Source organism: Xanthobacter luteus (assembly GCF_040049235.1).
In the GTDB taxonomy this organism is placed as follows: Bacteria; Pseudomonadota; Alphaproteobacteria; order Rhizobiales; family Xanthobacteraceae; genus Xanthobacter.
Genome location: NZ_JBDZDO010000006.1, coordinates 222,776 through 428,840, shown reverse-complemented (window position 1 = coordinate 428,840; position 206,065 = coordinate 222,776). Strand labels below are relative to the sequence as shown.

187 protein-coding genes and 3 other RNA genes (1 of these 190 only partly in view) are annotated in these 206,065 nt (G+C 70.2%); 87 read left to right on the top strand and 103 right to left on the bottom strand.

All coding sequences use genetic code 11. The features are described from left to right. The 8 genes from ABLE88_RS19415 to ABLE88_RS19380 all read right to left on the bottom strand — a co-directional run. Nucleotides 1-224 (bottom strand): helix-turn-helix domain-containing protein (locus tag ABLE88_RS19415; RefSeq protein ID WP_348833359.1); only part of this gene is annotated, 224 nt, incomplete at its 3' end. Between the two features lie 269 nt (nt 225-493). Further along, nucleotides 494-1,375, bottom strand: a complete 882-nt coding sequence (locus tag ABLE88_RS19410) for an AraC family transcriptional regulator (RefSeq protein ID WP_348833358.1) — start codon at nt 1,373-1,375, stop codon at nt 494-496. A gap of 267 nt (nt 1,376-1,642) precedes the next feature. Beyond that, nucleotides 1,643-2,044 (bottom strand): DUF1398 domain-containing protein, encoded by a 402-nt coding sequence (locus tag ABLE88_RS19405; protein ID WP_348833357.1) that lies wholly within the window; start codon nt 2,042-2,044, stop codon nt 1,643-1,645. Between the two features lie 42 nt (nt 2,045-2,086). Further along, on the bottom strand, nt 2,087-2,227 hold the full coding sequence (locus ABLE88_RS19400) for a hypothetical protein (protein WP_348833356.1): 141 nt from the start codon (nt 2,225-2,227) through the stop codon (nt 2,087-2,089). Between the two features lie 90 nt (nt 2,228-2,317). Then, a complete protein-coding gene (locus ABLE88_RS19395; RefSeq protein ID WP_348833355.1) occupies nt 2,318-4,012 on the bottom strand; it encodes an NAD-dependent malic enzyme in 1,695 nt (564 codons plus the stop codon). A gap of 11 nt (nt 4,013-4,023) precedes the next feature. Next, the gene (locus tag ABLE88_RS19390; RefSeq protein WP_348833354.1) at nt 4,024-5,817 is read right to left on the bottom strand and encodes a CocE/NonD family hydrolase; all 1,794 of its coding nucleotides are present in this window, start codon (nt 5,815-5,817) and stop codon (nt 4,024-4,026) included. A 51-nt stretch (nt 5,818-5,868) separates the two neighbouring features. Continuing rightward, nucleotides 5,869-6,249, bottom strand: coding sequence for a hypothetical protein (locus ABLE88_RS19385; protein WP_348833353.1), 381 nt, complete (start codon nt 6,247-6,249; stop codon nt 5,869-5,871). Then, nucleotides 6,246-6,413, bottom strand: a complete 168-nt coding sequence (locus tag ABLE88_RS19380; RefSeq protein WP_348833352.1) for a hypothetical protein — start codon at nt 6,411-6,413, stop codon at nt 6,246-6,248. Before ABLE88_RS19380 ends, ABLE88_RS19385 begins: the two co-directional genes overlap by 4 nt. A gap of 174 nt (nt 6,414-6,587) precedes the next feature. Between ABLE88_RS19380 and ABLE88_RS19375 the strand changes: the two genes are divergently transcribed. Both ABLE88_RS19375 and ABLE88_RS19370 read left to right on the top strand, forming a co-directional pair. Further along, nucleotides 6,588-6,857, top strand: coding sequence for a hypothetical protein (locus ABLE88_RS19375; protein ID WP_348833351.1), 270 nt, complete (start codon nt 6,588-6,590; stop codon nt 6,855-6,857). A 269-nt stretch (nt 6,858-7,126) separates the two neighbouring features. Then, on the top strand, nt 7,127-8,281 hold the full coding sequence (locus ABLE88_RS19370; RefSeq protein ID WP_348833350.1) for a hypothetical protein: 1,155 nt from the start codon (nt 7,127-7,129) through the stop codon (nt 8,279-8,281). Between the two features lie 177 nt (nt 8,282-8,458). On the opposite strand, the gene ABLE88_RS19365 is transcribed toward ABLE88_RS19370, so the two are convergent. Next, nucleotides 8,459-9,829: an NAD(P)H-dependent oxidoreductase gene (locus ABLE88_RS19365; RefSeq protein ID WP_348833349.1), complete on the bottom strand. Its 1,371-nt coding sequence runs from the start codon at nt 9,827-9,829 to the stop codon at nt 8,459-8,461. Between the two features lie 430 nt (nt 9,830-10,259). On the opposite strand from ABLE88_RS19365, the gene ABLE88_RS19360 reads away from it, so the two are divergent. Continuing rightward, nucleotides 10,260-11,525 (top strand): glycoside hydrolase 5 family protein, encoded by a 1,266-nt coding sequence (locus ABLE88_RS19360; protein ID WP_348833348.1) that lies wholly within the window; start codon nt 10,260-10,262, stop codon nt 11,523-11,525. A gap of 48 nt (nt 11,526-11,573) precedes the next feature. Here the strand turns inward: ABLE88_RS19360 and ABLE88_RS19355 are convergent, their stop codons facing one another. The 8 genes from ABLE88_RS19355 to ABLE88_RS19320 all read right to left on the bottom strand — a co-directional run bounded on the left by ABLE88_RS19355 (nt 11,574) and on the right by ABLE88_RS19320 (nt 24,730). Further along, nucleotides 11,574-11,789 carry a hypothetical protein gene (locus ABLE88_RS19355; RefSeq protein ID WP_348833346.1) on the bottom strand — a complete coding sequence of 72 codons (216 nt, stop codon included), beginning with the start codon at nt 11,787-11,789 and terminating at the stop codon, nt 11,574-11,576. Nucleotides 11,790-12,187: 398 nt separating this feature from the next. Continuing rightward, the gene (gene rpoC, locus ABLE88_RS19350; RefSeq protein WP_348833345.1) at nt 12,188-16,372 is read right to left on the bottom strand and encodes a DNA-directed RNA polymerase subunit beta'; all 4,185 of its coding nucleotides are present in this window, start codon (nt 16,370-16,372) and stop codon (nt 12,188-12,190) included. Nucleotides 16,373-16,472: 100 nt separating this feature from the next. Continuing rightward, a complete protein-coding gene (gene rpoB, locus ABLE88_RS19345; RefSeq protein ID WP_348833344.1) occupies nt 16,473-20,549 on the bottom strand; it encodes a DNA-directed RNA polymerase subunit beta in 4,077 nt (1,358 codons plus the stop codon). Nucleotides 20,550-20,863: 314 nt separating this feature from the next. Beyond that, entirely contained in the window at nt 20,864-21,241 is a 378-nt protein-coding gene (gene rplL, locus ABLE88_RS19340) for a 50S ribosomal protein L7/L12 (RefSeq protein ID WP_348833343.1), read from the bottom strand. A gap of 55 nt (nt 21,242-21,296) precedes the next feature. Then, nucleotides 21,297-21,815 (bottom strand): 50S ribosomal protein L10, encoded by a 519-nt coding sequence (gene rplJ / locus ABLE88_RS19335; protein ID WP_348833342.1) that lies wholly within the window; start codon nt 21,813-21,815, stop codon nt 21,297-21,299. 717 nt (nt 21,816-22,532) lie between these two features. Then, nucleotides 22,533-23,237: a 50S ribosomal protein L1 gene (gene rplA, locus ABLE88_RS19330; protein ID WP_348833340.1), complete on the bottom strand. Its 705-nt coding sequence runs from the start codon at nt 23,235-23,237 to the stop codon at nt 22,533-22,535. Nucleotides 23,238-23,242: 5 nt separating this feature from the next. After that, nucleotides 23,243-23,692: a 50S ribosomal protein L11 gene (gene rplK, locus ABLE88_RS19325; protein ID WP_348833338.1), complete on the bottom strand. Its 450-nt coding sequence runs from the start codon at nt 23,690-23,692 to the stop codon at nt 23,243-23,245. A 231-nt stretch (nt 23,693-23,923) separates the two neighbouring features. After that, the gene (locus tag ABLE88_RS19320; RefSeq protein WP_348833337.1) at nt 23,924-24,730 is read right to left on the bottom strand and encodes an alpha/beta hydrolase; all 807 of its coding nucleotides are present in this window, start codon (nt 24,728-24,730) and stop codon (nt 23,924-23,926) included. A gap of 160 nt (nt 24,731-24,890) precedes the next feature. Between ABLE88_RS19320 and ABLE88_RS19315 the strand changes: the two genes are divergently transcribed. Beyond that, entirely contained in the window at nt 24,891-25,421 is a 531-nt protein-coding gene (locus ABLE88_RS19315; protein ID WP_348833335.1) for a flavin reductase family protein, read from the top strand. A 16-nt stretch (nt 25,422-25,437) separates the two neighbouring features. Here the strand turns inward: ABLE88_RS19315 and ruvA are convergent, their stop codons facing one another. From ruvA to ABLE88_RS19285, 6 genes are all read right to left on the bottom strand, one after another. Continuing rightward, on the bottom strand, nt 25,438-26,055 hold the full coding sequence (gene ruvA / locus ABLE88_RS19310; protein ID WP_348833334.1) for a Holliday junction branch migration protein RuvA: 618 nt from the start codon (nt 26,053-26,055) through the stop codon (nt 25,438-25,440). A gap of 20 nt (nt 26,056-26,075) precedes the next feature. Then, complete coding sequence (locus ABLE88_RS19305) at nt 26,076-26,501, bottom strand: anthrone oxygenase family protein (RefSeq protein ID WP_348833332.1); 426 nt, start codon at nt 26,499-26,501, stop codon at nt 26,076-26,078. Nucleotides 26,502-26,643: 142 nt separating this feature from the next. Then, the gene (gene ruvC / locus ABLE88_RS19300; protein ID WP_348833330.1) at nt 26,644-27,153 is read right to left on the bottom strand and encodes a crossover junction endodeoxyribonuclease RuvC; all 510 of its coding nucleotides are present in this window, start codon (nt 27,151-27,153) and stop codon (nt 26,644-26,646) included. Between the two features lie 58 nt (nt 27,154-27,211). Next, nucleotides 27,212-27,853, bottom strand: coding sequence for an ABC transporter ATP-binding protein (locus ABLE88_RS19295; protein ID WP_348833329.1), 642 nt, complete (start codon nt 27,851-27,853; stop codon nt 27,212-27,214). Between the two features lie 13 nt (nt 27,854-27,866). After that, entirely contained in the window at nt 27,867-29,054 is a 1,188-nt protein-coding gene (locus tag ABLE88_RS19290) for a hypothetical protein (RefSeq protein WP_348833327.1), read from the bottom strand. Between the two features lie 220 nt (nt 29,055-29,274). Continuing rightward, nucleotides 29,275-31,701, bottom strand: a complete 2,427-nt coding sequence (locus ABLE88_RS19285) for a tetratricopeptide repeat protein (protein ID WP_348833326.1) — start codon at nt 31,699-31,701, stop codon at nt 29,275-29,277. Nucleotides 31,702-32,015: 314 nt separating this feature from the next. Here ABLE88_RS19285 and ABLE88_RS19280 point away from each other — a divergent pair, with 314 nt between their 5' ends. Then, nucleotides 32,016-32,456 (top strand): MerR family transcriptional regulator, encoded by a 441-nt coding sequence (locus ABLE88_RS19280; RefSeq protein WP_348833325.1) that lies wholly within the window; start codon nt 32,016-32,018, stop codon nt 32,454-32,456. Nucleotides 32,457-32,509: 53 nt separating this feature from the next. Here ABLE88_RS19280 and ABLE88_RS19275 read toward each other — a convergent pair whose 3' ends face one another. After that, the gene (locus ABLE88_RS19275) at nt 32,510-33,259 is read right to left on the bottom strand and encodes a YebC/PmpR family DNA-binding transcriptional regulator (protein WP_348833324.1); all 750 of its coding nucleotides are present in this window, start codon (nt 33,257-33,259) and stop codon (nt 32,510-32,512) included. 453 nt (nt 33,260-33,712) lie between these two features. On the opposite strand from ABLE88_RS19275, the gene ABLE88_RS19270 reads away from it, so the two are divergent. The 3 genes from ABLE88_RS19270 to ABLE88_RS19260 all read left to right on the top strand — a co-directional run bounded on the left by ABLE88_RS19270 (nt 33,713) and on the right by ABLE88_RS19260 (nt 36,543). Next, entirely contained in the window at nt 33,713-34,342 is a 630-nt protein-coding gene (locus ABLE88_RS19270) for a L,D-transpeptidase (RefSeq protein WP_510182916.1), read from the top strand. 55 nt (nt 34,343-34,397) lie between these two features. Further along, nucleotides 34,398-35,411 (top strand): amino acid ABC transporter substrate-binding protein, encoded by a 1,014-nt coding sequence (locus ABLE88_RS19265; protein WP_348833323.1) that lies wholly within the window; start codon nt 34,398-34,400, stop codon nt 35,409-35,411. 151 nt (nt 35,412-35,562) lie between these two features. Then, on the top strand, nt 35,563-36,543 hold the full coding sequence (locus ABLE88_RS19260) for an MBL fold metallo-hydrolase (RefSeq protein ID WP_348833321.1): 981 nt from the start codon (nt 35,563-35,565) through the stop codon (nt 36,541-36,543). Nucleotides 36,544-36,597: 54 nt separating this feature from the next. On the opposite strand, the gene mutL is transcribed toward ABLE88_RS19260, so the two are convergent. Next, on the bottom strand, nt 36,598-38,448 hold the full coding sequence (gene mutL / locus ABLE88_RS19255; RefSeq protein ID WP_348833319.1) for a DNA mismatch repair endonuclease MutL: 1,851 nt from the start codon (nt 38,446-38,448) through the stop codon (nt 36,598-36,600). A gap of 104 nt (nt 38,449-38,552) precedes the next feature. Beyond that, nucleotides 38,553-39,707, bottom strand: a complete 1,155-nt coding sequence (gene rnd / locus ABLE88_RS19250) for a ribonuclease D (protein ID WP_348833318.1) — start codon at nt 39,705-39,707, stop codon at nt 38,553-38,555. A 370-nt stretch (nt 39,708-40,077) separates the two neighbouring features. Here rnd and aspS point away from each other — a divergent pair, with 370 nt between their 5' ends. Then, complete coding sequence (gene aspS, locus ABLE88_RS19245; RefSeq protein ID WP_348833317.1) at nt 40,078-41,850, top strand: aspartate--tRNA ligase; 1,773 nt, start codon at nt 40,078-40,080, stop codon at nt 41,848-41,850. Nucleotides 41,851-41,889: 39 nt separating this feature from the next. Here the strand turns inward: aspS and ABLE88_RS19240 are convergent, their stop codons facing one another. From ABLE88_RS19240 to ABLE88_RS19230, 3 genes are all read right to left on the bottom strand, one after another. After that, on the bottom strand, nt 41,890-43,062 hold the full coding sequence (locus tag ABLE88_RS19240) for an acetyl-CoA acetyltransferase (RefSeq protein WP_348833316.1): 1,173 nt from the start codon (nt 43,060-43,062) through the stop codon (nt 41,890-41,892). An 80-nt stretch (nt 43,063-43,142) separates the two neighbouring features. Further along, the gene (locus tag ABLE88_RS19235) at nt 43,143-44,840 is read right to left on the bottom strand and encodes a formate--tetrahydrofolate ligase (protein WP_348833314.1); all 1,698 of its coding nucleotides are present in this window, start codon (nt 44,838-44,840) and stop codon (nt 43,143-43,145) included. A 252-nt stretch (nt 44,841-45,092) separates the two neighbouring features. Next, nucleotides 45,093-46,766, bottom strand: coding sequence for an electron transfer flavoprotein-ubiquinone oxidoreductase (locus ABLE88_RS19230; protein ID WP_348833313.1), 1,674 nt, complete (start codon nt 46,764-46,766; stop codon nt 45,093-45,095). A 177-nt stretch (nt 46,767-46,943) separates the two neighbouring features. Between ABLE88_RS19230 and ABLE88_RS19225 the strand changes: the two genes are divergently transcribed. Next, complete coding sequence (locus ABLE88_RS19225; RefSeq protein ID WP_348833312.1) at nt 46,944-47,807, top strand: uracil-DNA glycosylase; 864 nt, start codon at nt 46,944-46,946, stop codon at nt 47,805-47,807. A gap of 79 nt (nt 47,808-47,886) precedes the next feature. On the opposite strand, the gene ABLE88_RS19220 is transcribed toward ABLE88_RS19225, so the two are convergent. From ABLE88_RS19220 to gcl, 5 genes are all read right to left on the bottom strand, one after another. Beyond that, nucleotides 47,887-48,375 carry a CYTH domain-containing protein gene (locus ABLE88_RS19220; RefSeq protein ID WP_348833311.1) on the bottom strand — a complete coding sequence of 163 codons (489 nt, stop codon included), beginning with the start codon at nt 48,373-48,375 and terminating at the stop codon, nt 47,887-47,889. A gap of 241 nt (nt 48,376-48,616) precedes the next feature. Further along, nucleotides 48,617-50,131: a pyruvate kinase gene (pyk, locus tag ABLE88_RS19215; RefSeq protein ID WP_348833310.1), complete on the bottom strand. Its 1,515-nt coding sequence runs from the start codon at nt 50,129-50,131 to the stop codon at nt 48,617-48,619. A 266-nt stretch (nt 50,132-50,397) separates the two neighbouring features. After that, nucleotides 50,398-51,276, bottom strand: a complete 879-nt coding sequence (locus tag ABLE88_RS19210) for a 2-hydroxy-3-oxopropionate reductase (RefSeq protein ID WP_348833308.1) — start codon at nt 51,274-51,276, stop codon at nt 50,398-50,400. A gap of 185 nt (nt 51,277-51,461) precedes the next feature. Beyond that, nucleotides 51,462-52,241, bottom strand: coding sequence for a hydroxypyruvate isomerase (gene hyi, locus ABLE88_RS19205; RefSeq protein WP_348833307.1), 780 nt, complete (start codon nt 52,239-52,241; stop codon nt 51,462-51,464). 198 nt (nt 52,242-52,439) lie between these two features. Next, nucleotides 52,440-54,215: a glyoxylate carboligase gene (gene gcl, locus ABLE88_RS19200; protein ID WP_348833305.1), complete on the bottom strand. Its 1,776-nt coding sequence runs from the start codon at nt 54,213-54,215 to the stop codon at nt 52,440-52,442. Between the two features lie 219 nt (nt 54,216-54,434). Between gcl and ABLE88_RS19195 the strand changes: the two genes are divergently transcribed. Beyond that, complete coding sequence (locus ABLE88_RS19195; RefSeq protein WP_348833304.1) at nt 54,435-54,677, top strand: YARHG domain-containing protein; 243 nt, start codon at nt 54,435-54,437, stop codon at nt 54,675-54,677. A 136-nt stretch (nt 54,678-54,813) separates the two neighbouring features. After that, nucleotides 54,814-56,106 carry a nicotinate phosphoribosyltransferase gene (gene pncB / locus ABLE88_RS19190; RefSeq protein ID WP_348833303.1) on the top strand — a complete coding sequence of 431 codons (1,293 nt, stop codon included), beginning with the start codon at nt 54,814-54,816 and terminating at the stop codon, nt 56,104-56,106. A gap of 13 nt (nt 56,107-56,119) precedes the next feature. On the opposite strand, the gene ABLE88_RS19185 is transcribed toward pncB, so the two are convergent. After that, nucleotides 56,120-58,672 (bottom strand): heavy metal translocating P-type ATPase, encoded by a 2,553-nt coding sequence (locus ABLE88_RS19185; RefSeq protein ID WP_348833302.1) that lies wholly within the window; start codon nt 58,670-58,672, stop codon nt 56,120-56,122. 142 nt (nt 58,673-58,814) lie between these two features. On the opposite strand from ABLE88_RS19185, the gene ABLE88_RS19180 reads away from it, so the two are divergent. Next, the gene (locus ABLE88_RS19180) at nt 58,815-59,090 is read left to right on the top strand and encodes a metal-sensitive transcriptional regulator (RefSeq protein ID WP_348833301.1); all 276 of its coding nucleotides are present in this window, start codon (nt 58,815-58,817) and stop codon (nt 59,088-59,090) included. Nucleotides 59,091-59,295: 205 nt separating this feature from the next. Here the strand turns inward: ABLE88_RS19180 and tolB are convergent, their stop codons facing one another. The 5 genes from tolB to ybgC form a co-directional block, all read right to left on the bottom strand. Beyond that, a complete protein-coding gene (tolB, locus tag ABLE88_RS19175; protein WP_348833378.1) occupies nt 59,296-60,549 on the bottom strand; it encodes a Tol-Pal system beta propeller repeat protein TolB in 1,254 nt (417 codons plus the stop codon). Between the two features lie 299 nt (nt 60,550-60,848). Next, entirely contained in the window at nt 60,849-61,784 is a 936-nt protein-coding gene (tolA, locus tag ABLE88_RS19170; RefSeq protein ID WP_348833300.1) for a cell envelope integrity protein TolA, read from the bottom strand. Nucleotides 61,785-61,792: 8 nt separating this feature from the next. Then, a complete protein-coding gene (gene tolR, locus ABLE88_RS19165) occupies nt 61,793-62,254 on the bottom strand; it encodes a protein TolR (RefSeq protein WP_348833299.1) in 462 nt (153 codons plus the stop codon). Nucleotides 62,255-62,258: 4 nt separating this feature from the next. Beyond that, the gene (gene tolQ / locus ABLE88_RS19160) at nt 62,259-63,044 is read right to left on the bottom strand and encodes a protein TolQ (protein ID WP_510182915.1); all 786 of its coding nucleotides are present in this window, start codon (nt 63,042-63,044) and stop codon (nt 62,259-62,261) included. 260 nt (nt 63,045-63,304) lie between these two features. Beyond that, nucleotides 63,305-63,832, bottom strand: coding sequence for a tol-pal system-associated acyl-CoA thioesterase (gene ybgC / locus ABLE88_RS19155; RefSeq protein ID WP_348833298.1), 528 nt, complete (start codon nt 63,830-63,832; stop codon nt 63,305-63,307). Between the two features lie 425 nt (nt 63,833-64,257). Here ybgC and ABLE88_RS19150 point away from each other — a divergent pair, with 425 nt between their 5' ends. Together ABLE88_RS19150 and ABLE88_RS19145 are read left to right on the top strand one after the other, a co-directional pair. Beyond that, a complete protein-coding gene (locus tag ABLE88_RS19150; RefSeq protein WP_348833297.1) occupies nt 64,258-64,824 on the top strand; it encodes a sigma-70 family RNA polymerase sigma factor in 567 nt (188 codons plus the stop codon). Further along, entirely contained in the window at nt 64,821-65,480 is a 660-nt protein-coding gene (locus ABLE88_RS19145) for a ChrR family anti-sigma-E factor (protein WP_348833296.1), read from the top strand. Before ABLE88_RS19150 ends, ABLE88_RS19145 begins: the two co-directional genes overlap by 4 nt. Before the next feature lie 27 nt (nt 65,481-65,507). Here ABLE88_RS19145 and ABLE88_RS19140 read toward each other — a convergent pair whose 3' ends face one another. Further along, nucleotides 65,508-66,092: a DUF2244 domain-containing protein gene (locus ABLE88_RS19140; protein WP_348833295.1), complete on the bottom strand. Its 585-nt coding sequence runs from the start codon at nt 66,090-66,092 to the stop codon at nt 65,508-65,510. Nucleotides 66,093-66,192: 100 nt separating this feature from the next. Between ABLE88_RS19140 and nth the strand changes: the two genes are divergently transcribed. Beyond that, nucleotides 66,193-67,089, top strand: a complete 897-nt coding sequence (gene nth / locus ABLE88_RS19135; protein WP_510182920.1) for an endonuclease III — start codon at nt 66,193-66,195, stop codon at nt 67,087-67,089. Nucleotides 67,090-67,498: 409 nt separating this feature from the next. Here the strand turns inward: nth and ABLE88_RS19130 are convergent, their stop codons facing one another. From ABLE88_RS19130 to ABLE88_RS19105, 6 genes are all read right to left on the bottom strand, one after another. After that, nucleotides 67,499-68,014 carry a dihydrofolate reductase gene (locus ABLE88_RS19130; RefSeq protein ID WP_348833293.1) on the bottom strand — a complete coding sequence of 172 codons (516 nt, stop codon included), beginning with the start codon at nt 68,012-68,014 and terminating at the stop codon, nt 67,499-67,501. Further along, entirely contained in the window at nt 68,011-69,285 is a 1,275-nt protein-coding gene (locus ABLE88_RS19125; RefSeq protein ID WP_348833291.1) for a flavin monoamine oxidase family protein, read from the bottom strand. The genes ABLE88_RS19130 and ABLE88_RS19125 overlap by 4 nt, the downstream gene beginning before the upstream one ends. 58 nt (nt 69,286-69,343) lie before the next feature. Then, the gene (locus ABLE88_RS19120; RefSeq protein WP_348833290.1) at nt 69,344-69,934 is read right to left on the bottom strand and encodes an SspB family protein; all 591 of its coding nucleotides are present in this window, start codon (nt 69,932-69,934) and stop codon (nt 69,344-69,346) included. 129 nt (nt 69,935-70,063) lie between these two features. Beyond that, nucleotides 70,064-70,434: a transfer-messenger RNA gene (ssrA, locus tag ABLE88_RS19115) on the bottom strand. Between the two features lie 29 nt (nt 70,435-70,463). Next, nucleotides 70,464-71,405 carry a site-specific tyrosine recombinase XerD gene (locus ABLE88_RS19110; RefSeq protein ID WP_348833289.1) on the bottom strand — a complete coding sequence of 314 codons (942 nt, stop codon included), beginning with the start codon at nt 71,403-71,405 and terminating at the stop codon, nt 70,464-70,466. Beyond that, nucleotides 71,402-71,545 carry a hypothetical protein gene (locus ABLE88_RS19105; RefSeq protein WP_348833287.1) on the bottom strand — a complete coding sequence of 48 codons (144 nt, stop codon included), beginning with the start codon at nt 71,543-71,545 and terminating at the stop codon, nt 71,402-71,404. Before ABLE88_RS19105 ends, ABLE88_RS19110 begins: the two co-directional genes overlap by 4 nt. A gap of 190 nt (nt 71,546-71,735) precedes the next feature. Between ABLE88_RS19105 and ABLE88_RS19100 the strand changes: the two genes are divergently transcribed. After that, nucleotides 71,736-72,317, top strand: coding sequence for a shikimate kinase (locus ABLE88_RS19100; protein ID WP_348833376.1), 582 nt, complete (start codon nt 71,736-71,738; stop codon nt 72,315-72,317). Between the two features lie 42 nt (nt 72,318-72,359). Continuing rightward, nucleotides 72,360-73,502, top strand: coding sequence for a 3-dehydroquinate synthase (gene aroB, locus ABLE88_RS19095; RefSeq protein ID WP_348833286.1), 1,143 nt, complete (start codon nt 72,360-72,362; stop codon nt 73,500-73,502). A gap of 374 nt (nt 73,503-73,876) precedes the next feature. On the opposite strand, the gene ABLE88_RS19090 is transcribed toward aroB, so the two are convergent. The 4 genes from ABLE88_RS19090 to chrA form a co-directional block, all read right to left on the bottom strand. Then, entirely contained in the window at nt 73,877-74,983 is a 1,107-nt protein-coding gene (locus ABLE88_RS19090) for a polyamine ABC transporter substrate-binding protein (RefSeq protein ID WP_348833285.1), read from the bottom strand. A 102-nt stretch (nt 74,984-75,085) separates the two neighbouring features. Further along, nucleotides 75,086-76,483, bottom strand: a complete 1,398-nt coding sequence (locus ABLE88_RS19085) for a glutamine synthetase family protein (protein WP_348833283.1) — start codon at nt 76,481-76,483, stop codon at nt 75,086-75,088. A 173-nt stretch (nt 76,484-76,656) separates the two neighbouring features. Next, entirely contained in the window at nt 76,657-76,998 is a 342-nt protein-coding gene (locus tag ABLE88_RS19080; protein ID WP_348833282.1) for a rhodanese-like domain-containing protein, read from the bottom strand. A gap of 61 nt (nt 76,999-77,059) precedes the next feature. Continuing rightward, entirely contained in the window at nt 77,060-78,265 is a 1,206-nt protein-coding gene (gene chrA / locus ABLE88_RS19075) for a chromate efflux transporter (protein WP_348833281.1), read from the bottom strand. A gap of 218 nt (nt 78,266-78,483) precedes the next feature. On the opposite strand from chrA, the gene ABLE88_RS19070 reads away from it, so the two are divergent. Together ABLE88_RS19070 and ABLE88_RS19065 are read left to right on the top strand one after the other, a co-directional pair. After that, nucleotides 78,484-78,786 carry a YMGG-like glycine zipper-containing protein gene (locus tag ABLE88_RS19070; protein ID WP_348833280.1) on the top strand — a complete coding sequence of 101 codons (303 nt, stop codon included), beginning with the start codon at nt 78,484-78,486 and terminating at the stop codon, nt 78,784-78,786. A 109-nt stretch (nt 78,787-78,895) separates the two neighbouring features. Then, entirely contained in the window at nt 78,896-79,840 is a 945-nt protein-coding gene (locus ABLE88_RS19065; RefSeq protein ID WP_348833278.1) for an ArgK/MeaB family GTPase, read from the top strand. A gap of 120 nt (nt 79,841-79,960) precedes the next feature. Here the strand turns inward: ABLE88_RS19065 and ABLE88_RS19060 are convergent, their stop codons facing one another. The 4 genes from ABLE88_RS19060 to ABLE88_RS19045 all read right to left on the bottom strand — a co-directional run bounded on the left by ABLE88_RS19060 (nt 79,961) and on the right by ABLE88_RS19045 (nt 82,330). Continuing rightward, entirely contained in the window at nt 79,961-80,233 is a 273-nt protein-coding gene (locus ABLE88_RS19060; protein ID WP_348833277.1) for a hypothetical protein, read from the bottom strand. A gap of 107 nt (nt 80,234-80,340) precedes the next feature. After that, a complete protein-coding gene (locus tag ABLE88_RS19055) occupies nt 80,341-80,748 on the bottom strand; it encodes a TIGR02301 family protein (RefSeq protein ID WP_348833276.1) in 408 nt (135 codons plus the stop codon). 39 nt (nt 80,749-80,787) lie between these two features. Further along, nucleotides 80,788-81,240, bottom strand: coding sequence for an NUDIX hydrolase (locus ABLE88_RS19050; protein WP_348833275.1), 453 nt, complete (start codon nt 81,238-81,240; stop codon nt 80,788-80,790). Nucleotides 81,241-81,586: 346 nt separating this feature from the next. Further along, nucleotides 81,587-82,330, bottom strand: a complete 744-nt coding sequence (locus tag ABLE88_RS19045; protein ID WP_348833274.1) for a class I SAM-dependent methyltransferase — start codon at nt 82,328-82,330, stop codon at nt 81,587-81,589. Nucleotides 82,331-83,067: 737 nt separating this feature from the next. On the opposite strand from ABLE88_RS19045, the gene ABLE88_RS19040 reads away from it, so the two are divergent. Together ABLE88_RS19040 and ABLE88_RS19035 are read left to right on the top strand one after the other, a co-directional pair. Next, nucleotides 83,068-83,631 (top strand): YfbR-like 5'-deoxynucleotidase, encoded by a 564-nt coding sequence (locus ABLE88_RS19040; protein WP_348833375.1) that lies wholly within the window; start codon nt 83,068-83,070, stop codon nt 83,629-83,631. After that, nucleotides 83,628-84,134 (top strand): tyrosine phosphatase family protein, encoded by a 507-nt coding sequence (locus ABLE88_RS19035; protein ID WP_348833273.1) that lies wholly within the window; start codon nt 83,628-83,630, stop codon nt 84,132-84,134. The genes ABLE88_RS19040 and ABLE88_RS19035 overlap by 4 nt, the downstream gene beginning before the upstream one ends. A 296-nt stretch (nt 84,135-84,430) precedes the next feature. Here the strand turns inward: ABLE88_RS19035 and ABLE88_RS19030 are convergent, their stop codons facing one another. After that, a complete protein-coding gene (locus tag ABLE88_RS19030; RefSeq protein ID WP_510182914.1) occupies nt 84,431-85,363 on the bottom strand; it encodes a class I SAM-dependent DNA methyltransferase in 933 nt (310 codons plus the stop codon). Nucleotides 85,364-85,441: 78 nt separating this feature from the next. Between ABLE88_RS19030 and ABLE88_RS19025 the strand changes: the two genes are divergently transcribed. The 3 genes from ABLE88_RS19025 (at nt 85,442) to ABLE88_RS19015 (ending at nt 88,480) form a co-directional block, all read left to right on the top strand. Further along, complete coding sequence (locus ABLE88_RS19025) at nt 85,442-86,476, top strand: ligase-associated DNA damage response exonuclease (RefSeq protein WP_348833272.1); 1,035 nt, start codon at nt 85,442-85,444, stop codon at nt 86,474-86,476. A gap of 79 nt (nt 86,477-86,555) precedes the next feature. Beyond that, the gene (locus tag ABLE88_RS19020) at nt 86,556-86,852 is read left to right on the top strand and encodes a GIY-YIG nuclease family protein (protein WP_348833271.1); all 297 of its coding nucleotides are present in this window, start codon (nt 86,556-86,558) and stop codon (nt 86,850-86,852) included. Next, nucleotides 86,849-88,480, top strand: a complete 1,632-nt coding sequence (locus tag ABLE88_RS19015) for a cisplatin damage response ATP-dependent DNA ligase (RefSeq protein ID WP_348833270.1) — start codon at nt 86,849-86,851, stop codon at nt 88,478-88,480. Before ABLE88_RS19020 ends, ABLE88_RS19015 begins: the two co-directional genes overlap by 4 nt. 13 nt (nt 88,481-88,493) lie before the next feature. Here ABLE88_RS19015 and ABLE88_RS19010 read toward each other — a convergent pair whose 3' ends face one another. Then, entirely contained in the window at nt 88,494-89,183 is a 690-nt protein-coding gene (locus tag ABLE88_RS19010; protein ID WP_348833269.1) for a S24 family peptidase, read from the bottom strand. A gap of 262 nt (nt 89,184-89,445) precedes the next feature. Between ABLE88_RS19010 and ABLE88_RS19005 the strand changes: the two genes are divergently transcribed. Beyond that, nucleotides 89,446-89,790, top strand: coding sequence for a DUF952 domain-containing protein (locus ABLE88_RS19005; protein WP_348833373.1), 345 nt, complete (start codon nt 89,446-89,448; stop codon nt 89,788-89,790). An 11-nt stretch (nt 89,791-89,801) separates the two neighbouring features. Here the strand turns inward: ABLE88_RS19005 and ABLE88_RS19000 are convergent, their stop codons facing one another. Together ABLE88_RS19000 and ABLE88_RS18995 are read right to left on the bottom strand one after the other, a co-directional pair. Continuing rightward, complete coding sequence (locus ABLE88_RS19000) at nt 89,802-91,130, bottom strand: MATE family efflux transporter (RefSeq protein ID WP_348833268.1); 1,329 nt, start codon at nt 91,128-91,130, stop codon at nt 89,802-89,804. A 9-nt stretch (nt 91,131-91,139) separates the two neighbouring features. After that, entirely contained in the window at nt 91,140-91,454 is a 315-nt protein-coding gene (locus ABLE88_RS18995) for a DUF6460 domain-containing protein (protein ID WP_348833267.1), read from the bottom strand. A 213-nt stretch (nt 91,455-91,667) separates the two neighbouring features. On the opposite strand from ABLE88_RS18995, the gene ABLE88_RS18990 reads away from it, so the two are divergent. Continuing rightward, on the top strand, nt 91,668-93,122 hold the full coding sequence (locus ABLE88_RS18990) for a DUF1254 domain-containing protein (protein ID WP_348833266.1): 1,455 nt from the start codon (nt 91,668-91,670) through the stop codon (nt 93,120-93,122). 130 nt (nt 93,123-93,252) lie between these two features. Here the strand turns inward: ABLE88_RS18990 and ABLE88_RS18985 are convergent, their stop codons facing one another. Further along, on the bottom strand, nt 93,253-94,218 hold the full coding sequence (locus ABLE88_RS18985; RefSeq protein ID WP_348833265.1) for a polysaccharide deacetylase family protein: 966 nt from the start codon (nt 94,216-94,218) through the stop codon (nt 93,253-93,255). 310 nt (nt 94,219-94,528) lie between these two features. On the opposite strand from ABLE88_RS18985, the gene ffh reads away from it, so the two are divergent. From ffh to ABLE88_RS18970, 3 genes are all read left to right on the top strand, one after another. After that, nucleotides 94,529-96,067 carry a signal recognition particle protein gene (gene ffh, locus ABLE88_RS18980; RefSeq protein WP_348833264.1) on the top strand — a complete coding sequence of 513 codons (1,539 nt, stop codon included), beginning with the start codon at nt 94,529-94,531 and terminating at the stop codon, nt 96,065-96,067. A gap of 161 nt (nt 96,068-96,228) precedes the next feature. After that, nucleotides 96,229-96,603 (top strand): 30S ribosomal protein S16, encoded by a 375-nt coding sequence (rpsP, locus tag ABLE88_RS18975; protein ID WP_348833263.1) that lies wholly within the window; start codon nt 96,229-96,231, stop codon nt 96,601-96,603. Between the two features lie 264 nt (nt 96,604-96,867). Continuing rightward, on the top strand, nt 96,868-98,361 hold the full coding sequence (locus tag ABLE88_RS18970) for a leucyl aminopeptidase (protein ID WP_348833262.1): 1,494 nt from the start codon (nt 96,868-96,870) through the stop codon (nt 98,359-98,361). 2 nt (nt 98,362-98,363) lie between these two features. Here ABLE88_RS18970 and ABLE88_RS18965 read toward each other — a convergent pair whose 3' ends face one another. Continuing rightward, entirely contained in the window at nt 98,364-98,978 is a 615-nt protein-coding gene (locus tag ABLE88_RS18965; RefSeq protein ID WP_348833261.1) for a hypothetical protein, read from the bottom strand. Between the two features lie 300 nt (nt 98,979-99,278). Between ABLE88_RS18965 and ABLE88_RS18960 the strand changes: the two genes are divergently transcribed. Continuing rightward, nucleotides 99,279-99,728 carry a DNA polymerase III subunit chi gene (locus tag ABLE88_RS18960; protein ID WP_348833260.1) on the top strand — a complete coding sequence of 150 codons (450 nt, stop codon included), beginning with the start codon at nt 99,279-99,281 and terminating at the stop codon, nt 99,726-99,728. A 36-nt stretch (nt 99,729-99,764) separates the two neighbouring features. On the opposite strand, the gene ABLE88_RS18955 is transcribed toward ABLE88_RS18960, so the two are convergent. Together ABLE88_RS18955 and ABLE88_RS18950 are read right to left on the bottom strand one after the other, a co-directional pair. After that, nucleotides 99,765-100,250: a hypothetical protein gene (locus ABLE88_RS18955; protein ID WP_348833259.1), complete on the bottom strand. Its 486-nt coding sequence runs from the start codon at nt 100,248-100,250 to the stop codon at nt 99,765-99,767. Then, nucleotides 100,247-100,576, bottom strand: a complete 330-nt coding sequence (locus tag ABLE88_RS18950) for a hypothetical protein (RefSeq protein WP_348833258.1) — start codon at nt 100,574-100,576, stop codon at nt 100,247-100,249. Before ABLE88_RS18950 ends, ABLE88_RS18955 begins: the two co-directional genes overlap by 4 nt. Nucleotides 100,577-100,737: 161 nt before the next feature. Here ABLE88_RS18950 and ABLE88_RS18945 point away from each other — a divergent pair, with 161 nt between their 5' ends. Continuing rightward, nucleotides 100,738-101,367, top strand: coding sequence for a 2-hydroxychromene-2-carboxylate isomerase (locus ABLE88_RS18945; RefSeq protein WP_348833257.1), 630 nt, complete (start codon nt 100,738-100,740; stop codon nt 101,365-101,367). A 132-nt stretch (nt 101,368-101,499) separates the two neighbouring features. Next, a complete protein-coding gene (locus ABLE88_RS18940) occupies nt 101,500-101,973 on the top strand; it encodes a hypothetical protein (protein ID WP_348833256.1) in 474 nt (157 codons plus the stop codon). Between the two features lie 23 nt (nt 101,974-101,996). Here the strand turns inward: ABLE88_RS18940 and ABLE88_RS18935 are convergent, their stop codons facing one another. Continuing rightward, a complete protein-coding gene (locus tag ABLE88_RS18935) occupies nt 101,997-102,953 on the bottom strand; it encodes an alpha/beta hydrolase (protein ID WP_348833255.1) in 957 nt (318 codons plus the stop codon). A 95-nt stretch (nt 102,954-103,048) separates the two neighbouring features. On the opposite strand from ABLE88_RS18935, the gene ABLE88_RS18930 reads away from it, so the two are divergent. From ABLE88_RS18930 to ABLE88_RS18920, 3 genes are all read left to right on the top strand, one after another. Further along, complete coding sequence (locus ABLE88_RS18930) at nt 103,049-103,516, top strand: secondary thiamine-phosphate synthase enzyme YjbQ (RefSeq protein WP_348833254.1); 468 nt, start codon at nt 103,049-103,051, stop codon at nt 103,514-103,516. Nucleotides 103,517-103,636: 120 nt separating this feature from the next. Continuing rightward, nucleotides 103,637-104,308 carry a response regulator gene (locus ABLE88_RS18925; RefSeq protein WP_348833253.1) on the top strand — a complete coding sequence of 224 codons (672 nt, stop codon included), beginning with the start codon at nt 103,637-103,639 and terminating at the stop codon, nt 104,306-104,308. A 123-nt stretch (nt 104,309-104,431) separates the two neighbouring features. Further along, nucleotides 104,432-105,808 (top strand): AmpG family muropeptide MFS transporter, encoded by a 1,377-nt coding sequence (locus tag ABLE88_RS18920; RefSeq protein ID WP_348833252.1) that lies wholly within the window; start codon nt 104,432-104,434, stop codon nt 105,806-105,808. 100 nt (nt 105,809-105,908) lie between these two features. On the opposite strand, the gene ABLE88_RS18915 is transcribed toward ABLE88_RS18920, so the two are convergent. The 3 genes from ABLE88_RS18915 to murJ all read right to left on the bottom strand — a co-directional run bounded on the left by ABLE88_RS18915 (nt 105,909) and on the right by murJ (nt 111,992). Further along, nucleotides 105,909-109,103, bottom strand: a complete 3,195-nt coding sequence (locus ABLE88_RS18915) for an efflux RND transporter permease subunit (protein ID WP_348833251.1) — start codon at nt 109,101-109,103, stop codon at nt 105,909-105,911. 10 nt (nt 109,104-109,113) lie between these two features. Continuing rightward, the gene (locus ABLE88_RS18910; RefSeq protein ID WP_348833250.1) at nt 109,114-110,289 is read right to left on the bottom strand and encodes an efflux RND transporter periplasmic adaptor subunit; all 1,176 of its coding nucleotides are present in this window, start codon (nt 110,287-110,289) and stop codon (nt 109,114-109,116) included. A gap of 164 nt (nt 110,290-110,453) precedes the next feature. Next, nucleotides 110,454-111,992: a murein biosynthesis integral membrane protein MurJ gene (gene murJ / locus ABLE88_RS18905; protein ID WP_348833249.1), complete on the bottom strand. Its 1,539-nt coding sequence runs from the start codon at nt 111,990-111,992 to the stop codon at nt 110,454-110,456. 156 nt (nt 111,993-112,148) lie between these two features. Between murJ and ssrS the strand changes: the two genes are divergently transcribed. The 3 genes from ssrS (at nt 112,149) to ABLE88_RS18890 (ending at nt 113,764) form a co-directional block, all read left to right on the top strand. Next, a non-coding RNA gene (gene ssrS / locus ABLE88_RS18900) (6S RNA) lies at nt 112,149-112,304 on the top strand. 22 nt (nt 112,305-112,326) lie between these two features. Beyond that, entirely contained in the window at nt 112,327-112,935 is a 609-nt protein-coding gene (locus ABLE88_RS18895; RefSeq protein WP_348833248.1) for a 5-formyltetrahydrofolate cyclo-ligase, read from the top strand. A gap of 4 nt (nt 112,936-112,939) precedes the next feature. Then, the gene (locus ABLE88_RS18890) at nt 112,940-113,764 is read left to right on the top strand and encodes a TIGR00282 family metallophosphoesterase (protein ID WP_348833247.1); all 825 of its coding nucleotides are present in this window, start codon (nt 112,940-112,942) and stop codon (nt 113,762-113,764) included. A gap of 36 nt (nt 113,765-113,800) precedes the next feature. Here ABLE88_RS18890 and ABLE88_RS18885 read toward each other — a convergent pair whose 3' ends face one another. Further along, a complete protein-coding gene (locus ABLE88_RS18885) occupies nt 113,801-114,697 on the bottom strand; it encodes an alpha/beta fold hydrolase (RefSeq protein ID WP_348833246.1) in 897 nt (298 codons plus the stop codon). Nucleotides 114,698-114,983: 286 nt separating this feature from the next. On the opposite strand from ABLE88_RS18885, the gene thrS reads away from it, so the two are divergent. Further along, entirely contained in the window at nt 114,984-116,957 is a 1,974-nt protein-coding gene (thrS, locus tag ABLE88_RS18880) for a threonine--tRNA ligase (protein ID WP_348833245.1), read from the top strand. Between the two features lie 288 nt (nt 116,958-117,245). Here the strand turns inward: thrS and ABLE88_RS18875 are convergent, their stop codons facing one another. Next, entirely contained in the window at nt 117,246-117,584 is a 339-nt protein-coding gene (locus ABLE88_RS18875; RefSeq protein WP_348833244.1) for a c-type cytochrome, read from the bottom strand. Nucleotides 117,585-117,676: 92 nt separating this feature from the next. Further along, entirely contained in the window at nt 117,677-118,687 is a 1,011-nt protein-coding gene (locus ABLE88_RS18870) for an RgsD C-terminal domain-containing protein (protein ID WP_348833243.1), read from the bottom strand. A 223-nt stretch (nt 118,688-118,910) separates the two neighbouring features. On the opposite strand from ABLE88_RS18870, the gene ABLE88_RS18865 reads away from it, so the two are divergent. Next, nucleotides 118,911-119,474: a nitroreductase family protein gene (locus tag ABLE88_RS18865; RefSeq protein WP_348833242.1), complete on the top strand. Its 564-nt coding sequence runs from the start codon at nt 118,911-118,913 to the stop codon at nt 119,472-119,474. Here ABLE88_RS18865 and ABLE88_RS18860 read toward each other — a convergent pair. Then, a complete protein-coding gene (locus ABLE88_RS18860; RefSeq protein ID WP_348833372.1) occupies nt 119,461-120,063 on the bottom strand; it encodes a DNA-3-methyladenine glycosylase I in 603 nt (200 codons plus the stop codon). The two genes, ABLE88_RS18865 and ABLE88_RS18860, sit on opposite strands and share 14 nt — an antisense overlap. Before the next feature lie 82 nt (nt 120,064-120,145). Then, the gene (gene ygfZ, locus ABLE88_RS18855) at nt 120,146-120,982 is read right to left on the bottom strand and encodes a CAF17-like 4Fe-4S cluster assembly/insertion protein YgfZ (protein WP_348833241.1); all 837 of its coding nucleotides are present in this window, start codon (nt 120,980-120,982) and stop codon (nt 120,146-120,148) included. A gap of 76 nt (nt 120,983-121,058) precedes the next feature. On the opposite strand from ygfZ, the gene ABLE88_RS18850 reads away from it, so the two are divergent. After that, a complete protein-coding gene (locus ABLE88_RS18850) occupies nt 121,059-122,396 on the top strand; it encodes a dihydroorotase (protein WP_348833240.1) in 1,338 nt (445 codons plus the stop codon). Nucleotides 122,397-122,906: 510 nt separating this feature from the next. Here ABLE88_RS18850 and ABLE88_RS18845 read toward each other — a convergent pair. After that, a complete protein-coding gene (locus tag ABLE88_RS18845) occupies nt 122,907-123,869 on the bottom strand; it encodes a hypothetical protein (protein WP_348833239.1) in 963 nt (320 codons plus the stop codon). A gap of 168 nt (nt 123,870-124,037) precedes the next feature. Here ABLE88_RS18845 and ABLE88_RS18840 point away from each other — a divergent pair, with 168 nt between their 5' ends. Next, the gene (locus ABLE88_RS18840) at nt 124,038-125,453 is read left to right on the top strand and encodes an MFS transporter (protein WP_348833238.1); all 1,416 of its coding nucleotides are present in this window, start codon (nt 124,038-124,040) and stop codon (nt 125,451-125,453) included. Here the strand turns inward: ABLE88_RS18840 and ABLE88_RS18835 are convergent. Both ABLE88_RS18835 and ABLE88_RS18830 read right to left on the bottom strand, forming a co-directional pair. Continuing rightward, nucleotides 125,429-126,025, bottom strand: a complete 597-nt coding sequence (locus tag ABLE88_RS18835; RefSeq protein WP_348833237.1) for an SRPBCC family protein — start codon at nt 126,023-126,025, stop codon at nt 125,429-125,431. The two genes, ABLE88_RS18840 and ABLE88_RS18835, sit on opposite strands and share 25 nt — an antisense overlap. Beyond that, nucleotides 126,022-126,345, bottom strand: a complete 324-nt coding sequence (locus ABLE88_RS18830; RefSeq protein WP_348833236.1) for an ArsR/SmtB family transcription factor — start codon at nt 126,343-126,345, stop codon at nt 126,022-126,024. The genes ABLE88_RS18835 and ABLE88_RS18830 overlap by 4 nt, the downstream gene beginning before the upstream one ends. Nucleotides 126,346-126,481: 136 nt before the next feature. Between ABLE88_RS18830 and ABLE88_RS18825 the strand changes: the two genes are divergently transcribed. The 5 genes from ABLE88_RS18825 (at nt 126,482) to ABLE88_RS18805 (ending at nt 132,172) form a co-directional block, all read left to right on the top strand. Further along, nucleotides 126,482-126,817, top strand: coding sequence for a cupin domain-containing protein (locus ABLE88_RS18825; RefSeq protein WP_348833235.1), 336 nt, complete (start codon nt 126,482-126,484; stop codon nt 126,815-126,817). 72 nt (nt 126,818-126,889) lie between these two features. Further along, entirely contained in the window at nt 126,890-127,123 is a 234-nt protein-coding gene (locus ABLE88_RS18820) for a hypothetical protein (RefSeq protein WP_348833234.1), read from the top strand. A gap of 211 nt (nt 127,124-127,334) precedes the next feature. Beyond that, nucleotides 127,335-129,692, top strand: a complete 2,358-nt coding sequence (locus ABLE88_RS18815) for an ATP-dependent helicase (RefSeq protein WP_348833233.1) — start codon at nt 127,335-127,337, stop codon at nt 129,690-129,692. A gap of 172 nt (nt 129,693-129,864) precedes the next feature. Further along, nucleotides 129,865-131,127, top strand: a complete 1,263-nt coding sequence (locus tag ABLE88_RS18810; RefSeq protein ID WP_348833232.1) for a GGDEF domain-containing protein — start codon at nt 129,865-129,867, stop codon at nt 131,125-131,127. Between the two features lie 127 nt (nt 131,128-131,254). Next, nucleotides 131,255-132,172 (top strand): 50S ribosomal protein L11 methyltransferase, encoded by a 918-nt coding sequence (locus ABLE88_RS18805; protein ID WP_348833231.1) that lies wholly within the window; start codon nt 131,255-131,257, stop codon nt 132,170-132,172. A 6-nt stretch (nt 132,173-132,178) separates the two neighbouring features. Here ABLE88_RS18805 and ABLE88_RS18800 read toward each other — a convergent pair whose 3' ends face one another. Both ABLE88_RS18800 and ABLE88_RS18795 read right to left on the bottom strand, forming a co-directional pair. Beyond that, entirely contained in the window at nt 132,179-132,367 is a 189-nt protein-coding gene (locus tag ABLE88_RS18800) for a hypothetical protein (protein WP_348833230.1), read from the bottom strand. Nucleotides 132,368-132,635: 268 nt separating this feature from the next. After that, on the bottom strand, nt 132,636-133,145 hold the full coding sequence (locus ABLE88_RS18795; protein WP_348833229.1) for a thioesterase family protein: 510 nt from the start codon (nt 133,143-133,145) through the stop codon (nt 132,636-132,638). Nucleotides 133,146-133,366: 221 nt separating this feature from the next. Here ABLE88_RS18795 and ABLE88_RS18790 point away from each other — a divergent pair, with 221 nt between their 5' ends. From ABLE88_RS18790 to ABLE88_RS18780, 3 genes are all read left to right on the top strand, one after another. Then, nucleotides 133,367-134,779, top strand: coding sequence for an FAD-binding oxidoreductase (locus tag ABLE88_RS18790; RefSeq protein ID WP_348833228.1), 1,413 nt, complete (start codon nt 133,367-133,369; stop codon nt 134,777-134,779). A 66-nt stretch (nt 134,780-134,845) separates the two neighbouring features. Further along, the gene (locus ABLE88_RS18785) at nt 134,846-138,829 is read left to right on the top strand and encodes an AsmA family protein (protein ID WP_348833227.1); all 3,984 of its coding nucleotides are present in this window, start codon (nt 134,846-134,848) and stop codon (nt 138,827-138,829) included. Between the two features lie 100 nt (nt 138,830-138,929). Then, nucleotides 138,930-139,817 (top strand): CHAD domain-containing protein, encoded by an 888-nt coding sequence (locus ABLE88_RS18780; protein WP_348833226.1) that lies wholly within the window; start codon nt 138,930-138,932, stop codon nt 139,815-139,817. Between the two features lie 29 nt (nt 139,818-139,846). Here the strand turns inward: ABLE88_RS18780 and ABLE88_RS18775 are convergent, their stop codons facing one another. After that, nucleotides 139,847-140,974, bottom strand: coding sequence for an acyl-CoA dehydrogenase family protein (locus ABLE88_RS18775; protein WP_348833225.1), 1,128 nt, complete (start codon nt 140,972-140,974; stop codon nt 139,847-139,849). Between the two features lie 316 nt (nt 140,975-141,290). On the opposite strand from ABLE88_RS18775, the gene ABLE88_RS18770 reads away from it, so the two are divergent. Beyond that, a complete protein-coding gene (locus ABLE88_RS18770; protein ID WP_348833224.1) occupies nt 141,291-143,264 on the top strand; it encodes a PHA/PHB synthase family protein in 1,974 nt (657 codons plus the stop codon). Between the two features lie 10 nt (nt 143,265-143,274). On the opposite strand, the gene ABLE88_RS18765 is transcribed toward ABLE88_RS18770, so the two are convergent. From ABLE88_RS18765 to mbfA, 3 genes are all read right to left on the bottom strand, one after another. Beyond that, the gene (locus tag ABLE88_RS18765) at nt 143,275-143,943 is read right to left on the bottom strand and encodes a hypothetical protein (RefSeq protein ID WP_348833223.1); all 669 of its coding nucleotides are present in this window, start codon (nt 143,941-143,943) and stop codon (nt 143,275-143,277) included. A 122-nt stretch (nt 143,944-144,065) separates the two neighbouring features. Continuing rightward, the gene (locus ABLE88_RS18760; protein ID WP_348833222.1) at nt 144,066-145,049 is read right to left on the bottom strand and encodes a zinc-dependent alcohol dehydrogenase family protein; all 984 of its coding nucleotides are present in this window, start codon (nt 145,047-145,049) and stop codon (nt 144,066-144,068) included. A gap of 139 nt (nt 145,050-145,188) precedes the next feature. Continuing rightward, a complete protein-coding gene (mbfA, locus tag ABLE88_RS18755) occupies nt 145,189-146,175 on the bottom strand; it encodes an iron exporter MbfA (protein WP_348833221.1) in 987 nt (328 codons plus the stop codon). Between the two features lie 124 nt (nt 146,176-146,299). Between mbfA and ABLE88_RS18750 the strand changes: the two genes are divergently transcribed. After that, nucleotides 146,300-148,249 (top strand): heavy metal translocating P-type ATPase, encoded by a 1,950-nt coding sequence (locus tag ABLE88_RS18750; RefSeq protein WP_348833220.1) that lies wholly within the window; start codon nt 146,300-146,302, stop codon nt 148,247-148,249. A 13-nt stretch (nt 148,250-148,262) separates the two neighbouring features. On the opposite strand, the gene ABLE88_RS18745 is transcribed toward ABLE88_RS18750, so the two are convergent. Continuing rightward, the gene (locus ABLE88_RS18745) at nt 148,263-149,489 is read right to left on the bottom strand and encodes a ubiquinone biosynthesis hydroxylase (RefSeq protein ID WP_348833371.1); all 1,227 of its coding nucleotides are present in this window, start codon (nt 149,487-149,489) and stop codon (nt 148,263-148,265) included. Nucleotides 149,490-149,673: 184 nt separating this feature from the next. Here ABLE88_RS18745 and tesB point away from each other — a divergent pair, with 184 nt between their 5' ends. The 3 genes from tesB (at nt 149,674) to ABLE88_RS18730 (ending at nt 153,001) form a co-directional block, all read left to right on the top strand. Beyond that, a complete protein-coding gene (tesB, locus tag ABLE88_RS18740) occupies nt 149,674-150,594 on the top strand; it encodes an acyl-CoA thioesterase II (protein WP_348833219.1) in 921 nt (306 codons plus the stop codon). Nucleotides 150,595-151,151: 557 nt separating this feature from the next. Then, complete coding sequence (locus tag ABLE88_RS18735) at nt 151,152-151,490, top strand: P-II family nitrogen regulator (protein WP_121624088.1); 339 nt, start codon at nt 151,152-151,154, stop codon at nt 151,488-151,490. 29 nt (nt 151,491-151,519) lie between these two features. After that, nucleotides 151,520-153,001 carry an ammonium transporter gene (locus tag ABLE88_RS18730; RefSeq protein WP_348833218.1) on the top strand — a complete coding sequence of 494 codons (1,482 nt, stop codon included), beginning with the start codon at nt 151,520-151,522 and terminating at the stop codon, nt 152,999-153,001. 137 nt (nt 153,002-153,138) lie between these two features. On the opposite strand, the gene ABLE88_RS18725 is transcribed toward ABLE88_RS18730, so the two are convergent. Both ABLE88_RS18725 and ABLE88_RS18720 read right to left on the bottom strand, forming a co-directional pair. Beyond that, the gene (locus tag ABLE88_RS18725) at nt 153,139-154,368 is read right to left on the bottom strand and encodes an argininosuccinate synthase (protein ID WP_348833217.1); all 1,230 of its coding nucleotides are present in this window, start codon (nt 154,366-154,368) and stop codon (nt 153,139-153,141) included. Nucleotides 154,369-154,407: 39 nt separating this feature from the next. Then, the gene (locus ABLE88_RS18720) at nt 154,408-155,235 is read right to left on the bottom strand and encodes a phosphatase PAP2 family protein (RefSeq protein ID WP_348833216.1); all 828 of its coding nucleotides are present in this window, start codon (nt 155,233-155,235) and stop codon (nt 154,408-154,410) included. 177 nt (nt 155,236-155,412) lie between these two features. Here ABLE88_RS18720 and ABLE88_RS18715 point away from each other — a divergent pair, with 177 nt between their 5' ends. Together ABLE88_RS18715 and ABLE88_RS18710 are read left to right on the top strand one after the other, a co-directional pair. Next, nucleotides 155,413-156,312: a YihY/virulence factor BrkB family protein gene (locus ABLE88_RS18715; protein WP_348833215.1), complete on the top strand. Its 900-nt coding sequence runs from the start codon at nt 155,413-155,415 to the stop codon at nt 156,310-156,312. Beyond that, nucleotides 156,309-156,785, top strand: a complete 477-nt coding sequence (locus ABLE88_RS18710; protein ID WP_348833214.1) for an MmcB family DNA repair protein — start codon at nt 156,309-156,311, stop codon at nt 156,783-156,785. The genes ABLE88_RS18715 and ABLE88_RS18710 overlap by 4 nt, the downstream gene beginning before the upstream one ends. A 70-nt stretch (nt 156,786-156,855) precedes the next feature. Here the strand turns inward: ABLE88_RS18710 and ABLE88_RS18705 are convergent, their stop codons facing one another. From ABLE88_RS18705 to ABLE88_RS18695, 3 genes are all read right to left on the bottom strand, one after another. Further along, on the bottom strand, nt 156,856-157,266 hold the full coding sequence (locus ABLE88_RS18705) for a DUF4174 domain-containing protein (RefSeq protein WP_348833213.1): 411 nt from the start codon (nt 157,264-157,266) through the stop codon (nt 156,856-156,858). Nucleotides 157,267-157,350: 84 nt separating this feature from the next. Next, on the bottom strand, nt 157,351-157,905 hold the full coding sequence (locus tag ABLE88_RS18700) for an ActR/PrrA/RegA family redox response regulator transcription factor (RefSeq protein ID WP_348833212.1): 555 nt from the start codon (nt 157,903-157,905) through the stop codon (nt 157,351-157,353). A gap of 66 nt (nt 157,906-157,971) precedes the next feature. After that, nucleotides 157,972-159,327, bottom strand: coding sequence for an ActS/PrrB/RegB family redox-sensitive histidine kinase (locus ABLE88_RS18695; RefSeq protein WP_348833211.1), 1,356 nt, complete (start codon nt 159,325-159,327; stop codon nt 157,972-157,974). A gap of 152 nt (nt 159,328-159,479) precedes the next feature. Between ABLE88_RS18695 and ABLE88_RS18690 the strand changes: the two genes are divergently transcribed. Continuing rightward, entirely contained in the window at nt 159,480-160,910 is a 1,431-nt protein-coding gene (locus ABLE88_RS18690; RefSeq protein ID WP_348833210.1) for a polyhydroxyalkanoate depolymerase, read from the top strand. A gap of 62 nt (nt 160,911-160,972) precedes the next feature. Further along, nucleotides 160,973-161,725, top strand: coding sequence for a M48 family metallopeptidase (locus ABLE88_RS18685; RefSeq protein WP_348833209.1), 753 nt, complete (start codon nt 160,973-160,975; stop codon nt 161,723-161,725). Nucleotides 161,726-161,774: 49 nt separating this feature from the next. Here the strand turns inward: ABLE88_RS18685 and ABLE88_RS18680 are convergent, their stop codons facing one another. The 3 genes from ABLE88_RS18680 to ABLE88_RS18670 all read right to left on the bottom strand — a co-directional run bounded on the left by ABLE88_RS18680 (nt 161,775) and on the right by ABLE88_RS18670 (nt 164,514). After that, a complete protein-coding gene (locus tag ABLE88_RS18680; RefSeq protein ID WP_348833208.1) occupies nt 161,775-162,191 on the bottom strand; it encodes a DoxX family protein in 417 nt (138 codons plus the stop codon). An 83-nt stretch (nt 162,192-162,274) separates the two neighbouring features. After that, a complete protein-coding gene (locus ABLE88_RS18675) occupies nt 162,275-163,330 on the bottom strand; it encodes an AbrB family protein (protein ID WP_348833207.1) in 1,056 nt (351 codons plus the stop codon). Then, entirely contained in the window at nt 163,327-164,514 is a 1,188-nt protein-coding gene (locus tag ABLE88_RS18670; RefSeq protein ID WP_348833206.1) for a pyridoxal phosphate-dependent aminotransferase, read from the bottom strand. The genes ABLE88_RS18675 and ABLE88_RS18670 overlap by 4 nt, the downstream gene beginning before the upstream one ends. A 305-nt stretch (nt 164,515-164,819) precedes the next feature. On the opposite strand from ABLE88_RS18670, the gene ABLE88_RS18665 reads away from it, so the two are divergent. Next, a complete protein-coding gene (locus ABLE88_RS18665; RefSeq protein WP_348833205.1) occupies nt 164,820-165,449 on the top strand; it encodes a malonic semialdehyde reductase in 630 nt (209 codons plus the stop codon). A 56-nt stretch (nt 165,450-165,505) separates the two neighbouring features. On the opposite strand, the gene ABLE88_RS18660 is transcribed toward ABLE88_RS18665, so the two are convergent. After that, on the bottom strand, nt 165,506-165,943 hold the full coding sequence (locus ABLE88_RS18660) for a GlcG/HbpS family heme-binding protein (RefSeq protein ID WP_348833204.1): 438 nt from the start codon (nt 165,941-165,943) through the stop codon (nt 165,506-165,508). Between the two features lie 188 nt (nt 165,944-166,131). On the opposite strand from ABLE88_RS18660, the gene ABLE88_RS18655 reads away from it, so the two are divergent. Further along, on the top strand, nt 166,132-166,650 hold the full coding sequence (locus ABLE88_RS18655) for a universal stress protein (protein WP_348833203.1): 519 nt from the start codon (nt 166,132-166,134) through the stop codon (nt 166,648-166,650). Between the two features lie 161 nt (nt 166,651-166,811). Here the strand turns inward: ABLE88_RS18655 and ABLE88_RS18650 are convergent, their stop codons facing one another. Next, on the bottom strand, nt 166,812-167,225 hold the full coding sequence (locus ABLE88_RS18650; RefSeq protein WP_348833202.1) for a D-Ala-D-Ala carboxypeptidase family metallohydrolase: 414 nt from the start codon (nt 167,223-167,225) through the stop codon (nt 166,812-166,814). 484 nt (nt 167,226-167,709) lie between these two features. On the opposite strand from ABLE88_RS18650, the gene rimP reads away from it, so the two are divergent. The 11 genes from rimP to ABLE88_RS18595 all read left to right on the top strand — a co-directional run bounded on the left by rimP (nt 167,710) and on the right by ABLE88_RS18595 (nt 180,428). Further along, nucleotides 167,710-168,555, top strand: a complete 846-nt coding sequence (gene rimP, locus ABLE88_RS18645) for a ribosome maturation factor RimP (RefSeq protein WP_348833201.1) — start codon at nt 167,710-167,712, stop codon at nt 168,553-168,555. Next, complete coding sequence (nusA, locus tag ABLE88_RS18640) at nt 168,555-170,165, top strand: transcription termination factor NusA (protein WP_348833200.1); 1,611 nt, start codon at nt 168,555-168,557, stop codon at nt 170,163-170,165. Before rimP ends, nusA begins: the two co-directional genes overlap by 1 nt. A 19-nt stretch (nt 170,166-170,184) precedes the next feature. Continuing rightward, a complete protein-coding gene (locus ABLE88_RS18635; RefSeq protein ID WP_348833199.1) occupies nt 170,185-170,913 on the top strand; it encodes an RNA-binding protein in 729 nt (242 codons plus the stop codon). Continuing rightward, nucleotides 170,910-173,972, top strand: a complete 3,063-nt coding sequence (gene infB, locus ABLE88_RS18630; protein WP_348833198.1) for a translation initiation factor IF-2 — start codon at nt 170,910-170,912, stop codon at nt 173,970-173,972. The genes ABLE88_RS18635 and infB overlap by 4 nt, the downstream gene beginning before the upstream one ends. 264 nt (nt 173,973-174,236) lie before the next feature. Next, on the top strand, nt 174,237-174,659 hold the full coding sequence (gene rbfA, locus ABLE88_RS18625) for a 30S ribosome-binding factor RbfA (protein WP_348833197.1): 423 nt from the start codon (nt 174,237-174,239) through the stop codon (nt 174,657-174,659). Beyond that, nucleotides 174,656-175,738 carry a tRNA pseudouridine(55) synthase TruB gene (gene truB, locus ABLE88_RS18620; RefSeq protein ID WP_348833196.1) on the top strand — a complete coding sequence of 361 codons (1,083 nt, stop codon included), beginning with the start codon at nt 174,656-174,658 and terminating at the stop codon, nt 175,736-175,738. The genes rbfA and truB overlap by 4 nt, the downstream gene beginning before the upstream one ends. A 114-nt stretch (nt 175,739-175,852) precedes the next feature. Next, complete coding sequence (locus ABLE88_RS18615; protein WP_348833195.1) at nt 175,853-176,170, top strand: SH3 domain-containing protein; 318 nt, start codon at nt 175,853-175,855, stop codon at nt 176,168-176,170. Between the two features lie 216 nt (nt 176,171-176,386). Beyond that, nucleotides 176,387-176,656 (top strand): 30S ribosomal protein S15, encoded by a 270-nt coding sequence (rpsO, locus tag ABLE88_RS18610; protein ID WP_348833194.1) that lies wholly within the window; start codon nt 176,387-176,389, stop codon nt 176,654-176,656. Between the two features lie 347 nt (nt 176,657-177,003). Next, a complete protein-coding gene (gene pnp / locus ABLE88_RS18605; protein ID WP_348833193.1) occupies nt 177,004-179,184 on the top strand; it encodes a polyribonucleotide nucleotidyltransferase in 2,181 nt (726 codons plus the stop codon). A gap of 136 nt (nt 179,185-179,320) precedes the next feature. Further along, nucleotides 179,321-179,701 (top strand): antitoxin Xre/MbcA/ParS toxin-binding domain-containing protein, encoded by a 381-nt coding sequence (locus ABLE88_RS18600; RefSeq protein WP_348833192.1) that lies wholly within the window; start codon nt 179,321-179,323, stop codon nt 179,699-179,701. Next, nucleotides 179,661-180,428, top strand: a complete 768-nt coding sequence (locus ABLE88_RS18595) for an RES family NAD+ phosphorylase (protein WP_348833191.1) — start codon at nt 179,661-179,663, stop codon at nt 180,426-180,428. The genes ABLE88_RS18600 and ABLE88_RS18595 overlap by 41 nt, the downstream gene beginning before the upstream one ends. Before the next feature lie 16 nt (nt 180,429-180,444). Here the strand turns inward: ABLE88_RS18595 and ABLE88_RS18590 are convergent, their stop codons facing one another. The 4 genes from ABLE88_RS18590 to ABLE88_RS18575 all read right to left on the bottom strand — a co-directional run bounded on the left by ABLE88_RS18590 (nt 180,445) and on the right by ABLE88_RS18575 (nt 183,915). Further along, nucleotides 180,445-180,765, bottom strand: coding sequence for a YbaB/EbfC family nucleoid-associated protein (locus ABLE88_RS18590; protein WP_348833190.1), 321 nt, complete (start codon nt 180,763-180,765; stop codon nt 180,445-180,447). Nucleotides 180,766-180,780: 15 nt separating this feature from the next. Beyond that, entirely contained in the window at nt 180,781-182,727 is a 1,947-nt protein-coding gene (locus tag ABLE88_RS18585; protein ID WP_348833370.1) for a DNA polymerase III subunit gamma/tau, read from the bottom strand. Between the two features lie 222 nt (nt 182,728-182,949). Beyond that, an RNA gene (ffs, locus tag ABLE88_RS18580) (signal recognition particle sRNA small type) lies at nt 182,950-183,047 on the bottom strand. A gap of 232 nt (nt 183,048-183,279) precedes the next feature. Then, nucleotides 183,280-183,915 carry a TetR/AcrR family transcriptional regulator gene (locus ABLE88_RS18575; RefSeq protein ID WP_348833189.1) on the bottom strand — a complete coding sequence of 212 codons (636 nt, stop codon included), beginning with the start codon at nt 183,913-183,915 and terminating at the stop codon, nt 183,280-183,282. A 360-nt stretch (nt 183,916-184,275) separates the two neighbouring features. Between ABLE88_RS18575 and ABLE88_RS18570 the strand changes: the two genes are divergently transcribed. The 7 genes from ABLE88_RS18570 to ABLE88_RS18540 all read left to right on the top strand — a co-directional run bounded on the left by ABLE88_RS18570 (nt 184,276) and on the right by ABLE88_RS18540 (nt 192,968). Next, on the top strand, nt 184,276-185,070 hold the full coding sequence (locus ABLE88_RS18570) for an ABC transporter ATP-binding protein (RefSeq protein WP_348833369.1): 795 nt from the start codon (nt 184,276-184,278) through the stop codon (nt 185,068-185,070). Between the two features lie 11 nt (nt 185,071-185,081). Next, nucleotides 185,082-187,022: a long-chain fatty acid--CoA ligase gene (locus tag ABLE88_RS18565; protein ID WP_348833188.1), complete on the top strand. Its 1,941-nt coding sequence runs from the start codon at nt 185,082-185,084 to the stop codon at nt 187,020-187,022. Nucleotides 187,023-187,251: 229 nt separating this feature from the next. Next, nucleotides 187,252-188,145 carry a branched-chain amino acid ABC transporter permease gene (locus tag ABLE88_RS18560; protein ID WP_348833187.1) on the top strand — a complete coding sequence of 298 codons (894 nt, stop codon included), beginning with the start codon at nt 187,252-187,254 and terminating at the stop codon, nt 188,143-188,145. Between the two features lie 5 nt (nt 188,146-188,150). After that, a complete protein-coding gene (locus ABLE88_RS18555; protein ID WP_348833186.1) occupies nt 188,151-189,221 on the top strand; it encodes a branched-chain amino acid ABC transporter permease in 1,071 nt (356 codons plus the stop codon). 71 nt (nt 189,222-189,292) lie between these two features. Beyond that, the gene (locus tag ABLE88_RS18550; protein WP_348833185.1) at nt 189,293-190,573 is read left to right on the top strand and encodes an ABC transporter substrate-binding protein; all 1,281 of its coding nucleotides are present in this window, start codon (nt 189,293-189,295) and stop codon (nt 190,571-190,573) included. Nucleotides 190,574-190,665: 92 nt separating this feature from the next. Continuing rightward, nucleotides 190,666-191,505, top strand: coding sequence for an ABC transporter ATP-binding protein (locus ABLE88_RS18545; protein WP_348833184.1), 840 nt, complete (start codon nt 190,666-190,668; stop codon nt 191,503-191,505). A 218-nt stretch (nt 191,506-191,723) separates the two neighbouring features. Further along, nucleotides 191,724-192,968: a phenylacetate--CoA ligase family protein gene (locus ABLE88_RS18540; protein ID WP_348833183.1), complete on the top strand. Its 1,245-nt coding sequence runs from the start codon at nt 191,724-191,726 to the stop codon at nt 192,966-192,968. 25 nt (nt 192,969-192,993) lie between these two features. On the opposite strand, the gene ABLE88_RS18535 is transcribed toward ABLE88_RS18540, so the two are convergent. The 4 genes from ABLE88_RS18535 to gcvA all read right to left on the bottom strand — a co-directional run bounded on the left by ABLE88_RS18535 (nt 192,994) and on the right by gcvA (nt 196,114). After that, entirely contained in the window at nt 192,994-194,241 is a 1,248-nt protein-coding gene (locus ABLE88_RS18535; protein WP_348833182.1) for an amidohydrolase family protein, read from the bottom strand. A gap of 52 nt (nt 194,242-194,293) precedes the next feature. Beyond that, the gene (locus ABLE88_RS18530; RefSeq protein ID WP_348833181.1) at nt 194,294-194,632 is read right to left on the bottom strand and encodes a hypothetical protein; all 339 of its coding nucleotides are present in this window, start codon (nt 194,630-194,632) and stop codon (nt 194,294-194,296) included. Continuing rightward, nucleotides 194,613-194,978: a Rieske (2Fe-2S) protein gene (locus tag ABLE88_RS18525; RefSeq protein ID WP_348833180.1), complete on the bottom strand. Its 366-nt coding sequence runs from the start codon at nt 194,976-194,978 to the stop codon at nt 194,613-194,615. The genes ABLE88_RS18530 and ABLE88_RS18525 overlap by 20 nt, the downstream gene beginning before the upstream one ends. Before the next feature lie 215 nt (nt 194,979-195,193). Further along, the gene (gene gcvA, locus ABLE88_RS18520) at nt 195,194-196,114 is read right to left on the bottom strand and encodes a transcriptional regulator GcvA (protein WP_348833179.1); all 921 of its coding nucleotides are present in this window, start codon (nt 196,112-196,114) and stop codon (nt 195,194-195,196) included. 637 nt (nt 196,115-196,751) lie between these two features. Between gcvA and ABLE88_RS18515 the strand changes: the two genes are divergently transcribed. The 4 genes from ABLE88_RS18515 to ABLE88_RS18500 all read left to right on the top strand — a co-directional run bounded on the left by ABLE88_RS18515 (nt 196,752) and on the right by ABLE88_RS18500 (nt 201,195). Continuing rightward, nucleotides 196,752-197,726 carry a Bug family tripartite tricarboxylate transporter substrate binding protein gene (locus ABLE88_RS18515; protein WP_348833178.1) on the top strand — a complete coding sequence of 325 codons (975 nt, stop codon included), beginning with the start codon at nt 196,752-196,754 and terminating at the stop codon, nt 197,724-197,726. A 159-nt stretch (nt 197,727-197,885) separates the two neighbouring features. After that, the gene (locus tag ABLE88_RS18510) at nt 197,886-199,730 is read left to right on the top strand and encodes an ABC transporter permease (RefSeq protein WP_348833177.1); all 1,845 of its coding nucleotides are present in this window, start codon (nt 197,886-197,888) and stop codon (nt 199,728-199,730) included. After that, nucleotides 199,727-200,482 carry an ABC transporter ATP-binding protein gene (locus ABLE88_RS18505; RefSeq protein WP_348833176.1) on the top strand — a complete coding sequence of 252 codons (756 nt, stop codon included), beginning with the start codon at nt 199,727-199,729 and terminating at the stop codon, nt 200,480-200,482. The genes ABLE88_RS18510 and ABLE88_RS18505 overlap by 4 nt, the downstream gene beginning before the upstream one ends. Continuing rightward, nucleotides 200,479-201,195 carry an ABC transporter ATP-binding protein gene (locus tag ABLE88_RS18500; RefSeq protein WP_348833175.1) on the top strand — a complete coding sequence of 239 codons (717 nt, stop codon included), beginning with the start codon at nt 200,479-200,481 and terminating at the stop codon, nt 201,193-201,195. The genes ABLE88_RS18505 and ABLE88_RS18500 overlap by 4 nt, the downstream gene beginning before the upstream one ends. Here ABLE88_RS18500 and ABLE88_RS18495 read toward each other — a convergent pair. The 3 genes from ABLE88_RS18495 to ABLE88_RS18485 all read right to left on the bottom strand — a co-directional run bounded on the left by ABLE88_RS18495 (nt 201,189) and on the right by ABLE88_RS18485 (nt 204,265). Further along, on the bottom strand, nt 201,189-202,121 hold the full coding sequence (locus ABLE88_RS18495; RefSeq protein ID WP_348833174.1) for a 2-hydroxyacid dehydrogenase: 933 nt from the start codon (nt 202,119-202,121) through the stop codon (nt 201,189-201,191). The two genes, ABLE88_RS18500 and ABLE88_RS18495, sit on opposite strands and share 7 nt — an antisense overlap. Before the next feature lie 71 nt (nt 202,122-202,192). Further along, the gene (locus ABLE88_RS18490) at nt 202,193-203,548 is read right to left on the bottom strand and encodes a sensor histidine kinase (protein ID WP_348833173.1); all 1,356 of its coding nucleotides are present in this window, start codon (nt 203,546-203,548) and stop codon (nt 202,193-202,195) included. A 6-nt stretch (nt 203,549-203,554) separates the two neighbouring features. Continuing rightward, nucleotides 203,555-204,265 carry a response regulator gene (locus ABLE88_RS18485; protein WP_348833172.1) on the bottom strand — a complete coding sequence of 237 codons (711 nt, stop codon included), beginning with the start codon at nt 204,263-204,265 and terminating at the stop codon, nt 203,555-203,557. A 175-nt stretch (nt 204,266-204,440) separates the two neighbouring features. Between ABLE88_RS18485 and ABLE88_RS18480 the strand changes: the two genes are divergently transcribed. The 3 genes from ABLE88_RS18480 to ABLE88_RS18470 form a co-directional block, all read left to right on the top strand. Then, nucleotides 204,441-204,755: a hypothetical protein gene (locus tag ABLE88_RS18480; protein ID WP_348833171.1), complete on the top strand. Its 315-nt coding sequence runs from the start codon at nt 204,441-204,443 to the stop codon at nt 204,753-204,755. 87 nt (nt 204,756-204,842) lie between these two features. Beyond that, on the top strand, nt 204,843-205,088 hold the full coding sequence (locus tag ABLE88_RS18475) for a cysteine rich repeat-containing protein (RefSeq protein WP_348833170.1): 246 nt from the start codon (nt 204,843-204,845) through the stop codon (nt 205,086-205,088). Between the two features lie 265 nt (nt 205,089-205,353). Next, nucleotides 205,354-206,065, top strand: partial view of a polyhydroxyalkanoate depolymerase gene (locus ABLE88_RS18470; protein ID WP_348833169.1) — the 5' portion only. It continues 437 nt past the right edge of the window; only the first 712 of its 1,149 coding nucleotides appear in the window; its start codon is at nt 205,354-205,356; the stop codon falls past the right edge of the window.

The window sequence follows — 206,065 nt, the reverse complement described above, 5'->3', positions numbered from 1 at the left end:
GCATGATCCGCGATGCGGCGGGCGAGCACCGTCCGGTTGTAGTGGGCGGATGCGGCCTCGAAGAGGCCCCGCTTGTCGCGATAGCTGTTGTAGAGGCTTCCGGACGTCATGCCGGTCGCCTCCTCCAGATCGCGCACCGAACTGGCGGCAAAGCCCCGGCGGCGGAACACATGCATCGCCCCGGTCAGGAGACGGTCTTCGTCGAAGGTGCGCGGGCGGGCCATTTCCGGGGACCTCATTTCATAACGTTCTTTATATAATGAATGTTATGAAACTGGGTCAAGCCACCCCGTGCAGGAACAGGTCCGCCATCGGCGCCGCGCGAACCGCGCCGGTTGCCCGCGTCATCGTCGCCTGCCGCGACGAACACACGGCCGGCCGGGGCGATGCGCCGGTCCGGCAGACGACGCCCGGCCGCATCGCCTAGAGAGATGACGCACAACGGCCCGTCCGCTGCCGGCTGGCGGCATGGACAGGCCGCCGTCCGAGCCCGCTATTTCAGCGGCAAGAACAGGTCCGCGACGGCCTCATGCTCCGGCACCTCCGGGAAGAAGCTCAGCCGCTGGCAATAGAGCGGGAAATCGCGGGCCTCCTCGCCGCTGGCCGGCAGCCAGTCGCGATAAAGATAGAGCGCGGAGGGCTCCAGATTGTCGGTGTAGCCGACGACGCGCAACACCGCACACCGTCCGCCGGGGATCTCGCCGGCTTTGATCTCTTCGCCCTTCGCCTCGATCGGTCGGTCGATCCCGACACACAGGTCGACGCTATAGTCGGCAGGCGAGGCAGGACGCCGCTCGGACCGCCAGACGTTGAAGGTCGGGTTTGTCTTGGGGTGCAGGCCGGCGGCGGTGCGCCAGGCGATGAACCGCTGGATGGTGGCGCCGAGCGTCGCCGGGTCGCCCCGATGCTCCATGATCGCCACCGGCGTCGGGGGCACATCGCGGATCGTCACGTCGTCCGTGGTAAAGGTCTTCTGCATGAGCTTGCTCCTCGCGTTGTCGAGAGGCCCGAAGGCCGCAAGCCACAGCTCCCAATCGGGAGATTTTCGGAACGACGAAGGCGATTGCCCGAACCGTTGCCGAAAGGCGCGGGCGAAGGCATCCGGCGCGTCATACCCGGCATCCATCGCTATCTCCGTGACGTTTTGGGCGTCCCTGTAGGCCAGCCGGTAGGAAGCACGCTTCATGCGGGCGAGCTGGACATAGCGATGCACGGACAACCCGAAGATCGCCGTGAACTGCCGGTGGAAATGATATCTTGAGAAGGCCGCAACGCCGCTCACCGTGTCCAGGTCCAGATCAACGTCGAGATGCTGGTCGATGTAGTCCAGCACCCGCTGCATCCGGGCATGATAGGTTTGCAGCGCCGCCCTCATCGTTCCTTCCTCCATGGCCATGCCAATTTGGCGCTCGCGGCGAAGGGGCGCTCGACCGATCTTGCGGTTTGGCAGGGATCAACGGAATCCCATCGCTCGCGATCACCGGCCGTGACGGCATGGCCGCGACCGGCCCGGACGCTTCATTTGTGGTGCTGAATCGGTCTGGAATCCATGCAGGCGGATGCCGCAAGTCAGGCGCTGAAAGCAGAAGACGAAATATGCAAGGCCGCCGATCATAATCCGCGAGGCGTCATGACCGGCCCCTCACCTTGGGAAGAGCTCAACATGGATCTCGGCGGTCCGGCCGAAATAGACGACGCGGCGGCCCAGGAACGAGACGAGGTATCCCGCGCAACCGGCGGCTTTCGCCTTCTCGCAGAAAGCAACGTAGCTGTAGTCGGCGGGCTTCGCCTGCGCCCATCGCACCAGGCGCTCGACCTCGGTGGCATCGAAGGCAGCGGCGACGTGGCCGGCGGAAGGCCGCATGTCCATCGTTACGCTGTCGCCGTCGGGCAGATAGTTGGTCTGGCTGTTGCGGCGATAGTCGACCGTGTAGCCCTCGAAACCGGTGGCGATCAGCGTGCCGACAATCTCCGGAAAGCTCAGGCTTCCGTCGTGAGCGGCGCTAAGGCAGGTTTCGGCAACGGAAATCCGTTCCGCGTCCATGGCGGTCTTCCTTCTTTTCAATGTTGCGGGTGACCGGCAGGTTCAGTCCACCGGGGTTGCTTTCAGCTCGCGCCGTTCGGCGAGTATCCTCAGGACACGGTCGAGCGTTTCGTGCTCGTCCACCTTGATCGCGAACATCGTGTATGTGGAGGAATTCGCCGATCCTGCGGTGGTGCGGGCCATCTGCGAGGGATTTGTCGGTAGACTGGACGCGGTCCGCCCATGAGCTGAACCCCGTGGTCGATCGGCCCGGCCCGGGCATGTGGCCGCCGGCTAGATCCTCTTGGCCGCGATCGGAACGTAATGCGGCGTCCATATCTTGGCGCGGATGCGCTCCTCGATTTGATCCACCGTCACGCCGGTCGTCCGGCCTTCCTTATGCGCCTGCAGCGCGACCGCGAGGGCGACCTCTGCCGCCACTTCGCGCAGCGCGCTGACCGGGGGCAACAGATTGTGCCGCGGATTGTCGCGCGCCGGCGACGAACGGGCCAGCGCCTTGGCCGCCGCCATGAACATGCCATCGCTGACGCGGCGCGCGCCGACCGCCAGAACACCGAGGCCCATTCCGGGAAAGATGTAGGAATTGTTGGTCTGGTCCACCTTGCAGCGCACCCCGTCGCGCATCAGCGGGGGGAACGGGCTGCCGACACCCATCAGCGCCCGCCCGCCGGTCCAGGCCTCGATGTCCGCCGGCGTCGCCTCCGCCCGCGAGGTGGGGTTGGACAGCGGAAAGATCACCGGCCGCTCGTTGCATTGCGCCATGGCGCGGACCACCGGCGCGTCGAAGGCGCCCGGCTGGCCGGAGACGCCGATCAGCACGGTCGGCCGCGCGTTGCGCACCACATCGAGGAGCCCGATCGTGCCGGGGCGCTCGAGGGTCCAGCCGGCGATCGCCGCCCGGTCCTGCGCGAAGGGCGCCTGGAAGGACGCGAGGCCACCCATGCCTTCGACGAGGAGCCCGTCGCGATCCACCATGAAGAAGCGCGCCGCCGCCTCGCGCTCCGACAGGCCGGCATCGCCCATGGCGGCGCGGATCAGGCCGGCGATGCCGCAGCCGGCCGAGCCGGCGCCGAACACCGCCACCCGCTGCGCGGTCAGCGGCACGCCGGTGACGTTCACCGCCGCCAGCAAGGTACCGGTCGCCACCGCGGCCGTGCCCTGCACGTCGTCGTTGAAGGTGCAGAGCCGGTCGCGATAGCGCTCCAGCAGGCGCGTCGCATTGGCCTTGGCGAAATCCTCCCATTGCAGCAGGACGTTGGGCCAGCGCCGGATGACCGCCGCGACGAAGGCCTCGATGAAGTCGTCATACTCCTGGCCCCGCACCCGCGCGTGGCGCCATCCCACATAGAGCGGATCGGCGAGGCAGTCGGCATTGTCCGTCCCGACATCAAGCATGATCGGCAAAGTCGTCGCGGGATGCAGGCCGCCGCAGCCGGAGTAGAGCGCGAGCTTGCCGATGGGGATGCCCATGCCGCCCGCCCCCTGGTCGCCCAGCCCGAGGATGCGTTCCCCGTCGGTCACCACGATCGCCTCCACGGCGTCGAAGCGCGGCTGCGCGAAGATCTGGTCGAGCCGTGACTGGTGCGGAATGCTGAGGAAAAGCCCGCGCGGCTTGTGGTAGAGGCGGCTGAATTGCTGGCAGCCGGCGCCGACGGTGGGCGTGTAGACGATGGGCAGCAGCTCTTCCAGGTTCCCGACCAGCGTCGCGTAGAACAGGGTCTCGTTGATGTCCTGCAGCTCGCGCAGGAAGGCATAGCGCTCGAGATCGGTCTCGAACTGGCGCAGCGACTGGAGCGCGCGCGAGATCTGCTCCTCCAGGGTGGAGACGTGCGGCGGCAGCAAGCCGTGCAGATGGAAGGCGTCGCGCTCGGCCTCCGAGAAGGCCGTGCCCTTGTTGAGCTGCGGGTCGGCCAGCAATTCGTATCCGCTCAGCGCGGTGGCGATGGACGGCGAGGCCGCTTCAGGCATGACAATCGCTCCTACCCCGCCCCCATGTGCCACAGCTCGATGAAGGTGTCCGGCCCGTAATGCAGCGTGTTGCGCGAATAATAGGGCGGCACCGGCATGTCGAACTGGGCGTGCCCGTGGCTCACGTCGCTGCGCAGGAGATCGGTGCGGCTGGCGATGTCGAGGACGAGCCGCTCGCCGGGCTTCAGCACCACCGGCTGCGGCGTGAGGCTGAAGCGCAGCGTCACAGGCACGCCGGGGGTGAGGGGCTCCGGCGTGTCGATGTCGATGGCGATCTCGGTCGCGGTGGAGCGGGCTTCGTCGATCCTGCGACAGGCGGGGCGGATCGCCCCCATGGAGAGGATCTGGTAGGCGCCGTCAGCCGCGACCACGCCAATGCGCGCCACCACGTAGGAATCGATCTCATTGCAGCTGAAGGACAGGCTCAGCGTCACGGGGCCGGTGAGCTCCGTCTCCTCGTCCACCGGCATCTCGAAGGTCAGGCGCTGGGTCTCCACCTCCTCGAAGCCCGCCGTGACGATGGCGCCCAGCGGCACCGCCGCCCAGCGGTTCGCGCCGGCCTCGCCCGGCGCGCGGTGGAGGCAATGCGCGTCGGCATCCGCGCCGCCGGAGGCCGGGTAGAGGCGCAGCGGAACGCTGCCGGGCAGCGGCCAGTCCGACGCGCTGCGGAAGTCCTTCGTCCCTTCCGTCCAGTATCGCACCCGCGGCTGCGCGGCATAGCCGTTGTCGGCGCCGTAGACGAGATGGTCGAAGAAGGCGAGCGCCTCCAGCTGCCAAGCATAGACCGGCAGGTTGTAGCTCGCCGGTCCGACGATGAGCCAGCGCCTATCCTTGGGCGTGCCGGCATTCTCGAACAGGTCATAGGCGCCGAACTGGTGCAGGTTGAGATAGCCGGCATTCTGCACCGCCACGAACGGCACCTTGATGTCGTCGAGCGCGCCGGACGGCCCGGCGGGCAAAACGCTCGTCGCCCGGGTCTTGCCGTCGAGCATGAGGCCGGCGAACAGCTCCCGCGTCCGGCGCGTCGGGGTCATGCGCCGGAAGGCCGCCATGATCCGCGTCATGCGCTTCTTCAGCAGCGGCCACCACAGATGCTTCAGGGGCGAGTTGAAGACGTGGCTCGCCACCGCCCGCAGGAGCGGCGGCAGGTGCAGCCGGAACTGGAGCGGCGTGAAGTTCGCCCCCATCCACAGCGCGAAGAAATCCGGCTGCGGCGCGCCGCCGAACATGGCGATGTGGCGGAAGAAGTCGGTGCACATCTCGTTGGTGAAGAAGCCCTTCAGGGCCGGCGGGCGAAGCCGCGCCACCTGCGGCTGGGTCAGCCCGTAATAGGAGGTGCCGAACAAGACCACCTGCCCGTCGCACCAGGGCTGGGCAGCCGCCCATTGGATGACCTTCGCGTGGTCCGCCACGTCGGTGTCGTTGAGATAGACCGCGTCCGCCCCGCCCGAGCGGCCCATGCCGCGGCGCGTGACGATCACATGGGCATAGCCGCGGTCGGTGAAGATGGGCGGGCTGCCGGTCTCGTTGTTGCCGGCGGGAACGCCGGCGGCCTGCAATTCCTTGGAATAGGCGGCGAAGGCGATGACCGCCGGCCAGCGGCCGGCTTTCTTCGGCACATAGACATCGGCCGCGAGCGCGATTGCGGGCGCGACCTCGATCATCTGGTCGGCGAGGATGCGGCAGCCGAGCCCCGACTTCGCCGGCGGACCCGGCGTCCAGCCCGCCAGCTGCATGCCGAACAGGCCGCCCTTCGGCGCGATGAGATTGTCCCAGACGCCCGCCTTCACGCCTTCGGCCGCCATGCCCGCCCCCCGTTCCTGCCCCACGTTGTCACGAACGCGCCGTGGCGGCACCTATAATTGTGAAATATCGAGGCCGGTCTTCTTCTGCGCCGCCAGACGCGTCTCGCGCACGACCCATTTCTGCTTGTCGTCCGGAATGAAGAAGCCGCCGACGCCCGATGAAAACAGGAGGTCGAAGACCCGTTCGGTCACCTCGGCGAGCGCCCGTTCGAGGACTATCTCAATGCCGGGCTCGGCCTCGGGCTTCGGCGGGACCATGATAATGATGGTGTCTTCCACCTGCTCGACGATTTCGATCTTGAAATCCGGCGCCGGCGTGTAGCCGAATTCCGCGCAGACCACCCCGACCGGGTCGGCGATGAGCTTGGCGCGATAGTCGGGATCGGTGGCGATGCGCTCGTAATTTTTCTCGACGAAATCGGCGGTGCTCACGGCTGGTCCCCCTCGGTGCGGGCCGCGTCGCGCAGGGCCAGCAGCTTGAATTTGGCGGCGACCGGCACGCGCCAGATGAACAGGCCCTGGCTCGACCACAGGTCCATCTGGTTGAGGGGTGCCGGCGGCGGCGGTGAGTTAGGCGCGTGGGCGCGCCAGGACATGACGCATCCATGACAACCGCTCCGCTTTACGTAAGGCGTGGGGCCGGCGCCAAGAGAAGAGCCGGACGGTCAGGCCGGCGGCCAGACAGTGACGACCTCGATGAGGGAGGGCTTGCCGGCCCCAATGCCAGCAGCGGCGTCTACCTCACCGCCATGTCCCGCGAGGAGGCCGGCGTGCTCCGTCGGCTCGTGGCCTCCGCCACGTCGGGAGGCACCGGCGGCGCGATGCGGGTAACCTCGCGCAGCGGCGCGGTCGTGGCGGAGGTCGCGGTCGCGCGCACCGGCGGCGCCAGCGCCGAGGACGTGGCGCGCGGACGCGGGGTCTCGCTCATGACCGTCCGCAGCCAGATCCGCGCGATCCTGGGCAAGTCGGAAGCGGAAAACCTGCGCGACTTCGAGCGCACCATGGCGACCCTCGGGGCGCTGGTGCCGCCGATGCGCTGAAAGGTCCTTCAGGCACCCTCCGGGGCGCCTCGGGTCCCGGATCGCCAGTTCTGACGATGAATCGTCCGGGCCGGCTGGGTAGGCTCCGTTCCATCGATTTGCGACCGGGCACCAGACCGGCGCCCGAGAGAGGAAGACCATGTCTGAATCATTCGAGCCCACCCGTCCGGCGGAGATCGCCGCCTTCCGGGGCAAGCACGTCAACCTCGGCTGACCGGCGTCGGAAAGCCGGCTGGCTAGACCCCCCAGCCGCATGGAGGCATTGGAAGTTGGTTGCCTACGACCTCAATCGTCGTCAGTTGGCGATGCTCGGCGCGGCCTTGGCCGCGACGTGGCGCCCCCCGGCGCAAGCTCAAGCGAGATCCCACATGCTCTATCCCCGCGAGGCGTTGACCGAGGCGGCCGGCTATCCGGCCCTGGTGCGGTTCGAGGCCGGCCGACCGGACCTGCCCCTCGTGGTGTTCGTCACGGGCGGAGGGGTGCTCGGTCGCGTCGCCTACGGACCGCCCGGCGGCCGGGCCGCCGATTTCCTCTGCCATTGGCTGCACGAGGAAGGCTTCTCCTCGCTGGTCCTGTCCTATCCCATCGCCAACGGGGGTGTGTTCGACGCCGCATTCCCGCACTTTTCAATGACGGACTGGGCGCAGCAGAGCGCCGAGATCATTGCCCGTTACCTGGACCACAATGGTCTGCCGGCAAACGCCATCGTCCTCGGCTGGAGCATGGCGGGGCGGATTGCGGAGCCGCTTCATGCCGCGCTGCGCGGGAAGGGCAAGGGCATCGAGCTTTTCGTCGCCATGGCGGCCGCTTCGGCGCTGCCCAATACGCTGCCCGGCCTCGACCACATGAAGCCGGCCGAAAGCGGCCTTGCCGCGATCAAGGGCGCCTATCTCGACTGGCTGCTCCACTGCCTCGCAAATCAGAACGTGACTGCCGGCCATTCGGTGCTCGATGGCGACACGTTCACGCGCGAGATGACCGGCGATTTCCCGGTCGGGCTGGCGGCCTCGGCCATGCGCTATAGGAACGGCGCTTTCGTCTCCGATCCTGCCGAAGACGCGCGCGAGGTCGGCGCCGCGCAGTACCGCGCCTTTCCGCCGCTCGCCTTGATGACGCACGCCGCGCAAGTCGACGCCCGGCACGCCCTCACGGACCGCGCCACATGGGGCGTCTACATCACCCAGCAGCTTTGCGAAGCTCTCGTCTTCTCGCGGGCCGACAAGCTCGCCGCGCTTGCCCCCGAGACGTGGGCAATGCTGGTCGCGCACGTCCGGGACGCCGCCCCGCGCCTGAGCGCGACGCTGCCGGGCAACCACATGTTCTTCCTCGGCGAAAATGGTGCGAGGGGAACCGTGCAGACGCTGAAACGCCTCCGGCAGACCGCCGCGGAGGTGGCAGGCGAGCTCTCGCGTCTGATGGACTAAGGCCGTTGGCGTGAGCTGGAGACGGAGCGTCCAAACGCCTGGGTGGGGCATGGAATGCTTGGGCCGGCGGTTGCCGCGCCTGGGGAGGGATGCCTTTTTCCTGATCCCGGCCCCGAAGGCGTCGCTGAACGCCCGCGAAACCGCCCTTCTCGGATCGCTCCGGTTTCTTCGAGCGGCTCACGCGCTGAGCCGCTCGCCCTGGGGCCGGAACATGCGCTCCATCTCGCGCCGCAGGCGCACCGCCTCGCCGTCGGCGATCTCCACGTCGGACCAGGCGACGGTCTCGCCCGCCTTCACGGCATTCCTGAGCGTCACGTGGTGCGCGAGACCAATGGGGAGGGCGCCGCGGGCGAGCGAGTCCTCGGCCCGCAGGATGCGCCCATAGACCGTGTAGCCGCCCTCCCCGTCCAGCACCGTGCCGGCGGGCAGATCGCGCTTGGCGGTGGCGGCGACGTCCGAGAAGAAGCCGATGGCGGAGCCCGTCGCCTCGCCGCGCAGCGCCGCCGCGGCGACCGAGATGCCGAGCTCCAGGCCGATCATGTGATAGGGTCGGTAGAGCGCGGTGTAGCGGCCGGAGGGGTCGGTCACCATGCCGTATTCCTTGAAGCAGCGCCGGGCATAGTCGCCGCTGCGCGAGGGGTCGGCCTCGATGACCACATAGACGCCCCACCTGAGGTCGCGGAACACCGGGCGGCCGTCCAGCTCCAGGGAGGAGACCACCTCCACCATGCCCTTCTCCTCCAGGATGCCGCCCTCCTCGCGCGGACGCAGCACGCGCGGCAGATCGTCGACGCCGCAGGGCGGGAACAGCAGGCCGTCGCGCGGGGCGCGCAGGCCGGTCATGTTGGAGATCGCGGCCATCTCGATGGCGGACTTGGTGCCGTCCACGAAGGAGTTGAACATCTGCGGGTTCATGCCGCCCGCCTGCGCCATCTCCACCGGGATGGCGAGGTTGTCCCACACCGTGTCGGGCGTGGAGCCGTGGAACGCCGGAAGATGCCGCGTGCCCTTGCCGGCCGCCACCACGCGGAAGCCGCAGGCCTCGGCCCAGTCCACCATGTCGCACACCAGCGCCGGCTGGTCGCCGAAGGCGGCCGCATAGACCACCCCGGCCTGGCGCGCCCGCTCGGCCACCAGCGGGCCGGCGAGCACGTCCGCCTCCACCGTCACCATCACCACGTGACGCCCGTGGGCGATGGCCGAGAGGGCATGGCGCAGGCCGGCGGCGGGGCTGCCGGTGGCATCGACGATCACCTCCAGCCCGTCGGCGGCGATGAGGGCGCCGGCATCCTCGGTCACCACCGTGCGCCCGGTGCGCCGCGCTTCGTCAAAGTCGCGCGCGAGGGCGGCCTGGGTGTCCCATCCGGTGGCGGTGAGCGCCGCCACCGCCCGCTCGCGCGAGAGGTCGGCGATGCCGAGAAGATGCATGCCCGGCGTGGTGCGCACCTGCGACAGGAACATGGAGCCGAACTTGCCGGCGCCGATGAGACCAACGCGGACCGGGCGGCCCTCGGCGGCACGCGCCTTGAGCTTGCGGGCGAGATTCATGGGGCATCCTCTCCTGTCTCGTGCCGCCCCAGGGGGGCCGGTCTTTCAAGGCGCGTCGTTCCGGCGCATGGCGGCCGCCCTCGGAGCGCGGCCCGCGCAGATTGACTCAATCCGCCCGGTGAATCGCCCTCTAAATTCAAGATGGCCCACTTGTCCAACCTGTCGGGGGCGCAGGCAGGCCTGCGCGGCTCCGAAGCGGTTTCGCGCGGCGGGGAGACGGCCCCGAAAGGCCCGAGGGCCGGCGGCCCGACCCGGCGGCGGGCGCGCGCCGGCGCGGCCTGCGCCGCACGTCCGGTTCAGGAGCACCGGACCAAGCACAAGTTCATGGTGCCGCCCTTGCCTTGGGCCCATGATGGTGCGACGCATCCGCGACGCCCTGCCCGTCTCACCGATGCCGTTCCCAACGGTGCTTCCATCCAGGTCCCTTGCCGTGCACCTCTCGCGCCCCAGCCTCGCCGCCCTGCTCGTGCTCGCCCCCGTGATCCTCGCTGCCATGGCCCCCACGGCCGCATCCGCCTCCCAGGTCGCCATCCAGGGACGGGACATCCTCGTGGACGGCCGTCCGTTTTTGCCCCGCGGCGCGAGCGGCAGGACGCGGTTTGCCGACCTCAAGGCGCTGGGCGCAAACGTGGTGCGCACCTATGGCGAGGATCCGGGGGAGACGCTGGACGCCGCCCAGCGCAACGGCCTCAAGGTGATCGTCGGCTTCTGGATGGGCCATCCGCGGCTCGGCTTCGATTATGGCAACCGCACCGCGGTGGAGGGCCAGCTCGCCGCTCTGCGGCGTATGGTGGAACGCTATCGCAGCCATCCGGCGCTGCTGATGTGGGGCATCGGCAACGAGGTCGAGGTGGAGGCGGACCGCGAGAGCGTGCTCGCCGCCTTCGCGGCGGTCGGCGAGGCCGCGGCCCTGGTGAAGGTGCTGGACGGCCAGCACCCCACCATGGCGGTGGTGGCGGAGCTGGGCGGGACCAAGGTTGCGGACCTCAAGCGGCTTGCCCCCGCCATCGACGTGCTGGGCGTCAATTCCTATGGCGAGGGGGCCCTCTCCGCGCCGTCCCGCGCCAGAGCGGAGGGCTGGAGCGGCCCGCTGCTGCTCACCGAGATGGGCGCGCAGGGCCATTGGGATGCCCCGCTCACGCCGTGGGGCGCGCGGCTGGAGCCCACCTCCTCCCAGAAGGCCGACCGGCTGCGCCGCTATCTGGCGGCCGCCGAGCACGCGGCCGCGGGCGCGCTGCCGTTCCTGTGGGGCCAGAAGCAGGAGGTGACGCCCACCTGGTACTCGCTGCTGACCCCCACCGGAGAGTGGACGGAATCGGTCGAGGCCATGGCCGAAGCCTGGGGCGGCCGGGTGCCGGGGGGATCGGGCAATCGCGCGCCGCGCATCCTGTCGTTCCGCTTGGGCGGCGCCGACAGCGCACCCGCAGGCACCGACCTGCGCGCCCTGCTCGCCGCCACCGATCCGGACGGGGACCCCTTGCGGGTGGAATGGCAGGTGATGGCCGAGACCGCGGCGAAGAGCGTCGGCGGCGATCCGGAACCGGTGCCGCCCGCTTTTCCCGAGGCGCTCATGGACGGCGCCGCGACCGGGGCGCGCATCCATGGCCTGCCGGCCGGACGCTACCGGGTGCTCGCCTATGTGCGCGACGGACGCGGGGCGGCCGCCACCGCCAACCTGCCGTTCGAGGTGCGCTGAAGCGGGCACCCGCCCGCTTCAGGCTGCGTGCCCGGTGGGCCCGGGCGCTCAGCGGCGCAGGGCCTCCATGAGGTCGCGCGCAAACCAGACGGTGCCGCCGGCCAGAACGGCGCCGAATACGAACGCGAGGCCGCGCAGCGGAGAGACCGCGATGCACAGGCCCATCAGAAGCCCCGAAATGCCGCAGGCGAACGCCACCACGAGGGTGGCGAGCGCGCTCAAATTGTCGGCGTCCTCGCGGCGCACACCGGCCTGCCGAGCCACCGGATGCGTTCCGCCATCAGGATGAAATGCCAATCGTTCCTCCCAGAGCAGCTACGGTGTGGCCACTCGATCTATTCTTGAAGAAACTCTAGCAAGCTGGTCAGCCAACGCACGCCCCCCGGAAGGTTTGTCGACTGACTTTTTTCACCCCGTTCCGGACCGTGATCCGGCCACGACCACCTAATTGCCTGTGACCGAACGGCAAACGCTGCCATGGGACAACGTGAGGGCAGGCGTTTGGCGCCGGCGCGCGCGATCACATCCGCGCGAGCACAAATGGGAAACCGTTTTCCCGCGGCGCTTCGGAGCCGGTCGGGGGGACGCGCCCGCACCCGCGCAGCAAAAAGGGCCGCCTCTCGGCGGCCCTTCTCGTTCCGGCGGGGCGGCTTGCGCCCCGATCACTCGGCGACGGGAGCCGGACCTTCGACCAGGGCCTGACCGTCGGTCTGCTCGTCGCGGGTGGCGACGATGAGGTCGTCGCGGCTGTTGGCGATGGAGCGCAGCTTGTTCATCTGCGCGCCGGTGCCGGCCGGGATCAGGCGGCCGACGATGACGTTCTCCTTGAGGCCCTCCAGCGGGTCCACCTTGCCATTGACGGCGGCCTCGGTGAGCACGCGGGTGGTCTCCTGGAAGGAGGCCGCCGAGAAGAACGAGCGGGTCTGCAGGCTGGCCTTGGTGATGCCCAGCAGCACGGGATGGCCGGTGGCGGGCTTCTTGCCCTCTTCGGCAGCCTTCTCGTTCGCCTCGATGAATTCGAGGCGGTCCACCTGCTCGTTGTCGAGGAAGTCGGTCTCCCCCGAATCGTCGATCTCCACCTTCTGCAGCATGTTGCGGACAATCACTTCGATGTGCTTGTCGTTGATGTTCACGCCCTGCAGCCGGTAGACCTCCTGGATCTCGTTGACGAGGAAGGCGGCGAGCTCTTCCACGCCCTTGATCGCCAGGATGTCGTGCGGCGCCGGGTTGCCGTCGACGATGAAGTCGCCCTTCTCCACCACGTCGCCGTCCTGGAGATGGATGTGCTTGCCCTTCGGGATCAGGTACTCTACCGGATCCCCGCCGTCCGACGGCTCGATGGAGAGCCGGCGCTTGTTCTTGTAGTCGCGGCCGAAGCGGATGGTGCCGGAGATCTCGGCGATGATCGCCGCGTCCTTGGGCCGGCGCGCCTCGAACAGCTCCGCCACGCGCGGCAGGCCGCCCGTGATGTCGCGCGTCTTGGCGCTCTCCATGGGCACGCGGGCAACGGCGTCGCCGGCCTTGATGTGCTGGTTCGGGTCGGCCGAGAGAATGGCCTCCACCGGCAGCGCATAGCGGGCGTCGCCGCCGCGCGGCAGCTTGATGATCTTGCCGTCCTTGCCCTTGATCAGGATGGCGGGGCGCAGCTCCGGCCCGCGGCCGGAACGGCTGTCGGTGACCACGCGCTTGGCGATGCCGGTCGATTCGTCGACCGTCTCGTTCATGGACGCGCCTTCCACCAGGTCCTCGAAGGCCACCGTGCCGTCCACCTCGGACAGGATGGGACGGGTGTAGGGGTCCCACTCGGCGATGCGCTGGCCGCGCTTGATGGTGTCGCCCTCGTCCACCTTGAGGCGGGCGCCGTACTGCACGCGGTTCACCGCGCGCTCGGTGCCGTCATGGTCGAGGATCACCACCGCGAGGTTGCGGGCCATGACCACGAGGTCGCCGTCCGAGTTCCGCGCCACGTTGCGGTTGCGGATCTTGACCGTGCCCTCGAAGTTGCTCTCCACGAACGACGAGTCGGCGAGGGTCGCCGCGCCGCCGATGTGGAAGGTGCGCATGGTGAGCTGGGTGCCCGGCTCGCCGATGGACTGGGCGGCGATGACGCCCACCGCCTCGCCCATATTGACGGGCGTGCCGCGGGCGAGGTCGCGCCCGTAGCAGGTGCCGCACACGCCGTTGCGGGTCTCGCAGGTCAGCACCGAACGGATGCGGATCTCCTGGATGCCGCTCTTGGTGATGCGCTCGGCCTGCGGCTCCTCGATCATCTGGCCCTTGGGCACGATGATGGCGCCGGTGGCCGGCTCCACCACGTCCTCCACCGCGGTGCGGCCGAGCACGCGCGAGGCGAGCGAGGCGACCACCGTGCCGGCGTCGACGATGGCGCGCATGGCGATGCCGTTCTGCGAGCCGCAGTCGCGCTCGGTGATGATGGAATCCTGCGCCACGTCCACCAGACGGCGGGTGAGGTAGCCCGAATTCGCGGTCTTCAGCGCGGTGTCGGCGAGGCCCTTGCGCGCGCCGTGGGTGGAGTTGAAGTACTCCATCACGGTCAGGCCTTCCTTGAAGTTCGAGATGATCGGGCTCTCGATGATCTCGCCGGACGGCTTCGCCATCAGCCCGCGCATGCCCGCGAGCTGCTTCATCTGGGCCGGCGAGCCACGCGCGCCGGAGTGGCTCATCATGTAGATCGAGTTGATCTGCTTCTCGCGACCGGTCTTCGGGTCCTTCTTCACGGACGAGATTTCCTTCATCATCTCGTCGGCGATGCGGTCCGTGCACTTGCCCCAGGCGTCGACCACCTTGTTGTACTTCTCGCCCTGGGTGATCAGGCCGTCATTGTACTGCTGCTCGTATTCCTTGGTGAGCGCGCGGGTCTCCTCCACGAGGTCCCACTTCTTCTTCGGCACGACCATGTCGTCCTTGCCGAAGGAGATGCCCGCCTTGAAGGCGTTGTAGAAGCCGAGCGACATGATGCGGTCGCAGAAGATGACCGATTCCTTCTGCCCGCAATGGCGGTAGACAGTATCGATCATGTTGGAGATTTCCTTCTTCGTCATCAGCTTGTTGACGACGTCGTAGGGAACCTTCGGGTGCTTCGGCAAAAGCTCCCCGATCTTCATGCGGCCGGGCGTGGTCTCATAGATCTTCGAATAGGTCTTGCCCTCGGCGTTGACGCCGATGTACCGGCCCTTGATCTTGGTCGCGAGCGTGATCGCCTTGGCGTTCAGCGCGTGGTCGATCTCGCTCATGGTGGCGAACATCATGCCCTCGCCGGGCTCGTGGTCGCGCATGATCGACAGGTAATAGAGCCCCAGCACGATGTCCTGCGACGGCACGATGATGGGCTGGCCGTTCGCCGGGTGCAGGATGTTGTTGGTGGACATCATCAGCACGCGCGCTTCCAGCTGGGCTTCCAGCGAGAGCGGGACGTGCACCGCCATCTGGTCGCCGTCGAAGTCGGCGTTGAAGGCCGAGCAGACCAGCGGGTGCAACTGGATCGCCTTGCCCTCGATCAGCACCGGCTCGAACGCCTGGATGCCAAGGCGGTGGAGCGTCGGCGCGCGGTTCAGCATCACCGGGTGCTCGCGGATCACCTCGTCGAGGATGTCCCACACCTCGGGACGCTCCTTCTCCACCAGCTTCTTGGCCTGCTTCACCGTGGCCGAATGGCCCTTGGCGTCGAGGCGCGAATAGATGAAGGGCTTGAACAGCTCGAGCGCCATCTTCTTGGGCAGGCCGCACTGGTGCAGCTTGAGCTCGGGACCCACCACGATCACCGAGCGGCCGGAATAGTCGACGCGCTTGCCGAGCAGGTTCTGGCGGAACCGGCCCTGCTTGCCCTTGAGCATGTCGGCGAGCGACTTCAGCGGCCGCTTGTTGGCGCCGGTGATGACGCGGCCGCGGCGGCCATTGTCGAACAGCGCGTCCACCGCCTCCTGAAGCATGCGCTTCTCGTTGCGGATGATGATGTCCGGCGCGCGCAGCTCGATCAGCCGCTTGAGGCGGTTGTTGCGGTTGATGACGCGGCGGTAGAGGTCATTGAGGTCCGAGGTCGCGAACCGGCCGCCGTCGAGCGGGACGAGCGGGCGCAGGTCCGGCGGGATCACCGGAATGTGGGTCAGGATCATCCATTCCGGCTTGTTGCCGGACTGCTGGAACGCCTCGACGATCTTCAGCCGCTTGGCGAGCTTCTTGGGCTTGAGCTCGGTGGTCGCCTCGGAGATCTCCACCCTGAGGTCGGCGGCGATCTTCTCGAGGTCCATGGAGCGCAGCAGCTCGCGGATCGCCTCGGCGCCGATCATGGCGGTGAAGCTGTCCTCGCCATACTCGTCCTGGGCGCGCAGATAGTCGTCCTCGGACAAAAGCTGGCGGTACTTGAGCGGCGTCAGGCCCGGCTCCAGCACGACGAAGTACTCGAAATAGAGGATGCGCTCGAGATCCTTGAGCGTCATGTCGAGCAGGAGGCCGATGCGCGAGGGCAGCGACTTCAGGAACCAGATGTGCGCCACCGGGGCGGCGAGCTCGATATGGCCCATGCGCTCACGGCGCACGCGCGAGAGGGTGACCTCGACGCCGCACTTCTCGCAGATGATGCCCTTGTACTTCATGCGCTTGTACTTGCCGCACAAGCACTCGTAGTCCTTGATCGGGCCGAAGATGCGCGCGCAGAACAGGCCGTCGCGTTCGGGCTTGAACGTGCGATAGTTGATGGTCTCGGGCTTCTTGATCTCGCCGTACGACCAGGACTGGATCTTCTCCGGGCTGGCGATCGAGATGCGGATCTTGTTGAAGGCCGGCGCCGGAACGGTCGGATTGAAGACGTTCAGGATTTCCTGATTCATAAGCTGGCTCCCAAACGAAGTGGGCCGTGTCTGGTGCCCGACCGGCCGAAGCGCCGGTCAGGCTGTCCGCTCTGCGAGCGGAAGGACGGGGAGAGACCCGTCAGGAGTTTTCCAGGTCGACGTTGAGGCCGAGCGAGCGCATTTCCTTCACGAGCACGTTGAAGCTCTCGGGAATGCCGCTCTCGAACGTGTCCTCGCCACGCACGATGGCCTCGTAGACTTTGGTGCGGCCGGCCACGTCGTCCGACTTCACGGTGAGCATTTCCTGCAGCGTGTAGGCGGCGCCGTAGGCCTCCAGCGCCCACACCTCCATCTCGCCGAAGCGCTGGCCGCCGAACTGCGCCTTGCCGCCCAGCGGCTGCTGGGTGACGAGCGAATAGGGGCCGATGGAGCGGGCATGGATCTTGTCGTCGACCAGATGGTGCAACTTGAGCATGTAGATATAGCCCACTGTCACCTTGCGGTCGAACGGCTCGCCCGTGCGCCCGTCGAACAAAGTGGACTGGCCGGAGGCATCGAGCCCCGCCCGTTCCAGCTCCTTCTCGATGTCCGCCTCGTGCGCCCCGTCGAACACCGGGGTGGCCATGGGGACGCCCTTGCGCAGGTTCTCGCCCAGCTCGGGAAGCTCGTCGTCCTTGAGCTGGTTGATCTCCGGCTTGCCGTAGACATTCTCCAGCGCCGTGCGCAGGGGCTTCATGTCGTGCTTGGCGTAATAGGCGTCCACCGCGGCGGCCACCTGCCGGCCGAGGCCCGCGCAGGCCCAGCCGAGATGGGTCTCCAGGATCTGTCCGACATTCATGCGCGAGGGCACGCCCAACGGGTTCAGCACGATGTCGACATTGGTGCCGTCCTCGAGGAACGGCATGTCCTCCACCGGCACGATGCGCGAGACCACGCCCTTGTTGCCGTGGCGGCCGGCCATCTTGTCGCCGGGCTGGATCTTGCGCTTCACCGCCACGAAGACCTTGACCATCTTCATGACGCCGGGCGGCAGCTCGTCGCCGCGCTGCAGCTTCTCGACCTTGTCGAGGAAGCGCTGCTCGAGGCGCTTCTTGGAATCGTCGTACTGGGCGCGGATGGCCTCGATCTCGGCCATCAGCGCGTCGTCCGCCACCGCGAACAGCCACCACTGCGAGCGCGGATACTCGCCGAGGATCTCGCGCGTGACGGTGGTGTCCTTCTTGAAGCCCTTCGGGCCGGCGATGGCGGCCTTGCCGTCGAGCAGCTCGGTGAGGCGGCCATAGACGTTGCGGTCGAGGATCGCCTGCTCGTCGTCGCGGTCCTTGGCGAGGCGCTCGATCTCCTCGCGCTCGATGGCGAGCGCGCGCTCGTCCTTGTCGACGCCGTGGCGGTTGAACACGCGCACCTCGACCACCGTGCCCTGCACGCCGGGCGGCAGGCGCAGCGAGGTGTCGCGCACGTCGGCGGCCTTCTCGCCGAAGATGGCGCGCAGCAGCTTTTCTTCCGGCGTCATCGGGCTCTCGCCCTTGGGCGTGATCTTGCCCACCAGGATGTCGCCGGCGCGCACCTCGGCGCCGATATAGACGATGCCCGCCTCGTCGAGGTTCTTCAGCGCCTCTTCCGAGACGTTCGGAATGTCGCGCGTGATCTCCTCCGGCCCGAGCTTGGTGTCGCGGGCCATGGCCTCGAATTCCTCGATGTGGATCGAGGTGAACACGTCCTCCTTGACGATGTTCTCCGAGAGCAGGATCGAATCCTCGAAGTTGTAGCCGTTCCACGGCATGAAGGCGACCAGCACGTTGCGGCCGAGCGCCAGCTCGCCGAGCTCGGTCGACGGGCCGTCGGCGATGATGTCGCCCTTCTTCACCTGATCGCCCACGCGCACCAGCGGACGCTGGTTGATGCAGGTGGACTGGTTGGAGCGCTGGAACTTCATCAGCCGGTAGATGTCGACGCCCGACTTCGAGGGGTCGGCCTCCTCCGTGGCGCGGATGACGATGCGGGTGGCGTCCACCTGGTCGATCACGCCGGTGCGGCGGGCGGCGATGGCGGCTCCGGAATCGCGCGCCACCACGGCCTCCATGCCGGTGCCCACCAGTGGCGCCTGCGAGCGCACCAGCGGCACCGCCTGGCGCTGCATGTTCGAGCCCATGAGCGCGCGGTTGGCGTCGTCGTTCTCGAGGAACGGGATCAGCGCCGCCGCCACCGACACGAGCTGCTTCGGCGACACGTCCATGAAGTCCACGCGGTCGGGCGCCACCAGGAGCACGTCGCCGGCATGGCGGCAGACGATCAGGTCCTCCTCGAAGCGGCCGTCCTTGTCGAGCGGGATGTTGGCCTGCGCGACGTAGTACTTGCCCTCCTCCATGGCGGAGAGATAGGCGACCTCGTCGGTCACCTTGCCGTCCACCACCTTGCGGTAGGGGGTCTCGATGAAGCCGTATTTGTTCACCCGGGCGAAGGTCGCCAGCGAGTTGATCAGGCCGATGTTCGGGCCTTCCGGCGTCTCGATGGGGCAGATGCGGCCGTAGTGCGTCGGGTGCACGTCGCGCACCTCGAAGCCCGCCCGCTCGCGGGTGAGACCGCCCGGGCCGAGCGCCGACAGGCGCCGCTTGTGGGTGATCTCGGAGAGCGGGTTGGTCTGGTCCATGAACTGCGAGAGCTGGGACGAGCCGAAGAACTCGCGCACCGCCGCCGCCACCGGCTTGGCGTTGATCAGGTCCTGCGGCATCACGGTGTCGATGTCGACGGACGACATGCGCTCCTTGATGGCGCGCTCCATGCGCAGCAGGCCGACGCGGTACTGGTTCTCCATGAGCTCGCCCACCGAGCGCACGCGACGGTTGCCGAGATGGTCGATGTCGTCGATCTCGCCCTTGCCGTCGCGCAGCTCCACCAGCGTCTTGATGACCGCGAGGATGTCCTCGCGGCGCAGCACGCGCACGGTGTCGGGGCAGTCGAGGTCGAGGCGCATGTTCATCTTCACGCGGCCGACCGCGGAGAGGTCGTAGCGCTCGGGATCGAAGAACAGCGAGTGGAACATGGCCTGCGCGCTGTCGATGGTCGGCGGCTCGCCCGGGCGCATCACGCGGTAGATGTCGAACAGCGCGTCCTCGCGCGTCACGTTCTTGTCGGCGGCGAGCGTGTTGCGGATGTAGGCGCCGGTGTTGACGTGGTCGATGTCGAGCACCGGGACCTCGTTGTACCCGGCCTCCTCCAGCGTCTTCAGCAGCTTCTCGGTGATCTCGTCGCCGGCCTCGGCGTGGATCTCGCCGCTGGACGCGTCCACGAGGTCCTCGGCGATGTACTGGCCGACCATCTCCTCGTCGGAGATCTTGAGCGCCTTCAGGCCCTTCTCGGCCAGCTGGCGGGCCGTGCGCACGGTCAGCTTCTTGCCGGCCTCGACCACCACCTCGCCGGTGTCGGCGTCGATCAGGTCGGAGACCGCCTTGTAGCCCTTCATGCGCTTGGGATCGAACGGCATGCGCCAGCCGTCCTTCGCCCGCGAGAAGGCGATCTTCTCGTAGAAGGTGGAGAGAATCTCCTCATTGTCGAGGCCGAGCGCGTAGAGCAGGCTCGTGACCGGGATCTTGCGGCGCCGGTCGATGCGCGCGAACACGATGTCCTTGGCGTCGAACTCGATGTCGAGCCAGGAGCCGCGATAGGGGATGATGCGGGCGGCGAACAGGAGCTTGCCCGAGGAATGGGTCTTGCCCTTGTCGTGGTCGAAGAACACGCCCGGCGAGCGGTGCATCTGGGAAACGATGACGCGCTCGGTGCCGTTGACGATGAAGGTGCCGTTCATGGTCATCAGCGGGATGTCGCCGGTATAGACGTCCTGCTCCTTGATGTCCTTGACGGACTTCGCGCCGGTGTCCGGGTCCACATCGAACACGATCAGGCGCAGCGTCACCTTGAGCGGCGCAGCAAACGTCATGCCGCGCTGGCGGCACTCGTCCACGTCATACTTCGGCGGCTCGAACTCGTAGCGCACGAATTCCAGCATGGCGGCGCCGGAGAAGTCCGAAATGGGGAAGACCGACTTGAACACGGCCTGCAGGCCGTCGTCGTCGCGTCCGCCCTTGGGCTCCTCGATCTGCAGGAACTGGTCGTAGGACGCCTTCTGAACCTCGATGAGGTTCGGCATCTCAGCCACTTCCTTGATCTTGCCGAAGAACTTGCGGATCCGCTTACGACCGGTGAACGTTTGCGCCATCTCGATCCTCGTCCGTCCTGGTCCATATCGGGCCGGCTCCCCTTCGCCTCAGAAAGGCAGGGGCTCGCCGCGCCGGCACCGGAACCTCATCGCGCCATCGGCGCTTGTGGAGGGGGGCCGATGGCCCACCCGTCCAAGCGCCTTGACGGCTCTCCCGGCAGCCTCACGGGGCTTGCGCCCCAGCGGGCTGCCGGGAGAACCGTCGCCAATTCGAAGTGCCCGACCCGAAAGTCCGGCCTCAAACCGCAGGCCGGAAGGTCCGGTCCAGCGGGAAACGGGCCCCGGCTCGCGCCGGGACCCTGAAAGTCACAAGCTCACTTGAGCTCCACCTTGGCGCCAGCCTTCTCGAGCTGGGCCTTGAGCTTCTCGGCCTCGTCCTTGGACACGGCCTCCTTGACGGGCTTCGGAGCGCCTTCGACCAGGTCCTTGGCCTCCTTGAGGCCGAGGCCGGTGATGGCGCGCACTTCCTTGATGACTTCGATCTTCTTGTCGCCGGCCGCAGCCAGGACGACGGTGAACTCGGTCTGCTCCTCGACCGCCGGAGCGGCGGCGCCCGCGCCGGGAGCGGCCGCGACCGCCACGGCGGCGGCGGCGGAGACGCCCCACTTCTCCTCGAGCAGCTTCGCGAGCTCGGCGGCCTCGAGGACGGTGAGGGAGGACAGCTCGTCGACGAGCTTGGTCAGGTCAGCCATGGGTCTGTGTCCTTAAGATTAGGTTCGAATTTGAGATTTGCGAGATCAGACCGCCTCACGCGGCTTCGTCCTGCTTGGCATAGGCCCCGAACACGCGGGCGAGCTTGGCTGCCGGCGCGGTCGTGAGCTGCGCGATCTTGGTCGCCGGGGCCTGGATCAGGCCGACCAGCTTGGCGCGCAGTTCGTCCAGGGACGGCATGGTGGCGAGCGCCTTCACACCGTCCGCGTTGAGGGCCGTCTTGCCCATCGCGCCGCCGAGGATCACGAACTTGTCGTTGGCCTTGGCGAAGTCGACGGCAACCTTCGGCGCCGCCACCGGATCGCTGGAATAGGCGATCAGGGTGGGTCCCTTCAGCAGGGACGCCACATGGGCGACGTCGGAGCCTTCCAGAGCGATTTTGGCGAGGCGGTTCTTGGCCACCTTCACGGACGCACCTTCGGCCTTCATCTGTCGACGCAGTTTCGACATCTGGGCCACGGTGAGGCCGGAATAGTGGGCGACCACGACCACGGACGTCGTCTTGAAGACGTCCGTAAGTGTCGTGACGAGCTCTTGTTTTTCCGCTCGATCCACGTCTGGCTCTCTTTAAGCCTATGGCGGCATCCACAGGGTGATGCCACCGGTTGCGCCTTGTCGCCCACTTGTGCCGACTGCCGAAGTGGCATGCCGCCGCAAGACGCGCGACGCTCACATGCCCTGTCCCCTCGGATCACACCCGCGGACCCAAGTCCGGGACGGAACGCAAGGCGCTGGTTCGAACCGATCTTCCGCACCCCTCGCCGAAGCGGCGGGCGCTCAAAAATTCCGGTCTTCCCCGTCTATGCGGGCTCCCCAAAGGCCACCTCGAGCGAGGCGGATGGCGAGAATTAAGCCTTGGCAAATCGCCGCGGCGCCTGCAGTCTCGGACAGGACTTCCGCCTGCTTCGCGCTCCCCGTGCCGCGAGTGTCGCGCCACGACGAAACACGTAACAGACGATGAGGCCGGGCGGGCGAGCCCTCCCAGCCCTTCCGCCCGGTCAAGGGCGAAAGCTCAAAATCCAAAATCCCACCCGGCCGAAGCCGCGTGGGAAACAGCCCATATAATGGGTCGCGCCTGTCTTGTCACGACCTTCGGCGCATTTTTTGCTTGACCTTCGGCGCAAACCCCGTCTGCGCCGCGCGAAGCAGCGATGCGAAGGTGCTGCGCGGGACGGCGAAATCGCCGGTTCCGCGCGCCGGAACCGGCAACGAGAAAAAGGAGGCCGCCCGGCGGGCAGCCTCCTCGATTCCGCCGGCAGCGGGAGGCGCGGCTCAGGCGCCTGCGTTCAGAACGGTGGCGGGCTCCACCTTGATGCCCGGCCCCATGGTCGAGGACACCGCGACACGCTGCAGGTAGGTGCCCTTGGCGCCGGCCGGCTTCGCCTTCACCACGGCATCCACGAAGGCGCGGATGTTCTCGGCCAGCTTGTCGGCCGGGAACGAGGCCTTGCCGACGCCGCCATGGATGATGCCGGCCTTCTCGACGCGGAACTCCACCGCGCCGCCCTTGGCGGCGGCGACGGCGCCCTTCACGTCCATGGTCACGGTGCCGACCTTCGGGTTCGGCATCAGGCCGCGCGGGCCGAGCACCTTGCCGAGGCGGCCGACCAGCGGCATCAGGTCCGGGGTGGCGATGCAGCGATCGAACTCGATCTTGCCGCCCTGGATGGTCTCGAGCAGGTCCTCGGCGCCGACGATGTCGGCGCCCGCCGCCTTGGCCTCGTCCGCCTTGGCGCCGCGCGCGAACACGGCCACCCGCACGGTGCGGCCAGAGCCGTTCGGCAGGTTGCACACGCCGCGCACCATCTGGTCCGCATGGCGCGGATCGACACCGAGATTGAGCGCGACCTCGATGGTCTCGTCGAACTTGGCGGTCGCCCGCTCCTTCAGGAGGGTGAGGGCCTCGTCGAGGCCGTAGAGCTTGACCGGGCTGATGCCCTCGTTCGCGGCGCGAACGCGCTTGCCTTGCTTTGCCATGGCGCTCACCCCTGAACCTGCAGGCCCATGGACCGGGCCGAGCCTTCGATCATCTGGACGGCGGCCTCAACGGTCTCGCAGTTCAGATCCTTCATCTTCTTCTCGGCGATCTCCGAGAGCTGGGCGCGCGTGACGTTGCCGACGAAGCCGCCCTTGCCCGGCGTCTTGGAGCCGGAGCCGGGCTTCTTCTTGGTATCGAGGCCGGCGGCCTTCTTCAGGAAGTAGGAGACCGGCGGGGTCTTCAGCTCGAAGGTGAAGGAGCGGTCCTGGTAGGCGGTGATCACCACCGGGATCGGCATGCCCTTCTCGAGCTGCGCGGTCTGGGCGTTGAACGCCTTGCAGAATTCCATGATGTTCAGGCCGCGCTGACCGAGCGCGGGGCCGATCGGCGGGGCCGGATTGGCGCTGCCGGCGGGCACCTGCAGCTTGACGTAGCCTGTGATTTTCTTCGCCATGGAAGAACTCCCCGACGTCCCGGCAGCCGGCCGGAAACGCCAAAGCACGCCGCCGCGACGGCTGATCGCGGAACGGCGCTGACCGAGGATCGCGGTAACGGCGCGTGACTTCCGGCTGGCGAACCGGACACGCCTCCCGCGTATGGGACGCCGACGGGCGGCGCGGCATTCCGATACAGGAATTCCGCCGGCAAGGGAAGGGCCGCGACGCGCGACGACCGGGCGGACCCACTACCGGGCGGATGCGGCGAGCCTGGCGTCGATCCAGGCGGAGATCAGGCCCACCACCTCGTCCTCGATGCCGAGATAGCCGTGCGGCGAGAGCGCGCCGCAGGGCTTGCCCGGCCGCCCGCCCGCGACCTCCTCCACCGTCACCGAGGGCGCGCCGGACAGGGCCGCGGCGATCTTCGGCGCCTGAGCCGGCGGGGAAACCGGACAGGCATCGTCGCGATTGGCGAGGATCAGGACCGGAACCCGCACGGCAGCCAAGTCCGCGTCATACACGCTCTCGCGGCTGCCGCCGAGGACCGAGACCGCCTCGGTCAGCACCAGGCCGGCCACCTCGCCCGTGATCTGGCCCGTCATCTGGCCCGCCGGCGCCCGCGCCGCGCCATTGGCGGCGGCGATGGCGCCCTGGCTGGTGCCGACCAGGAACACCGGCCTGCCGGTCTGCTTGCCGGCGAAGGCGGCGAGCGCGCGCACCACATCGCCATAAGCCGGCGTGCGGCGCCGGCCGCGCAGGTTGCCCGTGCCCGCCGCGTCCGGGATCAGCACCGCAAAGCCGCGCGCGGCGAATTGCGCGCGCGTGCGCACGAGGAAATTGTCCCCGCGGGCCAGCGTGCCGTCCGGGCGGATGCCCACGTTCCCGGCGCCGCCGGGCAGCATCACGAGCACCGCCCGCGGCGCCGGCGGCGCCACCAGGACGACCCGCTGCGCGCGGCCCTGAATGGAAAGATCGTGCACCGCGCTCGCGACGCCCGCCGCCGGCGCCGGCGCGGGATCGGCGCGCGGCGGGCCCGCCGCGCCGGCCGCGAGCATGCCGGCGAGGACGGCCGCCGCGCATCGCCGCAGGCCAGGGCGCGCCAAATGCAATCGGCCCGCTGACGCGGCGCAAGGCCCGGCGGCGCGGGCGGCGCTAAGCTGATCTATTCCGCCCGCCTCGGCCGCATCCGGCCGCGCCGCGCCCTGGGAGGTCGCCATGAAGGATCTGCCTCTACAGCACGTCTACCAGCTCATCGAGCCCGGCCCCGTGGTGCTGCTCGCCACGGCGCAGAAGGGGCGCGCCAACGTCATGACCATGTCCTGGCACATGATGGTGGAATTCACCCCGCCGCTGATCGCCTGCATCGTCTCGTCGGCCGATTACAGCCACGCGGCGCTCAAGGCGACTCGCGAATGCGTCATCGCGGTCCCCCCGGCGGAACTGGCCGAGACGGTGGTCGCGGTGGGCAATGCCTCGGGGCGGGAGACGGACAAGTTCGCGGCCTTCGGCCTCACCGCCCGGCCGGCGGCCCTGGTGGCGCCGCCGCTGATCGCCGAATGCTTCGCCAACCTCGAATGCCGCATCGTCGACACGCGGCTCGTCAACCGCTTCAACCTGTTCGTCCTGGAGGTGGTGAAGGCCTGGCACACGCCCTCCCGAACCCCGCCGCGCACCCTGCACCATCGCGGCTACGGCACCTTCGCGGTGGACGGGGAGATCGTGCGGCTGCCCTCGCGCATGCCCTAAGGGCGGTCGCCTTCCCCTACCGGGCGAGCTCCTTCAGCCCGAGGCGGATCAGCGTCTCGGCGGTGGCGCCCTCGCCCGCCGCGCGCGCCGCCGCGGCCACCGCGTTGCCCGCCTGGGCCTGGGCATAGCCGAGATTGACCAGCGCCGAGACCGCGTCCGCCGCCGGGCCGCCCGGCGCCGCGCGCGCCGGCGCGCCGCCGAGGTCGGCGAGTTCGATCCCGCCCGCCGAGAGGCCGCCCATCTTGTCCTTCAGCTCGGTGACGATGCGCGTCGCCACCCGCGGGCCGACCCCGGGGGCGCGAGCGACCGCGGTCTTGTCGGCGAGGGCGATGGCTTCGGCGAGCTCCGCCGCCGAGAGGGTGGACAGGATGGCGAGCGCGATCTTGGTGCCGATCCCCTGCACCCCCAGCAGCAGGCGGAACCAGTCGCGCTCGGCCTCGCGGGCGAAGCCGAACAGCCGGATCTGGTCCTCCCGCACATGGGTCTCGATGAGCAGGCTCGCCGGCCCGCCGGGGGCGGGCAGGCCGTCGCGGGTCTTCTGCGAGCAGTGGACCAGATAGCCGACCCCGCCCACGTCGAGGATCAGATGATCCTCGCCGTAGGAATCCACCACGCCTTTCAGCTTGCCGATCATGGGTGCCTCCGCCGCGCCGGTCAGTCCAGCACGGCCTGAAAGAAGATGAAGGTGGAGAGCAGACCGAGCCCGGTGCGCACCATGTGGAGCTGGCCCCAATTGGACAAAAGCCGCCGGCAGTCGGGATCGTCCGCCTGCACCGCCATCAGCCGCTGCTCGGTCGGCGCGAGGCCGATGAAGGTGTAGGGCCAGTTGCCGAGCATCAGCACGCCGCCGGCCAGGAAGTGCCAGTCGCCCTCGGTCAGGAACGCCGCGGCGCCGCAGACGAAGGCGAACACCACGATCACCGCCTGCATGGCGAAGCCGCGCCGGTCGGCGGGCCGGAACTGGGCCAGCGCGCTCGCCTCGGTGAGCGCGAGGCGGGCGGGCTGCTCCACCACATTGATGTAGAGCGCCGCCCCCGTGAACAGGGCCGCCGCCACCAGCGCCAGTTGCCCGAGCATCATTCCGTCCCCCGCCCGGCCGCCCCGGCCGCTAGAGCGCGACCCGATCAAATGGGATCGATTTGATCGGTCCATCGCCCTCTCAAGTGATGAAGGAGACCGCGTTGTCCGATCCGCTTGCGGCGCAAGCCGACCGGCGCGGGCTCTATCGCGCGTGGCGCGCCAGCGCCGCCGCGCCGCGATGGTGCGCGTGGGTGATGGCGACCGCAAGGGCATCGGCGGCGTCCTCGCTCTCGGGCTGCGCCTTGGGCAGCAGCACGCCGATCATCATGCGCACCTGCCCCTTCTCGGCCCGGCCGGCGCCCACCACGCTCTTCTTCACCAAAGTGGGCGCGTATTCCGCCACCGGAAGCCCATTCTGCGCCGGGGCGAGCAGCACCACGCCGCGCGCCTGGCCGAGCTTGAGGGTGGAGGCGGGATTCATGTTGACGAAGGTCTCCTCGACCGCCGCCTCGTCGGGGCTAAAGCGCCCGAGCACCGCCATGAGGCCCCGGTGGAGCACCGCGAGACGCGCGCCCATGGGCGCGTCCTCGGGCGGCAGGATGGTGCCGCAGCCGAGGAAGGAGAGGCGGGTGCCCTCGGCCTCGATCACCCCCCAGCCGGTGCGGCGCAGGCCGGGATCGAGGCCGATGATGCGAATCACGTGCGAAGCCATGGGCGAAGATTGCCCCGGACCCGACCCGGAGGAAAGCCGCCTCGGGCGCCGGTGGTGGTCAGTTTGAATTTCTGCTTTCGATCCCGAGCGACAAATCCTCCATCGCCAGGACATTCGCTTCGGCTGCGGCGACAAAGTCCGTGTCGTGTGAGACGAAGAGGATGGTCTTCTCTCGGGAGCATCGACAAATATGCTCCGCAAGAAGGTCCCGCGACGCGAGGTCTAGTCCATTGCTTGGCTCGTCGAGCAAAAGGACGTCTGGCTCTCCAATCCAGGCCGCACACAGAAGCAGCTTTTTTTGCGATCCCAGAGATAGGTTGGAAAAGCGGACGCCCATGAAGGGCCGCAGCCCGAACCCATCGATCAATCCGACGACATCGGCGCCGAGTGGGCGCTTTTTCGCCATGGAAACGAAATCGAGCAGGTCTGGGCCTGTTAAGAATGGATAGACCGGGCTCTCGTCCGGCGCGTAGGAAAGGCGCTGGCGCGCCCGCTGCGGGGCTTCGCGCATTCCGAGGCCAGCTATGCGGATGTCACCGGCGTCCGGCTCCTCCGCGCCGGCGAGTAGGCGCAACAATGTGGACTTCCCGCAGCCGTTCGGACCTTGCAGCGCCCAGGCTCCAGACGAGAGTTGAAAGCCGATTTCTTGCAGGACGGGCCGCCCGTTGTAGGATTTGCGCAACCCTTCGCATCTCAGCATCGAACCGCTTCCTTCAATGGGCGACAGCGGCAATCGCCGCGCCCGACCACGCGGTCGTCAACAACACCAAATAGAGAACGGCCCGCCGCCCGCCAAAAACAACGGGGAGCCGGATCGCCGCGAGCAACGCCAGAAAAGCCGCCGAAAGAGCGGTGAGAACAGGCACGGCGGCGACTTCGTGTGTTATCGCGGGCAGCAGCAGAATGGCCAGCGGCGGCAGTCCGAGCAAACACACCAGCAAAGTGTCGCCAATCGCCCAGAATCCGGCCCGCAAGGGCAGCGTCGCGGAATAGAGCGTCATCGACGCGTGAGCCATGCGCAGCGTGCGGTAGAATCCGCTAAGGGCAATGGTGACAAACGCCATTGCGACCACGACCGTCGTCACGGAGCGGGAATCGTAGTCGAAGGCCTGGAGTAGAAAATCGACGAAAACCGCGACGCCCAGCGCCGCGCAAAAACGCAGGACCGAACCGATGGGCGTCTCGACCAAAGCCTTGAATTGAATCCGCAAAGCAATGGGTGTTTTCAGCGCCCGGCCGCTTGTCGGTAATTCCAGCGGCGCTTTTGTTGGTTTTATCCCGGCGGTCAGCCGCGACTTGGCAAAGCCAGCCGCCGCCAGCGCCGGAGCAGCGAAAAGAAGCGCCCACTGAAGCGGCCCGCCATAGACTGTCAGAGACAGAGCCAGCGGAAGATTCGCCGCTAGGGCTGCCGTCATCGCCACGGCGTTTCGTTCGAGGAGCGCCAGTTGCGCCGACAAGAACAGCACCAGGAGCGATAAGAGAGCCGCGATTCTAAACGCGCCGGGATACAGGTCGCCGGCCGGCGGGAACGCTGCCGCCAGCACGAAAAGAATCAGCCAGAGGTTGTCGGCAGCGGCCAGAATAAGAAGATTGACGGCGCGCCGCGCGCCGGCCGAAAGCGGCATCGTGCCTACGTAGGGTGTAAATCCCCCGCCGCCAATCGCGTTTCGCTGCGCGCCGGCCCATGCTAGTCCCGCCGCCTGCAATAATAGCGGAAACACGATGCGCCACCCGAACCCTTGGTCGCGGGCGAAAAGGTCATTCAACAGCGCCGATAGTCCAAGCAGAAACGTTATGTCCCACGGGATTACCGTTCCGGCGACGAAGCACCACAGCCAGTTCCGCAACAGCACGTCGCCGGTCGCCTTCGCATACCAGCGCAACCGCATGCGCACGTACATGGGAATTGGGGACCGCACGCCCGCTCCGGGTTGTGACATTCACGCCGCGCTAAGCCATCGACAAATTTTATAACGAAATTATGGACCGACGTTAGCGCGTTCCAGCCGCCCGGACTGCGCCAGCCAGACCGTTATTTTCGTGGTTTGCTTGATCTTTGCACAGATCCATCGTGGGTCCGAAAGCAGAACTTCAAACTCCCGCTACCCGGCCGCCGCCCGCTCAGAGCGCGCGCGAACCGGTGGTGGAGGACTGACGCGCGACGGTGCTCGACCCGCTCTCCATGCCCCAGTCGGGCTTCAGGTCGACGAAGTTGGCGGCGGGGTCGAGCGGCATGGGCTTGAAGCTTTCCGCCGCCTGCCGGGCCCGGATCATGGCCGCGGGATCGGCGCGGGCGATAAGGCTGTCGCGCTTGGTGGCGCTGTCGGCGTCGCCCTGGCTCGCGGCGAGCGCGAACCACTTCCAGGCCTCGGCGAGATCGGCCGGGCCGGCGAGGCCGCGGGCATAGATCACGCCGAGGTTGTACTGGCTGTCCGCCTGCCCCATCTCCGCGCTCTTGCGGAACCATTCGATGGCGCGCGCCCAGTCGGGCTTGCCGTCGATGCCCTGGGAATAGACGACGCCCAGATTGTGCATGGCGCGCACGTTGCCCTGGCCGGCCGCCCATTCGTAGAAGCGCCGCGCCTCGGCGAGATTGCGCGCGACGTTCTCATAAAGGCTGCCCAGCCGGTAGGCGGCGGGCGCCGAGCCGGCGGAGACCGCATAGGCCAGCCATTTCTCGGCCGCCTTGGGATCGGCCGTGGCGCCGATGCCGTCGGCGTAGCGCACGCCCACCGCATAGGCGGCGGCCACGTCGCCGGCGCGGGCGGCGACCTGGAGCGCGGCCGGGCCGACCGGCGCCGGCAGGTCCCTGACCGGGCTGAACAGCAGCCCGGAGATCTGCATCTTCACCCCGTCGAGGGCGGCGCTGCCCCCAGGCAGGGCCTGGAGCGCGAGGCCCGCCGCGGTGGTGACGATGAGCAGCACGGCGCCGGCGATCATCGCCTTGAGAACAACGCGGCGGCGCCGCTCCCGGCGCTGGACGAAGGAGGCGCGCTCCTGGCGCGCGCGCTCGCGGCGCATGCGGCGTTCGGCGCCGCCGGACTGCCAGTCCACCCGGCGTCCGCCGTTCGGGCCGGGCGCGTCGAGATCGTCCGGATCCACCGCCCGCGCGCGGGGCTCGGGCGCGGGATCGAGGCGCACGCGGCGCGGGCGCTCGGCGTCGGGCTGCGGCTCGGCCGCCTCCGCGCGCGCCCGGGCCTCCTCCTTGGCGCGGGCCTCCTCGCGCGTGCGGGCCTCCTCCTTGGCGCGCGCCCGGGCCTCGTGGGCGGCCGCCTGGTCGGGCGCGGGCCGGCGCGGCTGGCGCGGCGCGTCCGCCCCCTTGGCGCGCGGCTGGCGCGGCGCCGGCTCGTCCTGCAGGATCGCCTCGTCCACGCTTTCGGGCCCGGCGGTCCACAAGGCGTCGTCGTGGGCGGCACGGCCGAGCGGCGCGCGCTCGTCGGGATCCGCCTCGAAGGCGTCGGCGATGCGGCGCTCCATCTCCTCCTGGCGCGCTTCGAGCACCGCCAGGCCGCGCTTGATGCCGAGCACGGCCGGGCCGTCGGCATTCTCGGAAACCTTGAGCGCCACCGCCTCGGCGGCCTCGGCGGCCGCTTCGGTGGCGGCCGCGCGCACCCGCTCCATCTCGGCGGCGACCCGGGCGACCGCCTCCTCGATCTTGTCGAGCTGGCCGAGCCGCGACTGGGTGTCGCGCACCCGCTCGGTGAGGGTGGCCAGGTGGTTCTCCATCGCCTCGGTGAGCGGCGCCACGGCGATCTTGTCCACATTGCCGCCAGCGCGCTCCATGCGCGTCAGGATGGCGCCGAGGCGGGCCGACATGTCGGCGGTTGCCGCCGGCGAGAGGGCCGTCACCTGGGCCGCCACCCGGTCGAGCCGGGCATTGATCGCCCCCACTTCGGCGCTGACGCCGCGGCGCAGCTCCTCGGCATTGGCGTGGCCGCCGAGGATGTAGCTCGCCTCGAACTGGCCGACCTTGTTCATCAGCGCCTCGGCCGAGAGCTCGAACTTGGCGGTCGCCTCGCCCATCCGGCGGGCGAGGTCCTCGGAGCTGCGCATCATCTTGTCGGCACAGGCGGCGATGCGCTCCGCCATGTCCTGCAGCCCGCCCGGCGCGAGGGCGCGCTGGGCGAGCGACTTCATCTCCTCGGTCTGGCGCTGGAGACGGACGATCTCCACCGCGTCGATCTGCTTGGAGGCGACCGCGTCGAGCTTGCGCGAGAGCGCATCCACCCCGGCGGCCAGCGCCTGGAACCGCTCCGGCGCCTGCAGCCCGTCGAGGGCGGCGCGCAGCTTGCCCAGCTCCTCGCCGATGGCGAGGCTGTCCTTGGCGCGCGAGCTCTCGCCGGCGAGCCGCATGTCCTCGAAGCGGCGGTTCAGCAGCGAGATGGCGCGGTCCATCTCCAGCACGGCGCGGCGCGGCGCGGCCTGGGCGAGGCGCTCGCGCAAGGCGGCCATGTCGGTACGCATGGCGTCCACCGAGGACGGCCGCTCGCGCTCCAGGTCCCAGGCCGGCGTGTCCGGGTCGAACTCGTCGCCGAGCTGCCTGACCAAGTCTCCATAGGCAGCCGAGCGGATGGCCGTATCTGCTCGCGCCGCACGCGCACCGCGCTCCATGCCCGCCTCCTCGTGGCGAAAGGGGACCGCTTACGCAAGACCCTTTTACCATCGCCGCCTTGCGGTGATTCGTACAGCCGAGCATCCGGCCAACATGGTAAACGAGGTGTTAACTCTTCGGATTCCTCGCCGAGTAACCGTTACTTTCCCTAAGTGGAGGTCGCATTTCTCCCGGCACGGCCCTGACGCGGCTAAACCTCTTCCCGATCGATCATGGGTTGATCGCCCTTTCGACGACGGGAAAAGCCACCATGACCATTGAGACATCGGTTCACGACTTGGCGGGGGCTCACGAGCTGACTGGGCTGCAGCCCCAGCGCGCCCGGCCGATGGAGGCAGAGCGCCTCCACACCATCGGCGAGCTGTCGCGCGATTTCGGAACCACGCTCCGGGCGCTGCGCTTCTACGAGGACAAGGGCCTGCTGAACCCCAAGCGCGACGGCACGCGCCGCCTCTACAGCGATGCCGACCGCACGCGCCTCGCTCTGATCCTCAAGGGCAAGCGCCTCGGCTTCACGCTGAGCGAGCTTTTGAGCCTGGTGGGCGCCAAGGACGGCAAGGACCGGGCGAGCCTCGCGCTGACCCGCGAGCGCTGCGTCAACCAGATCTCGGTCCTGGAGCGCCAGCGCGGCGAGATCGACGAGGCGATCGGCGAGCTCAAGGGCATGCTGCACGAGCTTTCGATGTCCTGAGCGGACACCTTTGGCGGGAGCGCCGCGGCGGCGCCCCCGGCCCGGCAGCGGGCTCAGTCCGCGCTCATCCTGGCGACGAGCGCCTCCGAGAGTTCGAAATTGGCGACCACGTTCTGGACGTCGTCATTGTCCTCCAGCGTCTCCACCAGACGCAGGAGCTTCTCGCCGGTCTCGTCGTCCACGGCCACGGTATTCTGCGGCCGCCATACGAGGGCGGCCTTGCGCGGCTCGCCGAAGCGGGCCTCCAGCGCCTTCTGCACCTCGGCGAGGCTGTCGGCCGCACAGACCACCTCGTGGCCGTGCTCCGAGGAGACCACATCCTCGGCCCCCGCCTCGATGGCGGCCTCCATCATGTCGTCGGCGGAGGCGGCCTTGGCGTCGAACTCCACCAGGCCCAGCCGGTCGAACATGAACGACACGGCGCCGGTCTCGGCGAGGTTGCCGCCGGACTTGGTGAAGTAGGAGCGCACCTCCGAGGCGGTGCGGTTGCGGTTGTCCGTGAGCGCCTCGACGATCACCGCCACGCCGCCGGGACCATAGCCCTCGTAGCGGATCTCCTCGTAATTCTCGGTGTCGGCGCCCGCCGCCTTCTTGATGGCGCGCTCGATATTGTCCTTCGGCATGTTCTCGGCGCGGGCGGCGAGGATGGCGGCGCGCAGGCGCGCGTTCATGTTGGGGTCGGGCAGCCCCATCTTGGCCGAGACCGTGATCTCGCGCGCGAGCTTGGAGAACAGCTTGGAGCGCACCGCGTCCTGCCGGCCCTTGCGGTGCATGATGTTCTTGAATTGCGAATGTCCGGCCATGGCCGCCACCGTCCCTTGGTCCGTCCCGCGCCCGTCCTCGAACGGAGGGGCTGCCCGGACCGATCCCGTTGAGTTGATCGGGCCTTATAGGCGGCCGGCGCAGCCGAGGGCAAGGTTGCCGGAACGGCGCCGCTACGGCTCCGCCGCAGGCAAGACGCCGCTGCGCCCGCCCTGGGGGTTCTACCTTGTTACCATCCGCATGGATGCGACCACAAAAATGCCGGCGCGTGGCCGTGCCTGGCCTCTTTAACTTCGCCGCGCGCTCGGCTAAGTCGGAGCTGGGGTCGCGCGTCAGGCAACGTCACCCTCGGCGGTTCGCGACGGGCCCCGACAGGCCGACGCGCGAGGGATGGGCAACGGCAGTCGACCGGGACCGCGGCCTGCGCGAGCGCGCGGCGGACCTCGGGCGCAAGGATGCCGCTCCCCCAGGAGCGCACGCTAGAAGAGGCCGGAATGTCGCCGATCACGTTCAAGACCTTGACCCTCGCCGTGCTGCTCCAGGCCGGCGTGCTCGCCTTCTCCTCCGCCGCCTCCGCCCAGATGCCGGGCCGCGGTGCCGGTGCGACCATGGACATCGGCGACCAGCCGGGCCTCGTCGCCTCCGAGGACGATGAAGCCCAGCTCGAGCCGGCGTTCCGCCGCCAGCCGGTCTATTTCCGCACCACCGAGAAGCCGGGCACCATCGTCATCCACACCAACGAGCGGTTCCTCTATCTGGTCCAGGGCGACAACCGCGCGATGCGCTATGGCATCGGCGTCGGGCGCGACGGGTTCCAGTGGTCCGGCCTCAAGGAGATCGTCCGCAAGGCCGAGTGGCCGGACTGGACCCCGCCGCCGGAGATGATCCAGCGCCAGCCCTATCTGCCGCGCTTCATGGCCGGCGGCCCGGGCAATCCCATGGGCGCGCGCGCGCTCTATATCGGCGGCACCGTCTACCGCATCCACGGCACCAACCAGCCCCAGACCATCGGCTATGCCGTGTCGTCCGGCTGCTTCCGCCTCGTGAACACCGACATCATCGACCTCTACGGGCGCGTGCCCGTGGGCACCAAGGTGGTGGTGCGCCAGCAGGCCGCCCTCTGAGGGCGGCCCGCGCGTTCCCTCGCCCGCTCCAACATCCATCGCCTCGGGGGCATCCATGAAAACGATCCTGGCCCTCCTGGCGGGCGCGGCAGTCGCGCTCGTCGGGACCAATGCGAACGCGCAGACCCTGAAGACCGTCAAGGACCGCGGCGAGCTGGTCTGCGGCGTCTCCAAGGGGCTGCCCGGCTTCTCCGCGCCCGACGCCTCGGGCCGCTGGTCCGGCTTCGACGTGGACCTGTGCCGCGCGGTGGCCGCCGCGGTGTTGGGCGACCCGAACAAGGTGAAGTTCGTGCCGCTCAATGCCGAGGAACGCTTCCCGGCGCTCCAGAAAAGCGAGGTCGACCTGCTCTCGCGCAACTCCACCTGGACCCTGGAGCGCGAGGCCAAGCTCGGGCTGCTGTTCGCTGGCGTCTCCTATTATGACGGCCAGGGCTTCCTGGTGCCGAACGCGCGCAAGCTGACCTCATCGCTGGAGCTCGACAATTCCAAGGTCTGCGTCCAGGCCGGAACCACCGCCGCGGCCGCCACCGAGGACTATTTCAAGACCAACAACATGAAGCTCGAGCTGGTGTCGGTGCCGAACTCGGCCGACATGGTGAAGGCCTATGAAGAGGGCAAATGCGACACGCTCACCACCGACGTGTCGCAGCTCTATGCCCTGCGCCTCAACATGAAGAAGCCCGCCGACCACATCGTGCTGCCGGACGTGATCTCCAAGGAGCCGCTCGGCCCGGTGGTGCGCCAAGGCGACGACCAGTGGTTCAACGTCGTCAAGTGGACCCTGTTCGCCATGCTCAATGCCGAGGAGCTGGGCGTGACCACCGCCAACATCGAGGCGGCGCTCCAGTCGCAGAAGCCGGACGTGAAGCGCCTCGTCGGCCTCGAGGGCAAGCTCGGCGAGCAGCTCGGCCTCTCCAACGACTTCGTGGTGCGCATCGTCAAGGCGGTGGGCAATTACGGCGAGAGCTTCGAGCGCAATGTGGGCGCCTCCTCCAAGCTCGGCATCCCGCGCGGGGTCAACCAGCTCTGGAGCATGGGCGGCATCCAGTACGCCCCGCCCATCCGCTGACCCTTTAGCTGACCCCGCCTCCGGCCCGGCCGGCGCGGCCCCACGGACCTGAAAAAGCGCCGCTCGCAGGCATGTGAGCGGCGCTTTTCCGTTGCGGCATCTACCTTCCACCCGGATCACAACAAGCGCCGCCAGGCGCACCGGAGGAACCATGTTCGAACTCTCCCGCCGGGCCTTGCTCGCCGGCACGGCAGCCCTCGCCGGGGCGGGGGCCGCCGGCCTTCCCCTCCGCCCCGCCGGCGCGGCGACGCCCGCCGCCGGCCGGCAGGTGCCGAGCGCCTACCGCTACAAGGTGGGCGACGTGGAGATCACCGCCATCGCCGACGGCATGCGCACCTTTCCCCTGCCCTCCGGCTTCGTGCGCAACCAGACGCCGGAGGCGGTGAAGGCGGCGCTCAAGGCGGCGTTCCTGAGCGATACGCAGGTCTCCATGCCGTTCACGGTGCTGCTGCTCAATGTCGGCGGCCGCCTGGTGCTGGTCGATACCGGCAATGGCGGCGAGCCCGGCGTGGTCGGCCAGCTGCGCGGCACGCTGGGCACGCTCGGAATCGCGCCGGAGGCCATCGACCAGGTCGTGATCTCCCATTTCCACGCCGACCACATCAACGGCCTGCTCCTGCCGGACGGCACGCCCGCTTTCCCCAAGGCGCAGGTGATGGTGCCGGAGCCCGAATGGGCGTTCTGGATGGACGAGGGCCAGATGAGCCGCGCCCCGGACGCGATGAAGCCGTCGTTCCAGAACGTGCGGCGCGTGTTCAAGCCGTTCGAGGGCAAATTGGAGCGCTACGCCTGGGACAAGGAGGTGGCGCCCGGCCTGACGGCGGTGGGCACCCCCGGCCATACGCCGGGCCACACCTCCTTCGCCCTCGAATCCAATTTCGAGGAGATGTTCATCCAGTCGGACCTCACCAGCATCGCCGCGCTGTTCGTGCCGAATCCGTCCTGGCAGGTACAGTTCGACATGGATGGGCCGAAGGCGGCCGAGACCCGCAAGGCGACGCTGGACCGCATCGCCGCCGACCGCACCAGGATCGCCGGCTACCACTTCCCCTTCCCGGCGGTGGCGCACCTCGACAAGGCCGGCGACGGCTTCCGCTACGTGCCGGTGCTGTGGAACCCCGCAATGCTGTGAGCCGAGGGCGCCGCCGGTCACCGGTCCGGCCGATGCCGGACCGGGCGCCTGCGCCTATCTGCGCGCGAACAGCTTCTCCACGTCGGTCAGCGAGAGCGTGACGAAGGTGGGGCGGCCATGGTTGCACTCCCCGGCATTGGGGGTCGCCTCCATCTCGCGCAACAGCGCGTTCATCTCCTCCACCTTGAGCCGGCGCCCGGCGCGCACCGAGCCGTGGCAGGCCATGGTGGCCGCCACGTTGAGCAGGCGGCGCTCAAGCGGCAAGGCGTCGTCCCATTCGCCCGCATGCTCGGCGAGGTCGCGCACCAGCCGCGCGGCGTCGCACGCCCCGAGCAGCGCCGGAACGGCACGCACCAGCACCGCGCCCGGCCCGAAGGTCTCGATGTCGAGCCCGAGCGCGGACAGTTCGCCCGCGCGCTCAAGCAGCACCGCGGCCTCGGCGGCGTCGAGCTCCACCACGGCGGGGATCAGCAGTCCCTGCCGGGCGACGCCGTCGCGGGCGAGCGCCGCCTTCAGGCGCTCATAGACCAGGCGCTCGTGGGCGGCGTGCTGGTCCACCAGCACCAGGCCGGCGCGGGTCTGGGCGAGGATGTAGGTCTCGTGCAGCTGCGCCCGCGCGGCCCCCAGCGGCCGGTCGAGATCCGCCGCATCCACCGGCGCCTCATAAGCGCGGGCATCGGCCGACGGCAGGGCGCGCGGGCCCGGCGCTTCGGCGCGCGCCGCCCCCTCGAGCGGCGGCGCCGGCGCGGCGCGCCAGCCATAGCCGGATGCAGGGACGCCGGCGGGCGGCTGATAGGCCGCCTGCCGCGCCGCGCCGAAGCCCGGCTGAAGCGGAGCGAACCCGTCGGAAGCGGGCTCCGGCCGCGCCAGCGCCACCAGCCGGTCGGCGATGGTGGCGGCGGTGCGCGGCGCGCGCGCGGCGAGCGCCTCCTTCAAGGTCCGCACGATCAGCGCGCGCACGTTGCCGCCGTCGCGGAAGCGCACCTCGGTCTTGGCGGGATGGACGTTCACGTCCACCTCGCGCGGATCGAGGGTGAAGAACAGCGCCAGCACCGGGTGCCGGTCCGACGGCAGCAGGTCCGCATAGGCCGCGCGCACCGCGCCCATGAGCAGCTTGTCGCGCACCGGGCGGCCGTTCACGAACAGGAACTGGCTCAGCGAGTTCGCCTTGGAGAAGGTGGGCAGGCCCGCAAGCCCCTCCAGCACCACGCCTTCCCGCTGGCCCGCCACCGCGATCACGTTCGCGCCCGCCTCGGCGCCGAGCACGTCGGCGATGCGCGCCGCCCAGCCGTCCGCCCCGGCGGCGCAGGCGGGGAAGGTGACCGGCGCGCGGTCGTCCACCGCCAAGGTGAAGGCCACGTCCGGCCGCGCCAGCGCGAGGCGGCGCACCACGTCGGCGGCGGCCGCCGCCTCGGCGCGGTCGGATTTGAGGAATTTGAGCCGGGCGGGGGTGGCATAGAACAGATCGCGCACCTCGACCCGCGTGCCGCGCGCGAGCGCGGCGGGCCGCGGTGGGCTCACCACCCCGCCCTCGACGCGGATCTCGAACCCGTTGGGCGCCCCCTTGGGGCGGCTGGTGATGGCAAGGCGCGCCACCGCGCCGATGGAGGGCAGCGCCTCGCCGCGGAAGCCCAGGGTGGAGATGGCGAGCAGATCCTCGCCGGGCAGCTTCGAGGTGGCGTGGCGCTCGACCGACAGCGCCAGATCGTCCGGCCCCATGCCCGCGCCGTCGTCGGTGACCCGCACCAGGCGGCGTCCGCCGCCGTCGATCACCACCTCCACCGCCCGCGCCCCGGCGTCGAGGGCATTCTCCACCAGCTCCTTCACCACCGCGGCCGGCCGCTCCACCACCTCGCCGGCGGCGATGCGGTCGATGAGCACGGGCGGCAGGCGGCGGATCGGCATGGCGGGCGGGCGACTCAGCGGGTCTCGGATCGGCGATGATAGCGCCGCGGCCCGCCGCCGGCACCCCGTCGCGCCGCCGTCCCCAGCGCCGGCCCTTCAGCGGGCTAGAGCGCGCGCTCCACCGCCACCACGCGGCCCTTGTCGACGGCGAGGGCGAGGCGGCCGGCCTTGAGCGCCAGCGCCCGCTCGCCGAACAGCTCGCGCCGCCAGCCGCGGAGCGCGGGGACGTCGGCCGCGTCGTCCACCGCGATGCGCTCCAGGTCGTCCGTGGTGGCGATCACCTTGGCGGCGACGGCATTCTGCTCCGCCGTCATGCGCAGCAGCACCTTGAGCAGCTCCACCGTGGCGCTGGCGCCATTGGGCAGGGGCTTGTCGCGCTCGATGCGCGGCAGGCTCTTGGGGTCGCGGGCGAGGCCCTTCTTCACCGCCTCGACCACCGCCTCGCCGAAGCGCGAGCGCTCGAAACCCTTGGGCAAAGAGCGCAGCTCGGCGAGCCGCTCGGGGGTCTGCGGCGCCTGGACGGCGATCTCGGCGAGCACGTCGTCCTTGACGATGCGCCCGCGCGGCATGTCGCGGGTCTGCGCCTCGCGCTCGCGCCAGGCCGCCACCTCCACCAGCACCGCGAGCTCGCGCGGCTTGCGCACGCGGGACTTCAGGCGCTCCCACGCGCTTTCCGGGTGCTGCTCGTAGGTGGCGGGCGAGGTGAGGACGTGCATCTCCTCCCCCACCCATTCGCCGCGGCAGCGCGCATCGAGGTCGGCGGTCAGCTTCAGGAACACGTCGCGCAGATGCGTCACGTCCGCCACCGCATAGGTGAGCTGCGCCTGGCTCAGCGGCCGGCGCGCCCAGTCGGTGAAGCGCGAGGACTTGTCGATGGCGTGGCCGGTGACGCGCTGGACCAATTGGTCGTAGGAGACGCTGTCGCCATATCCCAGCACCATCGCCGCCACCTGCGTGTCGAACACGGGATGGGGAATGAGCCGCGCCTGGTGCCAGATGATCTCGATGTCCTGCCGGCCGGCATGGAACACCTTCATCACCTTCTGGTCGGCCATCAGGCGGTAGAAGGGATCGAGGTCCAGGCCGTCGGCGAGGGCGTCGACGATGATTGCCTCCTCGGGCGAAGCGATCTGCACCACGCAGAGCTTCGGCCAGAAGGTGGTCTCCCGCAGGAATTCGGTGTCGACGGTGACGAAGGGATGGCGGGCGAGACGCTCACAGGCCGATGCCAGCGCCTCGGTGGAGGTGATCGGATCCATACCCGACCATAACCACCACGGGCGCCGGGGAAAAGGGAATGTGGCGCGATTTTGTCAGACCGATGCCGAATGGCTGGAAAGCGAGCCCTGCGGTGGACGCAGGGCGGGCGGCGGGTCCGGCTCTGCTGCGGCCGCAAGCCGGCTCGCGCCTTGACAAGGACCGGGGCGCATGCACCTTCGCCCCCGCCTCGGACGCGGTCGTCCGCACCGCGGCGCGCCGGGAACGGGTCGCTTTTGGCGGTCCTGCCCCAGGCGGCGCCCGGAGCGGAACCCGGCCTCTCGCGGCAGACCGGCCGAAGGCGGCCGGCCGGCGCCCGAGGCCGGGCTCAGGCCCCGCAGACCGGATCATTCAGCCTTGAAAGGGCACGCCATGCACCGCTACCGCTCCCACACCTGCGGCGCGCTCACCCTCGCCGAGGTCGGTCAGAGCGTGCGCCTGTCCGGCTGGTGCCACCGCATCCGCGACCATGGCGGCGTGCTGTTCATCGATTTGCGCGACCATTACGGCCTGACCCAGGTGGTGGTGGACCCCGACAGCCCGGCCTTCGCCGCCGCCGAGAAGGCGCGCGCGGAATGGGTGATCCGCATCGACGGCAAGGTGCGCCAGCGCCCCGAGGGCACCGAGAACCCCGACCTCGCCACCGGCGCCGTCGAGGTCTACGCCGCCGAGCTCGAAGTGCTGGGCGCCGCCGCCGAGCTCCCGCTGCCGGTGTTCGGCGACGTGGAGTATCCCGAGGAGACGCGGCTCAAGTACCGCTTCCTCGACCTGCGGCGCGAGAAGCTGCACAAGAACATCATGACCCGCATGGCGATCATCGACGCCATGCGCGCCCGCATGAAGGGCCAGGGCTTCTTCGAGTTCCAGACGCCGATCCTCACCGCCTCCTCGCCGGAGGGGGCGCGCGACTTCCTGGTGCCGAGCCGCCTGCATCCCGGCAAGTTCTACGCCCTGCCCCAGGCGCCGCAGCAGTACAAGCAGCTCATCATGATGAGCGGCTTCGACCGCTACTTCCAGATCGCCCCCTGCTTCCGCGACGAGGACCCGCGCGCCGACCGCCTGCCGGGCGAGTTCTACCAGCTCGACCTGGAGATGAGCTTCGTCGAGCAGGAGGACGTGTTCCAGGCGGTGGAGCCGGTGATCACCGGCGTGTTCGAGGATTTTTCCGGCGGCAAGCCGGTGACGAAGAATTGGCCCCGCATTCCCTATGCGGAATCCCTGCGCAAGTACGGCACCGACAAGCCGGACCTGCGCAACCCGCTGGTGATGCAGGAGGTCTCCGACCACTTCCGCGGCTCGGGCTTCAAGGTGTTCGCGCGCCTGCTGGAGGTGGCGGGCAACGAGGTGTGGGCCATCCCCGCCCCCGGCGGCGGCTCGCGCGCCTTCTGCGACCGGATGAATTCGTGGGCGCAGGGCGAGGGCCAGCCGGGGCTCGGCTACATCATGTGGCGGGAGGGCGGCGAAGGCGCCGGCCCGCTCGCCAACAATATCGGCCCCGAGCGCACGGAGGCGATCCGTGCCCAGCTCGGCCTGAAGGCGGGCGACGCCGCCTTCTTCGTGGCCGGCGATCCGGCCAAGTTCGTGAAGTTCGCCGGCCTCGCCCGCACCAAGGTGGGCGAGGAAATGAACCTCGTCGACCACGACCGGTTCGAGCTGGCCTGGATCGTCGATTTCCCGTTCTACGAATATTCGGAGGAGGAGAAGAAGATCGACTTCTCCCACAACCCCTTCTCCATGCCGCAGGGCGGGCTCGAGGCGCTGAAGACGCAGGACCCGCTCACCATCAAGGCGTTCCAGTACGACATCGCCTGCAACGGCTACGAGATCGCCTCGGGGGGCATCCGCAACCATCGCCCCGAGGCCATGGTGAAGGCGTTCGAGCTGGCCGGCTATGACGAGGCCACCGTGGTGGAGCGGTTCGGCGGCATGTACCGCGCCTTCCAGTACGGCGCGCCGCCCCATGGCGGCATGGCGGCGGGCGTGGACCGCATCGTCATGCTGCTGTGCGGCGTGACGAACCTGCGCGAGATCTCGCTCTTCCCCATGAACCAGCAGGCGCTCGATCTGCTCATGGGCGCGCCCTCCGAGGCGAGCCCCAAGCAGCTGCGCGAGCTGCACATCCGTGCGGTGCCGCCGCAGAAATAGGCACCGGCCGGGGCCTTTCGGCCCCGGCGGCATCCAGACCTACTTCACGCGCTCGAGGAGCGAGACGTAATTGGCGACCGCCGCGCCGCCCATGTTGAACACACCGGCGACCTTGGCGCCCTCGATCTGCATGTCGCCCGCCTCGCCCATGAGCTGCATGGCCGAGAGCACGTGCATGGACACGCCGGTGGCGCCGATCGGGTGGCCCTTGGATTTCAGCCCGCCCGAGGGGTTCACCGGCAGCTTGCCGTCCTTCTGGGTCAGCCCCTCGCGCACCACCTTGTAGCCCTCGCCGGGCTTGGCGAGGCCCATGGCCTCGTACTCGATCAGCTCGGCGATGGTGAAGCAGTCGTGGGTCTCCACCAGATCGAGGTCCTCCAGCGTGAGGCCGGCCTCCTCCAGCGCCTTCGCCCAGGCGCGGCGCGCGCCCTCGAAGGCGATGGGGTCGCGGCGCGACAAAGGCAGGATGTCGTTGGCCTGGGCCCGGGCCCGGAAGGCGACCGCGCGGGTGAGGCCCTCGGCGACGTCGGCGGAGGCGATCACCAGCGCCGCCGCCCCGTCGGAGACCAGCGAGCAGTCGGTGCGGCGCAGCGGACCCGCCACATAGGGGTTCTTCTCGGAGATGGTGTTGCAGAACTCGAAGCCGAAATCCTTGCGCATCTGCGCATAGGGGTTCGACACGCCGTTCTTGTGGTTCTTGGCGGCGATGCGCGCCAGCTCCTCGGAGCGGTCGCCATAGCGCTGGAAATAGGCCTGGGCGATGCGTCCGAACACGCCGGCGAAGCCGCCGTCGATGTCCGCCTCCTCCTTGCGGTAGGAGGCGTTGAGCAGGATGTCGCCGACCTCGGCGGTGGGCTTGGCGGTCATCTTCTCGGCGCCCACCACGAGCGCGACGCGGCCGCGGCCGGCCTCCACGTAATTGAGGGCGGAGTGGATGGCCGCCGAGCCGGTGGCGCAGGCATTCTCCAGCCGCATGGCCGGCACGTGGGCGAGCTCGGGGATGCTGAGCGCCGGCATGGCGCCCTGGAAGTCCTGCTTCTGGAAGCCGGCATTAAACACGCCCACATGGATGGAATCCACGTCCGAAGGGGCAAGGCCCGCATGCTCGATGGCGGCGCCGGCGACGCGCCCCATGAGCGCCTCGGTGTCGGCGTCCTCGAGCTTGCCGAACGGCGAATGGGCCCAGCCCACGATGGCGGCCTTGGCGTCCATGGCATGTCTCCCTCAGGGTAGTCTGTCGATCGCGCTCTAACGCAGTTCCCGGAGCCTGTCCAATACCTGGGCCGTATACATCAGGACAGCCCGGCGATGGTCCCGTCGGGGGTGACGAAGATGTCGTGGGCGGCGGGCTTCGAGGGCAGGCCCGGCATGGTCATGATGTCGCCCGCGAGCGCCACCACGAAGCCGGCGCCGGCCGACAGGCGCACCTCGCGCACCGGCAGCACATGGTCCACCGGCGCGTTGCGCAAGGCGGGATCGGCAGAGAAGGAATACTGCGTCTTCGCCATGCACACCGGCAGCGCGCCGAAGCCCTGGGCCTCGAACTCGGCGAGCTTGCCGCGGGCCGCGGGCGCGAACTCCACCCGCGCGGCGCGGTAGATCTCGCGCGCCACGGTCTCGATCTTGGAGGCGAGCGGCGCCTGGTCGGGATAGAGATAGCGGAAGTCGGACCGCCGGTCGGCGAGCGCCTCCACCTCGCGCGCCAGCGCCTCCGCCCCGACCCCGCCCTCGGCCCAATGGGTGCAGTCGTGGACGTTCACGCCGAGCGGCGCCACCGCGGCGGCGACCGCGTCGCGCTCGTCCTGCGTGTCGGAGGTGAAGCGGTTGAGCGCCACCACCACCGGCAGGCCGAACTTGCGCAGGTTCTCCACGTGGCGCTTGAGGTTGGCCGCGCCGAGCGCGACCGCCTCCGGGTCCGGCGCGGAAAGTCCTTTCAGCGGCACGCCCCCATGCATCTTCAGCGCCCGCACGGTCGCCACCACCACGGCGGCGGCGGGCGCGAGGCCGGCCTGCCGGCACTTGATGTCGAGGAACTTCTCCGCCCCGAGGTCGGCGCCGAAGCCGGCTTCCGTCACCACATAGTCGGCGAGCGCCAGCGCGCTCTTGGTCGCCATCACCGAATTACAGCCGTGGGCGATGTTGGCGAACGGCCCGCCATGCACGAACGCCGGCGTCGCCTCCATGGTCTGGACCAGGTTCGGCTGGAACGCGTCGCGCAGCAGCGCCACCATCGCGCCGACCGCCTCCAGCTCCTCGGCGCGGATGAGCCGGCGCGCGCGGGTCTGCGCCACCACCATGCGCGAAAGGCGTGCCTCGAGGTCGGACAGGCTCTCGGCGAGGCAGAAGATGGCCATCACCTCGCTCGCCACCGTGATGTCGAAGCCGTCCTCGCGCGCAAAGCCGTTGGCCGGTCCGCCGAGGCCCACCGTGATGTGCCGCAAGGCCCGGTCGTTGAGGTCGACGACGCGCCGCCAGGCGATGCGCCTTGTGTCGATGTCGAGGGCATTGCCCCAATAGACGTGGTTGTCGATCAGCGCCGCCAGCAGGTTGTGGGCGGCCGAGATGGCGTGCAGGTCGCCGGTGAAGTGCAGGTTGATGTCCTGCATGGGGATGATCTGGGCGTGGCCGCCGCCGGTGGCGCCGCCCTTGGCGCCGAACACCGGGCCGAGGGAGGGCTCGCGCAGGCAGATGGCGGCCTTCTTGCCGAGCCGGGCCAGGGCGTCGCCGAGGCCGATGGTGGTGGTGGTCTTGCCCTCGCCCGCCGGGGTGGGGCTGATGGCGGTGACGAGGATCAGCTTGCCGCGCGGGCGGGTCGCCAGCGCGCCGGCGAAATCGAGCGCCAGCTTCCCCTTGTGGGGACCGTAGCGGTAGAGCGCCTGCGGCGGAATCGAGAGCTTCTCCGCCACCACCTCGATCGGCAGCGGCGTGACGCGCCCGGCGATGGCGGCGTCCGAGTTGGGATCGATCGGGCGGGCGGTTCTCTGATGCATGCGGCAGGACCTTCTGGCGCGGAACCCTTGAGCGCGCGGCATGGGATGCGCCCGTGTCTCGGGCTCTAGGCTTCTTGCTTGGACGCGTTTTCGTGACGCAAAACCGGAACCCACTTCTGCTGCAACGCGCCGGGATCCCCATCGAAAGGCTGCGGAGCGACGACAGCCTCTAGGATGCCCTCCGGGACGCGGCAAGCGCAATCGGCGCCGCGCCGTTATCCAGCCTGCCGAAGGAAACCGGCGCCGCCGGCCTCACATATTGGGATAGTTCGGCCCGCCGCCGCCCTCGGGCGCGGTCCAGGTGATGTTCTGGTTCGGGTCCTTGATGTCGCACGTCTTGCAGTGCACGCAGTTCTGCGCGTTGATCTGGAAGCGCGGGCCCGACGCCTCTTCCACCCATTCATAGACGCCGGCCGGGCAGTAGCGGTTCGACGGGCCGGCGAACACGTCGTGCTCGGACGCCTTCTGGAGCGCCATGTCACGCACCACGAGATGCACCTGCTGGTCCTCCTCGTGGTTGGTGTTGGAGATGAACACCGAGGACAGCTTGTCGAAGGTCAGGACGCCGTCGGGCTTGGGATAGGCGATGGGCTTGAAGCGCGCGGCGGGCTTGAGCGACGCCGCATCGGTCTTGCCGTGCTTGAGGGTGCCGAACAGCGAGAGGCCGAACAGCGTGTTGGTCCACATGTCGAGCGCGCCGAGCGGGATGCCGAGGAAGGTGCCGAAGCGCGACCACAGCGGCTTCACGTTGCGCACGCGCTTCAAGTCCGCGCCCACCGCCGAGCCGCGCCAGGCCTCCTCGTAGCTGGCGAGCTCGTCCGCCCCGCGGCCCGCCGCGAGCGCGTCGACGAGGTGCTCGGCGCACAGCATGCCCGAGAGCACGGCGTTGTGGCTGCCCTTGATGCGCGGCACGTTGACGAGGCCGGCCGCGCAGCCCACCAGCACGCCGCCGGGGAAGCTGAGGCGCGGCACGCTCTGGTAGCCGCCCTCGGTGATGGCGCGGGCGCCGTAGGAGATGCGCTTTGCGCCCTCGAAGGTGCCGCGGAAGAAGGGATGGGTCTTGAAGCGCTGGAACTCGTCGAACGGCGAGATGTAGGGGTTCTCGTAATTGAGGTGGACCACGAACCCCACCGCCACCTGCTCGTCCTCCATGTGATAGAGGAAGGCGCCGCCGCCGGTCTTGGAATCGAGCGGCCAGCCGAACGAATGCTGGACCAGGCCGGGCCGGTGCTTCTCCGGCCTGACCTTCCAGAGCTCCTTGAGGCCGATGCCGAACTTCGGCGGCTGCGCGTCCCGGTCGAGGTCGAATTTGGCGATCAGCTGCTTGGTGAGGTGGCCGCGCGCGCCCTCGGCGAACACGGTGTAGCGCCCGCGCAGCTCCATGCCGCGGGTGAATTCGGCCTTCGGTTCGCCGGTCCGGTCGACGCCCATGTCGCCGGTGGCGATGCCCTTCACCACGCCGGCCGCGTCGTAGAGGATCTCGTCGGCGGCAAAGCCCGGATAGATCTCCACCCCGAGCGCCTCGGCCTTCTGCGCCAGGAAGCGGCAGACATTGCCCAGCGAGCCGATATAGTTGCCGTGATTGTCCATCAGCGGCGGCATGGTGAAATTGGGCAGCCGGATGCCGCCCGCCGGGCCGAGGAAGTAGAAGTGGTCGTCGGTCACCTGGACCGAGAGCGGGGCGTCGGCCTGGGCGCGCCAGCCGGGCAGGAGCGCATCAAGGCCCGAGGGATCGATCACCGCGCCGGAGAGGATGTGGGCGCCGACCTCCGAGCCCTTCTCCACCACCACCACGGAGATCTCGGTGCCGCGCGCGGCGGCGAGCTGCTTCAGGCGGATGGCGGTGGCAAGGCCGGCCGGACCGGCGCCGACCACCACCACGTCGTAGTCCATGCCCTCGCGTTCAGGCAGCTCCGCCTGGCTCATACCGCATGCTCCCAGTCTGCAATCCCAGCTTGATTGGACTTTTTCCATGCTTGCGCCGCAAACACAATCCGCGACATGCCGCATGGGGAAACACGCTTGCCTATACGCCTCCCAGCGGCCGGCAGACAGCCGACGCGGCGCGTTCAATCCGGCCCGCTCCCGGTGTAAGCTGCCCCCATGACCGTGACCTTGGACACCGACTGGGCCGACGTGCTCGCCTTCCATGCGGAGGCGGGCGTCGACGTGGCCATCGGCGAGGCGGCCATCGACCGGTTCGCCGAAAGCGCCGCCGAGGCCGCCCGCGCGCGGTCCCAGCCGGCTCCGCCCGCCGCCAAGCCGCCCGCGGCGGCGCAGCCTCCCCGGCCTGCGGCGCCATCCCTGCCGGCGCCGGTCGGGCCGGCGCTGGTCAACCAGGCGCCCGACGCCGCCGCCATGGCCGCCCGCGAGGCGGCGCGGGAGGCCCGCAGCCTCGAGGCGCTGCGCGCCATCATGGAGGGCTTCGAGGGCTGCGCGCTGAAGAAGACCGCGAGCCGCCTCGTGTTCGCCGACGGCAACCCGCAGGCGCAGGTGATGTTCGTGGGCGAGGCGCCGGGCCGGGAGGAGGACGAGCAGGGCCTGCCCTTCGTCGGCCGCTCCGGGCGGCTGCTCGACCTGATGCTCGCCGCCATCGGCCTCGACCGCACCCGCGCCTACATCGCCAACGTCATCCCCTGGCGCCCGCCGGGCAACCGCACGCCGACGCCGCAGGAGACCGCCATCTGCCTGCCCTTCATCCGGCGACAGATCGAGCTTGCCAATCCGGAGGTGCTGGTGTGCCTCGGCGGACCGTCGGCCCAGGCGCTGCTCGGCACCCTTGAAGGCATCACCCGGCTGCGCGGGCGCTTCATGGACTTCGATACCGGCACGCGCACCGTCCGCGCCATCGCCACCTTCCACCCGGCCTATCTGCTGCGCACCCCGGCGGGCAAGCGCCTCGCCTGGCGCGACATGCTGGCGGTGGAGGCGGCGCTGGCGGAGCGCGCCGCCGGCGCATCGTCCTGAGGCCCTTCGGCGCGAAGAATTTTCCGCCATCGGCGGGCGCCGGTGTCCGACGCGGCCGGCGGCGGCGCCGGACCGGCCCTCAGCCCGCGCGGCACAGGCCCCGTGCGCCGTTGCCCAGCGGCGCGCTCACGAGGGACGAGTTGCGGTAGCGCGGGTCCGAGGTCACCTCCGCCCCGGCCCAGGGCGGCAGATCCACGGCCTCGTCGGGGTCCCTGAGCTCGATCTCGGCCACGATCAGGCCCGCATTGTCGGCCTCGAACACGTCGATGGTCCAGGTCTTGCCGGCATGGTCGACGAAATGGCGCGTCTTTTCGATGATCGGCTGCGCGCACAGGGTCTCCAGCATCGTGACCCCATCGGAGAACGGGATCGGATACTCGAATTCCGCCCGTGAGATGCCCTCGGTCCGGCTCTTCACGGTGAGGAAGGCGTTCTGGTCGGCGAGGCGGACGCGGACGGTCGCGTCCTCGCCGAGGCACAGATAGCCCTGGCGAATGCGGCAGGCCCGCGCCCCGGCGCGCCAAGCGTCGGAGATCACGAGGAACTTGCGCTCGACTTCGACGGACATGAAAGACGGACACCGGACGAGGAAGGCGTAAACATTGCCCGTCCGCCCCCGCCGCCGTCCAGTCCCTTTATGCATGAAAGAATTGGTCCGGCCGCGGGAAAACGTTTTCTCGCCGCCCGGCACGGAACATTCGGGCAATAGCATTGTCCTGATAACAATGGCTGCCCAGGCGGACGTCCGTTTCGGCTGCGATCTGTCGCCGCAGCCCGCTATACGGTCGCGATCCGCCCGGCCGCGTCGGTCACGCGTGCACCTTGCGCTTGGGCAGGGGCGCCGCCTCGGCGTCCACGTCGTGGCGCGAGGGCGGGTTGGTGGCGCCGATGGTGGTGATGCGCATGATGTTGGTGGTGCCGGGCTTGGCGAACGGCACGCCGGCGGTGATGGCGAGCCGGTCGCCGGGCTTGCCGAGCCCGTGCTCCACGGCGACGCGCACCGCGGTGTCCACCATATCGCCGAACGAGTGGATGTCCTCCTTCATGTGCACCGCATGCACCCCGTAAGAGAGCGCGAGGCGGCGCGCGGTCTCCAGCTTGGGGGTGAGGCCGAGGATCGGGATCATGGGCCGCTCGCGCGCCGCCCTGAGGCCGGTGGTGCCGGAGGAGGTGAAGGCCACCAAGGCGGTGGCGTCGACCGCGATCGCCGCCTGGTAGGTGGCCTTGGTGACCGCGTCGCCGATGGTCTTGCCCCATTCCGCCTGGGTGGCGTCCAGCACCTGGCGGTAGCCGGGATCGCGCTCCACGTGGCGGATGATGTCGTCCATGAAGGTCACCGCCTCCACCGGATACTGGCCGGCGGCGGTCTCGGCGGAGAGCATCACGCAGTCGGCGCCCTCATAAACCGCGGTGGCGACGTCGGAGACCTCGGCGCGGGTGGGCACCGGCGCGGTGATCATGGATTCAAGCATCTGCGTCGCCACGATCACCGGCCGCCCGAACTTGCGCGATTCCGCGATCATGCGCTTCTGCAGCGCCGGCACTTCCGCGAGCGAGAGCTCCACGCCGAGGTCGCCGCGCGCCACCATGATGGCGTCGGAGAGCTCCACCAGCTCGGTCAGGTGCTCCACCGCCGCCGGCTTCTCCATCTTCAGCATCACCGCGGCGCGGCCCTTGATCAGGTCGCGCGCCTCGTGGATGTCCTCGGGGCGCTGGACGAAGGAGAGGGCGATCCACTCCACCCCCTGCGCGCAGGCAAATTCCAGGTCGGCGCGGTCCTTCTCGGTGAGCGGCGACAGCGGCAGCACCACGTCCGGGATGTTGAAGCCCTTGTTGTTGGACAGCTTGGTGCCCGCCACCACCTGGGCTTCCAGATACCCCTTGCCCTTCTTGATGACCTTGAGGCGCACCTTGCCGTCGTCGCACAGCACGGTGGAGCCGACGGTGAGCGCCTCCAGGATGTCGGGGTGCGGGATGGGCACGCGCGTCGCGTCGCCGAGCCGGTCCACGTCGGCGTCGAAGTGGAGCACGTCGCCGGGCTTGAGCGCGATGGCGCCGTCCTTGAAGCGGCCGATGCGCAGCTTCGGCCCCTGCATGTCGGCGATGACGCCGATGGGACGGCCCATCTCCTTCTCCAGGCGGCGGATGCGGGCGAGCACCTCGCCGTGGTCGGCCTGGGTGCCATGGCTGAAATTGAGCCGGAACACGTCCACGCCGGCGACGAACAGCGCCTTGAGCTTCTCCTCGCTGTTGGAGGCGGGCCCCACGGTGGCGACGATCTTGGTGGCGCGGTTGCGCTTTTGATGGTGGCGCTTCGTGGGCATCGGGTTTCCTCCTGGCGCCCGGCTTCGTCAGGCACGGGCTGGCGTGTTTAGGTCATGATGGCCCGCAATCGTGTAAGCATAAAGTCGCAGAAAAGGCAGCAAGGCTGCCGCATGCTCCCCTGCCCGGCATGGACGACAGCCCCGCGCCCCTCCCCCAAGCCGGGAGGGCCAGCCTCTCGCCGGAGGCGGCGCGCAGATCCCGATCGCCCTCCAGCCCGGCCGGAGGGCGAAGGATCGCGAGAGCGGACCGCCGCTCTCGCCACAGCTCACGCCACGTCGTGGGCGGCCATCAGCTCCAGGGCCTTCACCATGGCCGAGTGGTCCCATTTCGCCCCGCCATGGGCGACGCAGGCGTTGAACAGCTCCTGGGCATTGGCGGTGTTGGGCAGGCTCACGCCCAGCGCGCGCGCGCTCTGCAGCGCGAGGTTCAGGTCCTTCTGGTGCAGCTCGATGCGGAAGCCGGGATCGAAGGTGCGCTTGATCATGCGCTCGCCGTGCACCTCGAGGATGCGCGAGGTGGCGAGCCCGCCCATGAGCGCCTGGCGCACCTTGGCCGGGTCCGCGCCCGCCTTGGAGGCGAACAGGAGGCCTTCCGCCACCGCCTCGATGGTGAGCGCGACGATGATCTGGTTCGCCACCTTCGCCGTCTGGCCGGCGCCGACGCCGCCCACCAAAGTGATGTTCTTGCCCATCTTCTCGAACAGCGGCTTCACTTTTTCGAAGGTGGCCTCCGCGCCGCCCACCATGATGGTGAGAGAGGCCGCCTTGGCGCCCACCTCGCCGCCGGAGACCGGGGCGTCGAGATAGTCCGCGCCGGCCTCCTTGAGACGGGCGGCGAAATCCTTGGTGGCGACCGGGGAGATGGAGCTCATGTCCACCACGATCTTGCCGGCCGAGACGCCCTCGACGACGCCGTCGGTGCCGAACAGCACCTTCTCCACGTCCGGCGTGTCGGGAACCATGGTGATGATGACGTCCGCCTTGCGCGCCACCTCGGCCGGCGAGCCGCAGTCCACGGCGCCCTTGTCGAGCAGCTCCTGCGCGGGCTTGGAGCGGTTGTGGACGTAGAGCGTGTGGCCCGCATCCATGAGGTGCCCCGCCATGGGACGGCCCATGATGCCGAGGCCTATGAAACCGACGTTCATGTGCGTTTCTCCTGAAGAGTGTTGGTTGTGCACGGGTCCGCGGTTCTCCCCTCTCCCCTTGTGGGAGAGGGGCCGGGGGTGAGGGGGCCGGCGGTGCGATGCCCCTCACCCGTCCCGCGGCTGCGCCGCGGTCCACCCTCTCCCACAAGGGGAGAGGGGCCACCCGCGCGATTTGATGGCGCGCCTCACCCCTTGTAGGGGGCGAACCAGCCGAGGCCCTCGTCCGTCGTGGTCTTCGGCTTGTATTCGGCGCCGATCCACCCGTCATAGCCGATCTCGTCGATGGCCTTGAACAGGAAGGGATAGTTGATCTCGCCCGTGCCCGGCTCGTTGCGGCCGGGATTGTCGGCGAGCTGGATGTGGCGGATGCGGGCGGCGTTGGCGCGCAGGGTCGGGGTGAGGTCGCCCTCCATGATCTGCATGTGGTAGATGTCGTACTGGAAGAAGATGTCGTCCGCCCCCACCTCGTCCAGCACCGCCAGGGTCTGCTTGGTGTTGTGCAGGTGGAAGCCGGGAATGTCGCGGGTGTTGATGGCCTCCACCACGAACGGAATGCCCGCTTTCTTCAGCTCGGCGGCGGCGAACTTGAGGTTCTTCACCAGCGTCTCGTGCACCGTCTGCGCCGGCACGTCCTTGGGCGTGATGCCCACCAGGCAATTGACCGCCTTGGTGCCGAGCGCCTTGGCGTAGTCGATGCCCAACGCGATGCCGTCCTGGAACTCGCCTTCGCGGCCGGGCAGGCAGGCGATGCCGCGCTCGCCCTTGGCCCAGTCGCCGGCCGGCAGATTGTGCAGCACCTGGGTCAATCCGTGCGTGGCGAGCCGCTCGACGAGCGCCTCCTTCTCGTACGGATAGGGGAAGAGATACTCGACCCCCTTGAAGCCCGCCTCCGCCGCCTTGGCGAAGCGGTCGAGGAAGTCGATCTCGTTCCACAGCATGGTGAGATTGGCGCAGAACTTGGGCATGTCTTCTCCGCTGGCTGAGCCTTGGTTCTTATGGATGCGTCCGCGATGCGGGTTCCTGGCGCGCGTGATGCCCCGGCCGGTCCGGGGCATCCACGGTTAACTGAAGCGGGCGGCATTGGGGAGAGGCGGATCGTCCGGACCACCGGGGATCCGCCGCAAGGCGTGAGCGGCGGGCGGGGAGCGCCCGTTCGATCCGCCCTACTCCGCCGGCTCCATGGCCCTCACCTGGTCGAGCGGCACGTCCAGCACCTCCTCGAACTCGGTGATCTTGTCGATCTCGACCCCCATGGCGATGTTGGTCACCCGCTCGAGGATGAATTCCAGCACCACCGGCACCTGGTGCTCGGCCATGAGCTTCTCGGCGTCGGCGAAGGCGGCCTTGAACTCGTTGGGCGTGCGCACGCGGATCGCCTTGCATCCGAGGCCCTCGGCCACCGCCACATGGTCGACGCCGTAGCCGCCCGCCTCCTCCGAATTGATGTTCTCGAACGCGAGCGAGACCTCGAAATCCATCTCGAAGCCACGCTGCGCCTGGCGGATCAGGCCGAGATAGGAATTGTTCACCACCACGTGGAGATAGGGCAGCTTGTGCTGGGCGCCCACCGCCAGCTCCTCGATCATGAACTGGAAGTCGTAGTCGCCCGACAGCGCGACGATCTTCGCATCCGGCCGCGCGGCGCGCACGCCGAGGGCGGCGGGCAGGGTCCAGCCGAGCGGGCCGGCCTGGCCGCAATTGATCCAGTTGCGCGGCGCATAGACGTGGAGGAACTGGGCGCCGGCGATCTGCGACAGGCCGATGGTGGTGACGTAGGTGACGTCGCGTCCGAGCGCCTCGTTCATCTCCTCATAGACCCGCTGGGGCTTCAGCGGCACGGCGTCGAAATGCGACTTGCGCAGCATGGTCTGCTTGCGCTCCTGGCACTCGCGCACCCAACCTGACCAGTCGGGGAGCGCGCCCTTGGCCTTCATCTCGCGCGCCGCCACCACGAACAGTTCGAGCGCCGCCTTGGCGTCGGAGACGATGCCGAAGTCGGGGCCGAACACGCGGCCGATCTGGGTCGGCTCGATGTCCACGTGGATGAATTTGCGGCCCTTGGTGTAGACCTCCACCGAGCCGGTGTGGCGGTTGGCCCAGCGGTTGCCGATGCCGGCGACGAAGTCGGACGCGAGCAGGTTGGCATTGCCGTAGCGGTGCGAGGTCTGCAGGCCGCACATGCCGGCCATCAGCGGGTGGTCGTCCGGGATCGTGCCCCAGCCCATGAGGGTGGGGATGACCGGGATGCCGGTCAGCTCGGCGAACTCCACCAGCAGGTCGGACGCGTCCGCATTGATGATGCCGCCGCCGGCGACGATCAGCGGGCGCGCGGCGTCGGCGATCATCTCCATGGCCTTGTCGATCTGCGCGCGGGTGGCAGCCGGCTTGTAGACCGGCAGCGGCGCATAGGTGTCCTCGTCGAACTCGATCTCGGCGAGCTGCACGTCGAGCGGCAGGTCGATCAGCACCGGGCCGGGACGGCCCGAGCGCATCACGTGGAACGCCTGCTGAAACACCATGGGCACGAGCGCCGGCTCGCGCACGGTGACGGCCCATTTGGTGACCGGCTTGGCGATGGATTCGATGTCCACCGCCTGGAAGTCCTCCTTATAGAGGCGCGCCCGCGGCGCCTGGCCGGTGATGCACAGGATCGGGATCGAATCGGCCTGCGCGGAATACAGGCCGGTGATCATGTCGGTGCCAGCGGGGCCGGAGGTGCCGATGCACACGCCGATGTTTCCGGCGACCGCGCGGGTATAACCCTCCGCCATGTGGGAGGCGCCCTCCACGTGGCGCGCCAGGACGTGGCGGATGGAGCCGCGCGCCTTCAAGGCGGAATAGAGCGGGTTGATGGCCGCGCCGGGAACCCCGAACGCGTTGGTGATGCCTTCCTTTTCCAGAACGCGGACGGCGGCGTCGACGGCTCTCATGCGGGCCATGGCGTCCTCCTCGAGGGCTTTTGGTTGTGCTTGGTGTGTGGGATACACCGCCGCGGCTTTCGCATCTATGGAAGAGATAGAACGACATTGATGCAATTTCGGAAATAATCATGCCGCCCTATCTTCGCCCGGCGGCGCGGTGCTACGGTGCCCACGAAGACGGGGGAGGTGGACATGGACGGGGGTCGGGCCATCCGGCGCGCGCTTGGAGGCATGGTCATGGCTGGCGCGTGCGCCTTCGCGCCGGCCGCGGGAGCGCAGGCGTTGAGCGAGCTGTCGTGCCGCGCGCTGTGGTACCAGCGCAATGCGGTCTATGCCGAGCAGGGCTATTGCTTCAAGACCAAGGACGCCATCGCCACCTTCGGCGAACGGTGCCATCCTCCTTTTGGCCAGCTCACGCCCGCCCAGCAGCGTTATGTGAACGAAGTTAAGGCCTGGGAAGCGCGCAAGGGCTGCCGCTGAGCCCACTTTGCTGCGAATGGATCGCATCGCGCGGCGACGTGCTATAGCTGTCCGCCCGCCTCACCATGGACGCTCCTGACCGGACGCCCGCCCGGGATGCTCCTCTGGACGCTCCCCAAAACAATGCCAAGACGCCATGACCGACATCGCCACGCGCGTCTACAACCACGATTGGAAGATCGACCCCATCGTGCGGTCGGTGCTCGACACCGATTTCTACAAGCTGCTGATGGGCCAGACCATCTTCCGCCGCCATCCGGGCGCGCGGGTGACCTTCGGCATCCATAACCGCACGTCCTCGATCCGCCTCGCCGACATCATCGACATCGGCGCGCTGCGCGAGCAGCTCGACCACGTGCGCTCGCTGTCGCTGACCCGGGGCGAGAGCACCTGGCTGCGCGGCAACATGTTCTACGGCAAGCGGCAGATGTTCTCGCCGGACTACGTGTCCTGGCTCGAGCGCTTCCGCTTCCCCGCCTATCACCTGGAGAAGTGGGACGGGCAGTACGAGCTGGTGTTCGAGGGCCCGTGGGTCGAGACCACCATGTGGGAGATCCCGGCGCTCGCCATCATCAACGAACTGCGCTCGCGCGCGGTCTTGAAGGGCATGGGCAAGTTCGAGCTCCAGGTGCTCTATGCCCGCGCCATGACGCGGGTGTGGGAGAAGGTGGAGTTCCTCAAGACGCTGGCGCCCATCAACATCGCCGATTTCGGCACAAGGCGCCGCCACGGCTTCCTGTGGCAGGACTGGTGCGTGCAGGCGCTCATCGAGGGGCTCGGCGAGGGCTTCCTCGGCACCTCCAACTGCGTCATCGCCATGCGGCGCGAGGTGGAGGCCACCGGCACCAACGCCCACGAATTGCCGATGGTCTATGCCGCGCTCGCCCGCACCGACGCCGAGCTCGCCTGGGCGCCCTACCAGGTGCTCGCCGACTGGCAGGAGGACTATGAGGGCAACCTCAGGGTGATCCTGCCCGACACCTTCGGCACCGACGGCTTCCTCGCCCACGCCCCCGACTGGGTGGCGCAGTGGACCGGCATCCGCATCGACAGCAAGGAGCCGGTGGCGGGCGGCGAGGAGGCGATCGCCTGGTGGCGCGCGCGCGGCCAGGACCCGCGGGAGAAGCTCGCCATCTTCTCCGACGCTTTGGACGTGCAGGAGGTGGCGCGCATCCACCGCGCCTTCTCCGGCCGCATCCGCATGGGCTTCGGCTGGGGCACGCTGCTCACCAACGACTTCCGGGGCCTGGTGCCGGACGGCGCGCTCGACCCCATCTCCATCGTCTGCAAGGTGATCTCGGCCAACGGGCACGCGGCGGTGAAACTCTCCGACAACCCCACCAAGGCCATGGGGCCGCCGGCCGAGATCGCGCGCTACAAGCGCATCTTCGAGGTGGGCGTGCAGCAGGCGCGGCCGGCGCTCGTCTAAGCCGGCCCCCGGCTTATTGCGGCTTCCAGGTGCGCAGCAGGAGCGCGTTGGCGATCACGCTCACCGAGGAGAGCGCCATCGCCGCCGCCGCCACCATGGGCGACAGCAAAAGCCCGGTCACCGGATAGAGCACGCCCGCCGCGATCGGCACGCCGGCCGCGTTGTAGAGAAAGGCGAACGCCAGGTTGCGGCGGATGTTCGCCATGGTCGCGCGCGAGAGCGAACGGGCGTGGGCGATGCCGTTGAGATCGCCCTTCAGCAAAGTGATGCCGGCGCTCTCCATGGCGATGTCGGTGCCGGTGCCCATGGCGATGCCCACGTCCGCCATCGCGAGCGCGGGGGCGTCGTTGACGCCGTCGCCGGCCATGGCCACCACGTGGCCCTCCCGGCGCAGGCGCTCCACCACCTCGGCCTTGCGGTCGGGCAGAACCTCCGCCTCCACCTCGGTGATGCCGAGGCGCTTGGCCACGGCGAGCGCCGTGGTGCGGGTGTCGCCGGTGAGCATGACCACCCGCACGCCGTCGCGCGCGAGGCGCCGCAGCGCCGCCTCGGTGGTGTCCTTCACCGGATCGGCCACCGCGACGAGGCCGGCGGCCTGGCCGTCGACGGCCACGAACACCGTGGTCGCGCCCTCGCGCCGGTGGCTCTCCGCGATCGCCGTCAGGTGATCCGTCGGGATGCTGTGGTCGCCCAGATAGATGCCGTGGCCCACCACCACCCGGTGCCCGTCGACGGTCCCGGCGATGCCCTTGCCGGCGGTGGCCTCGGCGTCCGTCGGCGCGGCAAGCGGAAGGTCGCGCGCCTTGGCCTCGGCCAGCATGGCGGCGGCGAGCGGATGCTCGCTCGCCCGCTCGAGGCTGGCGGCGAGGCGCAGCACCTCGTTCTCGTCCTGGCCGTGGACGGCATGCACCGCCACCACCTTGGGCTTGCCGAGGGTCAGGGTGCCGGTCTTGTCCACCACCACCAGGTCCACCTTCTCCATGCGCTCCAGCGCCTCGGCGCTCTTCACCAGCACGCCGAACTGGGCGCCGCGCCCCACCCCCACCATCACCGACATGGGGGTGGCGAGCCCGAGCGCGCAGGGGCAGGCGATGATGAGCACGGAGACCGCCGCCACCAATGCGAAGGTCAGGCGCGGCTCGGGCCCCGCCGCCATCCACACCGCGAACGCGACGCAGGCGGCGGCGAACACCGCCGGCACGAACCAGGAGGAGACCTGGTCGGCGAGCCGCTGGATCGGCGCGCGCGAGCGCTGGGCCTGCGCCACCATCTGCACGATCTGGGCGAGCAGCGTCTCGCGGCCCACCTTCTCGGCGCGCATCAGGAAGGCGCCGGAGGCGTTGACCGTGCCGCCGATCACCTTCTCGCCCGCCTCGCGGGAGACCGGGAGCGACTCGCCGGTGACGAGGCTCTCGTCCACCACCGCCCGGCCCTCGGTGACGATGCCGTCCACCGGCACCTTCTCGCCCGGGCGCACGCGCAGCACGTTGCCGGGGGCGACGAGGTCGAGGGCGATCTCCTCGTCCGCGCCGGCGGCGGTGACGCGCAGCGCCGTCCGCGGCGCGAGCGACAGCAGCGCCCGGATGGCGCCCGAGGTCTGCGCGCGGGCCTTGAGCTCCAGCACCTGGCCGAGCGCCACCAAAACGGTGATCACCGCCGCGGCCTCGAAATAGACCGGCACGCCGCCGCCGTGGGCGTGGAAGGCGTGCGGGAACACGCCGGGCGCGAAGGTCGCCACCAGGGAATAGAGATAGGCCACCCCGGTGCCCATGGCGATCAGGGTGAACATGTTGAAATTCCGCGTCTTCAGCGACAGCCAGCCGCGCTCGAAGAAGGGCCGGCCGACCCACAGCACCACCGGGGTGGCAAGCGCGAACTGCACGTAGCTGGAGATCTGCTGCGGCAGCAGGTGGAGGCCGAACAGATGCTGGCCCATCTCCAGGACGAACACCGGCAGGGTGAGCGCGAGGCCGATCCAGAACCGCCGGCTCATGTCGGCGAGCTCTTCGTTCGGGCCCTCCTCGAGGGTGACGAGCTCGGGCTCGAGCGCCATGCCGCAGATCGGACAGATGCCGGGGCCGATCTGCCGGATCTGCGGGTCCATGGGGCAGGTATAGATGGTGCCTTCGGGCACCGCGGCGGGCGGCGGCGGCGCCTGCTCCCCGGTATAGACGCCGGGGTCGGCCTTGAACTTCGTCTCGCACGCGGACGAGCAGAAGAAATAGGTCTTGCCGGCGTGCCGCGCGGCGTATTTCGCGTCGGCCGGCTTGACGCTCATGCCGCACACCGGGTCGGTCACCGGAGCAAGATAGCGTGCCGGATCGGCCTCGAACTTGGTCTTGCAGCCGTTGCCGCAGAAGTGGAACGCGCGCCCGCCATGGATCGTGCTCGGCTTGCCGGCCTCGGGCGAGGGGTCGACGTCCATGCCGCAGACCACGTCCTTCACCTTGGCGGGGGCGGCCGGATGCGCGGACGCCGCGTGCGCGTGCTCATGCGCCGGATCATGCCCGCCGCAGCAGGCGGCGGGGGCGGCGGGCGCGCCGGGGGTGGACGGGTCGTGTGCCATGGCGGCTCCAAGCAGGATCTGGCGCCAGATGGGGCCGATCGGGCACCGTCGGCCTTGCGCTGGCTCACAATGGGCAGAACTTCGACGCCCCGGAGGGGCCTGCGGCTTGTTTGATATACCCATAGGGGGTATAAGGCAAGCCATGCACAGCCCCGACAAAGACCACGTCCTCAAACGCCTCGCCCGCATCGAGGGCCAGGTGCGCGGCCTCTCCCGCATGGTGGAGGAGGAGCGCTACTGCATCGACGTGATCACCCAGATCTCCGCCGTGCGCGCCGCGTTGAGGAGGGTGGAGGAGGAGGTGCTGCGCCAGCACGTGGCGCACTGCGTCGAGCACGCCATCCGCGCCGGGGACGCCGAGGACCAGCGACGGAAGGTGGCCGAGCTGATGGACGTGATCGTCCGCGCCGAGCGCTAGAGGCGGATCAATAGGTCAGAGGGCGCTGGAGGACGGACGCCGAGGCACGCCCTCTGCCCCAGTGTGAGGCTGGGGGTGCGGGGTTCGCCACCGCCGGAGGGACGCGGCGCGCCTCCCCTCTCCCCTTGCGGGAGAGGGGCCGGGGGCGAGGGGTCGGCTGGCGTGGAATGAACGGGCCGCCGCCACCGCCGGAGGATCGCCCCGTTCAGGAGCGCAGCGGCGACCAGGCGGGGTCGGAGGCGTAGCTCGGGGTCGGCACGCGCTGCTCGTTGTAGCCGGTGACGTCCACGGTATAGAGGTTCGGCCCCGCCGCGCCGCCGGGATCGCGGAAGAACATGATCACCCGGCCGTTGGGCGCAAAAGTCGGCCCCTCATTGTGGTAGCCCTCGGTGAGCACGCGCTCGCCCGAGCCGTCGACCCGCATGACGCCGATGGCGAAGCGGCCCTCCGCCTGGCGCGTGAAGGCGATCCAGTCGCCCTTGGGCGACCACACCGGGGTCGAATAGCGGGCATTGCCGAACGAGATGCGCCGCGCGCCCGAGCCGTCGGCATTCATGATGTAGATCTGCGAGGAGCCGCCGCGGTCGCTCTCGAAGCAGATCTGGCGGCCGTCCGGCGAATAGCAGGGCGCGGTGTCAATGGCCGGGGTGTCGGTGAGGCGGGTGGTGGCCTTCGACCGCAGATCCATGACGAAGATGTTGGAATTGCTGCCTTGCTGCAGGCTCATGATGACCTTCTGGCCATCCGGCGCGAAGCGCGGCGAGAAGCTCATGCCGGGGAAGTTGCCCACCACCTCGCGCTGGCCGGTCTCGATGTTGAGCAGGAACACGCGCGGATCACCCTGCCCGTAGGACATGTAGGTGATCTCCTGGCTGGTGGGCGAGAAGCGCGGGGTGAGCACCAATTGGTCGCCGCGGGTGAGGTAGCTCACATTGGCGCCGTCCTGGTCCATGATGGCGAGGCGCTTGATGCGCCGCTCCTTGGCCCCGCTCTCGTCGACGAACACGATGCGGGTGTCGAAATAGCCCTTCTCGCCGGTCAGCCGCTCATAGATGGCGTCGGCGATGATGTGGGCGATGCGGCGCCAGTTCTCCGGCTGGGCCACGAACTGCTGGGCGGCGAGCTGCTGGCCGGCGAACACGTCCCACAGGCGGAACACCACCTGGAAGCGTCCGTCCTGCTGGCGCGCCACCCGTCCGGTGACGAGGCCCTGGGCGTTGATGACGCGCCAGTCCTGGAAGCGCGGCGCGTCGGGATTGGAGATCTGCTCCACGAACGCCTTGGGATCGATGGGCGCGAACAGGCCGGAGCGCTTCAGGTCGGCGGCGATCACGCCGGACATGGCGCGGCCCTGCTCCACCTCGCCGACGAAGTCGGTGATGGCGATCGGGATCGGCTGCGGGGTGCCGCCCGAAATGTCGAGCTTCAAGGCGGCGGCGGCCGGGGACGCGCGCAGCAGGCCGCCGCCGGCCAGCAGGCCGCCGGCGCCGGCCACGAAGGTGCGGCGGGTCAGCGCGGTTCGGGAGCTCTGGGAGGGCGGAAGCACTTTTGTCGGACCTCTGCAGGCTTTCGGCGCCCCGCTCCGGCGCAAAGACCGCTCGGGATGGGACGCCGGGATGGGAGAACGCGGCAACGCGGGGACGGGGTCCGCCCCGCGGACGGCACATTGGCTCGCCCGCCGGGCGAGAGCGCGATCGGCTCAGATTGACTCAATCCGAGCGGTGAACCGCCCTCAAAACTGACGCTAGAGCACGCGCTCTAGCCTTCGAACAGATGCGGCGTGAACCGCAGTTCCATGTCCTTCCACAAACGGTAATTCTCGCGGCGGAGCATGGTGTAGGGCTGGCACTGGAGCAGGGCGCGGATGGCGCTGTCGGCGAGCGGGCGCCAATAGGGCGAGGGCGAGGCCGCGCCGCCGATCACGTCCGGCTGGCCGGCCACGGTGCCGTCCTCCTTCAGCGACACGTTGATGAGCACGAACAGGCGCGCCTCGTCGGGCAGGCCCTGCGGGTTCCAGCACTGGCGCAGGCGCGCGCGGAACGCGTCGATCTCGCTCTGGCTGAGCGTCGACTGGTCGCCGCGCGCGGCGCCCAGCGAGGCGGTGGTGGAAACCTGGCTCGCGCTCGCCGCCTGGCGCGTCGGCGTGCGCTTGTCGAGGAGCTGCTTGATCTCGTCGGCGTTGAAGTCGCGCTGGCTGGCGTCGGCGGGCTTCACGTCGTCCTTCGGCGGCGCCGGCTTCTTCGGCGGCAGGGGTACCGGCGCGAGCGAGGCCTGCTGCACCGGCTTGGGATCGGGCTTGGCCGCGTTCTTGAGCGCCTCGTCGGCGGTGGGCGGGACCGGCGGCGCCTCGGCCGCCTTGGGCGGGGTCGGCTGCTGCTGGGGCGGCTGGGGCGGCGGGGCGGCGGCGGCCGGCGGCGGCGTGGTGGCGTCCACCGGCGCCTTGTCGGAAATCTTGGGCTTGGTGTCCTCCACCGGCTTCGGCGCGTCCACCTTCTCGGCCACGGTCTTGGGCGCCTCGTTCTTCTTGCCGCTCTTCTCGCCCTTGGTCAGCTTGGTGAACTCGGACGCCGAGACGAGGTCCACGGGCATGGATTCGGGCGGCGCGTCGAACGGCTTCGCGCCGGTGAAGGACACCAGCATGAACACCAGCACGCTCGAATGCAGCACCGTCGATACGGCAAGCCCGACACGCATCTCGCGCCTCAGCCTCCCTGTTCCACTTCGGTGACCAGAGCCACCCGCTTGAAGCCGGCGGCGGACAGCCGGCCCATCACGCCCATGACGGTGCCGTAGTCCACCTTCTTGTCGCCGCGCACGAAGATCCGCTCGTCCATGCCGCCGCGCGCCTGGGTGATGGCTTGCAACTTCGGGACCAGCTCGTCGCGCTGGATCTCGCTGTCGCCGATGAAGATCTGGCCCTTGTCGTTGACCGAGAGCGTGATCGGCTCCTTGTTGTCCTGGTTGACGCTGGTCGCCTGGGTCTGCGGCAAATCGATGGGCACGCCCACGGTGAGCAGCGGCGCCGCCACCATGAAGATGATGAGCAGCACCAGCATGACGTCCACCATGGGCGTCACGTTGATCTCCGACATCACCGGACGGGCGCGACGGCGCGCGCGGCGGCTCTGCCAGCCGCTCGCGCCTCCCCCCGCGGACATACCCATCAGCTTACTCCTGCTCGTCGATCTGGCGCGACAAGATCGCCGAGAACTCGTCGGCGAAGCCTTCCAGGCGCTGGGCCTGCCGGCCCGCCTGCGAGATGAACTTGTTGTAGAATATGGTCGCGGGAATGGCCGCAATGAGGCCCATCGCGGTCGCGAACAGGGCTTCGGCGATGCCCGGCGCGACGACCGCGAGCGAGGTGTTCTTCGACGCGGCGATGGACTGGAAGCTCGACATGATGCCCCAGACGGTGCCGAACAGGCCGATGAAGGGCCCGGCCGAGCCCACGGTGGCGAGCACCAGCAGCTTCGATTCCAGCCGGTCCATCTCGCGCGCGATGGTGACGTTCATCACCTTGTCGAGCCGCTGGTTGAGCCCGGCGAAGGAGCGCGCGCCGCCCTCATAGGTGCGCTTCCACTCGCGCATGGCGGCGACGAAGATGGCGGCCATGCCGTGGTTCGAGCGCCCGGCGAGCGAGCGATAGAGATCCTCGAGGCTCTGGCCCGACCAGAACACCTGCTCGAAGCGGTCCATCTCGCGCCGGTTGCGGCCGAACAGGAGCGTCTTGTCGATGATGATGGCCCAGACCCAGATCGAGGCGAGGATCAGGCCGATCATCACCAGCTTGACGACGATGTGGGCGTGCAGGAACAGCTCGACGAACGAGATGTTGACGCTCGGCGCGGCCACCCCGGTCGCCGCCACGTCCTGCGCCAGGGCGCTCCCGGCCATGGCGATCGCCGCCGCGGACGCGAGGAGCGCCGCCGCGGCCACCCGCCGGGGGGTGGCCATACGCCGAACCATGGAGCCTGCGCCGCGCCGGCGCGATCGATCTGTCATTCCCTGCTCCGTCGCCGCGGCCGTCTCGCCGCGCATGCCGGCCGGTTTACCATTCCGCGCGGTCTTTGATCGGGCGATCCTGTCCAAACTTTGGCACCGGCGCTCGATCGCCTCCCCGCGCGGCGCTCCGGCCGCCGCCTTCGGCACACCTAGCCACAAATAGGCTTAACGGGCCGTTAGGATCAGCGTCCGGCGCGGCCCGGCCGTTGGGCTCAGCCCTTGGCGCCGGCGGCGGCCTCGGCCGCCCTTGCGTCATTGAGCGTCGCCTGGCGCAGCGCGTCCGGGATGCGCTTGGCGCGCCCCTCCGAGACGAAGGCGACCCGGACATTGGCCGAGACCAGCACCTCGCCGGCGCGCTTGACCTGCTGCAGCAAGGTGATGGAGGCGCCGGCGACCTCCTTCGACAGCGTCACCACTTCGAGCACGTCGTCGATGCGCGCGGGCTTGAGGAAGTCGATCTGCATCGCCCGCACCACGAAATGGAAGCCCGGCGCCTCCGCGGCCGCCTGGGCGAACAGATCGCCCTGCACCACGCCCAAGAGGCGCATGTAGTCCGAGCGGCCGCGCTCCATGAATTTCAGATAGTTGGCGTGGTAGACGATGCCCGAGAAGTCGGTGTCCTCGTAATAGACCCGGAGCGCGAGCGCATGCCCGCCGGGGACCAACCGGCCCGCGAGGTGGGGGTGGGCCTCGCTCTCGCCCGGCGTCACGGCGCGCTCGCCCGAGATGTCCGTCTTCATGGCGCCTCCGCTGAAACCCTCGCCACCGGGCCGCCGCGGGCCGGAAGCCCCCCGCCTCCCGGCTGGGCGCGCAAGCGCCTGGCGGCCATCGGGCGGGTTCTAACGGATTTGGAAAGGCAAGATCAAATGCGCTGTCATGTCGCCCCCGCCATCCGCGCCCCAGGCGGCGGCTGGAGCCGCGCGGCGTGCCCGCCGGCCCGGCCGGTCGCCGGCGCGCTCCATCATGAAATCGTTATTTGGCAGCATCATCGCCCCGATGGAGCTTGACGGAGCGTCCAGCCCGCGGTTAGCGGGGCGCGCATGGCGCACGAACCGGTCATCCGACCGCCCGTGCGCGTCGTATCGGGGTCATGCATGCCGCTTCGCCTTCCGCCCAGGACACGCCGCCGGCCGCGGCGGGCCACGCCCGCGCCGGGAACGCGCGGATGACGGTCCCGTCCCAGCGCGGCAGCGGCGATCTCGACGGCTTCATCGTCGCCATCGCCCGCGACGCGGACCGGCAGGCGTTCGCGGCGCTGTTCCGCCATTTCGCGCCCCGCCTCAAGGCCTATCTGGTGAAGACCGGCCTGCCCGCCAACGCCGCCGAGGAGCTGGCACAGGAGACCATGCTCACGGTGTGGCGCAAGGCGTCCTATTTCGACCCCGGCCGGGCCGGCGCCGCCACCTGGATCTTCACCATCGCCCGCAATCTGCGCATCGACCTGATGCGCCGCGAGCGCCACCGCTCCGTTTTGGGCGCCGAGGCGGACGAGGAGCCGGTGGACGAGACCTCCGGCGAGACCATGCTCATGACGGCAGAGCGGGAGGCGCGGGTGCGCGACGCGCTCTCCGCCCTCTCGGAGGAGCAGGCGGCGATCGTCCGGCTGTCGTTCTTCCAGGAGAAGCCCCATTCCGCCATCGCGCAGGAATTGGGCATCCCGCTCGGCACCGCCAAGTCGCGCGTGCGCCTTGCGCTCGCCCGCCTGCGCGTGCTGCTGGAAGACCTGAAATGACCGCGCGCGCCCACCCGAGCGAGGAAACCCTGCTGCGTTTCGCGGCCGGAACCCTGCCGGCCGGCCCGCGCCTGGTGGTCGCCGCGCACCTGGAAGGCTGCGTCCGCTGCCGCGCCACGGTGCGCGCCTTCGAGGCGGTGGGCGGCGCGCTCATCGAGGCGCAGGACGGCCTGCCGCTCGCGCCCGACGCCTTCGCCCGCGTCGTGGCGCGGATCGACGGTGACGCCGGCGGCGAGCCCCGGCGCGCGACCCGCGCCCGCGCCCCCGCGCCGGCCGGCCTGCCGCAGGGCTTCGCGCTGCCCGCGGCGCTGTCCGGCTGCCGCATCGGCGCGCTGCGGCCGATCGCGCCGGGGGTGCGCATGGGGCGCGTCGGCGTGCCCGGCGATCCAAAGGCGAACGTGATGCTGCTGCGCATCGAGGCGGGGCGGAGCATCCCGGACCATACCCACGCGGGCCTCGAATTCACCCAGGTGCTGCACGGCGCCTATCACGACCATCGCGGGCGCTATGGCGCCGGCGATCTGGTGGAGGTGGACGGCGAGGTCGATCACGCGCCGCTGGTGGATGCGGACAGCACGTGCATCTGCCTCGTGGCCGTGGAGGGCGCGCTGCGCTTCCGCGGGCTCCTCGGCGTGCTGCTGCGGCCGTTCGTCTGAACGAAGCCGCGCCGGCCGCTCGCGCCGTCAGAAGGTGGAGCGCGTGACGCCGCGCTTCACCGCCAGCAGCGCGGCGGAAAGGTCGTCCGCCAGCGCCGCCTTCTGCACCGGGCCGAGGAAGCGGCCCACGGGCACGGTCTCGCGCCCGCTCACCAGCGCCACGTCCAGCGTGCCGTGATCCTCGTCGTCCTCGCGCCAGACGCGGGTCCAGAACGGATTGAGACGGATCGTGCGCTCGCGCCCCTTCACCGGCACGCGGCGCACCTCGATCAGGCTCGAAGTGACGCGGATGTGCTCGCGCGCCCCGGCGGAGCGGAAATTGGCGCGGAAGGCCACGTAGATGATGAGCACGTCGAGGCCGAAGAAGCCGAAGATCGGCCATGCCCCCATGGCGAGGAAGGCGAGGCCCGAGACGAAGCTCACGAGGCCGATCGCCACCATGACGATGAGGAAGCCGCGCTGCGACAGCGAGCGGTGCGGCGCCAGCGTGACGGCATAGATCTCGGGATCGTCGAGCACGACGGCCGTTGCGCCCTCCATCTGGGCGCGCGCATCCTGGACGCGCCCGTCTCTGGCGGGGTCTGCGGCTTCGCTGTCGCTGGCATCGTTCATGGGCGCTCAGTATACGGGAAAAATGCCGCAGAAGCCCAAAGCGCCCCCCTCCCCGCCCGGCCTCAAGTCCGCCCGCCCAACAGCCGCGCCGGCGGCAGACCTGCCGGCGCGCGCCGGAACGGCGAAGCCGGGTGCCGGCGGCGCCGGCCCGGCAAAGGCCTCAAAGCCGGCCGCCCCCGCCGGGAATCCATCCTCCAAGGCTCCCCCCGGCAAGGCCGCCATAGGCAAGGCCGCCGCCGGCGCGCCGCGCCGCGCCAAGCTGGTCGCGCCGGCCGCGGCGCCGGTTCCGGCCGCACCGGCCCCGGCGCGCCGCCGCGCGGTGGCCAATGCGGCGGCTGCGGCGCACGGTCGCACCCTCGCCGCCTGGAGCCATGCGGAGATCGTCGAGGCCTTCACCCGCTTCGCGGCGGTCGATCCCGAGCCCAAGGGCGAATTGGAGCATGAAGACCCGTTCACCCTGCTGGTGGCGGTGGTGCTCTCCGCCCAGGCCACCGACGCCGGTGTGAACAAGGCGACGCGCGGCCTGTTCGCGGCCGCCGCCACCCCCGCCGCCATGGTTGCCTTGGGCGAGGAGGGGGTCGCGCGGCACATCCGCACGCTGGGCCTCTACAAGGGCAAGGCGAAGAACGTGGTGGAGCTCTCCCGCCGCCTCCTCGCACGCCACGGGGGCCGGGTGCCGCGCGATCGCGCGGCGCTGGAGGCGCTGCCCGGCGTCGGCCGCAAGACCGCCAACGTGGTGCTGAACATCGCCTTCGGCGAACCCACCATCGCCGTGGACACGCACCTGTTCCGGGTGGCGAACCGCACCGGGCTCGCGCCGGGGGCGACGCCGCTCGCGGTGGAGGAGGGCCTGGAGGCGCGCATTCCCGCGCGCTTCAAGCTGCACGCCCACCACTGGCTGATCCTGCACGGGCGCTACATCTGCAAGGCGCGCCAGCCGGAATGCCGGCGCTGCCTCATCGCCGATCTCTGCCGCTGGCCGGAGAAGACGATCTGAGGTTCGGCGGGACAAGCCCTGCAGCGTCCGGCCCAGCCCGAGGCCGGCGGCACAAGCGGGCGGCGGCAAAATTGAAAGCAGGCGGTGCCGCTTGCCCACCCTCCCCCCTTGCGGGGGAGGGTGGGGTGGGGGGTAAGGACTTCTGCGTTCTCGCTGCCGGCAGGACTTTCACGCCCGGCGCTGCACCCCCCTCCCCGGCCCTCCCCCACAAGGGGGGAGGGGGCGCGTTTGGCGGGGCCTCCGGTAAAGGCGGAAGTCGGCGGCTCCGGCAGGGCGGGCGGAGGTCGGCGGCACAAGCGGGCGGGGCAAGATCGAAAGCAGGCAGCGCCGCTGGCCTCCCTCCCCCCCTTGCGGGGGAGGGCAGGGTGGGGGGTGTCGCCGGCCTCTCCGTATTCCTGCGGTCAGGATCTCACGCCCGCCGGCGCTCCAGCGTCACGTAGCTGAAGGCCATGTCGTCCTTCGGCCCCTGCATCGGGCCCTCGCGCGCCACCTCGCGCCAGTCGGCGGTCTCGACCGGCGGGAACAGCACGTCGCCCTCGGGCCGGCCGTGGACCTCGGTGAGGTGCAGGGTCTTCGCCAGCGGCAAAGTCTCGGCGAACAGGCGGTGGCCGCCGATGATGGCGATCTCGTCCGCCCCCATGGCCGCGGCGGCCTCGTCCGCGAGCGCCAGCGCCGCGGCGAGGTCGCGGCCCTTCAGCACGCTTTCGGGCACCTCAAAAGCCGGGTCCGCGCTCACCACCACCGAGGTGCGCCCGGGCAGCGGCTTGCCGATCGACAGGAAAGTGCGCCGGCCCATGACGATGGGCTTGCCCCAGGTGAGCGCGCGGAAATGCTTGAGGTCGGACGGCAGCCGCCACGGCAGGCCTCCGTCGCGGCCGATGACGCCGTTCTCCGCCACCGCGACCACGAGCGCCAGCGGCCTCATCGTCCGGCTCCGATGCTGGCGAGCGCCGCCTCCGCCGCCCGCAGGCCGGAAAGGTGGGCGCCGTGGGCGGTGGAGAAAGCCGGCCCGCCCAGCGCCTCGCCGGCGAAGAAGATGCGCCCGTCGAGCGGTTCGGCGAGCCGCGCCCGCAGGTGGGCCTTGCCCGGCAGCGCGCCGGAATAGGCGCCGCCCACATAGTCCATCTTCGCCCAGCGCGAGGCGCGGGCGGCCCGCACACGGGACTTCAGCGCCGTGCCGAACACCGCCGCCATGGCATCGAGCGCGTGCTGCACCATCGCCGCCTCCCCCTCCTCCATCAGCCGGGCGGCGATGCCGCCCGCCACGTGAACCACCGCCCCGTCCGCCCCGTCGGGACGGATCAGGGCCGAGACCGCCCCCTCTTCCGGCGCACCCTCGCGGAACGCATCGAGAAAGCTGCGCTCGGGCAGGCCGAACACGTCCCGGTCGAAGCCGAGCACCACCTTCTCCACCACGCCGAGGGGGAGAGCGGCGAAGGCGTCCTGAAGATCATGCGGCAGAGCGGGGAAAAAGCCGAGCCGTCCGCGCGTGATCACCGCGGTCGGCACCGCCACCACGGCGGCGCGGCAGGACAGCGTGCCGCGCGCCGTCTCCAGAGCGAGGCGCGGGCCCGAGCGGTCGATCCGCGTCACCGGGCAGGAGAGCGTCACCGGCACATGGGCCGCGTTCGCCAGCACCAGCGCGCCGAAGCCGCCGAGCACCGCCCAATTGTCCGGGCTGTCGCGGTAGAGGGCATAGTCGCGGGTGGAGATGCCCTCGGGGTCCGACGCCGACATGAAGGCGAGCCAGTGGCGCGCCAGGGTTTCGAACCGGCCGCCCTGCGGCAGCACCGCCGCGGCGGGAACGTCGCGCCCCGCTTCGCCCGCCGCCCGCACCGCCGCGAACGCCGCGTCCACCTCGCGCCAGGCCGCCCCCGCCTCCGCGGGCGTGGCGAACCGGGTGCCCAGATGGAGCCGGCGGGTGCGGTCGCGCCCGCCGCGGCCGAGGGCGAAGCCGAGCCGGCGCGCGATCTCCGCGAAGGGATTGGCGCGCGCGTCGTGGAGCCAGTGGCAGCCGAGGTCGACCGGCACGCCCAGGGTCGCGGTGTCGGTCTCGGCGCGGCCGCCTGCATGGTCCGCCGCCTCGATGACCTCGAAGGCAGCCCCAGCAGCGGCGAGCCGCAGCCCGGCCGCAAGGCCCGCAGCCCCGGCCCCGACGACGGCCACATCGGTCTCGCAGGTCACGATGACGCTCACCCTGGCCGGAGGGCCGAGAAGAGGGGAGGAAGAGCGGGAGGAAGCGCGGGAAGAGACGCTACTTCTTGCGGAACACGTCGAGCTGCACCACCTCGGCCCCGGCCGGGCGCGGCGCCGCCTCCGGCGCGCCTTCGGCGGCAGCCGCGGCCGGCTCCTCGGCATTGTCCGCCGGCCCGCGCCGGGCGCTGGCGAGCGCCGGCTCGGACGCCGCCCCGCGCGCGGGACGCGTTGTGGATGCAGGAAAATCGGCGGTGCGCGGGGCCTCCTGCACCTCGCCCGTCGCCTCCTCGGCGGCGGCGATCTCGAACTGCAGGCCGAACTTCACCGACGGGTCGAAGAAGCCCTTCAGCGCCGAGAACGGGATCACCAGCTTCTCCGGCACGCCGCCGAACGAGAGCCCGACCTCGAAGCCGGCCTCGGTGACCAGAAGGTCCCAGAATTGGTGCTGGAGAACGATGGTCATCTCCTCCGGATACTTCTCCCGCATGCGCTGGGAGAGCCTGACGCCCGGCGCGCGGGTGTCGAAGGAGACGTAGAAATGGTGGTCGCCCGGCAAGCCGTCGCGCGCCGCGTCGGACAGCACGCGCCGCACCACGGAGCGCAGCGCCTCCTGGGCGAGAAGATCGTAGCGGATGTGATCGACCGTCATGGGCCCGCTGAAACCGAATGATCCCGGCCGGGGCTGGCCCCCGCGCTCGGCGCGAGGCCCGCGGGCACCACGCTCGGACCCGGGCAGGGCCGTGGCTGCCTTACCCCCCGCCCGGCCGAACGGAAGGGAAGTGGAGGCTTCTGTTGCCAGGTGCCTCCGAACCCCGCCTATCCAGAGCTACCCGGTAGGACTTCTATTTGGTCTTTCAAACCGCTCACGCGGCCTGAGCAACCGGAGCATAGTTGTCATTCGCAACTATAGGTCGGCCCGATGACGGCGGAACCATGCCGAGCGAAAGAATGCCCTTTACACCCTCGTCGATCCTATTTCGCCCCCGCCGGAGCGCACCTTGGGCCGAAAGCCCGCTGGAAATGCGCTCTGGTGGAGGCGCCGGGTACCGCCCCCGGGTCCGAAAGGCTTATTCCGACAACCATTTATCGCCATATCCGGCTTGCGCCGGCTCAGGGAATATAGGCTGGCGCTTCCGCCGATGAAAGGGGAACCGGGGAAAAGTCCCCATCCTTGCGGCTCACCCCTCCGAGAGGGGATGCAGGTCGCGCACCATGTCCTTCAGGCGCTCGTCCAGAACGTGGGTATAGATCTGCGTGGTGGCCACGTCCGCATGGCCGAGCAGGGTCTGCACCACGCGCAGGTCCGCGCCGTGGGCGAGCAGGTGGCTCGCGAACGCATGGCGCAGCACGTGGGGCGAGAGCTTGGCGGGGGCCACCCCCGCCGCCGCCGCGAGGTCCTTGAGGTCGCGCCCGGCCTGCTGGCGTGTCACATGGCCGCTCTCGGAGGTGGACGGGAACAGCCAGCGGGCGGCGTCGAGCCCGGCCGCGCGCCGCGCCTCCAGATGGGCCGCCATGGCGGCCTTGGCGGGGCCGCCGAGCGGCACGAGGCGCTCCTTGCCGCCCTTGCCGGTGACCATGATGGCCTCCGCCTTGGCCCGCGCCGCGGACACAGGCAGCGCCACGAGCTCCGACACCCGCAGCCCGCTGGCATAGAGCAACTCGACGATGGCGGCGACGCGCAGGCGCCGCAGCGTCTCGGCCGGCGGCTTCTCGCCGGGCGCGAGCGGGCGTTCGGCGGCAAGCCGATGGGCGGTCTCGATGAGGCGGGTGACTTCCTCCACCGTCAGCACCTTGGGCAGAGCGCGCCCGCGCTTGGGCCCTTCCAGCACGGCGGCGGGATCGTCGCCGCGGTGGCCTTCGGCGAACAGGAACCGGTAGAATTGCCGCACCGCCGAGAGCCGGCGCGCCACGGTGGTGGTGGCGAAGCCGCGCGCCGAGAGGTCGGCGAGATAAGCGCGGATCTGCGCCGTGCCGGCATCGGCAAGGCCGCCGCCGGTCGCCGTGAGGAAGGCGGCGAAATCCTCGAGGTCGCGCCGGTAGGCCTGAAGCGTGTTGGCGCTCGCCCCGCGCTCCACCGCCTGCATGTCCAAGAACAGCGCGAGCGGGCCGGAGGCGGTCATCGCTCCATGCGCTCCGGCTGAACCGTGAGCGTGATCTCCCGCTCCTGCGGCGCGACCCAGTTGGCGAGCGCCCACAGGGCGCCGTAGCCGGCGCCGAACAGCAGGGCCAAGACCACGATGATGCGGATCAAGGTGGGCATCCGCCAACTCCCCTGCGCGCCGAATCACCACATGCCACAACGCGCCGGGAAGGCGTGCCACGGGGCGGGCGCGTGTTCAACCTCATTGCCGGCTCGGCGCTGCGGTGATAGGGCCAACCCAAGCGGCACGCAAAGAGAACCGTGGCCGGAGGCGTCTTTGAACCTCGACGAAGAGCGCGCACGCGCCCCCATGGCGCCGGAAGACCTCGCCCGACGGCTCTCCGGACGCTCCATCGTGCTCGTGGGCATGCCGGGTGCCGGCAAGTCCTCGGTGGGCCGGCGCCTCGGCCGGCGCCTCAATCTGGCGTTCGTGGACGCGGACGAGGAGATCGAGAAGGCGGCCGGGATGAGCATTCCCGACATCTTCGCCCAGCGCGGCGAGGCCGAGTTCCGCGAGGGGGAAAAGCGCGTGGTGGCGCGCCTGCTCCAGTCCGGGCCGCTGGTGCTGGCCACCGGCGGCGGCGCCTTCATGAACCCCGACACGCGGGTAGCGATCGCCGCGCGCGCGGTCTCGGTGTGGCTGCGCGCCGACCTGACGACGCTGCTGAAGCGCGTGAAGAAGCGCACCGACCGACCGCTGCTGGCCCAGGGCGACCCGGCCGAGCGGCTCCAGGCCCTGCTGGCCCAGCGCGGCGACACCTACGCCCTCGCCGACGTGGTGGTGGACAGCCGCGACGTGATGCACGACACGGTGGTGGAAGAGGTGGTGGAGGCGGTGGCGCGGCATCTCGACCGCCGCGCCGCGCCGCCCGCCGAGACGTCCCAAGGCTGAAGACATTTGCCAAAGCTGAAGACATTGCCGAAGGCTGACCACATGCCCGCGACCGCCGCCTCTCCCGCCGCCCCCGCCGGGGTCCCGCGCCGCACGGTGCATGTGGACGTCGCGGGACGGCCCTACGACATCCATATCGGCCCCGGTCTGCTCGCCGAAGCGGGCGAGCGCGTCAAGGCGCTGCGCCCAGGCGCGCGGGTCGCCATCGTCACCGACGCCAACGTCGCCGCACGCCATCTGGCCACGGTCGAGGCCGCGCTCGCCGGCGCCGGCATCGAGCACGTCGCCGTGGTGGTGGAGCCGGGCGAGAAGACCAAGGGCTACAAGGGCCTCGAACAGGTGGTGGAGGCGCTCATCGCCGCCCGCATCGAGCGGCGCGACCTGGTGCTGGCGCTCGGCGGCGGCGTGGTGGGCGATCTTTCGGGCTTCGCCGCCGCGGTGCTGCGGCGCGGCGTGGACGTGGTCCAGGCGCCGACCACCCTGCTGGCGCAGGTGGATTCCTCGGTGGGCGGCAAGACCGGCATCAACTCGCCCCAGGGCAAGAATCTCGTCGGCGCCTTCCACCAGCCGGTGCTGGTGCTGGCCGACACCGCCGCCCTCGACACCCTGCCGGTGCGCGAGGTGAGGGCCGGCTACGCGGAAGTGGCGAAATACGGCCTGCTGGGCGATGCCGCCTTCTTCGACACCCTGGAGAAGGACTGGCCGGGCGTGATCGGCGGCGGGCCGGAGCGCATCTTCGCGGTCGCCAAGAGCTGCGAGGCCAAGGCCGCCATCGTCGCCCGCGACGAGAAGGAGACCGGCGACCGGGCGCTGCTCAATCTCGGCCACACCTTCGGCCATGCGCTGGAGGCCGGCGCCGGCTTCTCGGACCGCCTGCTGCACGGCGAGGGCGTGGCCATCGGCATGGCGCTCGCCTTCGCCTTCTCGCGCCGCCTCGGCCTATGCCCGGGCCAGGACGTGACGCGGGTGGAGCGGCACCTCCAAAGCGTCGGCCTGCCCACCCGCATCGCCGACGTGCCGGGCGCCCTGCCCGACACCGACGGACTGATGGCGCTCATCGCCCAGGACAAGAAGGTGAGCCGCGGCGCGCTCACCTTCATCCTGGTGCGCGGCATCGGCGACGCGTTCGTGGCCAAGGACGTGGACGGCGCCGAGGTGCGGGCATTCCTGGACGAGGTGCGGTGAGGGCACCGAACAGCGGGATGGCGACGTAGATCCCTTCCCTTTGGAGGCTGTCGCTTCCCTTCCCTTTGCGGGGAGGATTGAGCGGCGGCGCGCGCCACCGCCACCTTGCGCCCCGTCGCCCTCCGGCTTGACCGGAGGGCCCACTGACCGCCACGGCGTAGCGGGCCGCAGGGCATGGATGCTCCGGTCGAGCCGGAGCATGACCGCTCGAAGTGGCAGGCGTCGGGACACCCCCACCCCCTGCCCCTCCCCACAAGGGGGAGGGGTGTGCGGCGCTATCGCCGAAACAAAAAGGCCGCCCGGTGATCCGGGCGGCCCTGATGTCTCACGGGTCTCGGAGGACTAGGCCCCCGAGGCCACTCTCCTTCCCAGCGTCACTTGCCGCGCTTGAAGGTGTTCCAGGTCTTGGTGATGACCCGCTGCACCGCCGGCTCGTTGGTGGTGACGATGAACAGGCGGTCCATCACCTCCTTGTTGGGATAGATCGCCGGGTTGTCCAGGATCGCCTTGTCGATGAACTTCTGCGATTCCAGGTTGCCGTTGGCGTAGGAGATGTAGTTGGAATTCTTCGCCGCCACCTCGGGACGCATCATGTAGTCGATGAACATGAGCGCGCCCTCGACGTTCTTCGCATCCTTCGGGATGGCGAAATTGTCGAACCACATCAGCGCGCCCTGCTGCGGGATGACGTACTCGATGTTGACCGGCTTCTTCTTGGTCTTCTCGGCGGCCTCCTTGGCACGCGTGCGCGCCTGGAACACGTCGCCCGACCAGCCCACCGCCAGGCAGATGTCGCCGCGCGCCAGAGCATTGATGTAGCCCGAGGAGTCAAATTTCTTGATGAATGGGCGGACCTTCATCAGCAGTTCGCCGGCCTTGGCGATGTCCTCGGGCTTCTTGGAATCCGGGTCGAGGCCAAGATACTTCATGGCCGAGGGGATGACCTCCTCCGGGCCGTCGAGCATGTAGACGCCGCAATCCTTCAGCTTGGAGAGGATCTCCGGCTTGAAGACGATGTCCCACGTGTTCATGGGAATGTCGCCGAGGCGTTCCTTCACCTTGTCGACATTGTAGCCAATACCGGTGGTGCCCCACATGTAGTTCACGGCATGCGCATTGCCGGGGTCGTAGATCGCGAGGCGCTTGGTGACCTCGGGCCAGGCATATTTCAGGTTCGGGATCTTCGCCTTGTCGAGCGGCAGGAAGATGCCGGCCTTGATCTGACGCTGCAGGAACGAGCCCGACGGCACCACCACGTCGTAGCCGGTCTTGCCCGCGAGCAGCTTCGTCTCCAGCACCTCGTTGCTGTCGAAGACGTCGTAGCGGACCTTGATGCCGGTCTCCTTGGTGAAGTCCTCGAGCACGCTCTCGTCGATATAGTCCGACCAGTTGAAGACGTTCAGCGTCTTCTGCTGGGCCAGCACGGGGCCGGCGAAGGCGAGCGGGGCACACAGCAGTGCCGCGGCGATTAGGCGACGCATCCAGCTTCTCCTCTTAGAAGGTGCGGCCGCCTCTTTGCGGAACGGCCTTGTGCGGGCAAGGCTATTGCCGCGCGCAAGTGGGCTCAACAGAAAAGGCGGACCTCACAGATAGGTGTCGTACTCCAATGGCAGGATGGTGCGGGAGAAGGCGGCGAGCTCCTCCGCCTTCATCACCCCGTACACGCGCCGGTACTCCTCGCCGAAAGCCTTGGCGATGAAGGGCGACGCGGAAAACCGCGCCACCGCCTCGGCCATCGACGGGGACAGCGCCTCGGCGTCGTTCTCGTAGCCGTTGCCCACCAGCGGCGCGGGCGGCTCGATGCCGGCCTCCAGCCCCTCCAGCATGCCGGCGAGGATGGCGGCGAGCACCAGATGGGGATGGGCCTCGGCCCCGGCGATGCGGTGCTCCAGGCGCCGCGCCTTGGGCGGGCCGTTGGGCACCCGCACCGCCACCGAGCGGTTGTCGTAGCCCCAGGTGATGGCGGTGGGCGCATAGCTGCCCGGCACCAGGCGGCGGTAGCCGTTGAAGCTCGGCACGAACAGCAGCGTGCAGTCGGCCATGGTGGAGAGCAGGCCGGCGGCGGCGTGGCGCAGCGCCCGCTCGCCCTCCCCGCCCGGCCGGGCGAACAGATTGTCCCCCGCCTGGTCCATCAGGCTCACATGCACGTGCATGCCGTTGCCGGCGAAGTCGGTGAGAGGCTTGGCCATGAAGGTGGCGCGCAGGCCGTGGCGCCGCGCCACGCCGTCGATCAGGCGGCGCAGCAGGATGGCGTCGTCCGCCGCCGCGAGCGCATCCACCCGGTGGTAGAGATTGACCTCGAACTGACCGGGCGCCGCCTCCGAGATCACGGTGTCGGCGGGCAGGCCCTGGAGGGAGCAGGCCGAGCGCATGTCGTGCAGCACGCCGGCGAAGGCCTCGAGATCGGACATGGAATACATGTTCTGCCGGGCCTGGCCGGTGATGGGGAACACCGGCTCGGGCATGGCGCCGGGCGAGGCATCGCCCTTCAGCAGGTAGAATTCGAGCTCGAAGGCAACGCAGGGAGAAAGCCCGCGCGCGGCGAAGCGATCGACGATGGCGGCGAGCTGCTGGCGCGGGTCGAGCAGCCAGGGCCGGCCCCGGGCCGTGCCGTCGGGCTCGTACATGGTGAGCAGCACCTGCGCGGTGGGGCGCGGCGACCAGGGCACCGGCTTCAGCGTGCCCGCGACCGGCCAGCACAGGCCGTCCTTGTCGCCGGTCTCGAGATGGATGCCGGTGGCCTCGACCTCGCAGCCCCACACGTCGAGGCCGAAAATGGACAAAGGGATGGCGACGCCGTCGCTCCAGATCTTGCCCATGGCCGGGCCGGGGATCCATTTGCCCCGCAGCACGCAAGACGTGTCGGGAAGAAGGACCTCCACCACCTCCGGCGCGCCGAAGGCACTCACATAGGCCGCAACCTCGTCGGCCGCCTCAATGGCGGCGTCGCTGGCGAGGCGGCCGGAAACGGAAACCGGCATGATGCTCCATTCTCGGGGCGGCGCCCCGGACCCGCGGGCCGGAGGCTGTCACGCCGCCATCATCCAAGCGCGAGCGCGCGAAACCTTCAAGCGGCACGCGTCACGCAGGGTATGAATATTTGCACCATATCCCGCCCCAACTGCATCGCCGGGCACGCCAGTGCCGGCCAGGGTCAGCCGCGGTCCACGTCGAAGCCCGACTGCCGCCAGCCGATGATACCGCCGCGCATGTGCTCCTCGTAGGGCAGGCCCACGCTCTGGGCGATCGCCGCCGCGCGCTGCGAGCGCTGGCCCGAGCGGCACGAGAAGACGAGGCGGCGTCCGGCGGGGTCGGGCAGCGCGCCCGGATCGAACGCGCTGAGCGGCATGACGGCGGCGCCGGGAATGCGCTCGGCCTGGATCTCGTTGGGCTCGCGCACGTCCACGAGCAGGATGGTGCCGTCCTCCAGGCCCGCGCGGACCTCCTCGGGCGACAGATGGGTGATGCGCCCGCCGAAGGGATTGGGTTCGCTCATTTACGCCTGTCCTGATGGTTCGCTTCAGGATGCACGCTGGTGTGCGCCGCGGCAAGCCGGCTCACGGCGACGCCAGTCCTGGTATCGCCAGGCCCGCGACGGCGGCGCCCGCGACCACGGCGAAGGCCGGCACGCGCCACACCACGAGCGCGAGGAAAGCGAGCAGCGCCACCACGGCGGTCGCCGGCGAGGTCACGCCCTCGGGCAGGACCGGGTTCCACAGGGCGGCGCCGAGGAGCCCCACCACGGCGGCATTGACCCCCGCAAGAACGCGCCTGGCCGCGCCGAGGCTGCGCAGTTGCGCCCAGAAGGGCAGCGCGCCCACCACCAGCAGCGCCGACGGCAGGAAGATGGCGGCGAGCGCCAGGACGCCGCCGGCGACCCCCGAAGGCGGCCGTTCCGCGACCGCGCCGAGAAAGCCGGCGAAGGTGAAGAGCGGCCCCGGCACCGCCTGCGCGGCGCCGTAGCCGGCGAGGAACGCCTCGCGGGAGACGAGGCCGGTCGCCACCGTCTCCGCATCGAGCAGCGGCAGCACCACGTGTCCGCCGCCGAACACCAGCGCGCCGGCGCGGTAGAAGGCGTCGAACAGACGCAGGGCGCCTTCGGCGCCGGCCGCCAGCAGCGGCAGCACCGCGAACAGGACGAAGAACAGCGCCAGCGCAACGGTCGCGAGGCCGCGCGACACGGCGAGGTCCGGAAGTTCCGTCGCCTCCTGCGGCGCCGCGGCCCGGATGAAGAACGCCCCGGCGAGCGCGCCGACGGCGATGGCGCTGAGCTGGCCGGCCATTCCCCCGAGCCCGAGAGCGATCGCGGCGCCGACCAGGGCGATGGTCTGCGTGCGCGGCTCGGGGCAGAGGCCGCGGGCCATGCCCAGCACCGCCTGCGCCACCACCGCGGCGGCCGCGGCCTTCAGGCCGGCGAGCCAGCCGCCGGACAGGTCTGCGCCCAGCATGGCGAAGCCGAGGCCGAAGGCCACCATGGCCACCGCCGAGGGCAGGGTGAAGCCGAGGAAGGCCGCCAAGAGTCCGGGCAGCCCGGCGCGCAGCAGGCCGATGCCCATGCCCACCTGGCTCGACGCCGGTCCGGGCAGGAACTGGCACAGCGCCACGAGGTCCGCATAAGCGTGGTCGGAGAGCCACCGGCGCCGCTGGACCAGCTCCTCGCGGAAATAGCCGAGATGGGCGATCGGCCCGCCGAAGGAGGTCAGCCCCAGCTTCAGGAAGACGGCGAACACCTCCGCCAGCCGGCCCGCCTCGCCCCGTTGCATCGGATCGCCTCCGCCGTTCGCGCCGGGAGCTATGCCATATCGTGGCCGAGCGCGCAGCCCTCCGACGGCGGCATCCGGGGCCCGGCCTCCGGTCCAAGGCCTTGCGCGCTTGAAGGAAAGCCGAACGGTCCGCTCATCTGGCGTTCATGTTGGGCCTGCTAGACACTTGCTCGTCGAGCGGGACCGGCCCTGGCCGGAGCCCGTGGGGGAGAACCAAGATGACCTTCCGCACTGCCATCGTCGCCGCCTCGGCTTTGCTCTTTGCGAGCGCTGCGGCGCAGGCGCAGAACAACACCGCCGCCGGCGCCTTCATCGGCGGCACGGCCGGCGCGCTGATCGGCGGCGCGATCACGGGAACCGGCGGCGGTGCGGTCGCCGGCGCGCTGATCGGCGGCACCACGGGCGCCATCATCGGCTCCCAGACTCCCCAGAGCTATTATTTTTGGGCCAATGACGGGCGCTGCTACCTGCACCGCGCCGATGGCGCGATCCTCAAGGCCTCGCGCAGTCGTTGCCAATGACGGGCTATTGATCTGTTCCGTTCCCCCGCACGGATCCGATCAATGGGAGGGCGCCGGCGCAAGCCGGCGCCTTTTTCCTTACGCCGCGGCCTTTGCTAGAGTGGCGCCGATGTCCGCGCCGCTCCCGCCCGTTCCCGACCTCGATCACATCCGCACCGCCGGCAAGCGCGGCGTCGCGCGCGCGCTCGCCGCCGTGGAGACCCAGCGCGGCACGCCCGCGCTCGCGGCGCTGCTCGATACGGCGGCGCGCGCCGCCAAGGCCCATGTGCTCGGCCTGACCGGGCCGCCCGGCGTCGGCAAGTCCACCCTCACCAACGCATTGGTCCACCGCGCGCGCGCGGCCGGGCTGTCGGTCGCGGTGCTGGCGGTCGATCCCTCCTCGCGCCGCACCCGCGGCGCGCTCCTGGGAGACCGCGCCCGCATCCAGACCGATCCCGAGGACCGGCTGGTGTTCGTGCGCTCCATGGCGGCGCGCGATCGGCTGGGCGGCCTGTCCGACGATGCGGTGGCGGCGGTGGTGCTGCTGCGCGCGGTCTACGATCTGGTGATCGTGGAGACCGTGGGCGTCGGCCAGTCGGAGGCCGACATCTCGTTGGTGGCGGACACCGTGGTGCTGTGCATCCAGCCGGGGTCCGGCGACAGCCTGCAATTCATGAAGGCGGGCGTGATGGAACTGCCCGACATCATCGTCGTCACCAAGGCGGACATGGCGGAGGTGGCGCGCCGCGCCGCCGCCGAGGTCACCGGCGCGCTCTCGCTCTCGGGCGCGGGCGGCGCGGACTGGGCGGTGCCGGTGCTGCGTTTATCCGCCTCGACCGGCGAAGGGCTCGCGGCGTTCGACGACGCCATCGCCCGCCACCGCGCGCACCTTTGCGCGGGCGGCCGGCGCGAGGCGCTGCGCGCCGCGCAGGAGGAGAAGTGGGTGGAGGAGGCGATCAAGGTGCGCTTCGGCACCCACGGGCTTGCCCGCGCCCGGCGCATCGGCGCCGCGGGCGCTGGTCCCTTCACGCGGGAGGCCGCGATCGCGGCCCGCCTGACGTCCGGCACCGACTGAGACGCAAGCGGAACCGGCGCGCGGGAGCGGGCGCCGGCCGATTGCCGGTGCACGCGGCCGAACGCGATAAATGATTAAATATCAATGTATTGGCATTGGACACGCCGGTTGGATCACACGCTAGTGAGCGCGGCCGACCAGGGTGTATTCGCCGGCACGCACCTTGCCGGCGAGCCGCTCCACGAACTGCGCGCACGGCTCCTCGCCATAGGCGTCCACCAGGCTGCGCAGAGCGGCGAACAGCGCGGCCTGCACCAGGCAATCCTCGTCCAGCCCGTCGCGCACCGCCTCGACCCAGGCGTCGTTGAGATAGCTGAGCGCCACATGACGGTCGTCGGCGGCCGCCTCGCCGGCTTCGGGAATGTCGATCTGGGAATGGGGCAGGGTGGACAAGGGCGTTTCTCCGCGCCGCGAGCGGCGACCAGCTACGTTTAGCACGTTCTGCCCCCAAGGTATCCCAGTTCTGACCGAAAGGTTAACATCGCCGGGAAAACACCCCCTTAGTTACCGCCGTAGCGCACGACGATGTCGTGGGCGAGCTTGCCCGCCTCCTCCAGCTGGCGGGAAACCGCAAAGCGAGCGGAGGCGGTGCAGGCGCGGTAGACCTGGGCGTAGCTGGAATAGCCCCGGTTGAAGCTGGCGATCATCTGCCCGCGCCGCTCCTCGGAGGGCTGCTCGGCATCGATGAGCGCCTGCATCTCGGCGCGCCAGCGCTGGGCCTCGCCCTCGACGCCGCAGAGCGGGCGCAGATAGTGCAGCGCCCCGAGGATCTCGGCGAGGCGCATGAAGTCCTCGTCATAGGGCGGCGCCGCGCCTTCCGACGGACCGGCCGCAAAAGCGGGGGCGCCGCCGAGCCATGCGAGGGCGAGGAGGGCGACGACGGGAAGGCGGAAGAGGCGCGGGCGCATGGCTCTCAGGTGCGCTGCCGGGGCGTGGCGGTCAAGGGGTCAGGCGGAGGTGGGCGTTGCGCCGGCGCGGCAAGCGAGGAGGCGCGCCGCCGCGTCCACCACCGGCGCGAGGCCGCTGGTGGTGGCAAGAGCGGCCACGTCCGCGGGCGCGAACCAGCCCACCTCGGCGGCTTCCGGGCCGGTCTGCGGCTCGCCGGCGCGCCAGAGGGCGGCGTGGGCGGCGACCACGAAATGCGCCTTGAGCACCCCGTCGCGGTCGCGGATGATCACGTCGAGCGCGGTGGCGAGCGCGAGAATGTCCGCCTCCACGCGCACCTCTTCCCACACTTCGCGGCGCGCCGCCTCGGCCAGCGTCTCGCCCGGCTCGACGCGCCCGCCCGGCAGGCTCCACAGGCCGGCGCCGGGATGGGCGCCGCGGCGGGCGAGGAGCACCCGGCCGTCGCGGAATACCGCCGCGCTGGCGGCGAGGGTGGGGCGGACGGCGTCGCTCATCTTCAGGCTCCCGACCTGCAGGCCTCCGGGACGCCCTGAGGGCGCGCGCGCTGGGCCCGCCGCAAAAGCGGGCCGCCGGCCGGCAGACTAGCCACGAACGCGCCAATGGCGAAGGGGATTTCCCTCTCCCTGGCGAGCTGATTCCATCGGGCGGAAGAAGCCGACACGGGAGCGCCACACCGCCATCCGCGTATGGATTTCGAGCGGTCGATCACCGCGCCGCCACTGCCGAACAATAGCCGCGCGCGGCGCCGGCGCTTGCCGAACAGTCGAGGTCGAATTCGTCAGATCTAAAATAAAAGACCTGCGCGTCTAACTTAAACAGGATCGCGATGAGATCGCTCCATTATTCTGGTTTTGAGACTATGCAAACATAGTTTTTAGGGAACCCTTTGGATGTATATCTATGCTGCTCATCGATTCGATAAAATATTTGGGCCAATACACGGAATATCGGGCCGCATGCCCAAATAAGGGGGGCCGCCACCCAGCCCAAGATGCCCGGTGCAATATCCGATGGCCGACCGGGCAGGTATCTCCAGGCCCGATGCAACTGGTACGCGACCGTGCAAAGATACCCTTCCATCCAGTGCAAATCCTCGATGACAAAACCGGCATCAGCCATCATTCTGCGCCAGGCATACTGCGTATATCTAAAAAAATCATACGGCTGGTCATGCTCTTCGTAAAAAAATGGAGCCGTAGCAATCATGCGTCCGCCGGGCTTTAGAACCCGGAACAGCTCTTTCAGCACATCGTTCGGATATGGAAGATGCTCCAAAACCTGATTTAAAACAATGGCGTCGAATCTCCCGTCTTCGACGGGAATGGATGACAAATCGCAGACATAAGTAGATTTTGCGTATGGTCTATCGAGGGCCTCGAAATCAGCGGACTCGTAGCGGCAATGTTCAAAGAATATCTTATATTGCTGACTCCCAGAACCCGCATCCAAGATCAATGAATTATCCGGCAAAGAACGACCAAAGCTGGCGTTCTCGCGTTTGAGCCAAGTTACCGAGGCATTGCGTCCCAAATTGACCCCCTCGAAATGGTCGTATAATTCGGTTGCATCAAAATTAAAGAACAATCACAAGTTTAAATCGGAGCCCGCCCGCCCGCAACAGAATTTTGCGGCCTGCTGCGATTCCAATCCGCGTGCGGCAATCGCTGGGCGGGCGGACAACTGGGATCGCGATGCACATTATGAAGATGCACGTTATGAATCGGCGACCTGGTGCGGCGCCGCCAGCGACACGGCGCATCCACCGCCCGGCTCGACCGACGGGTCCGCGGCAATGCGCCTCAGGACTTCGCCTCCTCGGTGCGGAAGACGATGCCGCCTTTGTTCTGGATCGAGACCTGCTCGACGGCCTCCATCTCGCCTGCGGGGCGGGCGAGCGCGGCGGTCTGGCACTATCTGCGCCCCCATGGAGGCGGCGGCCCAGAAGATCCCCCCGCCCACCGCGGTCACCGCCCCGCTCCGGCCTTGCCGCTCCGCGCTGCGCCCCCGTCGCAACCCGAGGGGCGCCTCCGCAAAAGCAACGAAAGCGTGATTATATTCAGATATTGCAACCTTTATATGAGTTCCGCCGCCCGCCCCCCTCGCCACCCTTGCGGCGGCGGTCGGCGGCTCTACCTTCCCGGTCAGGGCGAGACCAGCCGGGAAGGAACAGGCGCATCGTGAAGCAGACCAAGCTCGAAGGCGACGCCGCGCCCGCGGCCGGCGGCGCCGGGACCCCGGCGGCGAACGCACCGGCCGCGCCCGCGCCCCCCGTGCCCGCCGCCCGCGCCCGGCCGGCCGCGCCCCCGCGCGCCTGGCAGCGCATGCTGTCGGGGCGGCGGCTCGATCTGCTCGACCCCTCGCCGCTCGACGTGGAGATCGAGGACATCGCCCACGGCCTCGCCCGCGTCGCCCGCTGGAACGGGCAGACCCGTGGCGAGCACATCTTCTCGGTGGCCCAGCATGCGCTGCTGGTGGAGCGCATCGCCCGCGCGGCCCACCCCGACATCGACCAGCGCTGGCGCCTGTGCGTGCTGCTGCACGACGCGCCGGAATACGTGATCGGCGACATGATCTCGCCCTTCAAGGCGGTGATCGGCGGCGACTACAAGGCGGTGGAGGCGCGCCTGCTGGCCGCCATCTCGCGCCGCTTCTCGCTGCCGGTCCGCTGGCCGGCGGCGCTCACCAAGATCGTCAAATCCGCCGACCGCGCCGCCGCCTTCCACGAGGCCACCACCCTTGCGGGCTTCGCCGAGGAGGAGGCGCGGCGCTTCTTCGGCGCCCCGTTCCGGCTCGACCCCGCCACACTTCAGGGGTATTTGTCGCCCTGGACGGCGGACCGGGCGAAGGCCCGGTTCCTCGAACGGTTCGAGGAGCTCAGGCCATGATCCATGTCTGCTCCCTTTCCCGGCTCCAGGAGACGGTGGAGCGCTGCGGCGCCCGCCACGTCATCACGCTGATGAATGGCGGCACCGTGCTCACGCGGCCGTGCAACGTCGACCCCACCAACCATCTGTTCCTCGGCATCAACGACATCGCCGAGGAGATCGAGGGGCTGATCGCGCCGGACGAGAGCCACATGCTCGAGCTGTTCGATTTCGTCGCCGCCTGGCCGCGCGAGGCGCCGTTGGTGATCCATTGCTATGCCGGCATCTCGCGCTCCACCGCCGCGGCCTACGCCACCTTGTGCGCGCTGATGCCGGAGCGCGACGAGATGGATCTCGCCATGCGGCTGCGGGAGGCGTCCGCCACCGCCACCCCCAATGCGCGCATTGTTTCGCTGGCCGACCAGGCCCTGCGGCGCGACGGGCGCATGGTGGCGGCCATCGCCGCCATCGGCCGCGGCAAGGATGCCTTCGAGGGCGAGCCCTTCAGCCTCGCGGTGACCTGAGCGGCGCGCGCCGCGTGCTTTCAACCTTGCGGCCGATTGCGCCCCTGCCGCCGACCTCCGGCCATGCTCCGGAGCCGTCGCCCTCCGCTTATAGCCGCCACCCCGCCTGACGCGCCCCCTCCCCCCTTGTGGGGGAGGGCTGGGGAGGGGGGTGCAGCGCCGGGCGTGAAGGACCTGCCCGCAGGATCACAGAGAGGCTGCGACACCCCCCTCCCTGCCCTCCCCCACAAGGGGGGAGGGTGGCCCAGCGGCGCCGCCGGCTTTCGATCTTGCGGCCGAGGGCGCACCTGCCGCCGCTATCCTTCCAGAACAGCCACGAGGCCGGGGACGGGCGCGCTTTTCTCGGTGCGGGTGGAGGCCGCTTCCAGCACCACCACCGCAAGCCCGGCTGCTTGCGCCGCCGCTTCCAGATGCGCGCGGGCATGGGCGAAGCGCAGGGTGTCGCGCAGGATCACGCCGGCGCCGTCATGGGTCTCCAGCGTCACGGCCATGAGGCCGCCCGGCGCCAGCGCGCGCCGCGCGGCGCCAAGGATCTGGCCGAGCTCGGCCACGTAGCAGAGCGCGTCCGCGCCGGCGATCAGATCGTAGACGCCGGCTTCGGCCGCCGCGAGGTCGGCGCCCATCTCCGCTTCCCGCAGCTCGGCATAAAGGCCGAGCCGGGCCGCCTGCGCCAGCATGGCGGGAGACAGATCGACGCCCTCCAGGCGGTCCACCCATGGCGCGAGGAGCGGCGCGGCGAGCCCGGTGCCGCAGCCGAGATCGAGCGCACGGGCAAAGCGCAGCGGCCGGCTGCCGGCGGCGCAGGCGGCCTCCAGCGCCGCGGCGAGGCATTCCGGCCCGCGATAGGCGAGGCGCGTGCGCAGCGCCGCGTCGAAGCGGCCCGCATATTGGTCGAACAGCGCGCGCACATAGGCCGCCGACATGGCGCCTTCGGCCGGCGCGGCGCCGAGCCGGGCAAGGCGCAGCCCCGCCCCCAGCACGTCATCGCCCGCCCGCGCGCGCGCCTCGCCGAATGCCCCGGCCGCCCCTTCGAGATCGCCCGCCGCCTCCAGCGTCTCGCCCAGCAGGAACCAGGCGGCGACGAACTGGGGCGCCTCGATGACGAGGTCCGCCAGCATGCCGGCCGCCGCCGCCGCCTCGCCCGCCTCGGCATAAGCGCGCGCCCAGTCGAGCCGCCGGTCGAGGGCGGCGTCGCCCGAGGTGGCGGCGGGAAGCGAAGGGGAAGCCAAGGAAACCTCCGGTGAGGCGAGGGCTCGAAACGCCCGCCGCGCGTTCCCATATAAACGCGATCTCCGCCCGATCCAGCCATGCGACCTGAAGACCTGCTCTGCCCCTCGCCCAAGGGCCTTTATTGCCCGCCCGGCGACTTCCACATCGACCCCGTGCGCGCGGTGCCGCGGGCGGTCGTCACCCATGCCCATTCGGACCATGCCCGCGCCGGCCACGGCCAAGTGCTGGCGACGCGCGAGACGCTGGACATCATGGCGCTGCGGCTCGGCGCACGCTTCGCCGGGTCGGCGCAGGCGCTGCGCTATGGCGAACGGCTCGGCATCGGCGGCGTGACCGTGAGCCTGCACCCGGCGGGGCACGTGCTCGGCTCGGCCCAGGTCCGGCTCGACTGGCGCGGGCTCTCCATCGTCGCCTCGGGCGACTACAAAGACGTGGCCGACCCCACCTGCGCGGGGCTGGAGGTGCTGCGCTGCCACGTCTTCGTCTCGGAGGCGACCTTCGGCCTGCCGGTGTTCCGCCATCCCGATCCGGACGCCGAGGCGCAAAAGCTCACCGCCTCGGTGCGGCTGTTCCCCGAGCGCACCCACGTGGTGGGCGCCTATTCGCTCGGCAAGGCGCAGCGCATGATGGCGCTGATCCGCCGCGCCGGCCATGACGGGCCTATCTACGTCCATGGCGCGCTCGACCCCATCACCGCCTATTACCGCTCCCGCGGCGCCGATTTCGGCGAGATCCGCCCGGTGAAGGGCGCCGACAAGAAGGCGTTCGCGGGCGCGGTCGTCATCGCCCCGCCCCATGCCATCACCGATCTGTGGGCGCGGCGCTTCGCCGATCCGGTGGCCTGCCTCGCCTCCGGCTGGATGCGGGTGCGCGCGCGGGCGCGCCAGCGCGGCGTGGAGCTGCCGCTGGTGATCTCCGACCATGCGGACTGGGACGGGCTCACCGCCACCATCGGCGCCACCGGCTGCGAGGAGGTGTGGGTGACCCACGGCGCCGAGGACGCGCTGGTCCACTGGGCCACCACCCGCCAGTTGCGCGCCCGCCCGCTCCACATGGTGGGCTATGGCGAGGCGGAGGAAGACGCCGCCAGCGCGAGCGAGGCGCAGGAATGAGGGCCGATTCCACACTGCCGTCATGCCCCGGCTTGTCCGGGGCATCCACCGTCGTGCAAACGCGGACGGAGGGGCGAGGGTGAGCCGCGCCTTCTACGTCTACATCCTCGCGAGCGCCCCCAATGGCACACTCTATGTGGGCGTGACCAATGATCTTGTCCGGCGCACCTTCGAGCATCGCGAAGGCGAGGCGAAAAGCTTCACCAAGCGCCATTCGGTGATGCGGCTGGTCTATTACGAGCAGCACGATACGGCCCTGGCGGCCATCACCCGCGAAAAGCGCCTCAAGAAATGGCCGCGCGACTGGAAGATGAACCTGATCGAGCAGGGGAACCCGCGGTGGGCCGGTCTCTATGATGGGATCGCCCAGCCATGAACCGGTTCGCGGCGCTGCTCGACCGCATGGCGTACGAGGCCGGGCGCAACGCCAAGATCCGCCTGATGGCGGACTATTTCGCGGCGACGCCCGACCCCGAGCGCGGCTTCGCGCTCGCCGCGCTCACCGGCGCGCTCTCCTTCGCCAACGCCAAGCCGGCCCTGGTGCGCGCGCTCATCATGGAGCGCGTCGACCCGGTGCTGTTCGCGATGTCCTACGACTATGTGGGCGATCTCTCCGAGACCGTCGCCCTCATGTGGCCGCGCCCGGACGGCGCGCGCGCCCATGCGCCGACGCTGTCGGAGATCGTCGCCGGGCTCTCGGCCTTGCCCAAGGCGGCGCTGCCGCGCGCGCTCGCCGGCTGGCTCGACGGGCTCGACGAGACTGGGCGCTGGGCACTGCTGAAGCTGATCACCGGCGCCCTGCGGGTGGGCGCCTCGGCGCGGCTCGCCAAGACCGCGGTGGCGAGCCTCGGCGACCTGCCGCCGGACGCGGTGGAGCTGGTGTGGCCGGGCCTCAAGCCGCCTTATCTCGAGCTGTTCGCCTGGGTCGAGGGCCGGGCGGAGCGGCCGCAGACCACGGACCCGGTGCCGTTCCGCCCGGTCATGCTGGCCCATGCCATCGAGGAGGCGGACTTCTCGCAGCTCGCGCCGGGCGACTTCATGGCGGAATGGAAATGGGACGGCATCCGCGTCCAGGCGGTGGCGGCGCGCGAGGAGACAGGGGCGCGCGTCCTGCGGCTTTATTCGCGCACCGGCGAGGACATCTCCCCGGCCTTTCCCGACCTTCTCGAGGCGCTCGACTTCGAGGGCGCGGTCGACGGCGAGCTGCTGGTGGTGCGCGCCGGCCGCGTCGAGCCGTTCAACGTCTTGCAGCAGCGGCTCAACCGCAAGGCGGTCACGGCCAAGATGCTGGCCGAGTTCCCGGCCCATATCCGCGCCTACGACCTCATCGCCGAGGGCGGCGAAGACCTGCGCGGGATGGAGTTCCGCGCGCGGCGGGCGCGGCTCGAGGCGTTCGTCGCCGCCCATCCCTCAGGCGGGCGGCTCGACCTCTCGCCGCGCCTCGCCTTCGCGTCCTGGGAGGAGCTGACGGCGGCCCGCGCCGACCCCGCCGCCTTCGGCGCCGGCGTCGACGCGGCGGCGGTGGAAGGGGTGATGATGAAGCGCGCCGACAGCCTCTATCTGCCCGGCCGGCCCAAGGGCCCGTGGTGGAAGTGGAAGCGCGACCCGCACACGGTGGACGCGGTGCTGATGTATGCCCAGAGGGGCCACGGCAAGCGCTCCTCCTTCTATTCGGACTACACGTTCGGGGTCTGGACGCAGGGCGAAGACGGCGACGTGCTGGTGCCGGTGGGCAAGGCCTATTTCGGCTTCACCGACGAGGAGCTGAAGAAGATCGACGCGTTCGTGCGGCGCTTCACCGTCAACCGCTTCGGCCCGGTGCGCGAGGTGGTGCACGAGAAGGACGCCGGCCTGGTGCTGGAGATCGCCTTCGAGGGCCTGGCCCGCTCGGCGCGCCACCGCTCGGGGGTGGCGATGCGCTTCCCGCGCGTCGCGCGCCTGCGCTGGGACAAGCCGCCGGGCGAGGCGGACCGGCTCGAGACCCTGGAGGCGCTGATCCGCTGAGCGCCCCCGAGCGCTATTGGCTGGCCCAGACGATGCGCGCCAGGAAGACCACGTCCTTGACCGGAACCTGCCGCGCCTCGTGGGGCGGGACGAGCGCGCGCAATTCCACCTGGCGCGCGGTCCGGCGCAGCAGCTCGCGCACCAGCAGCGCGCCGTCGCCGGTCTTGACCACCACCCGGTCGCCGCGGCGCACGGCGGCGGCGGGGGAGACCACCACCACGTCCCCGTCGCGATAGACCGGCGCGAGGGCGGCGCCGGAAATCTCCAGCGCGAACGCGTGCGCATCCTCCACGTCGGGGAAGACGATCTCGTCCCAGGCGGCGCCTGAGGCGGGCCGGCCGGCCGTATCGAACGCCCCGCTGCGGTTCGCCTGCGCCAGCCCCAGCAGCGGGATGGATCGGCCCCCTGCGCCGTCGGGCGCGAGCACGCCCACCATCGGCGTCGGGCGCTCGGCGAAGCCGTCGGGGCGGCCCGCGGGGTCGAGCAAGGCGACGAAATCCTCCACCCCCGCCCCGGTGGCCGACAGCGCCTTGGCGATGCTCTCGGTGGAGGGCCAGCGCGGGCGGCCATCCCCGGTCACCCGCTTCGAGCGGTTGAAGGTGGTGGGGTCGAGCCCGGCGCGCTTGGCGAGGCCCGACGTGGACAGGCCATGCCGCTCCGCCAGACGGTCCACCGCCCGCCAGATCTGCCCGTGGGTGAGCATGCCGCTGCGCGTTCCCTCGCTGAATGCCGTCGGACCATAAGAATTTGTTCCTGGTTTGTCCAGGACTTCAATCCGCCATCCACAGTTGCGGCGCCGCGGGCCGGCCGCGCGGCGGCGCGCCGTGCCGGGCCGGAACCGTCTCCTTTCAACGCGGAATGGTCGATTCTCCGGCGCCCGCCCGCAGGCAATGCTTCCCTCCCGCCAGCGCCCGCGCTAGCTGAGAAGAAGCCCGCACTGGAGATGCGCCGTGACTTCGCCGCCCATTGCCGTCGTGTACAAGATCTGCCCCGCCGCTTTGTGGCGGAAGGCGGAGGCGAAGGGCGAATTCGGCGGCGCCCCGGTGGACGTGACCGACGGCTTCATCCACCTGTCCACCGCCGCCCAGGTGCGCGAGACCGCGCGCCGGCACTTCTCCGGCCTCGGCGACCTGAAGCTCGTCACGGTGGCGGCGGACCCGCTCGGCGCGGCGCTGAAATGGGAGCCCTCGCGCGGCGGCGACCTGTTTCCCCACCTCTACGGCCCGCTGCCGATGTCGGCGGTGCGCAAGGTGGAGGACCTTCCGCTCGGCCGCGACGGCGTCCACGTCTTCCCGCCCGGCTTCGCCTAAGGCGGGGCGCGTCACGGCGCGAAGGCGCGGGCGCGCAGCGCCGGCAGGCGCAGCGCCTGGAGCCCGCCCCGCGCCAGCAGGAAGACGAGATAAGCGAGCCACAGGCCCTCATTGCCCAGCGGCCGGAAGGCGAGGAAGGCGAGCAGATAGAGCGCCAGCGCCGCCACCATCAGGTTGCGCATGTCGCGCGACCACAGCGCCCCCACATAGACGCCGTCATAGACATAGGCCGCCACCCCGGCGAGCGGCAGCGCCGCCGCATACGGCAGGAAGGCCCGCGCCTCGGCGCGCACGGCTGCGCTGGTGGTCATCAGGTCGATGAGGAGCGGGCCGGCGAGCCCGTAGGCAAGGCTCGCCACGAGCGCGAAGGCAAAGCCCCAGCCGAGCGCGAGGCGGACCGCCTGGCGAAAGGCCTCCCGCTGGCGCGCGCCCGTGGCCTGGCCGCACATCTGCTCGGCCGCGGTGGCGAAGCCGTCGAGGAAATAGGCGGCGACCATCACCAGGTTCTGAAGCACCGCATTGGCGGCGAGCGTCACGTCGCCCGCGCGCGCGCCCTGCGCCGCGAAGAAGGCGAAGGCGAACATGAGCGCGGCCGTCCGGATCATGATGTCGCGGTTGAGCACGAAGGCCTCGGCCAGGCGCGCCCGATCGAGCAACACGGCGCGCGCCACGCCAAGCCGCCCGCCGAGCATGCGCGCGCACAGCGCGAGGCCGGCGCCCGCGCCCAGCGCCTCGGCGAGCAGCGTGCCGAGCGCGGCGCCCGTCACGCCCAGGCCCGCGCCCAGCACCAGCGCCACGGTGAGCGCCATGTTGAGGAGGTTCACGCCGGCCTGGAGCGCCAGCGCGCGGCCGGTGAGGCCGAGCCCGGTGAGCCAGCCCAGCACCACATAGTTCGCGAGCGAGAACGGCGCGGCAAAGATGCGGACGTGGAAATAGTCGGCCACCGCCGCGTTCACCTGCGCGCTCGCGCCCGCGAGCGCCAGGGCGACGGCGAGGATCGGCCCCTGCAGCGCCACGAGCGCCAGCCCGCAGGCCAGCGCCACCAGCAGCGCGCGGGCGAGCACGGCGCGCTCCTCCACCCGGTCGCGCCGGCCGAGCGCCTGGGCCGCGAGCCCCACCGTGCCCATGCGCAGGAAGCCGAAGACCCAGAACAGCATGTCGAAGAGGACCGAGGCGAGCGCCACGCCGCCGAGCAGCGCCGCGTCCCCGAGCCGGCCCACCACCGCCGCGTCCACCACGCCGAGCAGCGGCACGGTGAGGTGCGCCACCGTCATGGGCAGCGCGATGGCGATGACGCGCGCGTGCGTCACCACGCCCGATGCGGGCGCCGCCCGGTCCATGGGAGGGCCTCAGCGGCCGGCGCGGGAAATGCGCAGGATCAGCCAGAGCGGCACGACGATGACCGCGCCGAGCAGGAAATAGCGCCACAGGCGCTCCACCGCCTCGAACCCGAAATTGAACAGGTTCGTCACCAGATTCATGAGGCTCTGGAGGATGTTGGCCGGATCTAGCCCGAGCGCGGCCATGATCACGCCCACCACCACGGACAGCAGGATCAGCCGCGCGACCACCCAGACCGGCGCGCCGCCGAAGAAGCGGTTCAGGTCGGAGCCGGTGCCGGTGCCGGTACCGGGGCGGCTGCTCACCTCGCGATTGTCGGACATCGTGGAACTCCTCGCTGCGCGCTCCTCTACCACGGCCGCGCCCCGAGCGGGAGGTGGATCAGATTGGCCTCAATAATCAAAAGCAACGTCGACGCCATCGGAGCATTTTTCCGCGCCCTTGCCTAAGACTTCCCGTTTCTGCAACCGTGCGGCCGCCCGCGCGGGCGATGAGGCCCGCGCGGGCGGCCGCACCGGATCCTAGGGAGAGGTAACATGAAAATTTCCCGGCGGGACGCCACTTTGGGAGGGCTCGGCCTCCTCGCAAGCACGCTTGGCGGCCCATTCGGCGGCCCATTCGGCGGCTCGCCCGCCGAGGCCGCGTTCGACGGCATCCGCGGCGTGGGCGAGGGCCTGGAGGATTTCTGGATCGCCACCGACGCCTACGTCTATGGCTACCCGCTGGTGACCATGGAACTGACCCGGCGCGTCTTGACCAACGTCGCCCAGCCGAAAGGCACCCGCGGACCGATGGGGCAGATCATCAAGCTGCGCCAGTATCCGGACGCCACGTTCCGGGACGTGACGGCGCCGAACGCCGACACGCTCTACACCACCGCGTTCTTCGACGTCGGCAAGGAGCCCTACGTGCTCTCCATCCCCGACATGAAGGACCGCTATTTCCTGCTCCCGATGCTGGACGGCTGGACCAACGTGTTCGAGGTGCCCGGCAAGCGCACCACCGGCACCGGCGCGCAGACCTACGCCATTACCGGGCCCGGCTGGAGCGGCACGCTTCCCGACGGGGTGAAGCAGTACCCGTCGCCGACCGCGATGGTCTGGCTTCTGGGCCGGATCTACTGCACCGGGACGCCCGAGGACTATGCCGCCGTCCACGCGCTGCAGGACCAGGTGAAGCTCGTCCCGCTCAGCGCCTACGGCAAGCCCTACACGCCCCCGCCCGGCAAGGTGAACCCCGCGGTGGACATGAAGACGCCGGTGCGCGACCAGGTGAACCGCCTCAGCGCGGTGGAATACTTCACCCTGCTCGCCCAGCTCATGATGACCAATCCTCCCGCCCCGGCGGACGCGCCGGCGCTCGCGCGGTTCGCGCGCATCGGCCTGGTGCCCGGCAAGCCGTTCGACCCCTCGAAGCTCAAGGCGGACTTCGCCAAGCGCATCCCGCAGATCGCGCAGGATCGCATCATGCTGCAGTTCAAGATCAACGACGCGGTCAAGAACATCAATGGCTGGACCTTCACCACCAAGACCGGGGCGTACGGCACCGACTATCTGATGCGCGCGCTCATCACCGCCATCGGCCTCGGCGCCAACCTGCCGCAGGATGCGGTGTACCCCACCTCGGAGAAGCCGGCCGACGGCGGCACCTATGACGGCACCAAGAAGTACGTGATGCGCTTCGAGAAGGGCCAGGTACCGCCGGTCAAGGGGTTCTGGTCGGTCACCATGTACGACAGCCAGTTCTTCTTCGTGGCGAACCCGCTGAACCGCTATTCCATCAGCCCGCGGCAGGATCTGAAGTTCAATCCGGACGGATCGCTCGACCTCTACCTTCAGAAGGATTCGCCCGGCGCCGACAAGGAATCCAACTGGCTGCCGGCGCCGGCGGGCAAGTTCGTGCTGATGCTGCGCATGTACTGGCCCGAGACCGCCAATCCATCGATCCTCGACGGCTCCTGGGTGATCCCCAAGGTGGCGCAGGCCGGCTGAGCCCGTTCGCACGCACCGGCGGGAGCCGCTCCGGCGGCCCCGCTCAACCGCATTGGGCGCGCGCGGCGCGGACCGAAGGCGCCGTCCGGCCAAGCGGGACGGCGCCGGACCTCGCGCGTCGGACTGCGGTTCAGTAGAGGCCGGTGCCGGTGCTGCGCACCGGCGTCGCGGGCGGGCGCTGGGTCGAGCCGGTGGCCGCGACCGGCTTCGGCTTGGGCTTGGGCGCAGGTGTCGCCCCGGTCCCCGCCGAAGCGGTGGCGCCCGCCGGCTTCGGCTTGGGCTTCTTGGGGGGCGCCGGGCTCAGCGCGGCCACCTTGGGCGGCTCGGGCTTGTTCATGGCCACCAGCTGCGACACGGTGACGAACTTGTAGCCGCGGGCGAGCAGGGCATCGAGCACCTTGGGCATCGCCTGCACGGTGGTCGGATGGATGTCGTGCGCGAGAATGATACCGCCCGGCCCGATCTGCTTCATGGTGAGCTCGTAGATCTTCTCGGGATTCTTGTTCTTCCAGTCGAGGGTATCCACCGACCAGTAGATGAAGGTCAGGTCGTACTTGTCCTCGATGTGCTTGCGCAGCGGCGCCGACATGGCGCCATAGGGCGGGCGCAGATAGATCGGCTTCTTGCCGGTGATCTTCTCGATCACGTCGTTGGTCTGGGTGAGCTGGCGGTCCGTCTCGGCCACCCCGACCTTGGGCAGGATCGGATGGTTCCAGGAATGGTTGCCGATCTCGTGGCCCTGGGCCACCATCTGCTTGAGGATTTCCGGGCTCTGGACGGCACGGCTGCCGAGCACGAAGAAGGTCGCCTTGATGCCGCGCTGCTCCAGCATCTTCAAGAGCTTGAGCGTGGTCTCGGGGTTCGGCCCGTCGTCGAAGGTGATGGCGATGTAGGGGCCGTCCACGTGCATCGACGAGTAGGAGGTGATCTTCGCCGGGCGTGCGGGCGCGCCGGACGGCGCGCTGGCGGTCGACGCGCCGGCGGTCGGGGCGCCGGCGCCGGTGGCGGGCGGCGGCCCCATCATCTGCGCGGAGGCACAGGAGAGCCCCAGAACGCCCGTCGCCAGAACGGCAAATAGCCTGATAAAGGTCTTCACGGCGAGGACGTCCCCCGAACGATGGTCGCCGCGAGTCTATCGCAGCCTGCGCATCCAAGTGTTCACATCATGTGTCGATAAATTGTGAAGCGATGAAGGCGCGGGCAGATTTGCCTCCCCCCGACAAAGGTGCTATCCACCCCGGCTTCACGAGGACGGCTCCGCCGATCCGCCGACCGGGCCTTGCGCCCGGAGGTCACCGCCCGACAGCGCGTTGCGCCCTCGGGCGTGCTTCGCGTTGGCTTTGGGGCCGGCGCGCGGCAGGGCGGCAGGGCCGCGTCACCCGTGACGCCCGAGCACACGGAAGCCCATGTTCGATACCCTTTCCGACCGCCTCGGCGGCATACTCGACCGGCTCAAGCGGCGCGGCGCCCTCACCGAGGCCGACGTGGGCGAGGCCATGCGCGAGGTGCGCCGGGCGCTGATCGAGGCGGACGTGGCGCTCGACGTGGTGCGCGCGTTCGTCGACCGGGTGCGCCAGCGCGCCGTGGGCGTGGAGGTCATCAAGTCGGTCACCCCGGGCCAGATGGTGGTGAAGATCGTCCACGACGAGCTCGTGGCGACGCTCGGCTCCGACGCCGACCCCATCGATCTCAACGCGCCCGCCCCGGTGCCGATCCTGATGGTCGGCCTGCAGGGCTCGGGCAAGACCACCTCCACCGCCAAGATCGCCAAGCGCCTGACCGAACGCGGCAAGCGCAAGGTGCTGATGGCCTCGCTCGACACCCGCCGCCCGGCGGCCATGGAGCAGCTCGCCACCCTCGGCAAGCAGGTGGAGGTGGCGACCCTGCCCATCGTCGCCGGCCAGTCCGCCGTGCAGATCGCGCGCCGCGCCATCGAGGCGGCCAAGCTCGGCGGCTACGACGTGGTGATGCTCGACACCGCCGGCCGCGTCACGCTCGACGAGGCGCTGATGGCCGAGGTGGCCGAGGTCAAGGCGCAGACCCGGCCGCACGAGGTGCTGCTGGTGGCCGACGCCCTCACCGGCCAGGACGCGGTGAACACCGCGAAAGCCTTCGACGGCCGCGTCGGCCTCACCGGCATCGTGCTCACCCGCGCCGACGGCGACGGGCGCGGCGGCGCCGCGCTCTCCATGCGCGCCGTCACCGGCAAGCCCATCAAGCTGCTGGGCACCGGCGAGAAGATGGACGCGCTGGAGGATTTCGATCCGCGGCGCGTGGCCGGCCGCATCCTCGGCATGGGCGACGTGGTGGCCCTGGTGGAGAAGGCCGCCGAGAATATCGACATCGAGAAGGCCAAGGCGGTCGCGGAGAAGATGCGCAAGGGCGCCTTCGACCTCGACGATCTGCGCGAGCAGCTGCACCAGATGCAGAAGCTCGGCGGCATGAACGGGCTGATGGGCATGCTGCCCGGCGTCGCCAAGATGAAGAACCAGATCGCCAGCGCCAACCTCGACGACAAGCTGTTCAAGCGCCAGGTGGCGATCATCAATTCCATGACGCCCAAGGAGCGCCGGCTGCCGAAGCTGCTCGACGCCTCGCGCAAGCGCCGCATCGCCGCCGGCTCCGGCACCAAGGTGGAGGAGATCAACCGGCTTCTGAAGATGCACCGCCAGATGGCCGACATGATGAAGGCCATGGGCGGGGCGGCCGGCAAGCGCGGCCCGTTCGCCGGGCTCGCCGGCATGATGGGCATGGGCGGCGGCGGGCCCTCGCCCGAAATGCTCAAGCAGCTGGCGGAGAAGATGCCGGGCGGCGGTGCCGGCGGCGGCCTGCCGCCCACCTTCCCCGGACTGCCGGGCGGCGGCCTGCCCCCCACCTTCCCCGGCGGCCTGCCCGGTCTGCCGAAGGGCTTTCCTGGATTGGGAGGGCCCGGCAAGAAGAAGTGATGCCTCCCCCTTCCGCGCGTCACCCCCCGGCTTGTCCGGGCGGTCCACCGAGCCCACGAGCGTAAGGCCAGGTGGACGAGTGGACCCTCCGGACAAGCCGGAGGGTGACGGCGGCGAAAAGACAACCCGTTCCGAACACAATGAAACGCAAGGAAACTGAAATGTCCCTGAAGATCCGTCTCGCCCGTGGCGGCGCCAAGAAGCGCCCGTTCTACCGCATCGTCGTCGCCGATTCGCGCGCGCCGCGCGACGGCCGCTTCATCGAGAAGATCGGCTCGTTCAACCCGCTGCTCGCCAAGGACGCCGCCGAGCGCGTGGTGCTCGACGCCGAGAAGGCCAAGGCCTGGCTCGAGAAGGGCGCGCAGCCCACCGACCGCGTGGCGCGCTTCCTCGACGAGGCCGGCCTCATCAAGCGCGCGGCGAAGAACAACCCGAAGAAGGCCGAGCCCGGCGAGAAGGCCAAGGAGCGCGCCAAGGAGCGGGCCGACAAGGCCGAGAAGGCCGCCGCCCCCGCCGCCGAGGAAGCCGGCGCCTGACGATCCCGCTTCCCGTGAGCGGCCCGGCCTGATCGGTCAACGCCGCTTCGACCTGACCGCACCGTCATGCCCCGGCTTGTCCGGGGCATCCACCGGCCAGCCCTTCCTGCGCTCAGAATGCCAGGCAGCGCCAGCCCTTGGGTGGATCCCCCGGACAAGCCGGGGGATGACGGAGCGCTAAGGGAACGTGCCGCTGCTGCGTCTCGCTCTGCCATAGATCGTCCTGCGCCGGCGCGCGCCGGCCTTCCCCGCCTGGAGCCATTCATGTCCGAGCCCGTCACCGTCACGTTTGCCAAGCACACGGCCGCCGCCAAGGGCGTCCTCGTGGTCCTCACCGACGAGAGCCTCGGCTTCGGCCCGGCGGCGCAGAAGCTGGTGAAGGGCGCGGATGCGGCGCTCACCCGCGCCTTCGACGCCGAGCGATTCAAGGGCAAGGCCTGGACCGGGCTCGACCTGCTCGCCCCGACGGGGCTCGAGGCGCCACGCCTGATCGTGCTGTCGGTGGGCAAGGCCAAGGCGCTGAAGAGCGCCGATTTCCTCAAGCTCGGCGGCCTCGTCGCCGGCAAGATCCCCGCTACCGCCCGCGAGGCGACGCTGGTGCTCGACCTGCCGGGGACCAAGGTTTCCGCCGATGCCGCGGCCGAGGTGGCGCTCGGCATCGCGCTGCGCGCCTACAAATTCGACCGCTACAAGACCAAGAAGAAGGACGAGGCCGAGCACGCCGCCCTCGCGGTGACGCTGCTGGTGGCCGACGAGCCGGCGGCCAAGCGCGCTTATGCCGCCAAGGCGGCGGTGGCGGACGGCGTGATCCTCGCGCGCGACCTCGTCAACGAGCCGCCGAACGTGCTCGACCCGCCGGAATTCGCCCATCGCGCCGAGGCGCTGAAGCAGGTGGGCGTGGCGGTCGAGGTGTTCGGCGACGCCGAGCTCGCCCGCCTCGGCATGCGCGCCTTGCTCGGCGTCGGCCAGGGCTCGATCAAGGAGAGCCGCGTGGTGGTCATGCAGTGGCATGGCGGCGCCAAAGGCGAAGCCCCGGTGGCCTTCATCGGCAAGGGCGTGACGTTCGACACCGGCGGCATCTCCATCAAGCCCGCCGCCGGCATGGAGGACATGAAGGGCGACATGGGCGGGGCGGCCTGCGTCACCGGCCTCATGTACGCGCTCGCCGCCCGCAAGGCGAAGGTGAACGCAGTCGGCGTCATCGGCGTGGTGGAGAACATGCCCGACGGCGCCGCCCAGCGCCCCGGCGACATCGTCACCTCGCTGTCCGGCCAGACCATCGAGATCATCAACACCGACGCGGAAGGCCGGCTCGTTCTGGCGGACGTGCTCTGGTACGCCAAGGAGCGCTTCAAGCCGAAGTTCATGATCGACCTCGCGACGCTGACCGGCGCCATCCTGGTGGCGCTGGGCCAGGATCATGCCGGCCTGTTCTCCAACGACGACCAGCTCGCCGAGCGCATCGCCAAAGCGGGCCAGGAGACCGGCGAGAAGGTGTGGCGCCTGCCGCTCGGGCCGGAATACGACAAGCTGGTGGACAGCAAGTTCGCCGACATGAAGAATTCCGGCGGGCGCCATGCCGGCTCCATCACCGCCGCGCAATTCCTCCAGCGCTTCGTCGACAAGACGCCGTGGGCGCACCTGGACGTCGCCGGCACCGCCATGGGCTCGCCGGCGAGCGACGTCAGCAAGGGCTGGGCCTCGGGCTGGGGCGTGCGCCTGCTGGACCAGCTGGTGAGGGATCACTACGAGGGGTGAGGCTAAGGCGCCGGTGATGGCGGCGGCACGGGCGCTGGGGCCGGCAATCCCAGCGCCCGCCGCGATCGCTCAAGCTCGATGGGCAACGTCACCTTCTCGAACCGCAGCAGGCGCTCTTTTCTGAGCACCTCATTGTTAAGAACTTGATTCTTATAGAATTCGTCCATGTAGCGGGCGTATAGTTCGGAACCTTGCCGCCCGGCTGCTGCCAGCGAAGCAGAAACGACCGCCGCGAGAAACATGGCGCTGACGGCCAGCGGCAGCAATTTTCGCAGCGGCTCGAACGTCTCGCCGCGCTTGGCGAACTGATAGGCGACCACGCCGGATACGAACGTCAGGATGGCGGGCGCGACGGCAGCCACGGCGCTGTCGCGGCTTGCCCCCATGAAATAGCCGGTCGCGGCGCCGATCGCGGAGAATGCGAGGGACACGGGAACGAGGGCCGTCAGGCCGAGCCGCAGAAGCCGGCCGATCAGAACGGCGAGGCCGACAGCGAGCCCGACCGAGACAAGAAACGGCGCCAAGCCGTAAAGCAGCGCCGTTTTGTAAACATTAAAGTATTCCACGGTCGCCACCCCGTCTAAATTACTGCGTATTTCGGTTTTGATCCGATCCACGCTCGTTCAGCAATTTGAGATCTGATGGTTTTATCAGCGGCGCTGAGCCTGGAGCTGTTGGCGTGCCCGGAAACGGCAAAATGCCGGGCAGCGGCTCCGCAGGCGGGGCGGCGCCCGGCCCCGACCCGGCGCGCGAACAGCCGGCGCGCCCATCCGCGCACCCGTTGCAATTGGTCGCCCCGTTCGGGCAATCTGCACCGGTCTGGGCAAAACTTGGATAGGCAGCCAGCAGGCACGCGAAGAAGGCAAGCCGAGCGCGCATTGGACGTCTCCCCCAATTCCGCTACTCTACCATAGGTTATGTCGGAAATCTTCTTCTACCACCTCGAACGCCGCCCGCTGGAGCAGGTGCTGCCTGCCCTCCTCGAGAAGTCGCTGGAGCGCGGCTGGCGGTGCGTTGTGGAATGCGGCTCGGCGGAGCGGCGCGATGCGCTCGATGCGCATCTGTGGACCTATAGCGACGCCTCCTTCCTGCCCCACGGCACCGACGCGCAGCCGCAGCCCGAGCGCCAGCCGGTGCTGATCGCCACCTCGCAGGCGAACCCCAACGGCGCCACGGTGCGCTTCCTGGTGGATGGGGTGGAGCTGCCCGACCCGGCGGCCTATACGCGCCTGGTCTATCTCTTCGACGGGCGCGACGACGAGCAGATGGCCGCCGCCCGCGAACGCTGGAAGCAGGCCAAGGCGCTCGGCGCCGCGCTCACCTATTGGCAGCAGGATGAGGAAGGGCGCTGGGTGCGCAAGGCCTGAGCTTCAAAAAGGCCTGAGCCTCAGATGGCCTGAGCCTCAGCCGGACGAGGCCCCGCCGCCCCCGCGGCCGCGCAGCAGCCGCAGGAGGTAGCCGAAGATCGCCACGGCGATGCTCGGCACGCCGGCGCTGAACGGGGCGCGCACGAAGGCGGCCAGGCGCTGCGCCTGGCCGCCGACCACCTGCAATTCCACGCTGACCGCCTGCAGCGCCGCCTCGTGCACCTGCACCGCCACCTCGTCCTCGCGGCCCGGCTTGATGCCGGACGCAACCAGCATGAGGATCAGCGCCACCACCAGCCCGACGCCGCCGCAGATGGCGGCCGCGGCCTTGGTGCCGTAGGCCTCCTCCAGCATCAGGAAGCCGGCGAAGGCGAACATGCCGACGGCGAAGGCGGCGATGAGGCCGGCGAAGACGAACAGCACCGTGCGCGTCGCCAGCCGCCGCATGGCGAGCTCGGCGATGATCAGGTCCGCCTTCAGCAGGATGCGCAGATTGCGCACCAGCGTGTCCAATTCGCTCATCGCCGTCTCCAGATCTTGCCGATCACGATGCCGGCAAGCAGGCAGCCGGCCACCAGGACCAGCGGGTGCGCCACGGCGACCGCGCGCGCCTTCTGCTCCGCCTCCTCGGCCATGGCGCCGAACTCGGCGGCGGCGCGCTTGGCTTCCTTGAACGCATCCTCGGCGGCGGGGCGCGCCGCCTCGTAAGCGTCCTCCGCCATCTGGCGCGCGCCGGTCCGGGCGCGCGATTCCACGTCCGCCGCGCGGCGCGCCAGCTCCGCGCCCACCGCCTCAAGCTCGCCCTTCAGCGCCGCCAGACGCTCCACCACGGGATCTCGTGCGCGCATGTGCGCCTCCTCATGTTCCCGCGCCGCGCGGGGGCCTCGCGCGGCCACGGTCCGATGGAGCCCCCTCCCCCCTTGTGCTGTCAAGCGGCACGACCGGCATTGACCCGGTCGGGGTTCGGGGGCAAATGCGCCCCTGCAGGGGAAACGACGGGAGACGGAACTTGTCGCGCCATATCGACTATTATTTTTCCACCATCTCGCCCTGGAGCTTCCTGGGGCATGCGCCGTTCTTGGCGGTGGCCCGCGCGCACGGCGCGGACGTCGCCTTCCGGCCGGTCGCCCTCGGCCCGGTGTTCGCGGAGACCGGCGGCCTGCCGCTCTCCAAGCGCGCCCCGCCGCGCCAGCACTACCGGCTGCTGGAGCTGCAGCGCTGGCGGGTGAAGCGCAACGTGGAGCTTCACGTCCATCCGCGCCACTGGCCGTTCGACGCCACGCGCGCCGACCAGATGGTGATCGCCGCGCTCCAGGCGGGCCTGCCGGTGGATGCCCTGGTGGCGCGCATCTTTTCCGGCGTGTGGCAGCGCCAGGAGAATCTGGCCGATCCGGACGTGCTGGCGGCGATCGCCGACGAGGTCGGCCTGCCGGGCAGCACGCTCGCGCTCGCGTCCGAAGGCGAGCCCGCCGCCACCGCTTATGCGGAGAACCGCGCCCGCGCGCTCGCCGCCGAGGTGTTCGGCGCGCCCGCTTACGTGCTGGACGGCGAGGTGTTCTGGGGCCAGGACCGGATCGATCTCCTGGCCGACGCGCTGGCGAGCGGGCGCGCGCCCTATCGCCCGATCCCGGCGGAATGAGCCGGCGGCCCCGGTTCGGCCGCGATCCTCGGCCAGCATCGCCGGCCTGACGATGAGGACACGCCGCGCCCCGGCGCCGGGGCGCGGTCCCTTTTCCCGCCGGCCCGCGACCGGGCCCGAGACGAGGCCGCCATGATCCGCCTTCGCCTGCCGACCACCGCTGCCGGCGCCGTGCTTCTCGCCTGCGCCGCCGCGCCCGCCTTCGCCCAGGGACAGGCGCCGGCGGCCGCCGGTCCGGACGCCGTGCGGCAAGGGCTGCCTTCGGTGGCGCCGCCAGGGCCGGCAGCGCCACGCTTCACCTTCACGCCGGTGGAGGGCGGCACGCTGAAGCTCGACACGCAGACCGGCAAGGCCTCGCTGTGCGCCAAGGGCCCGGCGGGCTTTTCCTGCGAGGCGGTGCCCGACAGCCGCGACGCCTATGAGGCGGAGATCGCCCGGCTCCAGCAGGAGATCGCGGCGCTCAAGGCCGGCAAGCCAGGGGCGGCGCCGCTGCCGGGCGACCCCTCCGAGCTCGACGCGGCGCTCGATTATGCCGAGCGCTTCTATCTGCGCCTCAAGGCCTTCATCGACCGCATGCGCGCCGCCGAGGGCGAGAAGCGCCTCTAGAGCCCCTATCCGCCGGCCCGGCCTCAGAAGTGGCTCAGGAACTCGTCCACCTTCTTGAGCGCCTGGTCGGTGATCGGGCCGGGGAAGGCGACGAAGACGTGGCAGCCGCCGGGATAGACGTCGAGCGCCGTGTCGTTGCCCGCGGCGAGCCAGCGCGCCGCCATGAACAGGGTGTCGTCCAGCAGCGGGTCCTTGCCGCCGACGGTGAACTGCGCCTTCGGCAGGCCGCGCAGGTCCGCCAGCAGCGGCGACACGTCCGGATCGTCCGGCGTGCCGGCGAGGCGCAGATAGTTGCGCACGAAGCGGGCGATGTCGGCGGTGTTGAGCACCAGAGGCTCGTCGCCCCAGTTGCGCACCGAGGGGGTGAGGCGCAGGTCGTAGCAGCCGGAGGTGAGGTTGGCGGCGGAAAACGGCTTCATCAGGTGCTTGTCGCGCAGGCGCAGCAGGGTCGCCACCGCCAGCGTCGCGCCGCCCGATTCCCCGCCGATGGCGAAGCGCTCCGTGCCGAACCGGCCGGGCCCCTCCTTCACCAGCCACAGCGCCGCCGCCTCGCAATCGTCCGGGCCCGCGGGATAGGGCGTCTCCGGGGCGAGCGCATAGTCCACCGACACCACGGCGAGGCCGCAATGGGCGGCGATCCGGTCGGTGAGGGTGTCGTTCTCGCGCGCCGAGCCCACGCTCCAGCCGCCGCCATGGATGTGCAGATAGACCCCCTTGGGCGGCCCGTCCGGCATCACGATGCGCACCGGCACCGGGCCGCGCGGGCCGGGAACCGTCTCGTCGTGGGCGCGCTTGCTCGCCGGCGGCAGCGGGAAGATGCCCTTGCCCGAAATGCGCGCCGCGCGCACCACCGGCAGCGGCACCGACCAGCGGTTCGGCAGCGCCTGCAGCGCCTTGACGATGGCGTCGTTGACCAGACGCGTGCCGGGCGCGACGGCGTCGTCGGCGAACACCGCGGGATCGAGGGTCAGCTTCGACATGGGCGGTCCTTCTTCGGAGCGGGACAGGGCATCCGCCGCGTTATAAGCCGAAGCGGGCCCCGTTGGGCAGGCGGCATGAACGGGAGGCAGGACCGATGGCGCAGATGCGACGCACCCCGGCGCGGACCGCGCCCGTGACCCTCCAGGCGCATGCGCGCCTGGAGGTGGAGACGCCCGGCCAGGGCTTCACCGACATCACCCGCGAGGCCGCCGCCTTCCTTGCCGAGACCGAGGCGGCGAGCGGCCTGCTGGTGCTGTTCTGCCGCCACACCTCGGCCTCGCTCACGATCCAGGAAAATGCCGATCCCGACGTCCGGCGCGACCTGCTCACCGCGCTTGACCGGCTGGCGCCGCGCGACCTCGGCTGGGTGCACGATCTGGAGGGCCCCGACGACATGCCCGCCCATGTGCGCGCGCTGGTGACCGACAGCGGTCTGTCGATACCGGTCATCGACGGCCGCCTGGCGCTCGGCACCTGGCAGGGGATCTATCTGATCGAGCACCGCGACGCGCCGCACCGGCGGGACATCGTGATGCTGTTCACCGGCACGGCGCGGAATTGACCTGAACCGCTTGTCATCCCTTCGCCACGGATCGATGATCCGCACAACCGATTCTGAGCCGGCGTCAACCAGGGCGCGGCTTGCGCCGGAAAAACGGCCGGGCGATGGGGGAGGGTGTCAGTGCCAGAGGACGTCGCACCGGGATTGCGCCTCGTCATCGCCGACGACCACCCCTTGTTCCGCGGCGCGCTGCGCGAGGCCATTTCGGGCCACGCCGCCGCCCAGATCGAGGAGGTGGGCACCTTCGACGGCCTCACCGCGCTGCTCGAGCGGGAGGGCGACTTCGACCTCATCCTGCTCGACCTCACCATGCCCGGCGCGCGCGGCTTCTCCGGCCTCATCTACCTGCGCGCGCAGTATGCGGCGGTGCCGGTTGTGGTGGTCTCCGGCAATGAGGAGCCGGCGGTGATCCGGCGCTGCCTCGACCTCGGCGCCTCCGGCTTCATCCCCAAGACCATGGCGGTCGCCGACATGCGCCGGGCGGTCACCGCGGTGCTCAAGGGCGAGACCTTCGTGCCGCCCGACATCAACCTGTCCGCCAAGACCGATGCCGAGACCGACGCCATCATCGCCCGCCTGTCGACGCTCACGCCGCAGCAGGTGCGGGTGCTGATGATGCTGGCGGAGGGCCGCCTCAACAAACAGATCGCCTACGAGCTTTCGGTCTCCGAGGCGACGGTGAAGGCCCACGTCTCCGCGATCCTGCAGAAGCTCGGCGTCGAGAGCCGCACCCAGGCGGTGATCGCGGTCTCCAAGGTGGAGACCGGGCTGTGGAGCCAGCAGCAGGCGTGAGCGCGGCGCCGTCGCCCGCCCGGCGGGCCGCTTGAAAACGCTTTATTTGCCTTCCAGGGTTTTGCTGGCGCGGATCCGGTGCCGGATCGCCGACGAAGATTCGAGCAGAAGGCGGGGCGAGCCATGAGCGACGACACCTTGCGCACCCGCGCCCCGCAGGAAGCCGCCGCCGGCTGGTGGGCGCGCCTGATCGCCGGCCTCAAGGTCTACGGCCAGCCGGGCGTGCTCTCGGTGATGTTCCTCGGCTTCTCCTCGGGCCTGCCGCTGGCGCTCACCGGCACCACGCTGTCGGTGTGGATGACGGAGGCCGGGGTGAGCCTCGGCAGCATCGGCCTGTTCTCGCTCGTGGGCGTGCCCTACACGCTGAAGTTCCTCTGGGCGCCGCTGGTGGACGCCCTCGACGTGCCGGTGCTCTCGCGCCTGTTCGGCCGGCGGCGCGGCTGGCTGCTGGCGACCCAGATGGCGCTGATGGCCGCCATCGTGTTCCTCGGCCTCCAGGACCCGCTCTCCGCCCCGCTGCTGGTGGCGCTGGGGGCGCTGGTGGTGGCCACCGTGTCGGCGACGCAGGACATCGTGGTCGACGCCTACCGCGTGGAGCGCCTGGCGGGCAACGAGCAGGCGGCCGGCATGGCGGGCTACGTGGCCGCCTATCGGGTCGGCATGCTGGTGTCGGGGGCGGGCATCATCGCTCTGGTCGCCTATTTCGAGGTGGCGGGCGTGCCGCGCGCCTCGGTGTGGCTGTGGGGCTATGTGGTGGCCGGCGCCCTGATGCTGGTGGGCATCCTCACCACCCTGCTCTCGCGCGAGCCGGAGGCGCCGCCGCGCGCGACCGACGCCGGCGCCCTGTCCCGCGTCGCCGCGACGGCGGTGGGCGCCTTCTCCGAATTCCTCGCCCGCGAGCAGGCGGTGACGATCCTGCTGTTCGTGCTGCTGTTCAAGTTCTGCGACGCGTTCGCCGGCGTGCTCACCGCCCCGTTCGTGATCGCCATCGGCTTCGACAAGGCGACCTATGCCGGCATCGTCAAAGGCGTCGGCTTCTTCGCCGCGCTGGCCGGCGGCTTCGTCGGCGGCTACATCGCCCGCGAGCTGTCGCTGGTGAAAAGCCTGTGGATCGCCGGCATCCTGCAGATCCTGTCCAACCTCGCCTTCACGCTCCAGGCCGTGGTGGGCGTGAACCTGCCCCTGCTCACCGGCACCATCATCGTCGAGAACTTCACCGGCGCCATCGGCACGGTGATCTTCGTCGCCTATCTCTCGGCCCTGTGCGGCGCGCGCAGCCACACCGCGACCCAATACGCGCTGCTCACCGCGCTCACCGCCGTGGGGCGCACCTTCCTCGCCTCGGGCGGCGGGTTCGTGGCGCAGGCGACGGGCTGGCCGGTGTTCTTCGTCATCACCGCGGTCGCCGGCCTGCCGGGCCTCGCGCTCCTCGCCTTCCTCCAGGCGAAGGGGCATTTCCGCACCCTGCGCGGCGGCGCCGCTCCGGCCGCGGCGGACTGAGGCCGCCCGCGCTCCGGAGGCCGAAGCGAAGGCCGACGAACAAAAAGGGCGGCGCGCCGGAGCGCGCCGCCCGTGTCGCCGGGCGGACCGGGGCCGGCGCCTATTCCGCCGGGGCGGGATGGCGCCCGTCGCCGGCGCCGCCGTCCGCCGCGTCCTTCGGCTTCCTCGTGCCGAGCGCCGCGAGCCAGCGGGCGAAGACGTAGAAAGCGGGCGTGAAGATGAGGCCGAAGAGGGTCACGCCGATCATGCCCGAGAACACCGCCGTGCCGAGCGCCTGGCGCAGCTCCGCGCCGGCGCCGATGGCCCACACCAGCGGCACCACGCCGAGGATGAAGGCGAGCGAGGTCATGATGATCGGCCGCAGGCGCAGCCGCGCCGCCTCCACCGCCGCCTCGCGCCGCCCGTGCCCCTGGTCCTCCAGCTGCTTGGCGAACTCGACGATGAGGATGGCGTTCTTGGCCGCGAGGCCGATCAGCACGATGAAGCCCACCTGGGTCAGGATGTTGTTGTCCTGCGCCCGCAGGATCACCCCGCCGAGCGCCGCGACGAGGCACATGGGCACGATCAGGATCACCGCCAAAGGCAGCGTCAGGCTCTCATACTGCGCCGCCAGCACCAGGAACACGAACACAACCCCGAGCGCGAAGGCGAAGATGGCGGTGTTGCCGGCCCGCTGCTGCTGGAAGGCGAGCGTCGTCCACTCGTAGGAGAAGCCCTGCGGCAGCACCTTCGCCGCGAGCTGCTGCATGATCTGGATCGCCTGCCCCTGGGAGTAGCCGGGCGCCGGCGAGCCGTCGAGCTCGGCCGCCGGATAGAGGTTGTAGCGCGGCACCCGATAGGGGCCGGAAATGTCGCGCACGGTGGCGAACGAGCCGAGCGGCACGGTCGCCCCGCCCGCCGCCCGCACCCGGATCGAGAGCACGTCCTTCGGGTCGAGGCGGAACGGGGCATCGGCCTGCGCCTGCACCCGGAATGTGCGGCCGAACAGGTTGAAGTCGTTGACGTAGGTGGAGCCGATATAGGTCTGCAGCGCCGCGAACACGTCCGCCAGATTGATGCGCAGCAGCTGCGCCTTCTGGCGGTCGACGTCGAGGAACAGCTGCGGCGTCGAGGTCTCGAACAGCGAGTAGACCTGCTGCAGGCCCGGCGTCTGCGCCGCCGCGCCCATCATGGCATAGACCGCGCCGCGCAGCGCCTGGAGGCCGACGCCGCCGCGGTCCTCGACCATCATACGGAAGCCGCCGGCATTGCCGATGCCCTGCACCGGTGGCGGCTGCACCACGATCATCTGCGCGTCCTGGATGCCGGCCATCTTGCCGAACAGCACCTTCTGCACCGCCGTGGCGGTGCGGTTCGGGTCGCCGCCGCGCTCCGAGAACGGCTCCAGGATGACGAACATGGCGCCGGCATTGGGCGCGTTGGTGAAGGTCGCGCCCGAGAAGCCGGCGATGTTGATGACGTGGCCGACGCCCGGCGTGCCGAGGACGAGGTCGCCGGCGCGCTTCATCACCTCCTCGGTGCGCTGCATGGCCGAGCCGGGCGGCAGCTGGGCGGCGATGATGAGGTAGCCGCGGTCCTGCTGGGGGATGAATCCCTGCGGGGTGGTGGTGAACAGGTAGCCGCCGAAGGCGACGATGCCGGCATAGACCACCAGCACCACCGCGACGATGCGCACCAGCCGGGCGGTGAGGAAGGCATAGCCGTTGCCCAGCGCCTCGAAGCCGCGGTTGAAGATGCGGAAGAAGCCGACGATCGGCCTTGCGTACCAGGCCGGCTTCTCGTGCGCCGCGCGGTGCGGCCTCAGCAGCACCGCGCACATGGCGGGAGAGAGCGTCAGCGAGACGAACAGGGAGATCAGCGTCGAGCCGGCGATGGTGAGCGCGAACTGCCGGTAGAACTCGCCCGACAGGCCGGTGATGAAGGCGGTGGGGATGAACACCGACGACAGCACCAGCGAGATGGCGATCAGCGCGCCGCCCACCTCGTCCATGGTCTTGTAGGCGGCGTCGCGCGGCGACAGGCCCGCCTCGATGTTGCGCTCCACGTTCTCCACCACGACGATGGCGTCGTCCACCACGATGCCCACCGCCAGCACCAGGCCGAACAGCGACAGGTTGTTCAGCGAGAAGCCGAACAGGCTCATGACGAAGAAGGTGCCGACGAGCGAGATCGGGATGGCGAGGATGGGGATCAGCGCCGCCCGCCAGGTCTGCAGGAACAAGATCACCACCAGCACCACCAGCAGGATGGCTTCGCCGATGGTGTGCACCACCGCGTCGACCGACTGCTGGATGAACTCGGTGGGATTGTAATAGATCGCGTAATTGACCCCGACCGGGAAGGTCTTGCCGATCTCCTTCATCTGCGCCACCACCGCATTGCCGGTGGCGAGCGCGTTCGAGCCCGGGCGCTGGAACACGCCGAGCTGGATCGAGATGTCCTTGTCGAGGAACGAGGTGGACGCGTAGTCCTGGGCCGCGATCTCGACCCGGCCCACGTCCTTCAGGCGCACCAGCGCCTCGTCCGTCTGCTTGATGACGATGTTGGCGAACTCGGTCGGATCGGCGAGCCGGCCGAGCGTGCGCACGGCGATCTGGAACGCGCGCTGCTGCGGCACCGGCGGCTGGTTCAGCACGCCCGAGGCCACCTGCACGTTCTGCGCCCGCAGCGCCGTCACCACGTCCGTGGAGGTGAGGTTGAGCTGGCTCATGCGGTCCGGATCGAGCCAGATCTGCATGGCGTATTCGCGCGAGCCGAACACCGTGATGGAGCCCACGCCGTCGATGCGCGAGAGCACGTCCTTCACCTGGGCGTTGGCAAGGTTCGAGATGAACAGCGGATCGCGCGAGCCATCGGGCGAATAGAGGCTGACCACCAGCATCAGATCGGGCGAGGACTTGGCGGTGACCACGCCCACCTGCTGCACCTCGCTCGGCAGGCGCGGCTGGGCAATGGCGACGCGGTTCTGCACCTGCACCTGGGCGATGTCGAGATTGGTGCCGATGTCGAACGTCACCGAGATGGAGAAGCGCCCGTCCGCCGCCGAGTTGGACGAGATGTAGAGCATCCGCTCCACGCCGTTGATCTGCTGCTCGATGGGCGCGACCACGGTGTCGGCCACGGTCTCGGCGGACGCGCCGGGATACTGCCCCGTCACCGCGATGACCGGCGGGGCGATGTCCGGATACTGGGCCACCGGCAGGCGGAAATAGGACACCGCGCCGAGGATCACCAGCATGGTGGAGAGCACGCAGGCGAAGATCGGCCGGTCGATGAAGAAATGGGAGATTTTCACGGCCGCCCCCTCACTGCGCCTTGGCCGGCGCGGCGCCCGGGGCGCTCGCGTCGGCGGCCTTGGCCTCCTGGGGTGCGACGGTGACGCCGGGGCGCACGCGCATGAGGCCGTTCACCACCACCTTGTCGGCGGGGGCGAGGCCCTCGCGGATCACCCGCTCGCCGCCGACCAGCGGCCCGAGGGTGACGAAGCGCTGCTCCACCTTGTTCTCGGGCCCGACGACGTACACGAACTTCTTGACCTGCTCCGAGCCGACGGCGGAATCGGGCACCACCAGCGCCTGGTAGGGCGCGCTGGCGTCGAGCCGGAGGCGGGCGAACATGCCGGGACGGAACAGATCGTCCTTGTTCTGGAACACCGCGCGGCCGCGGATGGTGCCGGTCTCCCGGTCGATCACGTTGTTGAGAAAGTCGAGCTCGCCCTTGTGGACGAAGCTCGGGTCGTCGATCAGCTTGAGCTCCACCGGCGCGCCCTTGATGTCGGCGCCCATGCGGCGCGTGTAGCGCAGCAGCGAGGCCTCATCGATCGAGAACTCGAAGCGGATCGGATCGGTGGAGACGATCACCGCGAGCAGGGTCGGCGAAGCGCCTGTGCCGCCGGTCACGTAGTTGCCGATCGACACCCGCCGGTCGCCGATGCGGCCCGACACCGGGGCGCGGATCTCGGTGAAGGCGAGGTCGAGCTCGGCCGAGCGCACCGCCGCCTCCTGCGACTCGACGATCGCGGCGGCGCTGCGCGCCGCCTGGGTGCGCTGGTCGAAGGCCTGCTTGGAAATGGCGTTGGAGGTCTTGTCCTCGAGCAGGGTCCGGGCGCGCTCGAGGTCGGCCTTGGTGAAGTCCACATTGGCCTTGGCCTGGGCGAGGTTGGCCTTGGCCTGATCGAGCGCGATCTTGAACGGGCGCTGGTCGATGGTGAAGAGCAGGTCGCCCTGCTTCACCCGCTGGCCGTCCGTGAAGTGGATCTTGTCAAGGTATCCCGATACGCGGGCGCGCAGATTCACCTCGTCGATGGCGAGGAAGCGGCCCACATATTCGTCGCGGTCGGTCACGGTGCGCGAGACGGGACTGGCCACCGTCACCTGCGGCGCGGGCGGCGGGCCCGACTGCTGGGCGGCCGGCTGGCCGCATGCCGAGAGCGCGAGCGCACAGGCAAGTATGACGGGGATGCTGCGGGCAACGTTCATCATCGGTCCGGCTCCGGGTGCACGCGCAGCGTCCACCAATGTCGTGAGCGAGGGGTCCGGCACGTCCCGCAACCGAAGAGCCAAGACCGAAAGGCGGCCGATCGCATAGCACAGTGCGCTGCGATGCAAAACGTTGGCGCCGGATTTTTTTTGCGCGGGGGAGCCCGTCACAGGCCGCGGCGCCCGGTCACCCCCGCGAGGAACGCCCGCCCGAGAAGACCGGCCACGGCTGCGCCGTAGCAGAGCCCGCCCGCCGCCACCACCAGCGCCAGGATCAATTCCTCGCGCGCCCAGATTCCCGCCGGCACCAGGCGGTCGGCGGCATGCTGCGCCCCGAGCAAGGCCGCGGCGACCAGGGCCAGCACCCCGGCCAGCCGGGCGAGATGGCCGCCGAGCCTGTCGTCGCCCACCGGCAGCCCCTGGCGCAGCGCGAACACGATGAGCAGGCCGAGATTGATCCACCCGCCCACGGCGGTGGCAAGCGCGAGGCCCACCTGGGCGAGCGCCCCCATGAGCGCGAACTTGAGCGCCACGTTGACGGCCACCGCGCTGAGCGAGGCGATCATCGGCGTGCGGGTGTCGCCGCGGGCATGGAACGGGGCGATGAAGGCGCGCACCACCACGAAGGCGAGCAGGCCGACGCCATAGGCCTGGAGCGTCGCCGCCGCCGCCGCCGCGTCCGCCGCGGTGAAGGCGCCGCGGGCGAACAGCGCGCGCATGACGAGGTCCGGCACCGCGAGCGCGGCGGCGACGAAGGGGATGGCGAGCAGCGCCGCAAGCTCCACCGAGCGCGCCTGGGCGCGGGCGGCGCCGGCATCGTCCTTGGCGGCGAGGCGGCGCGCCATCTCCGGCAGCAGCACGGTGCCGACCGCGATGCCCACCACGCCGATGGGCAATTGGTTGATGCGGTCGGCATAATAGAGGGCGGAGAGCGCGCCGGCCGGCAGGAAGGTGGCGATGATGGTGTCGGCGAACAGCGCGATCTGGATGCCCGCCGAGCCGATGATGGCGGGCCCCAGCGCCTTCAGGAACTGGCGCGTGCCGGGATCGAGCTTCGGCCGGGAGAATCTAAGGCCGATGCCCGCGCGCTCGGCATCGGTGCCCACCACGAGCAATTGGGCGACGCCGGAGATCAGCACCCCCCAGGCCGCGGCGTGGCCCGCGGTGGGGAACAGCGCCGCGGCGAGCAGCGTGCCCACCATGCACACATTGAGCAGGATCGGCGCGGCCGCCGGCACCGCGAAGCGCCCGCTGGCGTTGAGCGCGCCCGAGGCCAGCGTCACCACCGAGATCAAGGCGAGATAGGGGAAGGTGATGCGGGTCAGCGTCACGGCGAGGCCGTAGCGCTCGGGATCGTCCGTGAGGCCGGGGGCGAGCAGCGCCACGAATTGCGGCGTGAAGGCGAGCACCAGCGCCAGCAGCACGCCGTGCACGAGCATCATGGCGGTGAGGATCTCGTCGGCGAAGTGGCGCGCGCGCGCGCCGCCGTCCTGCTCCTTCAGGCGGGCATAAGTGGGCACGAAGGCGGCGTTGAAGGCGCCCTCGGCGAAGATGGCGCGGAAATGGTTCGGCAGGCGGAAGGCGACGAAGAAGGCGTCCGCCACCGGCCCGGCGCCCAAAACGGCGGCCATCACCACGTCGCGGATGAAGCCGGCGAGGCGCGAGAGAAGCGTGAAGCCGCCCACGGAGAGGATGTTGCGGAACATGAATTGGTTTCGGCGCCTTCGGTCGTGCGGCCGGTTCTAGCCTGTCCGCCGGCGCTCGGCCAGCGCGGGAGACGTCCCTGCGACGGCATGAGGAAGACGGAGGACGGCCGAAGGAAGGGGCTGGCGCTCGCGGCCCTTCGCACCTACATTGGCAGTGCGGGGCTGCGGGGCTCGTTAGGAGACAATATCCCCGGGGCCTTATCGATCCTGAAGGGAGCTGTCCCTGACTGTGCCCCTGGGCACGGATATACGGCGCCCACCTACTTTGTAGGTTTCCCGGGATCGCACTCCGACGGCTTTTGTGGCTCCGCAACTTCTCTTCTCTGCCTTCCAGATGGCGCCTTCCTCCCCCCCAGCCGACGACATCGGCGCCGAGAAGCGGCGCCTGCGCGCGGCTGCGCTGGCGCGCCGCGCCGCCATGGGGGACGAGGCGCGCCGCGCCGCCGCGCTGGCGGCCGCCGGCCACGCGCTGACGGCGATCGGCGCGCCGCAGGGCCGCACCATCGCTCTGTTCGCTCCGTTCCGCGACGAGATCGACACCTTTCCGCTGGCCGCGGCGCTGCGGGCGGAGGGCGCGCGCCTCGCTCTGCCGGTCATCGTCGGGCGCGAGCAGCCGCTCGCATTCCGCCTGTGGCAGCCGGACGACGCGCTCGCGCCCCGGGGCGCCTTCGGCATCCCGACCCCATCCGCCCAAGCGCCCGAGGTGCGGCCCGATATGGTGGTGGTGCCGCTCGCCGCCTTCGACCGGCGCGGCTACCGCATCGGCTACGGCGCCGGCTTCTACGACCGCACGCTGGCGCAGCTGCGCGCCGAACGGCCGGTGCGCGCCCTCGGCTATGCCTTCGCCTGCCAGGAGGTGCCGCGCGCGCCCGATGAGCCCCATGACGAACCCCTCGACATGATGATAACCGAGGTGGCCGCCTTCCTTTGCCCCGGATCCTGAAACGATGCGCATGCTCTTTCTCGGCGACGTGGTCGGCCGTCCCGGCCGTGACGTGGTCACCAACCTCCTGCCCGGCCTCGTCTCGGCCTGGAAGCTCGATTTCGTGGCCGTGAACGGGGAGAACGCGGCCGGCGGCTTCGGCATCACCGAGGCGATCTACGACGAGCTGCGGGCGGCGGGAGCGGACGCGGTCACGCTCGGCAACCATTCCTTCGACCAGCGCGAGGCGCTCGTCTTCATCGAGCGCGCGCCGCAGCTGCTGCGACCGGCCAACTATCCCGCCGGCACGCCGGGCCGCGGCGCCGCGCTGGTGGAGGCGAAGAACGGCGCCGCGGTGCTGGTGCTCAACATCATGGGCCGGGTGTTCATGGATCCGCTCGACGATCCCTTCGCGGCGGTCGACCGGGCGCTGGAGGGGGCCGAGCTCGGCCGCATGGCGGACGCGGTGCTGGTGGACTTCCACGCCGAGACCACCAGCGAGAAGCAGGCCTTCGGCCATTATTGCGACGGCCGCGCCTCCCTGGTGGTGGGCACCCACACCCATGTGCCCACCGCCGACCATCGCATCCTTTCGGGCGGCACCGCCTTCATGACCGATGTGGGCATGTGCGGCAGCTATGACGGGGTGATCGGCATGGACAAGGAAGAGCCGATCCGCCGCTTCACCCGCAAGCTGCCCTCCGCCCGCTTCGAGCCGGCGGGCGGCGCCGGCACGCTCTCGGGCGTGGCGGTGGAGACGGATGACGCCACCGGCCGCGCGGTGAGGATCGCCCCGGTGCGCATCGGCGGCCCGCTCGCCGAGACGCGGCCGGACTTCTGGGACGCGTGACCAGCGCAAGGGCCGATGGGGCGGCTGCGCGCCCCGCTATTTCGGGGCGTCGGGGTTCAGGCCGTTCAGGAATGCGATGACCGCAAAAGCGATCTGCTTCGGCTGTTCCGGCAACATGGCGTGGCCCATGTTTGGGAAGGCCACCAGCGTCGCGTTGGGCCGCTTGACCACGAAGTCGAACGCATTCTGCACCGGCGCCATCTTGTCCTCAAGGCCCTGGATCACAAGCGCCGGAGCCGTTCCGCCGTTGTAGAGCGGCTTGAAGTCCGTATGGGCGGCGGCCAGGGTCTGAAGCAGCGCGGCCTCCCGGTGCCAGCCGGTGTAGAAGGCGCTCGCATCGTTGCCCTTGGCGAACATCACGTCCGCCACCGCGGCCCGGTGCTGATCCTGCGGGAGCGCCGGATCGTACATCTTCCAGAACGCGTCCCAGGTCGCCTTGTCCGGCTGGATCTCGCCGCCGGCGGCCAGCAGCACGAGGCCGATGACCCGTTCGGGCTGGAGCGACGACACCGCCCGCGAGACCCGGTTGCCGAAATTCTGGCCGAGGATGTAAGCCCGCTTCAGCCCAAGCTGGTCCGCAACCGTCCACACATCGTTGCCAAGGTCCTGCAGCTTCACGTCGATCAGCGGACCCGAGCTTCCACCGATGCCGCGCGGGTTGATGAGCACCACGTGATAGCCGGCCTTGACCACAGCGTTGCCGAGATCCTCGAAGTCCTGCGCCGGGCGGCCGAGCGATGGGTGCATGAGCACGCTCTGCCCGCTGCCGCGCTCGAAGATCTCCAGATGGACGTCGCCCTTGTCCACCATCTTGCGCGACCAGCCATCGAGGGCCTCGGCCGACGCCACGCCGGACAGCGCCGCGATCAGAACGGTGGGCACGAGCGCCGCCAGCGAAACGAGGCGGCGCCATTCGGCTGAGACAAAAAACATGGCTTCTCCTGCTCGGCTTGGCACGGTCCGGCAAGGATCGCGCCCCGGCGCCCGCCCGATGGGGGGCGGGGGTGCCTGAAGCGGGGCGCCCCGCGGCGTGGCGCTCCTTATACGCGGCAATATGGTTGATATATACCGCCAACAATAAGGCAGCCGCGCATCCGGGCCGGCTGACGCGCCGCGCCGGCCGTCTGGACTTGGGCCGGCCGTCTTTCTAAAAGAAGCGCCCGTTACCCGAGGCATGGCCTACCTGCGTGGTCCGCAGGAGTGGGCAATAGGAGCGCACATGATCTCGCTGACCTTCCCCGACGGCGCCAAGCGCGAATATCCCGTGGGGACCTCCGGCGCCGACGTCGCCGCCCAGATCTCCAAGTCGCTGGCGAAGAAGGCGGTGGCCGTCACCCTCGACGGGCAGCTCGCGGACCTTGCCGAGCCGATCGCCGCCGACGCCCATATCGAGATCGTCACCCGCGAGGACCCGCGCGCGCTGGAGCTGATCCGCCACGACTGCTCGCACGTCATGGCCGAGGCGGTGCAGGCCATCTGGCCGGGCACCCAGGTGACCATCGGCCCGGTGATCGAGAACGGCTTTTATTACGACTTCGCCCGCAACGAGCCCTTCACCACGGAAGATCTCCCGGTGATCGAGGCGAAGATGCGCGAGATCATCGCCAAGGACCGCCCCTTCACCAAGGAGGTGTGGACCCGCGACGAGGCCAAGCGCGTGTTCGCCGAGAAGGGCGAAAACTACAAGGTCGAGCTGGTGGACGCGATCCCCGCCGACCAGGACGTGAAGATCTACAAGCAGGGCGAGTGGTTCGACCTCTGCCGCGGCCCGCACATGCCCTCCACCGGCAAGATCGGCAATGCCTTCAAGCTCATGAAGGTGGCAGGCGCCTATTGGCGCGGCGATTCGAACAACCCGATGCTGACCCGCATCTACGGCACCGCCTGGCACGACCAGGCCGAGCTCGACGCCTACATCCACCGCCTCGAGGAGGCGGAAAAGCGCGACCACCGCCGCCTCGGCCGGGAGATGGACCTGTTCCACTTCCAGGAGGAGGGGCCGGGCACCGTGTTCTGGCACCCCAAGGGCTGGACCCTGTTCCAGGAGCTGGTGGCCTATATGCGCCGGCGCCTGAAGGCCGACTATGACGAGGTGAACGCCCCGCAGGTGCTCGACGCCTCCCTGTGGGAGACCTCCGGCCATTGGGGCTGGTACAAGGAGAACATGTTCAAGGTCCAGTCGGCCGGCGACGAGACCAAGGACGAGCGCATCTTCGCGCTGAAGCCCATGAACTGCCCCGGCCATGTGCAGATCTTCAAGCACGGGCTGAAGAGCTACCGCGACCTGCCCATGCGCCTCGCCGAGTTCGGCGCGGTGCACCGCTACGAGCCCTCCGGCGCGCTGCACGGGCTGATGCGGGTGCGCGGCTTCACCCAGGACGACGCCCACATCTTCTGCACCGAGGAGCAGATGGCGGCCGAGTGCCTGAAGATCAACGATTTGATCCTCTCCACCTATGCCGATTTCGGCTTCGAGGAGATCATCGTCAAGCTCTCCACCCGGCCGGACAAGCGCGTCGGCACGGACGCGGTGTGGGATCACGCGGAAAACGTCATGAGCGGGGTGCTCGATCAGATCGCCGCCTCGTCCAACCGCATCAAGACCGGCATCCTGCCGGGCGAGGGCGCGTTCTACGGGCCGAAGTTCGAATACACGCTGAAGGACGCCATCGGCCGGGAATGGCAGTGCGGCACCACGCAGGTGGACTTCAACCTGCCGGAGCGGTTCGGCGCCTTCTATGTGGATGCGGACGGCTCGAAGAAGACGCCGGTGATGATCCACCGCGCCATCTGCGGCTCCATGGAGCGCTTCACCGGCATCCTGATCGAGCATTTCGCCGGCCACTTCCCGCTGTGGCTCGCCCCCACCCAGGTGGTGGTGGCCACCATCACCTCGGACGCGGACGATTATGCCGCCGAGGTGGCGGGTGCGCTGAAGGCGGCGGGGCTGCGGGCCGAGCTCGACCTGCGCAACGAGAAGATCAACCTCAAGGTGCGCGAGCACTCGCTGGCCAAGGTGCCGGTGCTGCTGGTGGCGGGCAAGAAGGAGGCTGCCGAGCGCACGCTGTCCATGCGCCGCCTGGGCTCCAGCGCCCAGACCTCCGGCGCCCTGGAGGAGGTCGTCGCGGCCCTGACCGACGAGGCCGTGCCGCCGGACCTGAAGCGCAAGGCGCTGGCCGCGAAGGCGGCGTGAGACCGGCGGGCGGCGGTGCCAGAACTGCCGCCCGCTGCCGTCGAGGCGCTTTACGACGGCTGCAATCTGCGGAAGGTCGTTTCGATCGAGTTCAATGGTTTCATGACGTTTCACGCCAATCATCTTGGGCTCGAACGACGACGACCTTCACCATTACAGCACCAATGGTAGGGAAGGCCTGGAGAAAGAAAACCCCAGCGGGGCGGACCGCCGGCCCATGGGCAGCAGCGGGTGACCATTTTCACGCGCGGATTCGGTGGCATCCCTGCCCCGGACCCGAATGCTGACCTACTTCCTCAGGCTTGCGAAATAAGCCGCGAGGTCCGCGGCCTCGTCGCGGGTCAGGGTGAGCTGCGGCATCTGCGGGTGCGGCTTCAGCAGGCGGAAGGCGAGCCAGGCGGCGGTGAGGTCGCCGTCGCGGGCGGCGAGCGCGGCGAAGCTGGGCGCATCGCTCGCGGCGCTTTGCGCCGCCGGGCCCACCACATGGCATCCCGCGCACCAGCGTTCCGCCAAGGCACGCCCGGCGGCGGCGTCGGGCCGGTGAACCGGCGCGGCGCCGAGGGCCGTTGCCGCGAGCGCCGCGGCGGCGAGGCTGAAAGCGGGCACGAACTTGATAAAGCGCGTCACAGGCGGCTCCGAGAGCGAGGACTTTACCTCATCCCAGCACGGCGCGCACGCTGCCTCATTGATCCCGAGCATATGCCCGCGGGCGGCCGCCCTCACTTCACCAGCACCTCGACCTCCTGGTCGTGGCCGGCATCCACCTTGAAGTCGCGGCTGAAATTCTTGCCGCCGTTGCGGGCGATGGCGACATAGTCGCCCTCCGTGAGCACGAACACCGGGAAGGCGCCGATGGATTCCTTGATGGTGTCGCCGCCCGGGGTGATGACGGTCCACTGGGTGTCCGCCTGCGCCTCGCCGCCCTGCGCCTTCACCAGCTTGAGCATCACCTGCGCGGCGCGGTGGTGCATGGTGGCGTCGGTGAGCTTGCCGGGCTGGACCGAGACGTCCGCGCGCACCACGGCGTTGGCGTCGCCATAGGTGGAGACCACGTGGTAGGTGCCCTCCGGCAGCAGCACCACCTCGCCGGCGCCGGCGCCGCGATAATAAGGCTGGGTCGAGGTGCGGCCCTGCAGGAATGAGCCCTCGAAGATGTCGAAGGTCAGCTTCTGCGCGGCGATGGTCTTGTTCTCCACGTCCGCCTCGAGGCGCAGGCCCCCGGCGGGAAGGATGAAGGCCTCCCGGCGCGAGACCGGGCCCAGCGTCACCCGCTGCGCGGTGCTGGCGAGCCCGTAGCTCACATGGACGATGTAGCCGCCGGGCGAGAGGAAGAAGACCGGGGCCGATTCCGCGCTCTCCGCCACCAAAGGGAAGGCGCCGGAGGTCTCCGCTTTGTCCGCGAACACACGCCAGATCACGCCGCGCGGAATGACCGGCCCGTCGGCGGAGAAGCGGGCGAACACGCCCAGCGCCGCCTTGCCGGGAGGCGAGGCGGGCAGCACCCCGTGGGGCTCGCGCGCGCCGGCGCCGCCTCCGGGCACGATGGCGCGCGGCGGCCCGGACGGCGGCGGGGCGAACGGCCCGGCCTGGGGAGCGGCGGACGGCGGCGTGCCGAGGAATTGCAGGCTCTGCGCGCCCGCCGGCGACACGAGCGCGGCGAGCAGCAGCGCGGCCGCCATCAGCCCCGCAATGGCGAGACGCCCGAGGCGGCGCGCCATGGGTCCGGCCACGGCACCTGCCGTAGGGCGCGCGCGCGCGGACGAAGCGAAAGCGGGGCAAGACGCATCCATGGCACTGAGGTGCACAAAATTCCCGGCGGATTCAAGTCCGTGTCGCCGCGGGCGCCCGCGGCACGCCGGCGGCGATGCTTGGCAGACGCCCCGGCGGCGCCTATATGGCGGCGCCCGCAGCCGCGGGCCGTTCTTGCGCGCCATTGCGACAGAAGGCTTTGCCATGCCCGACGCCCTCTCTTTGCTGAAGACCCGCCGCTCCTCCCGCATCGTCGACCTCAAGGATCCGGGACCGTCGCCGGCGGATCTGGACACCATCCTCGCCATCGCCGCGCGGGTGCCGGACCACGGCAAGCTCGTGCCCTGGCGCTTCATCGTGATCGAAGGGGACGGCCGCGCGCGGGCGGGCGAGGCGGTCGCCGCGGCCTATTCAGCCGGCAACCCGCAGGCGGAGCCCCGGCGGATCGAGGAGGAGCGCGGCCGCTTCCTGCGCGCGCCCGTGGTGGTGGCGGTGGTCTCGCGCGCCGCGCCGCACGGGAAGATCCCGGAATGGGAGCAGGTGATGTCCTCGGCCGCGTGCTGCCAGAACATGCTGCTCGCCGCCGCCGCGCTCGGCTACGGCGCCACCTGGATCAGCGAGTGGCCGGCCACCGACGCGGACGCGCGCGCCGCGCTCGGCCTCGAGCCGCACGAGCGCATCACCGGCTTCGTCTATCTGGGCAGCGTCGATCAGGCGCTGGAGGACCGGCCGCGCCCGGCGCTCTCGGACATCGTCACGCGCTTTTGACCGGGCGCTTCGCTGCGGCGGCGGGTTTCGCCGCCGGCGCGGGCTTGGCGCAGTGGCAGCCTTCCACATGGTCGTCCACCAGGCCGCAGGCCTGCATGGCGGCATAGACGATGGTCGGCCCGCAGAACTTGAAGCCGGCCTGCTTCAGCCGCTTGGAGAGCGCGCGCGATTCCTCGGTCTCCGCCGGGACGTCGGCCATGCGGCGCGGGCGGTTGACCTTGGTCTCGCCGTCCACGGCCGCCCACATGAAGTGCGAGAAATCGACGCCCTTCTCGCGCAGATCCAGAAAGGCGCGGGCGGAGAGCACCGTGCCCTCCACCTTGGCGCGGTTGCGCACGATGCCGGCGTCCGCCATCAGCGCGGCGATCTTCTCCGGCCCGTAGCGGGCGATCACCTCGGGCGCGAAGCCGTCGAAGGCGCGGCGGAAATTCTCCCGCTTGCGCAGGATGGTGATCCAGGCGAGCCCGGCCTGGAAGCCGTCCAGCACCAGCTTCTCGAACAAGGCGCGGGGATCGCGCTCCGGCACGCCCCATTCGGTGTCGTGGTAGGTCACATAGAGCGGGTCGGTGCCGCACCAGCGGCAGCGCATCCTGCCATCCGCATGAAGCGGGGCGTCCTCGGTCGGCTTGGTCACAAGGTCTCCATTGGCTGGCGTGGCGGCCACGGCGCCTTCACTCGGCTTCCATGGCGAAGGTGGCCCATTGCGGCCGGCGCAGCGTCACCGGCTGGCCGCCCGCCACCAGCGGAATGCCTGCCGCCTTGGCGTCGGCGGCGCGGTCGAGGCGCACCAAAGCGATCGCCTTGCCGTCCGCGGCGGAGCCCATGCGGCCGACGGTCTTCTCCCCGGCCATGATCTCGCTGCCGGGCGCGGGCGCGGCGTCGAGCAGCGCCTGGACCGCGCGGGTGCGGGCGGTGCCGCGGTGCTGCATGCGCGCCACCACCTCCTGGCCCACATAGCAGCCCTTCTTGAAGTCGACGCCGCCCAATTGGTCCATGTCCGCCTCGTGCGGGAAGGCGTCGCCATAAGCGAAATCCGGCCCGCCCTTGGGGATGCCGAGGGCGATGCGGTGCGCCTCGTAGGCGGCGGCGTCGTCGGAAAACGCGGCAGCGGCGGCGGCGGGCAGCACCAGCCGGCCGCCGAGCGCCGCAAGCCGCGGATCGGGAAAGAGCCGGCCCTCGGGCGCCGGCCCGTCGCCGAACACCGCCGCGACGGCGAGGTCGTCCGCCGCCTCGCACGTCACCTGGGCGCGCAGCTTGTAGAAGCCGAGGCGCTTGAGCAGGTCAGCCACCTGCGCCTTCGGCGCGTCGAGCAGGAAGCTGTCCTCGCCCTCGTCATAGAGCAGGAAGTCGGCGATGATCTTGCCCTGGGGGAACAAAAGCGCGCCGTAGCGCGACCCGCCGGCGGGAAGTTCGGCGACGTTGCAGGTGAGGATGTTGTGAAGGAAATGGCGCGCATCGGGGCCATGGACACGAATGAGCGCACGATCAGTCAAATGAACGACGGGCATGGGACCGTCCTTGTCAGAAATAAAAACCCACCTTAAAGCCCGCAGCGCCGTCCCCACAAGAGCGAGACCTTGCGCCATGGTCCAGACCTTCGACCTGCTGATCACCGGCGGCACGATCGCCACGCCGGCCGGCATCGGCGCGGCGGACATCGGCGTCTCCGGCGGGCGCATCCGCGCCATCGGCGACCTCTCCCGGGCCAGCGCCGGCAAGGTGGTGGACGCCACGGGGCTCCATGTGCTGCCGGGGGTGATCGACACCCAGGTGCATTTCCGCGAGCCGGGCCTCGACCACAAGGAAGACCTGGAGACCGGCTCGCGCGCCGCCGTCATGGGCGGGGTGACCGGCGTGTTCGAGATGCCGAACACCATTCCCCAGACCACCTCGGCGGCGGCGCTGGAAGACAAGGTGAAGCGCGCCACGGCGCGGATGCACTGCGACTTCGCCTTCTATGTGGGCGGCACCCACGACAATGTACGGGACCTGCCGGAGCTGGAGCGCCTGCCGGGCGCGGCCGGCGTCAAGGTGTTCATCGGCTCCTCCACCGGCTCGCTGCTGGTGGCGGACGATCCCGGCGTGAAGGCGATCCTGAAGGTGATCCGCCGCCGCGCCGCCTTCCATTGCGAGGACGAGCCGCGGCTCCTGGAGCGCAAGGGCCTGCGGGTGCCGGGGGATGCCGCCTCGCACCCGGTGTGGCGCGACGAGGTGGCGGCGCTCACCGCCACGAAGCGCCTTGTGAACCTCGCCCGCGAGACCGGGGCGCGGGTGCACGTGCTCCACGTGACATCGGCGGAGGAGATCGAATTCCTGGCGGAGGCCAAGGACGTGGCCTCGGTGGAGGTGACGCCGCACCATCTCACCATGGCGGCGCCCGACTGCTACGACCGCCTCGGCACGCTCGCCCAGATGAACCCGCCGGTGCGCGGGGCGCGCCACCGCGACGGTTTGTGGACGGGGATCGCCAACGGGGTGGTCGACGTGCTCGGCTCCGACCATGCGCCCCACACGCTGGAGGAGAAGGCCAAGCCCTATCCCGACAGCCCCTCGGGCATGACCGGGGTCCAGACCCTGGTGCCGCTGATGCTCGACCACGTGGCGGCGGGACGCCTCACGCTGGAGCGGTTCGTGGACCTTTCCAGCGCCGGGCCGGCGCGCCTGTTCAACATCGCGCTCAAGGGCCGCATCGCGGTCGGCCACGACGCCGACTTCACGGTGGTGGACCTGAAGAAGCGCGCCACCATCACCAATGCCTGGATCGCCTCGCGCGCCAAGTGGACGCCCTATGACGGCGTGGAGGTCACGGGCTGGCCGGTAGGCACCTTCGTGCGCGGCGCCAAGGTGATGTGGGAGGGCGAACTGACCGCCCCCTCGACCGGCGCGCCGATCCGCTTCCTGGAGACGCTGGCGGGCCGCTGATCGAAGGCGCTCGGCAGTCCCGGTCTCGCACCCCCTGCCTGCCGATCCCTCACGGCCGTCATGCTCCGGCTTGACCGGAGCATCCATGCCACCTCCACACCGTGCACCCGGCCGCAGGATGGGCCCTCCGGTCAAGCCGGAGGGCGACGGCGGGGAAAGCTCTCACCGCCGTCATGCCCCGGCTTGTCCGGGGCATCCACCGTGCCCTTTGCGCCGGGCTTCCATCCAAGGCGCCGGCAAGGTCGCGGCGTGGATCCCCCGGACAAGCCGGGGGATGACGGCAGTGAAGGTCCAATGGCGGCGGAAAATCCCAACCGCCGTCATGTCCCAGCTCCGCATCTTCCCCGCCCTGCCGCCCCCAACCGCCGTCATGCTCCGGCTCGACCGGAGCATCCATGCCCCGCCCCACCGTGCACCCGGCCGCAGGATGGGCCCTCCGGTCAAGCCGGAGGGCGACGGCGGGGGAGGCGCTCCCAGGCGGCGCGCCGGCGGGACGGCGGCCCGACGCCCTCAGCCGCCGCTCTTGCGGGCCGCCGCCATGCAGTCCTGGACCGCGCCGAACATCTGCCCGGCATCGTTCATCTGCCAGGCGACGGTCTTGCCGGCCAGCGTCGCCGACATGCGTCCGCCCTGCCTCATGGCCTCCACCGTCCCGGCATCCAGAAAGAAGCGCTCGCGCACGCCCGGATCCTGCGCGACGGTGGAGATCGGCTGGGAGGCGCGGCCGATCTCCAGCATGCCCGCGAGCTTGGTGCCCTTCGGGAAGTTCATATCCGCCATGCTGACAGCCCAGCGGCTGTTGGGATAGAGGATGACGTTGACCTGGCTGGCGCCGGCTCCCGTGACGCCGCGGCACAGGACGATCTTGCCATTCTCGAAGACCGTTTCGATCCGCCACTGGCCCACCGTGCGGAAGGGCGTAGCGATCTGCTTGCCGGGCGTGGTGGCCGGCGCTGCCGGCGTCGATACCGCGCCGCCGGCCTTCAGCGCCGTGGTGAGGCAGTCCTCCACCGCGCCGGTGGCCTGGCCGGCATCGTTCATGGTCCAGGCGAAAGTCCTGCCGCCGAGCGTCACCGACATGCGCCCGCCCTGCTTCATGGCCTCGAACGTGCCGGCGTCGAGGAAGAAGCGCTCGCGCACGCCCGGATCGAGCGCCGTGGTGGAGATGGGCTGGGAGGCGCGGCCGATCTCCATCATGCCGGTGAGCTTGGTCCCCTTCGGGAAGTTCATGTCCGGCACGCTGATGGCCCAGCGGTTGTTGGGGTATTTGATGACATTGACCTGGCTGGCGCCGGAGCCGGTGACCGCGCGGCACAGGAACAGCTTGCCGTCCTCGTAGACGGTCTCGATGCGCCACTGGCCGACGGTGCGGAATACCGTCGAGGTCTGCTTCGCCTGCGCCATCCCGGCGCCGGCGAGCAGCACCGCGCCCGCAACGAGACCGCCGAAGACGCGCCCCAAATGTCCGACCATGTTGGCCTCCCGCGCGCGCCCGCGCCGCCCGGCGCGACACGCCACGCCCGACCACGGAGGAAGCGCAAGCGCGACCGCCCGTCAAGCGCCACGAGGGCAAGGGGATAAGCTGGTCGTTCCGCGCTGCGGGCGCTTTTCGTTTGGCCGCGTCCGGCGCACTGTCGCGCCATGCACCAGCCCGCCCCGCCCGCCCTCGCGCCGCAGAGGGAAGTCTCCACCGCCGCGGCCCCCACCCGTGCCCTGGTGGGCTGGATCCTGTTCGACCCCGCCTGCCAGCCTTATTTCACGCTCATCACCACCTTCATCTTCGCCCCCTATTTCGCGTCGGCGGTCGCCCCGACGCCGGCCGACGGGCAGGCGCTGTGGGGCTTCGCCACCGGCGCGGCGGGGCTGGTGATCGCCCTGTGCTCGCCCTTCCTCGGCGCGGTGGCGGACGCGGCGGGGCGGCGCAAGCCCTGGATCGCCGCCTTCGGCGCCATGCTGGTGCTGGGCGCCTCGCCGCTGTGGTTCGCCGCGCCCGGCGATGAGAGCCGCATCCCGCTCATCCTCGTCGCCTTCGCCATCGGCACCATCGGCGCCGAATTCGCCACCGTGTTCAACAATTCCATCATGCCGACCTTGGTGCCGCCGGAGCGGCTGGGGCGGCTGTCGGGCACGGGATGGGCGGCGGGCTATTTCGGCGGCCTCGTCTCGCTCGCTTTGATGCTCGCCTTCTTTTCCACCCAGCCCTCGACCGGGCTGACGCTGCTCGGCCTGCCGCCGGCGCTCGGGCTCGACGCGGCGGCGCGCGAGGGCGACCGCTTTTCGGGCCCGTTCACGGCGCTGTGGTTCGTGGTGCTGGTGGCACCCATGTTCCTGTTCGTGCCCGACGCTCCCAAGGGCCTGCCGCTCAAGGCCGCCATCAAGGCGGCGGCGCACGAGATGCGCGCCATGCTGCCGAAGCTGAAAGCGCGCCCGACGCTCGCCCGCTTCCTCCTCGCCAACATGGTCTATGCGGACGGGCTGGTGGCGCTGTTCGCCTTCGGCGGCATCTATGCGGCGGGCACGTTCGGCTGGGGCTCCATCGAGATCGGCATCTTCGGCATCCTGCTCACCGTGACCGGCACGCTCGGCGCGTTCGCGGGCGGGCGGCTCGACGATGCGTTCGGCGCGCGCGCGGTGATCCTCGGCGCGCTCGGCGTGCTCATCCTCGCCGCCATCGGCATCCTGTCGCTGGAAAAGGACGCGCTCCTCTTCGGCCTCGTGCCCACGGCGCCGGCCGAGGGGCTGTTCGCCACCTGGCCGGAGAAGGCCTATGTGGGCATCGGCCTGTTCATCGGCCTGGTGGCGGGGCCGCTCCAGGCGGCCTCGCGCACCTTGCTGGTCCGCCTTGCGCCGGCGGAGAACCTGTCCGAATGCTTCGGCCTGTTCGCCCTTTCGGGGAAGATCACCTCGTTCGCCGCCCCCACCTCGGTGGCCGTGGTCACCGCGCTCACGGCGAGCCAGCGGGCGGGGGTGGCGGTGCTGATCGTGTTCTTCACCCTCGGCGCGGTGCTGATCGCCGGGGTGCGGCGCGCGCCTCAGGCGGGCAGTCGGGCGTCGTAGGCCGCCGCCACCGGGCCGAGCACGGTCCAGAAGGCCGAGCGCGGCTGATCCGCCAGAACCTCGGCGAGCAGGTGCAGATGGGCATGCCAGCCGCCGGACACGCTGAGCATGGCGGCGCGGTCGGCGAGGCGCCGATGGGTCAGCACCATGCGCACCGCATCCCCTTCCGGCTCCAGCTCGATCAACACCTCGGAGGCGGGCCGGCCCTCCTGGTCGAGGCCGAAGGTGAAGCCCAGCCGGCGCTCCGGCTCCCAGGCGGTGACGCGCCCCTGAAGGTGCTGCGTGCCGCCGTGGCAGGCGTGGGGCCCGGTGGCTGGCACCGGCGGATCGCCCAGCGTGTCGTTCTCGAAGGTGAGCGCGACCGCGCCGCCCATGGCCGGCTCCATGGTGCCGGCGGCGAGCCATTTGGCGCGCAGGTCGGACTGGGTGAGGTGGGCCCAGACCCGCGCGAGCGGCCCCTTCAGGCGCCGCTCGAAGCGGACGGCGCCCGCCTCGGTGACGACGCCCATGGGCGCTTCGGCGCGGGCTGAGATGGCGCCGTGGGTGGCATGTGCGAAGGCGGCGTTGGTCATCGGTTCGTCTCCGTGTCGTCGTCGGGGGTTTCGAGGGCGGCCGCGAGGGCGTCGAGGCGCGCGCTCCAGAAGCGCCGCGTGCGGTCGATCCACGCCTCCATCCCGTCGAGGCCTTCGGGATCGAGGCGGTAGATGCGCCGCTGCCCCTCGCTGCGCACCCGCACCAGCCCGGCCTGCCGGAGCGCCTTCAGGTGCTGGGAGATGGCGGGCGCGCTCAAGGAGAAGGCTGCGACGATGTCGCCGGCGGCCATCTCGCTTTGGGCAAGGCGCTCCAGGATGGCGCGCCGTGTGGGGTCGGAAAGGGCTGCGAAGCTGTCCATGGGCCTATATTTCGTTTTTCATTTAATTAAGTCAATACAAAAATATTGCCCCTCGCCTTGCCCCGGCCCGCGGCATGAGGGAAGGATGACCGCCCGCGCGGGCGCCCCGCCGGGAGAAGGGTCGAGGAGGTCGCCCATGACGCTGCGTTCCATCCGCTTCGATCCCGCGCCGAAGGTGGACACCGCCGCAGCCACCACCGTGCACGAGTGGTATCAGGACAAGTCCGGCGCCTTCTCCGCCGGCTTCTGGGCCTCGCAGGCGACCGAGATCGCCGTCGACTATGCGGAGGATGAGTTCTGCGTCCTGCTGGAGGGCACGGTGGAGCTCACCGATGCCTCCGGCCACACCGAGACCTACGAGGCCGGCGCCTGCTTCGTGATCCCGGCCGGCTTCACCGGCACCTGGAAGAGCGTGACGCCGGTGCGCAAGTTCTACGTGGTGCACCTGCCGAAGGAGGCGCCGCCCGCCTGACCGGCGCGCCGGAACCTTCCGCGCCCGCGCCGTGTTGCCCTTTCGGACCTGTGTCCTGAAAGGGAGAGCGCCATGTCGATCCGTGTCCAGATCGCCGCCATGCTGTTCATGATGATCCAGGCGGTGCTGTTTTTCGCCGGAACGCTGTTCCTGCTGCTGACGCCCCTGTCGCGGGAGGCCATGGCGCTGATGCCGTGGGTGGTCGCCGTCACAGCCTTGATGTCGCTGCCATTGTCATGGTGGCTGGCGCCGCGGCTGCGCGCCCGCACCTGGCGGCGGAAGGGCACCATGGAGATGCTGAAGTGACGGGCTGATTCCACCTTGAGCCGGCGGGCCGGGCGAAATCCACCGCCAAGCTCGCATTTGAGCCGTCTCGATGCCATTTTGTTCCGCAAGAGAATCATATGGCCCGAGACCTGCCCCTTTGACATCGCCTCCCCCTCCCCGCCGGCCCGAGGCTGCGCCCGCGCTTCCCGGACTGAAGCCCGGCGGCATCGCCGCCCGCGCGCGCGCCGCCATGGCCCCCGCGGCCCCCGCCGCCGCCTATCTCGCCGGCCTCAATCCGGAACAGCGCGAGGCGGTGGAGACGCTGGACGGCCCGCTCCTGGTGCTGGCCGGCGCCGGCACCGGCAAGACGCGCGTGCTCACCGCCCGCGTCGCCCATATCCTCTCGCTCGGCCGCGCCTTCCCGTCGCAGATCCTGGTGGTCACCTTCACCAACAAGGCGGCGCGGGAGATGAAGGACCGCATCCACGCCATGGTGGGCGACCAGATCGAGGGCATGCCCTGGCTCGGCACCTTCCATTCCATCGGCGTGCGGATTCTGCGGCGCCACCACGAGCTGGTGGGGCTGAAATCGGGCTTCACCATCCTCGACACCGACGATCAGATCCGCCTGCTCAAGCAGCTGCTCGTCGCCGAGAACATCGACGAGAAGCGCTGGCCGGCGCGGCTGCTGGCCGCCACCATCGACGGCTGGAAGAACCGCGGCCTCTCGCCCAAGGACGTGCCGCCGGGCGAGGGTGCGGTGTTCGCGGGCGGCAAGGGCGGCATGCTCTATGCCGCCTACCAGGCGCGGCTGAAGGCGCTCAACGCGGTGGACTTCGGCGACCTGCTGCTGGAAGGCATCCGCCTGTTCCGCGAGAACCCCGACGTGCTGGCGGAATACCACAAGCGTTTCAAATACCTGCTGGTGGACGAGTATCAGGACACCAACGTCGCCCAGTATCTGTGGCTGCGCCTGCTCGCCCAGGGCTCGAAGAATGTCTGCTGCGTGGGCGACGACGACCAGTCCATCTATGGCTGGCGCGGCGCCGAGGTGGACAACATCCTCAGATTCGAGAGCGACTTTCCCGGCGCCAAGGTGATCCGCCTGGAGCGCAACTACCGCTCCACCGGCCATATCCTCGCCTCCGCCTCCCACCTCATCGCCCACAATGAGGGCCGGCTCGGCAAGACGCTGTTCTCCGAGGGCGAGGAGGGCGAGCACGTCACCGTCACCGGGGCCTGGGATTCGGGCGAGGAGGCGCGCGCCGTCGGCGAGGAGATCGAGCAGCTCCAGCGCGCCGGGCACAAGCTGTCGGAGATCGCCATCCTGGTGCGCGCCTCGTTCCAGATGCGCGAGTTCGAGGACCGCTTCGTCACCCTGGGCCTGCCCTATCGCGTCATCGGCGGCCCGCGCTTCTACGAGCGCGCCGAGATCCGCGATGCGCTCGCTTACCTGCGCTGCGTGAACTCCCCCGCCGACGACCTCGCCTTCGAGCGCATCGTCAACGTGCCGAAGCGCGGCATCGGCGACGCCACCGTCAAGCAGGTGCACGACGTGGCCCGCGCCGCCGGACTGCCGCTCCAGGAGGCGGCCCGCGCCCTCGCCCAGAGCGAGGAGCTCAAACCCAAGGTGCGCGCCACCATGCGCGGCCTCATCGAGGCCTTCGAGCGCTGGCGCGAGCTCTCGCGCACCCTCTCCCACACCGAGCTTGCCGAGATCGTGCTCGACGAGAGCGGCTATACCGAGATGTGGCAGAAGGACCGCTCGGCGGAAGCCGCGGGTCGGCTCGAGAACCTCAAGGAGCTGGTGCGCTCCATGGAGCCGTTCGAGAACCTCACCGGCTTCCTGGAGCACATCTCTTTGGTCATGGATGCGGAGAACGGCGCCGGCGAGGACGCGGTGCAGGTGATGACCCTGCATTCCGCCAAGGGGCTGGAATTCGACACCGTCTTCCTGCCCGGCTGGGAGGAGGGCCTGTTCCCGCACCAGCGGGCGCTGGACGAGCAGGGCAAGGCCGGCCTGGAGGAGGAGCGGCGCCTGGCTTATGTGGGCATCACCCGCGCCCGCGCCTCGGCGCGCATCTGGTTCGCCTCCAACCGGCGCATCCACGGCATGTGGAATTCCACCGTGCCCTCGCGCTTCCTCGACGAATTGCCCGACGCCCATGTGCGGGTGGAGGAGAGCCGGGGCGGCATGGGCTGGGGCGGCTCCTCCTATGGCGGCGGGGGACATGGCGGCAGCTACGGCCAGAGCCGGTTCGACCGGGCCGAGCCTTTCGCCGCCTCGTCCTATTCGACCCCCGGCTGGCAGCGGGCGCAGAGCAATCGCGGCCGGACCGACGGCGGCGCGGCCCGCGGCGGATTCTCCGAGCGCGCCGGCGGGCGCTTCGATGCGGGTGCTTCGGGCCGGCGCGGCCCGGCCGTGATCGAGGGCACCTTGGTGGCCGCCTCCACCGGCGCGCCGTCGCGCTTCCGCTCCGGCGAACGGGTGTTCCACATCAAGTTCGGCTACGGCGAGATCACCGGCATCGACGGCAACAAGCTCACGGTCCAATTCGACAAGGCGGGCGAGAAGCGCGTGTTGGAAGCCTTCGTCGACCGGGCTTGAGCGGCGCGCTGGATTTGTCGCAGCGGAAATTCTGGGGTACCACTCACTAGGCTTCGCGCGCCCGCCGCGTGCCGGTCTGCGCGGCGATGGGCGGCGTCGAGGCGGGTGGGCGGCCCGGAAATCGATGCCTCGCACGCATGCGGCGCAAACGCCGCATGGGGTTGGATCCGGATTGACTGCCCTTCTCCTCTCAAACGTCGCCTTGCTTCTGGTGGAGATGGTGGCCTATTTCGCCGCCATGCTGGCCCTGTTCCGGGCCCGGACGACCCTCGGCATCGGCGCCTTCTTCTGCGCGCTGGGCAGCCTCCATTTCATGGAGACCTACCTGGCCGCGAGCTATTACGTGGCGCTGCCGTTCGGCGTCTCGCTCTCGCCCGGCTCGGTGGTGATGTTCGCGGGCAAGCTCGCTTTGCTGCTGCTGGTGTATATCCGCGAGGACGCGGTCGTGGCGCGCCAGCCGATCTACGGCCTCATGCTCGGCAACGCCATCCTGCTGGTGCTGGTCGCCCTGCTGCGCACCCACTACACGACGCCCGCGCCCGGAGCGCCGGGCGACCTTGCCTTCATGGACCAGATCGGCGTGCTGATGGCCTGGAGCACGCTGCTCCTGTTCATCGACTGCCTGGCTTTGATCCTGGTCTACGAGCGCCTCTCGCGCCTGTTTCGGGGCCGGCTGGTGCTGACCATCTGGTTGGCGCTGGCGCTGGTTCTCACCCTCGACCAGATCGGCTTCTTCGCGGTGCTGAACCTCTCGCTCGGCGTTCCGCTCTCCGCCGGCATCGGCGGCTGGGCGGGCAAGCTCGCCGCCGCGGCGGTCTATGCGGGGCTGCTGGCGCTCTATCTCACGCGCTTCGAACGCCCGCGGGAAACGCCGAGCCTGCGCATCTCCGACGTCTTCGACGTCCTCACCTACCGGCAGAAATACGAGAAGCTGGAGATCGCCTCGCGCCACGACGCGCTGACCCAGGTGCTGCATCGCGGGCAGTTCGACCAGCTCGGCCACGATCTGCTGGCGGTCGCCGCCACCAGCGGACAGCCGCTGAGCCTGCTGCTGGTGGACGTGGACGGTTTCAAGGAGGTGAATGACGGCCACGGCCACCCGGTCGGCGACGAGGTGCTGCGCCGCCTCGCCACCACCCTCAAGGAGGGGCTGCGGCGCGGCGACTACGTGGTGCGCTACGGCGGCGACGAGTTCGCGGTCTTCACTCCCGGGGTGAACCACAACGCCGCCATGCAGATCGCGGCCATGCTGCGCAACCGGGTGGAGGCGACGTCGCTGCCGCCCGGCATCCGGGCGCAGTCGGTCTCCATCGGCATCGCCACCACGCCCGACGACGGGCAGACCTTGACGGACCTGCTCGCCACGGCCGACAAGCGCCTCTACGCGGCCAAGGACGCCGGGCGCGACCGCATCGTCGGCGCGTTCGAGACCTGAGGGCCGAGAGCGGGGCCACGCGCCGGCCGGCGCGCAGCGCGGGCGACCGGGCGCCGTGGTCCCGTCCATTCAACGGGGAGGGGGATCGGCCGATCCGTCTCCCGTGCGCCGAGAAGACCGACCCCTTATGCTCGAAGGCCTGCCCCCCAACGACGCCACCCACGTGATGCGCGTGAGCGCCCCGCGCGTGGCGGCTCAGCGCATCGCCGACCTGATCGCCGAGACCTATGATCCGGCCGAGGTGGCGGTGGCCAATTTCGAGGATCCGTCCGGCGCCTGGGTGGTCGAGGTGTTCGCCGGCGCGGCCTTCGATCCCGAGGACCTTTCGGAGCTGGTCGCCTGGGCGGCGGGCGCCGAGACCGCGGCCCAGGTGGAATTCAGCGAGATCGCCCAGAAGGACTGGGTGGCGGCGAGCCTCGAAGGCCTCGCCCCGGTGGTGGTCGGCCCGTTCATGGTGCATGGCGCGCACGACCGCGCGCGGGTGAAGGGTGCGACCATCGGCATCGAGATCGAGGCCGCGCTTGCCTTCGGCACCGGCCATCACGGCACCACGCAGGGCTGCCTCGCGGCGGTGGCGGACGCGGCCCGGCGCGGGCGGCCGCCGCGCATCCTCGACATCGGCACGGGAACCGGGGTGCTCGCCATCGCCGCAGCGCGGCGCATGCGCACCGCGGTGACGGCGAGCGACATCGACGCGGTGGCGGTGCGGACGGCGCGAGAGAACGCCCGCGCCAACGGCGCGGGGCCACAAATCCGGTTCGTCCACGCGCCCGGCGCGGACACGCGCGCGGTCGGCGCAGGCGGGCCCTACGATCTGATCCTCGCCAACATCCTGCTGCCGCCGCTGAAGCGGCTCGCCCGGCCGCTCTGCGCCCTGCTCGCGCCAGGCGGCACGGTGGTGCTGTCGGGCCTGCTCGACGCCCAGGCGCCGGCGGCGCTCGCCGCCTACCGGGCGCGCGGGCTCCATCTGGTGACGCGCCGCTCCATCGAGGGCTGGACCACGCTCACGCTCGCGCGCGGCGGGAACCGGCCCCGGCGGCGCTGAGGGCGATCAGCGCTCGTTGCGCTCGTTGCGCTCGTAGCCGCTGAGGTGGCGGGCGATCTCGCGCTCCGCCTGGGCGCTGCGGGCGGCGATGATGGCGTCCAGGACGCGGGCGAAGAAGCCCTTGGCGGGCACGCCCTTGGCGGCGGGAACGCTGGCTTGGCCGGCGAGGGTCTTGGGAAAGGTCACGGCACTCATGGAGGCCTCCTGCTGTCTCGGTCGGAATCGGACTGCGACCTTGATGCGGTGCAATATAGAACATACCGCAGTGCAGGAGAATGATTAGGTCAGCATGACTGCCCTGCAGTGCGCGCAAAGCGGGCGAAATCGAAGCTGGCGCAATTTTGGACAATACGGCGCCGGAGGAAGGCCAGCGCCGCCGCCGAAATGGCGAACGGGCGCCGCAGCGCCCGCTTCCGAACCCCTCGAAAAGCTTGTCCGGCGCCGCGGCGCCGGCGCCCCCCCCTCAAATCCGGGCCGGCATGACGACGCGGCGGCCCATCCCCTCGGGCCTCGGCAAGGCGGCATGGGCGGCGCGCATGGTGGCCACCAGTTCCAGCACGTCGTCGGGGAACGGCACCGCGCGGCGGCTGCCGAGGTCCACATGGATCGCCATCTGCTCGCAGGTGGCGGATTCCCAGCCTTCGGTGCCATGATGCATGGTCTGGAACAGATGGAGGCGCTTCTCGTCGTAGTCGACGAGCCGCAGGGTCACGCGCACCGGGCTCTCCGGCTTCAGCTCGCGCAGATAGCGCACATGCGCCTCCGCGGTGAAGAACGAGGCGCCGCAGCTCTCCGCATAATCGGGGCCGAGGCCCAGCAGCTGCGAGGCCTCGTCCAGCGCCCGGTCGAACAGCAGGTTGTAATAGGCCATGTTGAGATGGCCATTATAGTCGATCCACTCGCGCTCCACCTTCATGGCGGACGACACGAAGGGGGCGAAGAACACGGGTTCGAAGTCGATCCGGTGTAGCATGGCGAGCCGCCTGTCGCGGGAGGATTGCTCGATCATTATTCAGTGTGCCGACGGAACAGGCATTCGTCACGCCAGAAATGCAGCACCTGAGGCGTCAGACGCGAATCACAAAAACCACTGTCAAGGAAAAACGACCCTAAAACGGTCGAATTTACCGTCATCCACAGAGGCGCCCGCCGCCCCGGAAACATCCCTCGAGGACACAAGTTAAGGAATCGTAAATGCTTGTTGCATCCGCGAAATCCGAATCCCCCTTGGCCGAGCGTGTCCTCCTGGCCACGCAGGAACTGAAATCGGCGCTCGATCACAAGGTCGTGACAAACCCGGTCGTCCGCGCCCAGCACGCCAATGTCACCACCTACCTGCCGAACGAGCCGGCGGACGCGGTGGTCTTCGCCGAGAGCGTGGCGGACGTGCAGCAGGCGGTGCGCATCTGCGCGGCCCACAAGGTGCCGGTCATCCCCTGGGGCGCGGGCACCTCGCTGGAGGGCCAGGTGAACGCCCCCTTCGGCGGCGTGTGCATCGACCTCTCGCGCATGAACCGCATCCTGGCGGTCAATGTCGAGGACCTCGACTGCGTCATCGAGCCCGGCGTCACCCGCAAGCGCCTCAACGAGGACCTGCGCGACCAGGGCCTGTTCTTCCCGATCGATCCGGGCGCCGACGCCTCCCTCGGCGGCATGGTGTCGACCCGCGCCTCGGGCACCAATGCGGTGCGCTACGGCACCATGAAGGACAACGTGCTCTCGCTCGACGTGGTGACGCCCTCGGGGGACCTCATCACCACGGCGACGCGGGCCCGCAAGTCCTCCGCCGGCTACGACCTCACCCGCCTCTATGTGGGCGCGGAGGGCACCCTCGGCATCGTCACCGCCATCACGCTGAAGCTCTACGGCATCCCGGAGGCGATCTCGGCGGCGGTGTGCCCCTTCCCCTCCATCGAGGCAGCCTGCAACGCGGTGATCCTCACCATCCAGTCGGGCATCCCGGTGGCGCGCATCGAGCTCCTGGACGAGGTGCAGGTGCGCGCCTCCAACGCCTACGCCAAGCTGGCGCTCGCCGAGACGCCGACCCTGTTCCTGGAATTCCACGGCACCGAGGCGAGCGTGCACGAGCAGGCCGACCGCTTCGGCGCCATCGCCGCCGAGCTGGGCGGCGGCCCGTCGGTCTTCGCGGTCAAGCCGGAAGAGCGCAGCAAGCTCTGGCAGGCGCGCCACGACGCCTACTGGTCGGCGCTGCCGCTGCGGCCCGGCGCGAAGGCGGTGGCCACCGACGTGTGCGTGCCGATCTCGCGGCTCGCCGCGTGCGTCATGGAGACCAAGCGCGACATCGAGGAGATGGGGCTTATCGCCCCCATCGTCGGCCATGTGGGCGACGGCAACTTCCACACCACGCTGATGGTGGACCACGACGACCCGGCGGACGTGGAGAAGGCCCACCTCTACATGAAGCGCCTGGTCGCCCGGGCGCTCGCCATGGGCGGCACCTGCACCGGCGAGCACGGGATCGGCCAGGGCAAGATGGGCTACATGGCGGCCGAGCACGGGGAGGGCGCGCTCGACGTGATGCGTGCCATCAAGCGCACCCTCGACCCCGACGACATCATGAATCCGGGCAAGATCGTCGCGATCTGATCGCAATCGCCCGGCATAGCAGGCGGTGACGCCGCCCTGCGGCGTACAACTTTTTGGGAGACGGATGTGCAGGGCATCCTGATTAGCCTTGCCTCGGCGGTGATCCTCGCCATCGGCGGCGCCTTCGCGGCGCCCTACGTGGTGGACTGGAACGCCTGGCGCGGCACGTTCGAGAGCGAGATCGGGCAGGCCATCGGCCTGCCCGTGGTGATCCGCGGGCCCATCGATGCCCAGATCCTGCCCGCCCCGCGCATCGTCCTGCGGGACGTGACGCTGGGCGACGTGGTCTCCACCGGCGGGACGGTGAGGGAGCTGCGCGCCGAACTCTCCCTCGGCGCGCTGATGCGCGGCGAAGTGGAGGCGACCGGCGTCACCCTGCTGCGCCCGCAGATGCGCCTGGTGCTGGATTCCGCCGGCCGCTTCGCGCTGCCCACCGGCGCCGGCCGCCCGGCCCAGCTCTCGATCGCCCGGTTCGAGATCGAGAACGGCGCCCTCGACCTGCTCGACCGCGCCTCGGACCGCACCGTCTCGGTCACCGACCTGGACCTGCGCGGCGAGGCGCGCTCGCTCTCCGGCCCGTTCCGGCTCGACGGCGAGGTGGAGGCCGGTGGCGCCCGCTTCGGCCTGCGCTCCAGCCTCGGCACGCTCGGCGCCGACGGCGGGGGGCGCCTGCGCGTCGTGCTCGACGGGCGCACCACCCCCTTCGCCGTGGACCTCGACGGCAGCCTCGGATTCGATGCCGGCAAGCCCCGCTATGACGGCCGCGCGGCCCTCACGCGGCGCGGCCGGGGCGGCCTCGAGACCTGGCAGCTTTCGGGCCAGATCCGCGCCGCCCCCGAGGCGGTGGTGGCCTCCAACCTGGACCTTGCCTTCGGCGGCGGCGCGACCCCGGCGCAATTGTCCGGCTCGGCGCGCCTCTCCTTGGGCCGCGCGGTGGGCCTCGATGCGGTGCTGAACGCCCGCAGCCTCGACCTCGACGCTTTGGGCCGCGGCCCCGACGCCGACGCCACCGCGCCGCCGGCGAGCCCGCTCGCGGCCTTCGCCCGCTTCCTCGGCGTGTTCGCCCAGCTGCCGGCGCCCGAGGCGCCCTCCAAGATCGGCGTGGCCGTGGAGCAGCTGATGCTCGGCGGAACGCTGGTGCGCGACGCCCGCGCCGACGTCTCCGGCGGGCCGGCCGGCTGGCGCGTCGATACGGCGGAGGCGCAGCTGCCCGGCATGGCGGCCCTGAAGCTCGCCAACGTGCCCATGCGCCCCGGGGCCAAGGCCGCGCCCTCCGACGGCCCCTTGGGCGCCGCCGAGCTGAGCGGGGAGGCGCAGTTCACCGCCGACGATCCCGCAGCGTTCCTGCGCTGGGCCGCCGCCGGCATGGCGCGCGAGTATGCCGCGGCGGTGAAGGGCCCGGTCCGGCTCGCCGCCCAGTTCGATCTGGGGCCGCGGCGCGCCGCGCTCCAGCGCATCGACGGCACGTTCGGCCAGAGCCGCATCACCGGCAGCGCCGCTGCCGCGCTCGACGGTCCCGCGCCGAAGCTCGACCTCGACCTTGTTCTGGACGGCTTCGACCTCGACCCGATCATCGCCGCCCTGCGCCAGGCGGCCGTGAGCACCGGCGGCGGCGCCGACGCCAAGCTCTCGCTCAAAGGCCAGAACCTCTCCTTGTCCGGCCTGCCGGCGCGCGGCCTGCAGATCGAGGCCGCCGCCACCGGCGGCAGCTGGCGGGTCTCGCGCCTCAAGGTGGACGACCTCGGCGGCATCCGGCTGGAGGGGGCGGGCTGGATGGAGAACTTCTCCACCACCCCGCGCGGCGAGCTCAACCTTTCGGTCACGGGCGCCAAGGCGGACGGCCTCGTGCCGGTGGTGCGGCTCATCGCCGGCCCGGCGCCCGCGGAGGTGCTGGAGCGCCTTCTGCCGGTCGCCGGTCCGGTGAAGCTCACCAGCGCCTCGGTGTGGTCGCAGGGCGGCGGGCGCTCGGTCTCGGCCGAAGGCACGCTCGGCCTGCTCTCGGGCGCGGTGGGCTTCTCGAGCCCCTCCCAGGGCGTGCCGCTGAGCGTCACGGTGAAGGCGGACGCCGCCGATGGCGGCCGGGTGCTGGCCGCGCTCGGCGCCGAGGGGCTCGGTCCGCGCCTCGGCCCGGCCTCCGGCCAGTTCTCGGCCGATCCGCTGACCGGCGGCGAGTACCGCGTGCGCGGCCGCGTGGCGCTGGCGGGCCTCAATTTCAGCGGCGACGGTACGGCGATGCTCGGTGCCGACGGCACGATCTCGCCGCGCCTCGCCATGCGGATGGACGGCGGCGATCTCGGCCGTCTGCTGCCGCAGCTGGCCGCGGCCGCCGACGGCCCGGCGCCGGTGGCGCTCGCCTTCGGCCTCGCGCGCCAGGCGGGCGCCCTGCGGCTGCAGGACCTCTCCGGCTCGCTGGCCGGCGCGCCGATCTCCGGCGCCATCGCCATCGAGCCGGGCGCCGTGCCGCGCCTGTCCGGCAGGCTCGCCTTCGAAGCCCTATCCCTGCCGCGCCTGCTCGGCCTGCTCGGCGCGCGCGCGCCGCAGGGCGATGCGGGCCCGTTCTGGAGCGCCGGGCGGTTCCAGGGCGCGGCGGTGGGCAGCGTGGCGCTGGACCTCGAACTGGCGGCCGACCGGCTCGCTCTTCTCGGCCCCTACGGCTTGACGGGCGCGCGGCTGCGGCTGCTCGCCGACGGCGCCGGCGTGGAGGTCCGCGACCTGTCCGGCGCGCTCGGCGGCGGCCTGGCCATGGCGCGGCTCAAGCTGCGCCACGACGGCGAGGCACTCGCCGCCGACGGGCGCCTGGTGCTCGAGCAGGTGGATGCCGCGACCCTCGCGGGACCCGCCGGCGCGCGCACGCCGCCCGCCGGAAAGGTATCCCTGGCGCTCGATCTGGGCGGCGGCGGGCGCAGCATGGCGGCGCTCGTCCAGTCGCTGTCCGGGCAGGGGACGCTGAAGGTGACCCAGGCCGGCCTCGACGGCGCCGACCCGGGCGCCCTCGCCGCGGTGCTCGCCGAGACCGAAAGCCTCCAGCCGCCGCCCGACGAGCGGCGTGTCGGGGCGCTGCTCGAGCGCGCCCTCGGCCGCGGACCGCTCGCGCTGCCGGCGGTGGAGACCACCCTTGCGGTCTTGAACGGCACCGCGCGCACCTCGCCGGTCCGCGCCAGCGTGCCGGGCGTCGCCCTTACCCTCGACGGCAGTCTGGATCTCGCGCGGCTCACGATGGAGGCGCAGATCGGCTTCGAGGGGGCCGAGGTGGCGGGCGGTGTGCCGGGGGCGCAGATCACCTGGCGCGGCCCGATGACCAATCCGCAGCGCCGCGTGTCGGCCTCCGCTTTGACCAGCGTCATCGCTTTGCGCGCCATCGAGCGCGAGACGCGCCGGCTGGAGCAGGAACGGGCGGGCCCCGCGCCGGTGCCGGCGGCCCCCACGGCACCCGCAACGCCCCAGTCGGCGGCGCCCGCGACGCTTGCGCCTCTGCCGGCCACCGTGCCCGCCCGGCCGGCGTCGGTGCCCGCCGCGCCCGCCGCGCCCGCGGTGGCGCGGCCCGCGCCCGCTGTGCCGCCCGCGCCGGCGACCGCGCCGGTTCAATCGGCGCCGGCGGTGAGCCGCCCCGCGCCCGCCGCGCCGCAGCCCATCGCGCCGGCTCCCGTGACCGCGCCGCCGGTCGCGCCTCCCGTCCAGCAGGCGCCGGCCAGCCGCCCCGTCCCGGTCGCGCCGCAGACCGTCGCGCCCCACCCGGTGGCGCCCGCGCCCGCCGCCCGCACGCCCGCGCCCGACGCGGTGGAGCGCCGCCCGGCGCCGGCGCCGCAGGGCTTCGGTGTCAGCACCACCCCACCGCCCGACGAGCCGCCGCCACGCCGCCCGGCCGCTTCGGGATCAGATGCCCCGCGACCGGCCCGCCCGGCGGAGGCCGCTGCGCCGCGCCGCGCGGTCGAGCCGCGGCCCGCGCCGGTCCAGCCGCCGCCGCCGGCCGCGCTGGCGGAGCCGACGCTTCCGCCGACCCAGGGCTTCGGCGACCTGCCACGGCCGCCGGCCATGGTGGGCGGCCATTGAGCGCCCTGGCCGCGGCCCGGCGCCCCCCTGCTCTCGGGCGCCCGGTGTGCCGCCGGCCCCCGGGGGAGACGCGCCCGGCCGGCCGTGGCAGACTTCGCCCATGACGAACCTGACCGAGGGCCCCACGCCCGCTTCCCCTTCCGACGCCCCGGACCCCCCGCTGAGCCCCGCCCCCCGGCGCGCCGCGGATGGCACCGTCCTCGCCGCGCTGGAGGCGACGCTCGCCAAGGTGGAGAAGGCCGCGGGCCTGCCCGACCCGGCGGAGATGGTGCACGACGCCCGCAAGGCCATGAAGGAATATCGCGGCCTGCTGCGGCTGGTGCCGGGCGCGCGCGCCAAGGCGGCGCGCCGGGCGACGGCGGCGGCCGCCCGCAGCCTGTCGGCGGCGCGCGACCGGGCGGCGGCGCGCGAGGCGCTCCAGCATCTGGCGGAGGAGGGTCTGCTGGCCGACGACGACCTCGCCGCGGCGCGCGCGGCCATCGGCGACGACCCGGCGCCAGGCACCGAGGCCGAGGACCACCGCGCCGAACTCGCCGATTTCCTGGTCGCCGCCCGGACCCAGCTCGCGGACGGGCTCGCCGAGGAGGCCGCCGGCGCCGACGTGGTGGCCGGCCTCGCCCGCGCCTACCGGCAGGCCCGGGACGTGCGCTTCGACAGCCCGCACCACATGCACGAGGCGCGCAAGCGCGTGGTGGCGCACCGCTACCAGATGACCTTCTTCGCCTCCGTCTTCGCCGGCCACGGCGAGAAGCGCGCCGCCCGCGCCCAGGAGCTGCGCGATTTGCTCGGCGCCTACCAGGACATCGAGACCCTGCGCCCGATGCTGGAGGCGGCGGCCGGAGCGCTGGGCGAGGCGCGCCTGGCGCGCCTCGATGACGCCATGGGCGGCTTGCAGAAGCGCCTCAAGCGCGCGGCGGAGCGGCTCCACCGCAAGCTGTTCCGCCGCCGCGCGCGGGCCTTCGCCGGCAAGTACCGGCGCGCCATGTGAGGCGGCGGCGCGCCGGGCGGCGCCCGGCGCTATCCGGCGATGGCGCGCGAGATGATGATCTTCTGGATGTCGCTCGTGCCCTCGTAGATCTGGCACACCCGCACGTCGCGATAGATGCGCTCCACCGGGAAGTCGGCCAGATAGCCGTAGCCGCCGAAGGTCTGGAGCGCGCGCGAGACGATGCGCTCGGCCGCCTCGGAGGCGAACAGCTTGGCGATCGCCGCCTCGGTCAGGCACGGCACGCCCTGGTCCTTCAGACGCGCGGCGTTCAGCACCAATTGCGTGGCGGCCTCGAGGTCGGTGCGCATCTCGGCAAGGCGGAACGCGAGCGCCTGATGCTCGATGATCGCCTTGCCGAAGCTGCGCCGCTCCTTGGCATAGACCACCGCCGCCTCGTAGGCCGCGCGCGCCATGCCCACCGATTGGGCGGCGATGCCGATGCGCCCGGTCTCCAGCGAGGACAAGGCGATGCGGTAGCCCTCGCCCTCCTCGCCGATGCGGTATTCGGCCGGCACCTCCAGGTCCTCGAAGCGCAGCGAGCAGGTGTCGGAGGCGCGCTGGCCGAGCTTGTCCTCCACCTTGGCCACCACGTAGCCCTGGGCCGAGGTGGGCACCAGGAACGCGGTCATGGGGTTCTTGGCGGCCGAGCCCTCCACCCTGGCGAACAGCACGATCCAGCCGCCGATCTTGCCGGAGGTGATGAATTCCTTGCCGCCATTGAGCACGTAGCGGTCGTTGCGGCGCACCGCGCGGGTCTTCAGCGCGCTGGCGTCGGAGCCGGCGTTGGATTCGGTAAGGCCGAAGGCGCCGATGAAGGCGCCGCGCGCGGCCGGCCGCAGCACCTCCTCCTTCTGCGCGTCCGAGCCGTAGCGCTCGAGGATGGCGTTGAACGGTGCGTTGTGGACGCTCATCAGGGTGGAGACCGCGCCGTCGCCCGCCGCCACCTCCATGAGGGCATGGGCGTAGCTGACATAATCGGCGCCGGCGCCGTCATAGGCCTCCGGCACCGTCATGCCGAGGAAGCCGAGCTCGGCGAGGCCCTTGAGGACCTCGGGCTCGATCGCCTTCTCCCGGTCGCGGCGTGCGGCGCCGGGCGCGAGCACGTCGCGCGCGAAGGCGGCGGCGGTCTCCTTGATGAGGCGCTGTTCCTCGGTCATCCGGTCCTCTCCCTCGCGTCGCGGCTCTCCCGGCCGGCCGGCATTTCCCGGCTTCACAGGCCATTGTCAAGCAATCGGGCGCGCCGCGCCGCCCGCCGGAGGCCCGCCGGGCGCCAAAATTTTGCCCCGCCGGGATGGACAGTTGACGGCGGTCAAGGTTCCATGGTCCCGGACGGCCCACCCCTGCCGCCATGCTCCCTGGGCCGGACGCGGCCGTACAGCTGAAGCGCTTCGGCACCGCACGCCGCCGGGGCAGGTTGGAACGCCGTCCGGTTGGATCAGGGCCTCTGGATCGGGGCCCGTTGAAAGCTGCGCCATGTCCGTCACCGTGCCCGTGTCTTCCCCCGTGCCACCCGCTTCCACCGCTCCGTCCCCCGCGAAGCCCGCCGGGGCGGTCGCGCCGCCCGCGCCGGCGGCGGCGCTTCCGGTCCCCGCGCCGGCCGCGGACCCGGCCAGCCCCGCGCCGGCGTCGCGCGAGCGCCCGGCCTTTCCCGGGTTTCCCGGGTTTGCGGGCCTTCCCAACGTCCTGCCCGGCTTCCTGTGCCCCGACGAGGAGGATTTCGAGAGCGGCACCGCCCCCGCCGGCTTCCGCGCGGTGGACCGCGCCGCCGCCGCGCTCGGCGCGCGCGCGACGCAGGGGCTCTCGCCCATCGGCCTCTCGCTCGCCGTCATGGACTGGTGGATGCATCTGGCGGCTGCGCCAGGCAAGCAGGCGGAGCTCGCCGTCAAGGCGTGGCGCAAGGCGGCGCGTTTTACCGCCTATGCGACCGCCTCCACCCTCGACCGCACGCTGCCCCCCTGCATCCAGCCGCTGGAGGGCGACGAGCGCTTCTCCGCCCCGTCCTGGCAGGACTGGCCGTTCCGCTTCTGGTACCAGGGCTTCCTCTTGAACCAGCAGTGGTGGCACAACGCCACCCACGGCGTACCGGGCGTGTCGCCCCACAGCGAGGCGGTGGTCGCGTTCGCGGCGCGCCAGATGCTCGACATGGTCTCGCCCTCCAACGCGCCCTTCACCAATCCGGAGGTGCTGAAGCGGGCGCGCCAGACGCTCGGCGGCAATTTCGTCGAGGGCGCGCGCAACTTCCTGGAGGACCAGGCGCGCAAGGCGTCCGGCCAGCCCCCGGTGGGGGCGGAGGCCTTCACCCCCGGCAAGGAGGTCGCCGCCACCCCCGGAGAGGTGATCTACCGCAACCATCTCATCGAGCTGATCCAGTACCGCGCCACCACGCGCGACGTCCATGCGGAGCCGATCCTGATCGTGCCCGCCTGGATCATGAAGTACTACATCCTCGATCTGTCGCCCCACAACTCGCTGATCCGGTATTTGGTGGACAAGGGCCACACGGTGTTCTGCATCTCCTGGCGCAACGTGGGGCAGGAGGAGCGGAACCTCGGCTTGGAGGACTACCGCAAGCTCGGCGTCATGGCCGCGCTCGACGCGGTGAGCGCGGTGGTGCCAGGCGAGGCGGTCCACGCGGTCGGCTACTGCCTGGGCGGCACGCTGCTCGCCATCGCCGCCGCCGCCATGGCCCGCGCCGGCGACGCGCGGCTGAAGTCCATGACGCTGTTCGCCGCCCAGACCGATTTCTCCGAGCCGGGCGAACTGCAGCTGTTCGTCGATCCGAGCGCGCTCTATGCGCTCGAGAGCACGATGTGGGATCAGGGCTACCTTTCCGCCGGCCAGATGGCGGGGGCGTTCCAGATGCTGCGCTCCAACGACCTCGTGTGGTCGCGCATGGTGCGCGAGTATCTCATGGGCGAGCGCGCGCCCATGAACGACCTCATGGCCTGGAACGCGGACGCCACCCGCCTGCCCTACCGCATGCACTCGGAATATCTGCGCCAGATGTTCCTGGAGAACGACCTCGCCGCCGGCCGCTACCAGGCGGACGGCCGGCCGGTGGCGCTGCAGGACATCCGCGTGCCGCTGTTCGTGGTGGGCACCGAGCGCGACCACGTGGCGCCGTGGAAATCGGTCTACAAGATCCACCAGCTCACCGACACCGACGTGACCTTCGTGCTGGCTTCGGGCGGCCACAATGCCGGCATCGTCTCCGAGCCCGGCCACAAGCACCGCCACTACCGCATCCATGAGACCCGGCACGGCGCGCTCCATGTGAGCCCCGAGGAATGGATGGAGCAGAACCCGCCCAAGGAAGGCTCCTGGTGGCCCGCCTTCGAGGCCTGGCTGTCGGGCCAGTCCACCGGCCGCGCGCACCTGCCCTATCTCGGCACGCGGGACTATCCGGTGCTCGGCCCGGCGCCCGGCACCTATGTGATGCAGCGCTGAGGGCGGGGTCTCACCCGCCCCCCTTGTCCCCGTAGAGGTCGGCGAAGCGGGCGCCCTGCGCGCTGCTGTCTACGAGATGGCCGATGGCGCGGGGGCCGCCGGCGCGGTTCATCCAGGTCAGCACCCGGCAGGCCGCCCGGGCATAGAAGGGATAGGCCGATGCGCCGGAGTGGCGGAAGGCGCGCGGGTCGTCCGGAACCGGTCCATCGTGGCCGGCTCGGCACCGCGGCACGCCGGCTGCGTTGTGATCGAGATGGCGCGGGTCGTCCGATACGATCACGGCGACACCTTCGTCGAACCAGGCGGGCACGCTTCCCATGGCAACCCGCCGCAGCCCGAGGCGCGCGGCAAGCTCGATATGGGTCAGTTCGTGCACCACGATGACGGGGTCGAGGCCCGCGGGCGAGAGCCTCAGTCCGAACGCGCCGTAGGCCATTCCGCGCGCCCCGCCTGCCCCGATCCGCGCCTGGCAGGCGGCGCCGGCGCAGGCGAGAACCACCGGCGTCGAGGCGGTGGCTCCGAAGAAGAGCGCAAGGCGCGCGGGAGCTTCGGCGACGGTCCGGCGCAGCATCGCGCGGGCATCTTCCGTCATCGCCGGGTCGGCATGAAGGCGCGGGCCGATCTGCTGGAAGCCGTAGCATGCGGGGCACACCAGCGCCGCCGCGGCCGGTTCCGCCACGGCGACGGCTCCCGCGGCTCCGGCGGTCAGCACGCAAAAGCCCAACACCGCCCAGCGCCATCGCCCCGTCGCCCTGCTCGCCATCGCATCCCAACTGCGTCAGGGCCGACGGTTGACCGGATTTACGGCACCAGCACGGCGGCGCCCTCCAGCCGCCCGGCGCGCAGATCGTCGAGCGCGCGGTTGGCCTCGGCGAGGGGATAGGGCGTGACGCGGGCGGAAACGCCGGCCTGCGGCGCCAGCGCCAGGAATTCGCGGGCGTCGGCGCGGGTGAGGTTCGCCACCGAGAGGATCTTCCGCTCCTCCCAAAGCCAGCGGTAGGGGAAAGATGGGATGTCGCTCATGTGGATGCCGCCGCACACCACGCGCCCGCCCTTGCGCACCGCTTTCAGCGCCTGCGGCACCAGCTCGCCGGCCGGGGCGAAGATCAATGCGGCGTCCAGCGGCTCCGGCGCCGGGGCATCCGAGCCGCCGGCGTAGGTCGCGCCGAGGGTCATGGCGAAATCCTGCGCCTGCCGGTCGCCCGGCCGGGTGAAGGCGTAGATCTGCCGGCCCTGCCAACGCGCCACCTGGGCGACGATGTGGGCGGCGGCGCCGAAGCCGTAGAGGCCGATGCGCCGGCCCTCGCCCGCCATCTTGAGCGTGCGCCAGCCGATCAGCCCGGCGCACAGCAGCGGGGCGAGCGCCGCGTCCTCCCCCGCTTCGCCGAGCGGATACGCAAAAGCCGCGTCCGCCACCACATGGCTGGCGAAGCCCCCGTCGCGGGTGCAGCCGGTGAAGACCGGGACGTCGCAGAGGTTCTCCTCGCCGGCGGCGCAATAGGGGCAGCAGCCGCAGGCGTGGCCGAGCCAGCCGACGCCCACCCGCTCCCCCGGCCGCAAGTGCAAGACGCCCGCGCCGAGCGCCGCCACGCGGCCGACGATCTCGTGCCCCGGGACGACGGGATAGCGCGCCTGGGGCAGTTCGCCGTCCATCACGTGGAGGTCGGTGCGGCAGACGCCGCAGGCCGAGACCTTGATCAGCACCTCGCCGGGGCCGGGCACCGGATCGGGCCGCTCGTGGAGCGCCAACCGTTCGCCGGGGGCGTTCAGGACCATGGCGCGCATGTAAGCTCTCCTCGCGGACAGGGCGAGAGTGGCACCGGTGCGGCGGCCGCGCCATGCGCGTGCGCAAGGATGCTCTGCCGCCGGTCGCCCGGCGGGCATGGACAGGGCTGCCTCTTGCCCGAGGAGAGGGGTCCGCCCGTCAGCTGCCGCCGATGAAGATGCCCGCCGCCAGCACCAGCGCCCCGCCGATCACCACCTGGAACACCGAGCGCCAGAACGGGGTCTCCAGATAGCGGTTCTGGATGAAGGCGATGGCCCACAATTCCACGAACACGATGGCGATGGCGAGCACCGTCGCGGTCCAGAATTCCGGGATCAGATAGGGCAAGGCATGGCCGAGGCCGCCGACCGCGGTCATCGCGCCCGAGGCGATGCCGCGCTTCAGCGGCGAGCCGCGGCCGGAGATCACGCCGTCGTCGTGCACCGCCTCGGTGAAGCCCATGGAGATGCCGGCGCCCACCGCGGCGGCGAGGCCCACCAGCAACGTGGTGTGGGAATCCTGCGTGGCGAACGCGGTGGCGAAGATCGGCGCCAGCGTCGAGACCGAGCCGTCCATCAGCCCGGCGAGGCCCGGCTGCACCCAGGTGAGGACGAACTGGCGCCGCGCCTTCTCGTCCTCCTCGTGCTTCTTGTCGACGGGCAGATATTTCTCGGCCAGCGAGCCCGCGATCTCCTCGTGCTGCATCTCCACCTTGTAGAGATTTTCCAGCAGCTTGCGGGTGTCGGGGTCGGTCGCCTTCTTCTGCGCCTGGAGGTAGAAACTGGCGCTCTCGTCCTCCATCCGCCCCACCTCCTGGCGGATGCGGTCGATGCCGAGATTGCAGATGACCCAGACCGGCCGGCGGCCGTAATAGCCGGCGATGTCCGCGCGGCGGATCAGCGGCACGTGGGCGCCGAAGCGGCGCTCGAAGTCGCGCCGGAGGTTCGCCGCATGCCCGCGCTCCTGTGCCGCCATGCTCTCGAAGACGTAGGCCGTATCGGGATAGTCGGCCCGCAGGACGGCAGCGTAATCGTCATAGATGCGGGCATCGTCGTCCTCCGAGGAGATGGCGAGCGCGAGCACCTCCCGCTCGTCGAGGTCGGAGAAGCGCCTGCGGCCGACGAGCGCAGGAAGGGCGGAGAACATCCCGTGACTCCAGTTTAAATCAATTCTAAACTAGCATATGACCTGCCGCGGACGACGTGGCAATGACGGGCCGGCGCCGGCGCACAAGGCGAAGTGCCGCAGGCCCCGCCTCCGGGAGCAACCAATGCATGGCGCACCAGACAATGCCAGTGCGACCGCCGCATCCGCCGCGCCTTCCGGCGGGCGGGTGCTGTTTGCGCTGGCGGCGGTGCCACTGCTGGTGGGCACCGTGCTGCTGGTCGGCTTCGACCGCCCGGCGGAGGCGCATATCGTCTTCGCGCTGGGCACCGTGCCGGTGCTCGCCGCGCTCCTGCTCGAGATCGTCCGCTCCCTCCAGGCCGGCCAGTTCGGGCTCGACATCCTCGCCGCTCTGTCCATGGCCGCCGCGCTCGTCTTCGGCGAGCCTCTGGCCGGCAACGTGGTGGCGCTCATGTATGCCGGCGGCCAGCTGCTGGAGGCGCTGGCGCAAGGGCGGGCGCGGCGCGAGATGACGGCGCTCGTCGCCCGTGCGCCGCGCACCGCGCTCCGGCGCGAGGGGGACGACCTCGTCAGCCGGCCGATCGAGGCGATCGCCCCGGGCGACCTGCTGCTGGTGCGCCACGGCGATGCGGTGCCGGTGGACGGGCGCATCGTCGCCGGCTCGGGCCTGCTCGACCAGTCGGCCATCACGGGGGAGGCGCGCCCGGTGCGGCTCGGCGCAGGCGAGACCGCCCTATCGGGCTCGGTGAACGCCGGGCCGGCCTTCGACCTGGAAGCCCTTAAGCCCGCGCGCGAGAGCACCTATGCCGCCATCGTGCGGCTGGTGGAGGCGGCGGCGGGGAGCCGTGCCCCCATGGTGCGGCTCGCCGATCGCTACGCGCTCGGCTTCCTCGCCCTCTCGCTCGCCCTGGCGGCGGGCGCCGCGATCCTGTCCGGCGATCCACGCCGCGCGCTCGCGGTGCTGGTGGTGGCCACCCCCTGTCCGCTCATCCTCGCGGTGCCGGTGGCGCTCATGGCGGGTCTGTCGCGCGCGGCGAAGCTCGGCGTCCTGGTGAAGAGCGGAGGCGCGCTGGAGGCCATGGCGCGGGTGCGCGCGCTGGTGCTCGACAAGACCGGCACCCTCACCCAGGGCCGCGCCGCCATCGCCGCCATCGACGTCGCGGACGGCTTCGACGCGGACGAGGTGCTGCGCCTTGCCGCCAGCCTCGACCAGGCCTCGAACCACGTGGTGGCGGAGGCGCTGGTGGAAGCGGCCCGCGCCCGCGGCCTCGCGCTTTCCGCGCCGCGGGACGTGCTGGAGGACGGCGGCGTCGGTCTCACCGGCCGGGTCGAGGGCCGCTGCGTCGCCCTCGGCAGCCGCGCCTACGTGGTGGCGCGCGCGTCGGGCGCCCTTCCCGACGCGCGCAGCTCCGGCGAGGACGCGACCGCGATGGTGGCGGTCGCGGTGGACGGGCGGATGGCGGGACGCATCGTGCTCGCCGACCACATGCGCGTCGAGGCACCGGGCATGATGGCGGCGCTGCGCGCGGCGGGCGTGGAGCACATCCGGCTCGCCTCGGGCGACCGGCGCACGGCGGTGGCGGCGCTGTGCCGCCGCGTCGGCGCCGACGACTGCGCCGGCGACCTCACGCCCGCGGAGAAGGTCGCGAGCGTGAAGGCGGCGCGCGCCTTCGGCCCGGTGATGATGGTGGGCGACGGCGTCAACGACGCCCCGGCGCTGGCCGCCGCCGACGTGGGCGTCGCCATGGGCGCGCGCGGCGCGGCGGCCTCCGCCGAGGTGGCGGACGTGGTGCTGCTGGTGGACCGGCTCGACCGCCTCGCCGAGGGCGTGGCGGCGGCGCGCCGGGCGCTCGCCATCGCCCGCCAGAGCGTGCGCGCGGGCATCGGCCTGTCGGTGCTGGGGATGCTGGCGGCGGCGCTCGGCTTTCTGCCGCCGGTTCAGGGCGCGCTGGTGCAGGAGGCCATCGACGTGGCGGTGATCCTCAACGCGCTGCGGGCGCTGCTGCCGCCGCGCCCGGACCGGCCGCCGACGCCGCCGGCCGGCGCTGTCCGGCGCGCGGGCAGCTGCGGGACCTGCCGCGCCGCCTGCCCCTGACCGTCCCGCCCGCTCAGAGCATTTCGCCGCGCAGCAGCTTCGGCACCTCGCCGGTGAGGCCGGCGGCATCGCGGATGAACAGGCCTTTGAGGCGCGGCAGGCGGTCGACCAGGCCGAGACCCACGTCGCGCACCGCCCGCAGCACGTCGGAGCGGTTCGAGAACAGGCGGTTGAGCCCGTCGGTGGCGACCCCCATGGCCAGCGTGTCGAAGCGCCGCCAGCGCTGGTAGCGCTCCAGCACCGAGGGGGCGGCAAAATCGAGGCCCACCCGGGCGGCGTCGGTCACCACCTCCGCCAGCGCCGCCACGTCGCGCAGGCCCATATTGAGGCCCTGGCCGGCAATGGGATGGATCAGGTGCGCGGCGTCGCCCACGAGCGCGAGCCGGTCGCCGATGAAGCTGCGGGCCATGGCGAAGCCGAGCGGATAGGCGCGCGGCTTCGAGACCACCTTCACCCAGCCGAGCTTGTGGCCGAATCGCTGCTCCAGCTCGTCCTGGAATGCGGCGGCGGGCAAGGAGAGAAGCCGCTCGGCGTCCGCGGTGCGCTCGGTCCAGACGACGGAGCAGCGGTTGCCGGGCAGCGGCAGGGTGGCGAACGGGCCGGCGGGCAGGAAATGCTCCTCGGCCCGGCCCTCGTGCGGGCGCTCGTGCTCCACGGTGAAGGTGATGCCGCTCTGGCCGTAGCCCCAGGATACGCTGGTGATGCCGGCCATGGTGCGCAGGCGCGAGCGCGCGCCGTCGCAGGCCACCAGAAACCGGGTGGAGAGCGGCGCGCCGGCGCCGGAACTCAGCGCCACGCTGCCGCGCCCGGCCTCGAACGCGTCCACGGCCGCGCCGCGCAGATCGATGCCGGCGGCGCGGGCGGCATCGAGCAGCCCCGCCTGGAGCGCGGCGTTGGGCACCATGTGGGCGAACGCCTCGCCCGGCTCCACGTCGCCGTCGAAGGTGAGGAAGACCGGGCGGGCGACGTCGCGGGTGCGGCTGTCGGTGACGATCATGGAGCGGATCGGCTGCGCGCTCGCCGCCACCTTCTCCCAGGCGCCGAGCGCCATGAGCATGCGCCGCGCGCCGGCGGCGATGGCGGAGCAGCGCCCGTCATCGGCGCCGAGCCGGTCGAGCGCGGGATCGAACAGGACGATGTCGGCGTCCGGGCCGAGCCCCTGGCGCAAAGCGAGCGCGAGGCTGAGCCCGGCGAGGCCGCCGCCGACGATGGCCACGTCCGCGCCCGGCCGCGCCCACATGGCCTGCTCGATGCCGCCGGAGGCGGCGGCGCCCATGGTGCCGGTGCCGATCATCGTGCCCTTCTCCTTCTGCCCACCCCGCGGCATTGGCTGCCGATTGGGGAAGCGACTTGACGCGGCCTGCCGCGCCGTGGCGTTTTCGTCCGAGCCCCGCCGCATCCGGTGCGGCCCCATCGAGCGCCCCATGACCGAGCAGTCGTCTTCAGACAAGCCCTCCGCCGAGACGTCATCCGCCGACCGGCAGCCCGACGTCGATGCCCTTCTTGGCATCCTCGACCTCGAACAGCTGGAGATCAACCTGTTCCGGGGTCGCAGCGGTTCCCCCGGCGGCGGGCGGGTGTTCGGCGGCCAGGTGATCGCGCAGGCGCTCGTGGCGGCGCGCCGCACGGTGGAGGCCGCGCGGGTCACCCATTCGCTGCACGGCTACTTCCTGCTGGGCGGGGATCCGACCATTCCCATCGTCTATGACGTGGACCGGATCCGCGACGGGCGCTCCTTCACCACGCGGCGGGTGGTGGCGATCCAGCACGGGCGGGCGATCTTCTTCATGTCGGTCTCGTTCCAGATCGCGGAGCAGGGGCTGACCCACCAGGCGACGATGCCGAAGGTGCCCATGCCGGAGGACCTGCCGCCCGACGAGGTGTGGCGCGAGCGGCTGCTGAAGCGCTTTCCCGCCGCCGCCCTGCGCGACTGGATGGCGCTGCGCCCGCTGGAGGTGAAGCCGATCGTCCTCGACGGCTCCTATGCCGCGCACTCGCCGGAGGCCAAAGCGAGCCTCTGGGTGCGCGCCCGCGGCCGCCTGCCCGACGACCTGCCCACGCAGCAGGCGGTGCTGGCCTACGCCTCGGATCTCTCGCTGCTGCAGGCGGCGCTGGTGCCGCACGGGCGCTCCGTGTTTGACGCCGACCTCCAATGCGCGAGCCTCGACCATGCCTTGTGGCTGCACCAGCCGTTCCGCGCCGACGAATGGCTGCTCTACAGCCAGGAAAGCCCCATGGCCACCGGCGCACGGGGCTTCTGCCGCGGCCAGCTCTTCACCCGCCAGGGGGTGCTGGTGGCGTCGGCGGCGCAGGAAGGCCTGATGCGCCCCGTCACGCCCCGCTAGGGCGATCTGCGCGGGCAGCGGATTCCGTTCTGTTCCATAGGTTTGCGGGCGCTGGGCCGACCATGTGGAACCCTCGCGCGGTTCGCCCTGTCGGATCGCGTTCCGCGCGGTCCGACCGGGCGGCGGGCCGCGCCCGGCGGACGGCACGGCCGCGGCTTGGCGCGCCGCGTCCCTACCGGGCTGCCGCCTTACGCGCCAGGCGCCACCCGCCGTCCGCCGCAGGCACGGGCAGGAAATGCCGCGCCTGCGAAGGCTGGGATCCGAGGCGCGGCGAAGCTTTCGCGCCGCAAGAAGAAATTTGCGTCTCGCGTGGGCGCGACGCACAAAAAACAGGCACCAAAAGCGGCGGCCATGAGGCGTCCATGACTCGCCAATGGGCCGTGGCGAGAAAATAAGCAGCCCCGGCGCCCTTCGGGGCCATTTGGCACGGTCCTTGATTCCCTTTGGCCCAGGCTTGGGCCGCGGCGAGGATCGCCCCGACCCGCTCGGCCAAGCCGCGAGAAAACTACCGCCCGGTCGATCGGCCGTGGCGGGCATCAGGGGACAGGGACCGATCCATGAAGATCGTCATGGCCATCATCAAGCCTTTCAAGCTGGAGGAGGTGCGCGATGCCCTCACCGGTATCGGCGTCCACGGACTGACCGTGACCGAGGTGAAGGGTTACGGGCGTCAGAAGGGCCACACCGAGATCTATCGCGGCGCCGAATACGCCGTGAGCTTCCTGCCGAAGCTCAAGGTCGAGGTGGCGGTTGCGGCCGATCAGGTCGCCAAGGTGGTCGAGGCGATCACCGCCTCCGCCAAGACCGGACAGATCGGCGACGGAAAGATCTTCGTCTTCCCGATCGATCACGCCGTGCGCATCCGCACCGGCGAGACCGACGCCGACGCCCTTTGACCCATCCTCATTTCACGGAGCTTCCTTCCATGACGTTCAAGACGTGGACCCGCGCGGGGCTTCCCGCGCTCCTTGCCGCGGCGGCGATCGCATTGCCAGCGCTCGCCCAGACCGCGGCGCCCGAGGCGGCTGCCGCTGCCGCTGCCGCGCCGACGGTGAACAAGGGCGATACCGCCTGGATGATGACGGCAAGCTTGCTCGTCCTCATGATGTCGGTCCCCGGCCTCGCTCTGTTCTATGGCGGCCTCGTGCGCGCCAAGAACATGCTCTCGGTCCTGATGCAGGTGGCCTATTGCGTCTGCATCGTGGGCCTCATCTGGGTGCTGTACGGCTATTCGCTCGCCTTCACCGGCGGCTCGCCCTTCATCGGCGGTTTCGCCAAGGCATTCCTGAACGGCGTGACGCTGGAATCGCTCGCGGCCACCTTCTCGGTGGGCGTGGCCATTCCCGAGTTCGTCTACATCGCCTTCCAGATGACCTTCGCCATGATCACCCCGGCGCTCATCTTCGGCGCGTTCGCCGAGCGCACGAAGTTCTCCGCTGTGGTCCTGTTCGTGCCGCTGTGGGTCACGTTCGTGTACTTCCCCATCGCCCACATGGTCTGGTACTGGGCCGGCCCGGACGCCATCGACACCGCCGCCAAGGCGCTCGCCGCCGCGGCTGACGGCACGGCCAAGGCCGCTGCCCAGACCACCCTCGACGGCGTGCTCGCCGATTCGGGCTACATCTTCTCCCTCGGCGCCATCGACTTCGCGGGCGGCACCGTGGTGCACATCAATGCCGGCATCGCCGGTCTCGTGGCCTGCCTCATCGTCGGCAAGCGCCTCGGCTATGGCAAGGAGGCCCTCTCGCCCCACTCCTTGACCTTCACCATGGTCGGCGCCTCCCTGCTGTGGGTCGGCTGGTTCGGCTTCAACGCGGGCTCGAACCTCGAAGCCAACGGCCTCACCACGCTCGCCATGATGAACACCTTCATCGCCACCTGCGCCGCGGCCCTGTCGTGGATGATCGTGGAATGGCTGGTGAAGGGTAAGCCCTCCATGCTGGGCCTCGCCTCGGGCATCGTCGCCGGCCTCGTGGCCGTCACGCCGCCCTCGGGCTTCGCCGGCGTGATGGGCTCGCTGATCCTCGGCCTCATCGTCAGCCCGATCTGCTTCGTGTTCTGCACCTCCATCAAGAACGCGCTGGGCTATGACGATGCCCTTGACGTGTTCGGCGTGCACTGCATCGGCGGCATCGTCGGCGCCATCGCCACCGGCTTCCTTGTGAATCCGGAATGGGGCGGCACGGGCGTCTACGACTACACCGCCGCCGCGGTCGGCGCCTACGACATGGTCACCCAGGTGACCGCGCAGGTGAAGGCGGTGCTCATCACCCTCGTCTGGTCGGGGGTCGGCACGGCTGTGATCTTGTTCATCATCTCGGTCATCGTCGGCCTGCGTCCCACGACCGACGTGGAGCGCGAGGGCCTCGACATCAACGAGCACGGCGAGCGCGCCTACCACTCGTGAGTTGCCGCGGGGCGGCCCCGGCCGCCCCGCTCGCGTTCAAAAAGAGGGGAACGAGAAGGGCCCCGGCGCGCGAGCGCCGGGGCCCCATCATTTCCGCGGACCGTCGGTCCGGACGCCGCAGCCCCCGCCCGCTTTTCCTATTCGGAGATCTTGCGCGCGCGGCTGCCCAAGGTGCGCAGGCGCAGCGCGTTGAGCTTGATGAAGCCGGCGGCGTCGCGGTGGTCGTAGGCGACGGCGCCTTCCTCGAACGTGACCAGCTCCTGATTGTAGAGCGAATAGGGGCTCTTGCGGCCGACCACGGTGGCGTTGCCCTTGTAGAGCTTCACCGTCACCTCGCCGGTGACGAAGGCCTGGGAGTGGTCGATGGCGGCCTGCAGCATCTCGCGCTCGGGCGAGAACCAGAAGCCGTTATAGATCAGCTCCGCATAGCGCGGCATCAGCTCGTCCTTGAGGTGCGCCGCGCCGCGGTCGAGCGTGATGCTCTCGATGCCGCGATGGGCGACCAGCAGGATGGTGCCGCCGGGGGTCTCGTAGATGCCGCGGCTCTTCATGCCGACGAAGCGGTTCTCGACGAGGTCGAGCCGGCCGATGCCGTTCTCCCTGCCCAGTTCGTTGAGGCGGGTCAGCAGGCGGGCGGGCGAAAGCGCCTCGCCGTCGATCGCCACCGCGTCGCCCTTGTCGAAGGCGATGGTGATGAGGCTCGCCTCGTCCGGTGCCTCCTCGGGCGAGATGGTGCGCTGGTAGACGTAGTCCGGCGCGTCTTCGGCCGGATCCTCCAGCACCTTGCCCTCGGAGGAGGAGTGCAGAAGGTTGGCATCCACCGAGAACGGCGCCTCGCCGCGCTTGTCCTTGGCGATCGGGATCTGGTGCGCCTCGGCGAACTCCAGCAGCCGGGTGCGCGAGGTAAGGTCCCATTCGCGCCAGGGAGCGATCACGGTGATGTCCGGCTCCAGCGCGTAATAAGCGAGCTCGAAGCGCACCTGGTCGTTGCCCTTGCCGGTGGCGCCGTGGGCCACCGCGTCGGCGCCCATTCTCCGCGCGATCTCGATCTGCTTCTTGGCGATCAGCGGGCGGGCGATGGAGGTGCCGAGCAGATAGAGGCCCTCATAGACCGCGTTGGCGCGGAACATGGGGAAGACGTAGTCGGCGACGAACTCCTCGCGCACGTCCTCGATGAAGATGTTCTCGTCCTTGATGCCGAGCAGCTGCGCCTTCTTGCGCGCCGGCTCCAGCTCCTCGCCCTGGCCGAGATCGGCGGTGAAGGTGATGACCTCGCAGCCATAGGTGGTCTGGAGCCATTTGAGGATCACCGAGGTGTCGAGCCCGCCCGAATAAGCGAGCACCACCTTCTTCACGTCACGCGCCATCACGTCTCTCGGAATTGTCGTGGGGAAAGTCGGCGCGGACTATAGGCCGGCGCCGCGCCCTGGCAAGTGGCGCCCGATCAGGCCGCGCAAGGCGACAAAGGTGCTCCTTGCGAGCCTGGCCAAGGCCCGCGCCACCCCGCGCACCATGGCGTGGAGCGCATAGCCCAGCCGGCCGATGGCATGCTCCACCCGGAAATCGGTCGGCGCACCCTTCCGGTCGTAGAGCAGCAGGCGCATCCCCACCACGATCAGCACCACGATCACGCCGGAAAACACCACGTCGGTGAAGAAGTGCCCGCCGAAGGCGATGCGCAGCCCGCCGGCGGTGGCGGCGAAGGCGACGGCCGCCACCATGGCGGCGGCCCCCGCGGCGCCGGGCACGAGGCTCGCCGGCGCGGTGAGCCAGAAGCCGAGCGCCCCTTCCCCCGAGACGAAGGAGCAATTGCCGGGGCAGGTGCCGTCGGTCCGGAACCAGGGCTGGTAGGCGTCCTTGCCGCCGAACGCCTCCACATGCACCGGGCGCGGGCGGCCCCATTCCTCCTTGAGGATGCCGTTCACCACCAGGCCCGGCCCGAGCGCCATGGTGGCGGCGAGGAACACCGCGGCGCGCGCGCTCATGAACATGCGCCCCCACGGGAACAGCAGCTTCAGGACGATGGCGACGAAGGCGGGCGCGGCGAACAGCCAGGGAATCCAGTTGGCGAGCGTGCGGGCGCTCCGCGCCCAGGGGGCGCCGGCGAGCGTGAAGGCGCGGCGCCCCACGTCCCAGAAGCGTTCGCTGATCGCGAGGTCCCATTGCGGGAAAACGGTGAACAAAATCGCCACCGCGGCACCGACCACGAGGGCGAAGAACACGACGGGCCGCACGTTTCCTCCACTGCTGCTTGCGCTTGCCGCCCCCGGCCCCCTGCCCCGCCTCCCTTTAGAGCATTTTCCCGCCGCGGCGAATCGCGAAAGTGTGGGCCGGGCGCCCCAACGCGCGCGAGCGCGCTTGCCATACGCCGGCGAAGGCACGATCTGACGGAAGGCCAAGGGGACCCAAGGATGCTGCGGCGCGCCTACCGAGCGGTGATCGACACGATCCGGATCGTCATCGACGCGATCTGGACCTTCTCCGCCGACGACGGCTGGGCGATCGCGAGCCACATCGCGCTGTCCGCGCTCATGTCGCTGTTCCCGTTCCTGATCTTCGTCACGGCGCTGGCGGGCTTCCTCGATCTGCGCCCGCTCGCCGCCGAGACCATCCAGCTGATCCTCGAGACCTGGCCGCACAAGGTGGCCGAGCCGATCTCGCGGGAGATCTACAACGTCGTGAACCAGGTGCGCACGGACGTTCTGACCTACGGCGTGGTGCTCGCCATCTACTTCTCGTCCAACGGCATCGAGAGCCTGAGGATCGGCCTCAACCGCGCCTATGGGGTGCGCGAGGAGCGCGCCTGGTACTGGCTGCGCCTGGAATCCATCGGCTACGTGCTGCTGGCGGCGGTGTCGATGCTGGCTTTGTCCTTCCTGGTGGTGCTCGGGCCGCTGCTGTGGCAGACGGCGGTGGCGCAGCTGCCGCAGCTCGCGCCACTCTCGCGCATGGTGACCCTGGCGCGCTTCGGCCTCACCGGCCTGATCCTGGTGATCGCCCTGCTGGTGGCCCATCTGTGGCTGCCGGCGGGACGCCGCTCGCTGCGGGAGGTGGCGCCGGGCGTGCTGGTGACGCTGGCGCTCTGGCTCGTGGGGGCGGCGGCGTTCGGCTTCTACCTCTCCGAATTTCCCGCCAATTACGTGACCACCTATGCCGGCCTCGCCTCGGTGATGATCGCCTTGGTGTTCTTGTACCTGACCGCGTCCATCTTCGTGTTCGGCGGCGAGCTCAACGCGGCCATCAAGCGCGCGCAGGCGCCGGCGGTGCGTGCCTTGCCGGCGCCGCAGGCCGCCTTGGAGAGCCGTCCGTGAGGCCGGCGGCGCCGCAGCCGCGCGAGGACGGGCGCCAGTCGCTGACCGCGCGGGCGGTGCAGCGCGGCGTGCTGCGCCACCTGGCGGCGCGCGGGCTGGTGGGGGTCACCGAATTCTGCCTGGTGTCGGGCCGGCGCGCCGACATCCTCGCCGTGGACGGGCGGGGCGAGGTGTCCATCATCGAGATCAAGTCCTCGGTGCAGGACTTCCGCACCGACCAGAAGTGGCCGGAATACCGAGCCTTCTGCGACCGGCTGCTGTTCGCGGTGCCGCTCGATTTCCCGGCCGAGATCCTGCCCGGGGAGACCGGGCTCCTGGTGGCGGACGCCTTCGGCGCGGAGCTGCTGCGCGAGGCCCCCCTCCACCCGCTCGCCGCGGCGACGCGCAAGGCGCTGATGCTCCGCTTCGCCCACACGGCGGCCTCGCGCCTCGCCGCGCTCTACGATCCCGACCTCGCGCGCTACAGCCTGTGAGGGCGCAGTTCGGCCGGGGCGCCGGGACGCCCGCGGGCCAGGGACCGGAGGGCGCCGCCGGGTCCGCGCCTCAGGGCGCGCGGCGCCGCATCTCGTCCCGGCGCATGGGCATTCGGTCGATCAGCGCGAACAGGGTCGAAGGATCGACCGGCGCGCTCCAGCGCCCGGCCACATGCCCATCCTTGCCCACCAGGAGCACCCGGAAGCCGTCGCTGGGAACGTCCAGCCGGCGCCGCAGCGGATCGTCCGCCCCGGTCACCGTCAGCACCACCATGTCGCGCTCGGCGAGGCCGGCCCGGTCGGCGGCAAGGCGCGCCGCCTGCTCGGCATAGCGCGCATCGGCGGTGGACGGCGCGACCACCACCACCGGCCGGGCCCGCCAGTGATAGCTGTCGAGGCTGGCAGCGGCGGCCGGCCCCGGGAAGACGGCGGGCGGCAGAGGCCCGGCGAGGAGCAGCAGGCCGGCGAGAAGGGCGCGCATGGCGAAGCTCCCGGATTCGGCGGCCCGGCGTGGGCCTCGTCTTCCGTTACGGGAGGCCGGGCACCCCGGATCAGCCGCCGCCGCTCAGCGCGGCGCGCGCTTCGCGAGGATGCGCTGCAGCGTGCGGCGGTGCATGGAGAGCCGCCGCGCGGTCTCCGACACGTTGCGCCCGCACAGTTCGTAGACCCGCTGGATGTGCTCCCACCGCACCCGGTCGGCCGACATGGGGTTCTCCGGCGGGATCGGCTTGTGGTCGCCGGTGGCGAACAGGGCCGCCACCACGTCGTCGGCGTCCGCGGGCTTGGCGAGATAATCCACCGCGCCGAGCTTCACCGCAGTGACGGCGGTGGCGATGTTGCCGTAGCCGGTGAGCACGATGGCGCGGGCGCCGGGCCGGTGCTTCTTCAGCGCCGAGATCACGTCGAGGCCGGTGCCGTCGCCGAGCCGCATGTCCACCACGGCGTAAGCGGGCGCGGCTGCCTCCACCCGGGCGAGGCCCTCGGCCACGGTCTCGGCGGTGGCGACGGCGAAACCCCGTGCCTCCATGGCCCGCGCAAGGCGCTGGAGGAACGGGCGGTCGTCATCGACGATCAGGACCGACCGCTCATCTCCCACCTCGGGGGGCGTCAAATCGTTCATCGCTCAATCCTCGAATTTGCGAGCCGTTCGCCAAGGCTCTGGCATACCGTCAATTTCGACCGACTTTTACGCTTCTTTGGACGTAGAATAGCTCGAAGCGCGGCGATCTGTCGCGCTTCTATCCACTTCTATGGCCAGCGCGGCGCGCGGCCAGGACACGGTGATGAGCGCGCCGGTCTCCGGCGGCGTCCGGTTGGCGAAGGTCAGCGAGGCCCCGGTGCGCTCCAGGAGCGTCTTGGCGATGAAGAAGCCGAGGCCGAGGCCGCTCTCCCCGTCCGGGTCCTGCCGGTCGCGGGCGCGGGAGGTGACATAAGGCTGGCCAATGCGGGCGATCACCTCGGGGGCGAAGCCCGGCCCGTCGTCCAGCAGGATGATCTCCAGGCCCGAGGGGCTCCACTGGGCCCGGATGTCGACCCGCCCGGCGGCGAAGTCCACCGCATTCTCGACCAGGTTGCCGAGCCCGTAGATGAGGCCGGGATTGCGGGCGATCACCGGCGCGTCCGGATCGTCCGGCACCGTGACGGCGATGGCGATGCCGAAATTGCGGTGCGGCTCCACCACCTCCTCCAGCAGGAGCCGCAGCGGCATGCGGTCGAAGGGCGCATCGCCGGAGCCGAGCGAGGTGAGCGTCTGGAGGATGTCGCGGCAGCGTTTCGCCTGGTCGCGCAAGAGCGCCACGTCCTCGGCGTGGGGATCGTCCGGCTTCATGGAGCGCTCCATCTCCTTGACCACCAAAGCGATCGTGGAGAGCGGCGTGCCGAGCTCGTGGGCCGCGGCGGCGGCGAGGCCGTCGATGGCGGACAGGTGCTGCTCGCGCGCCAGCACCAGCTCGGTGGCGGCGAGCGCGTCGCCGAGCTCGCGCGCCTCTTCCGCCACGCGCCAGGAATGCAGGCCGATGAAGCCCACCGCGACCGTGAGCGAGACCCAGATGCCGGCAAGATAGAGGTCCGGCAGCACCGGCGCGTCGGGTCCGCCCCACGGCAGCGGCCAGGCATGGAGGCCGACCGCCCCGGCGCAGGCCACCGCCAGCGCGCCGAGCAGCACGGTGGTGCCCCAGGACAGGCCGGTGGCCGAGATCATGACCGGGGCCAGATAGAGCAGGACGAACGGATTCTTAAGCCCTCCCGTGAGATACAGGAGGGCGGTGAGCTGAAGCACGTCATAGGCGAGAAGCGGCCCCGCCGCGCCGTCTCCGAGCCGCCGGGCAAGCGGGTACTTCACCCGCAGGACGACATTCAGGAGCACCGACAGGGACACCGCCGCAAGGCAGGGAACGATGGGCAATTCGAAGCCCAGAATCAGGTTCACCACCACGAGGGCGACCGTCTGGCCGGCCACCGCGAGCCAGCGCAGCCTGATCAGGGTGTCGAGGCGGAGCCCGACCGACCGGCCGTGGTGGGACGCGACAAACGCGGGAATCATCCTTTATTACCTCCGATCCCATATCCCGGTAGCTTGCACTGTGACATCGGGGACATATCTAGACATTGATATGAACCCCCGTCCTTTCGTCGGCATTGACCCAGACCGGGACCCGCGGGAGGGTCCTCGACCCAAAATCGAAAGGTTGGACTATGGCCATCGGTGAATTCACCGGCGCGACGAAGCTCCCGGCCCAAATCGATTTGGGCATGTCGACGCCGCTCTATTGGCTCTATGAGATGGGCCACGCGGCGCTCAATCCCTCGCGCGCCATGGCGGACGCGAGCCGGATGTTCCTGAAGAACCCCATCAATCCGGTTTCGCACACGACGATCGGCAAGTCGATGGCGGCCGCCTGCGAACTGTTCGAGCGCACCACCCGCCGCTACGGCAAGCCCGACTGGGGTATCACCCACACCAGCGTGGGCGGGGTGAAGGTGCCGGTCCACACCAACACGGTGTGGAAACGGCCGTTCTGCAACCTGCTGCATTTCGAGCGCGCCTTCGACCATCCTCCGCGCCGTCCGCAGCCGCGCCTGCTCGTGGTGGCTCCGGTCTCGGGGCATTATGCGACGCTCCTGCGCGGCACGGTTGAGGCCATGCTGCCCACCCACGACGTCTACGTGACGGACTGGGTGGACGCCAAGATGGTGCCGCTGGCCGACGGCCGTTTCGACCTCTCCGACTATGTGGACTATCTGATCTCCATCTTCCACCGCCTCGGCGGGGACTGCCATGTGATGGCGGTATGCCAGCCGGCGGTGCCGGTGCTGATGGCGGTCGCGCGCATGGAGCAGGACGAGGACCCTTATGTTCCCAAGTCCATGATCCTCATGGGCGGGCCCATCGATACCCGCGAGGCGCCCACCGCCGTCAACGCGATGGCGCAAGACCGCGGCATCGAGTGGTTCCGGCGCAACGTCATCACCCAGGTGCCATGGCCCCATGCGGGCGCGCTCAGGGAAGTCTATCCCGGCTTCCTCCAGCTCAACGGCTTTATGAGCATGAATCTCGACCGTCACCTGCAGGCCCATTGGGACCTGTTCCGCCATCTGGTGGAAGGCGACGGCGATTCGGCCGAGAAGCACCGTGACTTCTACGACGAGTATCTGGCGGTGATGGACCTCACCGCCGACTTCTACCTCGACACCGTGGAGAACGTGTTCATCACCCACGCTCTGCCCAAGGGCGAGATGATGCACCATTCCCAGCGCGTGGATCCCACCGCGGTGCAACGCGTCGCGCTGATGACGGTGGAGGGCGAGAAGGACGACATTTCCGGCATCGGCCAGACCAAGGCGGCCCACCGGCTGTGCCCGCGCATTCCGGACGACAAGCGCGCGCATTGGGAGCAGCCGGGGGTCGGCCATTACGGCGTGTTCAACGGCTCGCGGTTCCGCTCCGAGATCGCGCCGCGCATCTCCGACTTCATCCTGTCCCAGGAGCTGCCGGCCGGGGCGGTACGCCAATCCCTCCCGGCCCGGGCCGCGCCGGAGCCGCAGGGCAACACGCCTCCCGAGCCGGACGTGTTCGGCTTCCCGGTGAACGTCACGCCGCTTTATCCCCGGATCGCCTCCACGTAGGGGTAGCGGGCAACGCGATTTTTGGTGAAGATGCTACCGAAAGCATCTCCTGAACCATCGCCATGCTGTTCCGCCGCCAGGATCGAAAGGCGCCGCCACGGGGCGGCATCGAATCCATCGAGCTGATGCTCGACGGAGAGCCCCTGGCTGTGGCGGTACGCAGACACCCCAAAGCCCAACGACTCACCCTTCGGGTGCGCGCCGTGGCGCGGGACGTCACGCTCACCGCCCCGCCCCACGTGCCGCTCGCCGCAGCGCGGGACTTCGTCCAGCGCCACCGCGAGTGGGTGCGCGTGCGCCTCGTCCGATTGCCGGAGATGGTGCCGTTCGAGCCGGATGCCATCGTGCCGGTGCGCGGCGAGCCGCGCCTCATCGTCCACCGGCCCGATCTGCGCGGCACGGTCTGGACGGGGCCGGCGCGCGGCGGCCAGCCCACCTTGTGCGTCGCCGGGGAAGCCCCGCACATCGCCCGCCGGGTGCGCGACCATCTCAAGCGGGAGGCGCGCGCCGAACTCACGCAGGCGGTGCGCCGGCATGCGGCGGCGCTCAAGGTCGAGGTGGGCCGCATCACCCTGCGCGACACGGCGAGCCGCTGGGGCTCCTGCTCGGCGAAGGGAGACCTGTCCTTTTCCTGGCGCCTCATCATGGCGCCGCCCCTGGTGCTGGATTACCTTGCGGCGCACGAAGTGGCCCATCGGCTGGAGATGAACCACGGCCCGCGCTACTGGCGCCTGGTGGAGAGCATCTTCCCCCGCCGGGCCGAGGCGGAGGCCTGGCTGCGCCACAACGGGGCGGGACTGCACCGCTACGGCTGAGCCCGCACCCCTTGCCGGACCCGATACGCCGCCGCTCCGGCGCCGATGCTCAGGCGCGGGCGCCGGAGTTGCGCTCGAGCGAGATGGCGCCGGGTCCGCTCGCGAAATAGCACAGCAGCCCGCCGACGATGGCGAGGTTCTTGAAGAACTGGATCTTCTGGGTCGCCTGGGCGGCGGCGTCGGGCATCAGCCAGTAAGCGTGCGCGGTCAGCGTCGCCACGACGACAAAGCCGATCAGCAGGATCGCCGTGAGCCGCGAGGCGATGCCCAGGATCAGGGCGATCGGCCCCGCAATCTCGGCGATCACCGCCAGGAGCGCGAGCGTACCCGGATAGGGCAGGTCCTTGCCCGCGAGCATGCCGGTGATGCCCGACAGGTTGGTGGCCTTCTGGATGCCGGAAGGCAGAAACAGCGCGGCCATGAACAGCCGGCCGAAAAGAAGGGCGACGTCGTCCAACAGATGCATCGTCGAGCTCCTGCGCGCACTCCATGCTTATGGCGCGAAACGACAATCCTGGCCATGGGGAAAATCCGGCGCGCGGCGCCGCCTCAGCGCCCCTTGCCGACCGCGAACAGCAGCCGCGCCACCAGCGGCAGCGCCACCGAAAGCCCGGCGAAGCGGAACAGATGGTGCGCGCTCATGAAGGCGGGATCGTAGCCGAGCGCGAAGCCGAGCGCCGTCATCGCCTCCAGCGCCCCCGGCGCGAAGGCGGTCAGCAGCTTGCCCGGATCGTCCCTGGTCACCACGGCCGCGATCAGCGCGAACACCGCCGAAATCGAGGCCGCCACCACGAACGCGACGACAGAGACCACCGTCATCTCCCGCACCGTGCGCAGGCTCGTGCCGCGGAATCGCACGCCCACATTGCAGCCCAGCACCACGAAGGCGGGCACCAGCAGCGCCGGCGGCAGGGTGGCGGTGGACAGGCCGGCAAGGTGCAGGCCGGCGCTCGCCAGCAGCGCGCCGACGATGACGCCGCCCGGCATGCGAACCCGCCCGGCGAGGAGGCCGCAGACGGTGCCCGCCAGCAGCAGCAGCGCCACCTCCATTACGCCGCCGCGCTGCGCGGGCGCGGCCACCTGCGCCGTGGTGAGGCCGGTGGCGCCGAGGATGTTCGGCAGCGCGGCCACCAGCAGGAACAGCCGCACCGTCTGGGCGAAGGCGACGCGCCTCAGGTCCGCCCCGCTCTCCGCCGCCATGCCCACCACGGCCGAGAATGCGCCGGGGGCGGAGGCATAGAAGGCGGTCTCCAGCGACCAGCGGGCAAGGTAGCGGAAATACAGCATCGACCCGGCCATGGTGCAGAACACGCTCACGGTGAGGAAGGCCATGCTGATGGGCCAGGTGACCGCCTGCGCCACCAGATCGGGGGTGAGCGCGGTGCCCATGGAGGTGCCCAGCACGATGTAGGACGCGATCTCGATCGGCTTCGGCACCTGCACCTCCACCTGCGCCAGCGCGAGCGCCAGCGTCAGCAGCAGCGCGCCGGAGATCCAGGCGGCGGGCAAACCGAGGAGATGGAAGGCGAAGCCGCCGAGCCCGCCCGCGGCCAGCGTGAGCAGGCTCGCCCGCGCGCGCCGGCCTCTGCTGTCCTCCGGCCTCACGGAGCCTCCCGCCGCGCGCCGGCGAGCCAGCCCGAAAGCCGCCGGGTCACCTCCCTCAGCTGGGCCTCGCCGCGCGCGAAGCACAGGCGCAGGAAGCCCTCCCCGCCGGGGCCGAAGGCGGTGCCGGGCGCAAGGCCCACCTGCGCCTCGTCCGCGAGCCGGAGCGCGAGGCGGCGCACGTCGGTCTCCCCGGTCACGCCGAAGAACAGATAGAAGGCGCCGGCGGGGGGCACGAGCTCCACCCGCTTCGTGGCGGCGAGCGCCGCGCAGACGAGGTCGCGCCCGGCTTTGGCCCGCGCCACCTGCTCGGCGACGAAGGGCTCGCCGTCCTCCAAGGCGGCGATCGCGCCGCGCTGCATGAAGGCGGCGACGCCGGAGGTGGAATATTGGATCAGGTTCTCGACCACCTGTCCGAGCGCCGGCGGCGCCTCCAGCCAGCCGATGCGCCAGCCGGTCATGGCCCAGTTCTTGGAGAAGGTCTGCACGAACAGGATGTGGTCGTCCGGGTCCATCACGTCGCGGAAGGACGGCGCGCGCTCCCCCTCGCCGTAATAAAAGCGGCCGTAGATCTCGTCGGCGACGATCCACAATCCGTGGCGCCGCGCGAGGGCGAGGATGGCCCTGAGGTCCGCATGGGAGGCGACGAAGCCGGTGGGGTTGGCCGGCGTGTTGACGAAGATGGCGCGGGTGCGCGGGGTGACCGCCCGCTCCAGCCGCCCATGGTCGAAGGTGAAGCCGGACGGGCCATAATCGAACGGCACCGGCACCGGCACTGCGCCGATCTTGAGCGCCGCCGCCGCCGCATTGGGCCAGGTCGGCGAGGGCAGGAGCAGCTCCTCGCCCGGGCCGAGCGCCATGGCGAAGGCGACCTGGATCGCCTGCATGCCCGAGCCGGTGACGAAGAAACGCTCCGGCTCCTCGGCGACGCCGTACAGGCGGGCGATGTAGCGCGCGAGCGCGGCGCGCAGCTCCGGCAGCCCGCGCTGCCAGGTGTAAAAGGTCTCCCCGGCTTCGAGGGAGCGGGCCGCGGCGTGGCGGATGAAGGCCGGCGTCGGCAGGTCGCCCTCGCCGGCCCAGAGCGGGATCACCCCGCCGCGGGCGAGGCCGTAATTCATCACCTCGACGATGCCGCTCTCGGGCAGCGCGAGCACGTGCTCGCGCACGCGGGCAAGACAGGGGTCCATCGCAGGCGATCCATCGCGCTGCGGCTCGGGCGGAACGGGGGCTGGCATAAGCGAACTCGAAGGTGGGTCACCCGCGACTGGCGCAGGCGGGGGCACCTTAGCGGCCATCCGCGCGTATTTCTCATCAATTGCAGGCGCGGTTCGATCAGCGTCGGTGATCGATGGGAGCGACTTACCAATGGTCAGTGCGTTTCTGCAATCGCCTCTTGCAGGCCTGCGCGTTGCGCTTGCAGAGACGAAGACCTAGCTCCGAAGCATCAGCGATCGGCCCCGCATGAGGGCCGTCCAGCAGCGGGGACATCCAGATGACCGCCACCGTTCAGCCTGCCACCCTTGAGCCCTCGGCCAAGCCGGTCCTCGACCGGGCCGCGCTCGACACGATCTTTCTCGCCGCCCGGTCCCACAATGGCTGGACCGACGCGCCGGTCAGCGACGCCGAGATCAAGGCGCTCTACGACCTCGTGAAATACGGCCCCACCTCGGCCAACACCCAGCCGGCGCGCTTCGTGTTCGTGCGCTCGGCCGCCGCCAAAGCGCGCCTCGCCCCGGCACTGGCGGAGGGCAACCGCAAGGCGCTCGCGGCCCCGGTGATCGCGATCATCGGCTACGACACCGCGTTTTACGACAAGATCCCGCAGGTGTTCCCGCACAATCCGGGCTTCCGCGACCTGTTCGTGAACAATCCCGGCATGGTGGAGCCCCACGCATTCCGCAACTCGTCGCTCCAGGGCGCCTATCTCATCATCGCCGCGCGGGCGCTCGGCCTCGATGTTGGGCCCATGTCGGGCTTCGACGCGGCGAAGGTGGATGCGGAGTTCTTCCCCGGCGGCACCGTGAAGACCAACTTCATCGCGGCGCTCGGCCACGGCGATCACACCAAGGTGATGGAGCGCCTGCCCCGCCTCGCCTTCGAGGAGGCGGCGCAGATCGTCTGAGCGCGGCTTGCGCGCAAGGCCGCCGGCGGCAGGGGTGCCCTGCCGCCGGCCGCGCCTCAGCTCTCGCCGGGATCGGCGCTGAGGCCGGCGGCGGTGATGCCGGCCACGGCGCAGGCCTCGTCATTGTCCGAGGTGTCGCCGGAGATGCCCACCGCGCCGATCACCGTCCCGTCCTCGTTGCGGATCAGCACGCCGCCCGGCACCGGGATCAGCGAGCCGCCGATGGCGCTGGTCGCCGCGGCGACGAAATAGGGCTGGTCCTGGGCGCGCTTGAACAGCGCCCGCGAGCCCATGCCGAGGGCGAGCGCGCCGTTGGCCTTGCCGCGGGCGATGTCGGCGCGTCCCAGGCTGGTGCCGTCGTCGGCCAGGAAGCTCTTGAGCGTGCCGCGCCCATCGAGGACGCAGATGGCGAGCGGCTTCATGGAATGCGCCTTCGCATGGGCATGGGCCGCGTCGAGGATGGTCCGCGCGGCGGCAAGGGTCAGGCTCTTCAAGGGCGTCCTCCTGGGCATGTGCGGCGCGGAGCGCCGCCCTCCCTCTACCCCATCCGGCGGCATTTCTGAACACGCCGCGGCGCGCGCCGCGGCGGCGGCATTTTTGTCTCTCCCTCCCGGGCGCGGCGTGGCACCATCGGCCGCGGCACCGCGCCGGCCGGCGCGCGGGACCAGGCAGGAGCGCCAGAATGAACCCCACCGCCGCGAACCCGAACCCCAAGCGCCTCAGCTTCGAGCCGGGGCACCGCCGCAAGTTCCTGGTGGTGGTGGACGACACGCCCGAGTGCGACCGCGCGGTCTATTATTCGAGCCGCCGCGCCGCCGGCACCGAGGGCGCCCTGGTGCTGCTGGGCGTGCTGGAGCTCGAGGGCGTGCGCCAGCAATGGCTCGGCGTCGGCGACCTGATGCGCGCCGAGGCGCAGGAGCAGATGGAGGCGCGGCTTCAGAAATTCGCCGCGCGGGCGCGCCAGGTGGCCGGCATCGAGGCCGAGCAGGTGATCCGCGAAGGCTCGAAGTCGGAGGCGATCTTCTCGCTCATCGCCGAGGACCGCGACCTCGCCATCCTGGTGCTCGCCGCCGGCACCGGCAGCGAGGGGCCGGGACCGCTGGTGACGAGCCTGGTCACCGCGCATGCGGCGCGCTTTCCCGTGCCCATCACCATCGTGCCCGGCGCGCTCTCCGACGAGGAGCTGGACGCCCTCGCCTGAGGCACTCGGGAAGACGAGCGCGGGCCGCCCCGGCGGCGGACGCGGCCGCCGGTCTGATCCTGTGGCCGCACGCGGCCAGGGATCGTCCCCGCCGGACGCCGAGGGGGATCGGCGACGCGCAGGCGCGGGGCGGCCCGCTCATCGCGGACGTGGGACGCCGGTCACTTGTTCCACGTCACGCGATAGGGTCCGGCATCCATGTGGATGTGGCCGGAACGGTAGATGCCGAGGCCCTGCACGCGCGGGTCCTTGCGCAGGAAGGCGATGATGGCGCCGCGGTTGCGGGAGGGGCGGAAGTCCACGGCGCGGCAGTCGCGGTGCTGGCTCGGCCGGCCGGTGCCGGCCACCACGGCGCCGGGCCGGTGGGTGGAGAGCACCGTCACCGGGCCGAATTTGCGCTCGACGTCCGCGAGCGCGCTGCGAAGCTCGCCGGGCAGGCAGGCAAGGCTCGTGCTCGCGGCCTCCTGGCTGGCGGCCTTCTGGCGGGGGGCTTTGGCCTTGGGGCCGGCGAAGGCCGTGCCCGAGGCGGCGACAATGAGGAAGACGGCAAAAAGACTACGCGGGAAAACCATCATTCTTATGGGACATCCTTCGGATCTCGGGGGGAGTGGCGGGGGTTCCCGGGCGGCGACATGGCGCCCGCGGGAGGTGGCCCGGCGATCGGGACGCGCAGCGCGGCGTCCGGAGGGCGCGCTTTAGAGAGGCGATGTTTGGCGCAAATAGGGCGGGCGGCGCAGGCCGAGCTCAACCGGGGGACGCAGGCCGGCGCCGGCCCGGGCCGGCGCCCTGCGCCGGGGTCCGACGCGCTGGCGGCGGCCACGCTTGCACGATCCGAGTTTGCGGTTATATTAGCGCCGTCCCTGATGAGGGATACCTCAGAGCCATCGCAGTCGAAGGTGATGAGAGTGGGTCCCGGCCGGGACCCGCTCCTTTCGGCATATCCGCATTTGCGGAACCCGGACATCTCCCAGGCGACGCTGGCGACGCCGCCACGGACCACACGCCCCGGCGGCCCGAGATTTGCGAACCCGAACGAACGCCTGAAGGTCCCGGAGGGACATGACCGACCTGACGACCCTGACCGCCGCCGCCGACGAGCCGCGCCTCATCACCGAGACCGGCGTCTCGGCCCGAGTCGCGTCCATCGCCTCCGGCGTGCTCGGCGCTCTGGGCTACCGGCTGGTGCGCGTGAAGGTCTCGAACCGCGACGGCGGCACGGTGCAGATCATGGCCGAGCGGCCCGACGGCACCATGACCATCGACGATTGCGAGGCCGCCTCCCGCGCCCTCTCGCCGGTGCTCGACGTGGAGGACCCGATCCATGGCGCCTATCGCCTGGAGCTGTCCTCCCCCGGCATCGACCGGCCGCTGGTGCGGCTGTCCGATTTCGTCCGCTGGGCCGGGCACGAGGTGAAGGTCGAGATGGCGGTCCCGGTGGACCGCCGCAAGCGCTTCCGCGGCATCCTCATCGGCGCCGAGGGCGCCGATGCCATCGTGCGACGGCTCGACGCCGGCGCGGACGAGGAGCCGACCGTGCGCCTGCCGGTGGGTGACATCCAGGAGGCCAAGCTGGTCCTCACCGACGCTTTGATCCGCGAGGCGCTGCGCGCCGCCAAGGCCGCCGGCCAGGGCATCGACGAGGAGGCGGAGGCCTTCCTCGACGAAACCGATGGCGAGCAAGGCGAGGACGCCGACACGCCGGCGGCGCCGGACGAGGCGCCCGCCGCGCCGCGCCATCACCCGAGCGCCAATCGGGGCCTCACCGGCAAGGTCGTCGGCAAGAAGGCCAAGGCCAGCCGCACCGGCAAGAAGGCGCACGCGAAGAAATCCAAGGCCAAGAAGTCGCCCTTCGCCGAAGAAGACGACGTCGCGGCCCCCAAGGCCACTGTGAAGGAGACGCACTGATGGTCGCCGTCAGCGCAAACCGGCTGGAACTGCTGCAGATCGCCGAGGCGGTCGCGCGTGAGAAGTCCATCGATCGGTCGATCGTCATCGCCGCCATGGAGGACGCCATCGCCAAGGCCGCGCGCTCGCGCTACGGCCAGGAGACGGACATCCACGCGGACATCAACCCGAAGACCGGCGAGTTGCGCCTCGCGCGCCACCTGCTGGTGGTGGACGAGGTGGAGAACACCGCCACCGAGATCACGCTGGACGGCGCCCGCCGACACAATCCCGCGGCCCAGGTGGGCGACACCATCGCCGACACCCTGCCGCCCTTCGACTTCGGCCGCATCGCCGCGCAGTCGGCCAAGCAGGTGATCGTGCAGAAGGTGCGCGAGGCCGAGCGCGACCGGCAGTACGACGAGTACAAGGACCGCATCGGCGACATCGTCAACGGCCTCGTCAAGCGCGTCGAGTACGGCAACGTGGTGGTGGACCTCGGCCGGGGCGAAGGCATCCTGCGCCGCGACGAATTGCTGCCGCGCGAGATGGTGAAGACCGGCGACCGCATCCGCGCCTACATCTACGACGTGCGCCGCGAGCCGCGCGGCCCGCAGATCTTCCTCTCGCGCACCCATCCGCAATTCATGGCGAAGCTGTTCGCCCAGGAAGTGCCCGAGATCTATGACGGCATCGTCGAGATCAAGGCGGTGGCCCGCGATCCCGGCTCGCGCGCCAAGATCGCCGTGATCTCGCGCGACCAGTCGGTCGACCCGGTCGGCGCCTGCGTCGGCATGCGCGGCTCGCGCGTGCAGGCGGTGGTGAACGAGCTGCAGGGCGAGAAGATCGACATCATCCCCTGGAACCCGGACATCGCCACCTTCATCGTCAACGCCCTCGCCCCCGCCGAGGTGGTGAAGGTGGTGCTCGACGAGGACCGCGAGCGCATCGAGGTGGTGGTGCCCGACGCGCAGCTCTCGCTCGCCATCGGCCGCCGCGGCCAGAACGTGCGCCTCGCCTCCCAGCTCACCGGCTGGGACATCGACATCCTCACCGAGCAGGAGGAGAGCGAGCGGCGCCAGAAGGAATTTGCCGAGCGCACCAAGATGTTCGCCGAGGCGCTGGACCTCGACGAGATGATGGGCCAGCTGCTCACCTCCGAGGGCTTCGCCTCGGTGGAGGAGATCGCTTATGTGCCGGTGTCCGAGCTCGCCTCCATTGAGGGCTTCGACGAGGACACCGCCACCGAGCTCCAGGCGCGCGCGCAGAAGCACCTCGCCGAGGTGGAGGAGGCGCTCGACGCCCGCCGCAAGGAGCTGGGCGTCGCGGACGAGCTGAAGGACGTGCCCGGCGTCACCTCCAAGATGCTGGTGGCGTTCGGCGAGAACGACATCAAGAGCGTCGAGGACCTGGCCGGCTGCGCCACCGACGATCTGATCGGCTGGAGCGAGCGCAAGGACGGCGAGACCATCCGCCATGCCGGCGCGCTCGACGGCTTCGAGTTCACCCGCGAGGACGCCGAGAGCCTGATCATGCAGGCACGCGTCGCCGCCGGCTGGATCAGCGCCGAGGACCTCGTCACCGCAGGTGCGGAGGAGGCCGAGGAGGCCGCCCCCGACACCACGGCCTGAGAGAAGGAGATGACCCACGGTGCTCGCAAGCGCGTTGGACGAGGAGACGGACGAGGGGCCGCGCAGCCTTGCCGCTGCGCGCGCGCCGCTCGCGCGCCTGTGCCTCGCCACGCGCGCGGTGACGCCGGTGGGCGAGATGCTGCGCTTCGTGGTGGGGCCGGATGGCAAGGTCGTCCCTGACCTGTCCCGCCGCCTGCCGGGCCGTGGCGCCTGGGTGAGCGGCACGCGGTCCGCGCTCGAGGCGGCGCTGAAGCGCAAGGCGTTCGGCCGCGCCTTCAAGGGCAAGGGCCAGGTGGAGCCGGGCCTGCCCGATCTGGTCGAGGATCTCCTGTCGCGTGACGCCCGCGCGGCCCTCAGCCTCGCCAACAAAGCGGGGCGGGTGGTCACGGGAAACGCGAAGGTGGAAGAGGCGCTCGCCGGCGGCAGCGTGCTCGTGCTTCTCCATGCCTCCGACGCGCGCCCCGACGGGGTGCGCAAGCTGGACGCGCGCGTCCGGCAGGCGGAGGCCCAGGGTGCCCCCCGGGTCCAGGTCGTCGATTGCTTTCCCGGCATCGAATTGGACTTGGCGTTGGGGCGGTCAAATGTGGTACATGCGGCGCTGCTCGCGCATCCGACGACCGCGGGATTTCTCGCGCGCTGCCGAAGGCTCGAGCGCTGGCGGACTGGAACGTCCGACGGCGCGCCGGAGGGGCATGGCCTGAACGCAGGCGCTTCCCCCGACCGGATGCAAGGAACGGATACGGAATGAACGATACGAAGACCCCCGGCGACAAGACGCTCCATCCCGCCCCCGGAAAGACGCTGACCCTCAAGCGCCCGGTGGAGCAGGGTACGGTGCGTCAGAGCTTCAGCCACGGCCGCTCGAAGGCGGTGGTGGTGGAGAAGGTGAAGCGCCGCGTCATTGCGCCCGGCGAGGCGGGCCATTCCGCGCCGCCGGCGGCGCCCGCGCGTCCCGCCCCGGCGCCCGCCCCGGCCCCGGCCCCGGCCCCGGCTGCCGCGCCCAAGGCTCCGGCTCCCGCATCTGCCGCGCCCGTCCCGGCCGCACCGGCGACGCCCGCCCCGCCCGCCCCGCCGGTGGAGGCGAAGGCGCCCAAGCCGGCCCCCGCCGCGCCGGCCCCGGCCAAGGCTCCAGTGGCGGCCACCCCGGCTCCGGCCGCGGACGTCCCATCCCCCGCCGCGCCGGCGCCGGCCGCCCCGGCCCGCGCCGCCGGTGAGACTCCGGCCGCCGCTCCCAAGGCCGCGCCGACCCCGGCCCGGTCCGAGGCATCGCCTGCCGTGCGCAGCGCGCCCCCCCGCGCCGGCGCCGCGCCCCAGCGCGCGGCCGGCGGCTCCGCCCGTCCCGGCCAAGGCACCGGCCAGGGTTCCGGACCGGCCGCCCGCCAGGGCGCCGGCGGCCAGGAACGCCGCTCCGGCGGCCCCGCGGGCCGCTCCGGCCAGCCGCGTCCCGGCGGCTCCGGCGTGGTGCTGCGCACTTTGACCGACGAGGAGCGCAACGCCCGCGCCAGCGCGCTCGCCGACGCCCGCGTGCGCGAAGTGGAAGAGCGGCGCATGGCGGACGAGCGCCGCATCGCCGAGGACGAGGCCCGGCGCCGCGCCGAGCGCGACCGGATCGAGCGCGCCGAGCGCGAAGCCGCCGAGACGCGCAAGCGCGAGGAGGAAAGCCGCCGCGCCCACGAGGACGAGAGCAAGCGTCGCGCCGAGCAGGAGGCGCGCAAGCGCTTCGGCGAGGAGCAGGGTGCCCGCCCGGCGGGCGGCACCGCGACCCCCGCCGCGCGCCCGCTCACCCCGCGTCCGGCCGGCACCGCCGCGCCCGCGACCGAAGGGGAGGAGGAGGAGCGCCGCACCGTTCGGCGCGGTCCCGGCGTGCGCCCGGCTCCCCCGGTGAAGGTGCCCCGCGCCCCCGCCGGCCAGGAGAAGCAGCGCGGCCGTCTCACGCTCGTCACCGCCCAGTCGGGGGAGGAGGAGCGCCAGCGTTCGGTCGCCTCGTTCCGCCGCCGCACCCAGCGCATGACCGGGCACCGGCAGCAGGAGAGCAAGGAAAAGATCGCCCGCGAGGTGATCCTGCCCGAGACCATCACCATCCAGGAGCTCGCCAACCGCATGTCGGAGCGGGCGGTGGACGTGATCCGCATGCTGATGAAGCAGGGGCAGATGGTGAAGATCACCGACGTGATCGACGCCGACACCGCCGAGCTCATCGCCGAGGACCTCGGCCACACCGTCCGCCGCGTGTCCGAGTCGGACGTCGAGGAAGGCCTGTTCGACACCCCGGACGCGCCCGAGACCCTGCTGCCGCGACCGGCCGTCGTGACCATCATGGGCCATGTCGACCACGGCAAGACCTCGCTCCTGGACGCCATCCGCAAGGCCAACGTGGTGTCCGGCGAGGCCGGCGGCATCACCCAGCACATCGGCGCCTATCAGGTGACGGCGCCCTCGGGCAGCAAGATCACCTTCATCGACACCCCCGGCCATGCCGCCTTCACCGCCATGCGCGCCCGCGGCGCCAAGGTGACGGACATCGTGGTGCTGGTGGTGGCGGCGGACGACGGCGTGATGCCGCAGACCATCGAGGCCATCAACCACGCCCGCGCCGCCAAGGTGCCGCTGATCGTCGCCATCAACAAGATCGACAAGCCCGACGCCAAGCCCGAGCGGGTGCGCACCGAGCTGCTCCAGCACGAGGTGCAGGTGGAGTCCCTGGGCGGCGAGACGCTCGAGGTCGAGGTCTCCGCCAAGGCGCACACCAACCTCGACAAGCTGCTCGAGGCGATCGCGCTCCAGTCGGAACTGCTCGATTTGCGCGCCAATCCCGACCGCGATGCCGAAGGCACGGTGGTGGAAGCCAAGCTCGATCGCGGCCGGGGCCCGGTGGCCACTGTCCTGGTCCAGCGCGGCACGCTGCACGTCGGCGACATCGTCGTCGCCGGCGCCGAATGGGGCCGCGTGCGCGCCCTCATCTCGGACACCGGCGCCAATGTGGACGCGGCGGGCCCCTCCTTCCCGGTGGAAGTCCTGGGCTTCAACGGCACCCCGGAAGCGGGCGACCGCCTCGCCGTGGTGGAGAACGAGGCGCGCGCCCGCGAGATCACCGATTACCGCCAGCGTCAGAAGCGCGAGAAGGCGGCGGCCCGCTCCGCCATCATCCGCGGCTCGCTGGAGCAGATGATGAGCCAGGTGAAGGCCTCGGGGCGGAAGGAATTCCCCCTCATCATCAAGGCCGACGTGTCGGGCTCGGTGGAAGCCATCATCGGCGCGCTGGAGAAGGTCGGCAACGACGAGGTGCAGGCCCGCATCATCCATTCCGGCGCGGGCGGCATCAACGAGAGCGACGTGACGCTGGCGGAGACCTCCGGCGCCGCGATCATCGCCTTCAACGTGCGCGCCAACAAGGAGGCGCGCGACGCGGCCGAGCGGGCGGGCATCGAGATCCGCTACTACAACATCATCTACGACCTCGTGGATGACGTGAAGAAGGCGATGAGCGGCCTGCTCGCGCCCATCAACCGCGAGACCATGCTGGGCAACGCCCTCATCAAGGAGATCTTCCTGGTCTCCAAGGTGGGCAAGGTGGCCGGCTGCCAGGTCACCGACGGCATCGTGGAACGCGGCCAGCACGTGCGCCTGATCCGCGACAACGTGGTGATCCACGAAGGCAAGCTCGCCACGCTCAACCGCTTCAAGGACGCGGTGAACACGGTGCATGCGGGCCAGGATTGCGGCATGTCGTTCGAGAACTACCAGGACATGCGCGCCGGCGACGTGATCGAGTGCTATCGCGTGGAGGTGGTCCAGCGCTCGCTGTGACCGGCTCCCCGCGCATGCCGCTCCCCCGCCCCGGCGGGGCGAGGGACGGGGGCGACGGACGCCGCGCGCAAGCGTCAGCCAAGACCAGGGCAAACCGGGTCCGCGCCATGTGGCGCGCCCCGCCGCCCCGGCCCTCTCCTCATGGAGAGCGGGCGCCCGCGGGCGCTGAAACTTAACCGGAGCGGCACGGTCCAAACCCGCCCGCTCCCCATTGAAGGAGAAGGTGTCCCGGCCCAGGCCCGGCGCCTCGAAGAGAATAGACCCATGAAACCTGACACCCGCACGGGAGGCGGCCCCTCCCAGCGCATGCTGCGCGTGGGCGAGCTGGTGCGCCACGCCCTCGCCCAGGTGCTCCAGCGCGGCGACCTCGGGGACCCCGTTTTGTCCGGCCACATCATCACGGTGCCGGAAGTGCGCATGTCCCCGGACCTGAAGATCGCCACCTGCTACGTCATGCCCCTCGGCGGCAAGGACGTGCGCCCGGTGGTGAAGGCGCTGGCCGCCAACCGCAAGGCGCTCCGCATGGAGATTGCCCGGCTGGTGGAGCTGAAGTCGGTGCCGGACCTGCGCTTCCTGGAGGACACCTCGTTCGCCGAGAGTGCCCGCATGGACGCGCTGCTGCGCTCGCCCGCCGTGGCGCGCGACCTCGACCCTCCTGCCTCCGACGACGAGACCCAATCCGAATGACCGCCGCCGCCACAGCCCCGCGCCCCGAAGCCCCCGAGCCGCGCGACGGCGCGCCGCGCGAGACCGCCGCGCTGCGCGGCCAGCCCCAGCGCGGCCGCGACGAACGCCCGCGCCCGCCCAAGCGCGACCTCGACGGCTGGGTGCTGCTCGACAAGCCCACCGGCCTCACCTCCACCCAGGCGGTGAGCATCGTCAAGCGCCTGTTCGGCGCCAAGAAAGCCGGCCATGCGGGCACCCTCGACCCGCTCGCCTCCGGCTGCCTGCCGATCGCCTTCGGCGAGGCCACCAAGACCGTCCCCTACGTGATGGACGGCCGCAAGGCCTACCGCTTCACGGTGCGCTTCGGCATCGAGACCGACACCGACGACGCCGAGGGCAAGGCCGTCGCCACCAGCGATCACCGGCCGGACGATCTCGACATCCGCGCCATGCTGGAGGCCTTCAAAGGCGAGATCATGCAGGTGCCGCCGGCCTATTCGGCGCTCAAGATCGGCGGCGAGCGCGCCTACGACCTCGCCCGCGACGGCGAGGAGGTGGTGCTGGAGCCGCGTCCCGTCAGCATCCATTCCATCGCCCTCGTGGAGCGGCCGGACGCCGACCACGCGGTGATCGAGGCCGAGTGCGGCAAGGGCACCTATGTGCGCGCCATCGCCCGCGACCTCGGGCGCATGCTCGGCTGCTGCGGTCATGTCTGCGCGCTGCGGCGCACCCGTGTCGGCGCCTTCCTGGAGGAGGACCTGGTGCCGCTCGACGAGCTCAAGGCGCGGGCCGAGGAGGGCGAGGCGGCGCTCGCCGAGGCGCTCGACCCGGTGGAGATCGCGCTCGAGGAGCTGCCCCGCCTCACCGTCACCCCGCCGGACGCGCACCGCCTGCGCTGCGGACAGAGCGTGATCCTGCGCGGGCGCGACGCGCCGGTGGTGCACGGGCACGCGAGCGTGTTCTGCCAAAACGCGCTCATCGCCATCGGCGACGTGGAGGGCGGCGAGGTGTTCCCGCACCGCGTCTTCAACTGGGCGCGCCAGGGCGGCCAGAAGGGCGGCCCGCGGGACGGCCGGCGGGAGAACCGCCGGCCCGACTGACCCGGCGCCCCTACGGCAAGGGGATCTGATAGCATCACCAGCGTACGGCCGCCCGCTGCGGGCGGGACGGCCGGCCACGAGCCCTTCGGCCAACGCCTTTTCCGGGGTGACCCCATGTGGACCACCGTTTTCTCCCGCATGCGCCCGCCGGCCAGCCTCGCGCCGGGCCTTCTCGCCCTCGCTTTGCTGGCCGCCGCCGGCCTTCCTGCGGCCGCCCAGAGCCGCTGCAAGATCACCGACCCCACCGGGACGCCGCTCAACGTGCGCTCGGGCCCCAATGGCGACATTCTCGGCCAGGTGAAGAACGGCACCCTGGTGCGCATCGAGGCCGACGCCACCGACGGCAAGGGCAGAGCCTGGGCCTATGTGACCGGCATCGAGACCGGCCGGCCGCTGGGCTGGGTGTTCCGCGAATTCGTCAGCTGCTTCTGACGGCTGGCGTCCTGGCGCGGCAACATTGTGCTGGCAAGCGGGGGGCAAATCTGTATAGTCCGCCGCGCGAGCGGTGCCTTCGGCGCCGCATTTCGTGCTGAAATCGACCGCGCTGGACGACATCCCGGCCCGGCCGACGGCACGCCGAACCTCCACCCGGCTCAATTTGCGGGTCGTCGGCGCGCCTCACGTCTCTCCATCTGAAAGGACCATCCGATGTCGATCACGGCCGAGCGCAAGCAGGCGCTCATCACCGATTATGCGACCAAGGGCGGCGACACGGGCTCGCCGGAAGTGCAGGTGGCGATCCTCACCGAGCGCATCGTCAACCTCACCGAGCACTTCAAGACCCACGCCAAGGACAATCATTCGCGGCGCGGGCTGCTGAAGCTCGTCTCCCAGCGCCGCAGTCTTCTCGACTATCTGAAGAAGAAGGACGAGGGGCGCTACAAGTCCCTGATCGAGCGTCTCGGCATCCGCCGCTGACGCCGCGCGGCCTTCCTCCGCCAAGGGCGGCGATGGACGGCTCGCAACTTTGACGCTGGAGCGTTTCCTGATCCGCCGGATGGTCTCCATCCGGCCGGGAAACGGGCCAGGCGCGGACCGGCGGGAAGCGCCGGCGCCGCTGAGTATCGCGCGCTGCGGCCCATCGCGGCGCGCCGGCGCGGCGGGCATGGGGCCTGCCGCGGGCACGCAAGGCAGAGATCGAGCCATGGCAGGATCGCCGGACGCAACCGTCGGAGGAGCTCCTTGACGAGCCTCTTCGCGCGGCGCGTCCGGCCGTCTTGCTCATGGCTCTTTTTCTTCGCCCGCTGAAGAGAAAGAACCACAAGATGTTCGACATCCATCGCGAAGAGCTGGACTGGGGCGGCCGCACGCTGATCCTCGAGACCGGCAGGATGGCCCGCCAGGCCGACGGCTCCGTGCTCGCCACCTACGGCGACACCAAGGTCCTCGCCACCGTGGTTTCCGCCCGCGAGGCGAAGCCGGGGCAGGACTTCTTCCCGCTGACCGTGAACTACCAGGAAAAGACCTACGCGGCCGGCCGCATCCCCGGCGGCTACTTCAAGCGCGAGGGCCGTCCTTCCGAGAAGGAGACCCTGGTCTCCCGCCTCATCGACCGCCCGATCCGTCCCCTGTTCCCGGACGGCTACAAGTGCGAGACCCAGGTGGTCGTCACCGTGCTCGCCCATGATTTGGAGAACGACCCCGACATCGTCGCTCTGGTCGCCTCCTCCGCGGCGCTGACCCTCTCGGGCGTGCCCTTCATGGGCCCCGTGGGCGCGGCGCGCGTCGGCTTCGTCGAGAACGAGTACGTGCTCAACCCCACCCTCGACGAGGTGAAGGAGAGCGCGCTCGATCTGGTCGTCGCCGGCACCGGCGACGCGGTGCTGATGGTGGAGTCCGAGGCCAAGGAGCTGCCCGAGGAGATCATGCTCGGCGCGGTGATGTTCGGCCACCGCCACTTCCAGCCGGTGATCGAGGCCATCATCAAGCTGGCCGAGAAGGCCGCCAAGGAGCCGCGCAACTTCCAGCCGGCCGACGTCTCCGCCATCGAGGCCAAGGTCAAGGAGATCGCCGAGGCCGACCTGCGCGAGGCCTACAAGATCAAGCAGAAGCAGGCCCGCTACGAGGCGGTCGGCGCGGCCAAGTCCAAGGTGAAGAAGTATTACGAGGAGCTGGCGCAGGACGGCACCGCGGTGCCGAACGCGCAGGTGGTCTCCGAGGTGTTCAAGGCGCTCGAAGCCAAGATCGTGCGCTGGGCCATCCTCGACGACGGCATCCGCATCGACGGCCGCAATGTCTCCACCGTTCGCCCGATCGTCTCCGAGGTCGGCATCCTGCCGCGCGCCCACGGCTCGGCGCTGTTCACCCGCGGCGAGACCCAGGCCCTCGTGGTCGCCACGCTCGGCACCGGCGAGGACGAGCAGTTCATCGACAGCCTGGAAGGCACCTACAAGGAGCACTTCCTGCTGCACTACAACTTCCCGCCCTTCTCCGTGGGCGAGACTGGCCGCATGGGCTCGCCCGGCCGCCGCGAGATCGGCCACGGCAAGCTCGCCTGGCGCGCCATCCATCCCATGCTGCCGCTGAAGCACGAATTCCCCTACACCCTGCGCGTGGTGTCGGAGATCCTCGAGTCCAACGGCTCGTCCTCCATGGCCACCGTCTGCGGCACCTCGCTGGCGCTGATGGATGCCGGCGTGCCGCTGCGCCGTCCGGTGGCGGGCATCGCCATGGGCCTGATCCTCGAGGGCCAGAAGTTCGCCGTGCTCTCCGACATCCTCGGCGACGAGGACCATCTCGGCGACATGGACTTCAAGGTGGCCGGCACGGAGCAGGGCGTGACCTCGCTCCAGATGGACATCAAGATCGCCGGCATCACCGAGGAGATCATGAAGGTCGCCCTCACCCAGGCGAAGGACGGGCGCGTCCACATCCTCGGCGAGATGGCGAAGGCCCTCACCACCGCGCGCGCGGAACTCGGCGAGCACGCCCCGCGCATCGAGGTGATGAAGATCGCCGTCGATAAGATCCGCGAAGTGATCGGCTCCGGCGGCAAGGTGATCCGCGAGATCGTCGAGAAGACCGGCGCCAAGATCAACATCGAGGACGACGGCACCATCAAGATCGCCTCCGCCAATGGCGACGCCATCAAGGCCGCCATCAACTGGATCAAGTCCATCGCTTCCGAGCCGGAAGTGGGCCAGATCTACGAGGGCACGGTGGTGAAGGTGGTGGACTTCGGCGCCTTCGTGAACTTCTTCGGATCCAAGGACGGCCTGGTCCACGTCTCGCAGATGGCCAACGAGCGCGTGGCCAAGCCCTCCGACGTGGTCAAGGAAGGCGACAAGGTCAAGGTCAAGCTCATGGGCTTCGACGAGCGCGGCAAGACCCGCTTGTCCATGAAGGTGGTCGACCAGGTGACCGGCGAGGACCTGGAAGCCAAGGCCAAGGCCGAGCGCGAGGCGGGCCGCACCGCCTCCGAGGGCGAGGCCGGCGCGGCGGAGTGATCTTTCGCGCATTCCCCTGCTGATCGGGAAAGGGCGGCCGCAGGGCCGCCCTTTTTCGTTTCGGGCCCGTTGGGGGCCAATGTTCCATATTGAATTGTTTTATGCTTTTCTCTCTTTGGAAAGGATGATCCGCCTGATGCGTGCCGCACCGCATGCCCCCGCCGCCTCCAGCCAGAGCGCCGGGCTCGCCAAGGCGCTGCTGCGGGCCGCCGACCGGCTCGGGGTGAGGGCGCAGACGCTGGCCGCCATCATCGGCCTCAGCCCGGCGACGCTCACACGCCTGAAGCAAGGGGCGTTCAGCCTGGAGTCCGGATCAAAGCCGTTCGAGCTCGCGATCCTGTTCGTGCGGCTGTTCCGCTCGCTCGACGCCATCACCGGCGGGGACGAGCGCATCGCCCGCGCCTGGCTCGCCAATCCCAACACCGCCCTCGATGGCGCCCCCATCGAGAAGATCCGAACCATCTGCGGGCTGATCGATGTCATCGCCTATCTGGACGCCCGACGCGCTGTCCTGTGAGGCGCGCCCCTATGCGGGCCGCTGCTGGCGCCTGGTGGAGGCGCAGCATCTGACCTCGACGCTCAAGCTGGTGGACAGCCTCGACGAGCAGCGCCTGCTCGAGGATCTGGTCGAGGCGACCAAGCCCGCCGTGCCGCCGGAGTGCCGGCACCTCGACTATCTCTTCTTCACGCCGTTCCGCTATGCGCCGCCCTATCCCCACGGCTCCCGCTTCCGGCGCGCGGGGCGCACCAGCGGGGTCTATTATGCCGCCGAGCGGCCGCAGACGGCGGTCGCGGAACTGGCCTTCTACCGGCTGCGGTTCTTCGCCGAATCCCCCGCCACGCCGTGGCCCGAGAGCGCGGGCCAGTACACCGCCTTCGCCGCGGAAGTGGCAAGCGCGCGCCATCTCGATCTGACCGCCGCGCCGCTCAGCCGCGACCACGCGGCCTGGACCGACCCCATCGACTACGCCCCCTGCCAGCGGCTCGCCGATGCAGCGCGGACGGCGGCGGTGGAGATCGTGCGCTACCAATCCGTGCGCGATCCCGAGGCGGGGGCGAACCTCGCGCTGCTCGCCTGCGCCGCGTTCACGGCGCCGGCGCCGGTGGAGCGCCGCACCTGGCACATCGTTCTCGGCCGCACCGGCGTCGCGGCGGTGTGCGAGGCGCCGCGCCAATCGCTGGCCTTCGGGCGCGACGCCTTCGCCGCCGACCCGCGCCTTGCCGCCATGCGCTGGGAGCGCTGAGCGCGGCGCCGGCCCGTCAGAACAGATTGAGCCCCGGCGGCAGCGCGAGGCCGCCGGTGAGAGCCTGCATCTTCTCCTGCATCACCCGCTCGGCCTTGCCGCGGGCGTCGGCGAAGGCGGCGACGAGGAGATCCTCGAGGATCTCCGTCTCCTCCGGCTTCACCAGCGAGGGGTCGATGTGCACCGCCTTGCACTCGCCCTTGGCGGTGACGGTGACGCTGACCAGCCCGCCGCCCGACGAGCCCTCGACCGCGATGGTCTCCAGCTCCGCCTGCATCTGCTGCATGCGCTCCTGGAGCTCCTTCGCCTGCTTCATCATGCCCATCAGGTCGCGCATCGGCTCCCGCCTCCTTCAATAATCGATCTCGTCGTCCGGCCCCGGACCCATATGGAGGTCTTCCTCCATGGGGGGAAGGGCCTCGGCGCTCACGCTGTCGGCCGGGTCGGCGCGCGAGCGCACGTCCACCACCTCGGCGCCGGGGAAGCGGGCGAGCACGGCGGCCACCAAAGGATGGGCCTTGATGCCCTCCTCCCGCTCCGCCTTGCGGGCGGCGTCCTCCTCGGCCAGCGTCGGGCCGCCCTCGCGGCTGGCGAGCGAGACCAGCCAGCGCCGCCCGGTCCAGTCCGAGAGCTTGCGGGAGAGGTCCTGGACGATGCTCGCCGCCGCGCCGGGCACGAGCGAGAATTCCATGCGGCCGTCTTCCACATGCACCGGGCGCAATTGGTGCTCCACCGCATGCTTGAGCAGCAGATCGCGCTTCTCGGCGGCAAGGCGCGCGATGTCGGCGAGGTCCGATATCCTCGGCCCGGCGACCGCGGGCGCAGGCGGGGCGGAGGCGGGCCGGGGCGTCTCGCGGGCCGGCTCGGGCCGCGCCGCCGAAGGCGCCCGCGCGGGGGCCGGGGCGAGCGCGAGCCGCGCGCCGGAGGGCGCCGAGGCGGAATGCGCCAGGGCCGAGGGGCCGCCCGTCCCGCCGCCGGCGCCGCCGCTCGATGGCCCGCGCCCGCCGGCAGGACCGCTCGCCGCAGTGCCGGCCGGATTGCCGCCTTGCTCGCGCAGCTGGCGCAGCGCCTCGTCGGGGGTGGGCAGATCGGCGGCATAGCCGAGCCGCACCAGAACCATCTCCGCCGCCTGGGCGGGCTTGGCCGCCTGCTGCACCTCGGCGACGCCCTTGGAGAGCATCTGCCAGGCGCGCGCCAGCACGCGCATGGACAGGCCCTGCGCCATCTCCGCCCCGCGCAGGCGCTCGGCCTCCACCAAAGCGGCGTCCTCGGCGCTCTCGGGCACGATCTTGACGCGGGTGACGAGGTGGGTGAACTCGGCGAGGTCGGTGAGGATCACCGCCGGGTCCGCGCCCGCCTCGTACTGGTCGCGGAACTGGGCCAAAGCGCGCGCCATCTCGCCCTTCATGAGCGCCTCGAACAGGTCGATGACGCGCCCCTTGTCGGCAAGCCCCAGCAGGCGGCGGACCTCTTCCGCGCCCACCCTGCCGCCGCCATGGGCGATCGCCTGGTCGAGCAGCGAGAGACTATCGCGCACCGAGCCTTCCGCCGCCCGGGCGATGATGGCGAGCGCCTCGGGCTCGATGGTCACGCCCTCGCGCGCGCAGATGCCCGACAGGTGCGCCGCCAGCACGCCGGCCTCCACGCGCCGCAGGTCGAAGCGCTGGCAGCGCGAGAGCACGGTGACCGGCACCTTGCGGATCTCGGTGGTGGCGAAGATGAACTTCACATGCTCCGGCGGCTCCTCCAGCGTCTTCAGCAGCCCGTTGAAGGCCGCCGTGGAGAGCATGTGCACCTCGTCGATGATGTAGACCTTGTAGCGCGCCATCACCGGCCGGTAGCGCGCGCTCTCGATGATCTCGCGGATGTCGTTGATGGAGGTGTTGGAGGCGGCGTCCATCTCCATCACGTCCACATGGCGCGATTCGACGATATCGCGGCAGTGGCGCCCGAAGGTCGCGAGGTCGAGGGTCGGGGCGCCCGCGGCGCCGTCGGCCGGCTCGAAATTGAGCGCGCGGGCGAGGATGCGGGCGGTGGTGGTCTTGCCCACCCCGCGCACGCCGGTGAGGATATAGGCCTGGGCGATGCGGCCCGACGCAAAGGCGTTGCGCAGGGTGCGCACCATCGCCTCCTGGCCGATCAGGTCCTCGAAATTCTGCGGGCGGTATTTGCGGGCCAGCACGCGGTAGGGCGCGGGGCCGGCCACCGCCGGCACGGCGGGGGCCGGCGCGGCGGCGGGCAGGCCGAGGTCGAGGCCGGGTCCCTCCTGCTCCTCGTCGGTGCGCTGCTGGTCGCTCATCATGCCGCCTTCGGGACCATCCATGTCCGTCCCCATTCATAGCACCGCGCGCGCATGCGTCGATGGGCCGGGCGGCAAATCCCCGGCTCCCGCGTCCCGGCCGCCTGGAGCGATCGCGGAATGCGTCCGGGGGCACGCTGGCGCACGCGCAGCCCAATGCCCTGCGGCGCGCCGGTGGCGCGAAGGCCGGCGCCCGAATGCGGGACTTGGAATGCAGGAAAGGGTGGGAGGCTGGACGAAGACCCGAGTCGGGCTCGTTGGGGCTGCTTCCTTCCGGACCTGACCCGGTTGGCGAGTGGCTCGTCCACCGCCAACCTCCCGCGACCTATATGGGCGAGCGGGCGCACGATGGCAAGCGGGCCGGACTCCCCCCTTGTGGGAGGGTGGGGGTGCCGCGCCTCAAGCGGCTGAGACGGGCTCGGGGAAAGGCTGGTGACACTCCCACCCTGCCCTCTCCCACAGGGGGAGGGTGACCGGGAAGCGAAGCACTCGGACAATCAGCGGTCGTCCTTTCGGGCGAAGCGCGCAAATGCAGGGGCCACCGGCCCGCGCTCACGCCAGGGCGCGACGCTTCTCGGCCTGCACCGGCGCGCCCTCGGGCCCGGTGACGCCGTCCACCACGAGGCCGGTATAGATCTCCACCAGCTGGTCCTGGCTGAGCCGCCCGCCGGGGCGGTACCACATGCAGATGCCGGTGAGCATGGAGATGATGGCGTAGGTGGCGACCTTCGGCTCGGCGATCTGGAACACGCCCGCCTGCGCGCCCTCGCGCAGCGTGTCCTCGAGCAGGTTCTCGTAGCGCCGCCTCAGGCCGATCACCATGGCGCGGTGGTCGTCGTCGAGGCTGCGGATCTCCATGTTGGCGATGAAGACGTGGGCCATGCGCTGCATGTGGTAGCGCAGATGGAAGGCCGAAAACGCCTTCAGCCGCGCCATCGGGTGGTCGATGCCGGCGAGGTCCGCTTCCGCCTTCGACAGCAGGTCCGCCATGTGCTCGCGCACGATGTCGAACAGCAGCGACTGCTTGTTGTCGAAATATTTGTAGAGCGAGCCGGACTGCAGCCCCACCTCGGCCGCCAGCTGCCTGAGGCTCATGGCCTCGTAGCCGTGCCGGTAGATGAGCTTCACGCCCGCCTGCCGGATGGCCTCGGCGGTACGGGCGCCGTTTGATCCGATGGTGCGCGCCATTGCTTCTACAGAGTCTGCCTCTTCAGCGTCGATCCCGGCCTTGCTGCGGCCATTGGGGAATGATTGGATTGCGCCGGATGCACAACCCCGCGGGACGACGGGGTGCCTTAGACTGAAGTCTGAGCCGCCGCCACGCAAGGGCATCCTGCGACAAGAAATGCCGCTTGACCAGAATAAAAAAGAACGCTTGATTGTTTCCTGAAGCCCGACGTGACGATCGGGCAGGCGCCGAGCCAACGCGAGATGCGGGGCGCCACACGGAGGGCGGCAGGCCGACCCTCCGGGACACATAGGGAGGACGGCTTGAGCACCACGACCGTGGTTCCGCAGGCGCGTGCCGATGCGCACACGATCCTGGACGTGGACAACATCTCGCTGCGCTTCGGGGGCCTCAGGGCGCTGTCCGACGTGAGCTTCCACGTCCGCAGCGGCGAGCTGTTCTCCATCATCGGCCCCAACGGCGCCGGCAAGACCTCCATGCTCAACTGCATCTCGGGCCGCTATTCGCCCACCGAGGGGCGGGTGCGCTTCGAGGGCCGCGACATCACCAGGCTCAAGCCCAACAAGCGCGCCGCCATCGGCATCGGCCGCACGTTCCAGAACCTCGCCCTGTTCAGCCACATGAGCGTGCTCGACAACATCATGGTCGGGCGCCACCACCTGTTGAAGAACAACTTCCTCTCCGGCGCCATCTACTGGATCGGCGGCGCCCAGAAGGAAGAGCTGGAGCATAGGAAGGCGGTCGAGAACGTCATCGACTTCCTGGAGATCCAGCATGTGCGCAAGGCCACCGCTGGCACCCTCTCCTATGGCCTCAGGAAGCGCGTGGAGCTCGCCCGCGCGGTGGCGCTGGAGCCGAAGATCATCCTCCTCGACGAGCCCATGGCGGGCATGAATCTCGAGGAGAAGGAGGACATGGCCCGCTACATCATCGACCTGAACGAAGAGTGGGGCATGACCATCGTCATGATCGAGCACGACATGGGGGTGGTGATGGACATCTCCCACCGGGTGATGGTGCTCGATTTCGGCCGCAAGATCGCGGAAGGGCTGCCGGCCGACGTGCTCGCCAACGAGAATGTGCGCAAGGCCTATCTCGGCGAGGACGATCTCGAGAGCGACGGCGCGGCCGTCCCCGAAGACGAAGTGGCGTGAGGGCCTGATCCATGACCCTGCCCGACATCACCCGCCACGACACCCTGCCCAAGCTCCTGGAGCTCCACGCCGCCGAGCACGGCGCCGACATCTGGCTGCGCGAGAAGGACCTCGGCATCTGGAACGCCTATACCTGGGCCGAGGTGGCGACCCGCGTGAAGCACATCGCGCTCGGCCTCACGGGCCTCGGCGTCGGCCGCGGCGACGTGGTGGCGCTCATCGGCGACAACCGCCCGGAATGGCTCATGGGCGAGATCGCCGCCCATGCACTGGGTGGCATGAGCCTCGGCATCTACCGCGACGCGCTCGCCGACGAGGTGGCCTACCTGATCACCTATGCGGATGTCGCCGTGGTGTTCGCCGAGGACGAGGAGCAGGTGGACAAGCTGCTCCAGCTCGAGGAGAAGATCCCCACCGTCCGCCATATCGTCTATGCCGACCCGCGCGGCATCAGGAAGTATGACGATCCGCGCCTCGTCTCGCTGGAAAGCCTCGAGGCGCAGGGCCGCGCGCGCCATGCGGCGGCCCCCTCCGCCTATGCGGACATGGTGGCGGCCGGCAAGGGCGACGACGTCGCCATCCTGTGCACCACCTCGGGCACCACCTCCCATCCCAAGCTCGCCATGCTCACCGGCGGCGCCCTGCTGCGCCACTGCAGAGCCTATCTCGTCATGGACCCGCGCTCGCCCGACGACGAATATGTCAGCGTGCTCCAGATGCCCTGGATCATGGAGCAGATCTACGCGTTCGGTCAGGCGCTCCTGTCCCGCATGAAGGTCAACTTCGTCGAGGAGCCGGAGACCATGATGGCCGACATGCGCGAGATCGGCCCCTCCTTCGTGCTGTTCGCGCCAAGGGTGTGGGAGCAGATCGCCGCCGACGTGCGCGCGCGCATCATGGACGCCTCGGCGCTCAAGCGGGCGATGTTCCATTTCGGCATGGCGCTCGGCCTGAAGGCGCTGGAGCGGGGCCGCCGCTCGGCGCTCGCCGACTTCATCTTGTTCCGCGCTTTGCGCGACCGGCTCGGCTTCACCCGCCTGAGGTCGGCCGCCACCGGCGGGGCGGCGCTCGGGCCCGACACCTTCCGCTTCTTCCTGGCGCTCGGCGTGCCCATGCGCCAGCTCTACGGCCAGACCGAGCTGCTCGGCGCCTACACCCTCCACGAGGCCGCCGACGTGGACTTCGACACCGTCGGGGTGCCCATGGAAGGGGTGGAGATCCGCATCGACGATCCCGACAAGAACGGGCTCGGCGAGGTGGTGACCCGCCACCCCAACATGTTCACCGGCTATTTCGGCAATGCCGAGGAGACGGCGAAGTCGTTCGCCGAGGGCGGCTGGATGCGCACCGGCGATGCCGGCTATTTCAACGACAAGGGTCACCTGGTCGTGATCGACCGCGTGCGCGACATGGCGAAGACCGCGCACGGCGATCGATTCTCGCCGCAATACATCGAGAACAAGCTGAAGTTCTCGCCCTATGTGGCCGAGGCGGTGATCCTCGGCGACGGGCGCGACAGCCTCGCGGCGATCATCTGCATCCGCTTCTCCATCGTCTCGAAATGGGCCGAGAAGCAGCGCATCTCTTTTACCACCTACACCGATTTGTCCTCGAAGCCGGAGGTCATCGCGCTGCTGCGCAAGGAGGTGGAGGAGGTCAACAAGACCCTGGCGGCGAAGCAGCGCATCTCCCGTTTCCTTCTGCTCTACAAGGAGCTGGACGCGGACGACGGGGAGCTGACCCGCACCCGCAAGGTGCGCCGCGGCGTCATCAACGAGCGCTACGGCACCATCATCGACGCCATGTATGCCGGCGACAAGGCGATCGACGTGGACACCACCATCACCTTCCAGGACGGCACCAAGCAGCGCATCAAGACCCGGATCGACGTGGTCGAGCTCGACACCCACCAGGGCACGGCCGCCACCGAAGCCAAAAGGAGGGCGGCATGACGGCGCCCGCTGTGTTCGTCGTGCCCCGGACAAGCGACACCAAAGGTGGAGCGCCGATCCGGGGTCCAGGGGACGGATCGGCGAAGCCGGCCCATTCCGCCGCCGTCGCTGATCGCGCCGCCTTCGGCGCCCTTTTGCGCTGGGCCCCGGCTCTCCGTCCGCTGACGCCGCAGTCGTCCGGGGCGCGCGGCCGCGCTCCCGCCCGCATCACCTTCCCGGAGCCCCGCTGATGCAGTCCCAGCTCCTCGTCCAGCTCATCATAAACGGGCTCATCATCGGCACGCTCTACGGCGTGGTCGGCATGTGCTTCGTGCTCATCTACAAGGCCTCCCAGGTGGTGAACTTCGCCCAGGGCGAGTTCCTGCTCATCGGCGCCTGGGTCTGCTGGTGGCTGCTCACCGCCTGGGACATCCCCTTCTTCTGGGGCTTCCTCATCGCCATCGCCTTCATGATGGCGTTCGGCATCCTGGTGCAGATGGTGGTGCTGCGCCCGCTCATCGGCGAGCCCATCATTTCCGTCATCATGGTGACGATCGGCATGTCCATCTTCTTCCAGGCGCTGATGAAGTGGATGTTCGGCACGTTCGCCCAGCCGTTCCCGCCCATCTTCCCGGTGGCGCAGGTCAACGTGCTGGGGCTCCAGGTGCAGACCGCCTACCTCATGTCCACCGGCGTCAGCCTTCTCATCATGGCGGGCTTTGCCTGGTTCTTTAAGTATTCGAAGATGGGCCTCGCCATGCGGGCCACCGCCTTCTCCCAGCAGGTGGCGCAGTCGCTCGGCATTTCGGTGCGCCAGGTGTTCGCGTTGTCCTGGGGCATCTCGGCGGCGGTCTCGGCGGTCGCCGGCGTGGTGGTGGGCATCGTCAACGGCGTGTCCTCCGCGCTCTCCTTCTTCGGCATCAAGGTGTTCCCGGCGGTGATCCTGGGCGGCCTCGACAGCGTGTTCGGCGCGGTGGTGGGCGGCCTCATCGTCGGACTGCTCGAGAACCTCGCCCAGTTCGTGGACAGCCAGTATCTCAAGTGGGGCAACCTGTACGAGATCGTGCCGTTCTACGCGCTGATCCTGATCTTGATGATCAAGCCCTACGGGCTGTTCGGCACCCGCGACATCGAGAGGGTCTGACGCACATGGCCATCACCTCCATGCGCCCGTGCGGCGACTACCGCACCAGCTACCGGGCCGACCAGACCATCTTCGCGACCCGCCTCACCCTGATCTTCTTGGTGCTGGGGATCGTGGCGCTGTGTTTCGCGCCGCTGTTCTTCTCGCGCTACGTGCTGAGCCTGATGATCCAGATCGGCTATCTCGGCATCGCCGCGCTGGGGCTGAACATCCTGGTCGGCTTCTCGGGCCAGATCTCCATCGGCCATGCGGTGTTCTTCGGCTTCGGCGGCTTCGCCTCGGCCTATCTTGCCAACAAGGGCGTTCCGGTGCCGCTCGCCATCGTGCTGGCGGGGCTGTGGACCACCATCGTCGGGCTGATCTTCGGCCTACCGGCGGCGCGGGTGAAGGGGCTCTACCTCGCCATCGCCACGCTCGCCGCGCAGTTCATCCTGCAGGACTTCTTCGTGCGCGCCGAGTGGTTCACCGGCGGCACCCACGGTGCCATGGCGCCGCCTTTCGAGCTGTTCGGCTACGACCTCTCGGGCGACACGCGCTATTTCTACGTGGTGCTGTTCTTCGTGGTGGTGATGTATCTCGGCGCCACCAACCTCATGCGCACCCGCGACGGGCGGGCGCTGATCGCGGTGCGCGACCATTATCTCTCCGCCGAGATGATGGGCGTGAACCTGACCAAGTACCGCACCATGGCGTTCGGCATCTCGTCCTTCTACGCCGGCATCGGCGGCGCGCTCTATGCCCACTATATCGGCTTCATGTCGGTGGAGGGGCTCGACATCCTGTTCTCGATCCAGTTCCTCGGCATGATCATCATCGGCGGGCTGGGCTCCATCATGGGCTCGCTCATGGGCACCGTCTTCATGGTGCTCCTGCCCGAGCTGACCGGTGCGCTGGCCAGCGCGCTGCAAGGCAGCACCATCGACCAGGTGCTGCACCTGAAGGACGGCATCACCTACATGCGCGAGATGCTGATCGGTGCCACCATCATCTTGTTCCTGATCTTCGAGCCGGACGGCCTCGCGCACCGCTGGCGGCTCATCAAGGCCTATTGGAAGCTCTACCCGTTCTCGTACTGAAGCCGAGATCAACCGGGCCACGGCGGCGCCAAGACCGCCGCGCCCAAAGAGGACCAACCAAGGAGACGTCCATGAAGAAGATCGCGTTGTCCGTCGTGTCCGCGCTGGCGATCGCCGCCGCAGGGCCGGCCGCCGCCCAGACCCTCAATATCGGCCATCTCGCCGACTATTCCGGCGGCACCTCGGATGTGGGCCAGCCCTACGGCCAGGGCATCCAGGACACCATCGCCTGGATCAACGCCAATGGCGGCGTGAACGGCAAGAAGATCAACTCCGACTTCAATGATTACGGCTACCAGGTGCCGCGCGCGTTGGCCGCGTTCAAGAAGTGGGTGGGCACCGACAAGGTGGTCGCCATCCAGGGCTGGGGCACGGCCGACACCGAAGCCCTCGTCGCCATGGTGACAAAGGAGGAAATTCCCTATTTCTCCGCGTCCTACTCCGCCTCGCTCACCGACCCCAAGGGCAAGGTGAACGAGAAGAGCGAGCGCGCCGCCCCGTTCAACTTCTTCTACGGCCCGTCTTATTCCGACGCCGCCCGCGCCATGGTGCAGTGGGCCGCCGAGGACTGGAAGAAGAAGGGCAAGCCCGGCAAGCCCAAGTGGGTCCACATGGGCGCCAACCACCCCTATCCCAACTCGCCCAAGGCGGCGGAAGAGGCCTTTGCCAAGGAACTCGGCTTCGAGGTGCTCGATCCCATCACCTTCGCCCTCACCCCCGGCGACTACACGCCCCAGTGCCTGACGCTGAAGCAGTCCGGCGCCAACTATGCCTATCTCGGCAATACGGCCGGCTCCAACATCTCGGTGCTGAAGGCCTGCAAGACCGCGGGGGTCGACGTCCAGTTCCTCGGCAATGTGTGGGGCATGGACGAGAACGCCGCCAAGGCGGCGGGCGACGCGGCGAACGGGGTCGTGTTCCCGGTGCGCACCGCCGTCACCTGGTCCGGCAGCGCGCCCGGCCTCGCCGCCATGAAGGAGATTTCCAAGACCTCCGATCCGGCTGGCACCGCCTATCGCCCGGTGCACTATCTCGCCGCCGTCTGCACCGCGCTCTACATGAAGGAGGCCATGGAGTGGGCGGACAAGAACGGCGGCGTGACCGGCGTGAAGATCCGCGACGGCATGTATCAGAAGCCCAACTGGGTGCCCAAGGGCACCGAGGGCGTGTGCAAGCCCTCCACCTGGACCGCCACCGATCACCGCTCCACCACCAGCGTCGACCTCTACCGTGCCGTGGTGAACGGGCCGACCGACGCCTCGGTCGCCGAGCTCGTGAAGAGCGGCGTGATCAAGCTTGAGAAGGTCGCCACCGTCGACCTGCCCCGCAAGACCGAGCTGCAGGGCTGGTGATGCGGCCGGCGGGCCTTGCGGCCCGCCGATCAGGAACGACGTCATCCCCCGGCGCGTCCGGGGGATGACGGACTGACAAGGATCAAGACACCATGGCCGAGGCCGCACTGAAGATCGATCCTGCCGGCGAGAGCGCGCCCGACACCATGCTGGCGGTGGACAACATCGAGGTAGTCTACAACGACGTCATCCTGGTCCTGCGCGGGCTCTCCCTGAAAGTGCCGCAGGGCCAGATCGTCGCTTTGCTCGGCTCCAACGGCGCCGGCAAGTCCACCACGCTGAAAGCCATCTCCGGCCTGCTGAAGTCGGAGGACGGCGAGATCACGCGCGGCGACATCACCTTCCTGGGCGAGAAGATCAACGGCATCGAGCCGGACAAGATCGTGCGCCGCGGCATCTTCCAGGTGATGGAGGGCCGCCGCATCATCTCCGACATGACCGTGCTGGAAAATCTGCGCCTCGGCGCCTTCACCCGGCGTGACAACGAGGTGAAGAGCGACATCGAGCGCGTCTACCAATACTTCCCGCGGCTGAAGGAGCGCACCGGCCTTGCCGGCTATCTCTCCGGCGGCGAGCAGCAGATGCTGGCCATCGGCCGCGCCATGATGGCGCGCCCCAAGCTGATCCTCATGGACGAGCCCTCCATGGGCCTCTCGCCTCTGCTGGTGAAGGAGGTGTTCGGCATCATCAAGAAGCTCAACCGGGACCTCGGCGTCACCATCCTGCTGGTGGAGCAGAATGCGCGGGTGGCGCTCTCGGTGGCGGACTACGGCTACATCATGGAGCAGGGCAAGATCGTGCTCGACGGCTCGGCCGCGACGCTCCAGTCGAACGAAGACGTGAAGGAATTCTATCTCGGCCAGGGCGGCGGCGAGGAGCGGAAGTCCTTCAAGAACCTCAAGAGCTTCAAGCGCCGGAAAAGGTGGCTGTAGCGCCGATCGGGCGCCGTTCCCCGGACCAGCGACGGCGTCAGCCGGAGCGCCGATCCGGGGTCCAGCGCAAGGACTCCCGCGAAGCGGGCAATTCCCAGGGTCGGCCGGATCAGAAGCGCCTTCGGCGAAACTGAACGCTGGACCCCGGCTCTCCTTCCGCTCACGCTCCAGTCGGCCGGGGAACAGAGCCGCGGGCGCGCTTCCGACAAGGACCGACCATGACCGATCCGAACCGCCATTACGACTGCACCGAGACCCGCGCCCCCGAGGCGCGCGAGGCTGCGCTCATGGAGGCGCTGCCGGCACAGGTGGCCCACGCCAAGGCGAAGTCGACCTTTTTTGGCGCGCTGTTCAAGGACGTGGACGCGGCGGCCGTCACCTCCCGCGCGGCGCTGGCGCAGCTTCCCGTCACCCGCAAGTCGGACCTTTTGGAGATCCAGCCCAAGAGCCTGCCGTTCGGCGGGCTCAATGCGGTGCCGCCGGGCCGGCTGGCGCGCATCTTCATGTCGCCCGGGCCGATCTATGACCCGGAAGGCCACGGCCCGGACTTCTGGCGCTTCGCCCGCGGCCTGTTCGCGGCCGGCTTCCGCGCCGGGGACATCGTCCACAATTCCTTCTCCTACCACCTCACCCCGGCCGGCTCGATGATCGAGAGCGGGGCCCACGCGCTCGGCTGCGCCGTGGTGCCGGCGGGCGTGGGCCAGACCGACCTCCAATTGCGCGCCATCGCCGACATCCGCCCCCAGGGCTATGGCGGCACGCCCTCCTTCCTGAAGATCCTGGTGGACAAGGCACGCGAGACCGGGACCGACATCTCGTCCCTGAACAAGGCGCTGGTGACGGGCGAGGCGTTCCTGCCGCCGCACCGGGCGGAGCTGAAGGCGGCCGGCATCACGGCGCGCCAGTGCTACGGCACGGCGGACCTCGGCCTCGTCGCCTATGAGAGCGAGGCCGAGGAGGGCATGATCATCGAGGAGGGCTGCCTGGTCGAAATCCTGCGACCCGGCACCGGCGACCCGGTGGAAGCCGAGGGCGAGGTGGGCGAGGTGGTGGTGACGCTGTTCGACGCCGATTATCCGCTGATCCGCTTCGCCACCGGCGACCTTTCCGCCATGCTGCCGGGCCTCAGCCCCTGCGGACGGACCAACGGGCGCCTGAAGGGCTGGATGGGCCGCGCCGACCAGGTGACGAAGATCCGCGGCATGTTCGTGCACCCGGTCCAGGTGACCGCGGCGGTGAAGAAGCATCCGGCGGTCGCCAAGGCCCGGCTGGTGGTGGACCGCATCGGCGATCAGGACGACATGCTGCTGGAGGTGGAGGTGGCCGACGCCGCCGGCCTCTCCCAGGAGGCGCTGCTGGAGGACCTGCGGTCCACCACCAAGCTGCGCGGGCGGCTGGCATTGATCGCGCCGGGCACCCTGCCCGCCGACGCCAAGACCATCGAGGACCGCCGCCCGGTCTGAGCGGCGGCCCGTCCCGGATCACGCCTTATTTGGCCGGCACCGGCGCGCCCGCGGCCGGCGCCTTGGCCGGGAAGCGGTCCGAGATGTCGAGGTTGAAGATGCGCTTGGCGTTGAGGCCGAGGATGTTGCGCTTCGACTGCTCGGAAAGGAACTTCAGGTCCCAGATGGTGCTCGGCAGGTCCATGTCCCAGTGGGGATAGTCCGAAGAGTAGAGCAGCTGGGTGTCGGCGTTGATCATCTTGAAGGTGAGTTCCAGCGCCTCGGCGTTGTTCACCATCTCCATGGGCTGGGTGGTGTAGTACATCTCCCGCATATAGTCGCTCGGCAGCCGCTTGAGCGACGGCGCCTCGGACGTGCGCATGCGGAAGTCGTTGTCGAGCCGCTGCATCAGCCACGGCACCCAGGCAAGGCCCGATTCGATCCAGATCACCTTCAGCTTCGGGAAGCGTTCGGGCAGGCCGTTGATCACCCAGTTCGCGCAGTGCACCGCGTTGAAGAAGGTGAAGCCCACCGCATGGGCGGTGATGAAGCGGTTGGTGAGCGAGACCAGCTGATCGTTCCAGTGATAGGACGCGTGGAACGACAGCGGCAAACCGAGCTCTTCCAGCAGCGCGTAGGTCTTCATGTAGGCGTTGTCATAGACCGGCTTGTAGCGGGTCGACACCACCATGAAGCCGATCACGCCCTCCTTGTGGCCGAACTCCTTGACCATCCGGTAGGTGGCCTCGGGGTCGTTAAACGGCAGATAGAGCATGGTCTTCAGGCGCTTGCAGGTGGGCGTCACGGTGTCGGTGAGCCACCGGTTGTAGGCCCGCGCCATGCCGACCTCGACCTCGTGCTGCGGGTGCAGCCCGAGGAACAGCATCGGGGTGGGGAACAGGCAGGCATAGTCGACGCTGAGCGCATCCATCCAGCGCAGGGTCTGCTCCACCTCGCGCGGGCGGCTGGAGAGCTCGATCTTCTCGTGCTTGCGCTCCATGTAGCGCGTCACGCGTCCGCCGCCGTCCTGATAACCGGGCTGGTCGATGAGGATCGAGGTGGCGCCCTTATAGGCATAGGTGTTGATGGCGAGCTGCTTCAGCGCCGGGTCCTCAATGTATTCGAGGATCTCGGCGAGATTGTCGGTCTCATAGTGATGCGAATCCACGTCCACGATCAGGACGTCGTCGAGGCCGCGGGCATCGGCCTGGGCGCGGGCGTTGGCGAGATGCTCGCCGGTGTGGAAGCCCTCGATGTTGAGATCGTAAGCCGGGGTGCTGGAGCGGAAATGCATGGCGCGTGTTCCTTGGCGCGTGTTCCTGGGCGCGTGTTCCTTGGGATACGGCTCAGCGGGTGCCCGACCAGGACTGCCACATGCCGAGCTCGAAGATTTCGAGGTTCGAGGCCTTCATCATCGCCGAGACCGTGACGAGCACCGCCGTGGCGCTCACCGCGCCGCCGTCGCCGAGCACCTTCGGGCGTGCGCCGGCATCGAACTTGGCGCCGCAGACCTGCACCAGCAGTGTCGCGAGCTCGCTCAGCGGGCCGTCGGGAAAGCCGGCGCCGCCGTCGACGTCCGCCGCCGCGCGCAGCTGCCCCACCAGGGCGCCGATCTCGTCCTCGGACAGGATGCCGCGCGGGCAAGCGGGGGTGGCGCAGGCCGCGTCAGACGATAACGTAGACATTGTCGTCCCTCTCCAAGGCGGTGAAGCGGCGCAGGCCCACTTGGCCGTCGCCGGCGCATTTGCCGGTCTCGATGTTGAATTCCCAGCCGTGCCAGGGGCAGACGATGTGCAGTTCGTCCTCGTTGAAGCGCATGCCCTGATAGGTGCGGTCCTCGGCGATGATCTCCTCCACCTTGTGGATCATCAGCCCGGCGCAGACCGGCCCGCCCTGGTGCGGGCACAGGTTCAGGAAGGCATGCAGCTTGCCCTTGGCGCGGATGACGCCGATCTCGTGCTTGCCGGCACGCACGGTCGCCCGTCCGCCCTCCGGCAGCTTCTCGGACGTGGTGACGAAGACCTCCGGCATCGATTGCTCCGCTCGCAGCTTTCTTGACGACCCATGGGTGCGCGATCGCCGGATTTCACGCCAACGATGATTTCTGAAACGGGCGCTGAGCAAAATTCAGCGAGCGTGCAAATCTTTGCCGCTCAAGGGGATTTTCCGTCCGGCATGCGCGCGCGTCTGCGCGCTCGCGCGACCGCGGCCAGCACGGGGGTCAAGGGGTCGGAAATCGAGCGAAATCAGGCGCTCAGGACGCGCGGCGCGGGCTGCTCGCTGAGCCGGTCGAGGAGCCAGTTGCGGAACACCGCCACCTTGCTCACCCCCGCATTGGCATGGGGCGTCACGAGATAATAGCTGAACACCGAGCGCGCCCTGAGGCCGAACGGCTCCACGAGCCGCCCGCTCTCCAGGTCCGGCCCCACCACCCCGGAGCGGCCGAGGATGACGCCGAGCCCGTCGATGGCGGCGTGCAGCGAGGTGATGAGATAGTCGCAGGCGATCTCGGACTGGAATTCGAGCCCCGGCACGTCCGCCGCCTCGAGCCAGAACGGCCATTCGTCGCGCAGGATCAGCGAAGCGGTGCGGATCACCGTGTGGGCCGCGAGGTCCTGCGGCTCCCTGAGGCGCGGACCGCGGGCGAACAGCCGCGGGCTGCACACGGGGAACACCTCCTCGGTGCCCAGTTGGTCGACGCTCACGCCGGCCCAGTCGCCCGCGCCGTGCCAGATGGCGACGTCGAAATCGTAGTTCGGCGCATTCTCGAACCACTGGGTGGTGCGAAGCCGCAGCGAGATGGAGGGGTAGAGGGCGCGGAAATCGTGCAAATGCGGCAGCAGGCGCTTGATGGCGAAGGTGCCGAGGCACTGCACCGTGAGCACGCGCTCGTCCGAATTGTCCGCCGCCCGGTTGGTGGCGGAAGAGATCTCGACGATCGCCGAGCGCACCGAGCTGAGATAGGCCTCGGCCGTCCGCGTCAGCGTCAGGGCATTGTTGTTGCGGATGAACAGGCGCGCGCCGAGGATGTCCTCGAGGTTGCGGATCTGGTGGCTGATGGCCGTGGGCGTGAGGTTCAGCTCCACCCCGGCGCGGGTGAAGCTGAGATGCCGAGCGGCGGCCTCGAATGCGCGCAGGCTCGTCATGGAAGGAAAGCGCGTCCGCATCCTCGGCGTCTGCCCCCTGGGCTCTCTTCTTAGGAATTTGATTAATATCAAGAATGAGTGGGTCAGGAGGTCGCAGTCAAGAAACCCGCAGGCGCGCCACGGCGCGGCCCGCGTCGCCGCGCGGCACCGCGCAAATGATCATAAGTGATTGAGAACGTTTGGTCTCGCCCTCGGACGCGGAGCGCTGCAGCGCGGAATGACGCCTGGCCTGCTGGATAGAATAATCGTCCTGGCACCGATGAATTTTTTTCAGTTGACCAGTTTCGCTTACGTGAAAGGCGTGCGCCGAGTCTTGTACGCCGCCGATCTCACAGGGCGCTTTGCAGGCAGACTCCCGGGCTTTCCCGGACGAGAGCTTGCGGAGCAGCTATCAGAGCCGATGCGCCGCCGCAACAAGCGCGGGCACGGCCCCGTTGCCCCTGGTTCCGCATCGCTTGCGCGCGGCGAGAGCCCCGCCGCCCCGGGCCGGCCGCGCCGGCCGACCCGCGCCCGCCCGCCGGCGCCCGGCCGCCGCGCATGGCTTGCCGACGGCAGCGAGGGGCACCGGGCGAAAATCCTTCATCGAAGGCTGGATTCGTTTCAATTGCCCGCTCCGGCGCTCGCGACCACGGTCCGCAAAACCCTGGGAGGAGCATTGATGAGGTTCATGCGGTTTATCTCCGCCTCGCTCGGCGCCGTTCTGGCGCTGGCCGCGGTCCCCGCGGGCGCGACGCAGGCGAGCTTTCCGGATCGTCCGATCAAGATCGTCGTCCCGTTCGGCCCCGGCAGCGCCACCGACGGCTTCGCCCGCACGCTCGCGAGCTATCTGCAGCAGCAGTTCGGCCAGCCGGTCGTGGTCGAGAACAAGCCCGGCGCGCAGGGGGTGGTCGCGGCCTCCTTCGTCGCGAAGGCGGAGCCCGACGGCTACACGCTCTTCATGACCACCAACACCACCCAGTCGGCGGCCCAGGGCATCATCAAGAACGTGCCCTACGATCCGCTGAAGGACTTCACGTCCATCGCGCGGCTCGGCGGCATCTACTCGTTCCTGGTGGTCTATCCTGGCCTGCCGGTGAAGACGCTGCCCGAACTCATCGCCTATGCCAAGGCGAACCCCGGCAAGCTCAGCTACGCCACCGGCAACAGCACCGGCGTCATCGTCGGCGCGACGCTGACGCGCCTCGCCGGCATCGACATGCTTCCGGTGCGCTACAACACCACCGTGCAGGGACTCAACGACGTGATGGGCGGCCACATTCCGGTGATGATCACCGACGCCGTGACGGGCCTGCCGCAGGTGGCCGCGGGCAAGGTGCGCCCGCTCGCCGCCACCGGCGCCACCCGGCTGAAGCAGCTTCCGGACATGCCGACCATCTCGGAAGTGGCCCTCCCCGGCTTCGACCTCGATGCCTGGCTCGGTTTGTTCGGCCCGGCCGGCATGCCCAAGCCCGTGGTCGCGGCGCTGGAGGCGAAGGTGAAGTCGTTCCTCGCCGACAAGGAGACGGCGGCGCGGTTGGAGCAGATCGGCTTCGCGGTGGTGTTCAGTCCCTCCGACGAGTTCGACCGCTTCGTGAAGGCCGAGTATCCGAAGTGGATGCAAGCCGTTAAGGAAGCCGGCATCACCCCGCAATAAGGCTGCGGCGCCCCGGCGCCGGACCGATCGCGGCGGCGGCCCCGGCCTCGGGCCGCCGCCCGCATTCCCGCTTTGAGGCCACGCCCCCTTGATGCGGCGCGCCAAAGCGGACAAGAGGAGAGGCCGCCCCACGCCGCGGCGCGACGCGCGGGCTTCGCCTTGGATCTCATTCTCGCCCAGTTCCTGACCGGCCTCGCGGCCGCCTGCTCGCTCTTTCTGGTGGCGAGCGGGCTGTCGCTGATCTTCGGCGTCACGCGGATCGTCAATTTCGCCCACGGCGCCTTCTACATGCTGGGCGCCTATATGGCGTACTGGCTGCAGCAGCGCCTCGCCGGCGCGCTCGGCTTCTGGGGCGCGCTCGTCCTCGCGGCGCTCGTGGTCGGCGCGCTCGGCGCGCTCATGGAGATGACGCTGCTGCGGCGCATCTACCGCGCGCCCGAGCTGTTCCAGCTGCTCGCCACCTTCGGCGTCGCGCTGATGATGGAGGACCTCGTCGTCATCCTGTTCGGCCCGGAAGACCTGCTCGGCGCCCGCGCGCCCGGCCTCAAGGGCGCGGTGGACGTGCTCGGCCAGGCGGTACCGTCCTACGACCTCTTCCTCATGGCGCTCGGCCCGCTGGTATTGCTCGCTTTGACGCTGGCCCTGAAGGCGACCCGCTGGGGCATCCTGGTGCGGGCGGCGACGCAGGACCGCGAGATGGTGGCGGCGCTCGGCGTGAACCAGAAATGGCTCTTCACCTCGGTGTTCGCCTTGGGCGTCTTCCTCGCCGCCCTGGGCGGCGCGCTGCAACTGCCCAGGGGCGAGACCGCGCACCACACCATGGACCTGAAGATCATCGTCGAGGCCTTCGTGGTGGTGGTGATCGGCGGGCTCGGCTCGGTGCCCGGCGCCTTCCTCGCCGCGCTGCTGGTGGCCGAGCTCAACGCCTTCGGCATCCTGGTGCTGCCGCAGGTGTCGCTGGTCCTGGTGTTCCTGGTGATGGCGGTGGTGCTGGTGGCGCGGCCCTACGGGCTGCTGGGACGGCCGCAGAGCGAGCAGCGCGGCGCGCCCGGCTTCGAGGCGCGGCCCTGGCGGCCCTTCACGGCGCCGGAACGGGCGATCGCCCTCGGGCTTGCCGCGCTCGCGGCGATGCTGCCCTTGGTGGGCGGCGCCTATGCGCTGTCGGTGGCGGCGGAGGTGGCGCTGTTCGCGCTGTTCGCGGCCAGCCTCCAGCTCGTGATGGGGGCGGGCGGCATGGCCTCGTTCGGCCACGCCGCCTATTTCGGCCTCGGCGCCTACGGGGCGGCGCTCGCGGTGAAGGCGGGCCTGCCCATGCCCGGAGGGCTCATCGCCGGGCCGGCCCTCGCCTTCCTCGGCGCGGTGGCGTTCGGCTGGTTCTGCGTGCGGCTCTCCGGCGTCTATTCGGCCATGCTGACGCTCGCCTTCGCGCAGATCGCCTGGGCGGTCGCCTTCCAGTGGGTAAGCGTGACCGGGGGCGACAACGGCCTGCTCGGCATCTGGCCCGCCGCCTGGGCGGCCGGCCCCGCCGCCTTCTACTGGCTCGCCCTGGCGGCGGCGCTGGCGGGGGTGGCGGCGCTGCGGGTCGTGATCTTCGCGCCGTTCGGCCTGGCGCTGCGGGCGGTGCGCGACAATCCGGCCCGCGCCGAGGCGCTCGGCCTCTCGCGCCAGCGGGTGCAATGGGCGGCCTTCGCCCTCGCCGGCACCTTCGCCGGGGTGGCGGGCGCCCTGTTCGCATTCTTGAAGGGCAGCGTTTTTCCGGACGTGCTGGGCATCCCGCTCTCGGTGGATGCGCTCGCCATGGTGCTGCTGGGCGGGGTCGGCACGGTGATCGGACCGGTGCCCGGCGCGATCGTCTACAAGCTCTTGTCCATCGTGCTGGTGAGCGCGAGCGACTATTCCAAGCTCATGCTGGGCGCCCTCGTGGTGGCGCTGGTGGTGGCGGCGCCGCGCGGGATCGCCGGGGCGGCGCTGGCGCTGCTGGCCCGCCGGAGGGCGCAATCGTGAGCCCTCCCCTTCTCGAAACCCGTGGTCTGGCAAAAGCTTACGGCGGAGTCGAGGCGGTGCGCGGGGTTTCCTTCACGCTCGCCGCCGGGGAGATGCTGGCGCTGATCGGACCGAACGGGGCGGGCAAGAGCACGCTGTTCGCCATGCTGGGCGGCCAGACCCGGCCCGATGCCGGGCGCGTGCTGCTGGCGGGGCGCGACATCACGGCGGTGCCGGCGCGGCGCCGCTTCGGGCGCGGGATCGGCCGCACCTTCCAGGTGGCGGCGACCTTCAACTCCATGACCGTGCTGGAGAATGTCCAGGTCGCGCTGATCTCCGGCCACGCCGAGGCCTTCCGCCTCATAGGCCGCGCCGACCGCCGCCACCGTGCGCGGGCCGAGGCCCTGCTGGCCCAGGTGGGCCTGGCGCAGGCCGCCGACCGGCCGGCGGGCGCGCTCGCTTATGGCGACGTGAAGCGGCTGGAACTTGCGCTTGCTCTCGCCAATCATCCGCGGCTTCTTCTCATGGACGAGCCCACCGCCGGCATGGCGCCGGCCGAGCGCGCCGACCTCATGCGCCTCGCCCGCGACATCGCCCGCACCCGCGCCATCGGCGTGCTGTTCACCGAGCACGACATGGAGGCGGTGTTCGGCTACGCCGACCGCATCCTGGTGCTGGACCGCGGCGCCCTGGTCGCCGAAGGCGCGCCCGAGGCGATCCGGCGCGACCCGACGGTGCGCGCGGTCTATCTCGGCACGGAGGCGACCCCGTGACCCCCGGCGCGTTGCTGGAAGCGGAAGACCTTACCGCCGCCTACGGCCGGGCGCAGGTGCTGTTCGGCGTCTCGCTGGCGGTCGCCCCCGGCGAGGTGCTGGCGCTGGTCGGCCGCAACGGCGCAGGCAAGTCGACCACCCTGAAGGCCCTCATGGGCCTCGTGCCAGCGGGCGGCGCGGTGCGGCTCGGCGGGCGCGACATCGCGCGCCTCGCCACCTTCGAGCGCGCCCGGCTCGGCCTCGGCTACGTGCCCGAGGACCGGCGCGTCTTCACCGATCTTACCGTGCTCGAGAATCTGGAGGCGGGCCGGCGTCCGCCGCGCCCCGGCCAGGCGCCGTTCACCGAGGCGCGACTGTTCGCCATGTTCCCGAACCTCGCCGAGATGCGCCACCGGCGCGGCGGCGCCATGAGCGGCGGCGAGCAGCAGATGCTGACCCTCGCCCGCACCCTGATGGGCAACCCGTCGGTGCTGCTGCTGGACGAGCCGTCCGAGGGCCTCGCCCCGCGCATCGTGGCCGAGATGGCGAAGGCGGTCGCGGCGCTCAAGGCCGAGGGGCTGTCCATCCTCGTGAGCGAGCAGAACGTCGCCTTCACCCGCGCGGTCGCCGACCGGGCGGTGCTGATCGAGCGCGGCACGGTGCGCGCCAGCGGCCCGGTCGGCGAGATCGAGGCCCGGCTCGCGGCGGCGGCCTTGGGCGGCGACGCTCAATAGCCGCGGCCCGCCTCCACCTTGAACAGCGGCGCCGCCCCGCGCCGGAGCCGGCGGATGTTCTCGGCGATCTGCGCCGCCGCGCTCGAGGGGATCGCCACCGAGGCGAGATGCGGCGTCATCAGCACGTTCTCCATCGTCCAGAGCGGGCTGTCCTGCGGCAGCGGCTCGACCTCGAACACGTCGAGCGTCGCGCTGTCGAGGTGCCCGCCGCGCAGCGCCTCGACCAGCGCCGCCTCGTCCACCACCGCGCCGCGCGCCACGTTCACGAGCTTGGCCCCGCGCGGCAGCAAAGCGAGGCGCCGCGCATCGAGCAGGTGGCGGGTCTCGGCGGTGAGCGGCAGCATGACGACGAGGATCTCCACCTCGGACAGGAAGTCGTCGAGCGCCCCGAGCCCGTAGCTGGTCTCGATCCCGGTCAGGCTTTTGGGCGAGCGCGACCAGCCCTTGACCCGGAAGCCCTGGCCCGCCACCTCCCGCGCGGCCCGCGCGCCGAGCTCGCCGAGGCCGAGGATCCCGACCGTGATCTCGCCGGCGGTGCGCGGGTTCACCCAGTGCCAGCGCCGCTCGCGCCGGGCCTGCTCCAGCATCGGGATGTCGCGGGCGTGGCGCAGCACCGCCAGCAGCACGAAGGACGCCATCATGCGCGCCATCTCGGGATCGCAGATGCGGGTGACGGGCACGCCCGGCAGATCGGCGCGCCCCACCAGCGCATCGACGCCGGCGCCGAGATTGGTGACCAGGGCGAGATTGACCAGCGGCGCGAAGAACCCCACCGGCGGCTGCCAGACGAGGGCATAGCGCACCGCCGCGGGATCGTAGGGCCGGGTCGAGATCGCGACATCGAGATCGGGCAGCTCGCGCCTCAGGGCGTCGGTCCAGGCCGCGGCGTCGTCAAAGTCGCTGTGGAACAGCAGAGTTTCGGGCATCGCGTGGTCTTCCGGTACGGGGTGGTCGCGCCGGAGCGAGGGTTAAACGAGAGCGCGGGCCCGCGAAAGCCTCAAGCCGGCGGCGCGCTCGCGGCGCATGGCAGCCGCACCACGAGACGGGCACCGCCGCCCGCGCGCGCCTCGACCGCGACCGTGCCGCCGTGGCCCTCGACAATTTGCCGCACGATGGTGAGGCCCAGTCCGGCGCCGCCGCTCTCGCGGTTGCGCGAGGGCTCGATGCGGTGGAAGGGCTCGAACACCGCCTCGCGCTCGGCGGCCGGGATGCCCGGCCCGCGATCCTCCACCGCCAGCACCGCGCAGCCCGCCTCGGCGGCGAGGGACACTTCGGCGGCGCCGGCATAGGCGATGGCATTGCCGATGAGGTTGGCCGCGACCCGGGCGAGCGCCACGGGCGAGCCGCGCACCTCCAGCGGCGCATCCGCGCCCGCGAGCGTCACGCGCGCGCCTTGGGCGCGCCTTGCGTCGCATTCCGCCTCGGCGATGCGGGCAAGGTCCACCGGCGCGTCGGAGACCGGGGAGAAGGAGGCCCGGGCGAAGGCGAGGGCGTCCTCCACCAGGGCCTGCATGCCGTCGAGATCGGCGCGCGCCTTGTCCACCTGCGGCCCCTCGGGCAGCAGCTCCAGCCGCAGCCGCAGGCGCGTCAAATAGGTGCGCAGGTCATGGCTGATGGCGCCCAGCACGAGGGTGCGGGTGCGCACCAGGTCGGCGATGCGGGCCTGCATGGCGTTCACCGCGCGAATCACGGCGCGCACGTCCGGCGCCCCGCGCTCGCGCACGGTCTGGGGCTCCAGCGCCGGGCCGAAGCGGCCCACCGCGTCGGCGAGGTCGGAGAGCGGCCGCGTCTCCCGCCGCACCGCGACCAGAGCGGCGATGGCCACGAGGAAGCCGAGGATGCCGGACAGGAGGCCGATCGGCAGTCCCATGAGGCGCACCGTCAGATCGCCGCCCGCCGTCACCTCCAGATAGCCGCCGCCGGACAGCGCGACCACCGCGAGCAGGCGCGCGCCCACCAGCTCGCGCAGCCGCTGCACCGGCTCTCCGCCGCGCCGCTCGTTGGTGATGAGCGCGAGCGCCACCCGCTCGGGGGCGAGATCCGCCAGCGCCGCAAGACGCTGCGCGGCGTACCGCAGCACCCCGGGCGTCTCCCATTGGGGCGGCGCGGCGACGATGCGGGGCACGAAGCCGGGATTGGCGCTCGCCGCCAAAGCGAGGGCGCGTTCCTTGGGGCCGATCCGGTCCATCAGCTGCGCGAGGGCGGCGATCTGCTCCAGCAGCGGCGTGAAGGGGGCGCTGGAGAGCGCCTGCCGGCGCTCGGCCACATAGGCCGCCACCATCAGCAACTGCACGGCGACCAGCGCCACCATGACGATGAGCGCGATGCGCGCGGCGATGCCGAAGCGGCGCATGCGGCGTCAGAACGTGCGCACGTCGGCGGCGAACAGATAGCCGCCGTTGCGCACGGTCTTGATGAGCTGGGCCGCCTGTGGGTCCACCGAGGCGAGCTTGCGGCGCAGGCGGCTGACCGAGACGTCGATGGTGCGGTCGAACGGGTCGGCGGTGCGCCCGCGCGTCCAGTCGAGCAGCTGGTCGCGGCTGAGCACGCGCTTCGGCCGCTCGATGAAGCAGGCGAGCAGCTCGAACTCGGCCGAGGTGAGCTCCAGGGGATCGCCTGCGGGCGTCTTGAGGCTGCGCGCGTCGAGATCCACCACGAAATCGGCGAAGCCGAGCCGGCGCGGGGGCGGCACCGCGGCACCGCCCTCCGCGCGACGCAGCACCGCCCGGATCCGCGCCAGGAGCTCGCGCGGGTTGAACGGCTTCGGCAAATAGTCGTCGGCGCCCATCTCCAGGCCGACGATGCGGTCGATCTCCTCGCCCTTGGCGGTGAGCATGAGGATGGGCAGCGCGCCCTTGGCCCTGAGGCGCCGGCAGATGGAAAATCCATCCTCGCCCGGCAGCATCACGTCGAGCACCACCAGGTCCGGCCGGCCGAAGGACAGGAGGCGATCCATGGCCGCCCCGTCCTCCGCGGCGAGCACGTCATAGCCCTCGCGGGCCAGGAAGTCCGACAGGAGCGCGCGGATCTCGCGATCGTCCTCGACGATGAGAAGGGTGCGTTGCGCCATGGGCGACAGTTAAGGCGCGGCGCGCGGGGGCGGCAATGGCGCCGGCCGGCGCCGTTACAAAACGTTACGCCGCGGGCCCGCGCTGCAATGCCGGCGCAAAGGGGGGCGCCGAGGATCACCCCATCGGACGGCGGGGCGGCCGACGCCGCGCCCCCTCCCCTGCGGAGACACATCGATGAAGCTCATGCTCGCCACACTCTCGCTCGCCGGCCTGTTTGGCATCGCCGGGGCGACCGAGGCCTCGGCCTGGACCCGGTCCGGCACCGTCACCACCCCGCGCGGCACGTATACCGGGAACGTGTCGGCCGGATGCGCGGCCGGCGTGTGCGCGCGCACCGCCACGGTCACCGGGCCCCAGGGAAATTCCGTGACCCGCTCCGGGAGCGTGGCGCGGACGGGCTACCCCTCTTATATGTATTCGCGCACGACCACGGGGCCTTACGGCCGGTCCGTGACGCGGTCCGGCTCGGTGGTGGTTTCCCCTTACTGACCACCACCATGCGGACGCCGGGTCGTGGCGACGCCGCCCCATTGCCATGGTCCGGCGTCCGCGCCTCACGAGAAGAATGGAGACCCCATGACCCTGAAGCAGATTCTTCCCCTCGCCGCGGCCCTCGCGTTCCTGGGAACCCCCGCCATGGCGCAGAACGTCGAGCTGCAGACGGCATGCGCGAACGACGTCAAGGCCTTGTGCCCGAACATCCAGCCGGGGGCCGGCCGCATCGCCAAGTGCATCACCGACCAGATCGACAAGGTCTCGGCGCAGTGCAAGACGGCCATGGCCGCCGCCCGGCCGGCCGGCGCCGCCGCCCCGAAGAACTGACAGGCTTGATCCCGGTCCGGGGCGCCGCCGCGCGGCGTCCCGGTGGGCGGTGCCCGATGGCCGCCCCCGCTCGGCGCGATCTCCTCCTTTCCAGCAGCGCGACGGCGACAGGCCGATCGGCCGGAAGCGTCGACGCCGTCCAGGCGAACCGCCGCGCGCCCGCGATCCGCGGTGGCGCGCGATTGATCGCGCAAGCCGGTTCAATTTGACCGGATCGCGCTCTAGAGTCGGCGCCCTGGGAGCGTGTCCCGAGGGGCGTTCGGTCATGTGGCTCGACGATCTCCGGCCCTTGAGCCTCGGCGCCGCCCCGGCGGGCGGCGGCCTGAGCTGCGACGCCTTCCGCGATTTCGGCATCTCCGCGGTGCGCATCGGCGGCACCAGCGTGGCGGTGCGCCAGAGCGTGCGTGCGCGCCTGCCGTTCGGCGTGCTGCGCAGCTTCTCACGGGCGCCGCGGCCGCGCCGCCGGGCGCTGGTGGTGGCGCCGCTCGCCGGCGGCTTCCCGTTCCTCATGCGCGACCTCGTGGTGGCGCTGCTCGGCGAGATCGAGGAGGTGGCCGTCACCGACTGGCCCAACGCCCGCCACGTGCCGCTCTCGGCCGGCCGCTTCGGCTTCGCCGAGAACTGCATGGAGGTGGCGCAGATGGTGCGCGCCATGGCGGACGGGCCGGCGGACGACGAGGCGGGCGGCGTGCACGTCCTCGGCGTGTGCCAGGGCGTGGTGCCGGCGCTGGTGGCCGCCTTGATGCTCGCGGAGGACGGCCTCGCGCCGGCCAGCCTGACGCTGATGGGCGGGCCGGTGGACCCCTCGCGCAATCCCACACGGCTGTGGCGCGTGCTCCAGGAGCGCGCCCTCGGCGCCCTGGAGGCGCAGGTGATCGAGACCGTGGGCCCCGGCTTTCCCGGCGCCGGCCGGCGCGTCTTCCCCTCGTGGCGGCAGATGGACACCTTCGGCATCTATCTCTGGCGCCAGTCGCTCA

Excerpts from the sequence above, each read along its gene's own strand:
- ABLE88_RS18725 (WP_348833217.1), bottom strand. The coding sequence starts at position 154,368 with ATGGCGCGTGACGTGAAGAAGGTGGTGCTCGCTTATTCGGGCGGGCTC.
- ABLE88_RS19185 (WP_348833302.1), bottom strand. The coding sequence starts at position 58,672 with ATGGCACACGACCCGTCCACCCCCGGCGCGCCCGCCGCCCCCGCCGCC.
- ABLE88_RS18550 (WP_348833185.1), top strand. The coding sequence starts at position 189,293 with ATGAAGAAGATCGCGTTGTCCGTCGTGTCCGCGCTGGCGATCGCCGCC.
- truB (WP_348833196.1), top strand. The coding sequence starts at position 174,656 with ATGACCGCCGCCGCCACAGCCCCGCGCCCCGAAGCCCCCGAGCCGCGC.
- ABLE88_RS18805 (WP_348833231.1), top strand. The coding sequence starts at position 131,255 with ATGCTCGAAGGCCTGCCCCCCAACGACGCCACCCACGTGATGCGCGTG.
- ABLE88_RS18830 (WP_348833236.1), bottom strand. The coding sequence starts at position 126,345 with ATGGACAGCTTCGCAGCCCTTTCCGACCCCACACGGCGCGCCATCCTG.
- ABLE88_RS18685 (WP_348833209.1), top strand. The coding sequence starts at position 160,973 with ATGCTGTTCCGCCGCCAGGATCGAAAGGCGCCGCCACGGGGCGGCATC.
- ABLE88_RS18860 (WP_348833372.1), bottom strand. The coding sequence starts at position 120,063 with ATGCGCTGCCGCTGGTGCGGCACCGACCCGCTCTATGTGACCTACCAC.
- ABLE88_RS18695 (WP_348833211.1), bottom strand. The coding sequence starts at position 159,327 with ATGATTCCCGCGTTTGTCGCGTCCCACCACGGCCGGTCGGTCGGGCTC.
- ABLE88_RS19235 (WP_348833314.1), bottom strand. The coding sequence starts at position 44,840 with ATGCATCAGAGAACCGCCCGCCCGATCGATCCCAACTCGGACGCCGCC.
- ABLE88_RS18865 (WP_348833242.1), top strand. The coding sequence starts at position 118,911 with ATGCCCGACGCCCTCTCTTTGCTGAAGACCCGCCGCTCCTCCCGCATC.
- aspS (WP_348833317.1), top strand. The coding sequence starts at position 40,078 with ATGCACCGCTACCGCTCCCACACCTGCGGCGCGCTCACCCTCGCCGAG.
- ABLE88_RS19295 (WP_348833329.1), bottom strand. The coding sequence starts at position 27,853 with ATGCTGAGATGCGAAGGGTTGCGCAAATCCTACAACGGGCGGCCCGTC.
- ABLE88_RS18585 (WP_348833370.1), bottom strand. The coding sequence starts at position 182,727 with ATGAGCGACCAGCAGCGCACCGACGAGGAGCAGGAGGGACCCGGCCTC.
- ABLE88_RS18995 (WP_348833267.1), bottom strand. The coding sequence starts at position 91,454 with ATGTCCGACAATCGCGAGGTGAGCAGCCGCCCCGGTACCGGCACCGGC.
- ABLE88_RS19035 (WP_348833273.1), top strand. The coding sequence starts at position 83,628 with ATGATCCATGTCTGCTCCCTTTCCCGGCTCCAGGAGACGGTGGAGCGC.
- mbfA (WP_348833221.1), bottom strand. The coding sequence starts at position 146,175 with ATGTTCTCCGCCCTTCCTGCGCTCGTCGGCCGCAGGCGCTTCTCCGAC.
- ABLE88_RS19000 (WP_348833268.1), bottom strand. The coding sequence starts at position 91,130 with ATGGACCGGGCGGCGCCCGCATCGGGCGTGGTGACGCACGCGCGCGTC.
- ruvC (WP_348833330.1), bottom strand. The coding sequence starts at position 27,153 with ATGGCTTCGCACGTGATTCGCATCATCGGCCTCGATCCCGGCCTGCGC.
- ABLE88_RS18960 (WP_348833260.1), top strand. The coding sequence starts at position 99,279 with ATGTCGGAAATCTTCTTCTACCACCTCGAACGCCGCCCGCTGGAGCAG.
- ABLE88_RS18575 (WP_348833189.1), bottom strand. The coding sequence starts at position 183,915 with ATGGCGCGCACCATCGGATCAAACGGCGCCCGTACCGCCGAGGCCATC.
- ABLE88_RS18780 (WP_348833226.1), top strand. The coding sequence starts at position 138,930 with ATGACGAACCTGACCGAGGGCCCCACGCCCGCTTCCCCTTCCGACGCC.
- hyi (WP_348833307.1), bottom strand. The coding sequence starts at position 52,241 with ATGCCCAAGTTCTGCGCCAATCTCACCATGCTGTGGAACGAGATCGAC.
- ABLE88_RS19090 (WP_348833285.1), bottom strand. The coding sequence starts at position 74,983 with ATGCGTCGCCTAATCGCCGCGGCACTGCTGTGTGCCCCGCTCGCCTTC.
- ABLE88_RS18820 (WP_348833234.1), top strand. The coding sequence starts at position 126,890 with ATGTCGATCCGTGTCCAGATCGCCGCCATGCTGTTCATGATGATCCAG.
- ABLE88_RS19100 (WP_348833376.1), top strand. The coding sequence starts at position 71,736 with ATGGCGCCGGAAGACCTCGCCCGACGGCTCTCCGGACGCTCCATCGTG.
- ABLE88_RS19230 (WP_348833313.1), bottom strand. The coding sequence starts at position 46,766 with ATGAGCCAGGCGGAGCTGCCTGAACGCGAGGGCATGGACTACGACGTG.
- ABLE88_RS18670 (WP_348833206.1), bottom strand. The coding sequence starts at position 164,514 with ATGGACCCCTGTCTTGCCCGCGTGCGCGAGCACGTGCTCGCGCTGCCC.
- ABLE88_RS18800 (WP_348833230.1), bottom strand. The coding sequence starts at position 132,367 with ATGAGTGCCGTGACCTTTCCCAAGACCCTCGCCGGCCAAGCCAGCGTT.
- gcvA (WP_348833179.1), bottom strand. The coding sequence starts at position 196,114 with ATGCGGACGCGCTTTCCTTCCATGACGAGCCTGCGCGCATTCGAGGCC.
- gcl (WP_348833305.1), bottom strand. The coding sequence starts at position 54,215 with ATGGCCCGCATGAGAGCCGTCGACGCCGCCGTCCGCGTTCTGGAAAAG.
- ABLE88_RS18885 (WP_348833246.1), bottom strand. The coding sequence starts at position 114,697 with ATGTTTTTTGTCTCAGCCGAATGGCGCCGCCTCGTTTCGCTGGCGGCG.
- ABLE88_RS18530 (WP_348833181.1), bottom strand. The coding sequence starts at position 194,632 with ATGTCTACGTTATCGTCTGACGCGGCCTGCGCCACCCCCGCTTGCCCG.
- ABLE88_RS18795 (WP_348833229.1), bottom strand. The coding sequence starts at position 133,145 with ATGCTACACCGGATCGACTTCGAACCCGTGTTCTTCGCCCCCTTCGTG.
- ABLE88_RS18825 (WP_348833235.1), top strand. The coding sequence starts at position 126,482 with ATGACGCTGCGTTCCATCCGCTTCGATCCCGCGCCGAAGGTGGACACC.
- rimP (WP_348833201.1), top strand. The coding sequence starts at position 167,710 with ATGACCGACCTGACGACCCTGACCGCCGCCGCCGACGAGCCGCGCCTC.
- ABLE88_RS19265 (WP_348833323.1), top strand. The coding sequence starts at position 34,398 with ATGAAAACGATCCTGGCCCTCCTGGCGGGCGCGGCAGTCGCGCTCGTC.
- ABLE88_RS19140 (WP_348833295.1), bottom strand. The coding sequence starts at position 66,092 with ATGAACGATGCCAGCGACAGCGAAGCCGCAGACCCCGCCAGAGACGGG.
- infB (WP_348833198.1), top strand. The coding sequence starts at position 170,910 with ATGAACGATACGAAGACCCCCGGCGACAAGACGCTCCATCCCGCCCCC.
- ABLE88_RS18910 (WP_348833250.1), bottom strand. The coding sequence starts at position 110,289 with ATGATGAACGTTGCCCGCAGCATCCCCGTCATACTTGCCTGTGCGCTC.
- murJ (WP_348833249.1), bottom strand. The coding sequence starts at position 111,992 with ATGTTCCGCAACATCCTCTCCGTGGGCGGCTTCACGCTTCTCTCGCGC.
- mutL (WP_348833319.1), bottom strand. The coding sequence starts at position 38,448 with ATGCCGATCCGCCGCCTGCCGCCCGTGCTCATCGACCGCATCGCCGCC.
- ABLE88_RS18895 (WP_348833248.1), top strand. The coding sequence starts at position 112,327 with ATGGCGCCTTCCTCCCCCCCAGCCGACGACATCGGCGCCGAGAAGCGG.
- ABLE88_RS19050 (WP_348833275.1), bottom strand. The coding sequence starts at position 81,240 with ATGAGCGACGCCGTCCGCCCCACCCTCGCCGCCAGCGCGGCGGTATTC.
- ABLE88_RS18745 (WP_348833371.1), bottom strand. The coding sequence starts at position 149,489 with ATGTGGGCGCGGCCGGGCGCGGACGTGGCCATCGTCGGCGGCGGCCTC.
- ABLE88_RS19105 (WP_348833287.1), bottom strand. The coding sequence starts at position 71,545 with ATGCCCACCTTGATCCGCATCATCGTGGTCTTGGCCCTGCTGTTCGGC.
- ABLE88_RS18595 (WP_348833191.1), top strand. The coding sequence starts at position 179,661 with ATGTCATCGCCTATCTGGACGCCCGACGCGCTGTCCTGTGAGGCGCGC.
- ybgC (WP_348833298.1), bottom strand. The coding sequence starts at position 63,832 with ATGAAGACGGACATCTCGGGCGAGCGCGCCGTGACGCCGGGCGAGAGC.
- ABLE88_RS18955 (WP_348833259.1), bottom strand. The coding sequence starts at position 100,250 with ATGAGCGAATTGGACACGCTGGTGCGCAATCTGCGCATCCTGCTGAAG.
- ABLE88_RS19225 (WP_348833312.1), top strand. The coding sequence starts at position 46,944 with ATGACCGTGACCTTGGACACCGACTGGGCCGACGTGCTCGCCTTCCAT.
- ABLE88_RS19110 (WP_348833289.1), bottom strand. The coding sequence starts at position 71,405 with ATGACCGCCTCCGGCCCGCTCGCGCTGTTCTTGGACATGCAGGCGGTG.
- ABLE88_RS19150 (WP_348833297.1), top strand. The coding sequence starts at position 64,258 with ATGACGGTCCCGTCCCAGCGCGGCAGCGGCGATCTCGACGGCTTCATC.
- ABLE88_RS19305 (WP_348833332.1), bottom strand. The coding sequence starts at position 26,501 with ATGATGCTCGGGCAACTGGCGCTGGTGGCGGCGGCCCTGTTCACGGGG.
- ABLE88_RS18480 (WP_348833171.1), top strand. The coding sequence starts at position 204,441 with ATGAAGCTCATGCTCGCCACACTCTCGCTCGCCGGCCTGTTTGGCATC.
- rpsO (WP_348833194.1), top strand. The coding sequence starts at position 176,387 with ATGTCGATCACGGCCGAGCGCAAGCAGGCGCTCATCACCGATTATGCG.
- aroB (WP_348833286.1), top strand. The coding sequence starts at position 72,360 with ATGCCCGCGACCGCCGCCTCTCCCGCCGCCCCCGCCGGGGTCCCGCGC.
- tolR (WP_348833299.1), bottom strand. The coding sequence starts at position 62,254 with ATGGGTATGTCCGCGGGGGGAGGCGCGAGCGGCTGGCAGAGCCGCCGC.
- ABLE88_RS18650 (WP_348833202.1), bottom strand. The coding sequence starts at position 167,225 with ATGATGGTTTTCCCGCGTAGTCTTTTTGCCGTCTTCCTCATTGTCGCC.
- ABLE88_RS19210 (WP_348833308.1), bottom strand. The coding sequence starts at position 51,276 with ATGAACGTCGGTTTCATAGGCCTCGGCATCATGGGCCGTCCCATGGCG.
- ABLE88_RS19145 (WP_348833296.1), top strand. The coding sequence starts at position 64,821 with ATGACCGCGCGCGCCCACCCGAGCGAGGAAACCCTGCTGCGTTTCGCG.
- ABLE88_RS18655 (WP_348833203.1), top strand. The coding sequence starts at position 166,132 with ATGAACCCCACCGCCGCGAACCCGAACCCCAAGCGCCTCAGCTTCGAG.
- ABLE88_RS18920 (WP_348833252.1), top strand. The coding sequence starts at position 104,432 with ATGAGCGACGACACCTTGCGCACCCGCGCCCCGCAGGAAGCCGCCGCC.
- ABLE88_RS18560 (WP_348833187.1), top strand. The coding sequence starts at position 187,252 with ATGCAGTCCCAGCTCCTCGTCCAGCTCATCATAAACGGGCTCATCATC.
- ABLE88_RS18790 (WP_348833228.1), top strand. The coding sequence starts at position 133,367 with ATGCTTGTTGCATCCGCGAAATCCGAATCCCCCTTGGCCGAGCGTGTC.
- ABLE88_RS18970 (WP_348833262.1), top strand. The coding sequence starts at position 96,868 with ATGTCCGAGCCCGTCACCGTCACGTTTGCCAAGCACACGGCCGCCGCC.
- tolA (WP_348833300.1), bottom strand. The coding sequence starts at position 61,784 with ATGCGTGTCGGGCTTGCCGTATCGACGGTGCTGCATTCGAGCGTGCTG.
- ABLE88_RS18835 (WP_348833237.1), bottom strand. The coding sequence starts at position 126,025 with ATGACCAACGCCGCCTTCGCACATGCCACCCACGGCGCCATCTCAGCC.
- ABLE88_RS18495 (WP_348833174.1), bottom strand. The coding sequence starts at position 202,121 with ATGCCCGAAACTCTGCTGTTCCACAGCGACTTTGACGACGCCGCGGCC.
- ABLE88_RS19280 (WP_348833325.1), top strand. The coding sequence starts at position 32,016 with ATGACCATTGAGACATCGGTTCACGACTTGGCGGGGGCTCACGAGCTG.
- tesB (WP_348833219.1), top strand. The coding sequence starts at position 149,674 with ATGACCGAGCAGTCGTCTTCAGACAAGCCCTCCGCCGAGACGTCATCC.
- ygfZ (WP_348833241.1), bottom strand. The coding sequence starts at position 120,982 with ATGCCCGTCGTTCATTTGACTGATCGTGCGCTCATTCGTGTCCATGGC.
- ABLE88_RS18730 (WP_348833218.1), top strand. The coding sequence starts at position 151,520 with ATGACGTTCAAGACGTGGACCCGCGCGGGGCTTCCCGCGCTCCTTGCC.
- ABLE88_RS19410 (WP_348833358.1), bottom strand. The coding sequence starts at position 1,375 with ATGAGGGCGGCGCTGCAAACCTATCATGCCCGGATGCAGCGGGTGCTG.
- ABLE88_RS18590 (WP_348833190.1), bottom strand. The coding sequence starts at position 180,765 with ATGCGCGACCTGATGGGCATGATGAAGCAGGCGAAGGAGCTCCAGGAG.
- ABLE88_RS19015 (WP_348833270.1), top strand. The coding sequence starts at position 86,849 with ATGAACCGGTTCGCGGCGCTGCTCGACCGCATGGCGTACGAGGCCGGG.
- ABLE88_RS18475 (WP_348833170.1), top strand. The coding sequence starts at position 204,843 with ATGACCCTGAAGCAGATTCTTCCCCTCGCCGCGGCCCTCGCGTTCCTG.
- ABLE88_RS19220 (WP_348833311.1), bottom strand. The coding sequence starts at position 48,375 with ATGTCCGTCGAAGTCGAGCGCAAGTTCCTCGTGATCTCCGACGCTTGG.
- ABLE88_RS19055 (WP_348833276.1), bottom strand. The coding sequence starts at position 80,748 with ATGCGCCCGCGCCTCTTCCGCCTTCCCGTCGTCGCCCTCCTCGCCCTC.
- nusA (WP_348833200.1), top strand. The coding sequence starts at position 168,555 with ATGGTCGCCGTCAGCGCAAACCGGCTGGAACTGCTGCAGATCGCCGAG.
- ABLE88_RS18890 (WP_348833247.1), top strand. The coding sequence starts at position 112,940 with ATGCGCATGCTCTTTCTCGGCGACGTGGTCGGCCGTCCCGGCCGTGAC.
- ABLE88_RS18750 (WP_348833220.1), top strand. The coding sequence starts at position 146,300 with ATGCATGGCGCACCAGACAATGCCAGTGCGACCGCCGCATCCGCCGCG.
- ABLE88_RS18600 (WP_348833192.1), top strand. The coding sequence starts at position 179,321 with ATGCGTGCCGCACCGCATGCCCCCGCCGCCTCCAGCCAGAGCGCCGGG.
- ruvA (WP_348833334.1), bottom strand. The coding sequence starts at position 26,055 with ATGATCGGCAAGCTGAAAGGCGTGGTGGATTCCTACGGCGAGGATCAT.
- ABLE88_RS18735 (WP_121624088.1), top strand. The coding sequence starts at position 151,152 with ATGAAGATCGTCATGGCCATCATCAAGCCTTTCAAGCTGGAGGAGGTG.
- rbfA (WP_348833197.1), top strand. The coding sequence starts at position 174,237 with ATGAAACCTGACACCCGCACGGGAGGCGGCCCCTCCCAGCGCATGCTG.
- ABLE88_RS18715 (WP_348833215.1), top strand. The coding sequence starts at position 155,413 with ATGCTGCGGCGCGCCTACCGAGCGGTGATCGACACGATCCGGATCGTC.
- ABLE88_RS18845 (WP_348833239.1), bottom strand. The coding sequence starts at position 123,869 with ATGGTCGGACATTTGGGGCGCGTCTTCGGCGGTCTCGTTGCGGGCGCG.
- ABLE88_RS18485 (WP_348833172.1), bottom strand. The coding sequence starts at position 204,265 with ATGGCGCAACGCACCCTTCTCATCGTCGAGGACGATCGCGAGATCCGC.
- ABLE88_RS19070 (WP_348833280.1), top strand. The coding sequence starts at position 78,484 with ATGACCTTCCGCACTGCCATCGTCGCCGCCTCGGCTTTGCTCTTTGCG.
- ABLE88_RS19270 (WP_510182916.1), top strand. The coding sequence starts at position 33,713 with ATGTCGCCGATCACGTTCAAGACCTTGACCCTCGCCGTGCTGCTCCAG.
- ABLE88_RS18930 (WP_348833254.1), top strand. The coding sequence starts at position 103,049 with ATGGCGCAGATGCGACGCACCCCGGCGCGGACCGCGCCCGTGACCCTC.
- ABLE88_RS18615 (WP_348833195.1), top strand. The coding sequence starts at position 175,853 with ATGTGGACCACCGTTTTCTCCCGCATGCGCCCGCCGGCCAGCCTCGCG.
- ABLE88_RS18770 (WP_348833224.1), top strand. The coding sequence starts at position 141,291 with ATGTCCGTCACCGTGCCCGTGTCTTCCCCCGTGCCACCCGCTTCCACC.
- ABLE88_RS18850 (WP_348833240.1), top strand. The coding sequence starts at position 121,059 with ATGGTCCAGACCTTCGACCTGCTGATCACCGGCGGCACGATCGCCACG.
- ABLE88_RS19080 (WP_348833282.1), bottom strand. The coding sequence starts at position 76,998 with ATGAGCGAACCCAATCCCTTCGGCGGGCGCATCACCCATCTGTCGCCC.
- pyk (WP_348833310.1), bottom strand. The coding sequence starts at position 50,131 with ATGCCCACGAAGCGCCACCATCAAAAGCGCAACCGCGCCACCAAGATC.
- ABLE88_RS19290 (WP_348833327.1), bottom strand. The coding sequence starts at position 29,054 with ATGTACGTGCGCATGCGGTTGCGCTGGTATGCGAAGGCGACCGGCGAC.
- thrS (WP_348833245.1), top strand. The coding sequence starts at position 114,984 with ATGATCTCGCTGACCTTCCCCGACGGCGCCAAGCGCGAATATCCCGTG.
- ABLE88_RS18525 (WP_348833180.1), bottom strand. The coding sequence starts at position 194,978 with ATGCCGGAGGTCTTCGTCACCACGTCCGAGAAGCTGCCGGAGGGCGGA.
- ABLE88_RS19320 (WP_348833337.1), bottom strand. The coding sequence starts at position 24,730 with ATGCTCGCGGCCGGCGCGGCGGGCCCGCCGCGCGCCGATCCCGCGCCG.
- ffh (WP_348833264.1), top strand. The coding sequence starts at position 94,529 with ATGTTCGATACCCTTTCCGACCGCCTCGGCGGCATACTCGACCGGCTC.
- ABLE88_RS19010 (WP_348833269.1), bottom strand. The coding sequence starts at position 89,183 with ATGCTCACCCACGGGCAGATCTGGCGGGCGGTGGACCGTCTGGCGGAG.
- rpoB (WP_348833344.1), bottom strand. The coding sequence starts at position 20,549 with ATGGCGCAAACGTTCACCGGTCGTAAGCGGATCCGCAAGTTCTTCGGC.
- ABLE88_RS18535 (WP_348833182.1), bottom strand. The coding sequence starts at position 194,241 with ATGCATTTCCGCTCCAGCACCCCGGCTTACGATCTCAACATCGAGGGC.
- rplA (WP_348833340.1), bottom strand. The coding sequence starts at position 23,237 with ATGGCAAAGCAAGGCAAGCGCGTTCGCGCCGCGAACGAGGGCATCAGC.
- ABLE88_RS18540 (WP_348833183.1), top strand. The coding sequence starts at position 191,724 with ATGACCGATCCGAACCGCCATTACGACTGCACCGAGACCCGCGCCCCC.
- ABLE88_RS19395 (WP_348833355.1), bottom strand. The coding sequence starts at position 4,012 with ATGCCTGAAGCGGCCTCGCCGTCCATCGCCACCGCGCTGAGCGGATAC.
- ABLE88_RS18950 (WP_348833258.1), bottom strand. The coding sequence starts at position 100,576 with ATGCGCGCACGAGATCCCGTGGTGGAGCGTCTGGCGGCGCTGAAGGGC.
- ABLE88_RS19260 (WP_348833321.1), top strand. The coding sequence starts at position 35,563 with ATGTTCGAACTCTCCCGCCGGGCCTTGCTCGCCGGCACGGCAGCCCTC.
- ABLE88_RS18700 (WP_348833212.1), bottom strand. The coding sequence starts at position 157,905 with ATGAACGATTTGACGCCCCCCGAGGTGGGAGATGAGCGGTCGGTCCTG.
- ABLE88_RS18990 (WP_348833266.1), top strand. The coding sequence starts at position 91,668 with ATGAAAATTTCCCGGCGGGACGCCACTTTGGGAGGGCTCGGCCTCCTC.
- ABLE88_RS19405 (WP_348833357.1), bottom strand. The coding sequence starts at position 2,044 with ATGGACGCGGAACGGATTTCCGTTGCCGAAACCTGCCTTAGCGCCGCT.
- ABLE88_RS19400 (WP_348833356.1), bottom strand. The coding sequence starts at position 2,227 with ATGGCCCGCACCACCGCAGGATCGGCGAATTCCTCCACATACACGATG.
- rnd (WP_348833318.1), bottom strand. The coding sequence starts at position 39,707 with ATGGATCCGATCACCTCCACCGAGGCGCTGGCATCGGCCTGTGAGCGT.
- ABLE88_RS18565 (WP_348833188.1), top strand. The coding sequence starts at position 185,082 with ATGACCCTGCCCGACATCACCCGCCACGACACCCTGCCCAAGCTCCTG.
- ABLE88_RS19025 (WP_348833272.1), top strand. The coding sequence starts at position 85,442 with ATGCGACCTGAAGACCTGCTCTGCCCCTCGCCCAAGGGCCTTTATTGC.
- pnp (WP_348833193.1), top strand. The coding sequence starts at position 177,004 with ATGTTCGACATCCATCGCGAAGAGCTGGACTGGGGCGGCCGCACGCTG.
- ABLE88_RS19085 (WP_348833283.1), bottom strand. The coding sequence starts at position 76,483 with ATGCCGGTTTCCGTTTCCGGCCGCCTCGCCAGCGACGCCGCCATTGAG.
- ABLE88_RS19240 (WP_348833316.1), bottom strand. The coding sequence starts at position 43,062 with ATGGACGCCAAGGCCGCCATCGTGGGCTGGGCCCATTCGCCGTTCGGC.
- ABLE88_RS19065 (WP_348833278.1), top strand. The coding sequence starts at position 78,896 with ATGTCCGCGCCGCTCCCGCCCGTTCCCGACCTCGATCACATCCGCACC.
- tolQ (WP_510182915.1), bottom strand. The coding sequence starts at position 63,044 with ATGGCCACCCCCCGGCGGGTGGCCGCGGCGGCGCTCCTCGCGTCCGCG.
- ABLE88_RS19130 (WP_348833293.1), bottom strand. The coding sequence starts at position 68,014 with ATGAGGCCGCTGGCGCTCGTGGTCGCGGTGGCGGAGAACGGCGTCATC.
- ABLE88_RS19040 (WP_348833375.1), top strand. The coding sequence starts at position 83,068 with ATGCTGTCGGGGCGGCGGCTCGATCTGCTCGACCCCTCGCCGCTCGAC.
- ABLE88_RS19365 (WP_348833349.1), bottom strand. The coding sequence starts at position 9,829 with ATGAATCTCGCCCGCAAGCTCAAGGCGCGTGCCGCCGAGGGCCGCCCG.
- rplL (WP_348833343.1), bottom strand. The coding sequence starts at position 21,241 with ATGGCTGACCTGACCAAGCTCGTCGACGAGCTGTCCTCCCTCACCGTC.
- ABLE88_RS18555 (WP_348833186.1), top strand. The coding sequence starts at position 188,151 with ATGGCCATCACCTCCATGCGCCCGTGCGGCGACTACCGCACCAGCTAC.
- chrA (WP_348833281.1), bottom strand. The coding sequence starts at position 78,265 with ATGCAACGGGGCGAGGCGGGCCGGCTGGCGGAGGTGTTCGCCGTCTTC.
- ABLE88_RS18665 (WP_348833205.1), top strand. The coding sequence starts at position 164,820 with ATGACCGCCACCGTTCAGCCTGCCACCCTTGAGCCCTCGGCCAAGCCG.
- ABLE88_RS18935 (WP_348833255.1), bottom strand. The coding sequence starts at position 102,953 with ATGTCGAAGCTGACCCTCGATCCCGCGGTGTTCGCCGACGACGCCGTC.
- ABLE88_RS18760 (WP_348833222.1), bottom strand. The coding sequence starts at position 145,049 with ATGCGCGCCATGGTCCTGAACGCCCCCGGCGAACGGTTGGCGCTCCAC.
- ABLE88_RS19275 (WP_348833324.1), bottom strand. The coding sequence starts at position 33,259 with ATGGCCGGACATTCGCAATTCAAGAACATCATGCACCGCAAGGGCCGG.
- ABLE88_RS18680 (WP_348833208.1), bottom strand. The coding sequence starts at position 162,191 with ATGCATCTGTTGGACGACGTCGCCCTTCTTTTCGGCCGGCTGTTCATG.
- ABLE88_RS18705 (WP_348833213.1), bottom strand. The coding sequence starts at position 157,266 with ATGCGCGCCCTTCTCGCCGGCCTGCTGCTCCTCGCCGGGCCTCTGCCG.
- ABLE88_RS18690 (WP_348833210.1), top strand. The coding sequence starts at position 159,480 with ATGGCCATCGGTGAATTCACCGGCGCGACGAAGCTCCCGGCCCAAATC.
- ABLE88_RS19120 (WP_348833290.1), bottom strand. The coding sequence starts at position 69,934 with ATGACGGTCGATCACATCCGCTACGATCTTCTCGCCCAGGAGGCGCTG.
- ABLE88_RS19315 (WP_348833335.1), top strand. The coding sequence starts at position 24,891 with ATGAAGGATCTGCCTCTACAGCACGTCTACCAGCTCATCGAGCCCGGC.
- rpoC (WP_348833345.1), bottom strand. The coding sequence starts at position 16,372 with ATGAATCAGGAAATCCTGAACGTCTTCAATCCGACCGTTCCGGCGCCG.
- ABLE88_RS18545 (WP_348833184.1), top strand. The coding sequence starts at position 190,666 with ATGGCCGAGGCCGCACTGAAGATCGATCCTGCCGGCGAGAGCGCGCCC.
- ABLE88_RS18940 (WP_348833256.1), top strand. The coding sequence starts at position 101,500 with ATGATCCGCCTTCGCCTGCCGACCACCGCTGCCGGCGCCGTGCTTCTC.
- ABLE88_RS18490 (WP_348833173.1), bottom strand. The coding sequence starts at position 203,548 with ATGCGCCGCTTCGGCATCGCCGCGCGCATCGCGCTCATCGTCATGGTG.
- ABLE88_RS19380 (WP_348833352.1), bottom strand. The coding sequence starts at position 6,413 with ATGTCCTGGCGCGCCCACGCGCCTAACTCACCGCCGCCGCCGGCACCC.
- rplK (WP_348833338.1), bottom strand. The coding sequence starts at position 23,692 with ATGGCGAAGAAAATCACAGGCTACGTCAAGCTGCAGGTGCCCGCCGGC.
- ABLE88_RS19180 (WP_348833301.1), top strand. The coding sequence starts at position 58,815 with ATGCACAGCCCCGACAAAGACCACGTCCTCAAACGCCTCGCCCGCATC.
- ABLE88_RS19390 (WP_348833354.1), bottom strand. The coding sequence starts at position 5,817 with ATGGCGGCCGAAGGCGTGAAGGCGGGCGTCTGGGACAATCTCATCGCG.
- ABLE88_RS18840 (WP_348833238.1), top strand. The coding sequence starts at position 124,038 with ATGCACCAGCCCGCCCCGCCCGCCCTCGCGCCGCAGAGGGAAGTCTCC.
- ABLE88_RS18815 (WP_348833233.1), top strand. The coding sequence starts at position 127,335 with ATGGCCCCCGCGGCCCCCGCCGCCGCCTATCTCGCCGGCCTCAATCCG.
- pncB (WP_348833303.1), top strand. The coding sequence starts at position 54,814 with ATGACCGACATCGCCACGCGCGTCTACAACCACGATTGGAAGATCGAC.
- ABLE88_RS18515 (WP_348833178.1), top strand. The coding sequence starts at position 196,752 with ATGAGGTTCATGCGGTTTATCTCCGCCTCGCTCGGCGCCGTTCTGGCG.
- ABLE88_RS18775 (WP_348833225.1), bottom strand. The coding sequence starts at position 140,974 with ATGACCGAGGAACAGCGCCTCATCAAGGAGACCGCCGCCGCCTTCGCG.
- rpsP (WP_348833263.1), top strand. The coding sequence starts at position 96,229 with ATGTCCCTGAAGATCCGTCTCGCCCGTGGCGGCGCCAAGAAGCGCCCG.
- ABLE88_RS19195 (WP_348833304.1), top strand. The coding sequence starts at position 54,435 with ATGGCTGGCGCGTGCGCCTTCGCGCCGGCCGCGGGAGCGCAGGCGTTG.